The 230,686-nt window shown below is 42.0% G+C and carries 204 protein-coding genes, 31 pseudogenes and 4 riboswitches (2 of these 239 cut by a window edge); of the genes and pseudogenes, 167 read left to right on the top strand and 68 right to left on the bottom strand.

Annotation, left to right across the window (positions count from 1 at the left end; genetic code table 11):
* Together NXM86_RS15340 and NXM86_RS15335 are read right to left on the bottom strand one after the other, a co-directional pair.
* Positions 1 to 99, bottom strand: a pseudogene (locus NXM86_RS15340) (thioredoxin family protein); it reaches 377 nt to the left of the window's first position.
* Positions 96 to 535: pseudogene (locus tag NXM86_RS15335) on the bottom strand (disulfide formation protein C). Before NXM86_RS15335 ends, NXM86_RS15340 begins: the two co-directional pseudogenes overlap by 4 nt.
* A gap of 145 nt (positions 536 to 680) precedes the next feature.
* Here NXM86_RS15335 and NXM86_RS15330 point away from each other — a divergent pair.
* The 8 genes and pseudogenes from NXM86_RS15330 to NXM86_RS15295 form a co-directional block, all read left to right on the top strand.
* A pseudogene (locus tag NXM86_RS15330) lies at positions 681 to 2,360 on the top strand (glycoside hydrolase family 13 protein); the annotation flags it as partial.
* A 113-nt stretch (positions 2,361 to 2,473) separates the two neighbouring features.
* Positions 2,474 to 2,917 (top strand): CBS domain-containing protein, encoded by a 444-nt coding sequence (locus NXM86_RS15325; RefSeq protein WP_012749246.1) that lies wholly within the window; start codon positions 2,474 to 2,476, stop codon positions 2,915 to 2,917.
* A gap of 99 nt (positions 2,918 to 3,016) precedes the next feature.
* Positions 3,017 to 4,764 (top strand): annotated as a pseudogene (locus NXM86_RS15320) (phospho-sugar mutase).
* A gap of 31 nt (positions 4,765 to 4,795) precedes the next feature.
* On the top strand, positions 4,796 to 5,518 hold the full coding sequence (locus NXM86_RS15315; protein ID WP_498958250.1) for an SDR family oxidoreductase: 723 nt from the start codon (positions 4,796 to 4,798) through the stop codon (positions 5,516 to 5,518).
* A gap of 70 nt (positions 5,519 to 5,588) precedes the next feature.
* Positions 5,589 to 6,721: pseudogene (locus NXM86_RS15310) on the top strand (GAF domain-containing sensor histidine kinase).
* Positions 6,722 to 6,737: 16 nt separating this feature from the next.
* Positions 6,738 to 7,358: a response regulator gene (locus tag NXM86_RS15305; RefSeq protein ID WP_498959050.1), complete on the top strand. Its 621-nt coding sequence runs from the start codon at positions 6,738 to 6,740 to the stop codon at positions 7,356 to 7,358.
* Positions 7,359 to 7,475: 117 nt separating this feature from the next.
* Complete coding sequence (locus tag NXM86_RS15300; protein WP_012749249.1) at positions 7,476 to 8,006, top strand: NADPH-dependent FMN reductase; 531 nt, start codon at positions 7,476 to 7,478, stop codon at positions 8,004 to 8,006.
* A 22-nt stretch (positions 8,007 to 8,028) separates the two neighbouring features.
* Positions 8,029 to 8,610 (top strand): MFS transporter, encoded by a 582-nt coding sequence (locus NXM86_RS15295; protein WP_233131627.1) that lies wholly within the window; start codon positions 8,029 to 8,031, stop codon positions 8,608 to 8,610.
* An 84-nt stretch (positions 8,611 to 8,694) separates the two neighbouring features.
* Here the strand turns inward: NXM86_RS15295 and NXM86_RS15290 are convergent, their stop codons facing one another.
* Complete coding sequence (locus tag NXM86_RS15290) at positions 8,695 to 8,946, bottom strand: YhdB family protein (protein ID WP_012749250.1); 252 nt, start codon at positions 8,944 to 8,946, stop codon at positions 8,695 to 8,697.
* 122 nt (positions 8,947 to 9,068) lie between these two features.
* Complete coding sequence (locus NXM86_RS15285; protein WP_012749251.1) at positions 9,069 to 9,665, bottom strand: DedA family protein; 597 nt, start codon at positions 9,663 to 9,665, stop codon at positions 9,069 to 9,071.
* A 251-nt stretch (positions 9,666 to 9,916) separates the two neighbouring features.
* Between NXM86_RS15285 and NXM86_RS15280 the strand changes: the two are divergent.
* The 20 genes and pseudogenes from NXM86_RS15280 to NXM86_RS15185 form a co-directional block, all read left to right on the top strand.
* Positions 9,917 to 10,723 (top strand): annotated as a pseudogene (locus NXM86_RS15280) (SpoVR family protein); the annotation flags it as partial.
* 308 nt (positions 10,724 to 11,031) lie between these two features.
* Positions 11,032 to 12,198: an IS256 family transposase gene (locus NXM86_RS15275; protein WP_498958249.1), complete on the top strand. Its 1,167-nt coding sequence runs from the start codon at positions 11,032 to 11,034 to the stop codon at positions 12,196 to 12,198.
* A 262-nt stretch (positions 12,199 to 12,460) separates the two neighbouring features.
* The gene (locus NXM86_RS15270) at positions 12,461 to 14,329 is read left to right on the top strand and encodes an RNA/DNA-binding domain-containing protein (RefSeq protein ID WP_498959049.1); all 1,869 of its coding nucleotides are present in this window, start codon (positions 12,461 to 12,463) and stop codon (positions 14,327 to 14,329) included.
* 314 nt (positions 14,330 to 14,643) lie between these two features.
* A pseudogene (locus NXM86_RS15265) lies at positions 14,644 to 15,063 on the top strand (transposase); the annotation flags it as partial.
* 317 nt (positions 15,064 to 15,380) lie between these two features.
* A complete protein-coding gene (locus tag NXM86_RS15260; RefSeq protein WP_011230081.1) occupies positions 15,381 to 15,854 on the top strand; it encodes a PCYCGC domain-containing protein in 474 nt (157 codons plus the stop codon).
* A 136-nt stretch (positions 15,855 to 15,990) separates the two neighbouring features.
* Positions 15,991 to 16,713 carry a ZIP family metal transporter gene (locus NXM86_RS15255; protein WP_012749256.1) on the top strand — a complete coding sequence of 241 codons (723 nt, stop codon included), beginning with the start codon at positions 15,991 to 15,993 and terminating at the stop codon, positions 16,711 to 16,713.
* 291 nt (positions 16,714 to 17,004) lie between these two features.
* On the top strand, positions 17,005 to 17,313 hold the full coding sequence (locus tag NXM86_RS15250) for an ArsR/SmtB family transcription factor (RefSeq protein WP_011230084.1): 309 nt from the start codon (positions 17,005 to 17,007) through the stop codon (positions 17,311 to 17,313).
* Positions 17,314 to 17,327: 14 nt separating this feature from the next.
* A complete protein-coding gene (locus NXM86_RS15245; RefSeq protein ID WP_011230085.1) occupies positions 17,328 to 18,275 on the top strand; it encodes a cation diffusion facilitator family transporter in 948 nt (315 codons plus the stop codon).
* A gap of 25 nt (positions 18,276 to 18,300) precedes the next feature.
* A complete protein-coding gene (locus tag NXM86_RS15240) occupies positions 18,301 to 19,347 on the top strand; it encodes a flavin-containing monooxygenase (protein ID WP_011230086.1) in 1,047 nt (348 codons plus the stop codon).
* A 325-nt stretch (positions 19,348 to 19,672) separates the two neighbouring features.
* Positions 19,673 to 21,024 (top strand): annotated as a pseudogene (locus tag NXM86_RS15235) (Nramp family divalent metal transporter).
* 225 nt (positions 21,025 to 21,249) lie between these two features.
* Positions 21,250 to 21,618, top strand: coding sequence for an ArsR/SmtB family transcription factor (locus NXM86_RS15230; protein ID WP_050367243.1), 369 nt, complete (start codon positions 21,250 to 21,252; stop codon positions 21,616 to 21,618).
* Positions 21,611 to 23,749, top strand: coding sequence for a heavy metal translocating P-type ATPase (locus NXM86_RS15225; protein WP_498958248.1), 2,139 nt, complete (start codon positions 21,611 to 21,613; stop codon positions 23,747 to 23,749). The genes NXM86_RS15230 and NXM86_RS15225 overlap by 8 nt, the downstream gene beginning before the upstream one ends.
* A gap of 290 nt (positions 23,750 to 24,039) precedes the next feature.
* Positions 24,040 to 24,912 (top strand): MerR family transcriptional regulator, encoded by an 873-nt coding sequence (locus NXM86_RS15220; RefSeq protein ID WP_498958247.1) that lies wholly within the window; start codon positions 24,040 to 24,042, stop codon positions 24,910 to 24,912.
* 418 nt (positions 24,913 to 25,330) lie between these two features.
* Positions 25,331 to 25,678 (top strand): ArsR/SmtB family transcription factor, encoded by a 348-nt coding sequence (locus tag NXM86_RS15215; RefSeq protein WP_011230091.1) that lies wholly within the window; start codon positions 25,331 to 25,333, stop codon positions 25,676 to 25,678.
* 30 nt (positions 25,679 to 25,708) lie between these two features.
* Positions 25,709 to 26,770: an ACR3 family arsenite efflux transporter gene (gene arsB / locus NXM86_RS15210; protein WP_171698953.1), complete on the top strand. Its 1,062-nt coding sequence runs from the start codon at positions 25,709 to 25,711 to the stop codon at positions 26,768 to 26,770.
* 20 nt (positions 26,771 to 26,790) lie between these two features.
* Positions 26,791 to 27,213, top strand: a complete 423-nt coding sequence (gene arsC, locus NXM86_RS15205; RefSeq protein ID WP_011230093.1) for an arsenate reductase (thioredoxin) — start codon at positions 26,791 to 26,793, stop codon at positions 27,211 to 27,213.
* 164 nt (positions 27,214 to 27,377) lie between these two features.
* On the top strand, positions 27,378 to 27,824 hold the full coding sequence (locus NXM86_RS15200) for a MarR family winged helix-turn-helix transcriptional regulator (protein WP_011230094.1): 447 nt from the start codon (positions 27,378 to 27,380) through the stop codon (positions 27,822 to 27,824).
* 109 nt (positions 27,825 to 27,933) lie between these two features.
* Positions 27,934 to 28,654: pseudogene (locus NXM86_RS15195) on the top strand (permease).
* Between the two features lie 13 nt (positions 28,655 to 28,667).
* On the top strand, positions 28,668 to 29,462 hold the full coding sequence (locus tag NXM86_RS15190) for an arsenite methyltransferase (protein ID WP_011230096.1): 795 nt from the start codon (positions 28,668 to 28,670) through the stop codon (positions 29,460 to 29,462).
* 127 nt (positions 29,463 to 29,589) lie between these two features.
* Positions 29,590 to 30,081 (top strand): GNAT family N-acetyltransferase, encoded by a 492-nt coding sequence (locus NXM86_RS15185; protein ID WP_011230097.1) that lies wholly within the window; start codon positions 29,590 to 29,592, stop codon positions 30,079 to 30,081.
* A 228-nt stretch (positions 30,082 to 30,309) separates the two neighbouring features.
* Here NXM86_RS15185 and recJ read toward each other — a convergent pair whose 3' ends face one another.
* The 3 genes from recJ to NXM86_RS15170 form a co-directional block, all read right to left on the bottom strand.
* Positions 30,310 to 31,971, bottom strand: a complete 1,662-nt coding sequence (gene recJ, locus NXM86_RS15180; RefSeq protein WP_498958246.1) for a single-stranded-DNA-specific exonuclease RecJ — start codon at positions 31,969 to 31,971, stop codon at positions 30,310 to 30,312.
* A 63-nt stretch (positions 31,972 to 32,034) separates the two neighbouring features.
* Complete coding sequence (locus NXM86_RS15175) at positions 32,035 to 32,358, bottom strand: hypothetical protein (RefSeq protein ID WP_498958245.1); 324 nt, start codon at positions 32,356 to 32,358, stop codon at positions 32,035 to 32,037.
* A gap of 14 nt (positions 32,359 to 32,372) precedes the next feature.
* Entirely contained in the window at positions 32,373 to 33,830 is a 1,458-nt protein-coding gene (locus NXM86_RS15170) for a recombinase family protein (protein WP_375216883.1), read from the bottom strand.
* Between the two features lie 132 nt (positions 33,831 to 33,962).
* Here NXM86_RS15170 and NXM86_RS15165 point away from each other — a divergent pair, with 132 nt between their 5' ends.
* Entirely contained in the window at positions 33,963 to 34,205 is a 243-nt protein-coding gene (locus tag NXM86_RS15165) for a hypothetical protein (RefSeq protein ID WP_013877402.1), read from the top strand.
* 87 nt (positions 34,206 to 34,292) lie between these two features.
* Here the strand turns inward: NXM86_RS15165 and NXM86_RS15160 are convergent, their stop codons facing one another.
* Positions 34,293 to 34,640: a helix-turn-helix domain-containing protein gene (locus tag NXM86_RS15160; protein WP_066232903.1), complete on the bottom strand. Its 348-nt coding sequence runs from the start codon at positions 34,638 to 34,640 to the stop codon at positions 34,293 to 34,295.
* Between the two features lie 164 nt (positions 34,641 to 34,804).
* On the opposite strand from NXM86_RS15160, the gene NXM86_RS15155 reads away from it, so the two are divergent.
* From NXM86_RS15155 to NXM86_RS15130, 6 genes and pseudogenes are all read left to right on the top strand, one after another.
* On the top strand, positions 34,805 to 34,969 hold the full coding sequence (locus NXM86_RS15155) for a hypothetical protein (RefSeq protein WP_162924024.1): 165 nt from the start codon (positions 34,805 to 34,807) through the stop codon (positions 34,967 to 34,969).
* 59 nt (positions 34,970 to 35,028) lie between these two features.
* Positions 35,029 to 35,366 (top strand): annotated as a pseudogene (locus NXM86_RS15150) (recombinase family protein); the annotation flags it as partial.
* On the top strand, positions 35,352 to 36,476 hold the full coding sequence (locus NXM86_RS15145) for a recombinase family protein (RefSeq protein WP_498959048.1): 1,125 nt from the start codon (positions 35,352 to 35,354) through the stop codon (positions 36,474 to 36,476). The pseudogene NXM86_RS15150 and the gene NXM86_RS15145, both read left to right, overlap by 15 nt.
* Positions 36,463 to 37,983 (top strand): recombinase family protein, encoded by a 1,521-nt coding sequence (locus NXM86_RS15140; protein ID WP_498958244.1) that lies wholly within the window; start codon positions 36,463 to 36,465, stop codon positions 37,981 to 37,983. Before NXM86_RS15145 ends, NXM86_RS15140 begins: the two co-directional genes overlap by 14 nt.
* Before the next feature lie 612 nt (positions 37,984 to 38,595).
* Positions 38,596 to 40,449 carry an AIPR family protein gene (locus NXM86_RS15135; protein WP_498958243.1) on the top strand — a complete coding sequence of 618 codons (1,854 nt, stop codon included), beginning with the start codon at positions 38,596 to 38,598 and terminating at the stop codon, positions 40,447 to 40,449.
* 191 nt (positions 40,450 to 40,640) lie between these two features.
* Positions 40,641 to 40,970 (top strand): hypothetical protein, encoded by a 330-nt coding sequence (locus NXM86_RS15130; RefSeq protein WP_498958242.1) that lies wholly within the window; start codon positions 40,641 to 40,643, stop codon positions 40,968 to 40,970.
* 135 nt (positions 40,971 to 41,105) lie between these two features.
* Here the strand turns inward: NXM86_RS15130 and NXM86_RS15125 are convergent, their stop codons facing one another.
* Entirely contained in the window at positions 41,106 to 42,275 is a 1,170-nt protein-coding gene (locus tag NXM86_RS15125) for an IS256 family transposase (protein WP_089097118.1), read from the bottom strand.
* A 508-nt stretch (positions 42,276 to 42,783) separates the two neighbouring features.
* Between NXM86_RS15125 and NXM86_RS15120 the strand changes: the two genes are divergently transcribed.
* From NXM86_RS15120 to ybaK, 24 genes and pseudogenes are all read left to right on the top strand, one after another.
* Positions 42,784 to 43,773, top strand: a complete 990-nt coding sequence (locus tag NXM86_RS15120; RefSeq protein WP_498958241.1) for a ComEC/Rec2 family competence protein — start codon at positions 42,784 to 42,786, stop codon at positions 43,771 to 43,773.
* Between the two features lie 42 nt (positions 43,774 to 43,815).
* A pseudogene (locus NXM86_RS15115) lies at positions 43,816 to 44,454 on the top strand (SpoVR family protein); the annotation flags it as partial.
* A 174-nt stretch (positions 44,455 to 44,628) separates the two neighbouring features.
* Complete coding sequence (cydS, locus tag NXM86_RS15110; protein WP_375216885.1) at positions 44,629 to 44,727, top strand: cytochrome bd oxidase small subunit CydS family protein; 99 nt, start codon at positions 44,629 to 44,631, stop codon at positions 44,725 to 44,727.
* A 156-nt stretch (positions 44,728 to 44,883) separates the two neighbouring features.
* Entirely contained in the window at positions 44,884 to 45,273 is a 390-nt protein-coding gene (locus tag NXM86_RS15105; RefSeq protein WP_062754009.1) for a DsrE/DsrF/DrsH-like family protein, read from the top strand.
* A gap of 13 nt (positions 45,274 to 45,286) precedes the next feature.
* On the top strand, positions 45,287 to 45,520 hold the full coding sequence (locus tag NXM86_RS15100; RefSeq protein WP_062678940.1) for a glutaredoxin family protein: 234 nt from the start codon (positions 45,287 to 45,289) through the stop codon (positions 45,518 to 45,520).
* 133 nt (positions 45,521 to 45,653) lie between these two features.
* Positions 45,654 to 45,809 (top strand): hypothetical protein, encoded by a 156-nt coding sequence (locus NXM86_RS15095; RefSeq protein ID WP_498958240.1) that lies wholly within the window; start codon positions 45,654 to 45,656, stop codon positions 45,807 to 45,809.
* Positions 45,810 to 45,834: 25 nt separating this feature from the next.
* Positions 45,835 to 46,401 (top strand): class I SAM-dependent methyltransferase, encoded by a 567-nt coding sequence (locus NXM86_RS15090; RefSeq protein WP_498958239.1) that lies wholly within the window; start codon positions 45,835 to 45,837, stop codon positions 46,399 to 46,401.
* A gap of 146 nt (positions 46,402 to 46,547) precedes the next feature.
* Positions 46,548 to 46,937, top strand: coding sequence for a sulfurtransferase (locus NXM86_RS15085; RefSeq protein WP_216368308.1), 390 nt, complete (start codon positions 46,548 to 46,550; stop codon positions 46,935 to 46,937).
* Positions 46,904 to 47,164 (top strand): metal-sensitive transcriptional regulator, encoded by a 261-nt coding sequence (locus tag NXM86_RS15080; protein ID WP_012749266.1) that lies wholly within the window; start codon positions 46,904 to 46,906, stop codon positions 47,162 to 47,164. The genes NXM86_RS15085 and NXM86_RS15080 overlap by 34 nt, the downstream gene beginning before the upstream one ends.
* 91 nt (positions 47,165 to 47,255) lie before the next feature.
* Entirely contained in the window at positions 47,256 to 47,483 is a 228-nt protein-coding gene (locus NXM86_RS15075; RefSeq protein WP_003252677.1) for a sulfurtransferase TusA family protein, read from the top strand.
* A gap of 55 nt (positions 47,484 to 47,538) precedes the next feature.
* Positions 47,539 to 48,021, top strand: coding sequence for a DsrE/DsrF/DrsH-like family protein (locus NXM86_RS15070; RefSeq protein WP_081189035.1), 483 nt, complete (start codon positions 47,539 to 47,541; stop codon positions 48,019 to 48,021).
* A 12-nt stretch (positions 48,022 to 48,033) separates the two neighbouring features.
* Entirely contained in the window at positions 48,034 to 48,399 is a 366-nt protein-coding gene (locus NXM86_RS15065; protein WP_062754003.1) for a rhodanese-like domain-containing protein, read from the top strand.
* Positions 48,400 to 48,417: 18 nt separating this feature from the next.
* The gene (locus NXM86_RS15060) at positions 48,418 to 48,714 is read left to right on the top strand and encodes a rhodanese-like domain-containing protein (protein WP_003252666.1); all 297 of its coding nucleotides are present in this window, start codon (positions 48,418 to 48,420) and stop codon (positions 48,712 to 48,714) included.
* Between the two features lie 27 nt (positions 48,715 to 48,741).
* Positions 48,742 to 49,311 carry a sulfurtransferase TusA family protein gene (locus tag NXM86_RS15055; RefSeq protein WP_498958238.1) on the top strand — a complete coding sequence of 190 codons (570 nt, stop codon included), beginning with the start codon at positions 48,742 to 48,744 and terminating at the stop codon, positions 49,309 to 49,311.
* A gap of 47 nt (positions 49,312 to 49,358) precedes the next feature.
* Positions 49,359 to 50,495, top strand: a complete 1,137-nt coding sequence (locus NXM86_RS15050; RefSeq protein WP_498958237.1) for an MBL fold metallo-hydrolase — start codon at positions 49,359 to 49,361, stop codon at positions 50,493 to 50,495.
* 19 nt (positions 50,496 to 50,514) lie between these two features.
* Positions 50,515 to 50,742: a sulfurtransferase TusA family protein gene (locus tag NXM86_RS15045; protein WP_012749272.1), complete on the top strand. Its 228-nt coding sequence runs from the start codon at positions 50,515 to 50,517 to the stop codon at positions 50,740 to 50,742.
* Between the two features lie 62 nt (positions 50,743 to 50,804).
* On the top strand, positions 50,805 to 51,587 hold the full coding sequence (locus NXM86_RS15040) for a sulfite exporter TauE/SafE family protein (RefSeq protein ID WP_062678946.1): 783 nt from the start codon (positions 50,805 to 50,807) through the stop codon (positions 51,585 to 51,587).
* Positions 51,588 to 51,700: 113 nt separating this feature from the next.
* Complete coding sequence (locus tag NXM86_RS15035; protein WP_012749274.1) at positions 51,701 to 51,991, top strand: hypothetical protein; 291 nt, start codon at positions 51,701 to 51,703, stop codon at positions 51,989 to 51,991.
* 322 nt (positions 51,992 to 52,313) lie between these two features.
* Positions 52,314 to 52,801 (top strand): annotated as a pseudogene (locus NXM86_RS15030) (alcohol dehydrogenase catalytic domain-containing protein).
* Positions 52,802 to 52,810: 9 nt separating this feature from the next.
* Positions 52,811 to 53,266, top strand: coding sequence for a zinc-binding dehydrogenase (locus tag NXM86_RS15025; protein ID WP_498958236.1), 456 nt, complete (start codon positions 52,811 to 52,813; stop codon positions 53,264 to 53,266).
* A 791-nt stretch (positions 53,267 to 54,057) separates the two neighbouring features.
* Positions 54,058 to 54,360, top strand: a complete 303-nt coding sequence (locus NXM86_RS15020; protein WP_012749276.1) for an ArsR/SmtB family transcription factor — start codon at positions 54,058 to 54,060, stop codon at positions 54,358 to 54,360.
* Between the two features lie 341 nt (positions 54,361 to 54,701).
* Positions 54,702 to 55,652 carry an LLM class oxidoreductase gene (locus NXM86_RS15015; protein WP_498959047.1) on the top strand — a complete coding sequence of 317 codons (951 nt, stop codon included), beginning with the start codon at positions 54,702 to 54,704 and terminating at the stop codon, positions 55,650 to 55,652.
* 541 nt (positions 55,653 to 56,193) lie between these two features.
* Positions 56,194 to 57,588, top strand: a complete 1,395-nt coding sequence (locus NXM86_RS15010) for an acetaldehyde dehydrogenase (acetylating) (protein ID WP_498958235.1) — start codon at positions 56,194 to 56,196, stop codon at positions 57,586 to 57,588.
* Positions 57,589 to 57,847: 259 nt separating this feature from the next.
* A complete protein-coding gene (ybaK, locus tag NXM86_RS15005) occupies positions 57,848 to 58,324 on the top strand; it encodes a Cys-tRNA(Pro) deacylase (protein WP_012749287.1) in 477 nt (158 codons plus the stop codon).
* A gap of 625 nt (positions 58,325 to 58,949) precedes the next feature.
* On the opposite strand, the pseudogene NXM86_RS15000 reads toward ybaK, so the two are convergent.
* Both NXM86_RS15000 and NXM86_RS14995 read right to left on the bottom strand, forming a co-directional pair.
* Positions 58,950 to 59,261, bottom strand: a pseudogene (locus NXM86_RS15000) (rhodanese-like domain-containing protein); the annotation flags it as partial.
* A 142-nt stretch (positions 59,262 to 59,403) separates the two neighbouring features.
* Complete coding sequence (locus NXM86_RS14995; RefSeq protein ID WP_498958234.1) at positions 59,404 to 59,559, bottom strand: hypothetical protein; 156 nt, start codon at positions 59,557 to 59,559, stop codon at positions 59,404 to 59,406.
* 52 nt (positions 59,560 to 59,611) lie between these two features.
* Here NXM86_RS14995 and NXM86_RS14990 point away from each other — a divergent pair, with 52 nt between their 5' ends.
* A complete protein-coding gene (locus NXM86_RS14990; RefSeq protein WP_498958233.1) occupies positions 59,612 to 60,415 on the top strand; it encodes a VOC family protein in 804 nt (267 codons plus the stop codon).
* Between the two features lie 63 nt (positions 60,416 to 60,478).
* Here the strand turns inward: NXM86_RS14990 and NXM86_RS14985 are convergent, their stop codons facing one another.
* Complete coding sequence (locus NXM86_RS14985; protein WP_498958232.1) at positions 60,479 to 60,958, bottom strand: DUF6141 family protein; 480 nt, start codon at positions 60,956 to 60,958, stop codon at positions 60,479 to 60,481.
* A gap of 116 nt (positions 60,959 to 61,074) precedes the next feature.
* A riboswitch (guanidine-I (ykkC/yxkD leader) is annotated at positions 61,075 to 61,177 on the top strand.
* A gap of 58 nt (positions 61,178 to 61,235) precedes the next feature.
* Between NXM86_RS14985 and NXM86_RS14980 the strand changes: the two genes are divergently transcribed.
* Positions 61,236 to 61,556: a DMT family transporter gene (locus NXM86_RS14980; protein ID WP_097354151.1), complete on the top strand. Its 321-nt coding sequence runs from the start codon at positions 61,236 to 61,238 to the stop codon at positions 61,554 to 61,556.
* A gap of 28 nt (positions 61,557 to 61,584) precedes the next feature.
* On the opposite strand, the gene NXM86_RS14975 is transcribed toward NXM86_RS14980, so the two are convergent.
* The 4 genes from NXM86_RS14975 to NXM86_RS14960 form a co-directional block, all read right to left on the bottom strand.
* On the bottom strand, positions 61,585 to 63,132 hold the full coding sequence (locus tag NXM86_RS14975) for a DUF4179 domain-containing protein (RefSeq protein ID WP_097354152.1): 1,548 nt from the start codon (positions 63,130 to 63,132) through the stop codon (positions 61,585 to 61,587).
* Positions 63,129 to 63,689, bottom strand: a complete 561-nt coding sequence (locus NXM86_RS14970; protein WP_498958231.1) for an RNA polymerase sigma factor — start codon at positions 63,687 to 63,689, stop codon at positions 63,129 to 63,131. Before NXM86_RS14970 ends, NXM86_RS14975 begins: the two co-directional genes overlap by 4 nt.
* A 130-nt stretch (positions 63,690 to 63,819) precedes the next feature.
* Positions 63,820 to 64,128: an antibiotic biosynthesis monooxygenase family protein gene (locus NXM86_RS14965; RefSeq protein WP_498958230.1), complete on the bottom strand. Its 309-nt coding sequence runs from the start codon at positions 64,126 to 64,128 to the stop codon at positions 63,820 to 63,822.
* Positions 64,129 to 64,133: 5 nt separating this feature from the next.
* Positions 64,134 to 65,024 carry a DMT family transporter gene (locus tag NXM86_RS14960; protein ID WP_498958229.1) on the bottom strand — a complete coding sequence of 297 codons (891 nt, stop codon included), beginning with the start codon at positions 65,022 to 65,024 and terminating at the stop codon, positions 64,134 to 64,136.
* A gap of 378 nt (positions 65,025 to 65,402) precedes the next feature.
* Between NXM86_RS14960 and NXM86_RS14955 the strand changes: the two genes are divergently transcribed.
* Together NXM86_RS14955 and NXM86_RS14950 are read left to right on the top strand one after the other, a co-directional pair.
* Complete coding sequence (locus NXM86_RS14955) at positions 65,403 to 65,675, top strand: YkvA family protein (RefSeq protein WP_089096889.1); 273 nt, start codon at positions 65,403 to 65,405, stop codon at positions 65,673 to 65,675.
* A gap of 18 nt (positions 65,676 to 65,693) precedes the next feature.
* Positions 65,694 to 66,383 (top strand): TerC family protein, encoded by a 690-nt coding sequence (locus NXM86_RS14950; protein WP_328269214.1) that lies wholly within the window; start codon positions 65,694 to 65,696, stop codon positions 66,381 to 66,383.
* A 14-nt stretch (positions 66,384 to 66,397) separates the two neighbouring features.
* Here the strand turns inward: NXM86_RS14950 and NXM86_RS14945 are convergent, their stop codons facing one another.
* The 3 genes and pseudogenes from NXM86_RS14945 to NXM86_RS14935 form a co-directional block, all read right to left on the bottom strand.
* The gene (locus NXM86_RS14945; protein WP_062679173.1) at positions 66,398 to 67,438 is read right to left on the bottom strand and encodes a ribonucleotide-diphosphate reductase subunit beta; all 1,041 of its coding nucleotides are present in this window, start codon (positions 67,436 to 67,438) and stop codon (positions 66,398 to 66,400) included.
* 19 nt (positions 67,439 to 67,457) lie between these two features.
* Positions 67,458 to 69,742 (bottom strand): annotated as a pseudogene (locus tag NXM86_RS14940) (ribonucleoside-diphosphate reductase subunit alpha).
* 123 nt (positions 69,743 to 69,865) lie between these two features.
* A riboswitch (cobalamin riboswitch) is annotated at positions 69,866 to 70,063 on the bottom strand.
* Between the two features lie 146 nt (positions 70,064 to 70,209).
* Positions 70,210 to 70,670 (bottom strand): annotated as a pseudogene (locus NXM86_RS14935) (hypothetical protein).
* Positions 70,671 to 70,985: 315 nt separating this feature from the next.
* Here NXM86_RS14935 and NXM86_RS14930 point away from each other — a divergent pair.
* The 6 genes and pseudogenes from NXM86_RS14930 to NXM86_RS14905 all read left to right on the top strand — a co-directional run bounded on the left by NXM86_RS14930 (position 70,986) and on the right by NXM86_RS14905 (position 78,969).
* Entirely contained in the window at positions 70,986 to 73,064 is a 2,079-nt protein-coding gene (locus NXM86_RS14930) for a carbon starvation CstA family protein (RefSeq protein ID WP_081188665.1), read from the top strand.
* Complete coding sequence (locus NXM86_RS14925; protein ID WP_017435755.1) at positions 73,057 to 73,260, top strand: YbdD/YjiX family protein; 204 nt, start codon at positions 73,057 to 73,059, stop codon at positions 73,258 to 73,260. Before NXM86_RS14930 ends, NXM86_RS14925 begins: the two co-directional genes overlap by 8 nt.
* A gap of 116 nt (positions 73,261 to 73,376) precedes the next feature.
* Positions 73,377 to 74,707: pseudogene (locus NXM86_RS14920) on the top strand (IS4 family transposase).
* Positions 74,708 to 75,065: 358 nt separating this feature from the next.
* Positions 75,066 to 76,148: an RNA-guided endonuclease InsQ/TnpB family protein gene (locus NXM86_RS14915; protein WP_015863580.1), complete on the top strand. Its 1,083-nt coding sequence runs from the start codon at positions 75,066 to 75,068 to the stop codon at positions 76,146 to 76,148.
* A gap of 96 nt (positions 76,149 to 76,244) precedes the next feature.
* Complete coding sequence (gene panE, locus NXM86_RS14910; RefSeq protein WP_081188664.1) at positions 76,245 to 77,171, top strand: 2-dehydropantoate 2-reductase; 927 nt, start codon at positions 76,245 to 76,247, stop codon at positions 77,169 to 77,171.
* Between the two features lie 134 nt (positions 77,172 to 77,305).
* Positions 77,306 to 78,969, top strand: a pseudogene (locus tag NXM86_RS14905) (glycoside hydrolase family 13 protein).
* Positions 78,970 to 79,118: 149 nt separating this feature from the next.
* Here NXM86_RS14905 and acmB read toward each other — a convergent pair.
* Entirely contained in the window at positions 79,119 to 80,324 is a 1,206-nt protein-coding gene (acmB, locus tag NXM86_RS14900) for a methyl acetate hydrolase AcmB (protein WP_062753961.1), read from the bottom strand.
* Between the two features lie 461 nt (positions 80,325 to 80,785).
* On the opposite strand from acmB, the gene NXM86_RS14895 reads away from it, so the two are divergent.
* Both NXM86_RS14895 and NXM86_RS14890 read left to right on the top strand, forming a co-directional pair.
* Positions 80,786 to 81,316, top strand: a complete 531-nt coding sequence (locus NXM86_RS14895) for a YfiT family bacillithiol transferase (protein WP_062753959.1) — start codon at positions 80,786 to 80,788, stop codon at positions 81,314 to 81,316.
* A 292-nt stretch (positions 81,317 to 81,608) separates the two neighbouring features.
* Positions 81,609 to 82,817, top strand: coding sequence for an MFS transporter (locus tag NXM86_RS14890; protein WP_081188662.1), 1,209 nt, complete (start codon positions 81,609 to 81,611; stop codon positions 82,815 to 82,817).
* A gap of 52 nt (positions 82,818 to 82,869) precedes the next feature.
* Here the strand turns inward: NXM86_RS14890 and NXM86_RS14885 are convergent.
* Positions 82,870 to 84,053 (bottom strand): annotated as a pseudogene (locus NXM86_RS14885) (class I SAM-dependent rRNA methyltransferase).
* 156 nt (positions 84,054 to 84,209) lie between these two features.
* Between NXM86_RS14885 and NXM86_RS14880 the strand changes: the two are divergent.
* From NXM86_RS14880 to NXM86_RS14810, 15 genes and pseudogenes are all read left to right on the top strand, one after another.
* Complete coding sequence (locus NXM86_RS14880) at positions 84,210 to 84,524, top strand: YbjQ family protein (protein ID WP_062679180.1); 315 nt, start codon at positions 84,210 to 84,212, stop codon at positions 84,522 to 84,524.
* A gap of 73 nt (positions 84,525 to 84,597) precedes the next feature.
* A riboswitch (TPP riboswitch) is annotated at positions 84,598 to 84,705 on the top strand.
* A gap of 108 nt (positions 84,706 to 84,813) precedes the next feature.
* Positions 84,814 to 85,509, top strand: coding sequence for a thiaminase II (tenA, locus tag NXM86_RS14875; RefSeq protein ID WP_498958228.1), 696 nt, complete (start codon positions 84,814 to 84,816; stop codon positions 85,507 to 85,509).
* On the top strand, positions 85,496 to 86,083 hold the full coding sequence (locus NXM86_RS14870) for an ECF transporter S component (RefSeq protein ID WP_089096894.1): 588 nt from the start codon (positions 85,496 to 85,498) through the stop codon (positions 86,081 to 86,083). Before tenA ends, NXM86_RS14870 begins: the two co-directional genes overlap by 14 nt.
* A 20-nt stretch (positions 86,084 to 86,103) precedes the next feature.
* Positions 86,104 to 87,555, top strand: coding sequence for an ABC transporter ATP-binding protein (locus NXM86_RS14865; RefSeq protein ID WP_062679183.1), 1,452 nt, complete (start codon positions 86,104 to 86,106; stop codon positions 87,553 to 87,555).
* Between the two features lie 13 nt (positions 87,556 to 87,568).
* Positions 87,569 to 88,351 carry an energy-coupling factor transporter transmembrane component T family protein gene (locus NXM86_RS14860; RefSeq protein ID WP_062753951.1) on the top strand — a complete coding sequence of 261 codons (783 nt, stop codon included), beginning with the start codon at positions 87,569 to 87,571 and terminating at the stop codon, positions 88,349 to 88,351.
* Between the two features lie 16 nt (positions 88,352 to 88,367).
* Positions 88,368 to 88,976 (top strand): thiazole tautomerase TenI, encoded by a 609-nt coding sequence (gene tenI / locus NXM86_RS14855; protein WP_089096896.1) that lies wholly within the window; start codon positions 88,368 to 88,370, stop codon positions 88,974 to 88,976.
* Positions 88,977 to 89,019: 43 nt separating this feature from the next.
* A complete protein-coding gene (gene thiO / locus NXM86_RS14850) occupies positions 89,020 to 90,150 on the top strand; it encodes a glycine oxidase ThiO (RefSeq protein ID WP_089096897.1) in 1,131 nt (376 codons plus the stop codon).
* Entirely contained in the window at positions 90,150 to 90,353 is a 204-nt protein-coding gene (gene thiS / locus NXM86_RS14845) for a sulfur carrier protein ThiS (protein WP_012749311.1), read from the top strand. The genes thiO and thiS overlap by 1 nt, the downstream gene beginning before the upstream one ends.
* Before the next feature lies 1 nt (position 90,354).
* Complete coding sequence (locus NXM86_RS14840; protein ID WP_012749312.1) at positions 90,355 to 91,122, top strand: thiazole synthase; 768 nt, start codon at positions 90,355 to 90,357, stop codon at positions 91,120 to 91,122.
* Positions 91,119 to 92,143, top strand: a pseudogene (locus NXM86_RS14835) (thiazole biosynthesis adenylyltransferase ThiF). Before NXM86_RS14840 ends, NXM86_RS14835 begins: the two are co-directional and overlap by 4 nt.
* Positions 92,144 to 92,372: 229 nt before the next feature.
* Positions 92,373 to 93,455 carry an RNA-guided endonuclease InsQ/TnpB family protein gene (locus tag NXM86_RS14830; RefSeq protein ID WP_015863580.1) on the top strand — a complete coding sequence of 361 codons (1,083 nt, stop codon included), beginning with the start codon at positions 92,373 to 92,375 and terminating at the stop codon, positions 93,453 to 93,455.
* A 402-nt stretch (positions 93,456 to 93,857) separates the two neighbouring features.
* Positions 93,858 to 95,126, top strand: coding sequence for a hemolysin family protein (locus NXM86_RS14825; protein WP_012749314.1), 1,269 nt, complete (start codon positions 93,858 to 93,860; stop codon positions 95,124 to 95,126).
* Positions 95,127 to 95,249: 123 nt separating this feature from the next.
* Positions 95,250 to 96,061, top strand: a pseudogene (locus tag NXM86_RS14820) (amino acid ABC transporter substrate-binding protein).
* Positions 96,048 to 96,749, top strand: coding sequence for an amino acid ABC transporter permease (locus tag NXM86_RS14815; RefSeq protein WP_081188653.1), 702 nt, complete (start codon positions 96,048 to 96,050; stop codon positions 96,747 to 96,749). Before NXM86_RS14820 ends, NXM86_RS14815 begins: the two are co-directional and overlap by 14 nt.
* Positions 96,750 to 96,767: 18 nt before the next feature.
* Positions 96,768 to 97,501: pseudogene (locus NXM86_RS14810) on the top strand (amino acid ABC transporter ATP-binding protein).
* A 57-nt stretch (positions 97,502 to 97,558) separates the two neighbouring features.
* On the opposite strand, the gene NXM86_RS14805 reads toward NXM86_RS14810, so the two are convergent.
* On the bottom strand, positions 97,559 to 97,768 hold the full coding sequence (locus NXM86_RS14805; RefSeq protein ID WP_062679188.1) for an alpha/beta-type small acid-soluble spore protein: 210 nt from the start codon (positions 97,766 to 97,768) through the stop codon (positions 97,559 to 97,561).
* A gap of 245 nt (positions 97,769 to 98,013) precedes the next feature.
* Here NXM86_RS14805 and NXM86_RS14800 point away from each other — a divergent pair, with 245 nt between their 5' ends.
* A complete protein-coding gene (locus tag NXM86_RS14800) occupies positions 98,014 to 98,256 on the top strand; it encodes a hypothetical protein (RefSeq protein WP_062753933.1) in 243 nt (80 codons plus the stop codon).
* 50 nt (positions 98,257 to 98,306) lie between these two features.
* On the opposite strand, the gene NXM86_RS14795 is transcribed toward NXM86_RS14800, so the two are convergent.
* The 3 genes from NXM86_RS14795 to NXM86_RS14785 all read right to left on the bottom strand — a co-directional run bounded on the left by NXM86_RS14795 (position 98,307) and on the right by NXM86_RS14785 (position 100,778).
* On the bottom strand, positions 98,307 to 99,419 hold the full coding sequence (locus NXM86_RS14795; RefSeq protein WP_062753931.1) for an ABC transporter ATP-binding protein: 1,113 nt from the start codon (positions 99,417 to 99,419) through the stop codon (positions 98,307 to 98,309).
* A 168-nt stretch (positions 99,420 to 99,587) separates the two neighbouring features.
* The gene (locus tag NXM86_RS14790; protein ID WP_081188650.1) at positions 99,588 to 100,490 is read right to left on the bottom strand and encodes a PucR family transcriptional regulator; all 903 of its coding nucleotides are present in this window, start codon (positions 100,488 to 100,490) and stop codon (positions 99,588 to 99,590) included.
* A gap of 99 nt (positions 100,491 to 100,589) precedes the next feature.
* Positions 100,590 to 100,778, bottom strand: a complete 189-nt coding sequence (locus NXM86_RS14785; protein ID WP_012749319.1) for a hypothetical protein — start codon at positions 100,776 to 100,778, stop codon at positions 100,590 to 100,592.
* 103 nt (positions 100,779 to 100,881) lie between these two features.
* On the opposite strand from NXM86_RS14785, the gene NXM86_RS14780 reads away from it, so the two are divergent.
* Positions 100,882 to 101,286, top strand: coding sequence for a hypothetical protein (locus NXM86_RS14780; RefSeq protein WP_012749320.1), 405 nt, complete (start codon positions 100,882 to 100,884; stop codon positions 101,284 to 101,286).
* On the opposite strand, the gene NXM86_RS14775 is transcribed toward NXM86_RS14780, so the two are convergent.
* The 5 genes and pseudogenes from NXM86_RS14775 to NXM86_RS14755 form a co-directional block, all read right to left on the bottom strand.
* On the bottom strand, positions 101,243 to 101,899 hold the full coding sequence (locus NXM86_RS14775) for a YheC/YheD family protein (protein ID WP_498958227.1): 657 nt from the start codon (positions 101,897 to 101,899) through the stop codon (positions 101,243 to 101,245). The two genes, NXM86_RS14780 and NXM86_RS14775, sit on opposite strands and share 44 nt — an antisense overlap.
* Positions 101,869 to 102,417 (bottom strand): hypothetical protein, encoded by a 549-nt coding sequence (locus NXM86_RS14770; protein WP_498958226.1) that lies wholly within the window; start codon positions 102,415 to 102,417, stop codon positions 101,869 to 101,871. Before NXM86_RS14770 ends, NXM86_RS14775 begins: the two co-directional genes overlap by 31 nt.
* Positions 102,414 to 103,663, bottom strand: a pseudogene (locus NXM86_RS14765) (YheC/YheD family endospore coat-associated protein). The gene NXM86_RS14770 and the pseudogene NXM86_RS14765 overlap by 4 nt, the downstream one beginning before the upstream one ends.
* 95 nt (positions 103,664 to 103,758) lie before the next feature.
* Positions 103,759 to 104,823 carry a YheC/YheD family endospore coat-associated protein gene (locus NXM86_RS14760; RefSeq protein ID WP_012749323.1) on the bottom strand — a complete coding sequence of 355 codons (1,065 nt, stop codon included), beginning with the start codon at positions 104,821 to 104,823 and terminating at the stop codon, positions 103,759 to 103,761.
* Positions 104,824 to 104,829: 6 nt separating this feature from the next.
* A complete protein-coding gene (locus NXM86_RS14755) occupies positions 104,830 to 105,918 on the bottom strand; it encodes a YheC/YheD family endospore coat-associated protein (RefSeq protein WP_309218822.1) in 1,089 nt (362 codons plus the stop codon).
* Between the two features lie 259 nt (positions 105,919 to 106,177).
* On the opposite strand from NXM86_RS14755, the gene NXM86_RS14750 reads away from it, so the two are divergent.
* The 3 genes from NXM86_RS14750 to NXM86_RS14740 all read left to right on the top strand — a co-directional run bounded on the left by NXM86_RS14750 (position 106,178) and on the right by NXM86_RS14740 (position 109,321).
* Entirely contained in the window at positions 106,178 to 106,531 is a 354-nt protein-coding gene (locus NXM86_RS14750) for a YlbF/YmcA family competence regulator (protein ID WP_012749325.1), read from the top strand.
* Positions 106,532 to 106,844: 313 nt separating this feature from the next.
* On the top strand, positions 106,845 to 107,708 hold the full coding sequence (locus tag NXM86_RS14745; RefSeq protein ID WP_012749326.1) for a Cof-type HAD-IIB family hydrolase: 864 nt from the start codon (positions 106,845 to 106,847) through the stop codon (positions 107,706 to 107,708).
* A 107-nt stretch (positions 107,709 to 107,815) separates the two neighbouring features.
* On the top strand, positions 107,816 to 109,321 hold the full coding sequence (locus NXM86_RS14740) for a coproporphyrinogen III oxidase (RefSeq protein ID WP_012749327.1): 1,506 nt from the start codon (positions 107,816 to 107,818) through the stop codon (positions 109,319 to 109,321).
* A 52-nt stretch (positions 109,322 to 109,373) separates the two neighbouring features.
* Here NXM86_RS14740 and NXM86_RS14735 read toward each other — a convergent pair.
* Together NXM86_RS14735 and NXM86_RS14730 are read right to left on the bottom strand one after the other, a co-directional pair.
* Positions 109,374 to 110,455, bottom strand: a pseudogene (locus tag NXM86_RS14735) (RNA-guided endonuclease InsQ/TnpB family protein).
* Between the two features lie 319 nt (positions 110,456 to 110,774).
* Positions 110,775 to 110,960: a YhzD family protein gene (locus tag NXM86_RS14730; protein WP_012749328.1), complete on the bottom strand. Its 186-nt coding sequence runs from the start codon at positions 110,958 to 110,960 to the stop codon at positions 110,775 to 110,777.
* Between the two features lie 140 nt (positions 110,961 to 111,100).
* On the opposite strand from NXM86_RS14730, the gene NXM86_RS14725 reads away from it, so the two are divergent.
* From NXM86_RS14725 to NXM86_RS14700, 6 genes are all read left to right on the top strand, one after another.
* Positions 111,101 to 112,000: an ABC transporter ATP-binding protein gene (locus NXM86_RS14725; RefSeq protein WP_012749329.1), complete on the top strand. Its 900-nt coding sequence runs from the start codon at positions 111,101 to 111,103 to the stop codon at positions 111,998 to 112,000.
* The gene (locus tag NXM86_RS14720; RefSeq protein ID WP_498958224.1) at positions 111,993 to 113,231 is read left to right on the top strand and encodes an ABC transporter permease; all 1,239 of its coding nucleotides are present in this window, start codon (positions 111,993 to 111,995) and stop codon (positions 113,229 to 113,231) included. The genes NXM86_RS14725 and NXM86_RS14720 overlap by 8 nt, the downstream gene beginning before the upstream one ends.
* Positions 113,232 to 113,320: 89 nt before the next feature.
* Positions 113,321 to 114,295 carry a 3'-5' exoribonuclease YhaM gene (gene yhaM / locus NXM86_RS14715; protein WP_062753915.1) on the top strand — a complete coding sequence of 325 codons (975 nt, stop codon included), beginning with the start codon at positions 113,321 to 113,323 and terminating at the stop codon, positions 114,293 to 114,295.
* Between the two features lie 194 nt (positions 114,296 to 114,489).
* Positions 114,490 to 114,675: a sporulation YhaL family protein gene (locus NXM86_RS14710; protein WP_012749332.1), complete on the top strand. Its 186-nt coding sequence runs from the start codon at positions 114,490 to 114,492 to the stop codon at positions 114,673 to 114,675.
* Between the two features lie 108 nt (positions 114,676 to 114,783).
* A complete protein-coding gene (serC, locus tag NXM86_RS14705; RefSeq protein ID WP_012749333.1) occupies positions 114,784 to 115,866 on the top strand; it encodes a 3-phosphoserine/phosphohydroxythreonine transaminase in 1,083 nt (360 codons plus the stop codon).
* Between the two features lie 115 nt (positions 115,867 to 115,981).
* The gene (locus tag NXM86_RS14700; RefSeq protein WP_012749334.1) at positions 115,982 to 116,506 is read left to right on the top strand and encodes a tryptophan transporter; all 525 of its coding nucleotides are present in this window, start codon (positions 115,982 to 115,984) and stop codon (positions 116,504 to 116,506) included.
* 50 nt (positions 116,507 to 116,556) lie between these two features.
* Here the strand turns inward: NXM86_RS14700 and yhzF are convergent, their stop codons facing one another.
* Positions 116,557 to 116,718, bottom strand: coding sequence for a membrane protein YhzF (yhzF, locus tag NXM86_RS14695; RefSeq protein WP_482812007.1), 162 nt, complete (start codon positions 116,716 to 116,718; stop codon positions 116,557 to 116,559).
* 190 nt (positions 116,719 to 116,908) lie between these two features.
* Between yhzF and NXM86_RS14690 the strand changes: the two genes are divergently transcribed.
* Positions 116,909 to 117,514, top strand: coding sequence for an HTH-type transcriptional regulator Hpr (locus NXM86_RS14690; protein WP_012749335.1), 606 nt, complete (start codon positions 116,909 to 116,911; stop codon positions 117,512 to 117,514).
* Here NXM86_RS14690 and NXM86_RS14685 read toward each other — a convergent pair.
* Positions 117,507 to 117,848: a YhaI family protein gene (locus NXM86_RS14685; RefSeq protein ID WP_012749336.1), complete on the bottom strand. Its 342-nt coding sequence runs from the start codon at positions 117,846 to 117,848 to the stop codon at positions 117,507 to 117,509. The genes NXM86_RS14690 and NXM86_RS14685 overlap by 8 nt on opposite strands.
* A 183-nt stretch (positions 117,849 to 118,031) precedes the next feature.
* Here NXM86_RS14685 and NXM86_RS14680 point away from each other — a divergent pair, with 183 nt between their 5' ends.
* Positions 118,032 to 118,211: a hypothetical protein gene (locus NXM86_RS14680; RefSeq protein ID WP_012749337.1), complete on the top strand. Its 180-nt coding sequence runs from the start codon at positions 118,032 to 118,034 to the stop codon at positions 118,209 to 118,211.
* A 66-nt stretch (positions 118,212 to 118,277) separates the two neighbouring features.
* Here the strand turns inward: NXM86_RS14680 and NXM86_RS14675 are convergent, their stop codons facing one another.
* On the bottom strand, positions 118,278 to 118,364 hold the full coding sequence (locus NXM86_RS14675; protein WP_073967926.1) for a YjcZ family sporulation protein: 87 nt from the start codon (positions 118,362 to 118,364) through the stop codon (positions 118,278 to 118,280).
* 184 nt (positions 118,365 to 118,548) lie between these two features.
* On the opposite strand from NXM86_RS14675, the gene NXM86_RS14670 reads away from it, so the two are divergent.
* A complete protein-coding gene (locus tag NXM86_RS14670) occupies positions 118,549 to 119,379 on the top strand; it encodes a peptidylprolyl isomerase (protein ID WP_498958222.1) in 831 nt (276 codons plus the stop codon).
* 44 nt (positions 119,380 to 119,423) lie between these two features.
* Here the strand turns inward: NXM86_RS14670 and NXM86_RS14665 are convergent, their stop codons facing one another.
* Positions 119,424 to 119,846 carry an HIT family protein gene (locus NXM86_RS14665; protein WP_012749339.1) on the bottom strand — a complete coding sequence of 141 codons (423 nt, stop codon included), beginning with the start codon at positions 119,844 to 119,846 and terminating at the stop codon, positions 119,424 to 119,426.
* Positions 119,847 to 120,366: 520 nt separating this feature from the next.
* Here NXM86_RS14665 and NXM86_RS14660 point away from each other — a divergent pair.
* The 10 genes and pseudogenes from NXM86_RS14660 (at position 120,367) to NXM86_RS14615 (ending at position 132,992) form a co-directional block, all read left to right on the top strand.
* Positions 120,367 to 121,103 (top strand): annotated as a pseudogene (locus NXM86_RS14660) (ABC transporter ATP-binding protein).
* The gene (locus NXM86_RS14655) at positions 121,100 to 122,314 is read left to right on the top strand and encodes an ABC transporter permease (protein WP_089096903.1); all 1,215 of its coding nucleotides are present in this window, start codon (positions 121,100 to 121,102) and stop codon (positions 122,312 to 122,314) included. Before NXM86_RS14660 ends, NXM86_RS14655 begins: the two are co-directional and overlap by 4 nt.
* Positions 122,311 to 122,817, top strand: coding sequence for an antibiotic biosynthesis monooxygenase family protein (locus NXM86_RS14650; protein WP_375216700.1), 507 nt, complete (start codon positions 122,311 to 122,313; stop codon positions 122,815 to 122,817). Before NXM86_RS14655 ends, NXM86_RS14650 begins: the two co-directional genes overlap by 4 nt.
* 156 nt (positions 122,818 to 122,973) lie before the next feature.
* Positions 122,974 to 124,374, top strand: coding sequence for a hypothetical protein (locus NXM86_RS14645; protein ID WP_498958221.1), 1,401 nt, complete (start codon positions 122,974 to 122,976; stop codon positions 124,372 to 124,374).
* 339 nt (positions 124,375 to 124,713) lie between these two features.
* A complete protein-coding gene (gene hemE, locus NXM86_RS14640; RefSeq protein ID WP_143416010.1) occupies positions 124,714 to 125,751 on the top strand; it encodes a uroporphyrinogen decarboxylase in 1,038 nt (345 codons plus the stop codon).
* Between the two features lie 15 nt (positions 125,752 to 125,766).
* Positions 125,767 to 126,699 carry a ferrochelatase gene (hemH, locus tag NXM86_RS14635; protein ID WP_498958218.1) on the top strand — a complete coding sequence of 311 codons (933 nt, stop codon included), beginning with the start codon at positions 125,767 to 125,769 and terminating at the stop codon, positions 126,697 to 126,699.
* Between the two features lie 18 nt (positions 126,700 to 126,717).
* Positions 126,718 to 128,142 carry a protoporphyrinogen oxidase gene (hemY, locus tag NXM86_RS14630; protein ID WP_498958217.1) on the top strand — a complete coding sequence of 475 codons (1,425 nt, stop codon included), beginning with the start codon at positions 126,718 to 126,720 and terminating at the stop codon, positions 128,140 to 128,142.
* 202 nt (positions 128,143 to 128,344) lie between these two features.
* Positions 128,345 to 129,712, top strand: coding sequence for an ISLre2 family transposase (locus NXM86_RS14625; protein WP_190305579.1), 1,368 nt, complete (start codon positions 128,345 to 128,347; stop codon positions 129,710 to 129,712).
* A gap of 242 nt (positions 129,713 to 129,954) precedes the next feature.
* Positions 129,955 to 130,527, top strand: coding sequence for a TetR/AcrR family transcriptional regulator (locus tag NXM86_RS14620; RefSeq protein WP_498958216.1), 573 nt, complete (start codon positions 129,955 to 129,957; stop codon positions 130,525 to 130,527).
* A 71-nt stretch (positions 130,528 to 130,598) separates the two neighbouring features.
* On the top strand, positions 130,599 to 132,992 hold the full coding sequence (locus tag NXM86_RS14615) for a YhgE/Pip family protein (RefSeq protein WP_498958215.1): 2,394 nt from the start codon (positions 130,599 to 130,601) through the stop codon (positions 132,990 to 132,992).
* Positions 132,993 to 133,141: 149 nt separating this feature from the next.
* Here the strand turns inward: NXM86_RS14615 and yhfH are convergent, their stop codons facing one another.
* Entirely contained in the window at positions 133,142 to 133,279 is a 138-nt protein-coding gene (gene yhfH, locus NXM86_RS14610) for a protein YhfH (RefSeq protein ID WP_012749349.1), read from the bottom strand.
* A 149-nt stretch (positions 133,280 to 133,428) separates the two neighbouring features.
* Here yhfH and NXM86_RS14605 point away from each other — a divergent pair, with 149 nt between their 5' ends.
* The 5 genes from NXM86_RS14605 to NXM86_RS14585 all read left to right on the top strand — a co-directional run bounded on the left by NXM86_RS14605 (position 133,429) and on the right by NXM86_RS14585 (position 138,840).
* Positions 133,429 to 134,163, top strand: coding sequence for an MBL fold metallo-hydrolase (locus tag NXM86_RS14605; protein ID WP_012749350.1), 735 nt, complete (start codon positions 133,429 to 133,431; stop codon positions 134,161 to 134,163).
* A 190-nt stretch (positions 134,164 to 134,353) separates the two neighbouring features.
* Positions 134,354 to 135,892, top strand: coding sequence for a fatty acid--CoA ligase family protein (locus tag NXM86_RS14600; RefSeq protein ID WP_081188635.1), 1,539 nt, complete (start codon positions 134,354 to 134,356; stop codon positions 135,890 to 135,892).
* 136 nt (positions 135,893 to 136,028) lie between these two features.
* Positions 136,029 to 137,021, top strand: a complete 993-nt coding sequence (locus NXM86_RS14595) for an ABC transporter substrate-binding protein (protein ID WP_081188634.1) — start codon at positions 136,029 to 136,031, stop codon at positions 137,019 to 137,021.
* Between the two features lie 54 nt (positions 137,022 to 137,075).
* Complete coding sequence (locus NXM86_RS14590) at positions 137,076 to 138,080, top strand: ABC transporter permease (RefSeq protein WP_143416008.1); 1,005 nt, start codon at positions 137,076 to 137,078, stop codon at positions 138,078 to 138,080.
* Entirely contained in the window at positions 138,046 to 138,840 is a 795-nt protein-coding gene (locus NXM86_RS14585; RefSeq protein ID WP_012749354.1) for an ABC transporter ATP-binding protein, read from the top strand. Before NXM86_RS14590 ends, NXM86_RS14585 begins: the two co-directional genes overlap by 35 nt.
* A 30-nt stretch (positions 138,841 to 138,870) precedes the next feature.
* Here the strand turns inward: NXM86_RS14585 and dat are convergent.
* Positions 138,871 to 139,736: pseudogene (gene dat / locus NXM86_RS14580) on the bottom strand (D-amino-acid transaminase).
* 332 nt (positions 139,737 to 140,068) lie between these two features.
* On the opposite strand from dat, the gene NXM86_RS14575 reads away from it, so the two are divergent.
* Both NXM86_RS14575 and NXM86_RS14570 read left to right on the top strand, forming a co-directional pair.
* A complete protein-coding gene (locus NXM86_RS14575; protein WP_012749356.1) occupies positions 140,069 to 140,788 on the top strand; it encodes an AzlC family ABC transporter permease in 720 nt (239 codons plus the stop codon).
* On the top strand, positions 140,781 to 141,086 hold the full coding sequence (locus tag NXM86_RS14570) for an AzlD domain-containing protein (RefSeq protein ID WP_062753883.1): 306 nt from the start codon (positions 140,781 to 140,783) through the stop codon (positions 141,084 to 141,086). Before NXM86_RS14575 ends, NXM86_RS14570 begins: the two co-directional genes overlap by 8 nt.
* A gap of 269 nt (positions 141,087 to 141,355) precedes the next feature.
* On the opposite strand, the gene NXM86_RS14565 is transcribed toward NXM86_RS14570, so the two are convergent.
* Positions 141,356 to 141,946 (bottom strand): SCO family protein, encoded by a 591-nt coding sequence (locus NXM86_RS14565; protein WP_041269821.1) that lies wholly within the window; start codon positions 141,944 to 141,946, stop codon positions 141,356 to 141,358.
* A gap of 84 nt (positions 141,947 to 142,030) precedes the next feature.
* Here NXM86_RS14565 and NXM86_RS14560 point away from each other — a divergent pair, with 84 nt between their 5' ends.
* The 10 genes and pseudogenes from NXM86_RS14560 to NXM86_RS14515 all read left to right on the top strand — a co-directional run bounded on the left by NXM86_RS14560 (position 142,031) and on the right by NXM86_RS14515 (position 158,881).
* A complete protein-coding gene (locus tag NXM86_RS14560) occupies positions 142,031 to 142,807 on the top strand; it encodes a M48 family metalloprotease (RefSeq protein ID WP_498958214.1) in 777 nt (258 codons plus the stop codon).
* A 22-nt stretch (positions 142,808 to 142,829) separates the two neighbouring features.
* Entirely contained in the window at positions 142,830 to 144,116 is a 1,287-nt protein-coding gene (gene aceA, locus NXM86_RS14555; RefSeq protein WP_498958213.1) for an isocitrate lyase, read from the top strand.
* 257 nt (positions 144,117 to 144,373) lie between these two features.
* On the top strand, positions 144,374 to 144,580 hold the full coding sequence (locus NXM86_RS14550; protein ID WP_012749361.1) for a hypothetical protein: 207 nt from the start codon (positions 144,374 to 144,376) through the stop codon (positions 144,578 to 144,580).
* Between the two features lie 218 nt (positions 144,581 to 144,798).
* Complete coding sequence (locus NXM86_RS14545; protein WP_081188630.1) at positions 144,799 to 145,341, top strand: competence protein ComK; 543 nt, start codon at positions 144,799 to 144,801, stop codon at positions 145,339 to 145,341.
* A 218-nt stretch (positions 145,342 to 145,559) separates the two neighbouring features.
* Positions 145,560 to 146,180: a TVP38/TMEM64 family protein gene (locus NXM86_RS14540; protein WP_012749363.1), complete on the top strand. Its 621-nt coding sequence runs from the start codon at positions 145,560 to 145,562 to the stop codon at positions 146,178 to 146,180.
* Between the two features lie 20 nt (positions 146,181 to 146,200).
* The gene (gene lepB, locus NXM86_RS14535; RefSeq protein WP_041269824.1) at positions 146,201 to 146,749 is read left to right on the top strand and encodes a signal peptidase I; all 549 of its coding nucleotides are present in this window, start codon (positions 146,201 to 146,203) and stop codon (positions 146,747 to 146,749) included.
* A gap of 298 nt (positions 146,750 to 147,047) precedes the next feature.
* Complete coding sequence (addB, locus tag NXM86_RS14530; protein ID WP_498958212.1) at positions 147,048 to 150,548, top strand: helicase-exonuclease AddAB subunit AddB; 3,501 nt, start codon at positions 147,048 to 147,050, stop codon at positions 150,546 to 150,548.
* Position 150,549: 1 nt separating this feature from the next.
* Positions 150,550 to 154,284, top strand: coding sequence for a helicase-exonuclease AddAB subunit AddA (gene addA / locus NXM86_RS14525; RefSeq protein ID WP_089096911.1), 3,735 nt, complete (start codon positions 150,550 to 150,552; stop codon positions 154,282 to 154,284).
* A gap of 69 nt (positions 154,285 to 154,353) precedes the next feature.
* Complete coding sequence (locus NXM86_RS14520) at positions 154,354 to 155,535, top strand: exonuclease SbcCD subunit D (RefSeq protein WP_374719487.1); 1,182 nt, start codon at positions 154,354 to 154,356, stop codon at positions 155,533 to 155,535.
* Positions 155,532 to 158,881: pseudogene (locus tag NXM86_RS14515) on the top strand (SbcC/MukB-like Walker B domain-containing protein). The gene NXM86_RS14520 and the pseudogene NXM86_RS14515 overlap by 4 nt, the downstream one beginning before the upstream one ends.
* A 55-nt stretch (positions 158,882 to 158,936) precedes the next feature.
* Here the strand turns inward: NXM86_RS14515 and NXM86_RS14510 are convergent.
* The 7 genes from NXM86_RS14510 to NXM86_RS14480 all read right to left on the bottom strand — a co-directional run bounded on the left by NXM86_RS14510 (position 158,937) and on the right by NXM86_RS14480 (position 161,260).
* Positions 158,937 to 159,158 carry a spore germination protein gene (locus tag NXM86_RS14510; RefSeq protein ID WP_012749369.1) on the bottom strand — a complete coding sequence of 74 codons (222 nt, stop codon included), beginning with the start codon at positions 159,156 to 159,158 and terminating at the stop codon, positions 158,937 to 158,939.
* Complete coding sequence (locus NXM86_RS14505) at positions 159,158 to 159,583, bottom strand: spore germination protein GerPE (RefSeq protein ID WP_062677222.1); 426 nt, start codon at positions 159,581 to 159,583, stop codon at positions 159,158 to 159,160. Before NXM86_RS14505 ends, NXM86_RS14510 begins: the two co-directional genes overlap by 1 nt.
* 2 nt (positions 159,584 to 159,585) lie before the next feature.
* A complete protein-coding gene (locus NXM86_RS14500; protein WP_012749371.1) occupies positions 159,586 to 159,768 on the bottom strand; it encodes a spore germination protein GerPD in 183 nt (60 codons plus the stop codon).
* A complete protein-coding gene (locus tag NXM86_RS14495) occupies positions 159,749 to 160,366 on the bottom strand; it encodes a spore germination protein GerPC (RefSeq protein ID WP_498959045.1) in 618 nt (205 codons plus the stop codon). Before NXM86_RS14495 ends, NXM86_RS14500 begins: the two co-directional genes overlap by 20 nt.
* A gap of 84 nt (positions 160,367 to 160,450) precedes the next feature.
* Complete coding sequence (locus NXM86_RS14490) at positions 160,451 to 160,678, bottom strand: spore germination protein GerPB (RefSeq protein WP_012749373.1); 228 nt, start codon at positions 160,676 to 160,678, stop codon at positions 160,451 to 160,453.
* Positions 160,679 to 160,692: 14 nt separating this feature from the next.
* Positions 160,693 to 160,914, bottom strand: a complete 222-nt coding sequence (locus NXM86_RS14485) for a spore germination protein (protein WP_062753867.1) — start codon at positions 160,912 to 160,914, stop codon at positions 160,693 to 160,695.
* Positions 160,915 to 161,035: 121 nt separating this feature from the next.
* Positions 161,036 to 161,260, bottom strand: a complete 225-nt coding sequence (locus tag NXM86_RS14480; protein ID WP_171699226.1) for a spore germination protein — start codon at positions 161,258 to 161,260, stop codon at positions 161,036 to 161,038.
* Positions 161,261 to 161,396: 136 nt separating this feature from the next.
* On the opposite strand from NXM86_RS14480, the gene NXM86_RS14475 reads away from it, so the two are divergent.
* The 3 genes from NXM86_RS14475 to NXM86_RS14465 all read left to right on the top strand — a co-directional run bounded on the left by NXM86_RS14475 (position 161,397) and on the right by NXM86_RS14465 (position 164,565).
* Positions 161,397 to 161,621 (top strand): spore germination protein, encoded by a 225-nt coding sequence (locus tag NXM86_RS14475; protein ID WP_012749376.1) that lies wholly within the window; start codon positions 161,397 to 161,399, stop codon positions 161,619 to 161,621.
* A 116-nt stretch (positions 161,622 to 161,737) separates the two neighbouring features.
* Positions 161,738 to 163,330, top strand: a complete 1,593-nt coding sequence (locus tag NXM86_RS14470; RefSeq protein ID WP_012749377.1) for a fatty acid--CoA ligase — start codon at positions 161,738 to 161,740, stop codon at positions 163,328 to 163,330.
* A gap of 71 nt (positions 163,331 to 163,401) precedes the next feature.
* The gene (locus tag NXM86_RS14465; RefSeq protein WP_375216708.1) at positions 163,402 to 164,565 is read left to right on the top strand and encodes a DUF418 domain-containing protein; all 1,164 of its coding nucleotides are present in this window, start codon (positions 163,402 to 163,404) and stop codon (positions 164,563 to 164,565) included.
* A 21-nt stretch (positions 164,566 to 164,586) separates the two neighbouring features.
* Here NXM86_RS14465 and NXM86_RS14460 read toward each other — a convergent pair whose 3' ends face one another.
* Positions 164,587 to 164,784: an aspartyl-phosphate phosphatase Spo0E family protein gene (locus NXM86_RS14460; RefSeq protein WP_174525693.1), complete on the bottom strand. Its 198-nt coding sequence runs from the start codon at positions 164,782 to 164,784 to the stop codon at positions 164,587 to 164,589.
* Between the two features lie 257 nt (positions 164,785 to 165,041).
* On the opposite strand from NXM86_RS14460, the gene NXM86_RS14455 reads away from it, so the two are divergent.
* Positions 165,042 to 165,944, top strand: a complete 903-nt coding sequence (locus NXM86_RS14455; protein WP_081188623.1) for a fumarylacetoacetate hydrolase family protein — start codon at positions 165,042 to 165,044, stop codon at positions 165,942 to 165,944.
* 41 nt (positions 165,945 to 165,985) lie between these two features.
* Here the strand turns inward: NXM86_RS14455 and NXM86_RS14450 are convergent, their stop codons facing one another.
* Positions 165,986 to 167,182: an ornithine--oxo-acid transaminase gene (locus NXM86_RS14450; protein ID WP_012749381.1), complete on the bottom strand. Its 1,197-nt coding sequence runs from the start codon at positions 167,180 to 167,182 to the stop codon at positions 165,986 to 165,988.
* A gap of 305 nt (positions 167,183 to 167,487) precedes the next feature.
* On the opposite strand from NXM86_RS14450, the gene NXM86_RS14445 reads away from it, so the two are divergent.
* Positions 167,488 to 167,841: a YisL family protein gene (locus NXM86_RS14445; protein ID WP_012749382.1), complete on the top strand. Its 354-nt coding sequence runs from the start codon at positions 167,488 to 167,490 to the stop codon at positions 167,839 to 167,841.
* 118 nt (positions 167,842 to 167,959) lie between these two features.
* Positions 167,960 to 170,815 carry an EAL domain-containing protein gene (locus NXM86_RS14440; RefSeq protein ID WP_171699034.1) on the top strand — a complete coding sequence of 952 codons (2,856 nt, stop codon included), beginning with the start codon at positions 167,960 to 167,962 and terminating at the stop codon, positions 170,813 to 170,815.
* A gap of 32 nt (positions 170,816 to 170,847) precedes the next feature.
* On the opposite strand, the gene NXM86_RS14435 is transcribed toward NXM86_RS14440, so the two are convergent.
* Entirely contained in the window at positions 170,848 to 171,396 is a 549-nt protein-coding gene (locus NXM86_RS14435; protein ID WP_081188621.1) for a DUF2777 domain-containing protein, read from the bottom strand.
* A 284-nt stretch (positions 171,397 to 171,680) separates the two neighbouring features.
* Between NXM86_RS14435 and asnB the strand changes: the two are divergent.
* Positions 171,681 to 173,527, top strand: a pseudogene (gene asnB, locus NXM86_RS14430) (asparagine synthase (glutamine-hydrolyzing)).
* Positions 173,528 to 173,555: 28 nt separating this feature from the next.
* Here asnB and NXM86_RS14425 read toward each other — a convergent pair.
* Positions 173,556 to 174,908: an MATE family efflux transporter gene (locus NXM86_RS14425; protein ID WP_498958209.1), complete on the bottom strand. Its 1,353-nt coding sequence runs from the start codon at positions 174,906 to 174,908 to the stop codon at positions 173,556 to 173,558.
* A 124-nt stretch (positions 174,909 to 175,032) separates the two neighbouring features.
* Here NXM86_RS14425 and NXM86_RS14420 point away from each other — a divergent pair, with 124 nt between their 5' ends.
* From NXM86_RS14420 to lhgO, 7 genes and pseudogenes are all read left to right on the top strand, one after another.
* Positions 175,033 to 175,896 (top strand): AraC family transcriptional regulator, encoded by an 864-nt coding sequence (locus NXM86_RS14420; protein ID WP_081188619.1) that lies wholly within the window; start codon positions 175,033 to 175,035, stop codon positions 175,894 to 175,896.
* Between the two features lie 188 nt (positions 175,897 to 176,084).
* On the top strand, positions 176,085 to 177,395 hold the full coding sequence (locus NXM86_RS14415; protein ID WP_062753856.1) for an ABC transporter substrate-binding protein: 1,311 nt from the start codon (positions 176,085 to 176,087) through the stop codon (positions 177,393 to 177,395).
* Positions 177,396 to 177,679: 284 nt separating this feature from the next.
* Positions 177,680 to 178,540, top strand: a complete 861-nt coding sequence (locus tag NXM86_RS14410; RefSeq protein ID WP_081189458.1) for a carbohydrate ABC transporter permease — start codon at positions 177,680 to 177,682, stop codon at positions 178,538 to 178,540.
* On the top strand, positions 178,540 to 179,355 hold the full coding sequence (locus NXM86_RS14405; protein ID WP_062753852.1) for a carbohydrate ABC transporter permease: 816 nt from the start codon (positions 178,540 to 178,542) through the stop codon (positions 179,353 to 179,355). The genes NXM86_RS14410 and NXM86_RS14405 overlap by 1 nt, the downstream gene beginning before the upstream one ends.
* A gap of 197 nt (positions 179,356 to 179,552) precedes the next feature.
* Positions 179,553 to 181,084: pseudogene (locus NXM86_RS14400) on the top strand (alpha-amylase family glycosyl hydrolase).
* Between the two features lie 114 nt (positions 181,085 to 181,198).
* Positions 181,199 to 182,224 carry a LacI family DNA-binding transcriptional regulator gene (locus NXM86_RS14395; RefSeq protein ID WP_062753848.1) on the top strand — a complete coding sequence of 342 codons (1,026 nt, stop codon included), beginning with the start codon at positions 181,199 to 181,201 and terminating at the stop codon, positions 182,222 to 182,224.
* A 212-nt stretch (positions 182,225 to 182,436) separates the two neighbouring features.
* Positions 182,437 to 183,636, top strand: coding sequence for an L-2-hydroxyglutarate dehydrogenase (gene lhgO, locus NXM86_RS14390; protein WP_171699047.1), 1,200 nt, complete (start codon positions 182,437 to 182,439; stop codon positions 183,634 to 183,636).
* A 46-nt stretch (positions 183,637 to 183,682) separates the two neighbouring features.
* On the opposite strand, the gene adhP is transcribed toward lhgO, so the two are convergent.
* From adhP to NXM86_RS14370, 4 genes are all read right to left on the bottom strand, one after another.
* Positions 183,683 to 184,696 (bottom strand): alcohol dehydrogenase AdhP, encoded by a 1,014-nt coding sequence (adhP, locus tag NXM86_RS14385; protein WP_498958208.1) that lies wholly within the window; start codon positions 184,694 to 184,696, stop codon positions 183,683 to 183,685.
* Positions 184,697 to 184,901: 205 nt separating this feature from the next.
* Complete coding sequence (locus NXM86_RS14380) at positions 184,902 to 185,765, bottom strand: SDR family oxidoreductase (RefSeq protein WP_498958206.1); 864 nt, start codon at positions 185,763 to 185,765, stop codon at positions 184,902 to 184,904.
* A 128-nt stretch (positions 185,766 to 185,893) separates the two neighbouring features.
* Positions 185,894 to 189,304: a methionine synthase gene (metH, locus tag NXM86_RS14375; RefSeq protein ID WP_498958205.1), complete on the bottom strand. Its 3,411-nt coding sequence runs from the start codon at positions 189,302 to 189,304 to the stop codon at positions 185,894 to 185,896.
* A complete protein-coding gene (locus NXM86_RS14370; protein WP_498958203.1) occupies positions 189,297 to 191,147 on the bottom strand; it encodes a bifunctional homocysteine S-methyltransferase/methylenetetrahydrofolate reductase in 1,851 nt (616 codons plus the stop codon). The genes metH and NXM86_RS14370 overlap by 8 nt, the downstream gene beginning before the upstream one ends.
* Before the next feature lie 76 nt (positions 191,148 to 191,223).
* Positions 191,224 to 191,326: riboswitch (SAM riboswitch) on the bottom strand.
* A 353-nt stretch (positions 191,327 to 191,679) separates the two neighbouring features.
* Here NXM86_RS14370 and NXM86_RS14365 point away from each other — a divergent pair.
* Positions 191,680 to 192,570 carry a transposase gene (locus tag NXM86_RS14365; protein ID WP_498958202.1) on the top strand — a complete coding sequence of 297 codons (891 nt, stop codon included), beginning with the start codon at positions 191,680 to 191,682 and terminating at the stop codon, positions 192,568 to 192,570.
* A 134-nt stretch (positions 192,571 to 192,704) separates the two neighbouring features.
* Here NXM86_RS14365 and NXM86_RS14360 read toward each other — a convergent pair whose 3' ends face one another.
* Entirely contained in the window at positions 192,705 to 193,196 is a 492-nt protein-coding gene (locus NXM86_RS14360) for a YajQ family cyclic di-GMP-binding protein (protein ID WP_062753820.1), read from the bottom strand.
* A gap of 187 nt (positions 193,197 to 193,383) precedes the next feature.
* Here NXM86_RS14360 and NXM86_RS14355 point away from each other — a divergent pair, with 187 nt between their 5' ends.
* From NXM86_RS14355 to NXM86_RS14345, 3 genes are all read left to right on the top strand, one after another.
* Positions 193,384 to 194,241, top strand: coding sequence for a CvfB family protein (locus NXM86_RS14355; RefSeq protein ID WP_498958201.1), 858 nt, complete (start codon positions 193,384 to 193,386; stop codon positions 194,239 to 194,241).
* 110 nt (positions 194,242 to 194,351) lie between these two features.
* On the top strand, positions 194,352 to 195,335 hold the full coding sequence (locus NXM86_RS14350; protein WP_498958199.1) for a BMP family lipoprotein: 984 nt from the start codon (positions 194,352 to 194,354) through the stop codon (positions 195,333 to 195,335).
* A gap of 19 nt (positions 195,336 to 195,354) precedes the next feature.
* Positions 195,355 to 197,007, top strand: a complete 1,653-nt coding sequence (locus NXM86_RS14345) for a methyl-accepting chemotaxis protein (RefSeq protein WP_498958197.1) — start codon at positions 195,355 to 195,357, stop codon at positions 197,005 to 197,007.
* Positions 197,008 to 197,254: 247 nt separating this feature from the next.
* On the opposite strand, the gene NXM86_RS14340 is transcribed toward NXM86_RS14345, so the two are convergent.
* From NXM86_RS14340 to NXM86_RS14320, 5 genes and pseudogenes are all read right to left on the bottom strand, one after another.
* Entirely contained in the window at positions 197,255 to 197,386 is a 132-nt protein-coding gene (locus NXM86_RS14340) for a DUF3941 domain-containing protein (RefSeq protein ID WP_012749405.1), read from the bottom strand.
* Positions 197,387 to 197,446: 60 nt separating this feature from the next.
* Positions 197,447 to 198,309, bottom strand: a pseudogene (locus NXM86_RS14335) (DegV family protein).
* A gap of 111 nt (positions 198,310 to 198,420) precedes the next feature.
* Positions 198,421 to 198,621 (bottom strand): DUF3813 domain-containing protein, encoded by a 201-nt coding sequence (locus tag NXM86_RS14330; RefSeq protein WP_012749407.1) that lies wholly within the window; start codon positions 198,619 to 198,621, stop codon positions 198,421 to 198,423.
* A 2-nt stretch (positions 198,622 to 198,623) separates the two neighbouring features.
* A complete protein-coding gene (locus tag NXM86_RS14325) occupies positions 198,624 to 198,776 on the bottom strand; it encodes a hypothetical protein (protein WP_012749408.1) in 153 nt (50 codons plus the stop codon).
* An 88-nt stretch (positions 198,777 to 198,864) separates the two neighbouring features.
* Positions 198,865 to 199,671, bottom strand: coding sequence for a Cof-type HAD-IIB family hydrolase (locus tag NXM86_RS14320; RefSeq protein ID WP_062753809.1), 807 nt, complete (start codon positions 199,669 to 199,671; stop codon positions 198,865 to 198,867).
* Between the two features lie 174 nt (positions 199,672 to 199,845).
* Between NXM86_RS14320 and yjfP the strand changes: the two are divergent.
* Positions 199,846 to 200,612 (top strand): annotated as a pseudogene (yjfP, locus tag NXM86_RS14315) (esterase).
* An 82-nt stretch (positions 200,613 to 200,694) separates the two neighbouring features.
* On the opposite strand, the gene NXM86_RS14310 reads toward yjfP, so the two are convergent.
* The 5 genes from NXM86_RS14310 to NXM86_RS14290 all read right to left on the bottom strand — a co-directional run bounded on the left by NXM86_RS14310 (position 200,695) and on the right by NXM86_RS14290 (position 203,468).
* Positions 200,695 to 200,997 (bottom strand): metal-sulfur cluster assembly factor, encoded by a 303-nt coding sequence (locus NXM86_RS14310; RefSeq protein ID WP_012749411.1) that lies wholly within the window; start codon positions 200,995 to 200,997, stop codon positions 200,695 to 200,697.
* 16 nt (positions 200,998 to 201,013) lie between these two features.
* A complete protein-coding gene (locus NXM86_RS14305) occupies positions 201,014 to 202,255 on the bottom strand; it encodes a hypothetical protein (protein ID WP_309217589.1) in 1,242 nt (413 codons plus the stop codon).
* A gap of 5 nt (positions 202,256 to 202,260) precedes the next feature.
* A complete protein-coding gene (locus NXM86_RS14300; RefSeq protein ID WP_062677780.1) occupies positions 202,261 to 202,470 on the bottom strand; it encodes a DUF2249 domain-containing protein in 210 nt (69 codons plus the stop codon).
* Positions 202,471 to 202,475: 5 nt separating this feature from the next.
* Positions 202,476 to 202,706: a DUF2249 domain-containing protein gene (locus NXM86_RS14295; RefSeq protein WP_171699043.1), complete on the bottom strand. Its 231-nt coding sequence runs from the start codon at positions 202,704 to 202,706 to the stop codon at positions 202,476 to 202,478.
* A gap of 69 nt (positions 202,707 to 202,775) precedes the next feature.
* A complete protein-coding gene (locus tag NXM86_RS14290; RefSeq protein ID WP_089096939.1) occupies positions 202,776 to 203,468 on the bottom strand; it encodes a Crp/Fnr family transcriptional regulator in 693 nt (230 codons plus the stop codon).
* 226 nt (positions 203,469 to 203,694) lie between these two features.
* Between NXM86_RS14290 and NXM86_RS14285 the strand changes: the two genes are divergently transcribed.
* The 6 genes from NXM86_RS14285 to NXM86_RS14260 all read left to right on the top strand — a co-directional run bounded on the left by NXM86_RS14285 (position 203,695) and on the right by NXM86_RS14260 (position 211,271).
* The gene (locus tag NXM86_RS14285; RefSeq protein WP_498958195.1) at positions 203,695 to 206,058 is read left to right on the top strand and encodes a nitric-oxide reductase large subunit; all 2,364 of its coding nucleotides are present in this window, start codon (positions 203,695 to 203,697) and stop codon (positions 206,056 to 206,058) included.
* Between the two features lie 351 nt (positions 206,059 to 206,409).
* Positions 206,410 to 206,643, top strand: coding sequence for a DUF2249 domain-containing protein (locus tag NXM86_RS14280; protein WP_012749412.1), 234 nt, complete (start codon positions 206,410 to 206,412; stop codon positions 206,641 to 206,643).
* 104 nt (positions 206,644 to 206,747) lie between these two features.
* Positions 206,748 to 207,335 carry a molybdenum cofactor guanylyltransferase gene (locus NXM86_RS14275; RefSeq protein WP_062753797.1) on the top strand — a complete coding sequence of 196 codons (588 nt, stop codon included), beginning with the start codon at positions 206,748 to 206,750 and terminating at the stop codon, positions 207,333 to 207,335.
* Positions 207,336 to 207,407: 72 nt separating this feature from the next.
* Positions 207,408 to 208,526 (top strand): TIGR04053 family radical SAM/SPASM domain-containing protein, encoded by a 1,119-nt coding sequence (locus NXM86_RS14270; protein WP_062753795.1) that lies wholly within the window; start codon positions 207,408 to 207,410, stop codon positions 208,524 to 208,526.
* Between the two features lie 246 nt (positions 208,527 to 208,772).
* Positions 208,773 to 209,948, top strand: coding sequence for an MFS transporter (locus NXM86_RS14265; RefSeq protein WP_062753793.1), 1,176 nt, complete (start codon positions 208,773 to 208,775; stop codon positions 209,946 to 209,948).
* A 264-nt stretch (positions 209,949 to 210,212) separates the two neighbouring features.
* Positions 210,213 to 211,271, top strand: coding sequence for a multicopper oxidase domain-containing protein (locus NXM86_RS14260; RefSeq protein ID WP_089096941.1), 1,059 nt, complete (start codon positions 210,213 to 210,215; stop codon positions 211,269 to 211,271).
* A 306-nt stretch (positions 211,272 to 211,577) separates the two neighbouring features.
* On the opposite strand, the gene NXM86_RS14255 is transcribed toward NXM86_RS14260, so the two are convergent.
* On the bottom strand, positions 211,578 to 212,027 hold the full coding sequence (locus NXM86_RS14255; RefSeq protein WP_498958193.1) for a hypothetical protein: 450 nt from the start codon (positions 212,025 to 212,027) through the stop codon (positions 211,578 to 211,580).
* A 1,158-nt stretch (positions 212,028 to 213,185) separates the two neighbouring features.
* Here NXM86_RS14255 and NXM86_RS14250 point away from each other — a divergent pair.
* Genes NXM86_RS14250 through narI form a run of 5 tightly spaced genes read left to right on the top strand, consistent with a single transcriptional unit; the run spans position 213,186 to position 220,058 of the window.
* Complete coding sequence (locus NXM86_RS14250) at positions 213,186 to 213,593, top strand: hemerythrin domain-containing protein (RefSeq protein ID WP_375216720.1); 408 nt, start codon at positions 213,186 to 213,188, stop codon at positions 213,591 to 213,593.
* A gap of 33 nt (positions 213,594 to 213,626) precedes the next feature.
* On the top strand, positions 213,627 to 217,310 hold the full coding sequence (locus tag NXM86_RS14245; protein WP_498958192.1) for a nitrate reductase subunit alpha: 3,684 nt from the start codon (positions 213,627 to 213,629) through the stop codon (positions 217,308 to 217,310).
* A complete protein-coding gene (gene narH / locus NXM86_RS14240) occupies positions 217,300 to 218,832 on the top strand; it encodes a nitrate reductase subunit beta (RefSeq protein ID WP_081189867.1) in 1,533 nt (510 codons plus the stop codon). The genes NXM86_RS14245 and narH overlap by 11 nt, the downstream gene beginning before the upstream one ends.
* On the top strand, positions 218,807 to 219,337 hold the full coding sequence (gene narJ, locus NXM86_RS14235) for a nitrate reductase molybdenum cofactor assembly chaperone (protein WP_062677769.1): 531 nt from the start codon (positions 218,807 to 218,809) through the stop codon (positions 219,335 to 219,337). The genes narH and narJ overlap by 26 nt, the downstream gene beginning before the upstream one ends.
* A 28-nt stretch (positions 219,338 to 219,365) precedes the next feature.
* On the top strand, positions 219,366 to 220,058 hold the full coding sequence (narI, locus tag NXM86_RS14230; protein WP_081189866.1) for a respiratory nitrate reductase subunit gamma: 693 nt from the start codon (positions 219,366 to 219,368) through the stop codon (positions 220,056 to 220,058).
* 38 nt (positions 220,059 to 220,096) lie between these two features.
* Here the strand turns inward: narI and NXM86_RS14225 are convergent, their stop codons facing one another.
* Positions 220,097 to 220,807, bottom strand: a complete 711-nt coding sequence (locus NXM86_RS14225; protein WP_498958191.1) for a Crp/Fnr family transcriptional regulator — start codon at positions 220,805 to 220,807, stop codon at positions 220,097 to 220,099.
* Between the two features lie 493 nt (positions 220,808 to 221,300).
* On the opposite strand from NXM86_RS14225, the gene moaA reads away from it, so the two are divergent.
* Positions 221,301 to 222,323 (top strand): GTP 3',8-cyclase MoaA, encoded by a 1,023-nt coding sequence (gene moaA, locus NXM86_RS14220; protein ID WP_498958190.1) that lies wholly within the window; start codon positions 221,301 to 221,303, stop codon positions 222,321 to 222,323.
* A 43-nt stretch (positions 222,324 to 222,366) separates the two neighbouring features.
* Here the strand turns inward: moaA and ric are convergent, their stop codons facing one another.
* A complete protein-coding gene (gene ric / locus NXM86_RS14215) occupies positions 222,367 to 223,080 on the bottom strand; it encodes an iron-sulfur cluster repair di-iron protein (protein WP_062753778.1) in 714 nt (237 codons plus the stop codon).
* Between the two features lie 342 nt (positions 223,081 to 223,422).
* Here ric and NXM86_RS14210 point away from each other — a divergent pair, with 342 nt between their 5' ends.
* From NXM86_RS14210 to argD, 9 genes and pseudogenes are all read left to right on the top strand, one after another.
* Positions 223,423 to 224,682 carry a molybdopterin molybdotransferase MoeA gene (locus tag NXM86_RS14210; protein WP_498958189.1) on the top strand — a complete coding sequence of 420 codons (1,260 nt, stop codon included), beginning with the start codon at positions 223,423 to 223,425 and terminating at the stop codon, positions 224,680 to 224,682.
* Entirely contained in the window at positions 224,679 to 225,188 is a 510-nt protein-coding gene (gene mobB / locus NXM86_RS14205; RefSeq protein ID WP_062753775.1) for a molybdopterin-guanine dinucleotide biosynthesis protein B, read from the top strand. Before NXM86_RS14210 ends, mobB begins: the two co-directional genes overlap by 4 nt.
* A complete protein-coding gene (locus NXM86_RS14200) occupies positions 225,185 to 225,655 on the top strand; it encodes a molybdenum cofactor biosynthesis protein MoaE (RefSeq protein ID WP_041269590.1) in 471 nt (156 codons plus the stop codon). The genes mobB and NXM86_RS14200 overlap by 4 nt, the downstream gene beginning before the upstream one ends.
* Complete coding sequence (gene moaD / locus NXM86_RS14195) at positions 225,652 to 225,882, top strand: molybdopterin converting factor subunit 1 (RefSeq protein ID WP_097354209.1); 231 nt, start codon at positions 225,652 to 225,654, stop codon at positions 225,880 to 225,882. The genes NXM86_RS14200 and moaD overlap by 4 nt, the downstream gene beginning before the upstream one ends.
* 5 nt (positions 225,883 to 225,887) lie before the next feature.
* A complete protein-coding gene (locus tag NXM86_RS14190; RefSeq protein ID WP_498958188.1) occupies positions 225,888 to 226,622 on the top strand; it encodes a YwiC-like family protein in 735 nt (244 codons plus the stop codon).
* A gap of 235 nt (positions 226,623 to 226,857) precedes the next feature.
* Positions 226,858 to 227,895 carry an N-acetyl-gamma-glutamyl-phosphate reductase gene (gene argC, locus NXM86_RS14185; RefSeq protein ID WP_498958187.1) on the top strand — a complete coding sequence of 346 codons (1,038 nt, stop codon included), beginning with the start codon at positions 226,858 to 226,860 and terminating at the stop codon, positions 227,893 to 227,895.
* Between the two features lie 16 nt (positions 227,896 to 227,911).
* On the top strand, positions 227,912 to 229,153 hold the full coding sequence (argJ, locus tag NXM86_RS14180; RefSeq protein ID WP_012749424.1) for a bifunctional ornithine acetyltransferase/N-acetylglutamate synthase: 1,242 nt from the start codon (positions 227,912 to 227,914) through the stop codon (positions 229,151 to 229,153).
* Between the two features lie 15 nt (positions 229,154 to 229,168).
* Positions 229,169 to 229,942, top strand: coding sequence for an acetylglutamate kinase (argB, locus tag NXM86_RS14175; RefSeq protein WP_012749425.1), 774 nt, complete (start codon positions 229,169 to 229,171; stop codon positions 229,940 to 229,942).
* A pseudogene (gene argD, locus NXM86_RS14170) lies at positions 229,942 to 230,686 on the top strand (acetylornithine transaminase) (it continues 415 nt past the right edge of the window). The gene argB and the pseudogene argD overlap by 1 nt, the downstream one beginning before the upstream one ends.

Genomic DNA, 230,686 nt, shown 5'->3' with positions numbered 1-230,686 from the left:
ATTATTTTTGGCAGCTTGTTTTTGCTGATACGATGTGATAAAGGAGATCGCCGCAAACAGCGCTACAATAATCGATCCGAAGATAAGGAGCTTTTTCAACTTATTTTCCCTTCTTTCCCTTTACGAATAATGAAGATGCTTAATACACTAATGAGAAAAAATGCAACTAACGCTAAAAATGGAATCGTAATAAAGCCAAGCCAATTAATGTACTGTCCCGTGCAAGGGACGCGGCCGCATGAAATTGCGTAGTTTTGGAAGAACGGAATTTTTTGCAGAGAATAATGGTAAAGTGAGATCGTTCCTCCGATGATGGATAATGAAAGGCTATAGCGCGCGATGCCATATTCTTTCCGAATGACCGCAAGCCCTAATAAAATCACTTGTGGATACATAAAAATTCGTTGGAACCAGCAAAGATCACAAGGAGTAAATTTTAAAACTTCGGAAAATAAAGGCTCCCAAGCGTTGCAATCAGTGAAATTCCCCAAGCGCCGATAAGCGCGTTTTCCAATGTTTTGGCATTGTTATTCATACTGTAGTCCCCTTATTTCTCATGTTTATTGCCATTTTCATTATATTGGACGAAAAGGAGAATGTAAAATTTTAATAAATATATAAGCCGCTATTTTTATTTTATAGTACAATGCTTGTGTACAACTGGACAAGAGGTGAGAAATTTGGAACGAGCATGGTGGAAAGAGGCGGTTGTGTATCAAATTTATCCGCGCAGTTTTTACGATTCCAACGGGGATGGCATTGGCGATATCCGCGGCATTATCGCGAAACTTGATTATTTAAAAGAACTTGGCGTGGATGTGGTATGGCTATCTCCGGTATATAAATCGCCAAATGATGATAACGGATACGATATAAGCGATTATCGCGATATTATGGATGAATTCGGTACGATGGAAGATTGGGAAGAAATGCTTGAGGAAATGCACAAACGCGGGATTAAGCTAGTGATGGATTTAGTCGTCAATCATACATCAGATGAGCATCCGTGGTTTATCGAATCAAGAAAGTCAAAGGACAATCCGTATCGCGACTACTATATATGGCGGCCTGGAAAAGATGGAAAGGAACCGAACAATTGTGAGTCAATTTTTAGCGGTTCAGCGTGGGAATATGACGAAACGACGGAAGAATATTATTTGCATCTTTTTTCAAAAAAACAACCAGATTTAAACTGGGAAAATCCAAAAGTGCGCCGCGAAGTGTATGACATAATGAAGTTTTGGCTTGACAAAGGCGTCGACGGCTTTCGGATGGATGTCATTAATATGATTTCGAAAACACCAGGATTACCGGATGGTGAACCGCAGGAAGGAAAAAAATATGTTTCAGTAAGCAAATATTTTATGAACGGTCCGCGCGTTCACGAATTTTTGCAAGAAATGAACCGGGAAGTGTTATCAAAGTACGATATTATGACGGTTGGAGAAACGCCGGGAGTGACTCCGAGAGAAGGCATTTTATATACAGATCCGTCTCGCCATGAATTAAACATGGTGTTCCAATTCGAGCATGTGGATTTAGATTCAGGGCCTGGAGGAAAATGGGATATTCGTCCATGGTCGTTGGCCGACTTGAAAAAAACGATGACAAAATGGCAAAAAGAGCTAGAAGGAAAAGGATGGAACAGTCTTTACTTAAACAATCATGATCAGCCACGCGCTGTTTCTCGCTTTGGCGATGATGGAAAGTATCGTGTGGAATCGGCGAAAATGCTTGCAACATTTCTCCATATGATGCAAGGAACACCGTATATTTACCAAGGTGAAGAGATCGGAATGACCAATGTGCGCTTCCCGTCGATTGAATACTACCGCGATATTGAAACATTGAACATGTATAAAGAACGTGTGGAAGAATATGGTGAAGATCCGCAAAAAGTGATGGAGAAAATTTATTATAAAGGGCGTGACAACGCGCGCACACCGATGCAGTGGGATGACAGCGAAAACGCAGGATTTACAACGGGGACGCCATGGATTCCAGTAAATCCAAATTATAAGGAAATCAACGTAAAAGAGGCTTTAGCGGATCCAAATTCGGTGTTTCATTATTATAAAAAATTAATTCAACTTCGCAAGCAGCATGACATTATTGTCTATGGAACATATGACTTAATTTTGGAAGACGACCCTTATATTTACGCATACACACGCACATTGGGAAATGAAAAGCTGATTGTTATTACCAATTTTTCTGAAAAAACTCCTGTTTTCCGGCTTCCGGATGATATCACCTACAAAACAAAAGAACTGCTTATCAGCAATTACGATGTTGATGAAACGGAAGAACTGAAAGAAATTCGCCTGCGTCCATGGGAGGCGCGCGTATATAAAATCCGTTGTCATGAAACATTTGCTTTTTCCGGTGCCAATACTAAACGGTGCAAACATTATTTTCTATCTATATCCTCCCGCCAATCCGCCCATAATAATCGGTGAAAGGGGAGGATCACATGAATAATAACAACAACAAAGTTCAAGACGTTATGACGAAAAATGTAGCGACAGTTTCTCCTAACCAAACAGTTCAAGAAGCTGCGCAAATCATGAGCCAAAAAAATATTGGGGCTCTTCCAGTAGTGGAAAACGGTCAAGTAAAAGGAATGATCACGGACCGTGATATTACACTCCGTACATCGGCGCAAGGAAAAGATCCAGCTTCCACTCCTGTATCGGAAATAATGACGAATCGCGTGGTCACTGGTACGCCTAATATGAGCGTTCAAGAGGCGGCAAGTGTGATGGCGCAACATCAAATTCGTCGTTTGCCAATTGTCGAAAATAACCAAATTCAAGGAATTGTCGCTTTAGGCGATATCGCGACAAACAGCGCGTCCGATCAAGCGGCGGGACAAGCATTGACAAACATTTCTGAGCCGTCGCAACCACAAGGATAAAAAAATGAAGGATGTCTCTGACTTATGAGACATCCTTTTTCTTTTATGAAGGATATTGTATGATGATAACGAATACATAAAGAAAGGGAGGGATGTCCGTTGGATTGGAAAAATAAATATGAACAATGGTTAGCACATAAGTCATTAGACAAAGAATTAAAGCGTTTATTAACAGAGCGTCAAGACGACCTGAAATGGCTGGAAGATTGTTTTTATAAAAACTTAGAATTTGGCACAGGCGGCATGCGGGGAGAAATTGGTCCGGGGACAAACCGGATGAACATATACACGATTCGGAAAGCATCAGAAGGTTTGGCGCGATACATAGAGTCCTTTGGCGAAGAAGCAAAAAAACGCGGTGTTGTCATTGCCTATGATTCGCGGCATAAGTCTCGGGAATTTGCGATGGAAGCAGCGAAAACATTGGCCACTCACGGCATTCAAACATATGTATTTGATGAGCTGAGACCGACGCCGGAGCTTTCGTTTGCTGTTCGTTATTTGCATGCATTTTCCGGCATCGTCATCACCGCAAGCCATAATCCGCCAGAATATAATGGATATAAAGTATATGGAGAAGATGGGGGCAGCTTCCTCCAGACACGGCAGATGCGGTGATTCGATACGTCAATGAAGTGGAAAATGAACTTGATATCCATGTTGAGGACGAAGCAATTTTAAAAGAAAAAGGGCTCATTCAAATCATCGGCGAAGAAGTGGACAATGCTTATATTGACGCTGTAAAAACGGTCTCCCTTCAACCGAAGCTTGCGGAAGAAGTCGATATTCACATCGTTTTTACACCGCTTCACGGCACATCAAACAAACCGATTCGCCGCGCGTTAAAGGAACTTGGATACCGAAATGTATTTGTTGTTGAGGAACAAGAGCAGCCAGATCCGAACTTTTCCACAGTTGCATCGCCAAACCCAGAGGAGCATGCGGCATTTGCGTTAGCGATAGAGTACGGCAAAAAAGTCAATGCTGACTTGTTAATTGCGACAGACCCTGACGCCGACCGATTAGGGATTGCCGTAAAAAATGAAAAAGGCGACTATGTTGTATTGACCGGAAATCAAACAGGAGGCTTATTGCTTCATTACCTGCTATCCCAAAAGAAAGAAAAAGGGATATTGCCGCAAAATGGCGTGGTGCTAAAAACGATTGTAACCTCCGAGTTTGGCCGCGCGATTGCGCAATCTTTCGGCTTAGATACGGTGGATACATTAACAGGATTTAAATTTATCGGCGAAAAAATAAAAGAATATGAACAGACCGGTCAGTATACGTTCCAATTTGGCTATGAGGAAAGCTATGGCTATTTAATCGGTGATTTTGTACGTGATAAAGACGCGGTCCAAGCAGCGGTATTAGCGGTGGAAGTATGTGCTTTTTATAAAAAACAAGGTATGTCTTTATATGAAGGATTGCTGCAATTATTTCAACAATACGGCTATTACCGTGAAGGACAGCAGTCATTAACGTTAAAAGGAAGAGAAGGTGCGGAAACAATCCAGGCTATCCTAACATCTTTCCGCAATGAACCTCCGGTAGAAGTAGCAGGAAAAAAAGTAACCGTGATCGAGGATTACAAAACGAAAGAACGGGTAAATACTGCGGCTGGTGAAAAAACAATGATTACACTTCCGACTTCCAACGTATTAAAGTATTTGCTGGAAGACGATTCATGGTTTTGCTTGCGCCCTTCGGGAACAGAGCCAAAAATCAAAGTATATTTCGGCGTGAAAGGGAAGTCATTAGCCGACAGTGAAGCAAAGCTGCAACAACTTTCCAATGCAGTGATGAAACGAGTTCATAACTTTCTTCGCACTGCTTCGCCATCTTAAATGATAAACATAACGGAAAGGATCATGCCACATGTTAACAAACCAAGTAGCGATTATCACAGGAGCTTCTCGAGGAATCGGAAAGGCCATTGCGTTTCAATTGGCGGAACAAGGAGCAAAATTGGCGCTCGTGGGAAGTTCTGAAGGGGTTTATGAAACGGAAAAAGAGCTGAAAGAAAAAGGATTCTCTTATGTGAAGGCGTTCCAAGTGGACGTTGCCAATGAACAGCAGATGCAAAAGATGGTCACAGAAGTATTAGAAGAGTTTGGGCAAATCGATATTCTCGTCAACAATGCAGGAATCGGATTTTTTAAAGAAGTGGAAGAGACAACTGTGGAAGAATGGGAACGCATCTTTGCTGTTAATGTTCAAGGCGTGTTCATTGGGGTAAAAGCGGTGCTTCCGCATATGAAAGAAAGAAAATCGGGAACGATTATTACCATTTCTTCCGATGTCGGCCGCTACACGATTCCGAACGGAGCGGCATACACCGCGACCAAATACGCCGTTCAAGGATTTTCCGGTTCGCTTGCGCAGGAAGTAAGAAAGTACGGCATTCGCGTTGGTACGATTAACCCAGGAATGGTTGATACATACTTCGCCAATTCCATCCAAGGCGTTCCGGAAAAACGCGATTGGCTAAAAGCTGAAGATGTCGCCAAAGCAGTCGTCTATATGGCAAGCGCTCCAAAGCATATGCTGATCGATGAAATCGTCCTTCATCCGCTCATTCAACAGTATCCTATTGCATAAGCCAAAAAAGACAATGCCGAAGGTCGGCGTTGTCTTTTTTCTATACGATTGGAGCGAAGGGGGAAGGAAAATGAGCAAGGACAAGCAGGATATTCAAGAATTGCTTACATTAAAATCCATTGCCGAAACATTGAATGAGTGCAATGATTTAAAGGAAATGCTGCAGACGGTATTAAAGGAATTAATACAAGTGATGAGATTGCAATGCGGCTGGATTTTTTTTGTTCATCCAAAAGAAGGATACTCTCTTATTGCTGACTATCAATTACCTCCTGCACTGACATGGGAAAATAAGAAGCCGATGTGCGAAGGAGGCTGTTGGTGTTTGGAACGGTACAGAGATGGGCGGCTGCAGCGGGCAGCGAATGTCATTGAATGCAAGCGGCTTGAAAAGGCAATCGAAGAGCAATGGGGAGATACCAATGGCGTTACCCACCACGCGAGCATTCCTCTTCGTGCAGGGGATGAGAAATTTGGAGTGCTCAATGTAGCTGCTCCGCATAAAACGAGTTTTACAAATAAAGAACTGGCATTATTAGAAGCGGTTGCTTATCAAATCGGGACAGCAATAAAGCGAATCAAGCTCGCTGAAAATGAACAAAACCTCGCGTTAATAGCAGAACGCAACCGCTTAGCGCGAGATTTGCACGATTCGGTGAGCCAATTATTATTTTCGCTGCAGTTGACGGCCCGCGGCGCAAAAGAAATGACTCAAGACGAAACAATAAAAGATACGTTCGCCTACATTCAACAATTAGCGCAAGAAGCCCTTCAGGAATGCGGGCGCTTATTTGGCAGCTTCGTCCGCATGGGTTGGAACATGGGCTAGCCAACGCCTTTCAGCATTACGGAGATATGCTCGGGTTAAAAGTAACCGTGGATATTAACGGACTGATCGATTTATCTAATGAAGTCGAAGAGTGTTTATGGCGCGTGGGACAAGAAGCATTGAATAACTGCAAAAAACACGCGGGAGTGTCTGAGGTTGATATGGCGATCCACGTCCAAAAGCACTATGTCCATATGAAAATACATGATGAGGGATGCGGATTTTCCAAGACGGATGGACATCCTTTTTCTCTCGGCTTAAATAGTATGAAAGAGAGGGTCGCATCGTTAAATGGCGACATTCATATCAAAAGTGCCGCAGAGGAAGGAACGACGATTGATGTCATCATTCCGTTGAAAAAGGGGAGAGGATAATGGGGTCAACGTACTTATTGTGGATGACCATCATGTTGTTCGGCGAGGATTAGTTTTTTTCCTCAACACGCAAAAAGAAATTAACGTAGTCGGTGAAGCGTCCAATGGAAAAGAAGCGGTGGAACGGGTGAAAGAACTGCAACCAGATGTCGTGTTAATGGATTTGGTCATGCCGGTTATGGATGGCGTGGAAGCAACGAAAAAAATAAAGGAGCTGTCTCCTCATACGAAGATTCTCATTTTAACAAGCTTTTCTGATGTGGATCATGTTATTCCCGCCATTCGTGCCGGCGCGTCGGGGTATCAATTGAAGGATGTAGAACCAGATCAGTTAGTACAAGTGATTATATCTGTGTACCGAGGCGAAAATCAGCTTCACCCGAAAGTCACCACGCATTTAATGACTCATGTGTCAAAGGGAGGGGATCGTAAGGAACAACTTATTGAAGTATTGACGAAGCGGGAAAAAGAAGTGCTTGCGGAAATTGCGAAAGGAAAAAGCAATAAAGAGATTGCCGCAGCATTAATGATTACAGAAAAAACGGTCAAAACGCATGTATCCAATATACTTGCTAAGTTAAATCTTGCGGATCGCACCCAAGCGGCTCTTTATGCTGTAAAACATCTCAGACTTTAGTTGTATTGAGGCTTCGGCTATTTTCGTATGTACAGCTCTCCCGATTTGCCGGCGAAAGAAGCCATTCCTTTGATTACACTATAATCAGAAAAACAAGGAAAAAAGGAGAGAAATGCCATGCATATCGTTGTAGTGAACGGAAGTCCGCGCAAATCGGGGAGAACGGGAATCGTTGCTAGACATATTGCAAAGCAATATGGAGCGCAGCTTATCGATTTAAGTGAAGGAGCCATACCGCTATATAACGGTGAAGCAGGCCAAGAAGAGTTGCCTGCTGTGTGCCAGTTACGCGAACAAATTCAGCAAGCCGATGGCATTGTGCTTTGTTCCCCAGAGTATCATAGTGCGATGAGCGGAGCGCTAAAAAACTCTCTTGATTTTTTAAGCAGCGATCAATTCGAACACAAACCAGCTGCTCTTATTGCGGTGGCAGGGGGAGGAAAAGGCGGAATCAATGCCTTAAACAATATGCGTACAGTAATGCGTGGATTGCATGCCAACGCCATTCCAAAACAGCTTGTCTTAGATTCCTCTTGTTTCGTTGATGATCATTTAACCCAAGCGGCGGCTATGCAAGTGGATGATATCCTTTCTGAGTTGCACCGTTATATCAGCGCAGCCAAGTGGTGGAGAGAGAAAAAAGAATAAGATGACCGAAGGATGCCGCTATATGAAAGCTTGTCCGCTATTGTTTTGGTTTTTGCTTGCTTCGTTCATGCCTTTTATTGGTGTAATGATGACCAATTGTCTTCATCCGATTTATATCACCGATGTCTTAAAGGAAGATAGTTCGGTATACGGAATCCAAAGTATGGTGTATGGAATTGGTGCGGCGCTTGCAGGGGCTGTAGTTCCGTTGTTGCTGAGGAGAATCGGAACAGAAATAAGCATTACGATCACCGTATTTATGTATGCGATGGCGATGACGATGTTTCTTTTCGTAAAAAACACGTGGATATTTTATCTGCTTGTAAGCATTACCGCGTTTGGCAATGCGGGTACAAGGGTGGCACGCAGCTTGTTAATGATGGAACGAATCCCAAATGAGAAAATCGGGCGGGTAGACAGTTTATTTCGTGCGTTCGGTTTTCTTATTCGTTCCATCTTGTTAAGCGTATTTACTGGCCTCGTTTCATTAGAGCATGTCCTGATTCCATATGCCATATTAAGCGGATTGCTTATCATTTCCGGGCTATTGGTGCTAAGGACTGGAGAATCGGTGAAAAAAGAACAATTTCATGTGACAGGATAAAAGGAGATTTTTCTTATACATCGGTCGGAGAATCGATAGGATAAATAATGGGGAATTGGATCGAACCAATTCCCCGTTTTTTATTTAGGAATAAGCGTATTGCTCAGCTCCTGTTTTTTGTTCGCTTGCCTCAAGGGCATGGTCGATATAACGCAACAGAGCGGTTAGCCGCTTTTGAATGACTGAGTAATCATATTCAAAATTGTAGGCGTGAAGAAATTGCTCAATTTTTTTCGAAAGCAAATCATCTTGTGTACGCACCATTAAAATAAGCAAATTATCCCATTCGGAGCGGTGCGTATAGTATAATGCTTTGTCATAATCGATGGTGTTCAAGTTCATGCCTCCTTTATAGAAGGAGATGTCTTTAGTGTATGATGGTTCTTGTTTTTTTTTACGCTGTAAATGTTACGTTAGAAGGTAAAAAATAAATTTACCGGTTTCAAAGTGCCGGTGTTTTACTTCTTTTTTTGCTGATAAAACCAATATATTGTGAGCAGGCAAATGAGGAGAATAAATACGGCCATAAAAAAAGTGCGATATTCATCCATATATTGTTTAATTATAATCCAATTCTTCCCTAAATAATTACCAATTGTAAGAAAGGTGAAGACCCAGACAAATGCTCCGCTATAGGCATATAACATAAATTTTTTTCGATCGTATGCGTTAAATCCAGCTAAAAATGCAGCAAGATGACGGATGCCAGGGATAAAATAGCAAATAAACAGCACCGATGGCCCTAGTTTGGCAAATAATGCTTTCGTTTGCTCTATTCGCTTTTCTGTAATATGTATTTTTGGACCTATTTTCTGCAAAAACGGCAATCCGAGTTTTACTCCTAAATAGTAGCTGATGGAGATACCAGCTATAGCACCAATAAAGCCAAAAACAAATGAGATAGGATATGACATGGAACCTGTGGAAATTCGGTATCCAATGTACGTAAGTAGCAGCTCATCCGGAATCGGCATACCGACAATTCCTAACATTAACACGACCATAATGCCGATATATCCAAAATGATCGATAAAATAATGTAAATAATGCTCCACTGTATCACCACACTTTAATAGTATGAGCAAAGCGAGTCAGCAGAAAATAAATGGGCTTTATTATTTGCTAATGTCCATTATAAACAATACATACGTTGAAGGAAATTTTTTATATAAAGATGGGGAAGAAAAGTAGACATATGATTGATCAGTCGTATGGATTAAACGCGAAATATGGAATGGACTTATACGTATCAAAACTCCTTTTTCCTCATACATTGTGATAAGAGGGAAAAGGGGAGGAGATGTGCATGCGACAAGATGATTTGAAGGAGTTGGAACGGGCGATTGCGGAGATTACGGAAATCGCTGAAGGGTTTGGGCTTGATTTTTATCCGATGCGTTATGAAATTTGTCCAGCGGATATTATTTATACGTTTGGTGCGTATGGCATGCCAACGCGGTTTTCCCACTGGACTTTTGGCAAGCAGTTTCACAAAATGAAACTGCAATACGATTTAGGCTTAAGCAAAATTTACGAGCTAGTCATTAACTCTGACCCTTGTTACGCATTTTTATTGGATACAAATTCGCTGATTCAAAATAAATTGATCGTCGCACATGTATTAGCGCATAGTGACTTTTTCAAAAATAACGTTCGTTTCAGCAACACAAAGCGGGATATGGTCGAAAGCATGGCAGCAACCGCCGAGAGAATCAAACATTACGAACATCAATATGGAAAATTGGAAGTAGAAAAGTTTTTAGATGCGGTATTGGCAATTCAAGAGCATATCGATCCGTCACTGCTTCGTCCGAAATTATCATGGACTTTGGAAGATACGGAAGTATACGAAGAAGAAGAACCGCCAAAAATAGCGTCGCCATATGATGATTTATGGTTGCTCGATGAAAAAGATAAGCCGACTCCGCCACCGCGTAAAAAGCGACGGAAATTCCCGCCGCAACCGGAAAAAGACGTATTATTGTTTATTGAAGAATATAGCCGTGAGCTGGAAGAATGGCAGCGCGATATTTTAACGATGATGCGCGAAGAAATGTTATACTTTTGGCCGCAGTTGGAGACGAAAATCATGAACGAAGGCTGGGCTTCGTTTTGCAAAGGAGCTTAAATATGTAAATGAGAAATCACTTGTATACGAAAGTGATTTTTTTATTTTCTTGATGTTAAAATGTTTAAATATTGCACATTTGATTAATGGTTTGCTGCATGGTTCGATAATGTTTAGTGATCATGCTAAAATAACATTTGTAATACATTTTGTCCTGGTGAACCATAAATTTCTTTGACAAATGGAAGATGATGTATAAAATTTTGTGTAAAGCATTTTGCTAGACCAAAAGAAAAAAGGTAGGGTATTCTCTGATTGAACCCAAACATTCCAGAGAAAGGAGAACCCTACCTATGTCTAAAAGTATACCGAATGTCGACTGGGCAAATCAACTGGAAAGTGTCATTCGTCAGTTTGTAAAGGAAAAATTAGAACTGATCATGCGGGAAGAAATCAAGAATTTCCTCGAAATAGAACAGGCCGGAACATCAAATATGAGAAACGGCTACTATCAGCGAAATCTAGATACGCAATATGGCCGGATTGAGGGTCTTTTGGTTCCAAGAGACCGAAACGGGGAATTTCAAACACAGTTGTTTGCCCCTTATCAACGCCACACCGGCTGGCTGGAGGAAGCCATCATCAGGATGTATCAAAGTGGCATGAGTACACGGGAAATTGGCAAGTTTATCGAACGAATTCTAGGAAATGCTTATTCTCCAGCGACGATCAGCCGTATTACCGATGTCGTGAAAGAAGACATCGAGAAATGGCACCATCGTCCACTATCCAAACGTTATTCTGTCTTATATTTGGACGGCTTGTACGTGAAACTTCGCCGGGATACGGTAGAGAAAGAAGTTATTTATGTGGTGTTAGGAGTGAACGAAGAAGGATATCGCGAAATTCTGGATTTCTTCGTGGGAGGACAAGAAAGCGCCTATGGATGGCGGGAGATTCTCCAACAGCTCTACAAAAGAGGCGTCAAGGAAGTGCTTCTGGGCGTATTCGATGGACTACCGGGGCTGGAGGAAGCCTTTAAGGCGGTGTATCCGAAAGCCGATGTGCAGCGCTGTGTCGTGCACAAAGTCCGCAACACCCTCAGCCGTGTTCGGAAAAAAGACCAATTCGAAGTGGCCGAGGATCTCAAGCTGATTTATCGCGCGCCGAATAAGGAGATGGCGTTACAAATGTTTCAACAGTTTGAGTCGAAATGGTCCAGCAAGTATCCGAGAGAAGTTCAATCTTGGGCAAATGAGTTGGATGTCCTCCTTACATTTATGGATTATCCAAGCAGTATTCGAAGTGTGATTTACACGACCAATGCCATCGAACGAACGATCAAGGAGATTCGGAAACGCCTAAAACCGATGAACAGTTTGAATAGTTTAGAAGCCGCTGAAAAAATCGTGTATTTGACCATTCAAGATTTTAATGAGAAATGGGCAGGGCGAAAGTTGCGAGGATTTGCCGAAGCGCATGAAGCCCTTCAACGAATGTTTGAAGAACGTTATCATTAACCAAATACTGTAAATAAACAAAATAGGGGGATTCTCCCTTTCCACACAGGAGACTGAATATTCAGTCTCCTGTGTGGAGAAAATCAGTCCCCTATCAATTCAAATCCATTTCAGAGAAACCCTACCCCATTTACATTACACAAAATTCTTGACGGTACCAAATGGAAAATTGTATAATTTGTTGAATGTTAAAAGGATTGTTTCTTTTCGTTGTCAAATAATTGTAGTAAATATTAGAAATTTAAAGGAGATATATGGCGGAATGGACGCGAAGGATTTGTTGCGTATTATAGAAGATGGAGAAAATGCCGAATTGGAATGTAAAGCAGCCAAAGGCGGTCTACCGAAAGATGTTTGGGAAACGTATTCTGCTTTTGCAAATACAAATGGCGGTATTATTTTGCTTGGGGTTGAGCAAAAAGGACAAGAGTTTTTCCCAGTCGATGTTGATGCAAAAAAGTTAGTCAAAGACTTTTGGGATGGAATTAATAATCCCCAAAGGATTAGTAAAAATATCTTAGTGGATCGAAATGTAGAAATTATTGAAGTTGATGGGAAAGAAATCGTGAAAATTTATGTTCCAAGAGCTTCACGTGAGGACAAGCCAATTTATATTGGTCATAATCCTTTTACAGGTACATATCGCCGCAATTATGAAGGAGACTATAAATGTACAAAAGAAGAAGTACAGCGAATGATAGCGGATCAATCTCCAATTCCTCAAGACAGCAAAGTTCTTCCCAATTACGGTTTAAATGATTTGAATATGGAATCGGTGAGAAGTTATCGAAATCGCTTTTCTTCTTTGAAACCAGATCATCCTTGGAATGGTTTAGAACTGAAGGACTTTTTATATAAAATTGGAGCTTTGGGAAGGCTACGCGAAACCAACGAGGAAGGGCTAACATTAGCCGGGTTGCTCATGTTTGGGGAAGAGCGCAGCATTACAGAGTATTTACCGCAGTATTTCTTAGAATATCGGGAAAAGAGTTCGGATGTGCCGGGGGAGAGATGGACAGATCGGATTATTTCTTCCGACGGCACTTGGTCGGGGAATTTGTATGATTTTTATTTTAAAGTGATCCGCAGACTAACGGATGATTTAAACATTCCTTTTCAAATGGAGGGGCTTTTTCGCAAGGATGATACAAGGGTGCACGCTGCTCTTCGTGAGGCTTTAGTCAATACGTTGGCTCATGCCGATTACTACGGGCGACGCGGAATTGTTATCGAAAAGGAAAAGATGTTATTTCGATTTTCCAACCCGGGTGTTCTTCGGATTCCTTTGCAACAAGCACTGAAAGGTGGAATAAGTGATCCGAGAAATCCAACGATTTTTAAAATGTTTATGTTAATCGGACTTGGTGAACGGGCAGGGTCGGGGATTGAGAATATTCATTTGGCGTGGAAAGAACAACATTGGACTGCCCCAGAATTAATTGAAGAATTTCAGCCGGATCGCACGATTCTTACGTTGCGAACAACTTCATTATTACCGCAGGAAAGCGTCGATTTTCTAAAAGCAGTTCTTGGGAAACATTATAAGTTTTTAACCAATGATGAAGTATTAATTTTAGTGACGGCACATCAAGAAAATTATGTGACCAATACGAGATTGCAAAGCCTGACAGATAAAAAGAGTGATGAAATAAGCAAATTATTATCCGGACTGGTGGAAAAAGGATATTTAGAACCAAATGGACAAGGAAGAGGTACAAAATATACGCTAACGGAAATGTTTCATCAAAAGTCTATAGGGAACTCCAGATATAATCGGATAAGCTCCGGACCTAATGTTAATAACTCCGGACCTAACGCTGCTAACTCCGGACCTAACGAAAACGAACAAACAAAAGATTATGAAAAAGTGCTATTGGATATTTCTGAATTAGCAAGGAAGAAAAAGAGATTACATCCTTCCGAAATGGATGAGATCATTTTAAATCTTTGTGCAATTAAGCCGTTAACGCTCAAAGAATTAAGTCAATTACTGAATAGGCAGATGGATCCTCTTCGCAAAAAGTACATTTCACGATTGCTTAGGGAAGGAAAGTTAGAACTGCTATATCCGGAGCAAGTAAATCATCCGAAACAAGCATATATGACACGATCTCTTTTTAACCAGCATTAGGATACTGGATTCCTAATGCTGGTTTATTGTTATTAGACAAATTTCTCGATGATGTATAAAAGTTTGTGTAAAACATTTTGCTAGAACAAAAGAAAAAAGGTAGGGTATTCTCTGATTGGACCAAAAATCTTAGAGAAAGGAGAACCCTACCTATGTCTAAAAGAAGTATACCGAATGTCGACTGGGCAAATCAACTGGAAAGTGTTATTCGTCAATTTGTGAAAGAAAAATTAGAGCTGATTATGCGGGAAGAAATCAAACATTTCCTCGAAATCGAACAGGCTCGAACACCGAATAGGAGAAACGGCTGCTATCTCCGTTGTGTTCGGAAAAAAGATCAATTCGAAATGGCGGAGGACCTGAAACTCATTTATCGTTCTCCGAATAAAGAAATCGCATTGGAGATGTTTCAACAGTTTCAATCCAAATGGTCTCACAAATACCCAAGGGAAGTCCAATCGTGGGCAAATGAGTTGGATGTCCTTCTCACCTTTATGGACTATCCAAGCAGTATTCGAAGTGTGATTTATACAACCAATGCCATTGAACGAACGATCAAAGAGATTCGGAAACGTCTAAAGCCGATGAACAGTTTGAGCAGTTTAGAAGCCGCGGAAAAAGTCGTGTATTTGACCATCCAAGATTTTAATGAGAAATGGGCAGGGCGAAAGTTAAGAGGATTTGCCGAAGCACAGGAAGCCCTCGAGCGAATGTTTGAAGAACGTTACAATTAACCAAATAATGTAAATATCAAACCAATACGATAAGGGGATTCTCCCTTTCTGCGCAATAGACTGAATATTCAGTCCCTCGTGTGGAGGAAACTAGTCCCCTATCCATTCCAAATCCATTTCAGAGATACCCTATCTATCTTGCATTACACAAAATTCTTGACGGTACCTATTATAACTGATCATATTATAGTTGACTAATATAATATGTTGATTTAGCTTTATAAATTGACAATATTTTGAACAATTTATTATTACGCTGAATATGTCCACCCCTTATGATATATTAGTCATGTCTAATGTTATAAGAGGTGACAAGGATGAAATATAAGGGAATGATTGTTTTACTTCTGCTCACTTTGATCATTTCGGCTTGCAGTTCCAATAAAGAACAATCACATCAAGAGCATTCTTCCAATGGGGATTTGCAAGAAAAAACTGCTTCTGCTGACGTTTTACCGACCTTTTTGAAAGGTCAAAGTGAAGAGGTCCGCTTGGTATATCAAGCTGCTGGCAAATCAATAGAGTTGTTACAATGGATTCCTTGTTATTGCGGTTGTGCCGAGAGTGCGGGACATAAAAGTAGTATGAATTGCTTTGTCAAAAAAATCAATAAAGATGGTTCTGTTGTCTGGGATGACCACGGTACTCGTTGTGGTGTTTGCTTACAAATCGCAGCGGAATCCATTAAAATGAAACAAGAAGGTAAGTCTATAAAGGAAATTCGCCATTACATTGATGAAAAGTACAAAGAAGGTTACGCAAAACCAACTAAAACTCCAATGCCTTTATAATAAACAAACCTCACTTTTCCGAAAACGAAGGCTTTACAATCCTCCCACGGTGGAGGATTTTTTGTTTTCTTAAGGCATATTTTATAAGTTTGGCAGATATAAAAGTAAAGACAACTTAGTACAAGGGGGATGATGGATGAACTCACTTTGGCTTTTAGGGTTTTCTGCTTCTGCTATTGGAATGTTATCTGGCGGAGTGATTGCTTGGTTGTTTAAAGGCTGGCAAAAAGGAACGCCAACCATTTTTTCAGTATGTAGTGGTATGATATTTGGACTGGTCACGATGGAAATTTTGCCTGAAAGCATAGAAATTGGAGGTTGGTTTATTGCTATTGTCGGATTGATTTTTGGTTATTTTATTTATAAGCATCTAGAAAAGGTTTCCCATCATGTGATCATTATTACCAATGACGCTAAAAAAGACTTATTTGTACATTCTGGTCTATTTTTAACATTCAGTATTGCCCTACACAATTTTCCAACAGGCATCGCACTTGGAGCCAATACTCACGATTCATTGACTAAACCAATGATGACTGCGATTATGCTTCACAATATTCCAGAAGGTATTGCTGTTTTTACTCCCTTGCTGATGGCTGGGTTTGGAATTCTCAGCATCATACTTGGGGCAACCATAGCCTCCGCCCCCATAGGAGTTGGAGCATTCATCGGAAGCAATTACGGAATGGGGGTTCCTTGGTTAGTAGCAATGATTATCGCATTGGCGATGGGGGTAATGCTTTCCGTGACGGGAAAAGAAATTTTTGGAACAGCTTTACGCGCATCTACCAAAATATACTGTGTTATCATGGCTATAATCGGTTTTATATTGGTTTCATTTTACTTGTTTTTTCTGTAAAAAACTTGAGGATAACGTCATACGGGAACTTGAAGAAGAATTTACAAAAGATGTGCTGATATTCGAAAGGACAGCTCACTGCTGTCCTTTTTATACCCTTAAATCGCCATGTTGCAAGTCCGATTTTTCCACCTGAACGGTTGTCATCATCCTCCTTCCATTCATTATGAGCTAAATAACCCATTTTCATGAAAAAACATTTCCTAAACTTGACAAAAAAATGAATATAAAATATGATACATACATATGAACATATGCTCATATATAATAAATAAAGTGAGGGGAATCATCATGAAGATGGAAGACCATTCTTTCTTAAAATCTGAAACCATTGAAAATGTATCGCGAATATTTAAGGTATTAGCCGATCCAACACGAATCAAAATTCTTTATTTGTTATCGCAAGAAGAGTGCAATGTCAATCACATTGCAGAAGTGTTGGAAATGTCTCAATCAGCCGTTTCCCATCAACTTAGTATGTTACGAAATCTGAGACTGGTTAAGTATCGCCGTGAAGGAAAAACACTGTTTTACTCCTGCGATGACGAACATGTTATTTCATTATTAAAACAAGCCATTGACCATTCTGAACATCATTAAGGAGGTATTTTATCATGCATCATCATCACCACCATCATTCTCACGACCACCATGGTCATCACCATCACCACGGACATCACCATGATCACAGTAGAGAAGGAAATAAAAAAGGGCTTACAATTGCCCTTCTCATTACCGCTGGAATTATGTTGTTAGAGTTTTTCGGAGGTTTAATCACAAACAGCCTAGCCCTTCTTTCTGACTCTGGTCATATGCTTAGTGATGCTAGTTCACTTGTTCTTAGCTTAGTGGCAATTTGGTTTGCCACCAAACCAGCTTCCCCCAATAAAACGTATGGCTTTTATCGTTTTGAAATCTTAGCCGCTTTGTTTAATGGAGTTACCTTGTTTGTTATCGCTGGATTTATTATTTGGGAAGCAATTGAACGTTTTTACAATCCTCCAACCGTGGCTAGCGGCTCTATGATGCTGATTGCGTCCATTGGACTTTTTGCCAATCTTTTAAGTGCCTGGGCGTTAATGAAAAAAGGGGATGTAAAAAATAATGTCAATCTGCGTAGTGCCTATCTTCATGTGATCGGTGACGCTTTGGGTTCCGTAGGTGCTATCATCGCTGGGCTTGTCATGTGGCTCTTTAGTTGGTATGTCGCTGACCCCATTATTTCCATTTTGGTTGCCTTATTAATCTTGAAAGGCGCTTGGGGAGTGATTAAACATACGGTTCACATTTTGATGGAAGGAACGCCAATTACCATTGACCAAAATGAAGTGAAAAAAGCCTTAGAAAGTATTGAAGGAGTGATTAACGTTCACGACCTTCATATTTGGACAATTACTTCAGGGTTAGACTCATTAAGTTGCCATATTTTGATTGAAGATCATCAAGACAGCCAAAAGGTTTTACAAGAAGCGATCCATTTTATTGAGGACCACTTTAAAATTCAGCATGCAACCATTCAAATTGAAACCTCTCAAATCCATCACGGGGAAATGAAAGTTTAATCCTTTTCAGAAGAGAGGTGATAAAATGCAACACATCGTTGATGTTCTGGTTATCGGTGCTAGTCAGGCAGGACTAGCGATGGGATATTATCTGAAACAAAATAATATATTGTTTGCCATTGTTGGCAAGGAAAATCGAATCGGAGATGTTTGGAGAAACCGATATGATTCCTTAGTTCTTTTTACTCCTCGCTGGTTCAGTTCTTTGCCAGGAATGGCTTTAAAGGGTGACCCGAACGGATATCCAACCAAGGATGAAATTGCCGATTATTTAGAGGATTATGCTCAAAAATTTGAATTACCTATTCATCTGAACACAGAAGTCATTTCCCTTCAAAAAGAAGATGAGATTTTTAAAGTTACAACCAATAATGGTAATTATGTGGCAGAGAAAGTGGTTGTAGCAACGGGTCCTTTCCAAAAGCCATACATTCCACCATTTGCAGAAAGCTTATCCGATAAAGTGTATCAAGTGCATACATCCCGTTATTTGAATCCATCTCAATTACAAGAAGGCTCTGTTTTGGTAGTCGGTGCGGGAAATTCAGGGGCACAAATTGCTGTTGAATTGTCCGAAGACAGAGAAGTTTATTTATCTGTAGGTCATAAAATGAAGTTCTTTCCACTTGAAATAATGGGTAAAAGTATTTTCTGGTGGTTTAAAAAATTAGGTTTATTAAATGTCCATATCAACAGCTCGTTAGGTCAGTTTATCAGTAAGCAAAGTGACCCTATTTTCGGTAAAGAACTGAAACATTTAATACAAGAAGGCAAAATTAAAATTAAACCCAGAACAGAAAGTATTTTAGGAGATGTTATTTCTTTTGCAGATAACAGTCAAATTCAAGTTCAAAATGTCATTTGGGCAACTGGATTTTATTCTGATTACAGTTGGATTCAAATTCCGAATGTTTTAGACCATAGAGGAAAGCCCATTCACCAAAGAGGGGTAACTTCTGTGAAAGGATTGTACTTCTTGGGATTGCCGTGGCAGTATCGAAGGGGATCTGCTCTTATTGGAGGAGTGGGTGCCGATGCAGAGTATTTGATAAATGATATTTTAAACCATTGAAGGTGCTTGCAATGTTGTGGTTAGAACTTTTTATAGCCCTTCTAAGCTTAGCGTAAGTGGGAGAGTATTCATTCAAACATAAGCTTCAAATATCATTAAATGGTTTGAACAAGGTCAGTACCTTGTTCAATATTTTAGCGATCTTAAACTAACAAACGATAAAAGTTTCCATTGACTAAAAAAGTTTCTGATGTACAATTTATTTAGGCAACATTTTCTTTGCTCTTACATATATCTAATTCTAAGTTGTAGGAGCAAATTTTTTTACCCCAAAAGTTTCCTTAATGCAAAATATTTAGCGAAAACCAATCATGAGGTGATCATCATGAGTGAAAATATAAAAAAACTGCCGTTAGTCGTTGAGGAAGGTTGGAGAAAGAAACGGACACAACCAACATTGCCCGAAGTATATAGAAGTTTGCGTATACCAAAAACGGGTTCTTGGATGAAAAAGTTTCTTGCGTTTGCTGGACCAGGATGCTTAGTTGCCGTGGGGTATATGGACCCGGGAAACTGGGCGACTGATATCGCAGGAGGTTCCCAGTTCGGATACACGTTGCTTTCCGTTATTTTGCTTTCCAATTTAATGGCAATATTGCTTCAAGCATTGGCTGGCAAGTTGGGAATTGTAACGGGAAGGGATTTAGCCAAGCTTGTCGCGACCATTACAGCAAGCCTGTAGCAATGATCTTATGGGTTTTATGCGAGTTGGCAATCGCAGCTTGTGATCTAGCCGAAGTGATCGGTTCGGCAATCGCTTTGAAATTGTTGTTTGGCATTCCGTTAATATATGGAGTGATTATTACAGCTCTGGATGTACTGGTCGTATTGCTACTGCAGAATAAAGGTTTTCGTTATATTGAAACGTTGGTGATTGTTTTAATTCTAACCATTGGTGCTTGCTTTGCGACTGAAATCTTTCTTTCTAAACCAGATGTAGGTGGCATATTGAAGGGATTTGTTCCAAGCAAAGAGATTATTAACAATCCATCCATGCTCTATATTGCAATCGGGATTTTAGGTGCAACCGTAATGCCTCATAATCTTTATCTGCATTCTTCCATTGTGCAGACACGTCAATACGAACAAACCAGCTCGGGTAAACGACAAGCGATCAAATATGCTACTTGGGATTCAACGATTGCCCTATTCTTCGCTTTATTTATTAATGCAGCGATCCTTATTGTTTCTTCTGCTACGTTCCATAAAGCAGGAATGAAAGATGTTGCGGAGATTGAAGATGCTTATCACTTGCTCTCTCCACTGCTTGGAACAACACTTGGAAGTATTTTATTTGGAGTTGCTTTGTTGGCTTCTGGTCAAAACTCCACATTAACGGGAACCTTAGCTGGTCAAATTGTGATGGAAGGTTTTCTAAATATTCGCCTTCCTGCTTGGTTAAGAAGACTGATAACTCGATTGATTGCCATTGTCCCAGCCGTTGTTGTAACTGCTCTTTATGGCGAAAGCGGAACGGCTCAATTACTTATTTTGAGCCAAGTGATTCTTTCTTTACAGCTCTCTTTTGCGGTAGTGCCTCTCGTTCAATTCACTAGCGATAAAAAGAAAATGGGTGAGTTCGCAAATCCATTATGGTTGAAAGTTCTTGCTTGGATGGTAGCGGTTGTGATTATCAGCTTAAACGCATATTTATTGTTCCAAACATTCTTTGGTTAAGGAATAATAAACCTCATTATCTTTTTGCGGATAATGAGGTTTATTGTTTTTATCTAATAGAATTTTTTGATGTAGCTAATTAAATGAATCGCACGGTAAATATTGGGTTGATTTTTTTAAATTCCATTCTTTTTTTGTTTTTAATTCAAATAAATATTTGAATAATAAAAGAAATGGGGTATAATATATTCAAACGGAAATTTGAATATGAAAGAGGGATAATGAATGAGTAAGAAAGATACATGTGAAATTTATTGTTATAACGAAGAAAAAGTCAATCGAATACATGGTGAATTGCAAAAAGAAGATATATCTAGTGTTGTCCAGTTGTTTAAAGCACTGGCAGATGAAAATAGGGCAAAAATTGTCTATTCACTTTGCCAAGATGAAGAGTTATGTGTATGTGATATTGCTAATATCATCGGGGCTTCTGTTGCAACCACTTCCCATCATTTACGCACCCTTTATAAACAAGGGATTGTAAAGTATCGAAAAGAAGGAAAGCTAGCATTTTATTCGCTGGATGATGACCATATTAAGCAGTTAATCATGATTGCGTTAGCACATGAGAAAGAGGTGAAAGTCCGTGTCTGAACAACAAGCAAAATTATCTGAGAAAGAAATGAAAACCTACCGTGTTCAAGGATTTACTTGTGCAAACTGTGCAGCAAAGTTTGAAAATAATGTAAAATCATTGCCAGGTGTTCAAGATGCTAAAGTAAACTTTGGAGCATCTAAAATTACCGTTTGGGGTACAACAACCATCGAAGAATTAGAAAAAGCAGGAGCTTTTGAAAACTTAAAGGTTCGGGAAGATAAAGAAAAAGCAGTCAAGCGTGAACCTTTTTGGAAGCAAAAAGAGAACATTAAAGTGTATATTTCCGCCGTTTTGCTTGTGATCAGTTGGTTTTTAGGGAAGCAATACGGAGAAGAGCATATCTTTGCGACAATTGGATATGCTGCAGCAATTTTAATCGGTGGATATTCGTTATTTATAAAAGGTTTCAAAAACCTAGTTCGATTGAATTTTGATATGAATACGCTGATGACAGTGGCGATTTTAGGAGCTGCAGCGATTGGTGAATGGGGAGAAGGTGCAACGGTTGTTATTCTATTCGCCATTAGCGAAGCCTTAGAGCGTTATTCCATGGATAAAGCTCGTCAATCCATTGAATCGTTGATGGATATTGCTCCAAAAGAAGCATTAATTCGTCGCGGAAATGAAGAAATGATGGTCCCTGTTGACGATATTCAAGTCGGAGATATTATGATCGTAAAGCCTGGTCAGAAATTAGCGATGGATGGAATCGTCATCAAGGGTACATCTACGCTAAATCAGGCTGCCATTACGGGAGAAAGTGTTCCAGTAACCAAAACAGTCGGTGATGAAGTCTTTGCAGGAACATTGAATGAAGAAGGGTTATTGGAAGTAAAAGTTACAAAACGAGTGGAAGATACAACTCTTTCGAAAATCATCCATTTAGTGGAAGAAGCTCAAGCAGAACGAGCACCTTCTCAAGCGTTTGTAGATCGTTTTGCCAAATACTATACACCAGCCATTATCATTTTTGCTCTTTTACTAGCCGTTATTCCTCCATTATTTATGGGTGCTGATTGGAGCGAATGGATTTATCGAGGTCTAGCTGTATTAGTGGTTGGTTGTCCGTGTGCGTTGGTTATTTCCACGCCTGTTTCGATTGTAACTGCCATTGGAAATGCAGCGAAAAACGGTGTGTTAATTAAAGGTGGTATTTATTTAGAGGAAGCAGGAAACTTAAAAGTGATTGCTTTTGATAAAACAGGAACATTAACAAAAGGTATTCCTTCCGTCACCGATGTAGTCACTTATAATGGCAATGAAAATGAACTAATGACCATTACAGCAGCCATTGAAAAAGGCTCACAACATCCACTTGCTTCCGCCATTATAAGAAAAGCAGAAGAAGATGGATTGAATTTTAATGATGTATCGGTTGAAGAATTCCAATCCATTACAGGTAAAGGGGTCAAAGCCAAAGTAAATAACGCAATGTATTATGTCGGAAGTCCAGGTCTTTTTGAAGAACTTCTTCCAAATGGCATCCAATCAGAAATAAAAGAACAAATTACAACCCTTCAAATACAAGGGAAAACGGTCATGGCATTAGGAACGGAAAAAGAAATTCTGGCGTTAATTGCCGTGGCAGACGAAATAAGAGAATCATCCAAAGAGGTTATTCGAAAACTTCATCAAGTCGGTATTGAAAAAACGGTGATGCTGACGGGAGATAACCAAAGAACAGCCGAAGCCATCGGAAAACAAGTCGGTGTTTCCGATATTAAAGCCGATTTACTTCCAGAAGATAAACTGAATTTCATCAAAGAGCTTCGCGACAAGTATCGAAGTGTTGCGATGGTTGGAGATGGTGTGAACGATGCACCAGCTCTTGCAGCTTCAACCGTTGGTGTGGCAATGGGTGGTGCTGGAACCGATACAGCCCTTGAAACAGCCGATATTGCTTTAATGTCTGATGATTTAAGTAAATTGCCATATACGATTAAATTGAGCCGCAAGGCTTTAGCAATTATTAAGCAAAACATTACCTTCTCTTTGGGCATTAAGGTGCTGGCGTTATTGTTAATTGTACCTGGTTGGTTAACGTTATGGTTAGCGATATTTGCGGATATGGGAGCAACATTAATCGTAACATTAAACAGCATGCGATTGCTAAATGTGAAAGAATAATGCAATAGTTGAAGAAGACACACAAAAAGACCGAATTTATTTCGGTCTTTTTGTGTGGTTTAAAAATCAACATTGAAATTTAACAAAGCCCTGATTAAAAACAGTCAAAACTAACAAAACAAATGACCTAAATTTTAGAGATCTTAATTAATTAAATGGGATTTTAATAAAAATGCTTGGCGCTTAAAGCCAAGCATTTCTTATTTTCCTAAAATTACTTAGGTAATGTCATAGGTATAACATTACCAACATATTTTTATTTTAAATAATTTTGAGCGGGGGAGAAGGAGATGGAAGTATATAATGTTCACCAAGCACTAAAAATACTTCAGGAATATTACATTACTGACTCAATTCAAATGGTTACTCGTTGGATCAGAGAAGGAAAGATTAAAGCAGAACGTTCGGCAAATCGAAAGGAGGATTGGCGAATTTATCACGATGATTTATTCGAGTTTATTGAAGAACAGAGACCAGGTTTGCCTGAAGTAATGGGAGTTTATGAATGGTATGTAGAAAACTCTTTTTCAATGTTGGCGAATGACCATCGTGAAAAGCATAATAAATTGGATTCTGAAGAAGTTAAAGGTGATAGCACTCACTCGGAAGAATTAATGAAACAGCTCATGGAGGAGAAGAATCAATTAGAAAATCAACTCATTAATATGCAGGATGAGTTGAACTTGGTTTACGAGCAAATCACTGAATTAACGGTTAAAGTTCAAAAACTGGAAGAAGAAAATGCTTTTTTAATCGGTTTATATGAGCAAATGGATGAGATGTATCAAGAATTAGAAAAGAAAAATCAACAAGAAAGTAGTAATGAAACACCAAAAACAATGGAACGCAAATTAAAGAAAGAGATGTCTATTGAAGATTTTAAAATGATTTTCGAAAAAGTGATCAAGGGATACAAAAGTGAAACAATAAACTACATACAGCAAGAAAATAAACTAATCAACGAAATATATACGTTGTTTTTCAATGAAGATGGAGAGTTAAAAAACGAGGTTATTGATGATGGAGAATATATTTGTCCATTGACTAAGAAGAAGTATAAAAAAAATTTAAGATCCATGCTTAAAAACGCGATCCGAACCAAATTAGAACAAATCCTGAATTCAGTTGACGAAACAGTGTTAGCTAACGACTCGAGTCGTTAGTCTTTTTTACTTATCAAATAAATAAGGATTTGAAATGGAGTTAACAAACGAACCGAAACAAATAAAAGAAATTTATGACGAGGAGGAGAATCTCTCGTTCTGAAGAATAACAACAAATGGAGACGAGATAAGGCAAGTTTACTTCCGACTTTCACATTTTCGTTTGAATTGTAAAGATTATGTTAAAATCGTTTTTTTCTCTTGTTTTATATAAGTATGTAATTATATGCTTATTAAAGGGAGGAGTAAGTATGGTTATACTACCATATCCATGTCGTGGATATGAAAGATGTAACATTATTTATTTAGTGTGAGATAAACAAAATTGCAAATAAAGACATTTAGGAGTATCATATTTCATTTTCGTTCATATATAAGTAAATAGCTATATAATTATACAAGAATAGGAGGTGTTCCCGTGCAAAAGACAGTAGTGGAAATAGAAAAAGCATCACATGTTTTAAAGTTGCTTGGTGATAAAACACGTTTAACGATCATGGCAATTTTAAAACAACGTGAGTGTTGTGTATGCGAGCTTCTTGAGGTGTTTGACATGAGTCAGCCGGCGATTAGTCAGCATCTTCGCAAGTTAAAAGATGCAGGATTAGTAAAAGAAGATAAGAGGGGACAGTGGATTTATTATTCCCTCAATTCACAAAATGAGTTATATGATTTCATCCAAGATATTCTGCAACATATTCCAGATCAAACAGAGAATATTCGTAAGATTGAGGAAACCAACCCTACGCTCCGTTGCGGTTGTTAACCTACTAATTTAAATTATTAGGGGGAAAAAATGAATAATACGGGGAAAAAACGTCTATCGTTTTTGGATCAATACCTCACGCTTTGGATTTTCCTTGCTATGGCAGCAGGAATTGGATTAGGATTTGTCTTTCCAGGCTTTGTAGACGGAATGAACAGTTTGCAGGTAGGGACCACATCAATTCCAATTGCGATTGGCTTAATTTTAATGATGTATCCTCCGTTAGCAAAAGTTCGTTATGAGGAGATTGGGCGCGTCTTTAAAGATGTGAAAGTATTAGTGTTATCGCTCGTACAAAACTGGATTATTGGACCGATTCTTATGTTTTTGTTGGCGATCATATTCTTACCGGATAAACCGGAATACATGGTCGGACTCATCATGATCGGTCTGGCACGTTGTATTGCGATGGTGATTGTCTGGAATGATTTAGCGAAAGGAGACAGGGAGTACGCAGCTGGATTGGTGGCGTTTAACTCTGTATTCCAAATGCTATTTTACTCTGTTTATGCGTATGTGTTTGTGACGATCATTCCAGAATGGTTAGGACTAGAAGGTGCTGTCGTTAATATTACAATGATGGAAGTCGCTAAGTCGGTGTTTATTTACTTAGGAATTCCGTTTCTTGGCGGAATGTTGACGCGCTTTTTGTTAGTAAAAGCAAAGGGCAGACAATGGTATGAAAAAGTATTTATTCCAAAAGTCAGCCCGATTACATTGATTTCTTTGTTGTTTACGATTATCGTCATGTTCTCTTTAAAAGGAGACGTCATTGTAAGCTTGCCGTTGGATGTAGTGAGAGTTGCCATTCCATTGTTGATTTACTTTGTGTTGATGTTCTTCGTTTCCTTCTTCTTAGGGAGGAAATTTGGAGCGAGATACCCTGTAACCACAACACTTGCCTTTACAGCCGGCAGTAATAACTTTGAGTTAGCGATTGCCGTAGCTGTTGGCGTGTTTGGGATCCATTCCGGTGCAGCATTTGCAGCTGTTATTGGACCACTGGTGGAAGTGCCTGTCATGATTGCGTTAGTCAACGTGGCACTATGGTTTCAACGAAAATACTTTAAAACAGAATCAGTATCATACTAACAACAGAGGTGGAAGGAAACATGAAAAACAAAAAGATCATTTACTTCTTATGCACAGGTAACTCTTGCCGCAGCCAAATGGCAGAAGGATGGGCAAAAAAATATCTTGGCGACGAGTGGGAAGTGTACAGCGCCGGTATTGAAGCGCATGGACTAAATCCAAACGCGGTAAAAGTCATGAAAGAAGTAGGAATTGATATTTCGAACCAGACATCGGATATCATTGATCCGGAAATTTTAAATAAAGCGGATTTGGTAGTAACATTATGTGGTCATGCAGCGGACCATTGTCCAGTAACCCCACCAAATGTGAAACGTGTTCATTGGGGATTTGATGATCCGGCAAAGGCGGAAGGAACGGAGGAGGAAAAATTAGCTGTATTCCGTCGTGTTCGCGATGAAATCGGCGCGCGCATCAAAAAATTTGCTGAAACAGGCGAATAAGACTAAATGACAGCCGAGAAGAATCTTCTCGGCTGATTTTATTTAATAAATACTTCATACAAAACAAAGGACGAGACATGTCGATAAAATTTTCTTTATTTTTTAAAATAAAAAAGTTGCAATTTGCAAATAATGTGATATAAATAATTATAGAGGTGAAAAAAATGGAAAACATTAGAGAGTTGTTTCAAGTGATGACACGTCGTTTTGGATTGCTAAATAAAAATTGCTGTTCGATTGATGATGTAGATATTTCTCTCGTTCAAAGCCATATTCTTTATGAAATTGACAAAAGAGAACATCCCTCCATGCAACAAGTGGCTGAAGCATTAGGAATGGATATTACCACGTTCAGCAGACAGATTCAAAATTTAGTGAAAAAGGGATTAGTAAAAAAAACGCCGCTTCCTGAAGATCGAAGAGTATACACGTTATCGTTAACCACCGAAGGAAAGTTTATCGCAACAACCATTGATCGAGAAATAAATCGATATCTAGAAGAAGTGTTTTCACATATGACGGAATTTGAGAAAGAAACCGTGATTCGTTCGATTAAATTGTTGAATGAGTGTATGGCAAAATCAAGTGTATGTTGTAAACCGTTATTTTGAGGCAAGTATATCTAGGCTTGCCTGTTTGTTAAACATATAGTTGTAATTTGCAAATAAAATAAGGAGAGATAATCAATGAGCATAGCGATTTTTCAAGACTTTCTCTTATATTGCGTTAGAATTAACTCTTTTGTTTTTGGCTATTTCGTTCGTCATTCACTTTTCAGTAAGGATATATTCCTTATGATAAAATGCAAAGTTTGTTAACAAAGCGCCATCCGTTATTCGGAGCATTGGTTGCTGTCGCGTTTGCGTTTTGCTCATGTTCTACGATCCCAGTTGTCGTATCGCTTTTAAACCAGAAGGTCCGTTTCGGTATTGTGATGATTTTTCTCTTTGATTCTCCTGTGCTCGATCCAATCATATTGACACTCATGGCTGCGACACTCGGAGTAAAAAAAGGAGAAGTAGAGATCGGAAAGAAACGAAACATGAGAGAAGCTTTACAGGAGACCTTTCACTTAATAAAAACGGTTTATCCATATTTGCTTTTGGGTGCAGGCATTGAAGCCATTATTCATGGTGCTGTACTGACAGAATGGATTTCAACCTATATGGGGGGTGATAAGTGGTGGCTTGTTCCACTTGCAGCAATCATCGGAATTCCTTTGTATATCCGCCTTTTCACGATGATTCCCATTTCACAAATGTTGATTGCAAAAGGCATGGCATTAGGACCTGTTATGGCGCCGATGGTTAGCTCAGCAGGGGCAAGCTTACCGGAGATCACATGATTACACAGTATCTTTAGAAAGAAGCTGGTCTTTGCGTTTGTAGGTTCTGTCATGACGATGGCAACGTTATCAGGATTTTTATTCTATATCATTTAAGGAGTGATAACTTATGAATCACGTTAATAACGATCAAATCCGGCAAAATGTCCGCAGCCGCTATAAGCAAATTGCGCTGCAGGAAGTAAATTCTAGAAGCTGTTGTTCAGACTCTTCCGGATGTTGTGGTACACCTAATGAGGTATCAGCAAAACTAGGATACTCGGATGAGGAATTATCTGCCGTGCCAGAAGGAGCTAATCTTGGACTTGGTTGCGGCAACCCGCTAGCAATTGCGGAATTGAACCCCGGAGATGTGGTGTTGGATCTTGGTTGTGGTGCCGGTTTCGATTGCTTTTTGGCTGCTCGTCAGGTCGGAGAAACCGGGCGCGTCATTGGTGTGGATATGACACCAGAAATGATCAGCAAAGCACGCAACAATGCTGCCAAGGGTGGCTTTACCAATACTGAATTTCGGTTAGGAGAAATCGAATATTTACCGGTGGCAGATGGTTCGGTGGATGTCATTATTTCCAATTGCGTCATTAATCTTTCTCCAGATAAGCCCCAGGTGTTCAAGGAAGCCTATCGTGTGCTGAAACCAGGAGGGCGCCTTGTCATTTCCGACGTTGTGGCGACGGCAGAACTTCCATCGGAAATCAAAAACAATATGGATGTCTTGTATTCGGGCTGCGTATCAGGAGCAGCATCGATTGGTGAACTGGAATCCATGTTACAACAGAGTGGATTCACACAGATCACCATTGAACCAAAAGATGAATCGAAGGAGTTTATCAAAGATTGGGTGCCTGGAGCGAACATCGAGGATTACATTGTTTCTGCGATCATTAAAGCAATGAAACCTTAAAAAATGTGGTGTAACAGATCGGAACTCGTTGGGGAAGAAAAGCGTGAGTGTTGCTAATGTTACATGGAAAAGGCATTAGGCGATTCCTAGTGCCTTTTCTGTATGAAAATAAGGAGGGATTTTTCATATGAACATTCGTAGCTTTCGCAAAGAGGATTGGATGCAAGTGAAGGAAATTTACGAGCAAGGAATTGCGACAGGACAAGCAACGTTTGAAACGACAGCACCATCGTTTGAAAAATGGGAATCGACCATTGCCGCAAATTTATGTTTGGTCGCTGAAAACGAAGAAGGCATTCAAGGCTGGTGTAAGATAAGTAAAGTATCGGATCGCTGCGTGTATGAAGGGGTGGGAGAGGTGAGTGTGTATGTTCGAGATGTGAGTCGAGGAAAAGGAGTGGGAAAAAAACTTCTACAAGCTATGATCAAAGAATCCGAGGCAAAAGGATTTTGGACATTAACAGCAGGGATTTTCCCTGAAAACATACCAAGTTTACGTTTACATCAAAGTGTTGGATTTCGTGAAGTTGGTATCCGACAACGTATAGGAAAGTTAAATGGGGTATGGCGTGATGTGGTATTGCTTGAGCGTCGCAGTCCAGTTGTAGGTATAGACTGATTATGAATTTTATATTATGTAATCACTTTGTATATATAAAAGTGGCAGATTATTCTCGGATTCATAGCGAACCAAATAAATCTGCCACTAGAGTTAGATCCAAATACAATTGTGTTATTTCCATATACCATTCTGTCAATGTACAGCCCCTCGTTGTGGGTTATGTCCTCCTCTGCAAAAAACAATATATTTTGTTAATTGTATTTAACTTTTTCCAAGGCTCTTTGGTTATTGGATGAAACGAAGATCATGAATTAAAAAATCTTTTTTCATCGGACAGTTAGGAGTGTAAAGAAATTCAGCTAACAATTGTTGTTGGAGTTCGTTTGCCATTGCCCCTTTAAAGAAGGCAATGGCTTCTTTATCATTCGTTGTTAATTTTAAATGTTCATTGTTTTTCCCGAATACTTGGAATTGCTTGATTGCCAGCGGTGAACAATAAAACAACGGCTTTGGAAATGACATTCCGAATGGTTCTAAAACGCTTAAGTCAGCAAAAAGATGCATAGGGAACTGATGTAAGGGAATTGTACTAATGTATTTTAATTTTGGATGTAGTGGCGGTTCCTCTAAGGCTGCTAGTTGAATCGCTTCTCTAAAAGCATGAATATGATCGAAATCGGGTTTAATCGAAAAACCAGCAGCGGCTCGATGACCACCGTATTTGGTTAAGAAATGTGAGCACTTCTTAATCACATTAATGATGGAAAAATCAGTCGTGTTTACACTTCTGGCAGAACCGGCTCCTGTCAAGGAAATCACAACCGCTGGCTTTTTGAATTTATTGGCTATTTTGGCGGCAATGAGACCGATAATTCCGCTGTGAAAATCATCGCAAACGACAATAACATTTTGTTTATACCATTGGTTTTGAATAATTTGTTCCTCAATACGTTGGAATTGTTCTTTTGTCATTTGTTGCCGCTTTTTATTTAAAGTAATTAATGCATAAAGATCTGCTTTTGTACATGAAGGATTGATTAGAATATCGACAGCTTCGTTCGGATCATCAATTCGTCCCGACGAGTTAAAAATCGGTCCAATTTGAAAGCTAATGGTGGAACTATCGACATATTTAATTCGTAAAATCTCAAAGAGTTTTTTTAATACAGGGGTTGGTGTATAGTTCATTTTCTGCAATCCAAGTTTACAAATAATACGATTTTCTCCTTTAATAGGCATTAGATCCGCAATCGTACCTAATGTGGCAAACTCAATAAATTCATAAACATGTTTATCCCAAGGGATTTTTCCTGCCATAAAAAGTGCCTGTACAACTTTTAAAGCGACTCCTGCACCTGCGAGATGTCGGAAAGGATAAGTGTTGTCATGGCGTCGCGGATTAATAAACGCATAACAGTCGGGATGCGGACCTAAAACTTCGTGATGATCCGTAACAATGACATCCATTCCTCTTCTTTTTGCCACTTCCATGGCAGGGTGGGCGCTTGATCCATTGTCTACTGTAATAATTAAAGAGACATCTTCCGGAACTTTTTCCATTGCTTTTGGTGACAAACCGTACCCTTCACTGCGAAGCGGCAATCGATAATGTACATCTGCTTTAAATTTCTTTAAAGCTTTGTACAGGATAGCTGTTGCTGTCATTCCATCTACATCATAATCACCATAAATCAGAATTTTTTCTTTTTGTATCAAAGCTTTAATAATGCGTATAATCGCTTTTTTCATGTCATTCATGAGAAATGGATCATGAAAATCATCTATAGTCGGAAATAAGAATCGTGATACTTTTTCGCAATTGTCGATGCCGTGAATAAACAAATGGTGCATCAGTACAGGTTCGATATCAAACTGTCTTGCCATATAGGTGATCAAAGCTTTATTGGGATGTTTTTCTAATGGTGTATCAAACGGTATCCAATCCATACTTACCGTCCTCTCGTTGGTGTCATTTGTAAAACCAAGCATATTTTTTAGCTTGAAAAACGTTTAATGTTTGAAAAAATCGGTCGGATGGGATGTTTTTGTTCCGTAGTATTCCTGATAAAAACGCGCAAGGTACTCCAGAGGACGGTTATATGTTAAATACTCTCTGTAAAAATTAATTGGCATCGGGAATGCGTTTTCGTATTCAATTCCTCCTTTTGACAGCACAAAATACAATTCAAATGGCGTATCGATTTCAAGTGAACTCATTACTTCTTTATAAAAAATGACACCAGAATTTTTATAAGAGATCAGTTCTTTTTTTAGATGAAGCAGATTCTGAAATTGATTAGTATCGAGCAATTGGCGTAAGGTGATCGGTTTCATGCTGTCAACTCCATTTACTGAATGTTTAATACGATTTCAATATCCTTTTCATCAAGTAAAATCACTTTTTCAACAATCGTTTTAATGAATGATTTTGCTTCCTGGACTGGTAAAACATCAATTGCATCGATCACATTGTTTATTTTTTCTTTCACCATTGCCTCAAGCTTTTTTACATCCACTGAGGAAGCATTTTCCGCTTTTTGAGCTTCTGCAATGATTTGTTCCATCCGCTTTTTTTCTTCATTTAAATCCTCTAATTCAATGAGTCCTGCCGTGTATGCTTCCACTTTTCGTTTATAACGATTTTTGGCAGCTCGAATTTTTTGCTCGATTGTACTCTCTTCGTTTTCAGCAGCCCTTTGAATAAGATGAGGAATCATTTGAGAGTTAATTGAATCAGCTAACTTTAATAACCCATGTTTAAACCATGATTCCACATCGTCAGCGCGGTACTGTTTGCTTGTACACGTTCCTTTGTTTTTGTTAGCAGAACAACGATAAACGCGATAGCGATTTTTCGCTGAACCTGACCAACCAATGCTCATTCCTGAACCACATCTGCCGCATTTTAATAGTCCACCAAGCAAATGGGGACTTGTTTGTGCTCGAGGTGCCATTTGTTTTTTATTTACTCTTTTTTGTACTTGTTCCCATGTAACTTGATCAATAATAGCTGGACAAGCGTCTTCAACGACAACCCAATCGGCATCATCTTTTTTTACTCGCTTCGATTTACTGGAGTCGATACGGTTCCAAACCAGAGTTCCTTTATATACGGGATTCGTAAGCATTCGTTTAATAGCACGAATCGACCATTCCTTTTTTTGACGAGAAGCTATTCCTTCTTCATTTAGCTTTTTAGCAATCGCATAGTAGCCGAGCCCTTTATTTAGATACCAATCATAAACTTTTCGAACGATTTGTGCTTCCGGTTCATAAATAACTAATTCTTTATTTACATCTAATCTGTAACCGTAAGGGCTTTGTGTTAACCATTTTCCTTGTCTGGCTGCGTGCAGCATGTTTTCAAAAACACGTTCCCGAATTCGTTCCCGTTCAAACTCGGCAACCGCACCCAGGACTTGGAGTGTAAGACGTCCGGACGGAGTATTGGTGTCAAACGATTCACTAACTGAAATAAATGAAACGTTATATTCTTGGAACGTATCAATTAATTTCAAAAGATCCAATAATCGCCTGCTCAAGCGGTCCAATTTCGTGACTAATATTTTTGAAATCGTACCTTTTTTTACTTCCTGTAATAAACGGTTTAACTCCGGACGATCAAGATTTTTAGCAGAATAACCGTCATCGATAAAAAGTAGTGGTTCCTCATTCCAACCCATTGCCCGGCAGTAAGCTTTTAACCGTTCTTGTTGTTCATCGAGCGAAACCCCTTCCCGAGCTTGTTCGTCCGTAGAAACGCGGCAATATAAAGCAATCGATCTTTCTTGAAAAATGTCTTTCATACATACTGCCTCCAACTCTGTTTGTCCCATATCCCATATATATGTTTGGATGAACGAAACAATGAGTTTGACCGATTTGCAGGGTTGTCCCACCTCACTTTCTGCATATGTATGAGCAAAGGGGGAATACCGATGGAAGATGTGAAAGTTCGCTTCTCCGTAAATAGCAGTTTAGGAAAATTTTCATTTGACGACATCCACGATCTTCATAGCCACCCCGTTGCTCAAATGATCCAAGAAAAAATGGTTGCATGGGAACAGAAGTTTAAGGGAAGTGCAATTCATCACCTATTGCATAAAGAAATCGGTCAGGAACAAGCCAAACAGATTCAAATTGCCTTCCAACAAAAAGAGAGCCAACCGGTCGATGGTTAGGCTCTCCTTTTTTGTTAATTTTATTCATTATTATGAACAGATGTTTATTATTATGAATAAAATTACCAAAATTTGTTCATCATAAAATTAGCGAGTGGAGTTTTCATTCAAAAACAAATGAACTCCTCGCTCCAGTGTGGAAAGGAGGTAATCAGCAATTTCTGGGTGCTTTTGTTCCAATTCCTTTAGTTGTCGCATGACATGTTGGATCCGAATATCGAATTCGCTATCACTGGAATGTGTTGTTTCAACAGGAAGGAGTGAGAGTTCTTCTTGAAGTTTTTCGAGAAGTGAAAGCTGAATGGTGTCTGTTTTACCGGTTTCTAGGTTGCTGAGATAAGCAGGAGAAACATTTAAACGTTCAGCGAAAGCATTTAAACTGATTCCTTTTTGTTTTCTTAGCACACGAATTCGTTCTCCTATATGTTGCAACATATTCGAATTCCTCCGTAAAAATGGCTAGACGCATGTATTTTCAAAGAAATACAAGTTTGGTTAGAAACAAAGGCTTTATTGTATTTCAACATTCATCCAAAAAAATCCTGTTTGTAAGCTTAAGTTTTAGGAAAACATCATAAATTTTTTGAGGAGAGATAGGAATGAAAGGAAAAATCCCAAAAGTAACTTGCCAAGTCGTTTCTATTCAATATGTTCATGATCCAGAGGCAGCGGAAAAGTGGTTTGACTTGTACACAGATATTATTTTGAAGCAAATACAGAACAGACAAGAAACGAAAAGGGAGTTGGAGGTGTTGGATGATTGAAAACGGTTGCTTATTACCGCAACTCGATTAGCAAAGAAAAGCAGAAGCTATCCATTGAAATGCAAATGCAGCATGTGCATGAGGTAGCAGCAAAAAACCGTTTATTGATCGATGATGAGTTTATGGATCGAGAAACGTCCGCCAGAAAAAGAAAATGGAAGAGAGAAAGGGTATGGCGCAGCTAATCGAAGAAATAAAAAAGGGGCGGGTAAAAAATTTAATTGTGTACAGCCGTTGCCGCTTGGCACGAAATGTACAACAGTATATGAGTTTATATGATTTACTAAGGCAGCATAAGGTAAATGTCATTTTCGCAGCGAGCTTTGAATTTCCTATGATGTATACGGCGGAGGCTGAATTAATTGAACGGATTGTCGCCGCCATGAATCAGGAAGATGCTGAAAAATTGGTTCAAAAATTGCAAGATTCTAAAGTAACTGTAGCAAGAGAAGGAAAACATGCTGGGGGACGTATTCCATTTGGGTATCGATCACCCCGAGAGTATCTTGAAGAGGATGAGGAGGAGTCTGATTGGATTTTAGTTGAAGAGGAAGTAAAGACAATCAAAAACGTTTATGATTTATTTTTGCAAAAAGATTTTAGCTCCCTCACAAAATTTGTAAAGATAGTAAACGAATTGGGACTGCGCTTTAAAGATAATAAGGAATGGAACTATTCTAATATGCAAAACGTTCTTACAAACCCTATTTACAAAGGAAAAAGAATATCTCACATAAAGGGAGAAGAAATTGAAAAAGATGTGCCGCATCTTAAGATTGTCGATGAAACAGTATGGGAAAACGTTCAAAAGAAAATGAGTAAGGTTGTAAAGAGACGCAAAAAATCAAAAGAAAATCAAAATGAAAACCATGTATTTTTATTAAAAGATCTTGTTTATTGTGATGAATGTAATCAAGTAATGCATGGCAAACCACATCAATTGAAGGGTAAAACGTTTTTAGTGTATAAATGTAAAAAACATTCCAAAGTGCGAGCATCAAAAGATTGGTTAGAAAACACAGTTATTGAACATGCGAATGAGTTCTTTAACCAAATTATTCATACGCAATTTGCGGAGGTTATTGAGAAAATATACAAGGGAGAGACAAAGGGATATATCGAAGCCATTGAGCAAATTGACCGCGAACTGAAACAGTTAGAGGAAAGCATGGTACAGACAGTGGAGCATGCTCTGGCAAAGGAAGAAGAACTTCAATTAAACAAGTCGATGTTACAGATGTTAAAGAAATATGAACAAAGTTTGTTTGTTAAATCCGAATTAGAATCCAGGATTTTCGAAATAAACGAAAAGTTTAAGACGATACATGATTGGAAACAGGAGTCATCGTTGAAAATGATTGATCCAGACATGGCAGATGATCAAAAAATAGAATTGCTGCAGGACATTATCTCTCGTGTTCGGGTCAGTAAAGAGAAAATTGAAATTATTTTCCGTCATCCATTATTTACAGGATTGGAGGGAAGGGAAGAAATTGGACTTATCTAAGATTTTGACACCCGGCATGAAGGGGGTTTTTTATGGTCGGCATTCCACGCATAAGCAGACAATGGAAACACAGCGTCGTAGCGCCTATGATTTAGCCGAAAAATATCAGTGTACAATTGTGGAGGAAATTCTGGACGAGGGAGTGTCTTCACGAAAAAAAGATCGTGAAGGATATAAGCGATTGATTGCTGCAGCTTATGAAAAGAAATTTGACTTCGTTATTATCTACTCACATTCCCGTATTGCACGCATACCTGAAGAACATGATCTGATACGCGCAACGATGCATATATTAGATATCCCAATCATCGAAAGTGAAACAGAAAGTTTATATGATTTTGGCGACACTATTTTTAGAGCGATTAAAGATGGAATAGCCAAATATGAGCTGGATAAAATCCGGATCAATACAAAAAATGCAATTGAAACGTTGGCGAAAAATGGACGATGGACAGGTGGCAGGGCTCCGTTTGGGTATCAGTATACTTCCAAAAAGGAAGGAGGAACTGAAAAGTTTGATATAGTGGAAGCTGAAATAGAATTGGTGAAAAAAGTGTTTGAGTTATATAAAAATCATCATGGTTTTTCATCTATTGCCAGACAGCTTCCTGAAAACAGTTATCGTGGAAAAGCATGGACTAAGGACCGTGTAAAAAACATCATTACGAATCCCTTTTATGCAGGTTATATCGCGATCAGAAGAAAGCACGAAAAGAAACACAATGCGTTAAAAGACAGAAGTGAGTGGATAATGAAAAAAAGTCCACTTATTCCGGCGGTTTTAACGATTGAAGAATGGGAATATTGCTGGAATCTATACAAAACAAAGAACGAGAGAAAAATTCCACCGAAACACTTTAAAACATCTTTTCTGTTAACAGGTTTGTTAAAGTGCCAAAATTGTAATGGGGGGTTAATTGGAAAAGATCAGCGAACGACGAGCAACCAGGGAAAAGTATATGGAAAAAAAGTGTATTTGTGCAAATCATGCAATTATAAAGTCGATGTAGATGATGCACATCAAACGGTATTAAAAGTATTCAAAAGTTATCAGGGTATAGATACGGAGAAACTGATCTCGGCTGTTCAGGAAAAAGTGGAAACAGAAATTAGCAACCTCAAGAAAAGTATTGAGGATTTAAAAGTGTCATGGCAAACAGAAAAACGAAAACTCCAGCTTTGCGATATTGAAATTGAAAAAGCCTTTAAAAGGAAGGAAGAAAAGGAACCCCACATCAAAATATTGATCATTACAAAAGATCGAATCCTAAACAAAGTTCATCAAATGGAACGTTGGATGGAGGAAAAAGAGGCAAAAATAAAATTCTTAGAAGAGGTTCAAAAAAATGAAAATTTAATTAAAGATCATTTAAAACAATTTCAGGCGCCTGTCTCTAGCTGCAATGAAGATATGCGAGCATTGTTTCTGTATTTATTTGAAGAAATCATGGTGAATAAAGAAGGACATTTGCAATGTAAACTACGCTTCAATTTAGAGGATAAGTGATACAAAAATCTCCTCGCTTGCAGGAGATTTTTGTATTTATGTAATAACATATCTCGGTGATTAGGTGCATATATTGGTAGGTAAAGAAATTTTTCTCGGTAATTAAGGGTAAGACCCGATCGCGATTAACCCCAAATTACCGATATTGATATGACTGAAATTCAAGAAAAACCTTTGATTTCAAGGGACAAGCTGGGGTTTGTCCTAATTTTATTATGGACAAGGAAGTCCTTTTTTAACAGTTCTCGGTTATTTGGATAGAGGAGATTTGTAAACTCGGTAATTAGGTTGGTTAAAGTATCACTGTTGCATCTCATCTTATCGATCCATGTCAAAGATTACAGCTTTAAACGAGGAAGAGAAAACTTCCTTGTTTTTTAGTGACTAAAGTTACATCAATAATGTTATGATCATAAATTTACCTTGATTCATAAGTAGTTAAGGGTTCGGTTTTGGAGTAGTAACAAGGCAGGTCCAAGGATTTGCAGTTTGGCAAAGAGATATTCAGTGATAACCAAGGATTTAATATATGGAATATAATAAATATTCATAATTTGTCATGTAAAAATTTTGATCATTTGGTAAAATAATTTGTGGTAGGGGGGAGAGTTAATGGTTACCAAAAAAAAATCAAAACAAGATCGAGAGTTGTTTAAGCAAATTCAAAATTCAATTGAAGAGTATGTCAATGAGCAAAATGAACTTAGAAATTCTGTTGGAATTGGTAATAGCTTTTGCGAATGGGTGCTTTATAATATATTTGAACTTAGAGAAGACGAGGTTTTGGATGCAACTGAGATATCAGGAAAATTTGATAATGGTATTGATGCAATATTTGAATATAATGGGGAAATATGTGTATTGCAAACTAAATATAACAATGCACACAATATCGATGCGGTGATGAGATTTATTGCAGATTGTCAAAGAGTGACTACTGAAATTCCAGTAACAGATAGAGATATTGTTCAAGAAATGTGCAGAAATTTAAGGGAAAGTCATCAAAACAAGGAAACAATTAATTGCTATTACGTTACAAATAACATTTTTAACGATTGGGAAGTTATGCAAATTAATTCTGCTAAAAAGAACATCGATGAGTCATTTAATAATTTAAAATTTCATTTTTTTGACTTGGAGAAAATTCAAGAAGAAATAGAAATAAAAAAAGGAATGCTACCAAAGGAATTTAGAGATAAAGTAATTAAACTTTTTATTGGGAAAAATTTTGAAGAATCTAATACCATTGTAGCGGTTGTAAAACTCAGAGATTTTGCTAATTTTGTAAATGACGGTGGTAATCTGTTGTTTCATTCTAATATTAGAAATTACTTAAAGGGTACTAAAATAAATAAGGGAATAAAAACTACCCTGAAAGAAGAACCTGAACGATTCTGGTTTTATAATAATGGAGTAACAATAGTTTGCGAAGATTATAGTCAACAAAAGGGTGTAGTGCATCTAAAAGCACCACAAATTGTAAACGGTTGCCAAACTGCTAAGACTTTAGCAGATTATTTTAAAACAAAGACAACTAAAGAATTAAATGAAATAAAACAAGATGGGCATCTTTTAGTTAAAATAATTAGGACAAAAAAGAGTGCTGAAGAAAACGAAAAAAAGGAACTAAGAGATAACATCACTCGATATACAAATAGCCAAAATGCTGTCAGGGGATTAGATTTTTATGCGCTTGATACATTCCAACGTAATTTAAAATCAACATTAAAACAATACGGTTATTACTATGAAATTCAAAGAGGATCTTTTATTACGGAACCTTCTCAGGTTCAAAAATCTTTTAATGGCTACGATGATTACAATTATTTATTGAAATCAGTAAGAAGTTCTAAAAAATATGTACTTCCAGCTAAAGAAGTAATACAAGCTTTTACGGCAGGAATAAAACAAATGCCTTCAGTGGCATACGGGAGAGCAAATGAGTTAACACCTTTAGGAAGTAAATGGGATAAAATAATTAACGAAGATACAAAAAATTTAGCACCCGAATACTTTCTTTTCCCTTACCTAATTCTGAAATATGCTAAAGAGGAGTTAAATTACAAAACTGGAGCAAGTGATTTCAGAAAAAATGCGGCATTTCTTTTTGTAGCAACATATTTTCTATTCATAATGACTTTAGTTCAAAAAGTTTCTGGAAAAGAATATGAGTCTCCTGAAGAAATTGATATTGAAATTTACAAAAATATAATTGTCAATCAGTCGTTAAATGAAAAATTGCTTAATAAGACCCATGGAATTTTGAAACACTTCTTTTTAGACAGCAAAATTGAAGAAGAGGTAGGGGATAATCTCAGAGGATTTTTGCAAAATAAAATTCATAAAGATAAGAATTGGATGGTTCTTAAGCGGAAAATTGCTCAAGTGATTGATGATCTTGAATTTGATAATATTTTAGATGAAATACAAGCTTTGGTTAACAAAGCTTCCGATGTTGAAGAGTAGTCGGAGTTTCCATAGACATAAAACCAAATTTATGAAGATAGACAAGCGGGTTTTACTGTATTCCGCTTGTATTTTTATGTTGAAGAACTTGTTTAAAAATAATATTCTAATAATTGGTAAAATTGTGGTTTTTATTATATAATTGAAAGTGTAAATTTTGGATAATTTATTTTTACTAAGGGGGAGATTAATTGCGTATACCACTTCAAATTTACGATTTTATTGCCGTTATATTTCCAGCAGTAATTCTTATTTTCTTTATTAAATATGAATTATCATTAGATTTATTTAGCAAAATTCAAAATGACTTTGAAAAAAATGCATTTTTGTTTGTTTTCTGTTATCTTGTCGGGCATATTATTCAACTAATGGCACGAAAAATTGAACGATGGAATATTCCTGTTTTTATAAACAAAAAAACACAAGAAATAGATGAAGAAAAATATATTTGTTTACAAGGAAGAAAGTTAAAAGTGAAATTTCCCAAAAAAATTGGTGGTACCGTCAAGAATTTTGTGTAATGTAAATGGGGTAGGGTTTCTCTGAAATGGATTTGAATTGATAGGGGACTGATTTTCTCCACACAGGAGACTGAATATTCAGTCTCCTGTGTGGAAAGGGAGAATCCCTCTATTTTGTTTATTTACAGTATTTGGTTAACAATAACGTTCTTCAAACATTCGCTCGAGGGCTTCATGCGCTTCGGCAAATCCTCGCAACTTTCGCCCTGCCCATTTCTCATTAAAATCTTGAATGGTCAAATACACGACTTTTTCCGCAGCTTCTAAACTGCTCAAACTGTTCATCGGCTTTAGACGTTTCCGAATCTCCTTAATCGTTCGTTCGATGGCATTCGTTGTATAAATCACACTTCGAATACTGCTTGGATAATCCATAAATGTTAGGAGGACATCCAACTCATTGGCCCAAGATTGAACTTCTCTCGGGTATTTACCAGACCATTTCGACTCAAACTGTTGAAACATTTGTAACGCCATCTCCTTATTCGGCGCGCGATAAATCAGCTTGAGATCCTCGGCCACTTCGAATTGGTCTTTTTTCCGAACACGGCTGAGCGTGTTGCGGACTTTGTGACCGACACAACGCTGCACATCGGCTTTCGGATAAACCGCCTTAAAGGCTTCCTCCAGCCCCGGTAGTCCATCGAATACGCCCAGAAGCACTTCCTTGACGCCTCTTTTGTAGAGCTGTTGGAGAATCTCCCGCCATCCATAGGCGCTTTCTTGTCCTCCCACGAAGAAATCCAGAATTTCTCGATACCCTTCTTCATTCACTCCTAACACCACATAAATAACTTCTTTCTCTACCGTATCCCGGCGAAGTTTCACGTACAAGCCGTCCAAATATAAGACAGAATAACGTTTGGATAGTGGACGATGGTGCCATTTCTCGATGTCTTCTTTCACGACATCGGTAATACGGCTGATCGTCGCTGGAGAATAAGCATTTCCTAGAATTCGTTCGATAAACTTGCCAATTTCCCGTGTACTCATGCCACTTTGATACATCCTAATGATGGCTTCCTCCAGCCAGCCCGTGTGGCGTTGATAAGGGGCAAACAACTGTGTTTGAAATTCCCCGTTTCGGTCTCTTGGCACCAAAAGACCCTCAATCCGGCCATATTGCGTATCTAGATTTCGTTGATAGTAGCCGTTTCTCATATTGGATGTGTCCGCCTGTTCGATTTCGAGGAAATGTTTGATTTCTTCCCGCATAATCAGCTCTAATTTTTCCTTCACAAACTGACGAATGACACTTTCCAGTTGATTTGCCCAGTCGACATTCGGTATACTTCTTTTAGACATAGGTAGGGTACTCCTTTCTCTAAGATTTTTGGTCCAATCAGAGAATACCCTACCTTTTTTCTTTTGGTCTAGCAAAATGCTTTACACAAAATTTTATACATCATCAAATTGGTCAAGCTATTTTAGAAAGTTTAAATGAATTTTATGGATTTACAATTGCAAAAGATGATCCAAAATTATTTGAATTAGCATATGGTCCTGTACATGATCGAATGGGAAAAAGAGATGTACTTTTATCAGTAGCAAATATGATGAGATCTCTAATTTTGGTTACTATTTTTTGTTCAATTTTTCTAATACTAAAAATTGTATGGTGTTGGATTGTTTTTCATCAATTTGATAGGAATTCTACAATACTATTAATTATTTTTGTGGGATCGTTTTATTTGTTTAGGACAGGGTATTATCAAAATACATTATATTCTGAAGAAATACCCTTTACTTCATTTCTAGCTTGGTATAGAGAACAAAAGATTAATAAATAATTCCGAAAAAGGGGCGTCGAGAATTGTTAACGATTCATTTTCTTAATGTTGGGCATGGTGATTGTACAGTTATTGAATTCCCAAGTGGTCGCGTCACAGTAATCGATATTAATAATTCGAAGGTGTTAGATAAAGAATCAATTAATGAGTTATCTGAGGGGAGATTTTTTTCGGAGTACATTAAAACACTAGAATTATCAGAGGCTACAAAATATTTGGAGGAAAATAAGGTTAATTTCGCCAAACCAATTGACCCAGTAGAATATATAAAAAACAGCATAACTAGTTCATCAATTTTTCGATTCATTCTTACTCATCCAGATATGGACCATATGACGGGTTTATATAGAATAAAAAATGAAGGTATAGATGTAGTTAATTTCTGGGATACGGATAATTGTAAAGAAGTAGATAAAAATAGTGTAACAGGTAAATATGATTACAGGGACTGGGAAACCTATCAAGAATGGAGAACTAAAGAAGAAAATCCAAAAACATTAAGGTTATATCAGGGAGCAGAAGGAAATTTTTTTACTGATGATGGTATTAAGATTTTATCACCAACAGAGGATTTAGTTAGTAAAGCGAATGAACAAGAAAATTGGAACTTACTTTCTTATGTTTTGCTTATTGAATATAAGGGGCATAAAATTGTTTTAGGTGGGGATGCAGAAAAAGAAGTATGGGACGATTTAGCCGAAAATCATAAAGAACTATTGGAAAATGTAAGTGTTTTGAAAGCACCTCATCACGGACGAGAGTCAGGGTATAGTGAAAATGCAGTTAGTATTATGAGTCCTACATGGACTATTTGTTCTATTGGAAAAAAGCCTGAACAGGATGCACATAACAAATATAGAAAACACACAAAGAAAAAAGTTTTATCTACTAGATTTAGAGGAAATATTGTCGTACAAATATCAGATTCAGGTGAGTTGTCTGTATATTCTCAATATAATTCTGAACCAGAAAATGATTTGTATCCTTTGGATAGTTATGGTATTAAAATTTAATTGTTAATCATCAAAGATTTGAAAATTCTTTAAGCACCTTAGCTGAACGAAGGCTGGGCGACGTATTGGCATCAACGGATTTTACGGGAAATGGATTTAACGAGCGAAGAGGCGATTGAATTTGCGAAATTAAACGCCAATGTCGTGCAGCCATCTCGCACAGGGATTAATCCATATTATTTGGGGTTGAAAATTTTTGAAGATATTGAAGAACGTTGGAACAACCCAACGGAGGAAATGAAAAAACTTGGGGTGAAGCCAGGATCGGGACGCCAAAAAATTTTTGAAGTACGTGAACTCGAATCCGATATTTCGTTTTTACGAAATTATTTAACGAAAGAGTTAGTGATGCGCGAGGATATGTATTTATTTCAAAAACAAGGGAAAGAGTATAAAGTTGTTGATAAAAATTGGGAGCACATTCGCGATCAACTCGTCAGTATGCGTGTCAATGGCGGATTTCCATACATTACAGTAAATGATGGCGATTACATGCGCAATGGTGAATTATATTTAAAACATTGGTATGAAGGAATTGAATTAGACATTAAATATTTAGAAAAAGTTCTTCCGTACATTTATCAGTTATGGGGCCGCGCTGTTCATATGGAAACGGTCGTTGAAGAGAAGCCTGTATTATTTACGTATGATGGAAAAACAGTGCATCGAAAATATATATAATGAAAAGGAGCTGCTCATGGAGGCAGCTCATTTTTATGTGTTTGAACGTTATTTGTTTCTATGCATGAAGTAATTGCCGGGTTCTTGTTATTAATTCCATCGCTGTATTTGTTAATGCGATTGTTTTTATTCAACAAAAAATATGTAAAAGGACAATTATAGGGAGAGCATAACATGCAAACATTTCTTATTATGTATGCGCCAATTCTTGTTGTGGAATTGTCTGTAGTTGCTGCGTTTTGGGCAGGATTGAAGGACGAACAAGTCGAGTAGGACTTCCTGCTCGACATTTTTTATATTTGTTCGTTGACATTGATGGAAAAATCGATTACTATAAGAATTAGATTAAATACCCATACATGTATATGTAAATAAATAAAAATATTTTATTTCGTAAAAACTATGATCGAGAAAAAGGAGGAATTTGTGATGAAAGTAGCGATTATCGCAGCTAACGGTGGTTTATTTGACGCATACAAAGTATTTAATATTGCCACAGCGGCAGCAGCATCTGAGGCGGAAGTAGGCATTTTTTTCACGTTTGAAGGGTTGAATCTCATTCATAAAGAAGCACATAAAAACTTACCGCTTCCAGAAGGAAAAGAGCATTTCCAAGAAGGATTTCAAAAAGCAAATGTTCCATCGATCGAAGAGCTTGTAAAAATGGCGCAAGAATTAGGTGTGAAACTAGTTGCGTGCCAAATGACGATGGATGTCATGGGCCTTGACAAAGATCAATTTGTCGATGGAATTGAAGTCGCTGGCGCTGCAACATTTCTAAACTTTGCAAAAGACGCCGACATTACGTTGACGTTCTAGTGGAGGGACGAAAATGAAACGAGTTACGGTATATACGACAACGACATGTCCGTATTGTGTAATGGTAAAAAACTTTTTACGTGAACAAGGCGTTCCGTTTGAAGAAGTCAACGTGCAACGGGATCCTGTCGCGGCTCGGAAACTTGTTGAAACAACAGGGCAAGTCGGAGTCCCGCAAATCGAAATCGATGGTCAATGGGTAATCGGATTTGATCCGGACGCCATCATGCAATTACTGCAACGTTAGCAAGATATGGGATGTCATTGCTGGAAAAGAACTTGTTCCAACAATGATTAACGTTAAGAAATGGTTCGTTCTTGATGTATGCAACAAAGAGATATTCGATGATTGAAAAATGGAAGGAAAGAAACATATACGATTGGAAGTATGTCAAACGGATATGGGAAAATTTCAAGCAGATAAAGAACGGGAATGGAAATCGATCCAAACCGTTGTGCAATTTGCTAAAAATGCATCAGCAAGAAAAAGCTTCGGATTATGGATTCCGAAGCTTTTTGATTATAATAATCATTAAAAAAAGAATACAGGAGGATTTATGAATGGCAGGGCATCGTTTTCATCCAGAAAAGGCGGAAAAATTATTAGATCCGAAGCGAAAAGAAATCATTGATCCAGAAAGGGCAATAGAGATACTGCAAATCGGAACGCAAGATGTCATCGTTGATTTGGGAGCTGGCAATGGGTATTTTACCGTGCCAATGGCGAAAAAGACGAAAGAAAAAGTATATGCTGTCGATGTACAACAAGAAATGTTGGAATTTTTAAAGACACACGCAGAAAAAGAACAAGTGGACAATATTGAATATATACTTGAGGATGTATCGAATACGTCTTTGCCTTCACGATTGGCGGATAAGGGGCTCATGTCGTTCGTGTTTCATGAAGTAGATGATCATGACGCAGTGCTTGCTGAGATCGAACGGGTGATGAAACCAAACGGAAAATTTCTGATCATTGAATGGGAAGCGGTAGAAAGCGAAATGGGGCCGCCGCTTCATGAGAGAATTCCTTCTCAGCAATTGCTAGAATATATGAAAACAAAACACCAGAATGTGGAATTTTTCTCCTTTCATCCAACCGTATACGGTATATTGCTAACGTATTGAGGCAACAGCGGTTATCCCAATACATGTTGGGATGATGAACGATACATCATTCATCCACATATTGTTAAAATAAAACAGTTGCCAATATACCTATAAGGGTATATAATAAACACAGACAACAATGATGGAGCGAGGTGATCGCTATATTGTATATCATCAGCCTGATTATTTTCAGTTTATTATTCATAGCATTGTATCGCCGTTATTATCCGGTAAGCGGTGTTCCATGCATAGATATAGCCGATAAACGAATCAAGGATATGGTTGTGTTAGATATTCGTGATTATAACGAAACAACAGAACCGCCTATTGCTAATTCTCTTCATATTCCGTATGCTTATTTAAAACGGCATTTTTCTAATATTCCCAGTAAATCGCTTCATATTATTGCAAACGATGAAATCGAAAAAAATTTAGGCGTACGTTTTTTACGACGCCGCGGTTTTGACGTACAAAGCTATTCAATCATCCATTGTCCTTGTCGAGAAAGGGGAAATGAAAAATGGAATACAATAAAGAAATCAAAAACCGCTTAAGACGGATTGAGGGACAAGTGAAAGGCGTTCTTAGCATGATGGAACAAGGAAAAGACTGCAAAAGCGTTGTCGCGCAATTATCGGCGGCACGCAATGCGATTGATCGCGCCATTGCGGTCATTGTAAGTACCAATTTAGAAAATTGTCTGCGCGAAAGCATGGAAAAAGGAGAAAAAACGGAACATTTAGTCAAAGAAGCGGTAGAGCTATTAGTAAAAAGCAGATAAGTCAACTCTTGAAAAAAGGGTTGACACACTCTTTTACACATATTAATATACCTATAGGGGTAATGGTAAAATAATAAGGAGGTTATCCATCATGAATGTAAATAAAGTATTAGATGCGAAAGGATTAGCTTGTCCAATGCCGGTTGTAAGAGCGAAAAAAGCGATGGATGAATTAACATCAGGGCAAGTGCTCGAAGTGCAAACAACGGATAAAGGATCAAAAAACGACTTGCCGGCATGGGCAAAAGCAAGCGGCCATACGGTTATTGATATGAAAGAGGAAAATGGCGTATTGACGTTTTGGATTCAAAAAGGGTAATTTTTTAGCATTTTATATACGTATATGAGTATATGTATACGAAAGGAGGAACTTAATGTCGCAACAAAAGAAAAAAACAACGATTATTTTATTTAGCGGCGACTACGATAAAGCGATGGCGGCGTACATCATCGCGAATGGTGCCGCCGCTTATGACCATGACGTCACGATTTTCCATACGTTTTGGGGATTAAACGCATTGCGAAAAGATGCGCATATTCCGGTGAAAAAAGGGTTTTTGGAAAAAATGTTTGCCAAAATGATGCCGCGCGGAGCGGATCGCATGGGGCTTTCCCGCATGAACTTTGGCGGCATCGGACCAAAATTAATCAAACACGTTATAAAAAAGCATAACGCGATGCCGCTGCCACAATTAATTGAAATGGCAAAAGAGCAAGGGGTTAAGTTAGTCGCGTGTCAAATGACTGTTGATTTATTAGGGTTGAAACCAGAAGAATTGATCGATGGCATTGAGTTTGCTGGAGTGGCAACGTATTTGGCGGATGCGTCAGAAGGGAACATAAACTTATTCATTTAAAGGTGATTACGAATGACACAAACAGTAATGAATATCGTTTTATTCCTATTGTTTGTTTGGTTTATTGCAATCCGCGTCATTCCACCGCGTGGAGTACGGATGATTACAACAGCAGAGCTAAAGAAAGAATTAGGAAAAAAAGATGTGCAGTATGTGGATGTACGTACTCCCGCGGAGTTCCGCGCGAATCATATTCGCGGATTTAAAAATATTCCCCTTCATGAACTGCCAAAACGTGCCAACGAATTATCCAAGGAAAAAGAAGTGATTGTGATTTGCCAAAGCGGAATGCGAAGTACAAAAGCCAGCAGACTATTGAAGAAACTTGGATTCCAATACGTAACGAACGTAAAAGGCGGGATGAACGCTTGGTCATAAAAAAGGAGGGGATCGTTGATGAAACAATTAACGGCAAAAGAAGTTGAAAAACTTCTTCAAGAAGGAAAACAACTGAACATTATCGATGTTCGTGAAGTGGATGAAGTAGCGGCTGGGAAAATTCCTGGTGCGATTAATATTCCGTTAGGATTGCTCGAATTTCGCATGAATGAGCTAGATAAAAATAAAGAATATATCCTTGTTTGCCGTTCGGGTGGAAGAAGCGGACGCGCAGCACAGCTGTTAGAAAGTCATGGATATCATGTGATCAATATGACTGGCGGCATGTTGGAATGGGAAGGACCTGTTGAATAAATAAAACGGCAAAAGGAGGAATGCAGCATGATTCGTGTAGATATGACAGTCGATGCAAAGGGATTATCTTGTCCAATGCCAATTGTAAAAACAAAAAAAGCGATCAATGACTTGCAACCGGGACAAGTGCTTGAAGTACAGGCAACCGATAAAGGTTCGAAAGCCGATATCAAAGCATGGGCGGAAAGTACCGGCCATCAATACTTAGGAACGATTGAGGAAGGAAACGTGTTAAAACATTATATTCGTAAAGCAAGTGACCATGAGACAAAAAGCGAAGCAACATATTCTCATGTAATTTCCAATGAACAGCTGGCGGAAAAAATAAATGATGATTCTGTGGTCATTATAGATGTCCGCGAGCCGGCGGAGTATGCGTTCGGACATATACCAGGCGCTATTTCGATTCCGCTTGGAGAATTAGAAGACCGCATCCATGAGTTGCCGAAGAATAAAACGATTTATGTTGTTTGCCGTACTGGAACGCGCAGCGATTTAGCGGCACAAAAATTAACAGAAAAAGGATTTACTAATGTATGGAATGTCGTCCCAGGCATGTCAAAATGGGAAGGACCGCTCGATACAACTCAATCCTGATTGAGCGGTTTTTTAAAAAACAAAAATATACTATAGGGGGTATAAAAATGGCGGTAAAAGAAATGACGGTGCAAACATTAACAGAAAAAGTATTAAATAAAGAACATCTCGTTATTTTTGACGTACGTAACGAAAGCGATTTTCATGATTGGAAAATTGAAGGGAGAAACTTTGAATATATTAATGTTCCATACTTTGAGTTGATTGATGGTGTAGATTCGGTTATCGGCCGCCTTCCAAAAGACAAAGATGTTGTCGTCGTTTGTGCCAAAGGCGGTTCAGCGGCATTTGTGGCAGAACAATTAGTAGAAGCCGGATTTGACAACATTTACACGCTCGTTGGCGGCATGAAAGCGTGGAGCGAACATCTTCATAAAGCAAAAGTATATGAAGATGACAAGATGAAAGTATATCAATTCATTCGTGTCGGAAAAGGATGTCTCTCTTATATGGTGATTTCCGGAAACGAAGCGCTTGTCGTTGACCCATCGCGGTTTATTGATGTATATGAACAAGTCGCACAAGAAGAAGGGGTAGCGATTACGCATATCGTCGATTCCCACTTACATGCAGATCATATTTCCGGCGGAAAAGCGTTAGCAGAACGTACAGGAGCGACATATTACTTGATGAAAAGCGAAGGAGCGGTGTTTGATTTCGAACCGCTGGAAAAACATGACCGCATTGATTTTGAACAAGTGCAATTAGAAGTATTAGCGGTGAAAACGCCAGGGCATACGCCGGGAAGTGTTTCCTTCTTCGTGAATAATCAATTGCTTTTCTCTGGAGATACGATTTTTGTCGGCGGACTCGGACGCCCGGATTTAGGCGGAAAAGCAGCGGAATGGGCAGCGGATTTATACGACACGGTATACGAAAAAGTAGCCGCGATTGCGGATGATGTAATCGTTCTGCCTGCCCATTACGCTAATTTGGATGAAGAAATGAGCAAAGCGGGATATATCGGCGATACATTAGGCAACATTCGTGCCCGCAACGACATGATGCAGCATAAGAAAAAACAAGAATTTATCGATATTGTCGTGCAAAACGCAAACACAGAGACACCGCCAAACTTTGAAGACATCGTAGCGATTAACCGCGGGCTGAAAGCGGTCGACAAGGAACAGCAGCAAGAACTCGAAATCGGTCCAAACCGTTGCGCGCTGCATCATACCCGTTAATTTGAAGGGAGTTGAAAAAATGAATGGGAATAAGGTCGTCGATACAAAAGGATTATCTTGTGCCATGATCGTTGTGAAGGCAAAAAAGGCTATCGATGAATTGCCACCCGGTCAAATACTTGAAATCGAAACAATGGATCAAGGAGCAAAAAATGATCTAACCGCTTGGATAAACGTAAGCGGTCATGAGCTAGTCGATTATAAAGAAGAAAATGGTGTATGGAAATTTTGGGTTAAAAGAAAATAATCATTCGGGGGTACGTAAAAGTACCCCCTAGTTTTCGAAAAGTCAAAAGGGGTAATGTATTGATGGAATTGACATTGAATTTCATCATCGTGATTTTTCTCATTGGCTTTATCGGTTCATTTATTTCTGGCATGGTTGGTATTGGAGGGTCCATTATTAAATACCCGATGCTGCTTTATCTTCCGCCGTTATTTGGGCTTGCTTCGTTCAGCGCCCATGAAGTGTCGGGAATTAGCGCGGTGCAAGTGTTTTTTGCGACGATTGGCGGCGTTTGGGCGTATCGAAAAAGCGGTTATTTAAATAAAACATTAATTCTTTATATGGGGATTAGCATTTTGATCGGCAGTTTCCTTGGCGGATTCGGTTCAAAAGTGATGAGTGAAGGAACAATTAATGTCGTGTACGGTATTCTTGCCGCGTTGGCTGCTGTTATGATGTTTGTTCCGAAAAAAGGCATTGACGATATTCCAAGCGATCAAGTGACCTTTAACAAATGGCTTGCCGCTGCATTAGCGCTTGTCATTGGGATTGGTTCAGGAATCGTTGGCGCAGCCGGTGCGTTTTTGCTAGTGCCTACTATGCTTGTTGTGTTAAAAATCCCAACACGAATGACGATTGCCTCTTCGCTGGCGATTACGTTTATTTCCTCCATTGGTTCGACGTTTGGAAAAATCACAACAGGGCAAGTGGAACTGCTTCCTTCCATCATCATGGTTATTGCCAGCTTAATCGCCTCTCCTTTAGGAGCAAAAATGGGCCAAAAAATGAATACAAAAATATTGCAAGTTATTTTAGCGTTTTTAATTTTAGCGACAGCCGTAAAAATTTGGGTTGATATTTTATAATTTCAAGTATAAATATGAACCGCATTTTATTTCAATCATTTCATTTCCATGTATAGTTTGCTTTAAATCGCCCACACTAGCTGGTGAAAATATCAAGGAGGGTGTGGGCGTTAATGAAAGAAGTATTGCAGCGTGTCAAAGAAAAGCTGGAACAATCGTTTGACAATCCGGGCGCTTACGATTTGGAACAATGTCTCCGCGAACTCGAGCAGTTAAAGGCGACGGCAGGCGACAAACAACAAATGATGGAAGATGTCATTCGCGCTATCACCCACGCGAAAAACGCGCAAGCACAGCTTGCCAATGCGGGCGATGAGTCGGCAACGAACGCTTTTGCCGAAGCGTATCGGGCGCTTGATCAAGCGATTGAATCTTACAGCAACGTAGATAATGACCCAGTGTGAATAGGCAAGGATTCCCTTGCCTATGCATGAGTAATGTTTATGGAAGAAAGCTTGTTTCCGTTCGCCTGGAGAGGAGATATAAAAAGAAGGAAAGCCTGGACAGAAAAAATCTCCGGCAAAATCTTGATACAATATTGACAAAATTTCGATACAATATTTTATTGATGGTTCATTGAAATATCAACTTATTTTTCTATAAAATAAAAATTGGAAAAAGTGAAACTATTTAGGGAGGTACCAAAAATAAAAGCCCTTACCTATCTGGGACCAGGAAAAAAAGAAGTAATGGAAAAGCCAAAATCGAAAATTGAAAAGGAAACCGATGCAATTGTTAAGATCACAAAAACAAACGATTTGTGGAACAGACTTGCATATTCTTTCAGGGGATGTTCCTACGGTAGAAGAAGGTCGAATTTTAGGGCATGAAGGCGTAGGGATTATTGAAGAAGTTGGTTCAGCAGTAAAAAATTTCAAAAAAGGCGATAGAGTGCTGATTTCTTGTATTACCTCGTGTGGAAATGCGAAAATTGCAAAAAAGGGTTGTATGCTCATTGCGAAGATGGAGGCTGGATCTTAGGACACTTAATTGATGGAACCCAAGCAGAGTATGTAAGAATTCCACACGCAGACAACAGTCTTTATCCGATTCCGGAAGGCGTGGATGAAGAGGCACTCGTCATGCTTAGTGACATTCTTCCGACAGGGTTTGAAATTGGGGTGTTAAACGGAAAGGTTCAGCCTGGACAAACCGTTGCCATTATCGGAGCTGGTCCCGTAGGTATGGCAGCGCTATTAACGGCTCAGTTTTAAGAGATCATTATGGTTGATTTAGACGATAACCGTTTAGAAGTTGCGAAAAAATTTGGTGCAACTCAAGTGGTTAATAGCGCTGATGGTAAGGCAGTGGAAAAAATTATGGAATTAACCGGCGGAAAAGGTGTAGACGTCGCGATGGAAGCCGTCGGAATTCCAGTAACATTTGATATTTGCCAAGAAATTGTAAAACCAGGCGGCTATATAGCCAATATAGGTGTTCATGGAAAAAGCGTGGAGTTTCATATTGAGAAGTTGTGGATACGGAACATTACGTTGACAACCGGTCTTGTCAATACGACTTCTACCCCGATGTTATTAAAAACGGTGCAGTCGAAAAAATTAAAACCGGAACAATTAATTACACATCGCTTTGCTTTTTCTGACATTATGAAAGCTTATGAGGTATTTGGCAACGCAGCAAAAGAAAAAGCATTAAAAGTCATTATTTCCAACGACTAAAAAAATCAATTCTTAATCATTAGAGCCTGTATCCAAAATCATTCAGTTATAGAAGGCATATGTAGGATCAAACCAATATCAGACAGAAAGATGGTAATCAAACGTGATATTGATTTGCAATCTATTCAAGAAGTAAGAAATTACCTTGAAGAAGCTAAATCAGCACAAAAAATCATTCAAAAATGGAATTCGTGAGATGCAGGCGTCAAACAAACAGTTGAAAGAGAAAAATCCCGCACTAACTTAAAGCACTTTAGAAAAGTTTGTAAACCAATATTATCCTGAGAAAGCAAGGAAGTAATAGCGTACAACAAACCCAGCGGCAAGCTGGGTTTGTTGTATATTCTCACCAATTTTTAAATTCAAAATTATTCTGATGATTTTATATGAATTTTTACCGTTAACCTGCATAATGTTGTAATACCCCAGAAGATCGATAATAATGGAGGATTTCAAAAAATAACATTAACACTTACAAAAAAATTAAGGGTAAAAAAGGAGTTTTTTTATATCGCATAGAAAAATGATAATATCAACGATTTTTTTGGAGGGGTTTATCTTTAATGCGCTTTCAACATCCGAGTTAAGCGATAGGGGATTGTAGATTTCTTTTGGATGTGCTAATCTATCCATGCAAGAGACATTAACCTTCTTATTTGGATCGTTTGCTTGTATATCTTTATTCTAGAAGCCGGTTCATGTCACTTTTATTTACTTCATTTACTCAAGTGCTCAAATGCAGTTGTGATATAATAAAATATTATAATAATTTGACAAACTTGGAGGTAGCAATGGAACTTCTAGAAGTGTTTAAAGCCTTGTCCAATGAAACAAGGCTGCAAATCGTACAGTGGTTAAAAAATCCTGAAATTCACTTTCCAAAACCGCAGCATGGGGATATACACGAAGATGGAGTTTGCGTAAGCGACATCCATAAAAAAGTTGGATTGTCACAATCTACAGTGTCCCTTTACCTGTCCATGTTGCAAAACGCCGGATTGATAAAAGCAAAACGAGTTGGGCAATGGACTTATTATAAAAGAGATGAGGAGAACATCAAAAAAATAATCGAATTGTTATCTAGGGATTTATAGCCCCAATTCTTCGCTCACGTTTAGATTGTGAGCATCAATTATTATTTTGGGCTTGAATCCTTTTTATTTTTATATTATTATATTCATAGTTCTAGATATCTATAAATATAGAATTAGTTCTAAATCTCTTTTATTTTTATGATTTATATCGATAATTCTAGATATTTATATTTATAAAAACAGATAAAAATAGACGGAATAAATATGAATCGGTTTGGTAAATATAGATTTGCGCATTATCTGACTGTCGGGCTGTTTTTGTCTTTGGAATACTAGGGGTAGTATTAAGACATCGAAAGAAACGGGATGGCTGAAAGAAATGTAAATGTGGAGGAACGATGATGAATCGTTTTGAAAAGCACAAAGGATATTCACGCATGTTTAAAGAAAACCATCTTACTCTCGGGTTGTTCTTTCCAATTGAATCATACGAGGGCAGCATTCCAAAGATGGACATTGAAAAACAAATGAAACTGGCAAAAAGGGCAGAAGAGCTCAATTTTGCTGCATTGTTTGTTAGAGATGTTCCATTACATGACCCTTATTTTGGAGATGTAGGTCAAATTTATGATCCTTGGGTTTATTTAGGATATCTAGCCGCCCATACCGAAAAGATTGCTTTGGGAACCGCAAGTATTATTCTCACCTTGCGCCACCCTTTGCATGTTGCCAAAGCAGCCGCTTCGGTTGACAAACTATCTGGCGAACGTTTGATTCTAGGGGTGGCGACAGGGGATCGCCCTATCGAATTTCCAGCTTTCTCAGTCGAGCCTGAACAGCGCAGCGCTTTGTTTCAAGAAGCTGTATTCGTAATGAAAAAAGCGTGGAAGGAGAACTTTCCGGTAATCGAATCAACGCGAGTTCATATGTCGAGCGGGGATCTTTTGCCGAAACCGCGCTTGTCGGACATTCCGGTGCTGGTAACTGGCCACAGTTCTCAGTCCGTGGAATGGATTGCTGAAAACGGCGATGGTTGGATGTATTATCCGCGAAACTTGAGATTCCAAGCGGAATTGATTAAAAATTGGCGCTCTCATACCGATCAGTTTAAACCGTTCACTCAATCTTTATATGTAGATTTGACGGAGGACCCAAATCATCCGCCAATCCCTATTCATTTAGGGTTCCGAGTCGGACGCAATATACTCATTGAATTCTTGGAAAGTCTTAAAAATATTGGTGTCAATCACGTAATTATCAACTTAAAATATGGCCATCGTCCTGTTGAAGAAGTGATTGAAGAATTAGGAGAAGAAGTTGTTCCACACTTTCCAGCATTAACTGAGGAGTAATTCAGGGAAATGAAATATTAAGGACTCGCGCGATTCCGTTCTAATCCACCTTGAGATCGGAATCGCGGGTTCTACTTGTTAGTCTACTAGTCTTGGTTTGAGAGAAATGAATCCTCTTAAAGTTTTATAGCAACTCAAAAATGCCACGGGGATGATGGAAAACATTCAGGACAGGAGTTGTATGTCTCAAAAGAGATGATAGTTCGATTATGAAGAAAGAAGAAATTGAGATTGTACAGGACAAAAACGACGTAGAATATCAACTATACTCTAAGCAGCGTAATAACCTGTCTGTCGAATATTGGGTTTTTATGTAACCGCTTTATGTAACCGTTGCCAGTTTTGTGTGGTCGATATTGCCTCATTCTTGCCATGAAAGGCGGGTGCTATTGAACGCCAAGTGATTGCCACTTAGAGGAGGTGATGGCGGAAGCAAAAGATAACGTTGCTGCTCACACGAGCAATATTGACATGACAAAATTATTCTACCGGTTATAGGAAATTATAAAAAATAAAAATCATTAAAGGAGAGGGATTAAAAGTGTTACGTGATATTGATTTGCAATCCATCCAAGAAGTAAGAAATTACCTTGAAGAAGCTCAAGCAGCGCAAAAAATTCTTGCAAAAATGACACAAGAAGAGATTGATAAAATTGTTGAAAGCATGGCAAATGCGGCAAGAGAAGAAGCGGCACGCTTAGCGGCTATGGCAGTAGAAGAAACTGGTTTTGGTAATGTTGCAGATAAAACGACGAAAAACCTTTTCGCAGCGAATGACGTTTACAACTCTATCAAAGATGTGAAAACTGTCGGGGTTATTCGTCGCGATGAAGAAAATCGCGTATGGGAAGTTGCTCAACCTGTAGGAATCGTTGCAGGAATCGTCCCATCCACAAACCCAACTTCAACAGTTATTTTTAAATCATTGATCGCAGTTAAAGCAGGAAATGCTATTATTTTCAGCCCACACCCAGCAGCTGCAAAATGTACAGTAGAGGATGCAAGAATCATGCAAGAAGCGGCAGAGCGCGCTGGAGCTCCAAAAGGCTTGATTTCTTGCATCACACAACCAACAATGGCTGCAACAAACGAGTTAATGAAGCATAAATTAACCGATGTCATTTTAGCAACTGGCGGTCCTGGCTTGGTGAAAGCAGCTTACAGCTCTGGAAAGCCTGCATATGGCGTAGGACCTGGTAACGTACCAGTCTATATCCATGAAAGTGCAAATATCGCAAAAGCTGTTGAACTAATCATCCAAAGTAAAACTTTTGACAATGGAACAATTTGTGCTTCTGAACAAGCTCTTTTAGTTGATGAATCTATTAAAGAAAAAGTTGTTGCTGAATTAAAACAACAAGGCGCTTACTTCTTGAATGAAGTGGAAAAACAAAAAGTAGCTTCTATCATCATGGTAAACGGTTCGTTAAATGCGAAGATCGTTGGAAAAACGCCTCAAGTAATTGCGGAAATGGCTGGTATTGAAGTTCCTGCTGACGTGAAAGTGCTTGTAGCGGAAGAAACAGGAGTGGGTAAAGAATATCCATTCTCAATCGAAAAGTTGTCTCCAATTCTAGCATTCTATACTGTAAAAGGTATGGAAGAAGCAAGCGAGCTTGCACTAAAACTGCTTGAAGTGGGCGGACTCGGTCACACAGTTGGAATTCACGCTGAAGACGAAAAAGTGATCGAAGCGTACACAATCGATAAACCAGCATCTCGTATTATTGTAAATTCTGGTACAACATTTGGTGGAATTGGTGCTACAGTGAATTTAATGCCATCCTTGACACTTGGATGCGGTGCAATCGGCAACAACGTTACATCTGACAACGTTACAGTAACTCATTTGTTCAACATTAAACGTGTTGCATTTGGAGTTCGCGAGATGCCAAAAAAAGATGAGGCACAAAAAGAAGCTGCATTAACGAAATAATAAATCAGGAAAGTATATATAACAAACCCAGTGATAAACTGGGTTTGTTATATTTTTTTGGCCAATTGCTACTTCTATAGAGTGGATTTTAAAAAAGTTGAAATTGCCGGGAGCTAACCATCGCGGGAGAATGTGATGAACGTTGAATCGGAATGATTTAATGTTTCATGTTGCAAAGTGGAAATTGGGATATTTATTGTAGTATCATGTGTGTTGATTATCCAGCATTTACTGTTGAAACGAACTGGAGGGAAGAAAAATGGCGACAGAAAAAACCAACGCGATGCGTGTTCTTGATAAAAAAATGATTCCTTACAATGTCTTTACCTACGACAGTCAGGATGGAAGAATTGACGGCATATCGGTTGCTCAAAAAATAGGGAAAGACCCTCAATTGGTATATAAAACATTAGTAACACAGGGGAAGAGCGGAAACGTTTATGTGTTTGTCATCCCTGTAGAATCGGAACTCGATTTGAAAAAAGCTGCGCAAATAACGGGAGAGAAAAATGTCGCATTGGCGCCGATGAAAGATATCGAAAAATTGACTGGCTATATTCGTGGAGGGTGTTCACCGATAGGGATGATAAAACATTATCCGACCTTTATCGATTCCAGTGCTTGTCAATTTGAGCATATCATCGTTAGCGGCGGCAAAATTGGTTTGTTAATTGAACTAAGCGTGGAAGATTTACAAAGCATAACAGAAGCTACGTTTCATGAAGTGGTAAAATAAACGCCAAAAACTACTGATCGTTTCCCTTTTTTCCCGAAAAGCCTCCTTTCTCTAAACGAAAGGGAAGGGCAAGATGATCAGCGATTTTTTTGTATAAAAACAAAGTTCTATACAAGAATTTTTCTATGCCAAAACTTCTTTGCTGGAGATAATAAGAAACTCCCACCTTTTCATGGAATGAAGGTGGGAGTGGTTCATTATTTTTCTACGACTTTCGGCGGCATATTTTGAACTTAGTGTTTTGCACCAAATACGGAGGAATACAATTTATAGCCGCCATCTAAATTTTTCGCGCGGAAACCGTTGTCGTGCAAAATTCGTGTTGCTAAATATCCACGCAAGCCGACTTGACATGTTACCTGAACCTCCCGATGGCTAAAGCCACGGGGTTCTTGTGTACTATAGAGCTTCTTCCATACCTTCGCATGGATACTGACTCTAATTCCACAAGACTTTCATGGGCAAACACCTCACTGGTGCTTATCGCCCTGTGCGCCCGATTCAAGACGTTGGATTTTTCTTCTCTATAAGAGTAGTATACCATCTTTGACTACGTCAAAGCAATCGGTTCATCCCATGTCTAAAGACGGGCTACACCCTGCATGGGCTTTCTCCGATTGTACTTGTAAATGGTTTTGTCTTTCGGAAGTTCCGCTAAACGTTCGCGCAGTTCATCAAGCGGAATATTGATAGCACCAGGAATCGTTCCACATGCGACTTCTTTTGGTGTACGAACGTCAATGAGCGTGTCTCCGTTTGCGATGATTTCATCAATTTCATGCCATTGTACGGTTTCCACCATTCCATCGAGAATGTTCGAAGCAACGTAACCGGCCATATTCACTGGATCTTTCGCGGAAGAAAACGGTGGTGCGTAGGCAAGCTCTAAATCCGGTAAATCACGAACCGTTAAGCTGCCTTTAATAGCGGTTGCTAAGGACATCGATGGAAATGAATTTGTCCTAAAAGGATAAAGAAACCGTTTCGAGAAACGGTTCTACCTCAAAAGGTTGCTGAAGCTTCAGCAATCTTTATCATTTTACTTGCTTTAGCTATTCAGATAAAGCTGGGCCGGTTTTTTAAGCAGTGGCAAGTGTTTCAATATCTTTTTCAAAATAGATCGGTTCTTCGATTGATTCATATCTGCGAACCACTTTTCCATCTCGGTTAATAAGAAATTTAGTAAAGTTCCATTTAATCTCGTCACCAACTAACCATTCCGGGTTTTTATCCATAATCATCAGTTTAGCCTTTGTGTCCTTTCATTTCCTGGAGGGCATCGCTGAAATGGTTTCAAATAAATCACTTCGTTTCTACACAGAAATCATCGGATTTCGCCTATTAAAGCAAAATCAACACGAAGCGGCATTAACTGCGGATGGAGTTACTCCGTTAGTGGTGCTCGAGGAAAAAGCGGATGCGGTGCCGAAGCCGCCTCGGACAACGGGGCTTTATCATTTCGCGATTTTAGTTCCGGACAGAAAGAGTCTCGCCGAGGCGCTGCTTCATTTATTACAGACCGGCTATCCGCTGCAGGGAGCGTCCGATCATTTGTTCAGCGAGGCGATCTATTTGGCTGACACGGACGGAAACGGCATCGAAATATACGCCGACCGCCCGATGGAAAAGTGGGAGAAGACGGCAAATGGAGAATATAAAGCGGTAACGGAGCCGTTAGATGTGAACAATTTGCTGGCGCAAGTGGGAACGGAAGCGTGGTCGGGGCTTCCAATGCATACGTGGATTGGCCATATTCATCTCCACGTCGCCCACATCGAAGAAGCTTATGCTTTTTATGTGCAAGGATTAGGCTTTGAACCGACGACACGTATGGGAACGCACGCGTTATTCGTTTCCGCGGGCGGCTATCACCACCATATCGGTCTGAACACATGGGCTGGAGTCGGGGCGCCAAAACCGCCAGCGAACGCCGTTGGATTGCGCGTATTTTCGATTGTGCTGCCAAATGAAGCGGAAAGAGAAAAAGTGGTGGAACGGCTCCAACATATCGGTGCATCGGTGCGGCGAAGCGAAAATAGCATATTGACAAGCGATCCGTCTGGCAACGAAATCGAGCTGATCATTCAGTAATAGTTTTATTCGCTTTTTCTATGAAGGCAGATTGGATGACATACAAAAGAGAGTGTTCACCTGTTAGCGGTGCAGACACTCTCTTTGTATATATTTCGCAAGTTCTTCCGGTTTTTGCGAGCCGAGGTACAAACCGTCTCCGTTCGTCAGCTCGATCCATATTCCCTTCTTTCCTTTCATCGTGTAAGCACGGCCTTTTTTCAAGCTCCAGCGAATACCCCAGCCGCCGTAGGACATAGGATGATAAGGCTGAACTTGAACGTTTTTAATCTGTTGATACGGAATAACGCGGGAGCGAAATGGGAAAAAACGAATGACAAGTCCTTCTTTTTCCGTTTTTGTGACTAGTTTCAGCGACAAAAAGAAGAGCGGAAAACAAATGCCGAAAAACAGAAACAAGCCCCACATTCCCGTATCGCTTGCCGGCTTCGCGCCAAATGGGATTCCAAATATGATTTGCTGGATAAATCCGTACCACATAACAGCGGCGACGATAAGGACAAGCGCGTTCGCATACCAAGGTGGACGCTGCACTTCGCGCATGGCTATTGCTCCTCCTTTCTTGTCTCCTCCTTAATTATCATATTCTTCAAGAACTAAAGAACTCCTTTATTTGCCGGCAACAATCATAAGTGTTACAATAATGGCGAATAAGGAGATAAAAAGTTTTCTAGGGTTCCGTGGCCACGCCGCGGCCAGTCTGCGACCGTGAGAAAACGCGCGGTGTTTCCGCGTACGCAGAGGGATAAAAGCCCTGGAGAGTATCGTTTCGATATTTCTTCACGGCTTTTTTTATTTGGACAAAAAGGAGATGAGGAAAATGGCTTGGGTATATTTAGTTATTGCCGGCATTTTCGAAGTCGTATGGGCGGTCGCGTTAAAATATACGATGGGATTTACGCGGATGGTGCCGTCCATCATTACGTTTTTCGGCGCGCTTGTTAGTTTTTATTTTTTGTCGATAGCGACAAAAACGTTGCCAATCGGAACCGCCTATGCGGTATGGACGGGAATCGGAGTAATGGGAGCGGTCATCATCGGCATGCTCTTTTTAAACGAGCCGGTGACCGTGCCGAGGATGATCTTTTTGTTGTTTATTCTTGTCGGGCTGATTGGATTAAAGTTGACATCCGGGCAGTAAAAAAGCAGGGGAGTGCCCTGCTTTTTTATTATTCATTGTTGGCAGGAAGTGAAACGTGCCAATTCTCGCTTGGGTCAAATACGATCACCGATTTTAAAGTAATTGTCAGCTGTTTCGGGATCTTTTCCATTCCTTCTATTTCAACATTGCTTTTTATTTTGTACATCATTTTCTTGTCGTCGTAGCTGATGATCGTTGGCAGCCAGGAATTTTTTTGGTTGATCGTGTAGACTTGCTGTGTCTCATCGCTTAGTTGGAAATCCATTCCTGAATAGGCGTTTGTTTCTACATCTAATATTCCAACGGATTTGTTCTCTTTATTTGTTTCTAATCGCAACTGATGAATGGTAAGGGTATTTCCTTTATAGTGAAGAGAAATTGGGTGCTTTTTCAATTCTTCCGCAGAGAATGCCAGCGATTGATCTGGATATTCCATTCTTTCAATCCCGCGAAATACAAACGTATATGTTCCTTTTGGTGAAAACGGGAGGAACGAATAGCGCCAGCGGATGACGTTTGGTTGTCGGGAAGGAAGTTCTTTTTTAGAAACAAATACCGCTCTTTTTGACTCTTCGATGTCCCATCTTGGTAAAGTTGTTGCGACAATATTTCCGTTGCTATCTACAATATCGAATAGCGGCTGATAAAACATTTGGTCACCAAGCCAGTATTCTGGGTGGCTTTTTAGCCGTTCTTTTCCTTCCTCTGTCCATGACGTTTCTAACTCAATGCTCGTTAATGTAGGAGAATAGACAAGTTTTTTCACCGTAATTTGCAATCCGTCATCAGTGACATACGTTTGGCCAATCGGTACTGTTTTTGTAGCCAACATGCTTTTATCGATGTTGACTGGAATTTTCAGCTTCCATTGACCATTGACCGTACCAATTTGATTCAGATCGATATGGATAAAAAGCTGTTTTGCTTCGAGGGCTTTATCGTTTAATGAGAACATAAGATCAGCGTAATGGTCGTGAGGGAATACTTGATCAATCGATTGCGAAACCATTCTCCCCGTGTTTGTTTGATATGTCTTATTTGTGGATACGACCTCCCCTTTCTCATTAGTAATGTAAAATTCATTGGCATGTTTAACAAAATACATTGTTTGCTTTGGTCCCCATTGCTCTTTTTCAAAAAGAATAGTTGGGTCGATAAATTTTCCATTTTTGTTTTCAAGACTATACGTAAAGATAAGCCGATTCGTATCCGCCATTACTTCTTTAATTCTAAATGTAATGCCGTGATCAGTGACAGCGGCTTCTGTTTTTTGCGAGAATCCTTCTTTTGCGGCAGTTTGTACGCCTTCATCCAGTTCAGAACGGATGAAAAAGGATTTAATGTAGGCGGCAAATGTCGGAGAAATATAAGCCCCTGTTGAAATTCCGATGAAGATGGAAGCGGCAGCAACCGCTAGCCATTTTCGCCATCTCGGTTTACGTATGAGTTTCGGATTTTGTTGTTTTTCTACTTGGAAAGGAAGTTCTTTGGCAAAATCGAAAATGCTTTCCGGAACGGGAATGTGATCGATCGAGCTTTCTATCTTTTGCTTTACTAAATCATCGCGGGAATTCATCGAAGCTCCTCCTTCCGTTCTTTTTGAAAATATTGATAAAGCAAATTTCGCGCTTGGAACAGCCGCGATTTCACCGTGCCTTCCTTGATTTGAAGAAGTTCGGCAATCTCGCTGATTTTCATGTTTTGATAGTAATAAAGCACAAGAATAACGCGATGTTTTATATCGAGCTTAAGAATATGCGCCAAAAGCTCCTGCTTCTCTTCCTTATTGATCACTTCGTCAAGGGGCAAGTGATGAGAATTCGATAAAAACGGAAGCACATCACTGATTTCGGCATATTGTCTTTCTTTTCCAAGTTTGCGCGCCATATCAATGGCGCGATGTGTGACAAGCCGGTAAAACCATGACGCGAAATGGCGGATTTCTTTATTTTCGCTGATCGTGCGATAGGCTTCGAGCAAACTGTTTTGTATGGCATCTTCGGCATCATGGTGTGAGCGAAGTATTGTAAAAGCAAGTCGGTACGCTTTCGCTAGATGCGGGGAAACAAGCAGGTAAAAAGCGTCTTTGTTTCCTCGCCTGCATTGAAACAAAAGATGTTGTTCATCATGCATACAATCATCCTTTCTTTTGTCAAAGTTTTATCTGCATATAAGGCGAAGCGGGGGAAGAAAAGGTTCGATTTTTCATTACGCAGAAAAAAGACTGCTAACCAAACATAGCAGTCTTTCGTGTATTCACCGTTTACCTTTCAAAACTATATTCTTGTTCTACTTTGCACACCCGGACTGAATAGCGATGATACCATTGCTGTTTTCCTTTTTCTTGGGCAATTTTGTGCACTGCATGCTTCTTCCATTGTTGAATTGTTTCCAGAGAGTCCCAGTACGAAACGGTGATGCCGATGCCGTTTTCGTTGCGGACGCTTTCGACGCCAAGAAAGCCAGGCTGTTTGGACGCTAGTTCGACCATTTGCTTTGCCATGGCTTCATACCCGTGATCGCCTGCAGTTCGCTCCGAGGGAAAAATAACTGCATAATATGTTTTTTTCATTATTTTCACCCCTTTAAGCATTGTTGTCGCTTTATCGAGATTTTGACATCAGACATAAGAAAAATGCTTGTCAAAATAATCATCAATCCACCGATCATGCCAATTGTAATTTTTTCATGGAGGAAGATCATCCCCCAAATGACGCCAAATACAGGAACGAGAAAGGTGACGCTTAATGTTTTCGTTGGACCGACGTTTGCCAGGAGATAAAAATAAAATAAGTAGGCAATAGCCGTACAAAAAACAGCCAATCCCAATATCGAGTACACCACGACCGATGATACCGGTTTCGTTGGGATATGGAAAACCGTGAAAGGAATCAGCACGAAAGCGGCGCCTAATTGTTGTCCGATGGACAGCGATAAAGGCGGAACTCCCGTAAACGTTTTTTTCGCATAAACACCGCCGCAGCCGTAGGAGAACGCCGCCAAAACCGACAGTAACGCAGAAAAAACGGTTTGCATCGAAAGCGGAACAGGGCTCCAGCCAACTAACACGAACACGCCGACAATGCCGAGGACGATGCCGATCCATTTTTTTGCATGAAGCGGTTCATGAAGGAACCATCGCGAAGCAAGCGCTGTAAACAACGGGGTGGTGGAGTTCAAAACGGCCGCTAAAGAAGCCGTTAAATGCAGCGTGGCAGCGGCGATCAGTGTAAACGGAATTGCCGCATTCAGCGCCCCGACGATGAGATATTGCTTCCAATAAGCTTTCAGCTCTATGCTTTTTTTGAACATCCATACATACAATAACAGCACGAGGCCGGCGATAAGCACGCGCAACTCAATTGTAAGCACAGGACCGATGACAGGAGAAGCGATGCGCATAAATAAAAAAGAAGCTCCCCATAAAGCCGCAAGCAGAAAAAGAGCAGAAATTTCTTTGGTATTCATATTCCGTCTCTCCTAATGAATTTTTTCTGAATTATATCATATTTTTTCTATTGGCACAGAAGAGATTGATTGACAAGTCGAGTTTTTTATTGACAACGCATATAATGATTGAATATCATTAAATTGAAAATAATATATGGTTTCTGTGTTAAAGGGGAGTAGCTTTAACAGCAAAGTCGTCAGTTCAGGGTCACACCCTCGGCTTTGTTGGCAACGGTGATGTTGTTAGCGAGACCTTTGCCGATATTGGTAAAGGTCTGTTTTTATGAAGACCTTTACCGATTGGGTAAAGGTCTTTTTTTGTGAAGAAAGGAGGAGGATTGGGGAGAATAAAAAGGAGATTCGAAAAAGATGAAATGCAGTATTTGGGGGGATATAATGAGAAAATTATGGAAACGACTGCGTTTCATTGTAAAAATCCGCCGGTTTATCCCGTTTTTCATCGAATTTTTTCGCTCTCGAGAAGTGCCTATGTTTAAAAAGACGCTTTCCATTGTACTTTTAGCGATCTATATGGTGTTTCCGTTTGACATTATTCCTGATTGGTTGGGACTTTTTGGCATCATTGATGATGTAACCGTACTATTATTTATTCTTCAGCAAATAGTAAAAATGGCTCCTTCACATTCAAAAGATAAATACGGTATTTAAAAAAAGGAGGAATGATCAATGGAATTATTTTCGATGGAATTTCTATCTGCACTTTTATCGATTATCATTATTGATCTTGTACTAGCGGGCGATAATGCGATCGTCATTGGTTTGGCGGCGCGAAATTTGCCGAAGCATCAACAGAAAAAAGCGGTTATTTGGGGAACGGTAGGGGCGGTTGTAATCCGCGCGCTTGCGACCTTATTTGTCGTATGGCTATTAAAAGTTCCTGGATTGCTGCTAATTGGCGGTATATTGCTTGTTTGGATCGCTTATAAGCTCCTTGTCGAAGAAAAGGGCCATGATGTGGAAGCAGTAGGGAGCTTATGGGAGGCAATCCGCACGATTGTTATCGCCGATGCGCTGATGGGATTGGATAATGTGCTGGCGGTAGCGGGAGCCGCGCACGGAAGCTTCTTATTAGTTATATTAGGATTATTAATTTCGGTGCCGATCATGGTATGGGGAAGTACGTTAATTTTGAAATGGATCGATCGTTTCCCAATTATTATTACAATCGGAGCGGGAGTGCTTGCATGGACGGCTTCGAAAATGATTGTGGACGAGCCGTTTTTAGATCAGTATTTTGCTAATCCGATTGTCAAATACGGATTTGAAATTCTCGTCATTGCTGGAGTGATTGCCGCTGGCACGTTGAAAAAGAAGAAGGGTGAAAACCAATTAGAAACAAAAGCCGCCAACGAATGATTGGCGGCTTTTGCTTATAACTCATCAAATCCGTTATCGATGTTCACTTTTGTATATTGTCTTGATTTTTGTTCGAAAAAGTCTGATTTGCCGAGGTCGACTTCTTCATATGCTTTAATCCAGCGCAATGGATTTGTCCGATAACCGTCAAACGGACGGTCAAATCCAAGCTGATGGGCGCGGACGTTGGCGTAAAACTTAATGTAGGCGCTCAAATCGTGCATATCAATGCCATCGATATCGTTGCCAATGATGTAATTGGCCCATTCGATTTCCAGCTCTGCTGCTTTAATGAACGTTTCTCGCACAAATTGAGCAAGTTCCGGTGTATTGTATTCTGGATATTCGTTTAGTACTTCTTTGAAAATTTTTGCAAATAAATCGACATGAATATGTTCGTCTCGATTGATGTAATTAATCATCGTGCTTGTCGCGACCATTTTTTGATTGCGCGCCAAGTTATAAAAGAAGGCAAAGCCGGAGTAGAAGAACAGACCTTCTAAAATAACGTCATACACGATCGATTTTAGCAAGTTTTCAACATTTGGATGTTCAGCAAACTCTTTATAGCCGTTTGTGACGAAGTCGTTTCGCTTTCGCAAAATCGGTTCGTTTCGCCAAAACTCAAACACTTCGTCCTGTTTGCTTTTTGGCACGAGGCTTGAAAGAACATAAGAATATGAATGATTATGAATGACTTCTTGCTGCGCGAGCATAATCATAAGCGCGTTAATGCTCGAATCAGTGATATAATCGGCGACTCTTCCGGCGTAATCTGTTTGAATGCTGTCAAGCAACGCTAAAAGCCCAATGATTTTCAAAAACGCGTCTTGTTCGCGTTCAGTTAAATTCGGAAATTGTTTAACATCCTGGGACATATTGATTTCAAACGGCGTCCAAAAGTTTGCCAGCATTCGTTTATATTTGGCGTACGCCCAAGGATAGGCGATATCATCCCAGTTTAAGACGTTCGAACTTTTGCCGTTAATGATTCTTGTAGAGCGGTTTGGTGCTTCTGGGTCCATGATGATCCGCTTCGTTAATGGATGTGCCATGTTTTATTCCCCCTTGGCATTAACTTGCGCATGATTCACATTCATCGATCGTGCTGGAAGTAGAACGGACGTAATACGTTGTTTTTAGTCCTGACTTCCATGCGGTGAGATGAAGATCTAAAAGCTCTTTTGCTTTGATGGTGTTCAACACGTAAAAATTAAACGAAATCGCTTGGTCGATATGGCGTTGGCGCGCCGCATTTTGCTTAATGCTCCAATGCTGGTCAATATGGTAAGCTGATTTATAGTACCACGTTGTTTCGGCGTTTAAATCGGGCACGGTAACTGGAATTTTGTAATCTTTCTTTTCTTCGGCGTACACTTTTAAAAAGATCGGATCGATACTGGCGGTGCTGCCGGCGATAATCGATGTCGAAGCATTTGGCGCGATTGCCATCACATAGCCGTTGCGCATGCCGTGTTTGGCGACTTGTTCTTTGAGTGCATCCCAGTCAAAGTCTTCGGTGCGACGATATCCGCGCTTGTCGAAATAAGCGCCCGTCTGCCAGTCAGATCCCGGAAACGCTGGATAGCTTCCTTTTTCTTTCGCGAGCTCCATACTCGCTTGGATCGCTAAGTAGGCAATTTTTTCGTACAGCTTGTCCGCGTATTCAACTGCTTCGTCTGATTCCCAGCGAATGCCTTTTAACGCAAGCAAATGATGCCAGCCGAACGTGCCAAGTCCGACGGCGCGATATTTTTGATTGGTGAATTTCGCTTGTAATACCGGGATATTATTTAAATCAATGACGTTATCGAGCATGCGCATTTGGATCGGGATGAGCCGCTCGAGTACATCGTCGGTGACGGCACGGGCAAGATTGATGGAAGACAAATTGCAAACAACGAAATCGCCCGGGATTTTTTCAATGATAATCTTTCCATCTTTCGTATATTGTTTTTCCACGACGGTCGGACTTTGGTTTTGCGCGATTTCTGTACAAAGGTTGCTGCAGTAAATCATGCCGAGATGCGCGTTCGGGTTTTTCCGGTTCACTTCGTCGCGGTAAAACATAAATGGTGTGCCGGATTCTAACTGGCTGCGCATAATGCTTTTCATTATTTCGATCGCTGGCACTTTTTCTTTCGAAAGGCTCTTTTCTTGAACGCATTGCCAATATTTTTCGCGGAAGCTTCCGCTGCCTTTTTCCTCATCATAAAAGTCTTCCAAACTAAATCCCATCACTTTGCGCACTTCATGGGGGTCAAACAAGTACCAATCGCCGCGTTTTTCTACTTGCTCCATAAATAAATCTGGGATGCAGACGCCCGTAAATAAATCATGTGTTCTCATTCGTTCATCGCCATTATTTAATTTCGCGTCCAAAAAAGCGAAAATGTCTTTATGCCAAACATCCAAATAAACGGAAATCGCACCTTTGCGCTGCCCTAATTGGTCGACGCTGACGGCGGTGTTATTAAGCTGCTTCATCCATGGAATCACTCCGGACGAAACGCCTTTAAACCCCTTATATCGCTGCCTCGGCTTCTGATTTTGCCGAGATAGACGCCGATTCCGCCACCCGATTTTGAAAGGTTGGCGATGTCTGTGTTGCTGTCGTAAATGCCTTGCAAGCTGTCATCGACGGTATCGATAAAGCAGCTTGAAAGTTGTCCGTAGCTTTTTCCGGCATTTGCTAACGTTGGCGTGGCGACGGTCATATATAAGTTGCTTAGCGCCCAATACGCTTCTTGAATGAACGTAAACCGGCGATGTTTCGGTTCTTTCGCCATTAACGTCATTGCGATGATAAGGAAGCGCTCCTGCGGCAGTTCGTACAAGTTGCGGTCGTAGTCGCGGGCGAGGTAGCGGTCCGCGAGCGTGCGAAGGCCGATATATGTAAACAACTTATCTTTATCTGGATCAATAAGTTTTCCAAGCTCATTGATTTCTTCTTTTGAGTAATCATCAAGAAGAGAGCGATCGTACACGCCTTTAGAAACAAGCGTTGTAATCAACTCGTACAAGCTGCCGTAGCGTTGTTTTGCGTCATATCCACGTTGTTTTGCCGCTTCTTTGTATAGCTTTTGCAAATAGATGTGAGCACAGACAAACGTCCATTCTGGTTCTGCCTCACTAATATAGGAAAGACCTTCAAGTATTAAGTAATTCGTGATTTGTTCCGCAGAAAGTGTATCTTTGCTTTCGATGATGCGGATGATGCGCTCCATATAGTCATCTGTCTGTAGATGCGGGTAGTCTTTTGTTATATTGCGGATAAAGGAAATGAGTCGTTCGCGCGAAAACGGTTTAGTTTGCCCGTTTTCTGAAGTAATAATGATAGTGTTCGCCTGTAGTTCCATCAGTTTCTCCTCCTTGTTTCCATAAAAAATCCACTCGGGTCGAGTGGACGAAACGACAGTATAAAAAAGGCAAGAGAAGCCCTTTCCAACCATCGTTTCATCTTCTCGCTCCCCGGAGAACATGAAACGCAAACAAGCAAGGCAGGTCTCCTGACTCGTGCTTCTTCCTACTTTGGATCCTTCCCGTATGTGCGCCCGAGCGAGCTTTCACATACAGTGGATGTTCCATTTCGTCCACACATACAGTTGCGGGGGCAGTTCTGGATTCTCACCAGATTCCCTATTAAGTCCGGATGGACACCATTGCTTGCGGTTTTATACTATATTTAGTTGTTTTATGAGTTTATAACACAATATATAGTGTTGTTGCTGTTGGTACAAGCATATAATAAAACGATAGAAAATTCAACTATTTTTTGTAAGGACATGAAAAAATGAGGAATGCTTTTCTAGTGAGAAGGCATTCCTCATTTGCGGGAAGTTCGAAATTTTAGTAACAAAAATTGAAGCAACAATCCGATGCATACCCTGGAATGACAAAAAGCCTCGGAAGCCAAATAGGACCGAAAACGATTTTGAAAATTTTAATATGTGCGGAATACATAAGAGCGATCGTGACGAAATAGGCAGAGAACACATAGGGAAGAAAGGAGTAGGGGGACTGTCCACCTCCCGCATCTTTTACCGCATCCCACATGGCGTAAAAGTATAGACATGGATAGAACATTAACCATTGGAAATCAACGACATCAATCGCTTCTTTGTTGTTCCCTAAAAAGCTTAATCGAATTGCTTCATTGAATTGCGATTGTACGTTAATGAGAAATTCCAACAAAATAAACAAAGTGCCTTTGAAGTATTTTTTATTGAGAAGTTGGCCCAATCCAGGCAATGCAATGCACCACATTAACTGTTCCATTGCCTTCACGTTTCCTAACTCTTTGCTTTGTGTTGTTTGTTGTTGCAATCGAAAAAAGAAGATATAATCATTGCGCAAAAAACTCATGATTATCTTCTTGATATTACATTTTTAACAAATAAAACTGATTTATACTTTTTTGGAATAATAAAACAGTTACCCAAAATTCAACAAATTAATATTAGGCAGGAATGTTCAGAGTAAAAAAGATATGGTGATAAAACGACTATAAAAATATTTATCCTTATAATATCTAGAAAATATTCTTTGAATTTTTCAGAATAGTTAATATAATATTATTAAAACAACAAAGGGGGAAAAGACGTGAAAGGATTAAAATCGGTCTTGCTTTGGGGGCTTATTTCCGCTCTTGGGGCGGCAGGGTTTGCCGTTCTTGCATTGAACCGCGGCGAGACGGTAAATGCGATTTGGCTGATTGTCGCGGCTGTCTGTACGTATGCGGTAGCATACCGTTTTTATAGTAAATTTATCGCTCGCAAAGTATTTGAACTTGATGACAGTCGCAAAACGCCTGCGGAAGTGTTTAATGATGGAAAAGATTATGTGCCGACAAACAAATGGGTATTATTCGGCCATCATTTTGCGGCGATCGCTGGCGCCGGACCGCTTGTCGGACCGATTTTAGCAGCGCAAATGGGATATTTGCCTGGCACGCTTTGGATTATTATCGGCGTTGTTTTAGGCGGTGCTGTCCAAGATTTTATTATTTTATTTGCGTCTATGCGGCGCAATGGCAAATCGCTTGGCGAAATGGTGAAGGAAGAAATTGGCCCGGTTACAGGGTTCATTGCATCGCTTGGTATTTTAGGAATCATGATTATTTTATTAGCTGTTTTAGCATTGGTAGTAGTAAAAGCGCTTGTAGGAAGCCCTTGGGGAATGTTTACTATTGCCGCAACGATTCCAATTGCGATTTTGATGGGAGTTTACATGCGCTTTATTCGTCCAGGGCGTGTGGCGGAAGCGTCATTAATGGGATTTATTCTGCTTCTTGTTTCTCTTGTCGCTGGACAATATGTGGCGGAGCACCCGACATTAGCGAAAATCTTTACATTGAAAGGTGAAACGATCGCGATTTTAATGATTGCTTACGGATTTGTCGCATCTGCTTTGCCGGTGTGGCTGCTGCTTGCGCCGCGCGACTATTTGAGTACGTTCTTAAAAATCGGGACGATTGTTGGTTTAGCGCTGGGAATTTTAGTTGTTGCTCCAGACTTGCAAATGCCGGCGCTGACGAAATTTGTTGACGGCACTGGTCCTGTGTTTGCTGGTGACTTATTCCCATTCTTATTTATTACGATTGCCTGTGGTGCGGTGTCTGGATTCCATGCACTTGTTTCGTCCGGTACAACGCCAAAAATGATTGAGATGGAGAGCCATGCCCGCCCGATCGGCTATGGAGCCATGTTAATGGAATCGTTCGTTGCAGTGATGGCAATGATTGCTGCGTGTATATTAACTCCTGGAGTATATTTCGCGATTAATAGCCCAGTTGCTGTGATTGGGCAAGATGTTGTGCAAGCAGCAAAAGTCGTGTCTTCATGGGGATTTACAATTACGCCTGACATGCTGACGGAACTTGCGAAAGATGTTGGCGAGCAAACGATTTTATCGCGGACTGGCGGAGCGCCGACACTAGCGATCGGAATGGCTGTCATTCTCTCTAATGTGATCGGCGGCAAAGCATTAATGGCCTTCTGGTACCATTTCGCGATTTTGTTTGAAGCGCTCTTTATTTTAACGACGATTGATGCGGGTACACGCGTTGGCCGTTTTATGATTCAAGATATTATGGGCACTTTCTACAAACCGCTTGGCAAAACAGATTCGCTAGTTTCCAATATTATCGCGACGACGCTGTGTGTTCTTGCTTGGGGATATTTCCTATATCAAGGGGTAGTCGATCCTCTGGGTGGCATTAATACATTATGGCCGCTTTTCGGTATTGCCAACCAAATGCTGGCAGGAATTGCGCTTTTATTTGGAACGACGGTTTTATTCAAAATGGGCAAAAAAGCTTACGTTTGGGTGACATTGGTCCCAACGACATGGCTTTTAGTGGTAACGATGACGGCAGGATTCCAAAAGCTGTTCCATAGCAATCCAAAAATCGGTTTTCTAGCTCATGCTAATGCCTTTAAAGATGCATTAAATCAAGGTAAAATTTTAGCACCTGCAACCAATGAAGCACAAATGCGGCAAATCATTATGAACGACTACATTGATGCAACGCTTTGCGCGATTTTCATGCTTGTTGTGATTGCCATGTTGATTTCGGCAGTAAATATGTGGATAAAAGTATTGAAAAACAAACATGTACCGTTGAAAGAAGCACCTTATATTCCAAGAGATGGAGGAAATGAGGTTAAACATTATGCGTAAGTGGCTTCATACGATTCTTTCCTACCGCAAGCAATTTCTTGATTTGCTGGTTGGTGTTCCAAACTACGAGAAATATGTAGAACATATGAAAACACATCATCCAGGAGAGCCGATAAAATCAAGAAAAGAGTTTTTCTGCGAAGTGCAGGAAGCGCGCTATAACGGCAAAGGCGGAAAAGTATCACGCTGTTGCTGACATAAAAAGGGGAAACTATTCCCATACTCATCAAGTTAAGAATTTTGGTCTTTGTGCATCGTCAAAAACATGGTATCCTTTCTAACGAACACTCCACGTTAGAAAGGATTTTTTTCATGGAAAAACAAATGAAAGCATGGATTCAAACCATTCGTCAACTCTTTTCTCCCGAAGAATTAACCCGTCTCGCACGGAAAACAGGCTTTATCCGGCGGCAGCGTTCGTTAACGGCGGAAGCCTTTCTGACTCTCTGTGCATGGGGAGATGGCTCACTGGCCAAACAGTCGCTTCAGCGGTTGTGTGCGGCCTTGACGCTCTGGCATGGCTGTTCCCTTTCAAGCGAAGGCTTGAATCAGCGTTTTACCGATCGGGCCGTGGCATTTTTGCGAGAAGTGTTTTTCCTTCTCCTCCTGCATCAACGTCCATTGCTTTTGTCAGCCATGGAGACCTATCGAACTTGTTTTACCCGCCTGCGGATTTTGGACTCAACCAGCTTTTTGGTTCCCGCTGACTATGGGGAAGACTATCGAGGTTCCGTTTCGTCGGGGGTGAAAATTCAGTTTGAATATGACTTGTTATCCGGCGCCTGCCTTCAGCTATGCGTTCAATCGGCCAATGACTCGGACGCTCGTTTTGCCTATCATGCCCAGCATACGATTTTACCGAATGACCTATGTATTCGGGATTTGGGCTTTTTCCCGTTGCCGCACTGGCCGAGATCGACGCCCGCGGAGCGTATTATATTACTCGGCTCCGTTCCGATATGAAAGTGTATATCAAGGAGAATGGCCAGTGGAAGGAATGGGATTGGGAATCCCTTGGGAATCAATTAGAGGAAGGGGAATCAGTGGAAATGGAACATGTATACATCGGACATGAACGCTTGTATGTTCCACGGTTGGTTTTCCGCCGTCTGACGGCGGAAGAATGGCAAAAACGGATGGCGTATGTGCGGAAAAAGGAAAAAAGAAAAGGGAAGGCGCTGGCACGCCAAACCCTCGAACAAAAGAAATACCACATCTTACTGACGAATTTACCACAAGAGTCGTTTGATGGTCAACAGGTTTATGAGCTCTATTCCCTGCGCTGGCAAATTGAATGGTTGTTTAAAGCCTGGAAATCCGTATTTGATTTGGAGAAAGTCAAGGAGATGAAAAAAGAACGTTTCGAATGCCATTTATACGGGACGTTGATTGTCATTTTGGTCACCCAGACGTTTCTGTTTCAAGCTCGGATGTATTGGCATCAAAAGGAAGACATTGAAATCAGTGAACGGAAAGCGCTCGATCTTCTCCAATCGTATTGGCACCAGTTGCTTTTGCGTTCGCATATGGCGGAAATCAACCTTTTCTCTCTCCTTTCCCTGTTACGAAAACATGCCAAGAAAGGTCGAAGGAAAGGGGAAGAAACGGCATCAGATATCTTAACGAAATTAGAGATATGGTAGAATTAGATATGGATATAAATACCAAATACCCCTCTTCTGGAGGGGTATTTGGTATGCCCAATAATGGATGTGATCCCCATCACTCACTGCGGGGATGAACACGAGTATCGTCTTAAAAATTTTATACCGCTAAACTTGACGGGTATGGAAACTATTCCCCTTTTTTCCTTTTTCGTATTTATTTTAAGTTAATGAGGACGAGCTTTTTCGTTTGTGTTTTCCTGTTCATTCACGAGAACATCCGCCGGAAGCCCACTGCTTTAGCTGTGGGAGGAAGGCGGGGTTTATATTTTCAGTATATATTGAATTTTTCGTTCAATATAAGTACACTGGATTTAGAAAGGTAGGTGAATCAAGAATGCTCTGCACTCTCAAGATTAAATTAATGCCAACTCTTGAACAGTTTCATGCGCTGCTGGAAACAATGAAACGGTTTAACCAAGCATGCAACTATATTAGCGAGATTGCTTTTCGCTCCAGAACCTTTTCCAAAACGAAAATCCAGCGGCTTTGCTACTATGACGTCAGGGAAAAATTTGGCCTCTCTGCCCAAATGACCGTTCGTGCCATCGGCAAAGTGTCGGAAAGCTATCGTTTGGATAAAAAAACCTTGCATAACTTTAAAGAAACCGGTGCCATCGTGTATGATGAAAGAATCCTGTCCTTTAAAGGGTTAGAGTATGCTTCCATCCTTACCTTGCAAGGAAGAATGGAAATCCCTATGGTCATTAGCCGCTACCATCAAGGTTTGCTGTGCGGCAACCGTGTTCGGGGTCAAGCCGATTTAGTCCTTCAAAACGGTATTTTTTATTTACTGCTCGTGGTGGACGTTCCCGAAGGCCAGCCCAATTCCGAAAACGGATTTATCGGTGTGGACCTTGGCATCATTAATATCGCCGTCGATAGCACCGGTGAGGTATTTTCCGGCTCGAAGGTCAACGGGCTGCGCCGCCGCCATGCGAAACTTCGCGCCAAACTCCAAAAGAAAGGCACCAAGTCAGCGAAACGCCTGCTTAAAAAGCGTTCCAAGAAGGAAAAACTATTTGCCCGTGATGTGAACCACTGCATTAGCAAGAAGATTGTTGAAAAGGCAAAGGCACTCGGATGCGGCATTGCCCTTGAAGATTTAAAGGGCATCCGCCAACGCACCGAGAAAACGGTTAAAAAGCAACAGCGTCGTCAACACTCTTCTTGGTCTTTTTATCAGTTGAGAAAGTTTATTGAGTATAAAGCGGCGATCGCTGGCGTGCCGGTGGTATTGGTTCATCCAAAAAATACTTCCCGCACCTGTCCGGTTTGCGGACATGTGGCCAAAGAAAACAGACCGTCAAGGGATCAGTTTTGTTGTCGAGCTTGTGGGTACGCTGCCCCTGCCGACAACGTGGCTGCGGAAAACATCCGCAGGGCTGCTGTCAACCAGCCGAACGCGGCAGCCAATTAGGCTAGTTGCAAGCCCACGGCTTTAGCCGTTGGGTAGTTGACTGTTTTGTCATAAGAAAAATAACTTTCTTTTTGTTTTATAAGGGGGAATAAATATATGCGTATACTTGTAGTCGGTGCAGGCGCAGTCGGCGGTTATTTCGGCGGAAGATTGCTCGAAAAAGGAGTGGACGTGACATTTCTTGTTCGCAAGCGAAGAAAAAAGCAGCTGCAAGAGAAGGGACTAGTGATTCATAGCGTTCACGGCGATGCGGTGCTGTCTCCGAAGCTGCTTGTAACGGGTGAGCAAGCCGAGCCGTTTGATGTCGTCATTTTTTCCAACAAAGCGTACCATTTGCCGGAAGCGATTCGCGATGTGAAACCGTATGTTGGAGAAAAAACGATGATTTTACCGCTGTTAAACGGCATGGCGCATATGGAAATACTTTGGAATGAGTTTGGAAAGGAAAACGTGTTAGGAGGGCTTTGTTTTATCGAAACAACGCTGAATGAGCATGGAGAAATCGCGCAAACAAGCGCTTCCCATGATGTTCGATTTGGGGAATGGTCCGGGGAGCGGACGGAGCGCGTTCTTGCGTTGGAACAATTATTTTCCGGCTGCAACGCCCGTTTTCGTTTAAGCGAGCATATTGCGACAGATATGTGGAATAAATATTTATTTATCGCGACAATGTCAGGGGTGACGACGCTGTTTCGAGCGCCGATTGGACCAATTCGCTCTGGAAAGTACGGACAAGAAATTATTTTCGGATTGCTAAAAGAGATTGCGGCCGTGATGCGGGCTCATGGAGCACCAATTGCCGATGATATCGAAGAAAAACAACTGGCGCAATTAAACCGAATAGAAGCGACGATGAAATCATCGATGCAGCGGGATATGGAAAAAGGACAACTCATTGAAGCGGATCATTTGCAAGGATATTTGCTTTCATTGGCGGAACAATACGAAATCGAAACGCCACTGTTAAAATTGGCGTACCATAATTTAAAAATTTACGAGGCGAATCGCTCCAAAACAGAGTAAGAATAGAAAAAGCGCAGCTTTCTATGTATACAAAAGAAGGCTGCCTTCTTTTTTGCAAAAAAGATTGTATATTGGCATCATGTAGTGTACAGTTAATAGTGAAAACGTATGCACAAAAAGAGGAGGATACAGCCGTGAAGAAAGCTTGGTGGAAAGAAGGAGTCGCGTATCAAATTTATCCGAGAAGCTTCATGGATTCAAATGGCGATGGAATTGGAGATCTTCGCGGAATTATCGAGAAGCTTGACTATTTAAAAGACCTTGGAATCGATATCATATGGATTTGTCCAATTTACAAGTCGCCAAATGCCGATAACGGATATGATATTAGCGATTATCATGCGATTATGGAAGAATTCGGGACAATGGAAGACTTTGATTTATTGCTCGAGGAAATTCACCGGCGCGGCATGAAAGTGATTTTAGATTTAGTCATTAACCATACAAGCGACGAACACCCATGGTTTATTGAATCGCGTTCATCACGGGATAATCCGAAACGGGATTGGTACATTTGGCGTGATGGAAAAAATGGCAAAGAGCCGAACAACTGGGAAAGCATCTTTGGCGGATCGGCGTGGGAGTACGATCCGAAAACTGATCAATATTACTTGCACATATTTGATGTAAAGCAGCCGGATTTAAACTGGGAAAACGAAGAAGTGCGCCAAGCATTGTATAAAATGATTAATTGGTGGCTGGATAAAGGAATTGATGGATTTCGAGTGGATGCCATTTCACATATTAAGAAAAAGCCGGGATTGCCGGATTTGCCGAATCCGAAAGGGCTAGATTATGTTCCGTCTTTTGCTGGCCATATGAACCAAGAAGGGATTATGGATTATTTAAGAGAGCTCAAAATGCAAACGTTTGCGCATTATGACATTATGACGGTTGGAGAAGCGAATGGCGTTACCGTCGAGGACGCGGAAGAATGGGTCGGTGAGGAAAACGGCATTTTCAATATGATCTTCCAGTTTGAACATTTAGGGTTATGGCAAAAAGGAACGAATGGCGGAGTGGATGTGCGCCAATTAAAGCGCACGTTGACAAAATGGCAAAAAGGGCTGGAAAACCGCGGCTGGAACGCATTGTTTTTAGAAAACCACGATCAGCCTCGTTCTGTCTCGACATGGGGAAATGATAAGGAGTACCTTACCGAAAGTGCGAAGGCGCTTGGTGCGATGTACTTTTTGATGCAAGGAACACCGTTTATTTATCAAGGACAAGAAATTGGGATGACGAACGTCCAATTTTCGAATATTGAAGACTACAATGATGTTGCTATTAAAAGAATGTATCAAATCGAACGGGAAAAGGGTCGCTCCCATGAAGAAATTATGAAAGTGATTTGGAAAACAGGGCGCGACAATTCGCGAACCCCAATGCAATGGTCCGACGCGCCAAACGCGGGGTTTACGACGGGAACGCCATGGATGAAAGTGAACGAAAACTATAAGACCATTAACGTCGAGGCGCAATTGCGCGACCCGAACTCCGTCCTTCAGTTTACAAAAAAATGATTCGGCTTCGCAAGGAGAACGAAGTGTTTATTTATGGAACGTACGATTTGATTTTAGAAAAGCATCCGACGATTTATGCGTACACAAGAACGCTTGGAAACGAAAAAGCGGTGGTTATTGTCAATTTAAGCGATAAACCAGCGCTGTATCGATATGATGGCATTCGATTAAGCTCAGAAAATTTGGTGCTGCAAAACTATGATGTAAAACCGCATAAAAACGCAACACGCTTTAAGCTGAAACCGTATGAAGCACGCGTATATTTGCTGAAATAGACAAAAGCTGCCGTTCATTTCTCGGCAGCTTTATTTTGCTTCGGTGTGGAAGAACTGGCGCTTGCCACTAGCAACAGTGAAAGCAAGAGAGTGAATGCGGAGGCGGCAAATCTGATTCTGAACAGCTATTTCAGTTTTAGACTCTCAGATCAAGTGGTAATTTGGCCTAAACGCTTCAATGTACTGTAGACCGCTGACTCGAATTCGATGAAGCCCAAGTATGAAGCTGTATCTTGGAATGGGAATATTTGAGAAGCCCAAAATCCACCAATGCCGTTCTTACGGTCGATCCAGTAGAACAGGTTGGCTAGACCAGACCACATCAATTGGCCTGCTGGACGACCTGTAGGGGTAGGATCTTCGTTTACCTGGAATGTATAGGACCACGATTTTTGCACGCCAGGATAGAACTCACCGTCATTAGCTAGCGATGGATCGGACGAGATCCAGCCGCCGCTCTTCAATGCGCCAAGCCCGTTCTGAGCCATTTGCGCGACCGTTTCTGGTTTGATTACGCCCGCACCGTCATTCAGGATCATCCGGATAAATTTCATATACTCACCAATGCTGGCATACAAACCATGTCCTCCCATGTCCATTTCAGGAGATTGCGGCAGGATGAGATCAGGCAGTGGTGTGATATTACCGTCTTTTGCGCGACTGTGGATGGTTGCGCGGCGTTCCATCATCGACGGCGTTAGCGTGAATCCGATGTCGGTCATACCTAGAGGAGCAAAAAGATGCTCGGCCATTACTTCACCCAGTCGCTTGCCGCGTACGGCTTCGACAACTTTGCCAACCCAGTCGATGTTGACGCCATAGTTCCATCGTTCGCCTGGCTCAAATAGCAGCACACTCTTAATCGAGTCAAAGGTACTAGTGAGGATGGAAGGTATTCCTTTTTGCTCGCGATATCTGCGATCCTCATGACTGAAGAACTCGTAACCGAAGCCAGCCGTGTGGAGCATCAGCATGTTGATCGTAATGTCGGTTTTAGGTTCTCTTAATTTAGGCTGCCCGTCTGCGTCAAACCCCTCAAGAACCTTAATCTCGGCAATCTCAGGAACATACTTTTTGACTGGATCGTCGAGACTGACTTTTCCTTCCTCGACCAATTGCATCAATACTGTGCCGGTGATGGCTTTAGTGGTCGAGAAAAGAGCAAACACTGTGTCGGTGGTCATCGGCGTTTCCTTTCCGAGTTCTCGCACCCCGGCTGCACCTTCGTAGATGTTGCCCTCGCGATCAGTTATCATTGCAACCACTCCTGGTACGCCTCCAGCCCTGCCTACAGCTTTATCCAAAACTTTGTCAAGAACATCCTTGAGAGCATTCTTGATTGCTTGCCTCGTCATATTTTCGTCATCCCCCTCATAAGCTCTATTAATTTTATAATTTTCTATTTTTTAAGAATATTGATTTTTTTCAAACTAAATGTATCATGCCAGGCAGGGCTTGTCAAATTATTTTGTACTGTCCTTTTGTAAACTTCGCCTGCGGCAATTATATCCGGTTCAAGGGAGTAATGATATGCCTTTCATATTAAGCAGGATTTTTCTATGGATTATAGAATATATGTAAGAAAAGGAGGTGTAGACCTGGTTGCTAAAATTGTTGTCGTGTACTGGCCGATGGAAGGAATGGTGCACGACAGATGCCGTCGCTGACAGCGATCTACGGGTTGTCTTTCACAGCAGGTGAGACATTGGGCTTCCCTTCCTGATGGAACCCAGGTGTTTCCTGAGCGGCAAGCGGTGTTTTCTGGTTCCATCGCGATGAGTCGATTTTTATAGATTTTAGTAACCAGGAAAAAATTATGGATGAAATTCGCTACCCGATTGGTAAATTTCAAGCACCGGCTGCGTTTTGCGAAGAAGATGCGAAACAGTGGATTTCTGATATTCGCCAAATACCAGTAAAATTGCGGGAGGCGGTCAGCGGATTAAATGAAGAACAGCTGAACACGCCGTATCGAGATGGTGGGTGGACGGTTGCACAAGTTGTCCATCACATCGCCGATGCAAGCATGAACGCGTTTTTACGCACAAAATGGACATTGACGGAAGATGTTCCTTCGATTAAACCGTTTGAGGAAAATGATTGGGCAAAGACGACAGAAGCTCGTTCACTACATATCGAGCCATCGCTGCAATTGCTCGAAGGCCTTCACGAGCGGTGGGCGCATCTGCTAGAGTCGATGAGCAGCGATGATTTTCAGCGGAATTTTTATCATGAAGGTACAAAAGAGAACGTCCCTTTATATGTGTTAATCGCCATGCACGCATGGCACGGCAAACATCATACGGCGCAAATTGCTTCGTTGCGACAACGCAAAGGATGGAACTAAAAGCTGCCTAGACGGGCAGCTTTTTTATCTCATTATAAGAGGGGAAACTTATGCTTGAAATTGCTGCGCCGCCTTATTAACAGAAGGAGAAGCAATATATCAGATTGGTCAATGTTATCCTAGCAAGCAGGATATGGCTTATTTGATAAGGAGATATATTGGGGGAAATTGGCTTTATGAATGATAGCGAAAAAATAAGCTGAACATATTTTTATAAATTTCCAATAAGCTTTTTACATAAAAAATTTATCTATTTATGTTACACTAAACTGTATTGAGTGTTCGGTTTAAAATGAATGATTGGAGGGAGTTTGCGGTGGGGGAACCACAAAGTCAAAACATCATAGATGCGACGAAGGAAAAAATTTGGACAAAAGATTTTATACTTATTTGTTTAGCTAATTTTTTTGTTTTTCTTGGATTTCAAATGACATTGCCGACGATTCCGCTGTTTGTCGAGCATCTTGGCGGCAATGACCAGCTGATCGGTTTAGTGGTCGGGATTTTCACATTTGCGGCATTAATGGTGCGGCCGTTTGCCGGGCATGCGTTAGAAACAAAGGGGCGGCGTTTTGTATTTTTGCTAGGGCTTGCGATCTTTGTCCTTTCGGTCGGATCATACAGCTTTATCGCGAGCATTTTTTTGTTGTTTATGATGAGGGTTATTCAAGGCATTGGGTGGGGGTTTTCGACTACTGCCTCCGGAACGATTGCCACGGACATTATCCCTGCCAGCCGGAGAGGCGAAGGAATGGGGTATTATGGACTATCAGGGAATTTAGCACTTGCTTTTGGGCCATCTATGGGGTTATTGCTCGCCGGAATGTTGTCATTCCGCCATCTTTTTTTGATTTGTGCCGTTTTAGGTTTGGCGTCACTATTGTTTGCTTCGAATATTACATATAAAAAAATCGGACAGCCGCAAGCGCAAGCGCGTAATAAGTGGGATATTTATGAAAAAAGCGCGCTAGAGCCTTCAATTTTGCTATTTTTCCTTACGGTGACATTTGGAGGAATTGCCTCATTTCTGCCACTATATACTGCACAAAAAGGAATTTCAGGAATTCAATGGTATTTCTTGCTATATGCGCTTGCGTTAATGGTAACAAGAACGTTTGCCGGCCGGTTGTATGATAGAAAAGGCCATCAGGCGGTGTTTATACCAGGTGCTGCACTGATTTTCATTGCAATGTTATTGTTGGCTTGGCTGCCAAGCAATGCGATTTTGTTTATCGCAGCGATTCTTTACGGGCTAGGGTTTGGAACGGTGCAGCCAGCACTGCAAGCATGGTCTGTGGAAAAAGCGGCAAAAAACCGAAAAGGAATGGCAAATGCGACCTTTTTCGCCTTTTTCGATTTAGGGGTCGGAGTAGGAGCGATGGTTTTTGGGCAAATTGGCCATTGGTTCGGTTACTCTAGCATTTATATAACTGCCGCACTATCCGTGTTGATTTCTATTAGCTTTTACTTATATATTTTGCATAAACAAAAAAACGCTTAGGACTGTATGACAGTCCTAAGCGTTTTTTTGTTTAGAAAATGGAACCATTTAGCTATCTGCGCGAATGCACTTCATAAATGGCAAATTTTAAATAGTCGCCTTCATCGGCAGCAAGCAGCTTTGGATGATCGTAGCCGGCGCCGCTCCAGTACACTTGCCGCAAAATTTTCTTCGCATCAAACGCCGCTTCTTCGATCATCGCTTGGAACAAATCAGCGTGAACATGGTACGAACAGCTCGCTGTGACGAAAAAGCCGCCATCTTTGACAAGCTTTAAGCCGTTTAAGTTAATGTCTTTATAGCCGCGCAGCGCTTTCGGAACGGCTTGAGCTGATTTCGCAAACGCTGGCGGGTCAATGATGACAACGCCCCATTTCTTTCCATCGCGAACCGCTTCGCGCAAATAATCGAATGCATTGGCGACGACAAAATCGACGTTGGTAAAGCCATTGAGTGCGGCGTTGCGTTTTGCTGTTTCAATGGCGTGTTCGGAAATATCGACCGCAGTGACGTGTTTCGCACCATATAAGCACGCATTGAGCATAAACGAGCCAGTATGGGTAAAACAGTCGAGCACTGTTGTATCGCTGTTAATGAGCGGTTTAATCGCCGCTCGGTTTTGTCTTTGGTCGAAGAAAAATCCCGTCTTTTGCCCGTTTTCAATGTCGACGATATATTTGACGCCGTTTTCTTCAATCAGCACTTCCGTTTCCGACTGGCCATACCAAAAGCCTTTTCTTGCTCTAGCCCTTCTAGCTCGCGGACATACACGTCATTGCGCAAATAAATCGCTTTTGGCTTAAATACTTCAAGCAAACCGCGCAAAATCCAGTCTTTCCGTTTTTCCATCCCGAGGGAAAGAATTTGAACGACAAGCACGTCTTCGTATTTATCGACGATCAGCCCCGGTAAAAAGTCAGCTTCACCGTAAATAGCGCGGCATGAGCGAACGCCGGGAATCATTCGCTCACGATACTCCCATGCTTTGCGGATTCGGTCGACAAAAAATTGTTCATTTAGCTCTTCATCAGGATTTTGCGTCAAAACGCGCACAATGATTTGCGATTTCGGGTTAATATAGCCCTTTGCCAAAAAGTAGCGTTGATGATTATATACGTCCACAAAATCGCCTGGTTCAAAGTCTCCTTCAATATAATCGACTTCGCTTTGGAAAATCCATGGATGTCCTTGTTCCAGCCGTTTTTTTCGCTTTCGTTTTAAAAATACGTTTGCCACGTTCTCCACTCCATTATGATATAGTCGTTTGCTTTTTCTATGATACAGAATTGCGGACAAAGACGCAACGCAGGCAAGTTTGTCGACATTTGGCAGGACTATTTTCTTCTAAACAGAATAACGATAAGCATAGATGAAAAGAAAAGAGGGATTGTGATGATTATCGCAACGACGGACTATGTACCAGGAAAACAAATAAAAGAGTATATCGGATTTGTACAAGGAAATACGGTACAGTCAAAACATATCGGCAAAGACATTATGGCTGGTCTGAAAACGATTGTCGGCGGAGAAATCAAGGCGTATACCGAAATGATGGACGAAGCGAGAAAAATTGCGATTGGACGCATGATAAACGAGGCGAAACGCCAAGGAGCAAATGCGGTAATCGGCGTAAGAGTCGCTACAGCGGCAATTATGGCGAATACGTCGGAAATCTTGGCATACGGTACAGCAGTCATCGTGGAATAGTAAAAAAAGGGTTGACAATGATATTTACCGTGATATGATAAATTTAAACAAGGGAAAATTTTTTATATTGGACGCAATCCACTAGGGGGGCCTTTAGAAAGGCTGAGATCAAAGTGTGCCTTTGAGACCCTTAGAACCTGATCTGGGTAATACCAGCGTAGGGAAGTGGAGTGGCGCAGTCGTGGGTTTTTCTGTGTTTTTTCGACGACTATGTGTGCAACACCACTTTCTTTACGCATCGTAAAGGAAGTGGTGTTTATTTTTTATAAAAAGAGGGGGAGAGATAAAGATGTCATTTGCGATGGAATTGCGGAAAAAGGCCGATCCGATCTGGCAGGCAAGCTTTCGCCATCCTTTTGTGAGAGAGTTAGGGGAAGGAACGCTAGACCTTACTCGTTTTCGCTATTATGTGATGCAAGATGAGTATTATTTGCGCCATTTTGCGAGAGTCCAGGCAATTGGGGCAGCGAAGTCTCCAGATGCAAAGACAATCGCGAGCATGGCGCATCATGCCCAAAGCACATGTGAAGCAGAATTATCTTTGCATGAAACGTTTTCCGAGCTGCTTGGGATCACGGAGGAAGAAAAAGCGTCATTTATTCCGGCGCCGACCGCATACGCGTATACGTCGCATATGTACCGGGCTGCGTACGAAGGGCATTTAGGTGATGTGATTGCAGCGATTTTGCCGTGCTACTGGCTTTATTATGAGATTGGTGAGCGGCTAAAGGACTGCAAGCCGAAAGAGCCGATCTATCAGAAATGGATTGGAACATATAGCTCCGAATGGTTTCGCAGCTTAGTAGAAGAACAAATCGCCCGTTTGGATGCGATTGCGGAAGCAGTCACCGAATCCGATCGCAAACGGATGGAACAGCATTTTCTTATTAGCAGTGAATATGAATACGAATTTTGGGAGATGGCATATCGCTTAGAAACATGGCCATCAGCAAGAAAGGAGATCAAAGAACATGTCAGCAACTAAAGGGTTGAAGCTCGTTGATATTTTAACGACAATCGTGATTTCTGTCGTTTTTGGGATCATTTATAAAATTTGGGGACCTCTCTATTACTTTGTTAAGCCATTTGGGTTTCATGTTGATCAATTGATTTACGGCATGTGGTTTATCGCCGCCTCGGTGGCATATTTGCTGATCCGCAAGCCAGGTGTTGCGCTGTTAGCGGAAATTGCTGCTTCTTCTGGAGAATTTATTATGGGCTCAGAGTGGGGGCTAGAGGTGCTTATTTACGGAGTCGTTCAAGGGCTTTTGGCGGAAGTGGTGTTTGCCGCGTTCCGTTATAAACGGTTTGACGCATTGGTCGTGTCGTTAGGGGCGATTGGTGCGACGATTGGCTCGCTTGTGATGGATTTTTATAAAGGGTATATTGAATCGCTGGCTCCTTGGAACTTGGCATTATTCCTTATTGCCCGTTTTATTGGCGCAGTGGTGATTGCCGGTGTTTTTGCCGTTTCTTTAGTAAAAGCGTTAGAAAAAACTGGTGTGACGCAAATGTTGCGCCCGGCTTCGAAAGAAGATTACGATGCGCTTGATCGTTAAAAAAGGTGGCGTGTGAACCGATGAAACCGATAGCATCTGTTGAACGGCTGCGCTTGAAATTTCCTGGAAAAGATACATTGTTATTTAAAGATTTATCGATCACGTTTTACGAAGGAGAAAAAGTGTTGTTGCTCGGTCCATCCGGATGCGGAAAATCAACATTGTTGCAAGTGCTGTCGGGCTTGATTCCGCATTCGATCGATATTCCGATGAAAGCAGAGCGAGTGCAGCTTCCCGATAATTGGGGCTACGTCTTCCAAGATCCCGATTCGCAATTTTGCATGCCGTTTGTCGATGAAGAAATCGCCTTTGCGCTCGAAAATATCGGTGTGCCGCGCGAAGAGATGAAAGAGCGGATCGAGAAGCTGCTAGAGACAGTTGGTCTTTTTGTAGAGCCGCATACCGATATTCATACACTATCGGGAGGAATGAAGCAACGGCTCGCCCTTGCTTCCGTATTGGCGTTAGATCCAGATGTACTGTTTTTGGATGAACCAACGGCAATGATTGATGAAGAAGGAACGGAAGCGATTTGGCGGACGGTGAAACAAATTGCCCATGATAAAACGGTCATCATTGTCGAACATAAAATCGATCATATACTCGATTTTGTCGATCGGATTATTTTATTTAATGATAACGGCGAGATCATTGCTGATGATAAAGCGCAAACGGTGTTTTCCGATTACAAAGATATCATTGCTTCACAAGGAATTTGGTATCCCGGTGTATGGGATGAATATATAGCGAAGCGGCAACGCCAGCGAGTGAATGTTCGCCAAGAGGAAATTATCCGCCTTCGCGAGTTCCAAGGCTATCGCCTGCGCGATGTCAAAATACGCGTGGAAGAAGCGACCGTATGCGCAGGAGAATGGATTGCCATTACCGGCAAAAACGGCGCTGGGAAAAGTACGCTCTTGCACGCGCTGATGAAGCTCATTCGCACAGACGGGACGTATGAGTTATACGGAAAAGACAGCAAGCAGTTAAAACAGCTTCATCGTTTGATTGCATTTGTCTTCCAAAATCCGGAATTTCAGTTTGTTACTAATTCTGTACGAGAGGAGATTGCTTATTCGCTTCGTTTAGAAAAACGAGAAGAAGCGGAAATTACGGAAACGGTCGAACAATTGCTGCAGAGATTCCACCTTCGAAAACAGCAAAATCAGCATCCATACCAACTTTCCATGGGACAAAAGCGTCGTTTAAGTGTGGCTGCATCGATCGTAAGCGGACAGCAAATTTTCCTGCTCGATGAACCAACGTTTGGGCAAGATGCAAAAAATACGTTTGCGCTGCTTGAGTTATTGGAATCGTATCGCGAGCAAGGAGCAACGATTATGATGGTCACCCATGATGAGAACATTGTCAAATATTTTGCCACAAGAAGATGGGTGATTGAAGACGGGCAGCTGTTGAAAGATGAACGGATTTCTCCTCATCCATCCAAAGCGGCTGTGCTGTCCGTGTAGGGAGGTATAGATGATGAAATGGAACATTCATTATCGAGAAACATGGCTGCATCATACGAATCCGAGCTTAAAACTTATGGTGCTCATTTTGTTGTTTATCGTTGTTTTATTCGTACACAACCCAAATGTTTTAATCAATTTTTCGTTCGGTCTTCTCTTGTTATTTATGCTGTATACCGGCTATCCATGGAAGTTTTTGCTGCTATTGTTTTTGCCGTTTTTTCTTGTATTTGTGTCGACCGCGTCATCGATGATTTTGTTTGGTGAAGGTTCGACGACATGGTTTCGCTGGGGGCTTATCCATGTGACGGAAGAAAGCTTTTTGCGCGGAATGCATCTTGGATTTCGAGCGCTTTCGTTCGCGCTCCTTGGGCTTTTGTTTTCCCTAACGACAAGACCGGTCCGCTTATTTTATTCGCTGATGCAGCAGTTAAAATTAAAGCCAAAATACGCTTACAGCTTTTTAGCAGGCGTTCGCTTAATTCCGATTATGATCGAGGAATTTCAAACTGTAAGAAACGCGTTAAAAGTACGAGGGGTTGTCCATAACGGATTGTTCGAAAAAATGAAGCGGTATGCGATTCCGCTTTTATCACAAAGCATCCGCCGTGCCCAGCGCATCGCTGTTGCGATGGAAGCAAAGCGTTTTTCCAACAGCGCAGAGCGAACGTTTTATTATGAAATCGGGTTTAGCAAATATGATATTGTGCTTGTTGCTGTTTTTATCATAGTGACGGCAGCGGCTTATTACGCCGGGATTTATTATCCGTACATTCCGGTGGAAGATGTGCGGTAGAAAGCAAGGGATCAGAATGGAAAGACAACTTCATATCATTTCAACAGGAAAACAGCCTTTAGACCAGTTCGTTGCGATTTGCGCCCGCGTTCATCCATATGTAGACGCGATTCATGTGCGGGAAAAAATGAAAACAGCAAGGGAAATTTCCGAGTTTCTTACAGCGTTAATCAAGCAAGGAGTGCCGCCTAGAAAAATCATCGTGAACGACCGAATTGATGTGGCGGTGGTTTTTGGAGTAAAAGGAGTCCAGCTTGCGCACCATAGTTTGTCTGTGCGGAAAGTAAAACATCATTTTCCTTCGTTGTCTATCGGTTGTTCGGTTCATTCGATCGCTGAAGCGATGGAAGCGGAAGAAAGCGGTGCTGATTATTGTATATACGGCCACGTTTTTGCTACTGGAAGCAAAGTAGGGGTACCGCCGCGCGGAATAGAATCATTGCGAAGTGTCGTCAATCACGTGAATATTCCTGTTATCGCGATTGGCGGCATCCATTCCAATAATGCAGAACAAGTACTGAAAGCTGGTGCGCACGGGATTGCCGTCATGTCAGCAGTATTTTTTGCTGAAGATCCTGTTGGCGAAGCAAAGAAACTTAAAAAAATTATAGAGAAAATGGCATGAACGAGGAAGAAATCGTTAGCAGAAAAGGGAAGAGGGGATTTAAATGGAACGTTACCATTACGACGTTGTGATTGTCGGCGGCGGAATTATTGGCGCTTCTATTGCTTTTCAGCTGGCGAAACGTCATTTTCGCGTCGGTGTGCTTGAAAAAGGGCGGATTGCGAGCCAATCATCAAGCGCGGCGGCAGGAATGCTTGGAGCGCAGTCTGAATTTTCCGAAGAGAGTCCGCTTATTCCTCTCGCTCTCAAAAGCAGGGAGATGGTTCCTGAACTTGCGAAGGAATTAAAGGAACTCACCGGAATCGACATTGGGCTTGTACAGAAAGGCATGTTGAAAGTGGCGGTGACCGAGGAAGAAGCGGCGGCCCTCCGTCGCCATTACGAATTTTGGCAGCATACCGATTATCCAGTACGCTGGCTGTCGATGGATGAGGCAGCGGAAATAGAGCCGAATGTTTCCCGCGATTTAGCGGGCGCGATGTACATCCCATCAGACGGACAAGTGAGCGCTTCTGATTTCGCTGCCGCTTTTGCGAATGCCTCGATTGCCTATGGAGCAAAGTGGCATGAGTATACGGAAGTCATCGATTTACAACAAGCAAATCATTCATACATGATTCGCACCAATCATGGAACGATCGCAGCCGATGTTGTGGTTATTGCGGCAGGAGCATGGTCTTCGCGTGTTCTTGCCAAAACGGGCATATCGTTGCCGATGTATCCAGTCAAAGGGGAATGTCTTCTTGTAAAAACAGAAAAACCGTTAATTCAAGCGACCTTATTTGCGAAAAACGGTTGTTATATCGTTCCAAAACGAGGAAATCGCCTGTTGATAGGGGCAACTTCGACACCGCACACATTTGACCGAAAAGTATCGATTCATGGAATCATGAGTTTGCTTGAACGTGCGCATCATCTTCTTCCAGAAATGAAAAATGCGGAATGGGAAAAAGCGTGGAGCGGCATCCGTCCGCAAACGAGCGATGGCTTGCCATACATAGGGGAGCATCCGTGCTATCCGAATGTATGGATCGCGACAGGTCATTACCGGAACGGAATTTTGTTAAGTCCGATCACCGGCGTATTATTAGCCGATCTCATTGAAGGAAAAGGAAGCGAGGTCGACCTTGCTCCATTTTCACTTACAAGACATCAAGCAAAGGTGGGGAAGTGATGGAACTCATTATTAACGGCGAATCGATTCATGTTCCAGATGAAGTGAAAACGGTTAGCGATTTGCTTGCCCATTTTCAGTTAAACAATAAAATTGCGATTGTCGAAGTAAATTTAACGATTATCCCAAAACAGCAATATGAAACAACAACATTATGTAATGGCGATAAAGTAGAAATCGTTCATTTTGTAGGAGGCGGTTGATATGTTAAAAATCGGGCCATATGAATTTCAATCAAGATTGTTGCTAGGAACAGGAAAATATCCAGACTTGGAAGTACAAAAGCAAGCAGTGGAAGTGTCAGGTGCGGAAATTTTAACGTTTGCTGTTCGACGCATGAACATTTTTGAACCAAACCAGCCTAATTTTTTGGAAAATTTAGATCTTACAAAATATAAACTTCTTCCAAATACAGCGGGGGCGAAAACGGCGGAGGAAGCAGTGCGAATCGCTCGGCTCGCCAAAGCGTCGGGATTATGTGATATGATAAAAGTAGAAGTGATCGGCTGTGAGAAAACATTGCTTCCAGACCCAGTGGAGACGTTAAAGGCAACAGAGATATTGTTGGAAGAAGGATTTATCGTTCTTCCATATACTTCTGATGATGTTGTGCTCGCAAAACGTCTGCAAGAGCTTGGCTGTCATGCGGTTATGCCGGGGGCTTCGCCGATCGGTTCCGGACAAGGCATTGTCAATCCGTTAAACTTAAGCTTAATTATTGAACAGGCAACTGTCCCGGTGATTGTTGATGCTGGAATTGGCAGCCCGGCGGACGCGGCGTTTGCAATGGAGCTAGGGGCTGATGGTGTGTTGTTAAACACTGCTGTTTCTGGTGCAGCCGATCCGGTTAAAATGGCAAAAGCGATGAAACTTGCTGTGGAAGCCGGACGTCTTGGCTATGAGGCAGGCAGAATTCCTAAAAAACGGTACGCAACAGCAAGCAGTCCAATGGAAGGAATGAGTGTTGTTTGATTGAACGGTATTCTCGACAAGAGTTATTTGCGCCAATTGGCGCAGAAGGACAAAAAAGATTATGCGGAAACATGTGCTCATTATTGGTGCGGGTGCGCTAGGAACAGGAAATGCAGAGGCGCTTGTGCGGGCAGGCGTTGGCAAAGTCACCATTGTTGACCGCGATTATGTCGAATGGAGCAATTTGCAACGTCAGCAATTATATAGCGAAGCGGACGCAAAAGAATGTATCCCAAAAGCAATTGCTGCAAAGCGGCGGCTTGAAGAGGTAAATTCTGATGTCGCAATTGATGCCATCGTCGGCGATGTAACGGCACAAGAGCTTGAAGAGCTTATTGCAGAGCGAAAGCCCGACCTTTTGATTGATGCGACAGATAATTTTGATATACGTATGATTATTAACGATGCTGCGTATAAATATCGCATCCCGTGGATTCACGGCGCGTGTGTCGGAAGCTATGGCATTAGTTACGCGTTTATCCCAGGGAAGACCCCATGTTTTCACTGTCTGCTCGAAACGGTGCCAGTAGGCGGTTTGACATGTGATACAGCAGGAATTATCAGCCCTGCTGTGCAAATGGTCGTCGCCTATCAAGTAACGGAAGCATTAAAAATTCTTGTTGAAGATTGGGCGGCGCTGCGCAATAAACTTGTGTCGTTTGATTTATGGAAAAATCAGCATACGGCGATTCGCATTGATCAAGTGAAAAAAGAAGATTGCCCTACTTGCGGCACTCATCCATCGTATCCGTACCTTTCTTATGATCAACAGACAAAAACAGCGGTATTATGCGGACGAAATTCCGTACAAATTCGCCCGGCTGCGCCTCGAAACTACAACTTGCAAGAGCTGGCTGAATTATTTGTCAAACAAGGATTGCCCGTAGATGTCAACCCGTATCTTGTCTCTGTATCGCTTGGAGAGCGACGGCTTGTTGTCTTTCAAGACGGACGCGCGCTCATTCATGGGACAAAGGATATTCAAGAGGCAAAAACGATTTATTATCGCTATTTAGGCTAGGAGCTTCTATTATGAGAAGCTCTCTTTTTGTGTTTGTAGCTTTGCCAAAAGGATTGTCGATTAGCCTTTTTTATAATAGAGTAATAAGTATTACCTTTCTCACGAGAACATCCGCCGGAAGCCCACTGCTTTAGCTGTGGAAGGAAGGTGGGGTTTATATTTTCAGTATATATTGAATTTTTTCGTTCAATATAAGTACACTGGATTTAGAAAGGTAGGTGAATCAAGAATGCTCTGCACTCTCAAGATTAAATTAATGCCAACTCTTGAACAGTTTCATGCGCTGCTGGAAACAATGAAACGGTTTAACCAAGCATGCAACTATATTAGCGAGATTGCTTTTCGCTCCAGAACCTTTTCCAAAACGAAAATCCAGCGGCTTTGCTACTATGACGTCAGGGAAAAATTTGGCCTCTCTGCCCAAATGACCGTTCGTGCCATCGGCAAAGTGTCGGAAAGCTATCGTTTGGATAAAAAAACCTTGCATAACTTTAAAGAAACCGGTGCCATCGTGTATGATGAAAGAATCCTGTCCTTTAAAGGGTTAGAGTATGCTTCCATCCTTACCTTGCAAGGAAGAATGGAAATCCCTATGGTCATTAGCCGCTACCATCAAGGTTTGCTGTGCGGCAACCGTGTTCGGGGTCAAGCCGATTTAGTCCTTCAAAACGGTATTTTTTATTTACTGCTCGTGGTGGACGTTCCCGAAGGCCAGCCCAATTCCGAAAACGGATTTATCGGTGTGGACCTTGGCATCATTAATATCGCCGTTGATAGCACCGGTGAGGTATTTTCCGGCTCGAAGGTCAACGGGCTGCGCCGCCGCCATGCGAAACTTCGCGCCAAACTCCAAAAGAAAGGCACCAAGTCAGCGAAACGCCTGCTTAAAAAGCGTTCCAAGAAGGAAAAACTATTTGCCCGTGATGTGAACCACTGCATTAGCAAGAAGATTGTTGAAAAGGCAAAGGCACTCGGATGCGGCATTGCCCTTGAAGATTTAAAGGGCATCCGCCAACGCACCGAGAAAACGGTTAAAAAGCAACAGCGTCGTCAACACTCTTCTTGGTCTTTTTATCAGTTGAGAAAGTTTATTGAGTATAAAGCGGCGATCGCTGGCGTGCCGGTGGTATTGGTTCATCCAAAAAATACTTCCCGCACCTGTCCGGTTTGCGGACATGTGGCCAAAGAAAACAGACCGTCAAGGGATCAGTTTTGTTGTCGAGCTTGTGGGTACGCTGCCCCTGCCGACAACGTGGCTGCGGAAAACATCCGCAGGGCTGCTGTCAACCAGCCGAACGCGGCAGCCAATTAGGCTAGTTGCAAGCCCACGGCTTTAGCCGTTGGGTAGTTGACAATAAAATGCAAGGGGAAAAAATGGATTTGTCAAAAAGTTGTATAAAATGTCTTACGTATTGAGAAAATTATTGTGTTAACATAACAATGGGGATGATTATCGTTAGGAGGGGCATTTATGGAGGAATTATCCGTAACGTTAAACATTGCTTCATTGCTTGTGCTGATATATTTTATCGGTTCAATCATCATCGAGTCATAAAAAGCTGCAGGGATCATCCTGCAGTTTTATTATATTTTAGACGATAGGCGTTTTGCGAATAGGCTTTTTGTGAAAAATTTGATATAATGTAATAAATACAATGGATAATACTAAAATACTAACAAAGTACGTTTTTTTATTTAGGAGAGTGAAGATTCTTTGGGAGAGTTGCCTCTGAGTCTGTTAGGGTGGTTTTTTCTTTGTATCGTGTTAGTTGCCTTCTTTTCTTCGGTGGAAGCCGCATTTTCTTCAGCGAATAAAATTCGCTTGAAAAATTATGTGGAAGAAAATCACCGTGGCAGCAAGCGAGTAAATTACATTATGGAAAACTTAGATCGCGTCTTATTGACGGTGCTTGTTGCAAACAGAGTCACAAGTATTGTTGCCGTTGCGTTTTTAGCAGATATTGCGACAACGATGCTTGGGGAGCGTGCAGGTCTTATTGCTGCGATTATTGTCATGACCGTGCTTCTTTTAATCTTCGGTGAAATTTTGCCAAAATCGATTGCGAAAGAGCATGCGGAATCGCTATCGATTCGTTATGCCGGAATTGTTTACGCATTGATGAAACTGCTTTCACCCATCACGACATTATTTAACGCTGTAAAAGAGAGCGTAGCGAAACGGTTTACGAATGGAACGGTTGTTCCAGCAGTAACGGAAGAGGAAATTAAAGTGATGATTGATTTAAGTGAAGAAGAAGGCATTATTGACAACAAAGAAAAAGAATTAATTCACCGTTCGCTCGATTTTGATGAAATTTTAGTTGGAGAAATTTTTACGCCACGGTCAGATATGGTCGCTGTGGAAGTAAATCAGCCGATCGAAGCAATTCGAGATGTTTTTCTTGAAGAAAAGTACTCCCGTATACCGGTGTATGAGGAAGATATTGATAATGTGATTGGTATTTTATCTGAAAGGGACTTTTTTAGTGAGCTTGTACAACAAAAAGATATAAACATTCGCGCGTTATTACGCAAGCCGCTGTTTGTCGTGGAATCAATGAAAATTTCTGATTTGTTGCCGGAACTTCAAAAAAGCAGAGTGCATATGGCAATTGTCATTGATGAGTTTGGAGGAACAGCAGGATTAATTACGCTTGAAGACATTATTGAACAAATTGTTGGAGAAATATGGGATGAGCATGATGAAGCGGTAAAAAATATTCAACAAATCGATGAAAACAGTTATGAATTTAACGCTGAACTTCCGCTTGATGAATTTTGCGAAATAATGAAAATTGATGCACCGGAAAGCTCTTCCCATACGTTAGGCGGTTGGATATTTGAAATGTTTGAACGCGTGCCGAATGTCGGCGAAACGCTGCATTATGGTCCGCTTACTTTAACCGTACGACAAGTCGAAAATCGCAGAATTAGGAAAGTACTTGTTTCATTAAATGAGCCGCCGTTAGTGGAAAATATGTAAGGAGCGAGAAGCTCCGTTTTTTGTTTTGTCGTTTATACTCTTTTATTGACATCTTATACAAACTTTTTTATTATGACATATGTCGCTAAAAACCAATCGGAATGATGGAGGTTAAAAAAATATATGAAAAGATTTTTTCTCAAAAGTTTGCTTCTTTTGTTGACAGCTTCGATTTTGTTGTTGGCCGCATGCGGCAATCAGCAATCCAAGGAAAAGTCGGGCAAGCAAGAAACCGACTTGTTAGCGCAGGTGAAAAAATCGGGGAATTGCGCATTGGAACAGAGGGAACATATCCGCCGTTTACGTTTCATGATAAAAGCGGAAAGTTAACCGGTTTTGATGTGGATTTGGCAAGAGAAGTAGCGAAGCGTCTCGGCGTCAAGCCTGTGTTTATGGAAACACAGTGGGATGCGATGTTCGCGGGATTGGACGCAAAACGTTTTGACATGATTGCCAATGAAGTCGGAATCCGCCGGGACCGGCAAAAGAAATATGATTTTTCTGATCCGTACATTACTTCTATGGCGGTGTTAGTCGTTCATAAAGATAACAATAAAGTATCTAAATTTGAAGACATAAAAGGACTAAAAGCAGCGCAATCGATGACAAGCAACTATGCAGATTTAGCGCGGTCGTATGGCGCTCAAATTGTTGGTGTGGAAGGATTTAATCAAGCGGTTGAATTGTTAAGCTCCAAGAGGGTGGACGTTACCATTAACGATAATCTATCCGTTCTTGATTTCCTAAAACAAAAGCCGAACGCGCCAATTAAAATTGTGGCAAAGCATAAGGACGCTTCTCAAAGCGGATTTATGTTCCGCAAAGGCAGCGAAACGTTAGTGGAAGCTGTGAATAAAGCGTTAGAGGACATGAAAAAAGACGGCACATACGCAAAAATTTCCGAGAAATGGTTTGGTGAAGATGTATCTAAATAATGTGCTAGCAGACCCTGAACGGGTAGACCGATTAGTATCTATCGCGCAGAGTTCCCTTCTCCCGCTGGTGAAGGGGGCTTTGTATTATACGATTCCACTGACGATTATTACGTTTACTATTGGATTAATATTGGCGATTGCCACGGCATTGGCGCGCATTTCCGGAGTAAAAGTATTAGAAATTATCGCGAGAATATACGTATCCGCCATTCGCGGAACACCGCTTCTTGTCCAGTTGTTTATTATCTTTTACGGCCTGCCGAACATCGGCATTACGATTCCTTCGTTTCCTGCGGCGATCATTGGTTTTTCGTTAAACGTCGGCGCGTATGCTTCAGAGATTATTCGCGCCGCTATCTTATCGATTCCGAAAGGGCAGTGGGAAGCGGCGTATTCGTTAGGAATGACATCGGGGCAAGCGTTGCGCCGGGTAATATTTCCACAGGCAGCGCGTGTGTCGATTCCACCGTTGTCCAATACGTTTATCAGCTTAGTCAAAGATACATCGCTTGCATCGCTCATTCTCGTTTCGGAAATGTTTCGCAAAGCGCAAGAAATTGCCTCGACGAACTACGAATTCTTGTTGTTATATACTGAAGCGGCAATCATTTATTGGATTATTTGCTTTCTACTATCAATTGTGCAAAACCGAATCGAAGAGCGTTTAAATCGTTACATTGCACGATAGCGATAAGGAGATACGATGATGATTTCTGTTCAAGGCTTATATAAGCAATTTGGAGACGTAGAAGTATTAAAGGGAATCGATCTTACGGTGGAAAAAGGGAAAGTAGTGGTCATTATCGGTCCATCAGGCTCAGGGAAGACGACATTTTTGCGTTGTCTAAACGTGCTTGAGACGCCGACGAAAGGGAAAATTTCGATAGCGAATAGACAGCTCGATTTTTCGAAGCCTGTGACGAAGCGGAGATTCATGAATTTCGCCGACTGACAGGAATGGTGTTCCAAAGCTATAATTTGTTCCCCCATATGACCGCCCTTGAAAACGTCATGGAAGGACCTGTGACGGTCAAGCGCGAAAAGAAAGAGCGAGTACGCGAGAGAGCGATGGCATTGTTGGAGAAAGTGGGGCTGAAAGATAAAGCCAATCATTATCCATTTCAGCTGTCTGGAGGGCAGCAGCAGCGTGTCGCGATCGCACGGGCGCTCGCCATGGAACCGGAAGTCATGCTGTTTGACGAACCAACATCAGCGTTAGACCCGGAGCTTGTCGGTGAAGTGCTGAAAGTCATGAAAAGTTTGGCGAATGAAGGAATGACAATGATCGTCGTCACTCATGAAATGAGGTTTGCGAAAGAAGCAGCCGATGAAGTGGTTTTTATGGATGGGGGAATCATCGTGGAAAGAGGAGCACCGGAACAGCTGCTCGTTTCTCCGAAACATGAGCGCACAAAACAATTTTTACAACTCATCGAGTAACAAGATAAAGCCCCAGGCAAGACGCCTGGGGCTTAAGCCATGTATATGAAGTTTTTATTAGCGAGTGCCGAATTGGCCGCCGATTTGTTGTTGCGCCATTGCTACAAGGCGTTTTGTAATTTCGCCGCCAACAGAACCGTTAGCGCGAGAAGTTGTGTCAGGGCCAAGGTTTACACCAAATTCTTGAGCGATTTCATACTTCATTTGATCGATTGCTTGTTGCGCACCAGCGACTAGTAGTTGGTTAGAATTGTTGTTACGTGCCATTGTGGTCATCTCCTTGTTTAAAGTTTTAATGGCTGGGTTCGCTGGACTTGCACCAGCACGCATGCTGTTATAAGCATGCCGCCAAACTAGGCTGAACCCAATATATTGTTTGCTAATGGTACTAATAGTTTGAGACGTTTTTCTTTCATTATTCATTTCTTTTTTATGGTAATTTTTGACGTTTTATGGTTGAGGATATTAGGGAATATGTAAAATAAGGTATTGTTTTAGTAGGAGGAAACACCATGAACATTTGCCCGCTATGCAACGGATTACGTAATGTGGCAGTGCATTGTTCGCGCTGTCAGAAGCAAATGGTGGATCAAGGAAAAATTACGGATTATTTTGATGATTACAGCCCGTATATGGATATTGATATGATGAAATTGGTCGATGGGTATCCGAAGACATTGATTCGGCACGAATGTGTGCATCTTTTTTATTGTCTGCATTGCTGTCACGAAGAAGTGCGGTTTATTAAAGAATAGGCTCTAGCATCATCGCTAGAGCCTGTGCAATATTTTGGGGAACGATATCGTTATTTTTCATCCGCAGAACGGATTCGTTTTTCCGTTTCGATATCGAAAAAGTGTGCTTTGTTCATATCTAAGGCAAGGTCTAATTGGTGGCCTGGCTTGATTTCTGTGCGGGCGTCGATGCGTGCGACAAATTCTTGTCCATTAATATTGGAATAAATCATCGATTCTGCACCAAGCAGCTCGGCTACCTCAACGCGGGCGGTAATTTTCGTATTTGGCGATGCTTCAAGGAAGAGTGGTTCATCATGGATGTCTTCTGGGCGAATGCCTAAAATGACTTCTTTACCAATATAGCCCTGGTCACGAAGCACTTTCATTTTTCCTTCTGGAACGCTAATAGTAATATTACCAATGACAAACTTGCCATCTTGCAATGTTCCTTTTAAGAAGTTCATCGCTGGAGAGCCGATAAAGCCACCGACGAAAATATTTTCTGGTTTTTCATATACTTCTCTCGGTGTGCCAACTTGCTGGATGACACCATCTTTCATGACAACAAGCCGTGTTGCCATTGTCATCGCTTCCGTTTGATCGTGTGTGACGTAAATCGTTGTTGTTTCTAAACGCTGATGTAATTTAGCGATTTCGGAACGCATTTGCACACGAAGTTTTGCATCCAAGTTCGAAAGCGGTTCGTCCATTAGAAATACTTTTGCGTCGCGGACGATGGCGCGTCCTAATGCCACCCGTTGTCGTTGGCCGCCAGAAAGCGCTTTTGGCTTGCGATCTAAGTATTGCTCAAGGCCAAGAATGCGCGCTGCTTCGCGGACGCGGCGTTCGATTTCTGCTTTTGGGAATTTCCGTAATTTTAAGCCAAACGCCATGTTATCGTAAACGCTCATATGCGGATAAAGCGCGTAGTTTTGGAATACCATCGCAATATCGCGGTCTTTTGGCGCGACATCATTCATGCGCTTGCCGTCAATATATAAGTCGCCTTTTGAAATTTCCTCAAGACCGGCAATCATTCGCAATGTTGTCGATTTGCCGCAGCCGGATGGACCGACAAAGACGATAAATTCCTTATCTTTAATATGTAGGTTAAAATCTTTTACAGCGATTACGTTGTTATCGTAAATTTTATAAATGTGCTCTAAACGAAGCTCTGCCATATTCTCACTCCCCCTATTAGAAAACGTTTTCAACTGCTTTAAGCGTACCGAAAATAGCAGAATTCGTAAATGGACAACATGCACAAAAAAAGAGGGAGATTTCAGGCAAGATGACGAATAGACGGACTATGCGCTTGCCTCGTATGGTGATCCTGGCTTTACTGTAGTTCAATTGTCCGCATATTGCTGTAATAATATTGCTAAATACACAGCGACAGCTCCTTTAAAATGTTTAATATCGATTCCTGTTTTTTCAATAAATTTATCAATGCGATATTGTAAACTGTTGCGGTGCATATATAACTTTTTTGCCGCTAAGGAAACGTTTAGATTGCATTGAAAAAACGTTTTGATGATATGAAGTGACTCGTCATCCAATGTTTCGAGAAAAGGAAGCGACTTCTTGATCATTTCAAGTTCCGAGGAACCATGGATAAGCAATAGCGGAATCACATCTTCCATCTGATATACCGTTTGTGTTGGCATATACGTTTGTGCTAGCTGGAAACATTGTTTTTCGTGGCAAAATAATTCATAAAGATGGTCACCATATGGATGGATGTGCCCGATAAATAGATGAATGGTGATATAAAAATCGGTAGATAATGTATCAATAATTTCAGCAAACGGCAAAGGATCTAGGGTTGGTTTTTGTTTTTTTTCAATAATGACACCTCGGTAGTCGTGTTCCCAAACGATAATAATATGTTCGGAAAACAACCCGCTGATGACATCGAAAAAATCATCTTTGTTGACAACAGAACCTTTTATGAAAAAATGAATAAAGCGATAATACGGGGACTGGGAGGAAAAATGCTGCAGCAACGTTGAATCTCCATGCGTGACCCAACGATGCCACGCCATTTCTTCATCGCTAATCGTACGGCTGACATCGGGAATCGGCGTGAGAAAAATCGATAATAGCTGTTTTTCCTGTTTCGATAGACGTTGTTTGCAAATTCCGATTTTATCTCCATCTTTTGTATAAAACCATTCATATGCATCAGTGTCGGCTACTTGTTCATTAATGACGATTGCATCCTTATAGTAGGATTTTAGCTGTTTGAGCATGGCGATGTTTCCTTTCTACATCTGAATGATTCCTTTCACTTATTATACAAAAAGAAAAACCGATTTTCCCAATAAAAAGGAAAATCGGTTTTTGAATGGCTACGTTGTTTCATGAGGAGGTTCTTCTTTTGCTAAGTCGCGCGCTTCCTCGATGTTTACGGCATCACCGTGGCCATGGACATAGCCCCCTGCCAATCCCTCATTGATCATACGGTCGATATCCATATAGTGTTCATCGCGTCCTTCATATTGGGAATCTTGATAATTCCGTTTGTTTCGTTCCGTCATAATGCGTCCCTCCTTGTTTTTTGTAGTTTGTATTATAAAAGCATAGATTATTCGTATTCATCATATATATGTCAAAAAGCAGGACAAGCAAGGAGGGAACACAATGATACGCACGGTGAAACAACTGCTGTACATAACAAGAACATCAACGCAACTAGCAGAACAGATGGCAGAAATAGTGAGCGATGAAACGTGGAAACAACAATTTATTCTGTATTTAGAGGATATAACACGTCAATATAAACTATGGCAATATATTCACTATTTACTTGCCGGGGCATATGAAGAAAGCGACAGTGAAAAGATCGTAACAGCTTCGGTTTCCGAACTGTTGTATGCGCTTTGTTCCAATGAATTAAAAAAAGGAATGTTGTGTCGAAAAGCAAGTGAGATGTTATCGGGAGCTGCACAAAAAGCGGCAGATCACTCATTACAGCAGGCCATTCAATATAGCCAGCTATTTTTTACGATGATAAAAAACCAGCTAGTTCATCAAATAGGGAGATAAGCTGTTTGGCACCATGATGTTGAATGTCCGGTTCGTCGAAAATCATCGGTTTGGCGTTCAGTTCGTACATGTACAATTGTCCATCTTTGCTAAGGCCAATATCCGCGGAAAACTCGCCAATAAAACCGAAATGCTTGCTCATTTCTTTCCCGCACTCGGAAATTAGGTTACATAAAAGGGCTTCATCGATCCGATGTTTCACTTCGGAATACGGCAGAAGTTTTCCGCCGTTTAGGACGTGTGTTGTCAGTTGTTGCGCTGGCGCCATCCGCACACCAATGCCGCTGATTGCATAAGCGCCGTGGTGATAATGAACGAGAACACGCAAATCATACCGATTTCCTTTCCATGTATCAGCGTCAATTGTTTGTTGGACAATGTAGCGTTTCGATGAAAAAAGAGGAGTGAGTTCGTCAAGGGAAGTGAGTGTTTTTCGAACATTTATTTGTTCGTAAAGGATGTGTGTTTGTAAAGGAGAAGAAGTTAAGCGAAACAGCCCTTTTCCTTTTGCTCCTTCGTTTGGTTTAACGTATACACTTCCGTGTATTTGCAGCATTTTTCGTATATCGTCCGTATCATGAACTAAAAGCGTAGCTGGCAAATGCGGGCGCAATTGGTCGTTTTTTTGTAATGTCTCGTATAATTCCCACTTTGTAAAAAAGAACGATTAAAAAATGGAATGCAAAGGTTGTTTAAAAATTCGATGATTCGTTGGAATTCGTCTGTTTTTTCTTCTGATCTGCTTTTGATTCGGTTGTAAAAAACGTCGGGAAGAGGGGCGGTAACAGGCACCCACTGTCCGAGGCCGCGAACGAATACATATCCTTGAACGAATTTTTCATAGATAGAGCTAAATGGTAAAACGATAGCGATACTTCCCGCTTCTTGCAAGGAAGTGGTGATCAGCTCGATATATCGTTTTTTTCGTTTTAACAAAGCGGGAATGGAAGATTCGCTAATCATAATGCCGACAAGCGGTCCTACTTTTCCCCGCTGTTCTTTTACGTGAAACGAAAAAGACGGCAATTCGTTAGAAAAAGACAATGGATGCTGGTATCCAAAAACGTAGGTACGGCCTTCATCTTGATGAAACCATTGTTGTTTTTTTTCATTGTAGCAAATGATCGTCATGTGAATAACGCCTCTGGTTCATCAATTATTTTTTTACTTAAATAAACGGCGTACGCAAGAGAGAGCATCGCTGTTAGTTCATCATATTGCTTTAGCTTCGGATGTTTAAAAATGCATCGTCCCGGCTTCGAATTTGCTTCAAACATCCAAATCCGATATTGTTGGTCGATTCCAAGATCAAATCCGATTTCACCAATGTTCATCTGAAGCTGTTCCTCAAGACAACGGCTTAGGGTAAGAGCGGTGTCATGAAGTTGCCTTATGATATGGTTGCGAGTGCTTCGGTCTGGGAAAATTTCTTCGATCGTTTTTACGATGCCCCCATTGTTAATATGGGTCGTAACGCTTCTTTTTTCTGCGATTTTTGCAGCGATCGCGCTCACCTGCCAAACCCCTTCTTCGTTTTTATTTGTATGAACGCGAAAATCGAATTTTCTTCCGTTGACTTCCATGAGGCGAATCCCTTGTTGGATAATATATGAATCTAATTTTTTTTGTGAAAAAACGTTTTCCCACAAAGATGATAACGTTGGAAAGGTTTGCGACCGGTTAGTTCCATGTTCATCTCGAAATCGGCATTCATACTTCGTGTTTTTCTTCAAAAGATGGTAAATACCTAAACCGAGACTGCCGTTGGCGGGCTTTAAATATGCTTCGCCATAACGTTTTAAAATTGATCGGCGGTCTCGATCGTAGGATAAAAAGACGTGTTTGGAAGGTACGGCCTGGATAATGGATGTTTTTCAAGCAGACGGTATATTTCCCATTTATTAAAAAAGTTTTCGTTAAACCAAGGGATTCCGTATTCTTTTTTTAATGTTTCTTTAATTGCTTGAAATGTTTCATCGTTTTCAATTCGACGGTTTGGCAAGCGATTGTAGATAACGGTAGGAAACGGAACTTCATGCTGGACCCAACCGTTTTCTGTATAAAAATACCCCGTTATCGTTCCTTTCTCCCAATGAATATGATGAGCGCCAAAAACAAAAGCAAATCCGCCGACTTTTTTCTCTTGTGAAAGCAGTTTCGCAAAGAAAAAGCTCCGTTTTCCCACCGGACGAAGCGGCGATTTCGTAAACCCTGCGGTAAAAATGCCAATGAGCGGACCAAGATGGACGGTGTCTTCAGTGAGAAATAGATGAATATCGGCAGAAAATGGGATTTGTAAGCGTTTGGCAACATCGTTTGTGATAACGATATGTTTGTCTAAAACCGGGGACGAAACAAAGCAGCATGCGGTGGACATGCTTCCGAACGCGGCCATCGTTTGCCCGGAGAGCGAAATATCGGGCGGAAGATAAATCGTATTTTCTTCCGCCTCTTGTATCGTTAATGTATATTTCATGAGATATTCACCTCGTTTGCGAGAAACAGACAATAGCGAAGCGGTGCTTCGTAGACGTCACAGTTTTCAGGAGTGAGTGCAGTAATAATTTTTCGGCCTGGCTTCGAATTCATATCAATGATCCATACAGCGCCTTCCTCAGTAATCCCGAGATCAAGACCTAGTTCAAACAATGGGCCAAATTGCTCTTCCAAGTAGGATGGCAACACGTTTGTAATCGTTTCGATTCCATCGGTAATAAAAAGGCGTTGTGGGGAAGAAACTTGGTTGATCCATTCCGAAAAATCGAAAATGGAAGCGCCGGCACTGACGTTGGCAATCATTGTTCCAGGCTGCCCGATTCGCACCGCTCTGCCTCGTTCGCTCCATTTGCCTCGTTCGTTTTTTTGGAAGAGAAAACGGATATCGAACGGCTCGTTTTTCTTCGTCTGTAACGGCAAAAACGGCTGAATAAGGTATGAGTTGTGTTGAAGCAAATCATTAATCCACCGTTGCAAATCGTTTTCTCGTCTGATATGGGCAATTGTTTGACCACTTGCATCTAAAATATGAAGTAAGTTCTTCATTTGTTTTATGACATAAATGCCCTTGCCGCGCGAGCCGTGTTCAGGCTTGCAAATGACGGCTTTTTCTTTCTGGATCATGTGCAGTACATCCATAGCGGATTGAAGACGTTCTGTTTTGGGAATATACGGGGAAAGCAATGGATGTTCAATGACCTTCTTGTACAATTCCCATTTGCTTGGGAATCCGTGTCCTAAAAATGTAATATCTGGCCGATGTTTTAACCATTGTACGATCGGTTTGCTTTTTTTCGAGCGGTCATCCGCACGATAAAAGCAACGGTCATATAAAAAGGTGGGAATGTCAAAAGTGCTTTCTATCCATGATTGCTTGGTGTTATCAAATTGCAGGCCGCGCACTTTTTCCGTTAACGGGTCAATATCAAAAGGGGTAAAGCGGTATACGGTAATGCCATAACGATCAGCCCGCTTGGCAACTTCTGTGGAATACTTTACTTCTTGTTGATCATAGACGGTGACAAATCCAAGAGAAATCAATTTTACTCACTCCTTTTGCTCGATAAGCGATAAACAATAGTCAATAATCGCTTTAGCGGAAGGTCGAATAAGGCGATTTGACATTGCCATATCGGTCTGTTTGGATGGTTTTGTGTTTACTTCGATAATCCATGGTTTGTTTTCTTGGTCGATCGCTAAATCAATGCCGAACTCTCCATATAATCCATCGGCTTCATTTGCTAATACGGAAGCTGTTTCGAGCGCGATTTCTTTTAACAGCATTTTTTGCTGGAACGCTCTGTTTTGTTCATACCATTTCCGCAATACCTCATCTATTGAAACGATTTCCCCGCCGCGGGCAAGATTGGCGACAAATTGTTCTTGCTGGGCGACGCGTGCGATAGCGGATGTTACGCGCCATTCGCTGTCATGAATGCGGTGGCATGATAGCCGAAAATCAACGAGACGTCCTTCCATCGTCTGGAGGGCAATGCCTTGCTGAATGATGGATGCCAGCTTTATTCGTTCTTTCAAGACCGCAAACAGGGCGGAAGTAGAAGGATATTGTTGCATCGTATCTTTCATGAACGTGGAATAGTCAAGGCGAAACTCGCCTTCCGTTTTTTCAATGCGCAAAATATGGCGTCCTTGGCTGCCGTAAATTGGTTTAATAAAAACGACAGGAAATTGTTCAAGAAAGTCGTCGAGCATTTGTTTCTTTGTGAATAACTCCGTTTTTGGCAAATACGGATGCAAGTACGGATGGCTCATTAAACATTCGTGCACTTCCCATTTATGCAAAAAACGGTGATTAAACATAAGAACATGTTCATCTTTTAGCTTTTGGATAAGACGTTCAAATAAGCTGGTTAATTCTGTTTTTCGTGAATGAATGCGGTTATAGATCACTTTTGCAGGCGGTACTTCCGTTTTTGTCCATTCTCCATTGATCCACTGATAGCCAATTCGTTCATTTTCTAAATACATCGATAAAGATGTAACGTATAAAGTTAGGTGATGTTGCTTGCTATATTCCGCTAATTCCTTGCAAAATTCATGTATGGATCCGAAGTGAACATGTGAGTCCGTATGAAAAATTTCGGTCATTACGGCGATAGCTTGGGGGTGGTTCATTGTTCTCCCTCATTTGTGCTTTCGTTACACAAACTCTATTTCATATCGTATCGTATGATTTTCGCCTAATATTGGTGATTGCAAAACATACGTGAAAGGAGAGAAACATGGGATGATTTGATGGTCGGTGGAGTGACAAACACACTTGAAATCAAAATGCTGTTCCGTCCGGATTATCAAATTTTTGTTAGTCATATCGCTTTTTCTCGGCGCATACGTTATGATAGTGATACGTTACTTTTTTATAGGAGGCTTTTTTATGTCCAATCAACTCTATGTCCTTGCCGAGCAGCTGGAGCAGGCAATCCGTACAAGCAGTGATTTTCAACAATTAAAGCAGGCGTACGAAGCGGTGCGCCGCGACGAAACCGCGTATCGCCTATTTACGAATTTCCGCAATTTGCAAATGCGCCTTCATGAAAAACAGATGACTGGTGCTGAAATTTTACCGGAAGAAATCGAGCAAGCGCAAAAAGCGATGGCGCTCACCCAGCAAAACGAAAAGCTTGCCCAGCTGATGACGCTTGAACAACGAATGAGCATGGTATTATCCGATATTCAACAAATCACGATGAAACCGCTAGAGGAACTATATCGTTCATTCGCAGAATAAATGTGAACACTCGTATTGGGTGTTCTTTTTTTGTCCGTTTTATCATAGCTATGAAGTGATAGGAAGAAAAGCGGTTGCGAGCCGAAGCTAGACAGAGAAGAAAAGCGGAGGCGAGCTGCTTAACCGCGACGGGCAAATGTTCTTCGCCTGCAGGGGTGCTTGTCGCCCCGAAGGCGAAGGTTATTTGACCCCGAGCGGTTGCGAGCCGAAGCTAGACAGGGAAGAAAAGCGGAGGCGAAACAATTCAAAAAGAAAAAAACGCCGAACGCAAAGAGGGGCAAGATTCAACTTTTTCGAAAAGGGGGAGACAGCGATGTACAAATTGCTTGCTCTCAATATTGATGGAACGATTTTAAAAAACAACGGCCGCCTGCAAAGGGAAACAAAAGAAGCAGTAGAATATGTGAAACGAAAAGGAGTTTACGTGACGTTAATGACGAGCCGAAATTTGCTCGCGGCACGGAAAGTCGCAAAAGCGTTAAAATTGGATAGCGAATTGATCACGTTTCAAGGTGCAATAATCGGAAAATCACTAAAGGAAAAAATATTTGAAGCGCTTATTCCAGAAGAACGGACATTTAACATTGTGCAGGTGCTTGAAAATTACAATTGCAACATTCGATTGATGCATGAGCGCTATTCGATCGGCAATCGGAACAAAGTGCAAAAAAATTTAGTCGTAAAAACGGTGTTATCATCAGGCGATCCGTTTTTTTATCCGACGCAGTTTGTCGATTCGCTCGGCAATATATTAATGGATGAACCAGTGGCTGTTCCGAAAATCGATGTCTATTTTGCCAACGAACGAGAAAGGAATGAGGCCATGTCGGTATTAGCAAAAGCGTTCCCGACCATTGATATGATTATGCACCCAAACGAAAAGATGGAAATTGTGCCGCAGGGCGTGTCAAAACTCGCAGGATTGCAGCGCCTTGGCAATCATTTAGGGATTTCTTTAAAAGAAATGGTTGTAATCGGCGATGGTCTCGACGACATGCCAGCGATTGAAGCTGTTGGTCTAGGAGTCGCAATGGGAAATGCGCCAGTGGAAGTGAAAAAAGCAGCTGACTGGGTGACACGTTCGAACGAACAGCTCGGTGTCGCCTACATGATTAAAGAACATTTCCGCAAGCAGCTGCGACCGGAATTTCTGCGGAAATTAAAAATAAAACGATAAAAGGAAAGCTGGGATGGATGGTCCCAGCTTTTTCATTGGCGAATCTCGCTACTTGACGAGAGCGAATTGCCTTCTGTACACTTAAATAAGCTTGACTGGGAAAGGTGATGTCATTGCGCGTTCAAATTCAAGGATTACATGATGTCGAGCGGTTTCAACGTCCGTTGGAGGTAATCACAGGATTATTTTTCGAAGAATATGAGCTGGTATTTGAATCGGTTCACGACGCAGATATAGCAGTTGCGCTTTCGATAAACGGCGACAAGCGTGTTCATGTGCATGGAATATTGACGGAAAAATTAACGGGAAATAAATATGAAGCGGATCATGAAAAAGACGTATCCGGCTATCTTGAGGAGAAAGATCGTTTCAAACAAATAAAATATACGGTGTTTCATGTATATTTGACGTTATTGCAGCAATATACCGGTCTGATTCAACAATGGGGAGTGTTGACAGGAATACGTCCGGTAAAACTGTTGCATCAAAAGCTGCGTTCCGGTCTTTCAAAAGAGGAAGCGCACCGTCAGCTTCGCGATGATTATTTAGTAACAGAAGAAAAAATTGAGCTGATGCAGGAAATCGTCGACCGCCAGCTTACAGTCGTGCCAGATTTATATGACCTCGCCCATGAAGTAAGCATTTATATCGGCATTCCGTTTTGCCCGACGAAATGCGCGTATTGTACGTTTCCAGCGTATGCGATTGGCGGGCGCCAAGGTTCCGTCGATGCCTTTTTAGCTGGGTTGCATTACGAAATGCGGGAAGTCGGCCGCTTTTTAAAAGAGCGCGGCATCAACATTACGACAATTTATTACGGCGGCGGCACGCCAACAAGCATCACCGCCGAAGAAATGGACCGGCTGTATGCGGAAATGTATCAGTCGTTCCCAAATGTCGAGCGTGTCCGCGAAATCACGGTCGAGGCGGGGCGTCCGGACACGATCACACCAGAGAAACTGAATGTGCTTAAAAAGTGGAACATCGATCGCATCAGCATTAACCCACAGTCTTACATTCAGGAAACGCTAAAAGCAATCGGCCGTCACCATACGGTAGACGAAACGATTGAAAAGTTTCATCTCGCTCGCGAGATGGGCATGAACAACATTAACATGGATTTAATTATCGGGCTTCCGGGGGAAGGAACAAAAGAATTTTCCTATACATTGGCGCAAACGGAAAAACTCATGCCGGAGTCGTTAACGGTGCATACGCTTTCGTTTAAACGAGCGTCGGAAATGACAAAAAACAAAGCGAAATACAAAGTCGCCGACCGCGACGAAATCAGCGAAATGATGAAAGCGGCCCAAGAGTGGACGAAGCGGCACGGCTATGTTCCGTACTATTTGTATCGGCAAAAAAACATTCTCGGCAACCTCGAAAACGTTGGATATGCCTTGCCGGGGAAAGAAAGCATTTACAACATTATGATTATGGAAGAACAACAGTCGATTATCGGGCTTGGCTGCGGCGCGTCCAGCAAGTTTGTCGATCCGAAGACTCGAAAAATTACCCGCTTTGCCAATCCGAAAGAACCGAAGGTGTATAACGAAAATTTTGTCCATTACACGAACGAAAAACTGAAAATGCTGGAAACGTTGTTTGGATAGGGATCACAGCAGTCAACTACCCAACGGCTAAAGCCGTGGGCTTGCAACTAGCCTAATTGGCTGCCGCGTTCGGCTGGTTGACAGCAGCCCTGCGGATGTTTTCCGCAGCCACGTTGTCGGCAGGGGCAGCGTACCCACAAGCTCGACAACAAAACTGATCCCTTGACGGTCTGTTTTCTTTGGCCACATGTCCGCAAACCGGACAGGTGCGGGAAGTATTTTTTGGATGAACCAATACCACCGACACGCCAGCGATCGCCGCTTTATACTCAATAAACTTTCTCAACTGATAAAAAGACCAAGAAGAGTGTTGACGACGCTGTTGCTTTTTAACCGTTTTCTCGGTGCGTTGGCGGATGCCCTTTAAATCTTCAAGGGCAATGCCGCATCCGAGTGCCTTTGCCTTTTCAACAATCTTCTTGCTAATGCAGTGGTTCACATCACGGGCAAATAGTTTTTCCTTCTTGGAACGCTTTTTAAGCAGGCGTTTCGCTGACTTGGTGCCTTTCTTTTGGAGTTTGGCGCGAAGTTTCGCATGGCGGCGGCGCAGCCCGTTGACCTTCGAGCCGGAAAATACCTCACCGGTGCTATCGACGGCGATATTAATGATGCCAAGGTCCACACCGATAAATCCGTTTTCGGAATTGGGCTGGCCTTCGGGAACGTCCACCACGAGCAGTAAATAAAAAATACCGTTTTGAAGGACTAAATCGGCTTGACCCCGAACACGGTTGCCGCACAGCAAACCTTGATGGTAGCGGCTAATGACCATAGGGATTTCCATTCTTCCTTGCAAGGTAAGGATGGAAGCATACTCTAACCCTTTAAAGGACAGGATTCTTTCATCATACACGATGGCACCGGTTTCTTTAAAGTTATGCAAGGTTTTTTTATCCAAACGATAGCTTTCCGACACTTTGCCGATGGCACGAACGGTCATTTGGGCAGAGAGGCCAAATTTTTCCCTGACGTCATAGTAGCAAAGCCGCTGGATTTTCGTTTTGGAAAGGTTCTGGAGCGAAAAGCAATCTCGCTAATATAGTTGCATGCTTGGTTAAACCGTTTCATTGTTTCCAGCAGCGCATGAAACTGTTCAAGAGTTGGCATTAATTTAATCTTGAGAGTGCAGAGCATTCTTGATTCACCTACCTTTCTAAATCCAGTGTACTTATATTGAACGAAAAATTCAATATATACTGAAAATATAAACCCCGCCTTCCTCCCACAGCTAAAGCAGTGGGCTTCCAGCGGATGTTCTCGTGAATCCGGGCGAAAGCTCTTTTGATTCCATACGCCTCCTTCGATCCTTTGTAAGTCTTCGGTAGGTGCAAAGACTTTGTCCTCATCATGGTGAAGCTGTTCCGCCTGCTGCGTTTTATGCATATCTTTCCTTGTTTTTCCCGTCCTTTCTGTTCAAAACCCGATTGCTTTCGGCAACCGGGCTTTATTCGTGTCAACGGTGGAATAAAATCAGCTTTCCGCTTGATGTTACACAGCGGTGCGTTTTATCGTGGCAGTTATGTTCGCGCAATTTTTGTTCGCCGATTTTTTTTGCTTCTTCATCGTTCGCGGCTTCGAACGTTTCGTCCAACAGTTTTTCTCCACTTTTGTCGAATGCTGTTAATATATATGTTGGCATAGTAGTCCCCCTTTGCTGAATGGTGATTCATATTATTATTTTGCTATTTTTAAAAAAATTCCTTCTAAATGATGAAACTTTTCGCTATGATAAACGTGTATGATTTAGTGGAAATTTTATCTAAAATTGGGGGAGTGAGAATGTCGTTACAGTTAGCGCATGTGACAAAGCGGTTTGGCACAGTGACTGCGGTCAACGATGTCACGTTAACGATTCCGGAAGGAAACTTGTTCGGATTTCTTGGCGCGAACGGGGCGGGAAAGACGACAACGTTTCGCATGATTTTAGGCTTGCTGGAACCAACGGAAGGAACGATTACGTGGAATGGAGAAAAAATCGACTACTCGAAAAGCCATCTCATCGGTTATTTGCCGGAAGAGCGCGGTCTGTACCCGAAACTGAAAGTAAAAGATCAGCTTATTTATTTAGGCAGGCTGCGCGGCATGGATAAAGCAGCGATTATAAAAGAAATGGAAGCGTGGCTTGAACGGTTTAACGTGCCGGAGTACGCGGACAAGCGGGTTGAGGAACTGTCGAAAGGGAATCAGCAAAAAATTCAATTTATCGCCGCCGTGTTGCATAAGCCGAAGCTATTAATCTTAGACGAGCCGTTTAGTGGGCTCGATCCGGTCAATGTCGAGCTGTTAAAAGAAGCGGTCATCGATTTAAAAAACAATGGAACGACGATTGTCTTTTCGAGCCATCGTATGGAGCATGTCGAAGAGTTGTGCGAGCATCTTTGCATTATGCACCGCGGTCGGCCGGTCGTATACGGATCATTGAAAGAAGTGAAGCGGTCTTTTGGCAAAAAGAACATTATTATTCATGCTGATATGCCGCTTGATGAGCTGGCGGAGTTCCCAGGGGTTGTCAAAATGAAGCGGACAGCGGAAGGCGTGCATTTGCAAATCGAAAACGAAGACGTGTCGCAAAAAATTCTTTCCCATATTGCCAACAAAGGATTTATTCGCAAGTTTGCGCTAGAAGAGCCTTCGTTAAACGATATTTTCATTGAAAAAGTAGGTGCGGCGTATGAATAAGTTTTGGATTGTACTTTGGCATACGTATACGACAAAGCTGAAAGCGAAATCGTTTATCATCACAACGATTATTACGAGTCTCTTTGTCTTTGCGATGGCCAACATCCAGCATATTATTGAATTTTTTACAAAGGATGAAAAAACAACGGTGGCGGTCATCGATACAACGGGAGCGTTTTACGAACCGCTTGAGGCACAGCTAAAACAGGGAAAACACGATGATCTCAAGTTAAAGAAGGTGACCGGTCTGGAAGAAAAGGCAAAGGAGGCCGTCCGCAATGGCAAGTGGGATGCGCTCCTCGTAGTTTCCGCTGATGAGAAGCAGCTGCCGAAAGCAGCATATTACGCGAACACGATTGCCGACAACGATACGCCAAGCGAGCTTGAGCAAGCTCTCCAGCAGCTGAAAACAACGCTGGCAACAGCAAAACTCGGTCTTAAACAAGAGCAGATTGCACAGCTATATGAACCGGTTCCGTTTGAAAAAGTGGCATTGGAAAAAAACGCGAAAACGGAGGAAGAGTTGAATCAGGCGCGCGTTCTCGTTTACATGCTGCTGTTTGCGATGTACATGTTTGTTCTCATGTACGGCGGCATGATTTCCACAGAGGTGGCGACGGAAAAGTCGTCGCGCGTCATGGAAATTTTGGTATCAAGCGTTCACCCGATCCAGCAGCTGTTCGGGAAAATCCTAGGGGTTGCGCTTCTTAGCTTAACACAGTTTGCGATTTTATTTGCGGTTGGCTTCACAGCGCTGAAAAGCAGCGGGCAAGAATTGTGGAAATTTCTCGGTTTTGATCATCTTCCTGTCTCGACATTTGTGTATGCGATTATTTTCTTCCTTTTAGGCTATTTCTTATATGCGACATTATTTGCCGTGCTTGGTTCGCTCGTCAGCCGCGTGGAAGACGTACAGCAAATGATTATGCCGGTGATGATTGTTGTCATTGCTGCGTTTATGATCGCGATGTTTGGCTTAAACGCTCCAGAGTCGTCCTTTATTACGGTGACATCATTCATTCCGTTTTTCGCGCCAATGATTATGTTTTTGCGTGTTGGGTTACTGCCTGTTCCATTTTGGGAAGTGGTGCTCAGCCTTGTTTTATTAATCGCTACGATTGGCTTGCTTGCCTTTTTCGGATCGAAGGTGTATCGCGGCGGAGTGCTCATGTACGGAAAATCTGGTTCACTGAAAGATATGAAAAAAGCGGTGCAATTGACGAAAAAGTAAGGCCTTGCCTAAGGCAAGGTTTTCTTTTTGTGTTTTGCACACATGTGGTATACTTAACTATACGCAAATACGGAAACGGAGGGAAAAGGTTGGCGAAAGGAATTGTTCATTATGAGGTTGGCGAGCAAGTCGATGTGTATTTGCTCATTAAATCGGTGACAAAAGGAATCGCTAGTAACGGGAAACCGTTTTTAACATTGATTTTGCAAGACAAAACTGGAGATATTGAAGCGAAACTATGGGATGTGTCTCCGGAAGATGAAAGTGTCTACGTGCCGGAAAGCATTGTTAAAGTATTGGGCGACATTCATAATTACCGAGGCAAAATGCAGCTGAAAATCCGCTCGATTCGTCTCGCTCACGAAGGGGATGCTGTCCGTGTATCCGATTTTCTCGAGACGGCCCCAATGAAACGCGAAGACATGATGGAAAAAATTACAGAATACATATTTGCAATGCAAAATCCAAATATTCAGCGGATTACGCGCTATTTATTAAAAAAATACGAACAGAAATTTTTTGACTATCCGGCGGCGACGAAAAACCACCATGAATTTATTTCCGGATTGGCGTACCATGTCGTGTCGATGTTAGAATTGGCAAAAGCGCTTGTGAATTTATATCCGTCATTGAATAGAGATTTATTATACGCTGGCGTGATTTTACATGACCTTGGCAAGGTAATTGAGCTGTCTGGCCCAGTGTCCGCTTCGTATACGCTCGAAGGCAAGCTGCTTGGACATATTCCGATTATGGTAGGCGAAATCAGCAAAGCTGCTGAACATCTTGGCATCAGCGGCGAAGAAATCATCGTGCTGCAACATATGGTGCTTTCCCATCACGGAAAAGCGGAATGGGGCAGTCCGAAGCCGCCAATGGTGAAAGAAGCAGAAATTCTTCATTACATTGACAATTTGGATGCGAAAATGAATATGATCGACCGGGCGCTTGAAAAAGTAAAGCCGGGTGAGTTTACGGAACGAATTTATGCATTAGAGAATCGTTCATTTTATAAACCAATTTTCTCTTCTGTTTTAATGCAAGAAAGAGGGGGGACATCATAAAGCCTTCTTCCCAACGGCTAAGGCAGTGGGCTTCTTGCATTATTCATAAGCCCTGAAAGCAGCAAGCAAAGAAAAAAAAGAATAAGCATTGCACAATACGAAAGAGGCGGTATTTTCCGCCTCTTTCTTTATGCATAGATCATTGATTTTGTGCGTATAGTTTAGTAAGACAAGCCAGAAAAAGGGGGATGTTAATGCTTAGCATGCCATGGTGGATTTATTTAGTTGTTGCGGGAATTATTTTTAGCGGTTACATGGCAGTAAGAACAGCAGCGAAAGAGAGAGAAATCGATGAAGCATTTATTGAAAAAGAGGGAGAAATTTATATGGAGCGCATCCGAAAGGAGCGGGAGCGGCGCCAGCAAGCGAAGTCCTTGTAGCCAACAAGGACTTTATTTTTTGAAAAATTCCCTTTATTTTTTCGGAATTCGTGTTAGGATAATATTAACTCTCTTATTCATTAAAGAAATAAAATGGGGGATGAAAAAATGAAACGGGCGTATAATTTCAACGCGGGACCGTCAGCGTTGCCGCTTCCGGTATTAGAGCGGGCGCAAGCGGAATTGCTTAATTTTCAAAATACAGGGATGTCCGTGATGGAGCTGAGCCATCGCAGCAAAGAATACGATGCGGTGCACAACAGCGCCAAAGAGCGGCTGAAACGGCTGATGAACATTCCTGATACCCATGACGTCTTGTTTTTACAAGGCGGAGCGAGCCTGCAGTTTTCGATGGTGCCAATGAATTTGCTTGGAAAAGACCATGTCGCTAATTACGTGTTAACAGGATCGTGGTCGGAAAAAGCGCTGAAAGAGGCAAAGAAGGTTGGGAAAACTCATATCGCCGCATCAAGCAAAGAAGCGAATTATACGTACATTCCGCATCCGGAAGACATTCAGCTTTCCGAAAACGCAGCGTATTTACATATTACCTCCAACAATACGATTTTCGGCACACAATGGCATGAATTCCCGGATTTGCCAGTTGATCTTATTGCCGATATGTCGAGCGATATTTTAAGCAGGGAAATCAATGTTGGGCAATTTGCATTAATTTATGCGGGGGCGCAAAAAAATCTTGGGCCGTCCGGCGTGACGGTGGTAATTATCCGCAATGACTTATTGGAGCGCATTCCGGATAACTTGCCGACGATGCTCGATTACCGCACGTACAGCTCAAGTAATTCATTATACAATACGCCGCCAACGTTTGCGATTTATATGCTTTCTCTTGTGCTCGAATGGGTCGAGGAAGAAGGCGGTGTGAAAGCGATCGAAGCACGCAATAAAGAAAAAGCGGCTGTCGTATACGAAGCGATTGATGCAAGCAATGGGTTTTATGCCCCACATGCGGAAAAGGACAGCCGTTCGCTTATGAACGTGACATTTAGGCTGCCAAATGAAGAATTAACGAAGAAATTTTTGGCGGAGGCAAAAGAGAAAGGATTTGTTGGACTAGCCGGCCATCGTTCTGTTGGGGGCTGCCGTGCATCGATTTATAATGCCGTGCCGCTTGAAGCGTGTGAAGCGTTAGCGGAATTTATGAATGATTTCTATCGGAAATTTAACTGAAAATTTCTACTTCACTTTCATACTGCAAAGTGATATAATGGTAGAAAGATTCTCGTAATAGGTGCAAATGCACTATTAGAGGAGCTTAGGAAAGAATAGATGAGGAGAGATGAGCATGAATACGAGAGTACTAGTTTCATTGGCATTGTTAGTCGGAATTGGTGCGGTATTGCACGCGGTCATTCCAGGAATTTTCTTTGGGATGAAGCCGGACATGATGCTGACAATGATGTTTTTGGCTATTTTGTTGTTTCCGAATGTTAAAGCAGTGGGGCTTGTTGGAGTTGTGACAGGCATTATTTCCGCGATGACAACAGGATTCCCGGGGGGACAAGTTCCAAATATCATTGACAAAACGATTACCGCTTTTGTATTCTTCGCGTTTGTGTTGCTTTTGAAAAAGTATGGTCAAACGGTGATTTCTGCCGCAATATTAACAGCGGTCGGCACGATCATTTCTGGCACGATCTTTTTAACCGCTGCGCTTTTGTTGGTCGGATTGCCAGGCGGGGCAGCTTTTTCTGCTTTATTTCTGACCGTTGTATTGCCGGCGGCTGTGATTAATACGATTGTGATGGTGATTATCTATCCAATTGCCTCGTCCATTTTTAAGCGGATGAACATTACAGCGCATGCGTAACAATCGCAAAAAACCCGATCATCATCTTGGTCGGGTTTTTTGCTATCACGCTATACATATCGGAGTAGCCAAGCAGTGACAAAGCAAAAAAATGCTATTCCAATATAATTGAAAGCACGCTGTTTTAATACTATTTTTGGTGGATACATTTTCGCTTTTGTTAATGAAAAAAGAGTATTTATGAAAAGACAGAAAAATATGAAACTAATCATAAAAAAAAACGATTGCATATATATCATTGCTTTCTCCCCTATGCTTACTATATGTTGGCTAACTTACAGCTATGAACGGCGGGGAATGGTCACAAAAATAAAAAAATTAAACATTTTTATCTTTATTAATTTTTATTTTACTGGCATAATAGAAAGTAAAAAACACGGTGAGGAAAGAGTGGGTGGAACGATGAAAACGACAGAGCAAAATTATTCTATAAAAGAGGCGATGCTATTTAGCCAACGAATTGCTCAGTTAAGCAAGGCGCTTTGGAAATCGATCGAAAAAGACTGGCAGCAATGGATTAAACCATTTGACTTAAACATTAACGAACATCATATTTTATGGATTGCATATCATTTTAAAGGGGCGTCGATTTCGGAAATTGCAAAATTTGGAGTGATGCATGTATCCACAGCGTTTAATTTTTCAAAAAAATTAGAAGAGAGAGGCTTGCTTTCCTTTTCGAAAAAACAAGATGATAAACGCAATACGTACATTGAACTGACAGAAAAAGGAGAAGAAGTATTATTGAAATTAATGGAATCGTATGATCCAACGCAAAACGCGGTGTTTAACGGAGCATTGCCGCTGCGCGAGCTATATGGAAAGTTTCCAGAAATTTTAGAAATGATGTGTATCATCCGCAACATTTATGGCGATGACTTTATGGAAATTTTTGAGAGAGCGTTTGAAAACATTAAAAACGATTTCGTGGAACAAGATGGAAAACTAGTGAAACGAAACGCGAAATCGCAAGAAAAAGAAAAGGAGCTAACAAGTCAGTCTAGCTAACGGTTTTCATTAACTTTTTCAATTCCGTCATTAGGGGGACAAACATTTGCTGCTTAAGGAGAGCGTCAACTGTCTGTTCGAGCGGAAGGCTAGGATGGAGCATTCCCGCGAAATGAAGGAGAAGCGGGGTGAAAATCGTCAGCCCTTCCGCTTTTTGTTTTTCATATTCCTCGCTTAACTGTTCGCAAAGGGCAAGCACTTCATCTACTTCTTCTTTTGTTAAATTTGCTTTAATAACAAGATAATAAAACGGTTTTTTTGTTTCATCGACCATTTCCATTAACAACGATCGATGGAATTCCAATTTGGCGATTCGTTCCTCTAGTGTTCCCATATGCGCGCTCCTTTTGCCGAACATAATGGACAAGTTTTTACGTATATTTTACCTAATTTATGAAAAACAACCAATAAAAAAGTTTTTTCAGGGGAGAAGAGTTTTTCTGTAAAAATCATATTGATTTATAAAAAGAAACGTTGTAAAGTAAATGAGTAATTATGAATAGGAGGGGAAACAGGTTTGACGGTGTACTTTATACCCCTTGCTGTCATTATTTTATTTCTTATTAATCAATTAACATCTCGCCTTTGCGCGCAAAGGGAAATACCAGAAGAAAAGCAACCAAGTGTTTTTCGAACAATCAACGTTCTTATTACGATTTTATTAATTTCTTCCTATTTTGAAGTGTTATTTACATAGAAAAAAGCTGACAGCTTGTGCTGCCAGCTTTTTTGTAGATGTGTTGTAGACAAGGGGAAGGGGTTATTAGAATAAACATGAGCATCCAACAATAATTAACAAAATAAACAACACAACAATTAACGCAAAGCCTCCTGCATAAGGTGCGCCCATTGTAACACCTCCTTTCAAAAAGGAGCAATTCAGCCTCAGATGCTTCATCATCATCATATGTAAGGCAAAAACACATGTATGGGCGTATGACTAAAAGGAAAAAGTTTTTTTCTTTATGAAAAATATGTTATAGTTATTGTTGTATTTTTTTTGTCAAAAAATTGGTGTGGGAGTTGTGGAACAAATGAGAAAATGGATGATCGTTGCAGCCGTCGCCGCTGTTTTTGGGCTTTCGGCCTGCAATAACGGCGATTCTGAAGTCATTGTAAAAACAAAGGACGGCAACATCACAAAAGAAGAATTTTATAATGAAATGAAGGCCCGCGTAGGCAAGGAAGTGATTCGTGACCTTATTCATGAAAAAGTATTAAGCAAAAAATATAAAGTGACGGACAAGGAAATCGATAAAGAAATCGAGAACTTAAAAGAAATGTATGGAACGCAATATGATTTAGTCGTTCAGCAAAATGGAGAAAAAGCGATCCGGGATATGGTGAAACTGGATCTTTTGCGGCAAAAAGCAGCAATGGAAGATATAAAAGTAACGGATAAAGAGTTAAAAGACTATTATAAGAACTATAAACCGAAAATTAGAGCGAGCCACATTTTAGTAAAAGATGAAAAGACAGCAGAAGAAATTAAAACGAAGCTTGATAAAGGAGAAGACTTCGCAAAGCTTGCGAAACAATATTCACAAGATCCAGGGTCAGCACCGAATGGCGGCGATTTAGGCTGGTTTGGACCTGGAAAAATGGTGAAAGAATTTGAAGATGCGGCCTATAAGTTAAAAGTTGGACAAGTGAGCGATCCGGTGAAAACAGACTATGGCTACCATATCATCAAAGTGACGGATAAAGAGGAGAAAAAGCCGTTTAACGAAATGAAAGAGGAAATCGAATTCGAAGTAAAACAAAGCAAATTGGATCCAGCAAAAGTACAATCAAAAGTAGAAAAACTGATAAAAGATGCAAAAGTGGAGATTGAAGATAAAGATTTGCAAGATGTGTTAAAATAACGGTCAAAAACAAAAGGAAGCGGGTAAGAATCGCTTCCTTTTGTTTATTCCAATCCTTTTTGAATTGTTGCGGCAATGGTTTGTAAATCGTCAAACGTATAATCGCTTGCATGGGATTTCCATACAGCGCCAAATCCATCTCCTTTGCCGTAACGAGGGATTAAGTGAACATGATAATGAAAGACAGTTTGCCCTGCTTGTTCACCGTTATTGTTTAGTAAATTTAAGCCGGCTGGGGAAAATTGTTTTTTGATCGCGTTTGCGATTTTTGGAACAACGGTAAAGACGTGGCTTGCAACATCTGGAGTGAGTTCAAAAATGTTTTCTTTATGTACTTTTGGAATGACAAGCGTATGCCCTTTCGTTACTTGGCTGATGTCGAGAAAAGCCAATACATGTTCATCTTCATACACTTTTGCCGCTGGGATGTCTCCGTTTACAATTTTGCAAAAAATGCATTCACTCACTAGAAAAAGCCACCTTTCCTATTTTTTCTTCCATTTTACCATAAAAAGAGCAGGATGTAATCTTGTATTGATTACATCCTGCTTTAGTGAAAAGGGGAGAGGGTTTATTCAAACAAAATGGCGTTTGATGAACACCCCATTTGCAAAAAAAGTTGTTAAAGAGTGAGTTTTCCTTTGTTCAAGATGACCATCCCCTTTAAGCTCTTACATAGAGGTTCGTTGCTTCATAGCAATGGAACGATGGTCTTGTCTTTCACAAACACCTCATTTACTTAAGGAGTTTCGCGCTTCCTCACTGCATTACAATGGTGTTACTTCGACAAGTGTGTCTTTCGTGAACACCTCATTTCCAAGTGGATGATTCATCATTTGCGCTGTTCCTCATCCCCTCTTCGCTATTTATCATGCCCGAGAAAAAAGGATGTATGCAAAAAGGAGAGAGATAATTTTTGGAAAGTATTTGTTGCTTTGATAAAATGAAAATGTAATCCGTAATTTATGAATAGAAAGGAAGCAGGCGATGGCGCTTTTGGAAGTTCAACATTTATACGGGGGATATACGAAGCAAAACGTGCTCGAAGATGTTTCGTTTACCGTCGATCGCGGGGAAATAGTTGGTTTAATCGGTCTAAACGGCGCGGGAAAAAGTACGACGATCAAGCATATTATTGGGCTGATGGAACCGAGGAAAGGGACGATTACGATTAACGGAAAAACGTTTTCGGAACAGCCGGATGTATATCGTTCGCAATTTACATATATACCAGAAACACCTATTTTGTACGAGGAACTGACATTGGAGGAACATTTGCAATTAACGGCGATGGCTTATGGATTGGAAAAACATGAATACGAACGGCGTCTTCCGCCGTTATTAAAAGAATTTCGCATGGAGAAAAGGTTAAAATGGTTTCCTGCTCATTTTTCCAAGGGAATGAAGCAGAAAGTCATGATTATGTGCGCCTTTTTAGTGGAGCCAGAGCTTTATATCATTGACGAGCCGTTTCTTGGCCTGGATCCGTTAGGGATTCATTCTTTGCTTGAACAAATGCAGCAAATGAAGAAAAAAGGGGCGGGCATTTTAATGTCGACACATATTTTGGCGACAGCAGAAAATATTGTGATTCGTTTGTCATTTTGCATAACGGAAAAGTAAGGGCGAAAGGAACGCTCGAGGAGTTGCGTGAACAATTTTCTTCTCCAGCGGCAACGTTGGATGAACTATATATTGCGTTAACAAAGGAAGAAAGCGTATGATGGATGGAAAAAAACTATGGAACGACCGCCTTTATCAAGAAGTGCGAAAAATGCGGCGCTATTTACGTTATATGTTGAACGATCATCTATTGTTTATATTGCTCATTGGCATTGGCCTAGGGGCGGTCGCCTACCATCGTTGGGTACAAACGCTTCCGCCGCATTTTCCTTATCCCATCATTGCCGCACTGATTTTTTCTTTCGTATTGACGTTTGGTTCGTTGCGCACGTTATTTCAAGAAGCGGATATCGTGTTTTTATTGCCGTCTGAGACAAAGCTTCGTCCATATATTCAACGGGCTTTTTTGCTGAGTTTTCTTTTGCAGGGATATGGGCTGCTTCTTGTATGGTTGGCAATTGCGCCGCTTCACCGGAAGTTTTCCGATGTTTCTTTATGGCTGCTGTTTTTCGTGTTGCTCGTTTTGAAAGGATGGAATTTATTTATAAGCTGGAAAGGAAATTATTTTATTGAACCGCTTGCCCATCGTCTTAGCATGGTCGCACGGTTTGGGGTCAATGCTCTTTTTGTTTACTTTTTGCTTGTTCACGCTTCGGTTTTGTTTTTACTTGCTCTATGTGCCATCATCGCAGGCATAACGGTTTATTTGGTGCAAGCAACAAAGCGAAAAGGATGGAAATGGGAGCGGCTCATTGAACAAGAAACAAGTGCGGTGCGCACATTTTACCGTATCGCCAATTTATTTACCGATGTTCCACAATGGAAAGAGGAGGCGAAACGGCGGCGCTGGCTTGATTTTCTAGTTTCTATGATTCCATATCATCCAAAAAATACGTTTCTTTATTTGTACGCAAGAACATTCATCCGTTCGGGCGGATATTTAGGTCTTTATATCCGCTTAATCGCAATCGGATTGTTATTTCTTTATATTGTTCCATCCGAATACGGAAAAATCGCCGCGTCGTTATTTTTTCTTTACATCACCGGCTTTCAATTATTCGCATTGATCGACCATCACCGGACAAACTTGTTGATCCGATTATATCCGCTTCCAAACGATGTGCGGAAACAGGCATTATGCCGCCTTCTCTTTTTCTTATTAATGGTGCAAAACATTGTTTTCAGTTTGTTTTTATTCCTGCTTTATGCTGGCTGGATATGGGGCGCGTCATGGATGGCAGGAGCTGTTTTTAGTTATTGGCTACTGTTTCATTATCTTTCCAAACGTCGCAAGCGGGAGGGAAAAATATGAAAAAGATGTATATCACAACAGGAACAACGGATTATTTGCAAAAAGTGAAAGACATGCATGCGAACGAAACGATGTTGTTGTTGGAAAGGGAAGAAGATGCTGTTTTGATTCATGAAACAGATGGCGAAACGGTGTTTAAAGAGCCGCGCCGTTATGAGGTGATCGATGCAGTTGGTGAGTTGGGCGGAGCGTTTGTTGTATGCAATAATATTCCGGTGACCGACGAAGGGCGGCCGCTATTTGAGCATCGCTTTGTGCAGCGGGCAAGACTGATTGAAAATGAACCTGGATTTGTTGCGATTCGCGTACTGCGTCCGCTTTCTAATGACACGTATATCATTATGACATTATGGGAAGGAAAAGAGCATTTTGAAAATTGGCAGCGTTCAAAAGCGTTCACAAAAGCGCATGAGCAGCGGAAAGAAGAACAAAAACCATCTCAACAAAAAATATTTCCGCGTCCATCTTATATAACAGTCTATTCGGTCGTTCAAGAAAGATAAAACGGTTTTTTACCTCCGCTTTTTCGAATGAATAAGCGGGGGTTTTTTGTATATAAGTGTTTCACACCTTTATTCTCCTTTCATATGCTGTAGTACATCCATGTTGGGAAAATGTCCTATTTAACAATGGAAAGCATATAGGAAAGGAGAATATAAATGGGTGTGGAATTAACGGTGCTGCACTGGATTTACTTAGCGTTTATCGTGTTTATTATCGGATTTATGATCGCACGAAAAGATACATCACTTATTTGCATTATCGGGATCTTTTTGTTAGCCGCTACAGCGACCCATTCGTTAAGCGCGGCGATCAGCGGGGTGTTTAATAGCTTTATTTACGCGATTACAGAGCTTTTGCCAACCATTTTAGTGATTTCCATTATTGTGGCAATGAGCAAAGTGATGACAACAACAGGAATTAATGATGTGATGATTTCGCCGTTTATCCGGTTTATCCGCACTCCGGGATGGGCGTATTGGACGATTGGGATTTTGATGATGATCATTTCTTGGTTTTTCTGGCCATCTCCCGCAGTTGCGTTAATGGGTGCAGTGTTACTGCCTGTGGCCATTCGTGTTGGGTTGCCGGCGTTAGGAGCGGCGATGGCGATGAATTTGTTTGGTCACGGTATTGCTCTATCAGGAGATTTTATTATTCAAGGAGCGCCAAAACTGACAGCAGATGCCGCTGGTCTTTCTGTCTCCGAAGTCATTTCTGCCAGCGTGCCGCTTGTGTTTGTGATGGGAGTTGTTACTACGGTTGCTGCCTTTCTATTGCTTCGTCGTGATATGAAAAGGGGCCATTTCGCTAATGAAGCGAATGAAGTAGCGGCGACAGCGGATGAGGCAATCGAAAAGGCAAAACAATTGTTGTCTAATCAAGCGAAAAATATGTTGGCGATCATCATTCCGATTTTATTTGTTCTAGATGTCATCGCAATGTTTTATTTGCGCCTGCAAGGTGGAGATGCGACTGCGTTAATCGGTGGAACAGCGATTTTTATTTTAATTCTTATTTCCATTTTTGCTTATAAACAAGAAAGTTTTAGTGAAATTACGAATTATTTAATCGAAGGATTTCAATTTGGCTTTAAAGTGTTTGGACCAGTCATTCCGATCGCGGCGTTTTTTTACCTCGGTGACGCAGGGTTTGTCAAAATCATCGGAGAACACTTGCCTAAACTATCGCAAGGAATTGTAAACGATCTAGGAATTGCGCTCGCTCATGTCGTACCGCTCAGCGATGGAGTTGGAGCGGTCACGTTAGCGATTGTAGGAGCAATCACAGGATTGGATGGTTCAGGATTTTCTGGTATTTCGTTAACGGGGTCGGTTGCTCATTTATTCGCGACAGCGATTGGCGGCGGTGCCGCGACATTAACTGCGCTTGGACAAATTACGGCAATTTGGGTTGGAGGCGGCACGCTTGTTCCGTGGGCGCTTATTCCAGCGGCAGCTATTTGCGGTGTAGACCCGTTTGAGCTGGCGCGCCGAAACTTGGTTCCGGTGGCGATTGGACTTGTTGTGACAACCATTGTAGCGATGTTTTTGATTTAACATTGACGAAAAAGCTGTCTCGTAGGAGTGAGCGAGGCGGCTTTTTTGATATAATAATAAAGGAACACGAATGATTTTTTGATATAACCATGAAAAGTATAAAAAACGGAATGACTGGCTATTTATTTCTGAAATCAGACGAACGAAACGGTATTGTGCAGAAAGTCAGTAACAAACGAAAATAAATCGTCAATTTTTTGACAGTTTCCCCCCATTGCTATACATTGTCATAAGAACCTTGTATAGTTATAATTGTAACTTTGTATACAATTGCTTTGATGAAAAATTTTTTATCTTTTATAGATCTATCGATGTTGAATGAAAGAAAGGCGGATGAGGATGTCAAAACAAAAGAATGATACATTTTTACGCGCCTGCCGCGGCGAAAAGACAGATTATGTTCCGGTTTGGTATATGAGACAAGCGGGAAGGTCCCAGCCGGAGTATCGGGCGCTTAAGGAGAAATATTCGTTATTTGAAATTACCCATCAACCAGAGCTTTGTGCTTATGTAACAAGATTGCCGGTCGAACAATATCATGTGGATGCGGCCATTTTATATAAAGATATTATGTCCCCGCTTCCGGCGATTGGTGTTGATGTAGAAATTAAAGCGGGGGTTGGACCGGTGATTGCTAATCCCATCCGCTCTCTTGCGGATGTAGAAAAACTTGGAGAAATTCATCCGGAAGAAGATGTGCCATATGTATTGGAAACCATCAAACTGCTGACGACTGAACAATTAAATGTTCCGCTCATCGGATTTGCGGGTGCGCCGTTTACGCTTGCGAGCTATATGATTGAAGGCGGTCCATCGAAAAACTACAATAAAACGAAAGCGTTTATGTACGCAGAACCAAAAGCGTGGTTTGCTCTGATGGACAAGCTTGCTGATATGACGATTCGCTATGTGAAGGCGCAAATTCGTGCTGGCGCGAGCGCGATTCAAATTTTTGATTCATGGGTTGGCGCGGTGAATGTTGACGATTACCGCACATTTATTAAACCGACAATGGCTCGGATTTTTGCGGCGCTTCGCGAAGAAAACGTTCCGCTTATTATGTTTGGGGTTGGTGCGAGCCATTTAGCGAAAGAATGGAACGATTTGCCGCTTGATGTAATCGGACTCGACTGGCGGCTTTCGATTCGCAAAGCGCGGGAAAGAGGGATTACAAAAGCGCTTCAGGGAAATTTAGATCCAGCAGTTCTTCTGGCTCCTTGGGAAGTAATTGAAAAACGCGTGAAACAAATTTTGGACGAAGGCATGGAACAGCCGGGATATATATTCAACTTAGGCCACGGCATTTTTCCAGAGATTCAGCCAGAAACGTTAAAACGGTTAACGGCGTTTATCCATGACTATACGTCAAGAAAATAAGAGGTGTTAGTAAAGATGGCAAAAAAGAAAATGGGATTATTAGTGATGGCGTACGGAACTCCATATAAAGAAGAAGATATTGAACGATATTATACGCACATTCGTCATGGCCGAAAGCCTTCTTCGGAACTATTGGAAGATTTAAAACAACGCTACAAAGCGATTGGCGGAATTTCTCCATTGGCAAAAATTACTCTGGAACAAGCAAAACAATTGGAAAAGCGGCTTAACGACATTCAAGATGACATTGAGTTTCAAATGTACTTAGGATTAAAACATATTGAGCCGTTCGTGGAAGATGCCGTTCGCCAAATGCATGAAGATGGCATAAAAGAAGCTGTGAGCATTGTGCTTGCACCGCATTTTTCAACGTTTAGCATTCAATCGTATAATGAACGGGCAAAAGCGGAAGCAAAAAAATTAGGAGGACCGGTCATTTATACGATTGACAGCTGGCATGATGAACCGAAATTTATCGATTATTGGGTGGAAAAAGTAAAAGAAGTATACGCGTCCATGACCGAAGAAGAACGCGAAAAAGCAGTGCTCATTGTGTCAGCGCATAGCCTGCCGGAAAAAATTATTGCAGCGGGGGATCCGTATCCGCAGCAGCTTGCCGAAACAGCTAAACTAATCGCGGAAAAAGCAGGTGTAAAACATTATGCGGTAGGTTGGCAAAGTGCCGGCAACACACCAGAGCCTTGGTTAGGACCAGACGTACAAGATTTAACGAGACAGCTGCATCAGGAAAAAGGATATACATCGTTTGTTTATGTTCCAGTCGGTTTTGTCGCTGATCATTTGGAAGTGTTGTACGATAACGATATTGAATGTAAACAAGTAACAGAAGAAATCGGGGCAAACTATTATCGACCAGAAATGCCGAATGCGAATCCAAAATTCATCGATGCATTGGCAATAGTTGTATTAAAACGGATCAAACTTTGATAAAGAAGGCGATGAACAGTGAGTGGCGAAAAACGTACGGTTGTGATCATCGGAGGCGGAATAACAGGAATTGCCGTTGCCTATTATTTGCAAAAAGCAATTAAAGAACAACAGCTTCCTATTGAATGTAAACTGGTAGAAGCGACCCATCGTTTAGGCGGCAAAGTGCAAACAGTGATACGTGACGGTTTTGTGATTGAGCGCGGTCCTGATTCGTTTTTAGCGCGGAAAACAAGCGCTTTTCGTCTTGTGCAGGAAGTAGGGCTAGAAGACGAGATTGTTCATAACGCGACAGGAAAATCGTACATCTTAGTGAACGGCAAGCTATATCCGATACCAGGCGGAGCCGTCATGGGGATTCCGACACAAATCGGTCCGTTTATCACGACAGGGTTGTTTTCTCCGCTGGGAAAACTGCGTGCTGCCCTTGATTTTATTTTGCCGCCGACAAAAACAGAAGGCGATTTATCATTAGGACAATTTTTCCGCCGCCGATTTGGCGATGAGGTGGTAGATAACTTAATTGAGCCGCTGTTATCTGGCATTTATGCAGGCGATATTGATCAAATGAGTTTAATGTCGACATTTCCACAGTTCTTTCAATTGGAGCAGCGATACGGCAGCCTTGTGCGAGGTGCAAAACGAACGACGCCAAAAGCAGCAAAACAACGGAAAGGCGCGTTTCAAACATTAAAAACGGGATTGCAATCGTTAGTCGATGAATTGGAAAAACGATTGGAACAAGGCAGTGTCATGAAAGGGGTGCGGGTAGAAAACGTTAGACGCGAAGGAACGGAATATCGTTTGCGTTTAAGCAATGGAGAAGTGTGGAAAGCAGATAGCATTATCGTCGCGATACCGCACTCATCTGTACCAGCGATGTTTGCTGATTATCCGTTTTTCGCGCCGTTTCAATCAGTTCCATCGACGTCGGTAGCAACCGTGGCATTGGCCTTTCCGGAAAGCGCTATTGAACAAGATATTGATGGAACGGGCTTTGTCGTTTCCCGCCGCAATGATTATACGATTACGGCTTGCACATGGACACATAAAAAATGGCCGCATACCGCACCAAGCGGAAAAGCGCTGTTGCGTTGCTATGTCGGCCGCCCTGGCGATGAAGAAATTGTCGAACAGTCAGATGACGAAATTGTCCGCGTCGTGCTGGACGATTTAAACAAGATTATGCGTATTACGGGACGTCCGGAATTTTTCGTTATTTCACGATGGAAAAGGGCGATGCCGCAATATACGGTAGGCCATAAAGAGCGGCTTGCGAATATAAAAGCACACATGGACTCTGAGCTTCCAGGTGTGTTTTTAGCGGGAAGTTCGTACGAAGGATTAGGGCTGCCAGATTGCATTGCCCAAGGGGAAGAAGCGGTAAAAAAAGTACTCGATTATTTGCAAGTGAGCCATCGAAAGTTTGCGGAGGTTAACTAAAAAGAGTGTGTGAGTAAAATGTTTGTGGGAAAAATTCTTAGAAGTTCCCCGATGAGGGGGTTGGGAACGTAGGTTCGCAATCCCCCCTCATCGGGGCCACCAAGCGAAGCGCGGTAGGATCCCAAGCAGGAAACATGAAAAAAGGACTCTCTCCCTGGTAAGATGTTCATTGACCACACTACAAACAGGAGGAGAGAGTCCTATGAATATTCAACAACATCTTACCACAAATTCGTTGACATGGAAAGAGATCGAACTTGCTTTGTTTCGAGCCTTGCAAAACGCCTTCGCCGAGCTGTTTACGGCTCTGTTGGAGGACATCGACCGGCAATTGGCAGAGAATCGAGATAAGCGCCGATACCACTTGAAAGACAAACGACGCACCACGATTCAAACCCTGTTTGGCGAAGTCACCTTTGAGCGAAACTACTATTTAGACCGAGAACAAAACCGTTACACATTTTTGCTGGATTCCTTTCTCGCGTTTGATGGATCGCAGTCAATCAGCCCTTGTCTAGAAGAAACAGCGGTGGGATTGGCGGTGGAGTGCTCTTCCTATCGCAAAGCGGCTCGTACGCTTGCCCAGATGGTCGGGTATCCGGTGATGAGCCATGAGGCGATCCGCCAGTTGGTGCTCGAGGCCGAAGTTCCGCTGCACTGCCCGGTGGACCAGCGATATGGACGGGTGCTGTTGGTGGAGGCCGATGGACTGTTTGTTTCCCGCCAAGGGAAGGGAAAACGGGCCAAGGAAGACAAAATCCTGACCGTTCACGAAGGATGGAAGCGCAACGGCTCCCGGATCGAATTCGTGAATCAGCGCCATTACGTCCATGAGGGCAAGGGGGAGGTGTGGGAAGGCTTCGAGGAATTTTTGATAAATGAATATGCCTATGATCCTTGCCGGGATCTTCTTGTCATCAACGGGGACGGCGCTCCATGGATTACCGCGTGCCGGGAGTATTTCAAGGGACGGGTCTGCTTTCAATTGGATCGATTCCACGTGGCGCGTGAATTGCGCCAATGCCTCTCGGGCCATCCACGGTGGCAGGCGATTCGGCAAAAGCTGGTGAAGCAGGATGAAGAGGGGTTGCTTGTGGAACTGAACAGCGCCCTCGGTACGCTGGGGGACGAAGCGAAAGAACAACAGCTGGCTGCCTTGATCCACCGGATCGAATCGATGCCGGGATGCATCCGTGATTACCGGGAATGGCTGAAGGAGCAAGGAGTGGACACAACGGGCATGTATCCGATGGGGAGGGCTGAAAGCGTGATGAGCCAGTTGGCGTATCGGGTGAAATACCGCCGCAGTTGGACAGACAAGGGACTCAGGGCGTTTTTCAAGGCAATGATTGCCCGGATGGATGGGATTCGTCTTTTCGGACGTCGTTTCGGAGAAGAATCGTCGCATCCGGCGGAGGAAACGGCATCCACTAAACAGACGGTCGTGAACAAGGCGAAACAACGCGTCCGCCGTCTTCTTCCGGAGGTAACGCGGAATAACGTGCCATATTTACAGCAATCGTCCGGGACACCGATCTATCATGCCCTGTCTGAACTCAAAGGATGGTAAAAAAGGTATACATATCGATCTGTCATGGCAAGGGATGAGAGTTCGAAAGCGCTTACGGATAAAATTCAAAAAATGGTTCGCCAATCTATGACTTACACCTGTTTTCAGCGAACCAAAAAAGTTCCCACAAAATCTTGACTGACTCAAAAAGAGTTAACCTCTTTCTTTTTTGTGAAAAATATGTTATGATTTTAGACGAAATGACCAAATTGTTCATTTAGTCATTTCGAAGGATGAGGGATATGTCTATTGATCGAAAACAACAAATTATTGAAGCAGCTACTAAATCGTTTTCGTTATTCGGCTACAAGGCAACAACGATGGAGCAAATAGCGAAGCTCGCCAATGTCGGAAAAGGGACGATTTATACGTTTTTCAAAAATAAAGAAGATTTATTGGATGAAATTATTTCTTCGCTTATTTTAGAAATAAAAGAGGCGGCGGAGCAAGCGATGGATCCTAATCGTCCCTTTTCGGAAAACGTGCACCAGGCTTTATATCGCATTTTAGAGTTTCGCCAGCAGCATCAATTAACGGCGAAGCTTCTTCAAGAGGTTCGCAATGTCGGAACGGCGGCAGTCCAAGAAGTGATGAAAAAATTAGATTGGGCCATTATCGATTACATTCGTGAGAAAATCGAAATCGCTATAAAAAAAGGAGGAATTCGCGACTGCGATGCTGAAATTACAGCGTTTTTAATGTTAAAAGTATATATCGCATTAATTGTCGATTGGGAGCAAGATCATGATCCGCTGCCGAAAGAAAAAATTGCTGAACTATTTGAGCTTTATTTTTTGAAAGGATTGTCGAAATAGATAGTCCTTCTCTTTTTTGCTTAAAAATGACCAAATGGACAAATTGGTCAATTGTATAGAGGAGGGAGAAAATGCGAGGACTCTCATTATTATGGAAAGAGGCGCATGCGATTTTTCGTAATCGAAAGGCATTGATATCGATTATTGCTGTTATATGCATTCCGATATTATATAGTGGAATGTTTTTATGGGCGTTTTGGGATCCATACGCTCATCTGGATAAATTGCCTGTTGCTGTGGTGAACAACGACAAAGGAGCAGCGATGAACGGTGAAAAATTGGAAATTGGCGATAAGTTAGTAGAAAAGCTGAAAGAAAACAAGAAATTTGATTGGCATTTTGTTTCTGAAAAAGAAGCGGAAAAAGGATTGCAACATCAAAAGTATTATATGGCCATTGAAATTCCGGAAGATTTCTCGGAAAATGCTACGACTTTACAGAATGAACATCCAAAACCGATGAAACTCATCTATAAGCCAAACGAAGGATTTAACTTCCTATCGGCGCAAATTGGCGATAGTGCCGTAGAGAAGATTAAAGAAGAAGTTTCCAATACGGTGACAGAAACGTATGCGGAAGCGATGTTTGAAAATATCCGCGAGATGGCGAAAGGACTTGATCGGGCTAGCGAAGGTGCAAAACAGCTGCATGACGGCATTCAAAAAGCAAATGATGGCGGTGTCTCGCTGCAAAGCGGTCTGCATTCCGCGAAAGAAGGAAGCGGAAAATTAGCGAAAGGAGCGCATGCGGCAAAAAATGGTGCTAATGAGCTTTATAAAAACTTAAAACTGCTCGCTGAAAAATCGCTTACGTTTGAAAATGGATTGCAATCGGCTAGCGAAGGTGCTAATCAGCTAAACGCCGGGCTCTATCAGCTGCAAAATGGTTTTGCAAAAATGCAGGACGGCCATTCACGACTATTAGCTGGCGCGAAACAAGTGGAGAATGGTGCGAAACAACTGTCCGGCGGTCTTCATCAATCGCTTGATGGAATGCAACAAATGAAAGAAAACATTCCGCCATTAACACAAGGATCACAGAATTTACAAAATGGAGCACAAAAGCTTTCCGCATCGATGGAACAATGGAAGCAAGGGGCTGAGAAGACAAATAAAGGCGCTGTCCAAGTAAGCCAAGGATTGGAGAAAGCGGTAGCCCAATTGGACGCGTTAGCAGCACAAGCAACAGATCCAAAAGAAAAAATGCTATTACAAACTTTGAAAGAACAATTACTTCCTCTATCCGAAGGAAGCAAACAAGTCGCTCAAGGAATGGAACAGTTATCGAATAGTGCCGGTCAATTAAAAACAGGTGCGGATCAGCTTGCTGCGGGAGCTTCTAGGCTCCATAATGGCCAGCTTGCGTTAAGCGAAGGAGTCGAAAAGCTTTTAGCAGGCCAGCAACAATTAGCAAGCGGTGCTGACGCGCTTGTTGCCGGCCAGTCGGAAGTAGTGCAAGGATTAACAGTGTTTGGGGAAAAATTACAAGAAGGAAAAAATGGTGTTGATCAGTTAGTCGCGGGAAGTGATCGATTGTCTTCTGGGTTGCATCAGCTCGCCCAAGGATCAAACAAATTAAAAGATGGCGCGCATCAGCTTGCGGATGGGTCCGGAAAGCTTGCCGATGGCATGAATGACCTTGAAAATGGCGCTGTGTCGCTTTCCAACGGCATGAATCAACTTGCTAACGGTTCTGATCAGCTTGTAAGTGGAATGAAAAAATTAGAGGATGGATCGAATGAGTTGGCAGATAAACTAGCTGATGGCGCGAAAAAAGCGAGTGATGTCAAAGCAAATGATGATACTTATAAAATGTTTGCCGATCCAGTGAAAAAGAAAAATGAAAAAATGAATCATGTGCCAAACTATGGTACCGGATTTACACCATACTTCTTATCGCTAGGATTGTTTGTCGGCGCCCTTGTTTTGTCCATTGTGTTTCCATTGCGTGAACCAGCGGACGTGCCAAAATCAGGATTTAGCTGGTTTATTGGGAAATTTGGCATTTTAGTAGCCGTTGGGATTATCCAATCATTGCTGGCAGATGCCGTATTACTTGGAGCATTAGACATTCATGTCCAAAGTGTTCCTAGATTTATACTATTTACGATGATCACAAGCATTACGTTTATTGCGTTAATTCAATTCCTAGTGACGACGTTGGCAGATCCGGGGCGTTTTATTGCAATTGTTGTATTAATTTTGCAACTTACAACAAGTGCTGGAACGTTCCCGCTTGAATTGATTCCAGACGTATTGCAATACTTCAATGCTTGGTTGCCGATGACATATTCGGTGCTTGGATTTAAAGCGGTTATTTCTAGTGGAGATTTTGCGTTTATGTGGCATAACGCAGCTGTTTTAGCCTTGTTTATTGCCATTTTCATGGTAGGAACAATTTTATACTTTATTGCACAGCATAAACGTCAGTTTGATAAACAGATGAACGAAGCTTCCGAAGCGTAATGCTTTGGAAGCTTTTTTCATCTACGTTCAACGTTTATGAATGAAGCAGCGCGGACACATATAGATTCAATGACGATCCATACAAAAAAAATTAAAGATGCCTCTAGAGAGAAGCACCTTTACGTATATAGACAGAAACGTTTTTCGTGTTATTGATGATAAACGACGCCTAAACAATTAGTGCATGTGTTTCCGTAGCATTCATGCTGTTCTTCTATTTCTTTGCCGCATTGCACACATTTTTTTGGCGGTAGGTTTTTGAAAAATTCTAACACTTTTACTAACATTGCGATCGCCTCCGTTGTTTTGTTACTTGTATTGTATTATAACAGAATGTGATTTGTCAATAACTGTTTTAAAACAAATTTCGCCAAAGATGCAAAGTCCACTAAATTTATGTATGATGATAACAGATGAGTACATAAGGAGGAGTACGATGAAAGTTACGGTTATTGGCTATTGGGGAGGTTTTCCAGCAGCGAATGAAGCAACCTCCGGATATTTGTTTGAGCATGACGAATTTCGCTTGTTAGTGGATTGTGGAAGCGGCGTGCTTTCGAAATTGCAAAATTATGTATCTGTCGAAAAATTAAATGCGGTAATCGTATCTCATTATCATCATGACCATGTCGCGGATATCGGTCCATTGCAATATGCGCGGCTGATCAAAAAGAATCTTGGAGTACAATTGCCAGTGCTTCCGATTTACGGGCACCCATTTGATCAAGGGGAATTTGCCCGTCTAGCGCATGAGGGGATTACCGAAGCGGTTGCTTATGATCCGGAACGATCGCTTCAAGTCGGACCGTTTCACATTACCTTTATGAAGACAGTGCATCCAGTTACTTGTTATGCGATGCGAATTACAGCAGGAGATGCAACGGTCGTTTATACGGCTGATTCTAGCTATTTACCGGAGTTTGCGCCGTTTGCTGAAAATGCGGATTTGCTTATTTGTGAATGCAATTTTTACGCCGGGCAAAACGCCGCTCCCGCCGGCCATATGACGAGCGAAGAAGCAGCAATGATTGCCCGTGATGCAAACGTAACGGAACTATGGTTAACCCATTTGCCGCATTTTGGAGAGCATACGCAGCTTGTCAGCGAGGCAAATGCAGTGTTTTCCGGCAAAGTGCAGTTAGCGAAAACAGGACTAGTGTGGGAAAAATAGAAAAAGTTTATCCCCCATTCAGCCAATCAAAATGTTTTCTGGAAAAACAAACGACAGTGACTCAATTAGGAGAGCAAGCTTTTTCTTGCTCTCTTTTTTCTTTTTTCTTATAATAAAATCTAGTTAGAATTTTTTAAATTATAAAATGAATGATAATTCATTCAGTATCTTTTATGGGGGAGGGATTTTGGTGAATTTATCATCGCGGCTGGCAGAGGTAGCAGATCAATTGCCGAATAAGGAAGCGTATTGGTTTGAAGGTGAAAGTTGTACATATGGAGAGTTAGATGCGGCGATTTCCAAGTTTTCTAGCGGCCTGTATAACATGGGAATTCGACAAGGTGACCACATCGCCTTGTTAATCGGAAACTCACCATATTTCGTGATTGGATTATACGGAGCGTTGCGGTTAGGAGCAACCGTTATTCCGATTAATCCGATTTATACACCCGATGAAATCAGCTATATTTTGATGAATGGAGATGCAAAGGCGGTTATTGCCTTGGACTTACTCGTTCCGTTGTTTATACAAATGCAAGGACGCTTGCCGCTGCTAGAACATGTGATTATTTGCGAAACTCCGCAAGGAAAAGAAAAAGGAATTTCTTTGCCGGAACAAATGAAATCGTTTACAGATGTACTTCGATCTGGTGATGTGAACTTCCAAGGACCGAAGTTGGCGGATGATGATACCGCGGTAATTTTGTATACATCGGGGACGACAGGAAAACCAAAAGGAGCAATGTTGACCCATAAAAACTTATATAGCAACGCTCAAGATATTGCCAATTATTTAAAAATCAATGAAAACGATCGTGTTATTGCGACATTGCCGATGTTTCATGTCTTTTGTCTAACCGTCGCGCTGAATGCACCGCTAATGAATGGCGGAACGGTGATTATTGTTCCAAAGTTTAGTCCAGCGAAAATTTTCAACATTGCTCGGGAACAAAAAGCAACGATTTTTGCAGGTGTACCGACGATGTATAACTTCCTGTACCAATATGAAGGCGGAAGCGCGGACGATTTCCGTACGCTTCGTCTCTGCATCTCGGGCGGTTCTTCGATGCCGGTGGCGTTATTGAAAAACTTTGAGAAAAAATTCAAAGTGATCGTTTCGGAAGGATACGGATTGTCGGAAGCATCTCCCGTAACATGCTTTAACCCGCTCGATCGTCCGCGAAAACCTGGATCGATTGGAACAAGCATTATGAATGTCGAAAACAAAGTAGTGAACGAATTTGGCGAAGAAGTGCCAGTCGGAGAAGTCGGCGAACTAGTTGTCCGCGGTCCGAACGTCATGAAAGGTTACTACAAAATGCCGGAAGAAACAGCCCATGCGCTTCGTGACGGTTGGCTTTATACAGGAGATTTAGCAAGAATGGATGAAGAAGGATATTTCTACATTGTCGATCGGAAAAAAGATATGATTATCGTTGGCGGCTATAACGTATATCCGCGTGAAGTAGAAGAAGTTCTATACGGTCATCCAGATGTAGTGGAAGCGGCTGTAGTTGGCGCGCCTGATCCAGATTATGGAGAAACGGTGAAATGTTTTGTCGTTTCGAAAAATCCGCAATTAACGGAGGAAATGCTCATCGAATACTGCCGCAAGCATCTAGCAAAATATAAAGTTCCAAGCTCCATTGAGTTTTTAGATGAATTGCCGAAAAATACAACAGGAAAAATTTTGCGGCGTGCATTAAAAGAACTCTCATCGAAGTTGTAAAAAGTACCGAATTTTCGGTACTTTTATTTTTTTCTTAAAATATATAGTTGAAAATAGAATAATAAATTTATATAATTTAATGCATAAAAGCTAAAAAGTATAAAAGCGATAAAGTATTGTTTGCTAGGGGGATGGGATGATGAAAAAAAGGATTCAACAAATCGCAATGTTATGTTCGGCAAGTTTTTTATTATTGAGCGGGTGCGGTGCGAAAGAAACAAGTAAAAGTGAAGGAAACAAAGAGAAAACATATCGCATCGGGGTAACACAAATTGTGGAGCATCCATCATTGGACGAGGCGTTAAAAGGATTTAAGCAAGCGTTGAAAGATAAGGGGCTGTCCGTTTCCTATGATGTACAAATTGCCCAAGGAGATATGAACAATAACCAAACGATTGCCAATAATTTTGTTTCCGATCAAGTTGATTTAATTTTTGCTAACTCCACTCCAAGCGCTCAAGCAGCGTTGAATGCGACAAAAGATATTCCGATTGTGTTTACTTCTGTTACTGACCCGGTTGGAGCACAGCTTGTACAATCAATAGAAAAACCTGGAGGGAACGTCACTGGAACGACCGATACGCATCCTGATGCGATTCCGAAAACAGTGCAGTTTATTGATAAATACGTAAAAGGAAATCGCGTTGGCATGATTTATAACTCTGGAGAGCAAAATTCAGTGGCGCAAGTCGAAACCGTCAAAAAGGCGATGAAAGGAACAGATTTAAAAATTGTTCCTGTTTCTGTATCGACAACGGCTGAGGTGAAACAAGCAGCGGAATCACTTGTCGGCAAAGCGGACTGCATTTACATCATTACGGATAATACGGTTGTTTCCGCGCTCGAGTCGGTGATCCAAGTAGCAAGCGACCATGATATTCCATTGTTTGCCGGTGAATTAGATTCGGTGAAACGCGGCGGGTTTGCCGCTTACGGGTTTGACTATTATGACATTGGATATGAAGCAGGAGAGATGGCTGTACAAATTCTTAAAGATGACAAAAAACCATCTGATCTGCCTGTGCAATATCCGAAGAAGTTGAAGCTGCTTATTAACAAAAAAGCGGCAAAAGATATGGGCATCGAGCTTAACCCAGAATGGGATTCCATTGCAGAATATATTGAATAAATATAGTGCATCCCTCCTTTAAGGAGGGATGTACTTTCAAAGGACGGGAGCATTATGTCAACAGCGATTTTTAGTGCGATTGAAGCAGGATTTATTTATGCGATTATGGCGTTAGGAGTGTATTTATCGTTTCGTATTTTAGATTTTCCTGATTTAACGGTAGATGGAAGCTTTGTGACCGGGGCGGCGGTGGCGTCTGTGCTTATTATTAACGGAACGAATCCGTTTCTTGCCTCTGCCGCCGCGTTGTTAGTCGGGTTTGCTGCTGGTTCGATCACCGGAATATTGCATACGAAAGGGAAGATTAATCCGCTATTATCGGGAATTTTAATGATGATTGCACTTTATTCTATCAATCTGCGGATTATGGGGCGTTCGAACGTTCCGCTTTTACAGCAAGACACGGTAATGACGGCGATGACGGAAGCATGGCAAAATGCAGGGCTAGACAAAGCGATCAACAGCATGATCTCTTTTGCCGGGTTTGTACCGCGCACATGGGCGATTTTCGTGACGATGGCTTTTGTTGCCATAGTTATCAAACTGCTTCTTGATCAGTTGCTGAAAACGGAAATTGGCTTAGCACTGCGCGCAACGGGCGACAATAAGCAAATGGTTTCTAGCTTCTCCGCCAATACCGATTGGCTGACGATTTTTGGACTTGGCTTATCTAATGCGCTCGTTGCTTTTTCGGGAGCGCTTGTCGCGCAATATGGAGGGTTTAGCGATGTCGGTATGGGAATCGGCATGATTGTCATCGGGCTTGCTTCGGTCATTATCGGGGAAGCGTTGTTCGGAGCGCGTACGATTGCGCGTGCGACATTAGCGGTCATCGGTGGAGCGATTGTATACCGCGTCATTTTAGCGCTTGCCTTGCGTGTGCAGTTTTTGGAAACCGGAGACGTAAAGCTCATTACGGCGGTTATTGTAATAGTTGCTCTCATTGTTCCAAACATTGTCGCAGCGCAAAAAGAAAAACGGAGCAAAAAGCGCAAAACACAAGCACAAGAGAGGGGGGAGCGCGTTGCTGAAGCTCAAACAGATTACAAAAGTATTTAACGAGGGAACGATTGATGAAAAAGTAGCGTTGCAGCCGATTAACTTAACATTAGCTCCCGGTGATTTCGTCACGATCATCGGAAGCAATGGCGCGGGAAAATCGACGATGATGAACATTATTTCTGGCCGGCTCTTCCCCGACACTGGTTCTGTCTGGATTAATGGAAAAGATGTAACGGCACTGAGGGAACATGAACGCGCCCGCTATATCGGCCGCGTGTTTCAAGACCCGCTCGCCGGTACGGCGCCGAATATGACGATTGAAGAAAATTTGGCGCTTGCCTATAATCGCACGAAGCGGCGAACGCTCAAATTCGGGGTGACGAAAAAACGGCGCGATTTTTTCCGTGAGACGCTCGAGACGCTTCATCTTGGCTTGGAAAACCGCTTAACCGCGAAAGTCGGGCTATTGTCTGGAGGAGAACGCCAAGCGTTGTCGCTTTTAATGGCCACATTTACGAAACCGGATTTGCTCCTTTTGGATGAGCATACGGCGGCGCTTGATCCAGCGCGTGCAGAGTTAATTACGGAGCTGACGAAAGAAATCGTAGAAAAATATAAACTGACGACATTAATGGTTACGCACAATATGGAACAAGCGCTTCGCTTGGGCAACCGTCTGATTATGATGGACCGGGGGCAAATTATTTTCGAAGCGAGCGGCAAAGAAAAGCAATCATTGACGGTTGAACGTCTATTACAAGAATTTCAGCGCATCCGCGGAAGCCAATTCGCTAGCGACCGCGCCGTGCTAGGATAATAGAAAAGCGGGGAACGATTCCCCGCTTTGTTATTTTGCGTTTTTGACAGCAAGCCCCGCCGCTTTTTCATATGCCGCTTGAAGTTTTCTTGTAACCTCTCCTGGCTTCCCGTCGGCAATGAGTTGCTCTTCGACTTGGATGATTGGAATAATGCTTGATGTGGTGCTTGTTAAAAACATTTCATCCGCTTGGGCAATATCTTCGATGGAAAACGCTTCTTCGACGAATGGAATGTGAAATAAATCGCAAAATTCTTTCACTTTCATGCGGATAATGCCGTTTAAAATGCGCTCTGTCGCTGGGTGGGTGTAAACTTTTCCGTCTTTGACAAGGAAAATGTTTGAGGAGCTGCCTTCGGTAATGTCTCCGTCTCGGTAAAAGATTGCCTCAAACGCCCCGCGTTCCGTTGCTTCTTGTTTTGCCAGCACGTTCGGTAGAAGATTTAAACTCTTAATATAGCAATATTCCCAGCGGACATCTCTTGTTAAAATCGTACGCACTCCATTTTCGATTTCTCGTATTTTTCTTGGCATTTCCCGAATATAGGCGTACAAATTCGGACGATTCTCGGCCGGAAACGCGTGGTTGCGTGGGAAGCTCCCTCTTGTCACCTGAAGATAGAGAATCGCGTCTTCTTTCACATTGTTCATTTCCCGCAGCAGTTCCAGCTTTTCCATCAGCACATCTTTGTCAAAAGGAACAGAAAGGCGAATCGCCGCCGCAGAACGGTATAGGCGGTCGATATGCTCCTCAAGCAAAAATACGTTCCTTGATAGATGCGCGCGACTTCATAAACCCCATCGCCAAACTGCAGCCCCCGTTCTTCCATTGGATAGGTTACTTCATGACGAGGAAGAAATTGTTTTTCCGTTAGTACGTACAGCTTTAACGTCATCGGTTCCAGCTCCTTTTTTCAGAAGTGTGAAAATTCAATTTATTATCAGTATATCACGAACAAAAAAGAGCAGCTTATAGCAATTCTTTTTTTTACTAAGGTGATACCCATCTTCATCAATATGTCCCCTATAAAACATTGCTGGAATATAGAAAGACATGCCGCCGTTTTGATTGATGCTTTTTCGTTATTTAACAAGAGATTGGGAATCTGTGAAGGAGAGATCGCAGTTCTAATATATCCCCGTCGAATCATGATGAACTGATTATTGCAAAAAATAAACAATTTTTAGATAATATTACGTAAAGCTAGACAGAAACGGGGGATTCATCGTGGAAACGACATTGGCAGCGGGAAAATCATCGCCGTTTCGCCAAGGCGTGCAAGCAGGGGTGACGATTGCGATTGGCTATATGCCGATTGCGCTGATGTTTGGGTTTCTCGCGAAAACAACGGGATTAACGCCCGCGGAAACGGTGCTGATGAGCGTTATTGTGTTTGCTGGAGCTTCCCAGTACATTGCGTTAAACTTGCTTTCCATTGGCACGGGAATGTTTGAAATTGTGTTGACAACGTTTATTTTAAACATTCGCCATTTTCTTATGTCGGCTTCGTTAAATGAAAAAGCGGAACCGGACGTTCTTTGGAAAAAGGCGCTCTATGCATTTGGCATTACGGACGAAACGTTTTCCGTGGCGGCGATGAAAGAAGGGACCGTGACCGCCTCTTATATGTTTGGACTTATTTTGATGTCATACGGCAGCTGGGTGGTGAATTCGGGCATCGGTTATCTTGTCGGCGACAGCTTGCCGCAAAGCTTGCAAAAAAGCATGTCGGTCGCTCTATATGCGATGTTTATCGGTTTGCTCGTTCCAGCGTTGAAAAAGCAGCGAAAAATCATTTTGCTTGCGGGAATGGCCGCAGTCATCAATTCGCTATGCATGCTTCTCTTGCATATTTCCAAAGGGTGGTCAATTGTGATTGCGACATTAGCGGCAGCAATTGCCGTGCAATGTTTCGCGAAAGAAAGTGAGGCGGAACAAGATGAATAGCGCGATCGTTTGGATGATTATCGGTATGGGGCTTGTGACATATATTCCGCGTATGCTTCCGCTTGTCGTGTTTCAGCGCGTCAAGCTGCCGCTGTTTTGGCAAGGTGTCTTGAAAAACGTTCCGTATGCGACGTTAGGTGCGCTTATCGTTCCAGGAATCTTTTTCATCCATGAAGATATTTGGTTTGGCATTCTTGGCTTTATAAGCGCATTTGTGGCGGCATGGCTCGGCGCGAACGTTATCATTGTCGTTCTCGTATCTGTGGCGGTGTTGAGCGTTTATGCGCTGCTTGCATAAATGGTCAATAGAATGATGAACGCAGTAAAAAGGTAAGCCAAACATATTTCTGTTCCTAATATGTGCTTACCTTTTTTATTGCTAAAATGGAAAGGCAGATGGAGTGGGAGTGGCGGCAACAGAATAAGAGTGCTTCGGTTGACACTCATATGTTGATAAAAGCAGAGAGCGCAGGAAACAAGCAATCGTCTTGTGAACAGTTTGATATATAAAATAAAAAGCTTCAGCTCATCACAAGACTGAAGCTTTTTACTAGGATGTTCCTTGTTTTATTTTATTTCGTCCATAATCGTCTCATAAACTTCCTGTACGTTAAATCGTTCTTTTCCCATGCCAAATTGTTCAATAACGCGCCCGTTTTCATCTAATAAGTAGGTTAACGTCGTATGGACAAGCATGCCGTTTCCAGGGTCGCGATATTGGAAATCAAAAGCATCGGCGACTTTTTTTGTATCTGCTTCATTTCCCCGCAAAAACAGCCAGCCTTCATTGCCGTTGGTGACTCCGTACGATTTCGCATATGCTTGCAGCTTTTCCGGAGTATCCCGCTTCGGATCGATGGTAATCGTAATAAACTCGACATTTTTCCCAAACACGTGCTCTTTTTCTAGTTTTGCGCGTAATTTTGTCATTTGAAATGTCGTATTCGGACAAACGTCCGGGCAATTTGTATACATAAATTCAAGCAAGCGAACTTTCGGTTTCATATCACTAAAACGATATTCATCCCCCCATGCTGTTTCCATTACAACATCGCTAGGCAGTTCCATCTTTGCCTGCCGATATACGGTGAAATAAAATGCTCCGGCACCAACACAAAGAATAAACAAGATGGTTAGCGATAAATACAATTTTTTCACCATTATCACTCTCCTATGTTTATCATACAGGAAAATAGTCATTTATACGGATGATATTTGTGACAGTTCTTTGGCGTTCTAATTATGGCGAAGTTGATTACACTAAAAATAGCAGTGTTGGTTGCTAAAAAGGAGGTTGCAAGTAATGAAAAAGTCGTTCGTTGGATACTCTTCGTTTATGTGCTGTATGGAATAGGAATGGCATGGTATTTATTCGTTGCTGATACATCGATTCCGCCAGAGTGGAAAGGAACGAGCGCCGATCCGTCGACATTTTTAACACCAAAAGAGCAAATGTTAAGCGAAGAATATTCGAGGTGGAAGGATCTTTTATTTTTTCTCGCCGTTCCGTACGAATGGCTAATTTATTTTTGTCTCTTGGCGCTCGGTGTTGCTAAAGCGTTGCAAACGTGGGTGGAGCGAGCAACAAAGTGGTTTACGCTTCGATCCGTCCTATATGTATTTTGGTTATCCCTCATTGTGGCGGCATTTTCGCTTCCTCTAAATTTTGTCGGCTATCATCTTTCCCGCGCATATGGCATTAGCACGCAATCGGTATCAAGTTGGTTGAAGGATGAGCTGACCAATTTTTTTGTTGATACGGTGCTGTTTATGTTGATTGCAACAGTATTGTATTGGCTCCTTCGCCGCTTTGAAAGGCGCTGGTGGCTGTATGCGTGGGTGTTATGCGTGCCATTTATGATTTTTTTTATGTTCATTCAGCCGGTTTACGGAAAAAACAGTGACAAAGCAAAAAAGATTTCCTTTTTGAAATTCTTTTTAAAAAATTTCAAAAAAACTGTTTTCTTTTTTGTGATTCTGTTATATAATAACAACGTACAAAACGATAATGTATTATAACAATAGAGATGGGGGAAGAGAAATGGCTAGTTTTGAAGAACGTGTAAAACAATTGGAAGAAAGTTGGAAAAATGAGGAGCGTTGGAAAGGGATTGTTCGTCCTTATAGCGCAGAAGATGTCATTAAATTGCGCGGCTCGATTGATATTGAATATACATTAGCTCGTCGCGGAGCAGAGAAACTTTGGAAATTGCTAAATACGGAAGATTACATCAATGCCCTTGGGGCGTTAACTGGAAACCAAGCAGTTCAGCAAGTGAAAGCCGGTTTAAAAGCGATTTATTTAAGCGGATGGCAAGTAGCGGCAGATGCAAACCTTGCAGGGCAAATGTATCCAGATCAAAGCTTATATCCGTCCAATAGCGTACCTCATGTGGTGAAACGGATTAATCAAGCGTTGCAACGTGCCGATCAAATTCAATATTTGGAACAAAGCGGAGATGTCGATTATTTCGTACCGATTGTTGCTGACGCAGAAGCAGGTTTTGGTGGTCAATTAAATGTGTTTGAATTGATGAAAGCGATGATTGAAGCAGGTGCAGCAGGTGTTCACTTCGAAGACCAGCTTTCTTCGGAGAAAAAATGCGGTCACTTAGGCGGAAAAGTGTTGCTTCCAACGCAAACAGCGGTACGTAACTTAATTGCGGCACGTCTTGCAGCAGACGTCATGGGTGTACCGACTGTGTTGATTGCACGTACAGATGCGAATGCGGCGGATTTAATCACGAGCGATATCGACCCTCGTGACCAGGAATTTATTACTGGTGAACGGACACCGGAAGGATTTTACCGCACGAGAGCAGGGCTTGACCAAGCGATTGCTCGCGGCTTAGCGTATGCGCCGTATGCAGATTTAATCTGGTGCGAAACAAGCGAGCCAAACTTAGAAGAAGCGCGTCGTTTCGCAGAAGCGATTCATGAAAAATTCCCAGGCAAAATGCTCGCTTACAACTGCTCGCCATCATTTAACTGGAAGAGAAAATTGGACGACGAAACGATTGCAAACTTCCAAAAAGAACTCGCAAAAATGGGCTACAAATTCCAATTCGTTACACTCGCTGGTTTCCATACATTAAACTACAGCATGTTCGAATTGGCACGCGGATACAAAGAGCGTGGTATGGCGGCATATGCAGAATTACAACAAGCAGAATTTGCCGCAGAAAAATATGGTTATACGGCAACAAGACATCAACGCGAAGTTGGTACTGGTTACTTCGACGAAGTAGCGCAAGTGATTTCCGGCGGCCAAGCATCAACGGTCGCGTTGAAAGGTTCGACAGAAGAAGAACAATTTACGACAGCATAAGGGAAAAATGGGGGATTTCATATAGAAGAAACAAGGGCATGCTTGATATAAGCGTGCCCTTTTGTTATCGAGTGATATATAGAAATGATAAAATTAGACAAGAAAGCATACATGTTCCTGTAAAAATATGTTAGAGAATCATATGATCGCTTTTTATGGTTGCCTTCCCAATGAAATATTACAAATAACAATGTGCCTTCTGGTTTTGTATAATTTGGAAATACTAACACATCCTAAACATGGGAGGCGATTATCATATGCAAAAGGAAAATGAAAAAAGAGAAATGCCATTTGAGCCAACGTTGCATCCAGAGTTTCGCATAAGTACAGATTTTCATTTTCAGCAGGCATTTTTGAATGAGGAAACATATGCTGGAGGTTCGATTGGCGAGCATACAGCTATTGAACAAGCAAATGAATATTTAGCGGAAGAAGAAATTCGGCAAACATTTCATAATTCATGAACCTCTTCCGCTTTCATTCCATTAATAAGTGGAAGAGTTCGCGAGAGATTAGTCATTCTAAAAACACCTTTCTCCCATGACTTTGGTCATGGGATTTATTATTTAACGTGATTTTCATCATAAAAATTGTTCATTATTTTTTGAAAATATAGAAAAATATAACTATTAATGATATGATGGAATTAGGTACAATGTATAAGAGAGGAGAGAAATTTGTAATGAAAGTAAATGAGTTTATCGTCCTGAATAAATTTATTATTAGCCGCTATACCATGGCGGTTTTACCGCATCACTTACATGGTAATTTCTACGCAAAAGTTGTGGAAGAAGATGGCGAGTATATTGTTAAAATGAGGCCAATTGATATTATTAAACGCAGCTGCGACTATTATGGTTCTAGTTTTCGAGGCAGAAAAGAAGGCACCCGAGCTGTCATCGGCATTACGCATAAAGCGCCGATCGCAATCGAACCGCTCAACGAAATTTACGTTTTCCCAACGATTTCCCCTAGTGATCCCCGCTGTGTTTGGCTATCACACATTCACGTATATAAATATGAGCCCACAAAAAATGATCAAACAATCGTCTATTTTACCAACGAAAAAAGTATTTTACTTGATGTTTCCTACCACTCTTTTGTCAATCAACTTTATCGTACGGCACAGCTCAGAACGAAACTAACAGAGCGAATGGAAGCAAGAGAACGTAAACTGCAGTATGTGTTTCGGATGAATCATTCTAAAGGGTGGTTGCAGCAATAGTTTTTTAAAAAGCCGAAAAATCTCCCACTTCAGCGGATTTTCTTCATCGCAAGTAAGTGGGAGAAAAACGGCTCTTGCAGCTGTTATTTTTTCATTACTATTATTACTATTTAATCATTTTCCATTGTTTTGATCATTCATATCCATAAAGATTAGTTCAAATTCCCCTTAGAAGTGTGTAAAATAAATATATAGCATAATATGAATGGGGAGTATAAATGGACATCGAAGCAATCAAACAATGGTTTACCCTTGACAACGCACTATCCATGCTGGAGCAGTATCGCTCCTTTGGAGTGTTCCCAGGAATTGCAGCAACGTTGTTGGAATCGTTTTTTCCTGTTTTACCAATGTTTGTTTTCGTTATGGCAAATGCGGCAGCATTTGGTTTGTGGAAAGGTTTCCTTATTTCGTGGATCGGCGCCTGTCTCGGTTCCATTCTCGTTTTTTGGCTTACACGAAAAATTGGACAAAAGCGTTTTTTTCGTTTTGTAAGCCGCCATCGAAAAGTCAGGCAGTTTATGCACTGGATTGAGCGTCATGGTTTTGGCCCAGTGTTTTTAATATATTGTTTTCCGTTTACTCCATCAGCGGTCGTCAATGTTGTTGCAGGGTTGTCGCGGATAAGCCAGCAGCAATTTATTTTAGCCGTATTATTGGGAAAGATGGTAATGATTTTTACAATTAGTTTTATTGGATATGATATTGCCGCGCTTGTGAAACAGCCGTTGCGTACAGTCGCGATAGCGGTTGTTATCGCAATGTTATGGTATGCTGGAAAGAAAGTGGAAGCGAAGTTTTCGATAACTGAAAAACGGTATAATGAGGGAGATGGATAATGGCAGGTGGCGATTGGAACATGGGGGAGAAGAGACGGCGGTGGCGCAGGTCATTTCTTTTCGGAGGTGCACTCACTTTTATTTTGGTATTACGGTTTCTTTGCTTCACCAACTATATGGTGGAGGGGAAATCGATGATGCCGACATTGCAAGAAGGAAATTTGTTGATTGTAAATAAACTAAGTTATCAAATTGGCGATATTCATCGGTTTGATGTTGTCGTCTTTCATGCGAACGAAAAGGAAGATTACGTAAAACGCGTGATCGGACTGCCTGGTGATCAAATTGAATATAAAAATGATGTGCTATATATTAACGGAAAAAAAACCAATGAACCGTATTTACAACCGTATAAACAAAAATTGATTGGCGGAAAGTTGACGGGAGATTTTACGCTGGAAGAACTTACAGGGAAAAAGAGAGTGCCGGAAGGATATATTTTTGTCCTTGGCGATAACCGGTTAAGCAGCTGGGACAGCCGGCATTTCGGATTCGTGAAAATAAGTCAAGTAGTAGGAAAAGTTGATTTGCGCTATTGGCCTGTTCAACAATTTTCTGTCCGATTTTGATATAGTTTAAAAATTTTGTTTGGAGTGGAAATGAATTTCTATTTGCGGCAGTAAACGCATGGCTATAAAATGATAGAAGAACGGACGCCTTTGGAACGAGGGGAAGTGTAAAACGGTTTTTTAGTTTATCGCTTGGCGAAAACTTCAAATCGCTTGAGTTCAAACGAAGTGAAGTGGCGGGGAGTTCGCGTAAAAGGTATTCATCGATGCGGTATAGCTCGTGAATACTATTTTTTCTTCCAGAATACGAACATATGTGCTAAAATGAAGGAAATAATAGAAAATGAAGGTGATATCGATGTCGCTTCGATTTCTTTTAGGAAGATCGGGAAGTGGAAAAACAACAACGTGCTTAAATGAAATTCGTCGTAAATTAAAAGAAGAGCCAAAAGGGAATCCGATTATTTATCTTGTTCCAGAGCAAATGACGTTTCAATCAGAATATGCGTTAATACATACACCAGGATTAGGCGGAATGATCCGGGCGCAAGTTTTTAGCTTTACACGGTTAGCATGGCGTATTTTGCAGGAAACTGGCGGAATGAGTCGATACCATGTGAATGATATCGGAATGCAGATGATGATTCGAAAAATTGTCGAACAAAAGAAACAACAATTGAAATTATTTGGCCGCGCCGTTGATAAAACAGGCTTTATCAAACAGCTTCACGACATGATTACAGAATGTAAACGTTATTGTGTTACTCCACAGCATCTTCGCGAACATGTAAAAGCGCTGACGGAACAAGGAAAAAAGCCGGCTGAAAAGGTGTTAGCCGATAAATTAAACGATATATCCATCATTTATGAGGAACTGGAGAGAAGTTTATTGAACCATTACATAGATTCGGAGGATTATTTGCGGTTGCTTTCCGAAAAAATCCCGCAATCCCGCTATTTGCGTAATGCAGAAATCTATATTGATGGGTTTCACCAATTTACACCACAGGAGTATATGGTGCTTGAACAGCTGCTTATTCATTGTAAACGTGTTACTGTGGCATTAACAGTAGATGCGCCTTACGATGACCGATTGCCAAATGAATTGCATTTATTTTATTTAACGGCAAAAACTTATCATGATATTCGCCAAATGGCGCTCTTAAATGATGTTGCCATCGAAGAAACCATGATTTTAGATAGAAATATGCGCCATCAAGAAAAAGCGCTTGCTCATCTTGAAGCGTATTATCATGAGCGCCCCGCGGTTGTCTATTCAGAAGAGACAGAGGCGGTTAATGTGTATGAAGCGGCAAACCGCCGCACGGAAATCGAAGCGATTGCTCGAGAAATCGTTCATCTTGTGCGTGACAAAGGATATCGTTATCGTGATATTGCTTTGATTGTTCGCAATACGGAAGATTATCGCGATTTAGTGAAAAACATTTTTTATGATTTTCATATTCCTTATTTTATGGATGAAAAAGAGCCGATGCATCATCACCCGCTTATTGAATTGCTGCGGGCCAGCATGGAAATTATTACATCGCGCTGGCGTTATGAATCGGTATTTCGCGCCATTAAAACCGATTTATTATTTCCAGTGGAAGAAGATATCGTTGCGTTGCGAGAAGCGATGGACCAGCTAGAAAATTATGTTCTCGCATATGGAATTAAAGGAGAAAAATGGACAAATGGTGAACGTTGGACATACCGCCGCTACCAGGCATTAGAAGGATTATCCATCCCGCAAACAGATGAGGAAAAGCAATACGAAGAAAAGTTAAACGAATGGCGTGATATAATTGCAGCTCCGCTCTCTAAGCTAGAGCGCCGAATGCGTAGAGCGAAAGATGGAAAAAGCCTTTGTGAAGCGATTTATTTATTCTTAGAAGAATTACAAATTCCTAGAAAACTAGAAAAAATGAGCAAAGAAGCGGAAGAACAAGGCAGGTTGATGGAAGCAAGACAGCATGAGCAAGTATGGAATGCGGTGATTGATTTATTAAACCAATATGTAGAAATGTTAGGAGATGAATCGATACCGGTAGCAGAGTTTGCGAAAATCATCGAAACAGGGCTTGACCGTCTCGAATTTTCGCTTGTTCCACCCGCGATGGACCAAGTGATTATTGCCCAATTAGATCGTTCTCGTCTTATTGATGTAAAATGCGCGTTTATTATTGGCGTAAATGAAGGTATCATTCCGGCGAAAGCAAAAGAAGACGGATTGCTGGCGGAAACGGAACGGGAACTTTTACAGCAGTTTGGAACGAGAGTTGCTCCAGGAGGAAGAGAACAATTATTTTATGAACCGTTTTTCATTTATTTAGCATTAACGAGTCCAAGCGAGCGTCTATATGTGACCTATCCGCTGGCAAATGAAGAAGGAAAAGCGCTCTCTCCTTCGATCATTATTAAGCATCTTACTGATTTATTCCCGAATTTGCAAAAGCGTGTCTGCGGAAATGATCCGCTTGATGCGCCGTTTGCGGAACAACATGAATTTGTCACTGTTCCGCGTGCGACGTTAACATATCTTGTAACACAACTGCAAGCATGGAAACGGAATTACTCGATTGCGCCGCTTTGGTGGGATGTATATAACTTTTACGTAAGTGATCAACAATGGAGAAGTCACGCGCGCAAAGCGATTGCAGGGGTATTTTATACGAATGAGGCAACGCCGTTGAAAAAAGAAATTAGCAAGCGATTGTACGGCAAAAAAATTCAGGCGAGCGTATCGCGCATGGAGCAATTTCAAAAATGCCCGTTTTCCCATTTTGTTTCCCATGGCTTACGGTTAAAGGAACGGGCTGTTTTTCGGCTCGATGCTCCTGACATTGGACAACTATTTCACTCTGCGCTGAAAATTATTTCCGACCGCCTTCGCGAAGCAAAAATTGATTGGCGCCATTTGTCCAAACAGCAGTGTGAGCAGCTGTCAATGGAAGCGGTGGAACAAATCGCACCGCTCATTCAGCAGCAAATATTGCTTAGTTCCAATCGCTACTATTATATGAAACGAAAGCTGCAAAACGTTATTGCGCGGACAACGAATGTATTAAGCGAGCACGCGAAAGCAAGCAGTTTTGTGCCGATTGGCCTTGAGTTGGAGTTTGGACCAAATGGCGTGCTTCCACCGCTTACGTTCCGGCTTCCGGACGGTACGGTGATGGAGCTTGTCGGACGAATTGACCGCGTTGATAAAGCGGAAAGTTCAAGGGGAGTGCTATTGCGCGTCATTGACTATAAATCTAGCGCCAAAACGCTGAATTTAACGGAAATATATTACGGCCTTGCGCTGCAAATGCTCACTTACTTGGACATTGTGCTCACTTATGCAGAACAGCTAGTCGGCAAGGAAGCTTTTCCGGCCGGGATTCTTTATTTCCATGTGCACAATCCAATTATTAAAAGCGATCAGCTCCTTTATGATGAAAAAGAAGTGGAACGAAAACTGTTGGAACAATTTAAAATGCGCGGGCTTTTGCTCGGGGATGTGGAAGCAATCCGCTTGATGGACACGCAAATGGAGGAAGGAAAATGGTCGTTAATCGTTCCAGCCCAAATTACGAAAAAAGGCGCTATTCATTCCAGCTCATCGGTGGTCAGTGAAGAAGATTTTTCGCGTCTTCGCCAACATATCCGCCAGCTGTTTCAAACCATTGGCATTCAAATCGTCGACGGAATCGTCGACATTTCGCCATACAAGTTAAATGAACAGACGCCTTGCGAGTTTTGTGCATTTAAGTCGGTTTGTCAGTTTGATGAATCGTTTTCAAATAATCGCTATCGCTTGTTAGTTCCGGAAGAAAACCGCGAAATTGTTCAAAAATTTTCAGAAGGGAAGGACTGAAATGAATATCGTTTTTCGTCCGAAACCGAAGGAAAGTCAGTGGACGGATGAACAATGGAAGGCTATTGTTGCGGATGGCCAAGACATTTTAGTGGCAGCGGCGGCAGGATCAGGGAAAACAGCGGTGCTTGTCGAACGGATTATCCAAAAAATTACGGCGAAAGAAGACCCGATTGATGTCGACCGGCTTCTTGTTGTGACGTTTACCAACGCTTCTGCGGCCGAAATGAAAACGAGAATTGCCGAGGCGATCGAACGCGAGCTGGATAAACAGCCAAACTCGCTCCATTTGCGCAGACAGCTTAGTTTGTTGAATCGTGCTTCGATTTCAACAATTCACTCCTTTTGTTTGGACGTTATTCGCAAATATTACTATTTGATCGATATTGATCCCGTATTTCGCATTGCTGATGATACGGAAATGGAATTGCTGAAAGAAGAAGTGATGGAAGAACTCTTGGAAGAAGAGTACGGAAAAGCCGATAATGAGCTGTTTTTCGAAGTGGTGGACCGTTATACAGGGGACCGGAGCGACGCTGAGCTGCAAGAAATGATTTTGGCTATCTATGAATTTTCCCGGTCGCATCCGGAACCATATAGATGGCTTGACCAGCTTGTTGCGATGTATGACATAGACGAGGATACTCCATTAACGCAGCTTCCGTATATTTCTTACTTAAGAAAATATGTAGAGATGGAATTGGCAGCGGCAAAACGCCTTATTGCAAGAGCTTTACAACTGGCTCATTTGCCTGGAGGGCCGTTGCCGCGAGCTGAAAATTATCGCGATGATTTGCAGCTTATCGCCCATTTAGAAGCATTGTTAGACCGCTCATGGGACGAGCTATATGAAGCGATGAAGTCGTTGTCGTTATCGCGTTTAAAATCGTGCCGCGGCGACGAATACGATCCGCAGCTCGTGGAAGAAGCAAAATCATTGCGCGATCAAGCAAAAAAGAAATTGGAATCGTTGCGGGACAATGTATTTTCTCTCCGCCCGACTACATGGCTTCGCCATATGCGGGAGATGAAACCGGTCGTTGAAACGATTGTTCGGTTAGTAAAACAATTTACGGAAATGTTTCAAGCACGCAAGCGTGAAAAAGGAATCGTCGATTTTTCGGATTTGGAGCATTATTGTTTGCAAATTTTGCGTCATCCAGATTCAACTGACGGACAATGGCTTCCGTCTGACGCTGCTTTGGATTATCGCGCTCAATTTGTTGAAGTGCTTGTTGACGAATATCAAGATACGAACATGGTGCAAGAAGCGATATTGCGGCTTGTGACAAAAGGAAATGAACATACCGGAAATTTATTTATGGTAGGTGACGTAAAACAATCAATTTATCGCTTTCGCTTGGCGGAGCCGATGTTATTTTTAAGCAAATATAAACGGTTTACGGCAGACGGTAAGCAATCGGGAATGAAAATTGACTTATCCAATAACTTTCGCAGCCGCGCGGAAATTTTGCATGGAACGAACTTTATTTTTAAACAAATTATGAGCGAAACAGTCGGGGAGATGGAATATGACGAAGCGGCGGAATTAAAATATGGCGCCGTTGACTATCCGGACAATGAGCAGGCAGTGCCGGAATTGATCATTATTGACCGAAATAGCAAAGACGACGAAGAAACCGGGGAGTTTGACACGAATGATCTAGCAGCAGCACAGCTAGAAGCGCGCATGATGGCAAAAAAAATAAAGGAAATCGTCTCCGAGCCGTTTCACGTTTACGATCGCAAAGCAAAACGAATGCGTCGCGCCATGTATCGAGACATCGTTATTCTTCTCCGTTCCATGACGGCCGCTCCGCAAATAATGGAAGAATTTCGCGCGCAAGGTATTCCGGTGTATGCGGATCTATCTTCTGGATATTTCCAAGCGACAGAAATATCTATCATGCTGTCACTATTAAAAGTGATCGATAATCCATATCAAGACATACCGCTTGCGTCGGTTTTGCGTTCTCCAATTGTCGGTTTGAATGAAAATGAATTAGCGCTTATTCGCATTCATGAGAAAAAAGGCACGTTTTATGAGGCAATGGTGTCATTTTTGACTAAAACGGTGGATGACAAAGAAGAAGCAGCGTTGCAACAAAAATTGCGCCTGTTTTACGAACAGCTAAAACATTGGCGGACAATGGCGCGTCAGCGTTCGTTGGCGGATATTATTTGGCAGCTATATCGGGATACGCAATTTTACGATTTTGTCGGTGGTTTGCCTGGCGGGAAACAACGACAAGCGAATTTGCGCGCGCTTTATGACCGAGCTCGGCAATATGAAACGACGTCATTTCGAGGATTGTTTCGCTTTTTACGGTTTATTGAACGCCTGCAAAATCGCGGAGATGATTTAGGTGCGGCCCGCTCCCTTGGCGAACAAGAAGATGTTGTTCGCATTATGACGATTCATAGCAGCAAAGGGCTTGAATTTCCAATCGTTTTTATTGCAGGGCTATCGCGTCCGTTTAATACGCGAGACTTATATGAATCGTATTTGCTTGATAAAGAACTCGGGTTTGCGGCGAGATTTGTAGATCCAAAGCTGCGCATCAGCTATCCGACATTGCCGCAAATCGCGATAAAACAGAAGAAACGGCTCGATTTTTTAGCGGAAGAAATGCGAATTTTATATGTTGCGTTAACAAGGGCAAAAGAGAAACTATATTTAATCGCAGCGGTGAAAGATGCGGAAAAAGAAGTAGCAAAATGGAAAAGCACTGCGATGGAAGAAGAGTGGCTTTTGCCGGATGATGTCCGTGCTTCTGCGCGTTGTTACTTAGATTGGATCGGAAGAGCGCTCATCCGCCATCGTGACGGGCGAAACTTCGGTGATTTGTCCTATGTATGTGAGAAAATCGCTTCCCATCCGTCTATTTGGCATATGGAAGTCATTCCGGCGAGCCAATTGTATGACGTGGATAAAGAAGCCGAGCAGATGGATGAGCAAATAATCACCGCGTTAAAACGAGGAGAGCGTGTTCCGAACGCGGGGGAATGGAAGGAAGAGGTTGATCGCCTTCTTTCGTGGGAATACGCATATGAAAAAGAAATGCTTGTCCGTGCGAAGCAAACGGTATCTGAGTTAAAACGACATCGTGAAATTTTTGGGGAAAATGCCGACCGAATGCCGCTTCATTCATTTTCCACACCGCTGTTTGAGCGTCCAATGTTTATGAGAGAGAAAACATTGACACCGGCAGAAAAAGGAACGGCAATGCATATTGTGATGCAGCAAGTCGATTTGACAGCACCAATTACGGAAGAGACGGTTCGTGAACAAATAGCCAAATTAGTTCAAATGGAGCTGCTAACACACGAACAGGCGGAAGCGATCGATATTTCGAGCGTTGTTGCGTTTTTCGACACAGAAATCGGCAAGCGCCTACGTGCCGCAGACGAAGTGTATCGTGAAGTGCCGTTTAGCTTGGCGCTGCCGGCAAAAGAAGTATATGAAGATGGTGTTGGCGAAGAAAGAAAAGTTCTTGTTCAAGGCGTCATTGATTGTTTATTTGCTGACGAAAAAGGACTTGTATTAATCGACTTTAAAACAGACACCGTAACTAATCGGTTCGCAGGAGGTTGGCATGAAGCAAAACAGGTGATAATATCCCGCTATAAAACACAAATGCAGTTATACCGTCGCGCTGTAGAACAAATTTGGAAAATCAATGTAGATGAATGTTATTTATATTTATTTGATGGCTCACATCTTATTTCCATATAGAAACTAGAAACGGAAAAGAGGATCTCCTCTTTTCCGAATACTTTCTAGAAAGAAAGGAACGGAAAGCGTATGCGCATTTTACATACAGCCGACTGGCATTTAGGAAGAACGCTGGAAGGAAGAAGCCGTCTGCCGGAACAGGAACAATTTATTGATGAGCTTGTCGACATCGTGGAAAAAGAAAAAATTGATGTCGTGTTAATGGCGGGAGATGTGTTTGATTCTGTTAATCCGCCGGCAGCAGCTGAACAATTGTTTTACGAAAGTCTTGCCCGCCTTTCAGATAAAGGAAAACGTCCGGTTGCTGTTATTGCCGGTAACCATGACCATCCGGAGCGGATTAGCGCTGCTAGGAAATTAGTAGCCGATTACGGCATCCTTTTGCTAGGGTGGCCGGATACGACCGTCTATCGCATTGAAGTGCCAGCGCGAAATGAAACGATGATGCTCGCTCCGCTCCCGTATCCTTCTGAATCGCGTTTAGCAGAATTGCTGTCCAAAGAACATTCCGAAATTTCTTTGCGTGACCGATACGACGAGCGCATTCGCCATCTATTTGCAGCGATGTCCGCTTCGTTTTCGGAAAAGACGGTAAACATCGCAATGAGCCATATTTATGTGGCGGGAGGAAGTACATCCGATTCGGAACGGCCGATTGAAGTCGGTGGTGCTTACACAGTAGCTGCTACTAGTTTGCCAAAACAAGCTCAATATGTCGCGCTTGGCCATTTGCATCGGCCGCAAGATGTAAAACGTGCTGAAACGGCGGCGCGTTACTCTGGTTCACCGCTTGCATATAGCTTTTCTGAAGCGGGATACGCTAAATCTGTTACGATTGTCGATGTAAAACCAGGGGAAAAAGCGATAGTTTCCGAAATACCGTTGTCCTCTGGCAAACCGTTAGTAAGGTGGCAAGCAACCGAAGGAATTGCCCAAGTATATCGCTGGTGTGAAGAAGGAAAAGATCCATCTGCATGGATTGATTTGGAAATTCACCTTTCACAGCCGTTATCCATGGAGGAAATTTATCGATTGCGCAAGCTTCATTCTGGTTTTGTGCATATCCGTCCTGTCTTTCCAGAAAAAGAAGAGCATATAGAGAATCGGAAGCAAGAGCAATTATCATTAGAAGAAATGTTCCGCCGTTTTTATGAGCGCCAGACAGGCGGCGGCAAGGCGGACGACGAGCTTGTCCGATTATTTTTAGAACTGGTGGCGGAACAGGAAGAAGAGGGGGAGACGGAAGAGTGAAGCCGATTTCATTAACGATAGCGGGTTTGCACAGTTTTCGCGAGAAACAAACGATTGATTTTCAATCATTATGCGAAGGTGGCGTCTTTGGCATTTTCGGCCCAACTGGAAGCGGGAAATCGACGATTTTAGACGCGATTACACTTGCGTTATTTGGCAGTGTGGAACGTGCGCCAAACCATACGCAAGGAATTATGAATCATGCGGAAAATGAACTGTTCGTTTCTTTTACGTTTGAATTAGAAAATGCCACATGCACGAAGCGATATACGGTAGAGCGCAGCTTTAAACGTAGCGATGAATGGCGGTTAAAAAGCGGAATATGCCGGCTTATCGAAGTTGGCGCAGAAACCGTTGTGTTGGCGGATAAGTTGACGGAAGTCAATAAAGCGATAGAGCAATTGCTTGGTTTAACGATGAAAGATTTTACGCGCGCCGTCGTGCTGCCGCAAGGGAAATTCGCCGAATTTTTATCATTGAAAGGCGCCGAACGACGGCAGATGCTACAGCGCCTTTTTCATTTGGAACCATATGGAGACAAGTTAAATAAAAAATTGAAAGAAAAACTCGCTGCCATTTCTAATGAATTAAATGAAGTGATCGCTGAGAAGACAGGTTTAGGAGATGCATCGGAAGAAGCGCTTGAACGCGCGAAACAAGAGTTAGGAACATTACAAGAGTTATTGCAAAAGCGAAAAGCAGAATTACATGATATGGAAGCAACGATGGAACGAACGAAACAGTTATGGGCATGGCAAAGGGAAAAAGAAGAACTTGAAGCCGAACTAGCGCGCCTTGCCAGTGAAGAATCACATATTCGCTTATTAGAGAATAGAAAAGAACGCGCGGAACAAGCGGAACGAATGTGGCCATATCTCGAACAGTATGAAGAAGCGCGCCGGTTTGTGATCAATGCAGAGGAGAAACAAAAGGAATTACAGAAAAAACTCGTACAAGCTAAAGAACTTTATGAAAAAGCGATGCATCGTTATGAACGTATTCGGCAAGAAAAGGCCGCTTCCGAACCTCATTTATTAGCAAAAAAAGAACAGCTCACCCAAGCAAAACAGTTAGCGGCTCAAATCCATGCGTTAGAAACAGAATTAAACGAAATGAGGAAACAAATTCATTTGCTAGAAGAAGAAGAACGGAAAAAGCTTGTCGAATGGCAGGAAGCAGCAAAGTTGTATGAACGCGGGCTGGAAAAACAACAAATGTTAAAGGCAGAGCTGCAAAAATATGCAGCTTCTATAGAGCAAAAGGAAGTGGTTGAGCGGGCATACGATGAAAAACAGCAAATTGAAAGAATAACAGATGCGCTTCAAGATATTCAACAACGGCTGGCACAAAAACAAAAAGCGCAACAGCAGGCCAATAAGGAACGAGAAAAAAGAAGACAGCGCGCAGAGACGGCAAAAGAAAAATTGCACGTTTTGTTCCAAAAAATAGAAAAAGTCTATCATTCTGTCTGTGAGAGACAATGGCAGTTAGAAAAACGGTTGTATCGGTATGAACAACAGCTCGAGCAAGAACGCGAAAAAGCGGAGCAGGCGAAAACTGCAGAGATGGCAGCAATTCTTGCTAGACAACTTCGCCAAGGAGAACCATGTCCTGTCTGCGGGTCATGCGAACATCCGAATCCGTATGTATATGAGCACAATAACGTTAGCAGCGGGAAAATCGCTATATTGGAACAGCAGGTAAAACAAGGACAAACTTATATGCAAGTGTTGCACACATTAAAAGCACAGCTTGAACAATTGGCGCAATTTATTGGAAATGAGTGGACGTTCCAACGATTCGACGTAAGTAAATTAAAGGTTGAAGAAGATATCGATATTGCCGTGGAAGTGAAAGCACTTCAACAAGATTGTTTGCAATTAAAAGAAGCCCTTCAGCAGGCGCTGCAAAAGTGGCGTGATGCCGAATCGTCACAGCAAGCCATCGAGCAAGAATTAAGATTGCTAGAAAAAGATGTACAAGAATTACAAACGGAGCGGGAATATCGTTTCAATGAATACAATCAATTAGAAGCAAGCTGGCGTGAAAAATATACCGATTTTTCTTTGATACGATCGAAGCGCTCCGCAACCAAATGCGAAAACATGAAGAAATCGTTCGGCAATTGCAAAAACGAATCGATGACAGCATTCCGTTTCTTGAAACTAAATTAAATGAAAAAGAGCGATTAGCCCAACAGCAGCGAGAGCTGGAAACGGAAAAAGTCCGCCTTGTTTCCTTGTGGAAGGCTAAACAACAACTGGCAGATGACTATAAACAGCAGTTAATGGAAAAAGCAGGTGGAAAGCAAGTAGAAGAGCAACTTCTTCAAGTGGAAAAACAGCTGCTTTACTTAAAAAAAGAAGAAGAAGAAGCATATCAAAGATGGCTGCAGGCACAAAAACAATACCAAGCTCTAGAAACGGAAGCAAAAGCGATACAGCAGTCGTTGGAAGAAGGAAAAGAACGGTACGAAGAAGCGAAATTGCGTTGGCTTAATGAATTGAAAAAAACAACATTTGCCGATGAAAACGAAGTGAAAGAAGCAAAGGCGGCAGAAGAATTACGCCTCGAGTGGGAACAGCAAATCAAACATTATTGGCAGAAAGTGCAACATGCCCAGCATCGTCTTCAGCAGCTGACCGAAGCGATCGGTGGGGAAATGATTGATCAACAACAATGGGAACAATTGCAGACTGTATATGAACAAATAAAACAACAAGTAGATGAAGCCATGCAGCAAGTGGGTGCCGCGCAAAACAAAGTGGAAGAATTAACGGAAAAACATAAACGGTTTACGGAATTAGAGAAAAAACAACAAGAGTTAGCCGCTCTTATGGATCGTTATAAACATTTGCAGTCGATTTTAAAGGGAAACAGCTTTGTCGAATTTATGGCGGAAGAACAACTCATTCAAGTGACAAGAATGGCTTCCGAGCGATTAAGTTCGTTGACAAGACAGCGCTATTCATTGGAAGTCGACTCACAAGGAGGGTTTCTCATTCGCGATGATGCCAATGGCGGGGTAAAGCGTCCAGTGACAACATTATCAGGAGGAGAAACGTTTTTAACATCATTATCGCTCGCATTGGCGTTATCAGCACAAATTCAATTGCGTGGGGAATATCCGCTTCAGTTTTTCTTCTTGGACGAAGGGTTTGGCACGCTTGATGCGGAACTTCTTGATACGGTTATTTCTGCACTGGAAAAGCTTCATTCGCAGCGGCTTTCTGTCGGGGTAATCAGTCATGTGCAAGAAATTCGCTCCCGCCTGCCGAAGCGGCTTATTGTTGAGCCGGCGGAACCGTCTGGGCGAGGAACAAGAGTTAGATTAGAAGTCATGTAACTTTTACTAATAAAAATGCAAAGCAGCCATTTCCTGAAAAGGAGTGGCTGCTTTGCTAATTGTTTGCAGCAACATTGCTGTCAAACGTATCGGAGTCAAACGTGTTTGTTAAACTGATGCCGTTGTTTGTAATGATAAAATCCCCAGTATTAAATCCTCCTGAACCAGCCATTGTTTTTGTGGCTACTTTTGGAGCGATATAAAGACAATCCCCCATTTGCACAACTGCTCCACTGCTGACAGTATTAATTTTAATGGGTCCGACGACAGAAGGCATTATTTCTCATCCTTTGTTATTGATGAAGTGGTTTCTGTATTTGTCATAGAAGGCAATGAAGAATCCGGAGCAAGCTGACGAATATGTTTAATTCTTGCTTCCGCATCAACAGTAGAAGTCGATCCAATATGAACAACGGAAGAAGTGGAAACCGCTAACATACGAATGGAGCGAACGGAAATAACGGGAGATTGATGAAGGGTTTGAATGAAAATATCATTGCTGTTTGGCTGCAATTTGGGAATTGGTCTTGTAAAGATAGGAAAAATTTCTTCTCCTTCGCCCCCGAAAAATAATTCATATTGTCGTTGAACCGCTAAAACGCGAGAACGCGAAGTAATTTCCCGTGAATCACCGATTTGTAAAACAGAACTATAAACAACTGTTTCTCCATGAAAATATTCTACCATCGATGTTCGTTTCATGATTATTCTCCTCTTGGAGCGAGTGGGACGAATGGACCGATAATTAACGATTCCGGCGGCGTGTCGAAAGTGGAAGCGAGATTAATAACATCTGCATCTCCAACTAAAAAAATGGCGGAGCTTGTTATAGCTGTTAAGTGAATATCGCCAACATGGATATCGCGGTTAATCACTGTATAGTTCATTGTTCTCCCCTTGTTTTGGTAAATGTTTTAGAAAAAGGTCAAGCGATTGTTCAATATCTATCTTTACTTTTTGAAAAATTTCGTTTTCGACCGATTTATCATTGTCCGATGCAGGGACGTATCCGTTATTCATTTTTTGCTGTAAATAAAAATGGATTCGTTCGTCCACTTGTCGAGCGATGTCTTGCAAAATAAAATGTCGATACGTGTCATCAAGACGAAGTGCATATTGTTCTTCCAATTTCTTTAACGTTTCCTTTGCTTCCTTTTCTAAATAAGCATGAACTTTTTCTTGAATGGTGCGGAATAAGACTGGTTCCGGCTTTGGAACTATTGTTTTTTCAGGTTGAACGGCAAAATCTTCGATAGTGTTGCCAACACCGTTGGGAGTAATGCCAATATTTAATGTCCCTTCCAATGTTTCTACTTTTAATTGGTCAAATTTATATTCGATTCGTTCAATGGTTGTACGCGGTTGTTGTTGAAGTTCTATTAGTTGTTTTTCAAGGAGGAGAAGCCGCTGTTCTAACGATTGTATTTTTTTTGTTTGCCATGACAAGTAGCGCCGCAGTTTCGCAAAATAGTCATATAGGAACATAATGTTGAAATCATCCTCTCCAAAGTCCCTTCTTACTTCAATATATGGACGGCCTTTTGTTGTCATCACTATTTTCATGCTTTTTTAGCGAGTTGCTGAATGAAGCGGGACTAGAGGACTGCTAGATGCTCCTCCTGCCAATGGAACGATGGCGGTAGCGTGTGGAGCAGGCTTCGTGAATCCTCCTGTGTTTGTTAGTGTAGAAAGCGCTTGGATGCTGCCAGCGCTGCCGATTTGCAGTACGGATGAGTTCATAACAGAACCTATTTTCAATTGATAAATGCATATACTTTGGCTAATATAAAAATTCATTGGTTCTCCCCCTTTTAGGCGTTAGCTACTACATTTTCATCCGCGATGTCCGCATCGTTTATATTCGTATTGCTGTAATAGTTATAAATATGCAAGCCATCTCCTGTATTAAATGAACCGGCACCGGCAAATGTTTTGGCAACACTGTGTGGCGAAATCGCAAACACGTCTCCAATATGAAACACGCCGCTGCTTCCGATACTGTTTAACTTAACAACTCCGACAAATGCTGGCATAACGCATGCACCTTTCTCTTGTTCTTATGATAATGTATGGGCGCGGCGGCAAAAACGTGAGCGTTTTAAGATTTTTCCCAAAAAGTCTCCCACCTTTAAATGGAATGAAGGTGGGAGAGGTTCATTTATTTGCGGTAGTATTGGAGTCATTCATATCAGGATCGCTGGTGTTTGTAAAGCTGACGAACGTATTTGTTTGTAAAAAGTCGCCATTATTGCTGCCGCCAGAACCAGTATTTGATTTAAGTGTACTTTTTGGTGCAATTTGTAACACATCCCCAAAATTAACCGTTCCGTCACCACTAACGTGAGTAATTTTAATTGGGCCGCCAATAAAGGATGGCATGCGCTCTACCTCCTTATTTTATATGCTTACTGTTAGTGTATGAAAAAGCGACAAAACAGTTAAACGCACGATGGATGTCCAGACGAATCGATTTTTTTGTCATATGATATATAAAAATATAAAAAGGAGAATGGATATGCCGGCGACGATTATCGGGGGAGTTAAAGTGACGAGTGTAAGCGGAAACGGGACAGTAAATATGGGAGATGTGCTGCAAATCGCTCCAAAAAGTACAGCGAAAACGAACTCAGGAGCGGGGGGAGCAAATACAGGCGATTTTTTGCAGACAAATACATTTTGCAGTGTAACAAATACGTTTGACCCTGATATAAAAGATGCAGGAGTGCGTGGAAACAATTAGATGGTCACGATTAAAAAAAGGCCATCTTTTTCTTTTTATAAGATATGGTGTAATAATAAAAAATTATGTATAATATAATTGTGAATTTTCTAAAATATTTTACGGGGGATGGAATAATGAGCGTACCATTAGTATTAACACAATTTTTGGATAGAGCCGTTTCACTGTATGGAGACAAAACAGCAATGATTTGCTCTGGTCGCACGCTTACATACAAACAATTAAATGAGCGTGTGAATCAACTTTCTCACGGTCTAAAACAATTGGGGGTAGAAAAAGGAGACCGGGTCGCATATTTGGCGCCAAATACGCTTGAAATGTTAGAAGGATTTTACGGTGTATTTCAGCTTGGAGCGATCATGGTCCCGCTGAACACTCGCCTTAGGCCGGAGGATTATTTGTTTATTTTAAATCATAGTGAAAGCAAAGTGTTATTTGTTGATCAAGATTTATATCATTTCATCGCACCAATTAAGGACAAACTGCAGACCGTAAAGACGATTATTGTTCATCAAAAAAATGAAGAAACAGATGAAATCGATTACGAAGAATGGTTAGCGCAGCATCCTAGCACGTCGTTTGATCGTCCGGACATTGACGAAAACGATGTATGTAGCCTTTTATACACAAGCGGAACGACGGGAAATCCAAAAGGTGTCATGTTAACGCACCGTAATAATTATCTTCACGCGTTAATATCGATGCATCATCTCCGCGTTTCCGACCAAGATACGTATTTGCATATATTGCCGATGTTTCATGTGAACGGATGGGGAGCGCCATTTTATTATACAGCAAACGGAGCGACGCAAATCGGTTTACGGAAAGTCGATCCAAAAGTGATTTTTGACTATATTCAAACATACAAGGTTAGCGTCATGCATATGGCGCCGACGGTATTAAACATGCTTTTACAATATTATGACGAACATAAGCCGGTTATCGACCATCCAGTTCGTGTTGTGATTGCAGGCTCTGCGCCGCCGCCATCATTTGTCACGCGCGTGGAACAAGATCTCGGTTGGGAATTTATCCAAGTGTATGGCATGACAGAGTCTTCACCGCTTAACACGATTTCCACGATCCGCTCCCATTTGCGTGATTTGCCGTTGGAAAAACAATATCGCCTGAAAGCAAAAGCGGGGTATCCGATGATCGGTTGTGAAGTAAAGGTAGTGAATGAGTATGGTGATGAAGTGCCGCATGATGGAAAAACGATCGGTGAAGTCATTATAAGAAGCAACAATGTGATGAAAGGGTATTGGAAAAATCCAGAGGCAACGATGGAGGCAATCCGCAATGGCTGGTTATATACTGGTGATATGGGAACAGTAGATGAATATGGATACATTGACATTGTCGACCGGAAAAAAGATATTATTATTAGCGGTGGGGAAAATATTTCTTCCATTGAAGTAGAAGGCGTTTTATATGAACATCCGGCGGTGTTGGAAGCGGCAGTAATCGCTGCGCCGCATGAAAAATGGGGAGAAACGCCTCACGCGTTTGTTGTCGTTCGTCCTGGTCATGAAGTGACGGAAGAGGAATTGATTGCCTTCTCACGGGAAAAATTGGCGCATTTTAAGGCGATTACTGGTGTAACGTTTGTCGATGCATTGCCAAAAACGGCATCAGGAAAAATTCAAAAAGTGCATTTACGTAAACAGTATTGGGATTCTGTTGGGAAAACAGGCCGTTATGTTAATTAAAGAAAAATGGCGTCCGCATATGCGGAGCCTTTTTTCTGTCAAACGGTCGATGTGAAAAGAAAGGAGAAAAAATGGACAAACAGGCAAATCACGAGCGGATCTTGGTCATTGATGTACTGCGCGGCTTTGCCCTATTAGGAATTTTGATGGCGAACATGCCTCATTTTTCATCACCGGTTATGTATGGAAACATGAAGACAAATAGCCGGCTCGATGATTGGACCATGGCGGCCATTGACGTTTTTTGCGAGGCAAGTTTTTATCCGTTATTTTCATTTTTATTTGGCTTTAGCATGATACTGTTTCGTGATCGGCTGCGTAAAAAACAGCTTCCATTTATTCAAACATTTTTACGCCGGCTGGCTATGCTGCTTATGTTCGGGATTGTTCATGCTTTTTTGATTTGGTTTGGCGATATTTTAATTTCATACGCCATCGCTGGAGGAATATTGCTTCTGTTTTCTCAAGCACGGCCGCGCACATGGATGATTGGAGCGTTCGTTTGCTTTTTGATTCCTCACTTATTTATGGCGCTGTTATTTGGAATGCTTATGTTTTTAGAAGGAACAAAAGAAACAGGAAATGGCAGCATCCAGCTGGCGATGGAAGCGATGCGCAATTATCAAAGCGGGTCTATGTCCGATATTTTTTGGCAACGCTGGAATGACTGGATGTACGCCAATGGTTCAGGAGGATTATTATTTACGGTTCTTACGGTGTTGCCTCTTTGTTTGTTCGGGGGATATGTTGCACAAAAACGATGGGTGGAGGAAGCAGAACGTTACATTTCCGTAATTAAAAAAATTGCATTATGGTCACTTCTATTAGGAATATTTCTAAAGCTGTTGCCATACTTTACGGTGAAAAATTATTTCACCGAGTATATTCAAAATATATTTGGAGGAACAGCGCTAGCATGTTTTTATGGCACAGCTATTATTCTATTATTTCAAAAGGAAAAATGGCGGCGAAAACTAATCATTTTCCATCATATCGGAAAGATGTCGCTCACTAACTATTTGTTGCAATCAGTATGTTGTACACTGTTGTTTTATAGTTATGGATTTGGATGGTATGGACATATCGGCATGTTTTTCGGAAGTATGCTCGTATTTCTTATTTATGGTGTACAACTAATAGGAAGCCAAAAATGGTTTCAGTTTTTTCGGATCGGTCCGCTCGAATGGATATGGCGGTCTGTAACTTATGGGAAAAGACAACCCTTTCGCAAATAAAAAAGTCCCCCTTCACAATCATTACTGAGGAGGGACAGGTAAGAAAGAATGTTCGATCGTTGCTGTTTCCCGCAAATAACGATTAATCAGTTCATCTAGTTCTTGACTGCACTCGATCGTTTCTTTGGCGGTAAATCCATACGTCAATGCTAATTCGATCATTTGTTGCCGCTTTTCCTCAATTAAAATCACCATTGCATTCACCGTCACTAAGATCATGTTTTTCGATTCATTTTTGTAATGAAGCTTTTAAGAAAAAACTACTTAAGCGCCATGATCAATTCTTTTTACCCACGACGAAAGCCATGAATGTGAATGGAAGAAAAGAAGCTAAACATTATTATACATATAGCGACGAAAAAAGAAAGGTTTTCGCTAAAATAAGTAGTAATTTTACTAATTTAGACAAAATTAAACAAATAGTAGGTTTTTTGTAAACAAGTACATATTAATTCAAATAGAAAGGAGATTTTACGGTGAGATTTGTTACAGCACAGCGTAATAATAAAATATTTGTCGGTATAGTCGAGGAGAGTGAGAAGGTCGTTCATTTACACCTTGCCGAGCAGGCGATGCAAAAGCGCATGACGCTTCCGTCGTCATTGTTGGAGTGTATCGCGTTAGGAGATGAGTTTCTTAATAGAGTAAATGAAATTGCAGCATGGGTAAAAGAAAACCCGTCTACACAATATATGTATGATTTACACGACGTTCGTTTGCTGGCACCGATTCCGCGCCCATCTAAAAATATTTTTTGCATTGGAAAAAACTACGCAGATCATGCCATCGAACTAGGAGGGAAGTTGGATATCCCACAGCACCTCATTGTATTTTCCAAAGTGCCGACAACGGTGATTGGACATGAGGAAACTGTCTTGCGCCATGCTGATGTGACAGACCAATTGGATTACGAAGGAGAACTTGCTGTTGTGATCGGCAAACGCGGAAAGGCGATTCGCAAAGAAGAGGCACTTGATTATGTATTTGGTTATACCATTATCAATGATATTACGGCACGTGATTTGCAGGAACGGCATCAACAATATTTGCTTGGAAAAAGTTTGGATACATTCTGTCCAATGGGACCATGGATTGTCCATCAATCACTTATTGAAAATCCAAATAAGCTGCAAATAGAGACGAAAGTGAATGGAGAAATAAGACAAAAAGCGAGCACAGAGCAATTTATTTTTAACGTCGAAACGATTATTGAAACCATTTCTCGCGGAATCACGCTGGAACCAGGAGACATTATCGCTACCGGAACGCCGGCGGGAGTCGGAAAAGGAATGAAGCCGCCGCGCTTTTTACAAGCAGGAGATGTTGTGGAAATTACGATCGAAGGAATCGGAACGTTAAGAAATAAAATTGGAGAGTAAGAAAAAACGGGGCGTTTCTATTCACCAGCCCCGTTTCACTGTTATACCCCAGCAAACACTTTTTTCACCCGCTCTATTGCCCAATCCAATTCTTCTTTTGTAATAACGAGCGGTGGAGCAAAACGAATAACGGTATCGTGCGTTTCTTTGCACAACAGCCCTTCTTGTTTTAATTTTTCACAATATGGACGGGCGGAAGTATGAAGTTCCACACCAATAAACAGTCCTCTTCCGCGCACTTCTTTAATGTCTGGATGTTGAATTTCACGCAGTTTTTCGATGAAATAGTTCCCTAATTCCAACGAACGTTCCGGCAATTTTTCTTCGATAATGACATCAAGCGCCGCGATGGATACCGCGCATGCAAGTGGGTTTCCGCCAAATGTGGAGCCGTGGGAGCCAGGATTAAACACGCCGAGAATGTCGCGGTTTGCTGCTACGCAAGAGATAGGGAATACGCCGCCTCCTAATGCTTTACCGAGGATGTACATATCTGGAACGACATTTTCCCAGTCGCAAGCAAACATTTTTCCAGAACGGCCGAGGCCAGATTGAATTTCATCCGCAATATAAAGAACATTGTTTTCTTTACATACATTATACGCTTCTTTCAAAAAGCCTTCCGGCGGGATATTAATCCCTGCTTCGCCTTGAATCGGCTCAAAAATAAAAGCTGCCGTATTTGGTGTAATCGCTTTCTTTAATGCTTCCACATCGCCGTATGGGATGATTTTAATGCCTGGGAGCATCGGTCCGAAACCGCGTTTATACTCTTCGCTAGAGGACATTGATACCGCTGCCATCGTTCGGCCATGGAAATTGTTTTCACAAACGATAATTTCCGCTTTATCTTTTTCTACGCCTTTAACGTCGTACGCCCAGCGCCGCGCCGCTTTAAAAGCGGTTTCTACCGCTTCTGCACCTGTATTCATCGGTAAAACCATGTCTTTACCGGTTAATTTCGCGACTTTTTCATACCAAGGGCCTAGCTGATCATTATGGAACGCTCGCGAAGTTAATGTGATGCGATCTGCTTGCTCTTTTAGTGCTTGAATAATTTTCGGGTGGCGATGCCCTTGGTTGACGGCTGAGTAAGCGCTTAACATATCCATATAACGATTGCCTTCCGGGTCTTCTACCCATACCCCTTCTCCTTTAGTAAGAACAACCGGAAGCGGATGATAGTTGTTCGCGCCGTATTGCTCTGTTAAGCGGATAATTTCAGTGGTTTTGCTCATGCGTGTTCCTCCCTAGTGATTTATGGAATTTTTGCGCTATTTTTTATTATAACAAAAAAAGGGATGTTAAACGATGTAAATGATGAAAAGAGTCTTAAACCGGGAGAGCGGAGGGATTCCTTGCTCATGAAAGTCTTGTGGAATTAGAGCGAGTGTTTATGCGAAGGCAGAAGCTCTGTAGCACACAGGAACCTGTTGACTTTCCTCCTAGAGCAGGGGAGATAAATAGTTTTTATATAAAGTTTGTTTTTTCTGATTGATGCATGCTATGATGGGGATGAATATGTGAAAAAGGAGGAAATGGCATGACACATGCACATATTACAAGTTGGTTAATCACCGTTATATTGTTTTTTATCGCCGTTTCATTGCAACGCTCGGGGGCTTCGAAAGCAAAAATTGTACAAATGGCACTTCGTTTGTTTTACATCTTCACCGTGATAACAGGGGGGCTTTTATTACATAGCATTGCTTCGATTTCCATATTATACATCATCAAAGCTATTGTTGGCCTATGGTTAATCGGGGCAATGGAGATGGTTTTAAGCGGCATGAAAAAAGGAAAAAATACGAATGTTGCATGGATTCAATGGATCGTCGCATTCGTGCTCGTTCTATTTTTAGGATTCATGTTACCGCTGGGGTTTGATCTCTTTTGAAATAAGCGGCAATTCCATGTGGAGTTGCCGCTTTTTCTGATAGAAAAAATATGATATGTTAGTAGAGAGAGGGTTTTTGTAAATTTTCTAAATATTCGCATAAGAGTGGTGAAAATGAATGAACATGTACCGTCTACATTGTCATAATACAGAAGAATTGTATGACTTTATCGCACAGCACCACCTTGCCCAATATGAACATATTTTTGTACAAGTTGCAGCCAATAAAGTCGATCAGCTTGAACTTCGGAAAATGATTGGGTTGCTTCAGCGTTATCTTCCACAAGCGCAGCTATTTGGCGTCACATACGGCGAACATTTTGGTTTCGATGACAAATTTTTTATATGTTTTACTGTGTTCGAAAAAGTTAGCGTTCACTCTGTTTTATTATCATACGAAGAATTTGCAAATGAACTTGAGCTTGTAACATATATTTCGGATACGCTTATAACGGAAGAAACAAATCTTCTTCTTTTATTTACTGACCAGAATAGCAATCTTCATTCCCTTATTCGCCATATACCACTAGCAAATGAAAAAACGGTTGTGATTGCCGGGCGAATTAATGAAGGAGAGCGTTTGTTTTCGCATGAAGGATTTGTCACTGGCGGTATGCTGGCAATTAGTTTTAACGGTTCTGCTTTTCGTGTTCAATCATCACATCCGTTTTTATGGGAACCAGTTGGCACTGCTTTTCGAATAACGAAATGCAGCGGAAATAAGTTATACGAGCTTGATGGAAAAAAAGCAATAAAATTGCTGCAACGTTATTTAGGAAAGGAATTTATCGATCGATTGCCTTTTTCAGGAGCGGAATTTCCGTTCATTATTGAGAAAAATGGCCATAAAGAATGTTTATCCATCGTTAAAGTAAATGAGGATGGTTCTATTGAACTAAACGGTTACGTCCATCAAGGGGAGAAGGTTAAGTTTAGCTACGTTCATTTAACGTCATTGGTTTGGACTATATCCGATGAATTAAACAAATTGACGAAAAAATACACGGAAGCGATTTTTTTCTATCGTAGCATCGCCGTACAAGGCTATGCATATCCAGTGCTAGAGCAAATAACGACAACGCTGGAGCAAGTTGCTCCTACTTTTACGCCATTTATATTTGTAGAACTGGTGATCAAGGATAGAGATATACGTTCAGCCACTTTTAGCATGCTTGCGTTATCGGAGGGAAATCAGAACGGAGAGAATAGCAGTGCTTCCGTTTCTTTATCTATTCCTGAGATGTTTCAAGGGGTGATGACGCTAGCGAATTTAATGTCCACCTCCTCTCGAGAAATGGAGAGGCTTCGCGTTCATGTACAAATATCACAATCACTTTTTGAACATAATACAGATATTGTATATTCTACTGATTTACATGGGAATTTTACGAACGTGAATCCCGCTTTCGAGAAAATTCTAGGTTACACAAAAGAGGAAATTTTACATACGAACGCTTTAAAATACATGCATCCGAATGATGTACCTCGTGTTAGCAGACATTTTTATCGAGCTTTGCGTGGAAAAATTCAATATTATAATTTGGAGATTCCTACAAAATCAGGGGAAACATTATTATTCCAAATTAAAAACGTTCCAATTATCGTTGATGGGAAAAAAGTAGGCATTTACGGGATTGGAAGAGATATTACCGAACAAAAAAAAGCGGAAGAAAAAATTTCATATTTAGCGTATTATGACCCGGATACCCATCTTCCAAACCGGACAAAGTTTATGGAAATCATCGATGAACAGTTAGAAAAGGCGAAGCAAAAAAATAGGAAGCTAGCAGTCGTATTCATCGATTTAGACCGTTTTAAGCTAGTTAACGATAGTATAGGGCATTATGCGGGAGATGAAATTTTAAAACAAGTCGTTCAGCGCATTCAGCATGTTTTGCCAGCTGGAGCGTATTTAGGAAGGTTTCATGGGGATAAGTTTTGTTTACTTTTAACAGAGCGCACCGATTCAGAAGGAGTGTTTAAAACAGCAGCGCACATTTCAAAAGAAGTGATGAAGCCGATTGTATATGAAAACAAAGAATTTTTTATCACTATAAGTATTGGAATCAGCTTCTATCCAAACGATGGTATGGATAAACATTCATTGCTCAAAAATGCTGATATCGCCCTAAATAGAGCAAAACAGAGTGGAGGAAATCGAATACAATTTTATTCTGCAAAAATGAATGAAGAAACGTTATACCGTTTAGAGATGGAGAGATATTTGCGAAAAGCACTGGAAAATCAAGAATTTTTTCTATGCTATCAGCCGATTATTGATATACATAAAGGTGTTATTGTCGGCAACGAAGCGTTAATTCGTTGGCGCCATCCGAAGCTAGGACTTGTTAGACCGAATGAATTTATTTCACTAGCAGAAGAGACGGGGCTCATTCATGAAATTGGAAGATGGGTATTAGTAACGGCTTGCAAACAAACAAAAAAATGGCAGCAATTATGGAATCAACAACTCTTCGTTTCTGTGAATGTGTCGGCGAGACAATTTCAGCATGAAGGCTTTATTGATGATGTAAAACAGGCGCTAGAGCAATCGCAGCTCTCCCCAAATTGCTTACATTTAGAATTAACGGAGAACTCTATGCTTCGTAATCTTCATTACAGTATTCAAGTAATGAAAGAATTACAGCAGCTCGGTGTCGGTATTGCTATTGATGATTTTGGAAGTGGATACGCTTCTTTTAGTTATTTAAAAAATTTACCAGTAAACATATTAAAAATTGATCGTTCATTTGTTGAGCAAATGCATACAAATTCTTCGGATATCGCGATCGTAAAGGCAATTATTACGATGGGGCACGGATTAGGGCTAAAAACAGTAGCCGAAGGGGTGGAAACGGTCGAGCAGCTGGAATTGTTAAAAATGCTGCATTGCCATCACGCACAAGGATATGCATTGTATCGTCCGGTAACCGCAGAAGAATTGTCAACATATATGACGGTAAGCCACAAATAGAGAATTGGGGAAAGAAAACAACTCTTTCCCCATTATCCGATGTGCGCGCAAATAAACCGTTTTCCGGTATTAAATGTGATTTCAAAGCGGTCTTTATATGTATCTCCACGCTCATAGTAATGTTGGACGTTGCTAATGAATTCAGTATTATCATAAATAATAAAATTAACACCAGAATATTTTTTAAATAACAATCCATTATAGCAGTATAAACAATCGTATAAAGAAAAGCCGAGTTCATTTAGCCACTGTACAAAATGAAAAAACGTTTTATCCGAAAGCGATTCGAGCCATTGTTGATAAGCGTATGGAAGCCGCTTTCGAAAACGGACGTGTTCGCCGCTTTGAAGCGGGAAAACTTCGATCCCTATATCGACCATCCCGTCTTTTTGTAATTGGCCGCACATCCAATGACCATGGCGGAAAATCTCTATATTTCCTTCTGTCATTTCCTCAAGTAATGATGCTTCCTCATCTTCTTCATCAAAAAAGATCCACTCGTCGTTTACGAATTCAATCGTTCCTTGTATATAAGCGCGTTTTTGTTCATTTATGCATTGAAGACGATGTTCGATGTTCACTTTTCCTCCTCCTTTATTTCCTGTTTTGCCAAATTGTCTTCCATTTATTCACATCGTTCTTACAATCGGACAATTCATCGAAATGAGAGGTGCTGCATAAAATGGAATCATGCCAATACGGAGAATGCCAAATTAAAAAGAAAGCGAAGGCGGGAAGAACTATGATAAAATCCCTCAAGCGCGAGATAGCTTGGCTTAGCTAAGGAAAAGAAAAGGTATGGCGTTCGGGACGTGTTATGTTAAAAATAGCTTTTTTGTTATCTATCAAGAAAGGATTGGTTCGTATGTGTGGTATCACCGGTTGGGTTGATTTTCAGCGCGACTTGCGAATGGAAAAAGAGATTATCTCTAAAATGACAGAAACATTAGCGAAACGTGGACCTGACGATACGAATGCTTGGTTTAGCGAACATGCCGCATTTGGGCATAAGCGGCTTATCGTGGTCGACCCAGCAGGCGGCAAACAGCCGATGACAAGAATGAAAAATGGGTATCGTTATACCGTTTGTTATAACGGAGAATTATATAATACAGAAGACATTCGTAAAGAACTATTAAAAAAGGGGTATACATTCCAAGGGCATTCGGATACGGAAGTATTATTAAACGCTTATATAGAGTGGAAAGAGCACTGTGTTGATTATTTTAACGGAATTTTTGCTTTTGCGATTTGGGATGAACAGCGCGAACAGCTATTTTTAGCGCGGGACCGACTTGGCGTGAAGCCGCTTTTTTATCGGCATGTCCATGATAGTCTTTTGTTTGGCTCAGAAATGAAAGCAATTTTGGCACATCCGGAAGTAAAAGCAGAAGTGGACTATGAAGGACTAGCAGAAGTGTTTGGATTAGGTCCGTCACGGACACCAGGGCATGGAGTGTTTCGCGGAATGAAAGAATTGCGCCCAGCGCATGCCTTAACGTTTTCCCGTGAAGGAATAAAAGTATGGCGTACTGGAATGTTCAAAGCGATGTGCATAGAGATTCGTTAGATGAAACGGTAGAAAAACTCCGTTTTCTTCTTATCGATGCTGTTACGCGCCAACTTGTTTCTGATGTACCTGTTTGTACGTTTTTATCAGGAGGGGTTGATTCCAGTTCCATTACTGCCATTGCCGCAATGGCGTTTGAAAAGGAAGGAAAAGGACGACTTCATACGTATTCGATTGATTATGAAGGGAACGACCAATATTTCAAAGCAAATGATTTTCAGCCAAATGCCGATGCACCTTGGATTGAACTAATGTCAAAAACATTCCAAACCGTCCATCATCATTGTGTCATTAGTCAGGAAGATTTGTTTCATCATTTACAGGAAGCGGTGATCGTCCGTGATGTCCCGGGCATGGCGGATGTGGACTCTTCGTTGCTATGGTTTTGCAAAGAAATAAGAAAAGATTTTGTCGTTAGTTTATCCGGGGAATGTGCGGACGAAATTTTTGGCGGCTACCCATGGTTTCACCGTCCTGACGATTTAGCGCGGAACGGATTCCCTTGGATGCGTTCGACAGAGGCACGGATGGATTTATTAAAAGAAGATTGGAGAAAGAAATTGCAGCTGGATGAATATGTACAAAAGCGCTTTGGTGAAACGATCGCGGAGGTTCCAAGACTGGAAGGGGAAAGCGCGGAAGATGCGAAGCGGCGCGAATTGTTTTATTTGAACATGATTTGGTTTATGACAACGCTTTTGGATCGAAAAGACCGCATGAGTATGGGCGCGAGTTTGGAAGTTCGCGTGCCGTTTGCCGATCATCGGTTAGTAGAATATGTTTGGAATATTCCTTGGGAGATGAAAATGTACGGCAACCGCGAAAAAGGCATTTTGCGCAAGGCATTGGAAGGAATTTTACCAGAGGAAGTGTTATATCGCAAAAAAAACCCGTATCCGAAAACCCACCATCCGCTTTATACGAAGCTAGTAAAAAATTGGGTAAAAGAATTATTGCACGACCGCTCATCGATTCTTTATGAATTTTTTGATGCGAAAAAATTAGAAGAGTTAGTGGAAACAGAAGGAAAATCATTCCAAGCGCCTTGGTTTGGACAGTTAATGACAGGACCACAACTATTGGCGTATCTTGGCCAAGTGCATGTTTGGTTCCAAAAATACGGCATTACTATAAAAGAATAAGAGCTGCCTTTGTCGCAGCTCTTTTTGTCTATGCAGTTTCTATGCTTGGTATAAGTGATTTTCTCATCCACACTTTCGAACGCCAACGCCATAACATCAGCAATCCACGCAGCCATTCATCAACAATAAAGGAAATCCATACCCCAATCAGTCCTAAACCAGCCTCAATACCGAGAAAATAGGAAATGGCAACACTAACGCCCCACATGGACAATATCCCCATATATACTGGAAATTTAACATCTCCAGCTGCCCGCAGTGAACTAATGATAACGAGATTAAACGAACGTCCGGGCTCTAATACTATTGTCAATAAGAGAAGCAATCGGCCTGTTTCGATAATTTGTTCATTATCTGTAAACAATGAAAGCAGCTGTCTTGAGAAAATGAAACTAATCGATGCCATCGTGATCGAGATGACGATGGCGCTGCGCAAACTTTTTAAACAACGTGTATATGCTTCTGTATAGCGTCCGGCCCCGACGAGATGGCCGACAAGAATTTGCGTCCCTTGACTTATCGCAATGCCAAATAAAAAAACAAACATCATAATATTTTGCGTATATACTCTCGTTGTCAACGCTTCTGCTCCAAGCCAAGTAATAAAATACGTAATAAGCATTTGCGCCGTATTGTACGCCAAGTGTTCTCCAGCGGATGGAATTCCGATTTTCAATAGATCCCGGATATGATGAAATGGCAAAGAACGAAGAACGGATAATGAAAATGGCATTTTTGTCCGTTTCAATAATAAAGAAAAGATAACGATCAATCCGATGAGACGGCTGACGGTTGTCGAGATTGCCACCCCTTTTACTCCTAATACTGGAAAATCGAACGGTCCAAAAATAAATAAGTAGTTGCCAATCACATTCAGTATGTTCATGCCGATGGTTACGTACATCGTTTCACGGGTAAAACCATAGCTTTTTAATATAGCTCCAATGGTCATAATGAGCGCTTGAATAAATAAAAATCCGCCGACGATCATTAAATAGTCGTTCGCCTCTGTAAGCAAATGGTTCGATAGTTTCATCGTATATAAAATTGGCTTTCCGAAAAAGAATAGCACACTGCTAAGTACAAGGCCGAACAAAAAGTTAACAGCGATAGAGATGAGCGAAACTTCCACTGCATGCTGCTTTCTTTCAGCCCCCAAATATTGCGCCACTAAGACGGCAGTGGCTAAGGCAATAAAATTAAACATGACAATAATCACAGCAAAAATTTGATTCGCTACGCCGACAGCGGCAACAGAGTGATCCGAATACTGGCTTAGCATCAATGTATCGGCATTTCCCATGACCATATATAATAGCGTTTCAATAAAAATCGGCCATGTCAGCGCAAATAAGGAAAGCTTTTTCTGATCGGTGTTCATCAAGACAACTCCTTTAATCATTCCGACTTTAAAACTATATCAAGTTTATCTAGTTTATTGCATAATAAGAAGAGAAAAGAGCGATTTGATTTGTATATTTCCGACATGTGAAAGGATGTTTGGAATGGAATACATAACATTTTCTTTTCCGCCGTTTCCGATTTTTATTAAAGGGGCAGAAAGCGTATTTCCAAAAGGACAAAAACATTTTCGACGGACGTTTTCTGTGTTTGATTTGTTATATGTGAAAAAGGGATGCTTATATATGACAGAAGAAAACAAGGAATTTGCTGTAAAAGAAGGAGAATATCTTATTCTTATTCCGGGAAGAGAGCATTACGGGCATTATCCTTGCACGGAAGAAACACAACTAGTTTGGCTTCATTTTACGATCGAAGGAGGATATGACGTCGTTCCAAAACAGTCGTTAAGCTGGCAAAATGTCATTGAGAGGGAAGCAACATATGTCGAGTCGGTTCAATATCGTTTTTGGATACGGCAATATGCGAAAGTAAAGCAAAGGGAACGCATCGAACAATTGCTTCAACAATTAGTCGAGCTGAATGAGGAGAGAGATCCAGATCGTTCATTAAAGCAATTACTCTATTTTGTTGAATTCATTTGGCAATTGCAAAAACAGGAGCTGCATATTCCAAGCGCTTCTGAAAAAGTGTGTGCCGAAGCGGTTGCTTACATCGAACGGCATTATGCTGAACCGATTACGATTCAGCAGCTCGCTCAATCATTACGATTTCATCCTGACTACATTACCCGTTGTATGCAAAAAACAATTGGCATGAGTTTTGTGCAATATTTGAATTATTATCGCTTGTCAAAAGCAAAAAAATGGTTGGCAGAAACGAATGAAACGATTGAAGCGATTGCCAAGAGAGCAGGAATTGAAGATGGCGCCTATTTTTCAAGACTCTTCAAAAAAATCGAAGGAGTTACACCGACAGAATATCGCCGTACTGTGCATCGGATGTAAAAAGAGAAATCGTTTGCGCATTTCGAGATTATTTAGGAAGATGAAAATTTTTATAAAAGAGTTAATTTGAAAAAATGCTTGATAAATAAAACAAGTGTTGTATAATGAAAATAAAAGTGCAACCGTTTTCATTTTGTGCTATTTTGTGCAAACGGTTTCCGAAAATTTATTTGGAGGGGAAACGAAAAATGAAAGCAAAAAAGGTCTTTTTAGCTGCTCTTTCATTATTTTTGTTGTTAAGTGTAGCGTTATTTGGATGTTCTTCATCTAATTCATCTAATGATTCTGGGAACAAAAGCTCAGATGATCAAGTGACAATTGACATTTTCCAATTTAAAGTGGAATTTAAAGATCAATTTGAAAAATTAGCAAAACAATATGAAAAAGAGCATCCGGGTGTCAAAATTAATATTACGACAGTCGGTGGCGGTGAAGACTACGGTGCTGCACTTAAATCAAAATTTGCTTCAGGAGATGAACCGGCGATTTTTAACGTCGGTGGTCCGCAAGATGTGGAAGATTGGTTAGATAAATTGGCTGATTTGTCAGATACAAAAGCTGCATCCCTAGCTCTTGAAGGAACGCTTGATGGGGTTAAGAAAGGCGATCAAATTTTAGGACTTCCATATAACCAAGAAGGATATGGACTAATTTATAATAAAGAAATATTTAAAAAAGCGGGTATTGATCCAAAAAATATTAAGTCTTTTTCTGATTTAGAAAATGCAGTCAAAAAACTGGACAAAGAAAAAAAATCTTTAGGCATTGATGCTGTTTTTGCTTTTCCTGCTAAAGAAACTTGGGTAACTGGGCTTCACCTATCTAATGTATTTTTAGCGCCTGAATTTGATTCAAATGTTGTAAACGCATTTAATGCAAAAACCGTTGAATTTAAGTACGGCGATGCAATGAAAAAATTAATTGATTTACAAAATAAATATTCTGTGCAGCCTACTGTAAGTCTAGATTATTCGCAACAAGTGGAAGAATTATTTTCTACGGGACGTGTAGCGATCATTCAACAGGGGAACTGGGTATATAACTCAATCGCAGATATCGATCCAGAATTAGCAGAGAAAAATATCGGCATTTTGCCAATACCAATTGAAGGATATAAAGAGGATGTCATTCCAGTCGGTGTTCCGATGTATTGGGCAGTAAACAAAAATAAAGATGAAAAAGTAGTAAAAGAATCGAAAAAATTCTTAGATTGGTTATACACATCTGATGAAGGAAAAGAAATTGTTTTGAATGAATTTAAATTTATTCCGGCGTATGATGGATATGATTCTTCGGAAATTTCTGACCCACTATCTAAAGAAATTTATGATTATGCTCAACAAGGAAAAACGATTGGTTGGGTATTCATGGGATATCCAACAGGATGGGGCATGGATAAGTTAGGTGTAAATATCCAAAAATATGTAAGCGGAAAGATGAAATGGGATGAATTAATTGCAAATTCTAAAAAAGAATGGGAAGAAGCAAGAAATAAATAAATCAGGCGTGTTGATTTAACTAATAAAAACCAGTTACGATCGGTCCTTCAAATGGCTTTTCTATCGACTGGGCATGTGGTATCGCATGCCCCACTCTCATTTGAATAGTAAAATAATTGATTATTGTGGCATAGAAGAAAATAACACTATGGTAAGTTGCTTTGTTTTCTTCTATTTCTCTGTTAAATGGGAGACGGAACGAAAATACACTCAAATTTTTTGATGAAATCTACCTATATTTTTTAATTCTTCTTGTCAGTTTAGTTATATTGGAGGCGTTTTCCATGAGAAAACAACCATTATGGTACTGGCTGTTCTTGGCTCCAGTTCTTATAGCGCTAACCGTTGTTGTAATCATACCGTTTATTTTTGGTTTATACTACTCTTTCACTAATTGGAATGGGATTCAAAGTACTGAATTTGTAGGATTTAAGCATTATATAAATGTTTTTCAAGACAAGGAATTTTTACACTCCCTTTGGTTTACAACCAAGTTTTCTATTGCGTCTGTGCTCTTTATTAATTTGTTTGGATTGACTCTTGCGTTAATTGTCACTCAAAAAATAAAAACGTATAAAATTCTTCGAACGATCTTTTTTATGCCGAATTTAATAGGAGGTTTAATACTCGGTTTTATTTGGCAATTCATTTTTATTAAAGTGTTTGCTAATGTAGGAAATTACCTGCACATAGAAAGTTTAAAAGGCTGGTTATCGACACCAGAAACAGGTTTTTGGGGACTTGTTATTTTAATGAGCTGGCAAATGGCAGGCTACATTATGGTTATTTATATTGCATATTTAGAAAGCATCCCGCAAGAGTTATTAGAAGCTGCCGAGATCGATGGAGCTAATCGCTTCCAACGTTTTCGCCATATTACTTTTCCGCTTGTAGCGCCAGCTTTTACCGTAAGTTTATTTTTAACATTATCCAACTCTTTTAAACTGTATGACCAGAACTTATCTTTAACAGGCGGAGGCCCTTATAACTCCACACAGATGATCGCAATGGAGATTTTTAAAACAGCATTTAGCGAAAACCAAATGGCTTATGCGCAATCAAAAGCGGTGATATTTTTTGTGATTGTTGCCGTAATTTCCTTGACTCAAGTGTATTTCAATAAAAAAAGGGAAGTGGAGATGTAATGAGGAGAGCACAGAAGTACGTTGTTGAAATCCTCGGGGTTATTTTAGCTCTAGTTTGGCTAGCTCCGTTTTATTTAATGATTGTAAACTCTTTCAAGACAAAGAGAGAAATATTTACAGATACTTTGCGATTACCTGAAACATTTACATTTGAAAATTATGTTGAAGCTTTTCAAGAGCTGGATTTTGTGAAAACTTTTTTTAATTCCTTGCTCATTACCATTGTCAGTGTCAGCATCATCATTATATTTTCATCCATGGCAGCTTATGCGCTTTCAAGACGAAAAGGAAAAATGAGTTCTTTATTATTTTTCATCTTTGTTGGAGCGATGCTCATTCCATTTCAGTCCGTCATGATCCCTTTGATTTATATTTTTGGGCAGATGGATATGTTAAATAGAATTGGATTAATATTCATGTATTTAGGGTTTGGATGCAGTCTTTCTATCTTCCTTTATCATGGGACATTAAATGGCATTCCAAAGTCATTAGATGAAGCGGCAATCATAGATGGGGCTAATCGTTTTCAAGTGTTTTGGCATATTATATTTCCGATGCTTAAACCGATCACTGTTACCGTTGCAATCTTAAATACCATTTGGATATGGAACGATTATTTGTTGCCTTCGCTTGTGATCAATAAAGAAGGAATGCATACGATCCCTCTAAAAATGTTCTTCTTCTTTGGAGAATACACGAAACAATGGCATTTGGCTCTTGCGGGGTTAACAATTGCAATCCTTCCAGTCATTATTGGATATTTCTTTGCGCAAAAACAGATTATAAAAGGAGTGTCGGAGGGGGCAGTGAAATAACGTTTATAAAAAGCGCCCCCGTTTCCTTCATTTTTCTGTTCATTTAGTGTAATCGTTTTAGAAATTGCTGTATAATAAATTCCCCCTTTTTATATACTCATTAGGTGGAACAAAAGAGTAATAACCGTTATGATAAAGGTGATATTACCCCTTTCCGACAGTCAAAACGATATTATGATACAAGGGGGGAAACGGAAATGGGGAATCGAGTATTCGCTTTATTTATGCTTCCGTTTCTTCTTTTTTGTGCGGTTCCGGTACAAGCTGCTGAAAAAGAAGAACGGACATGGCAAGATGAGGCAATTTATTTTATTATGGTCGACCGCTTTAACAACATGGATCCGACGAATGACCAAGACGTTAATGTCAATGATCCAAAAGGATATCACGGCGGTGATTTAAAAGGAGTGACCGCCAAACTAGACTACATTAAAGATATGGGATTTACGGCGATTTGGCTGACACCGATTTTTAAAAATGAACCGGGCGGCTATCATGGCTATTGGATTCAAGACTTTTACAAAGTCGATCCGCATTTTGGCACGATGGAAGATTTAAAAACGTTAGTGAAAGAAGCGCATAAACGCAACATGAAGGTGATTCTGGATTTTGTCGCCAACCATACCGGCTACCACCATCCATGGCTGAACGACCCAGCGAAGAAAGATTGGTTTCATGAGAAAAAAGAAATTTTCGACTGGAATGACCAAAAACAATCAGAAAATGGATGGATATACGGACTGCCTGATTTAGCGCAAGAAAACCCTGAGGTGAAGCGGTATTTAATTGATGCGGCAAAGTGGTGGATCAAACAGACCGATATTGACGGCTATCGTTTAGATGCTGTTCGCCATGTGCCAAAATCATTTTGGAAAGAGTTTTCCAAAGAAGTAAAATCAGTTAAAAAAGACTTCTTGCTGCTTGGAGAAGTATGGGCCGATGATCCGCGCTATATTGCGGATTACGGAAAATACGGAATTGACGGTTTCATCGATTACCCGCTTTACAATGCGGTAACGACGACATTGACGAAACGGGATCAATCATTGCGGCCGCTTTATGACGTATGGGAGTATAATAAAACATTTTACGACCGTCCGTATTTGCTGGGAACATTTTTAGACAACCACGATACGGTCCGGTTTACGAAGCTCGCTTTGGACAACAAACAAAACCCGATTTCCAGAACAAAGCTTGCTTTATCATATTTATTCTCAGCTCCTGGCATTCCGATTATGTATTATGGAACGGAAATTGCGATGAACGGGGGAGAAGACCCGATAACCGCCGCTTAATGAATTTCCGTGCCGATGATGAAATTATTCAATATATCAAAAAGCTGGGGGAACTGCGAAAGCAGCTTCCGTCACTAAGACGAGGCGATTTTACGTTGCTGTATGAGAAGGACGGCATGGCTGTATTCAAACGGCAATATAAAGAGGAAACAACAGTGATTGCGATTAATAATACAAGCAAAACGCAAAAAGTGCATATTACGAATGAACAGCTTGCACCTGGCAAAGAATTGCGCGGGCTGCTTGCCGGAGATTTAGTGCGGAGCGACAGCGAAGGCTATGATATTATTATCAATCGCGAAACGGCGGAATTTTATGTTGTTGCCGATAAAACAGGCATAAATATTCCGTTTATTGCTGCGCTTGTTGCTGTTTACGCATTATTTGCCCTGTTTTTGTATTTTGCCAAAAAGCGGCCGAAACGGACGACGTAGAATAAAAAGAAAAATGGCTTTCTATATGCACAGAGGCGCTGAAAGTGAATAATGAGGCGCGACTAGCATGATAAACAACGTATACTATGGATAAAAAGCAATGGGGGAGTAAAGATGAACGTCACGATTAAAGATGTTGCAAAACGAGCAAACGTGGCTCCCTCCACGGTTTCCCGCGTTATTGCCGACAGTCCGCGAATTAGTGAGAAGACGAAGCGAAAAGTGCGACAGGCAATGAAAGAACTTGGCTATCATCCGAATTTTATTGCGCGCAGTTTGGCGAGTCAAGCGACACAGGTGATCGGAATTGTCATGCCGAGCGCTGCCGAACTAGCGCTGCAAAACCCGTTTTTTCCAGAAGTGATTCGCGGCATCAGCAAAGCGGCGCATGAGAAGAAATATGCGCTGCAAATGTCGACGGGAGAAGAAGAAGATGAAATTTATGAAGAAGTCATCGACATGCTTCAAGGCCGCCGCGTGGACGGGGTGATTTTGTTATATTCGCGCATCGATGATAAGCTGATGAAATACTTGCAAAAAAATAAATTTCCGTTTGTTGTTATCGGAAAGCCGCATCAAAAAGAAGAACAAATCACCCATGTGGACAACGATAACTATCGGGCGGCGAAAGAAGCGGCCCAGCATTTAATTGAGTTAGGGCACGAACGAATTGCCTTTGTCGGCGGAAATAAGAAATATTTAGTGACCGTCGACCGATTGCACGGCTATGAGGCGGCATTAAAAGGAGCAGGGCTTCCTTATCGGGAAGACTATATCATGCATGAAGAATTTCTGCAGGAAGGCGGTCAGGAAGCGATGAAGGAGTTGCTTTCGCTCGCAGATCCGCCGACCGCGCTTGTCGTCGCCGACGACTTAATGGCCTTAGGCGTGCTGAAGACATTGGATGAAATGGGACTGCGCGTTCCCGATGACATTTCGATCGTCAGCTTCAACAACACGCTGCTGGCGGAAATGTCGCGTCCACCGCTGACATCGGTGGACATCCACATTTTCCAGCTCGGTTATGAAGCAACAAAAAGTTTAATCGAAAAAATCGCCAACCCGAACGAACCGGTAAAACGCATCATAATTCCGCATCGGATTGTGAAGCGGTTTTCGTGTGATTATTATCGAAAATGAAAAATTAGTCTCCAATCGCTAAAAAGTGGTTGGAGACTAATTCTTTTATGTGGCGAATTTACGATATGGATGCATCATGAGTATAGATTTTTTATTTTCTGAATATTTTATTCGATTTTTTGCTTATCTTATTATAAATTTTATTTTAGGATAGGAAACCATATTCATTTCAATAAATGAAGTTGCAACATATGGAAGGGTGTGAGCTGTTGATGTACGATTACGTTATTATCGGCGGAGGAATTGTCGGACTTGCCGTTGGGATGGCTATATTAAATTGGAAACCAAATGCGGCAATTGCTGTTTTGGAAAAGGAGAAGAGCGTTGCCGCCCATCAAACAGGACATAACAGCGGTGTGATTCATTCCGGCATTTATTACCGGCCAGGAAGCTATAAAGCGAAATTAGCGAAAAAAGGCAATGAAGCAATGTATCGTTTTTGCCGCGAACATGGAATAGAAGCAGAAATGTGCGGTAAGGTTATTGTCGCAAATAAGGAAGAAGAACTCGTTCTTCTAGAAAATTTATATAAAAGAGGGATTGAAAACGGTCTTTCTATACGGATGATCGAAGAGCGCGAGTTGCATGAATTGGAGCCATATGTAAACGGAATAAAAGCGATACATGTTCCGGCAACGGGGATTGTAAACTTCAAAAAAGTAGCGGAGAAAATGGCGGAAATCATTCAAGAGAAGGGAGGGCAAATTCTCCTCGATCATAAGGTGGAATCGATTACGGAAAAAAACGATGAAGCGGTCATCGATACAAACCAACATACGATCAAAACGTCTTTTTACATTAATTGCGCCGGGCTTTATTCCGACCGCATAGCAAAACTTGCCAACATTCAAACGGATTTAAGGATTGTCCCGTTTAGAGGGGAGTATTATCAATTAAAGCCGGAGAAAAGATATTTGGTAAAAAACTTAATTTATCCAGTGCCAAATCCGAATTTCCCATTTTTAGGAGTCCATTTTACGAGAATGATAGATGGAACGGTCGATGTAGGCCCTAATGCCGTTTTAAGTTTTAAACGGGAAGGATACTTAAAAACGGACTTCAGTTTCATGGATACAAAAGACGTTCTGTTTTTTAAGGGATTTTGGAAGCTTGCCTCCCGCTATGCGAAAGAGGGGGTGGAAGAAATGGCAAGGTCTTTTTCCAAAAGACAGTTTGTGAAAAACGTGCAACAGTTAATGCCGGATATCGAAGAGGATGATTTGCTTCCAGGTCCTTCTGGAGTGCGAGCGCAAGCATTAAAAGAAGACGGTACGCTTGTAGATGATTTTTATATTGTCCACGGCCGCCGTTCGATTCACGTCTTAAATGCCCCGTCACCTGCCGCTACCGCTTCGATTGAAATTGGAAAAGAGATTGTCCGACAGCTGGAGGAATTTCGCTTGGCGATATAAAAAGTGTCGCTGCAAGAAAAAAGACGGCAAGAACACTCTTGCCGTCTTATTCAAGCGTTAAAACTACGCGCCCGTTAATTTGTCCTTTTAGCATTCTGTCAAACACTTCGTTAATTTTTTCAAGAGGTTGTGTTTCAATAATTGTTTTCACTTTTCCTTCCGCGGCGAATTGGAGCGCTTCTTGCAAGTCTTTCCGCGTGCCGACAATAGAGCCAATAATTTTAATTCCATTTAATACCGTATCAAAAATTGGAATAGGCATTTCTTCCGGTGGCAATCCGACAAGAACGCACGCTCCTCCTCTGCGGATAGAATTGTACGCAGATTGAAAAGCAGGTTTAGATACAGCTGTTACAACTGCCGCGTGAACCCCGCCGACTTTATCTTTCATAAATTGCGCCGCATCTTCTTTAGCAGGGTTTACAACAAGATCGGCACCAAGCTCTTTTGCAAGTTCAAGTTTTTCATCACCTATATCAACAGCAACGACATTAAGCCCCATCGCCTTCGTGTATTGAACGGCAACGTGGCCGAGGCCTCCGATACCGTAAATCGCTACCCATTCTCCTGGTTTTGCCCCTGTTACTTTTAAAGCTTTATAAGTAGTAACTCCGGCGCAGAAAATTGGAGCGGCTTCTTCAAATGATAAGTTGTCAGGAATTTTGACCACATAGTCTGCCGCCGCTCTGCAGTATTCAGCATAACCTCCGTCGACTGAGTAGCCAGCGTTTTTTTGGTGCTCACATAATGTCTCTTGTCCGCTTAAACAATATTCACAATGGCCGCATGCAGAATATAACCAAGGAATTCCAACGCGGTCGCCCACTTTTAAATGGGTTACGCCTGGACCTACTTCTTCAACAATTCCTACTCCTTCATGGCCAGGGATTAAAGGAAGTTTTGGTTTTACCGGCCAATCGCCGTGAGCGGCATGCAAGTCAGTATGGCAAACACCGCATGCTTTAATGCGGACTAATACTTCTCCATATGAAATGGTTGGTTTTTCTACTTCTTTTATTTTTAATGGTTCCTTAAATTGTTCAACTACAGCGGCTTTCATAACTATTCCCTCCCATATTCTTTCGAAAAGGAAACCCTTTCGTAAATTATCATAAGAAATTCTGCTTTTTATATAAAGCTACAGTACGACAAGTTCAAAAAGCTGTCGAAAATGTTTGTCGAAAATATTAATATTTAGAAAAATTATCAACAACAATGAAATCACGTGTTATTCGCTAATAGTTTAAAGTGCGTTTTAATAATTCTTATCCATTTACAATCTTCCCGCCATTCACATGTATCATTTGCCCCGTAATATAGGATGCCTCATCGCTTGCTAAAAATACATAGCTTGGAGCCACTTCACTCGGCTGGCCCGGCCGTTTCATCGGAGTGTTGGAGCCGAAAGTGGCGACTTGATCGCTTGTGAATGTCGATGGTATAAGCGGCGTCCAAATCGGTCCTGGGGCGACGCCGTTGACGCGGATGCCTTGCCCGGCGAGAGATTTCGCCAAAGAGCGCGTAAAGGCGACGATCGCTCCTTTCGTTGCGGAATAATCAATTAATTGCTCATTGCCTTCGTAGGCGGTGATGGATGCGGTATTAATAATCGAACTTCCTTTTTGCAAGTAGGGGAGCGCCGCTTTCGTCAAATAAAAGTAGCCGAAGACGTTGGTGCGGAACGTTTTTTCCAGCTGCTGCGAGGTAATGTTAAGCAAGCTTTTTTGCGGATGCTGTTCCGCGGCGTTGTTGACGACGATGTCTAGTTTGCCAAATTGGTCCACGGTTTGTTTGACCGCTTGTTTGCAAAACTGTTCATCACCGACATCGCCGGCAATCAGTAAGCATTTTCTTCCTTCTTGTTCGACTTGGCGCTTCGTTTCTTCCGCATCTTCCTGTTCGTTTAAATAAATAATCGCTACATCCGCACCTTCTTTTGCGAAATGGATGGCGACCGCCCGGCCGATGCCGCTGTCGCCGCCGCTAATAATGGCAACTTTATTATGTAATTTCCCGCTTGCTTTGTATTGTTCACTCACGGAAACAGGCTGCGGGTTCATTTCTGTTTGCAGACCTGGCTGGCGGTTTTGGTGCTGCGGCGGCAGCGTTGCTTGTTGTTTTGTAACCATTGTCCATTCCTCCCTGTGCATCGTTTGTCATCGTTAGTATGGGATATGGGCAGGGAAATATGTAATGTTGGCAAACAATCATTGATGACTACATTGCATAAAAAAGCTGGCCACATCGGGCCAGCTTTTTATAACACATTGAAATAGCGCGCTTCTGGATGGGCAAAGACAATCGCGGAAACGGAAGCTTCCGGCTCCATCATATATCCGTCCGTTAAATGGATGCCGATTTCTTCTGGGTTCAATAGACGGAAGAGCTTTTCTTGGTCTTCCAAGTTCGGGCAAGCCGGATAGCCGAACGAGTAGCGCTGCCCTTGGTATTTCGCGGCAAAGCGCTGTTCCATCGTGAAATCCGGATCATCCGGAAAGCCCCAGCGGTCGCGCATGACTTGGTGGATGAGCTCCGCTAATCCTTCGGCGATTTCGAGCGCCAGCGCTTGAATCGCATGACTTTTTAAAAATTCGCCGCTTTCTTTCCATCGCTGCGAAAGTTCGCGAATGCCTTTTCCGGCGGTGACGGCGAAAAATCCCACATAGTCGATTTGTCCGCTTTCTGTAGATTTCAAGTAATCAGCTAAACAAAGGTATGGCTCTCTTGGCTGTCTTGGAAATTCAAACATTTCGATAATGGTCCGTTTGTCTTTTGGCGAGTAAATGTAAATCCGGTTTCCTTCACTTTGCGCCGGGAAAAATTGATATACCGCCGCTGGCGTAATCCAGTTGTTGCGCTGGGCCTCGTCAAGCAGGTCATCGACGACTTGCTTTAACATAAGCGCTTTTTCATCTTTTTCCTCAAGCAGCCGTTTTACTTTTCCTTTTAACCCAAGGTGATGTCCTAATACCATTTGCCAGTTGACGTATGGAATAATATGCGAAAGCGAAATATCTTTCAATATATGGCGTTCTAAATCTGTTGGCACAAACACGGGAACGTCGGTCGAGACGTTCGACTTTGCCGCAATAGCCGTTGGTGTCGTTTTTTCTGTTTCCGTTTCTTGCTTTTTTGTTTTTGTATATTCGATTTCGTTGTGCTGCAGCTGATTTGCCAGCGCCAGTCCTTCCATGGCGTCTTTTGCGTATAATACGATTCCATCATATTCCGGAGCGATTTTGTTTTCCGTGAATTTACGCGATAATGCCGCACCGCCGACTAAAATCGGGATCGAGATGCCCGCTTGCCGCAAATCTTGCGCGGTGACGACCATTTGCTGGGCGGATTTGACAAGAAGCCCTGATAAACCGATAATATCCGGTTTTTCGGCTTGAACGGCTTCGATCAGCTTTTGCGGCGCCACTTTAATGCCTAGGTCGATGACGTGAAAGCCGTTGTTGCTTAAAATGATGTCGACCAAGTTTTTGCCGATGTCATGCACATCGCCCTTGACAGTGGCGAGAAGCACTTTTCCTTTTGTACTGTTTTCCTTTTTCTCCATATATGGTTCTAAAAAGGCGACCGCTGCTTTCATCACTTCCGCGCTTTGCAATACTTCGGCAACAATGAGTTGATTGTTATTAAACAGCCGCCCAACTTCATCCATCCCCGCCATCAGCGGTCCGTTAATGATGTCAAGCGGGTCGGAATACGTTTGCAGCGCTTGTTCCAAATCGGCGTACAATCCTTCTTTCGTGCCTTCGACGACATAGCCCGCGAGCCGCTCCTCAAGGCTAAGCTCGGTTTTTATTTTTTTCGGTTCTTTCGTTTTATCGCGGTAAAATTGGATAAACGTGTTTAACGTTTCATCGTTCGTGTTAAACAGCAGTTCTTCAGCCAACCGCACTTCTTCTTCCGGAATCGAAGCGAATCGCTCCAATTTTTCTGTATTGACGATCGCGTAATCGAGCCCGGCCTGCGTGCAATGGTACAAAAAGACGGAGTTTAAAATTTCCCGCCCAACCGGCGGAAGCCCGAATGAGACATTGCTGATGCCAAGTATTGTTAAACATTGCGGAAGCCGTTCTTTAATGAGACGGATGCCTTCGATCGTTTCCTTGGCCGCGCCAATATATTGTTCATCGCCGGTGCCGACCGGGAACACAAGCGGGTCAAAAATAATGTCATGCGGGGAAACTCCGTATTTGTTGACGAGCAAGTCATGCGAACGCAAGGCAATTTCCAGCTTCCGCTCAGCATGAATCGCCATTCCCTGTTCATCAATCGTTCCGACAACGACGGCAGCACCATATTTGTGAAGGAGAGGAATGACTTTTTCAAACCGTTCTTCGCCGTCTTCCAAATTAATCGAGTTAATGATTGCTTTCCCTTGTGAATAAGTGAGAGCGCGTTCAATAACGCGTTCATCCGTCGAATCAATGACAAGCGGCACTTTTACTTTTTTTACAACTTGTTGGATAAACTTTTCCATATCTTCTTGTTCGTTGCGGTCCGGGTCGGCCAAGCAAATATCGATGACGTGCGCGCCGTTTTTTACTTGCGCGCGGGCAATTTCCGCCGCTTCTTCATATTTTCCTTCGGCGATGAGCCGTTTAAATTTGCGCGAACCGATTACGTTTGTCCGCTCGCCGACAAACAGCGGACGCATTGTTTCATCGTAAATAAGCGGATCGATGCCGGAGACGGCATGAACGTCAAAAGATTTCGGAATCGGCCGCGGTGGAATGTCCCGGACCGCTTCGGCGATGGCGCGAATATGTTCCGGGGTTGTTCCGCAACAGCCGCCGACGATGTTAATCCATCCTTTTTCAGCGAATCGTTGGATTTTTTTCGCTAACATTTCCGGTGTCTCGTGATAGCATCCTTCTTCATCCGGAAGCCCAGCGTTCGGATAGCAGCTTACAGCAGTGTTCGCCAAGGAAGCGAGCGCGCGCAAATGGTCGGTCATAAACTCGGGGCCGGTCGCGCAGTTTAATCCGACCGCGAACGGCTTCATATGCTGGACGGAGATGAAAAACGATTCAATCGTTTGTCCTGCTAATGTTGTTCCCATTGGTTCAATCGTCCCGGAAATCATAATCGGCACTTTTTTTCCGACCGCTTCAAACGCCTTGGAAATGCCGATAAATCCAGCTTTGACGTTTAAGGTGTCTTGGCACGTTTCTAATAAAAGCAAGTCGACTCCGCCAAGCAATAGTCCACGCGCTTGTTCTTCGTAAGCGGCAACTAATTGTTCGAACGTAATGCCTCCTGTAACGGATAACGTTTTTGTCGTCGGTCCCATTGAACCGGCGACAAAGCGCGGCCATTCGGGAGTAGAGTAGGCGTCGGCGGCTTTGCGCGCAAGCCTAGCTGCTTCGATATTTAACTCTAGCGCTAAATGGCCAAGATGATATTCATCTAACACAACGCTTGTCGCACCGAACGTGTTTGTTTCGATAATATCCGCTCCCGCCTGCAAATATGCTTCATGAATGCGCTCGATCACATGCGGGGCGGTGAGCGTCAAATATTCGTTGCATCCTTCGTATGCTTCTCCGCCGAAATCATCAGCTGAGAGCTTCGCGCTTTGAATCATCGTTCCCATTGCGCCGTCAATAATTAATATTTTTTTTTCGAGCTGTTGCTCAAGTGTGATGTTACCCATGGAGTACCTTCCTTTCTTGTGCGGCTTGTTCCTTTTCATGAATGTAGCGAACGAGTTCGACGGTCATTTCATAGCGCAAAAACGGCGTAATTAAGTAGATGCCGTTAAATAAGTCAAAAGCGGCGTCAATGAGCGATTTGGCAATTGCGATTCCTTCGCGCGCAGATTGCACTGGGTCATTCGCGCATGCCGCCATGCGGGAGCGGATTTCATCAGAAAGAGTAATTCCCGGCACTTCATGATGAAGGAAATCGGCGTTGCGCGCGCTCACTAGCGGCATAATGCCGATGTAAATCGGCGTCTCAAGATGCTTCGTCGCTTCATACACCTCTTCGATTTGCCGCTCGGAATAAAGCGGCTGGGTGATAAAATAATGGGCGCCGCATTGAATTTTTTTCTCCAGACGCTCTACAGCCTTATCTAAATGACGGACGTTCGGGTTAAAGGCCGCGGCAATCGAGAAGTTTGTTTTTTGCCCGAGCGATTTTCCGGAATACGAAAGCCCTTCGTTAAATTGGCGAATCAGCCGGATTAAATCAAAGGAAGATAAATCATAGACGGATGTCGCTCCAGGAAAATCGCCGATTTTCGATGGGTCTCCGGTGATGGCGAGCACATCGGTGATGCCGAGCGTATGCAGGCCCATCAAGTGCGACTGCAAGCCGATTAAATTGCGGTCGCGGCAGGTAATATGAATAAGCGGGCGGATGCCGAGCTGCTCTTTGACGATGGAGCCGAGCGCCATGTTGCTGATTCGTGGAGTTGCCAGCGAGTTATCGGCCAATGTCAACGCATCAATGTTCGCTTCTTTCAGCGCTTTGGCGCCTTCTAAAAATTTCGCGATCCCTAATTTTTTCGGCGGGTCAAGCTCAACGATCACCGAGCGCCGCTTACGTACGATATCTTGCAACGGCGGTACGGCATTTGGTTCGTTTGTTTGGATAGAAATCGGAACATGACGTTGTTTAACGACTTTTTCTGTAATCGGTGTCCGATCGGTTAAGGCGTTTGCTATCGCTTCGATATGTTTCGGCGTCGTGCCGCAGCACCCGCCAATCAGGCGCACGCCTTGTTCACGGAAGGCAAGAGCCGTTTCTTTAAAATAATCGGTGTTTGTTTCATAGATAAGCCGTCCGTCGCGATAATCCGGCAAGCTTGCGTTCGGATACGCGGAAAGAAACGCTTTTTTCGGCAGCGGCACTTCCTCGAGTGAACGAATCATATGATATGGACCGAGACGGCAATTTAGACCGATGACATCAGCTCCCAACTGCTCCAAGCGCGCCAACGCTTCAGAAAGGGGAGTGCCGTCTTGCAAGACGCCAACTTCGTGGAGGGAGACGTGCGCGATAATCGGCTTATCCGTTTCTTTGCGCGCAATCGCAAGCACCGTCTGCAATTCTTCCAAATCGTAATATGTCTCGAGCAATAAGCCATCGACGTCTTCGTTTAAAAGCACAAATAATTGCTCGCGAAACGTCCGCTTTACTTCGTCGATGGAAACGGCGCTTTTGTTGATGCTCCGTAATCCGCCGATCGTTCCAAGCACATAGGCTTTATTTCCCGCCGCCTTTTTGGCGAGCCTTACTGCCGCGCGGTTAATGGATGGCACTTCATCTTCCAATCCGTAGCGGGCAAGTTTGACATAGTTGGCGCCATATGTATTCGTTTGGATTACTTCTGCGCCCGCGGCGATATATGCTTCATGAATGTGAATGATGTCTTCCGGTTTTGATAAATTTAGTTCTTCAAAACATCGGTCGACGCCGTGCGAGTATAATAGCGTTCCCATCGCTCCATCGGCGATAAGGATGCGTTCTTTTAAGTCTTGCAAAAACCCCACGATCATTCCCCCGTTCTATGAAGATAGTAAAAGAAAAAAGCCTTCTATAAGAAGAAGACTTTTTATGTATCGTCTCTTCTTATCTTCCAGGCGTTTCGCCTGTCTGGATTTAGCACCTTGACTTCCGCCAGGTTGCTGAGAGTTCATCGGGCCAGTCCCTCCCCCTCTCTTGATAAGAACTAGATATGTAGTTTTCAAAAAATATTTATATATTACTGTAAATGATTTTGTAGAAATATTCAATATAATTTTACAAAAATGACTCCCTTTATACGCAGCTGCTGAACTTTTCTGTCCGTCTCGCTTAGTTCCATTGCTATGATGAGGATGATGGCTAGCCAAAAGCAGGATAAACGCTTGGCAGCTCTCACGAATCCTTATTACCGCCTAGAAGAGTGGGAAAAAGGATGTTTAAAAATATGAACGTGTTGCAAAACGCATAACGAATGCATAAATGCACATAAAAAATCCACCACCTTGGAAATCATATACAGTGACCAAAAAAACAACTCTCCAAGGGGTGGACACTATTATGATTTCCAATTGGAACAGCGAACATGCATGGACTTATGAAATTGACCCAATTTTAGAAGCATTATTTCGGTATATCGACTCGCTATCATTGCCGGAAACACCGTATGTGACAGGAAGACCGCCGGTGTCGAAAAAATCGTTGTTGAAATGTTTCTTTTTGAAAACCTATTTTTCCATTGATTCCTTGCGAAAATTAGTGCGCATCCTGCAGCGTTTTCGCTGTTTTCAACGGGCCTGTGGGCTTGGTGAAGTCTCTCACCTTTCTACGTTTTCCCGTGCGGCGAAGTGGTTCCGGGAACAAGGATTTCCTGTTTTTCATGCACAGCTGCTCAAAGATCTAGAAGTACGTTATCCGCAAATCGTGCTGATCGACAGCACAGCCCTTCGAAGCAGTCTTTACGATTCACAGGCGAAGTGGGGAGTGTCCACCCGATATCACTGGTTTAAAGGATATAAACTCCATCTCTGCACCACCGCCGAGGGAATCATTTTATCTCATGTGTTGACCACAGCGAATCGAAATGATGCGGCAGTAGCACCAGAATTGCTTGTTTCTTTAAAGCAGTGGGATATCGAATTTGTATTGGGCGATGCCGCGTATGACAGTGAAAAGGTTCGTCAAACAGCAGAGCAGTCAGGAATCCTATTCATTTCCCCTATCAACCGCCGCAATAGCGAGGAACGAAAAGATGCCTATGGCCGGGTTCTTCCTGTATTTTTGAAAACGAGATTTGGCCAATGGCTGTTTGGACTTCGTCGTGAGATTGAACGAGTATTTAATGAGTTAAAGAGTGACGGGTTGGAACAGCCAAGATGGTATGGATTTCATCGATATGTACTGCATGTGTTATGTTGCATCCTTATGCATAACTTCGAGTTTTTACTCTAGTTTTGCAACACCATCAAATATATGAAAAAACGGAAGGAAGTAATCCCGGTGAAAGAAAAAATCAATAATGGCATTGTCAAAGAAGAGAAGAAAAGAAAACACGGATGGGAGGGCTATAACTCCTCCCATCCGTGTTAGCGGTAGTTAACAAATTGCACATCAATCGGCAAGTCCGCTTCGCGAATCGCGGCGATGACCTTTTGCAAGTCATCTTTGCTTTTGCCGCTGACGCGGATTTGATCGTCCTGTACTTGGCTTTTCACTTTCAGGCCAGTGTTTTTAATGATCGTGTTGATTTTTTTCGCGTTTTCTTTATCGATGCCTTGCACAAGTTTGGCGCGCTGGCGCACCGTGCCCCCAGAAGCTGGCTCAATTTTGCCGTATTGGATGTTTTTCGTCGGCACGCCGCGTTTAATGAGCTTGCCGATGAGCACGTCTTTTAGCTGCTCTAATTTAAATTCATCGTCGGAAATAAGGATGAGTTCGTCTTTGTCTAGCGAAATGTCGCTTTTGCTGCCTTTAAAGTCATAGCGGTTTTTAATTTCTTTCATCGCGATGTTGATCGCATTGGTGACTTCCGATAAGTCGACTTTCGATACAATATCAAAGGAACTTTCTTTCGACATACACAACCTCCAGCATTTTTTATTTTATTATAGTAAAATGTGGCAAGGGACACAACAAGAAAAGGAGGGGAAGCCGAACGACGTGGAGGTGCTATTGTGATGATGGGAAAAACTGTGTTTTATGCAGAATTGTCCATTGGAGTGGGAAATAATAAGCGTGAAAATATAGACAAAGGAAGAGATTGCAATGAAACGATTAATTCCTGGAGAAATCATGACATTAACGGTAAAACGGGAAATGCCGTTTGGCTGCTTTTTGACGAACGGCACGGAGGAAGTGATGCTGCATAAAAGAGAAGCGAATACAACGCTTGCGGTCGACGACGAGGCAACGGTATTTTTATATCATGACCACGACGGACAGCTGTGCGCTACCATGAAAATGCCGAAAATTACGAACCACAAATACGACTGGGTTGAAGTGGTCGACATCGTTCCGAAATTGGGCGTCTTTGTCGATATTGGCATTTCCAAAGATATGCTCGTGTCCATCGATGATTTGCCGCCGCTCCGCTCGCAATGGCCGAAGCGAGGGGATCAATTATATTGTTCGTTAAAAACGGATAAACGAGGACGGCTGCTTGCTAAACTAGCGGATGATGAAACGATGAAACAAATCGCCGTGAAAGCGCCGGAATCAGCGTTCAATCAAAACATTCGCGGGCGCGTCTACCGCGTGATTAAGGTGGGAGCTTTCCTTATCTCTGATGTCGGCTACCTTGGATTTGTACATGAATCCCAGTGGCGAAACGCGCCGCGCCTCGGTGAAGCAGTGGAAGGGCGGATTATCGCCGTCAAAGAGGATGGGACGGTCAATGTCTCCTTACTGTCGCGCAAGCATGAAAGCATCAACGAAGATGCGGCAGCCATTTATACGTACTTAGAAAGCCGCGGCGGAGCGATGCCGTATCACGACAAAAGCGACCCGGACGATATCCAAGCGCGCTTTCATATGAGCAAGGCCGCCTTTAAACGAGCATTAGGACGATTAATGAAAGAAGACAAAGTATATCAAAAAGATGGATGGACGTATATCAAGCGATAATAAAAAGCAAAGCCAATTACAGCTTTGCTTTTTTTATGCAAAAAACTCAACAAATGTAGAATGATGCCGATAAACAATAATGGACACCATGAAAAGAAGGGGACGAACAAATGAAAAAACAAAGACGTATATGGCATCTTGTTATTGCGTTATTGGTTATTTTGATGATGACTGGTTGTTCGACGAAAGAGACGGTAACGAAAAAAGATAGTATCAAAGTCGGGATTATGTTGTCGGACGTCGGACTTGGAGATCAATCGTTTAGCGACTCGGCATTTCGCGGATTAATGAAAGCGCGTGATGAACTAGGCATCATTTTTGATTATCGTGAATTGAAAGATACGAAAACGTATGAACAAGGATTGAAGGAGCTTATTAAAGATGGCAATGATGTCGTCATTGGCCTTGGCTTTATGGTGCAAGAGGATTTGGAAAAAGTGGCAAAACAATATCCAAAGCAGCGTTTTATTTTAGTTGACTCTGTTTCTGATTTGCCAAACGTGACATCGATTACGTTTAAAGAAGATGAAGGAAGCTTTCTTGCCGGAGTGGTGGCGGCGCTTGTGACAAAAACAAACCGCCTCGGGTTTATCGGTGGGGCGGATGTGCCATTGATTCGTAAATTTGCGGCGGGGTTTGAAAAAGGGGTTCACGCCGTGAAGCCGTCCGCCTCCGTTCACATCGTGTATGCAGGTGATTTCGGAAATGACAAGCTCGGCGCCCAAATTGCTAGAGAAATGTTCGACCAAAAGAGTGATGTCGTGTATACGGCGGCAGGATTTACGGGAGTTGGTGCGCTTCGGGAAGCGGAAGCACGAGGTGTGTATGCGATTGGCGTTGACAGCGACCAATATTTTTACGCGGAAAAAGCGGTTGTGACATCAATGGTCAAAAATGTCGATGTCGCCTTGTTTCGCGTGTTAAAACAATACGTGGAAAAAGGGGAATTGCCAACCGGCACTGTTCAGCTTGGATTAGCGGAAGATGGAGTTGGGCTCGCACCGATTCGCGTTATCCCATGGGATGACCAAAAACAACAGCTGCTCGAACAGTGGAAACAAAACATTGTGGACGGCAAAGTGGCGACAAAGTAATACAGAAAAGGGGATTAGAATGACAATTCGCAGAAAATTGTGGCTTCATTCGTTTCTTTCGCTTATCGCATCGACCGTATTGATGGGGTTCATTATCGTCAATATGTTGTCGATTCAGGCAACGAATAAAGATATCGTTCCGGTTTTGCTGACGATAGAAAAGCTCGAGGCAAGCATGAAATCGGCAAAGCAGAGCTTAAACAACGCCGCCTACAATATGACGGAAGGAAATAAGCAAGAAGTGCTGGCGCAAATCGAAACGACAGAAAAGCTGATTGGCGAATTAGAAAAATCATTGAAACAAAAGGAATTTCGCGTGCTATTAGAAAAAGCAAAACAAAAATTTGCCGAAGTGCATAATGCGTCGCTTGCCGCTCTTGAACATCGCGATGTATCGGAAGCAAGACGGCAAGCGATGCGAATCGAAGGGGCGGTCAATGATATTTACACGCTGCAATTGTATACGAATGATTACTACAAGGAGCTCCAGCGTGATTTACAGGCACAAATCCGTTTTGTCATTTGGACGGCGGTCATCGGCAGCATCGCGCTCATCGTTGTGTCAGGTGCTATGAGTCTACGGCTGACGCGCTCGATTACGAATCCGCTCAAGCAGCTTGCCCACAATGCGGTCGAAATTGCGGGGGGCAATTTGCTTGTTGAGCGCATTGACTATAAACAAAACGATGAGTTAGGTGCATTAAATGTGGCATTTCATACAATGGTCGAGGAGTTGAAGCGTCTGCTTCGTTCGGTAGAAGTGGTTAGTCAACAAGTGGAAACATTTGCAAAAGAAATCGAAACAGAAAATAAAATGCTTACGGAGATCAACCGGCAAGTTGCGTTATCCACCAATGAGTTGTCCGCTGGAGCGCAAAGCATCTCTGAAGAATTGCAGCAAGCAGTACAGCAGATTGAAAAAATGGATGATACGTTTGCCAAAACAGCGGAGCGAACCGAACAGACAGCACATTACAGCGAGACGGCTGTCGAAGCGATTCAACATGGCCAAAAAGCGATGGAACAACAAATGCACTTCATTCGCGAAAGCAATGAAGCGACATTGTCGATTGAACAGGCGACGAATGAATTTACGAGCTACGCCGCCAACATTGAACAAATGGCAAAGGTGGTATCCGATATTGCGGAACAAACGAATTTGTTGGCGTTAAACGCGGCCATTGAAGCCGCAAGAGCGGGAGAAGCGGGGAAAGGATTTGCTGTTGTCGCGGAAGAAGTGCGCAAGCTTGCCGAGCAATCCGCACAGGCGACAAAACAAATTTTTGAAACAGTTTCGCTGATTAAGCATGGCATTTCCACGGTTTCCGAAACCGTTGCCCGAGCGGTAAAAATCGCCGAGCAGCAATCGCAATCGATTGAAACAACAACGAAGGCGTTTGCCGAAATCGAGGGTAAAGTCGCCGGCATTTCCGCCGATATTCAAGCACTTGTTGATGATGTTATCACATCGAAACAGTTAGAGGAGAAAGTATTGCAAAATGTGGAAAGCATCAGCGCCGTCGTCGAACAGTCGGCGGCCGGCAGTGAAGAAATTGCCGCTTCGATGGCCGAACAGCTGACAGCGTTTGAAAAAATGGTGGAGAAAGTAACAAAACTAAGACAATTGACGGATGAACTGCATGAGGTGATGGCAAAATTTCGGATGGAATGAAATTGAACTATCCCCACTTACCGGCTAAGGCCGGTGAAAGTGGGGGATTTTTGTTTCCTTTGTCTGTTGTTGCTCAAAGGCCCCAAGCCCCTCCGTTCATTTATGACAGAAGAAGAACGCTTTTCAACTATTAAAATTACTAAAAAAACAAAAAATGCCGATTCATCCTCCACCTACGCTTCGCTTAGAGGTGGGGGTCTTCTCGGCAAAGAAAAGAGGCTGTCCAGTATAAAAGGACAGCCGAATTTTATAAATGATCCGTCTTCTTCGAGTACGCAAATTTCCCAGCCTGGCGGTTTTTTTCGCGCAACATGTTTTTTTCATGGCGTTTCGCGTTGTTGTCTCGTGCTTTTTTATCGTTATCGCTTGTATGTGACATAATTGGCGTGCACTCCTTTATCCACGGTGTACACCATTAGTATGCGTGGAAAAGAAGGACTTATACCTCAATATATTTGTTCAAGAAAAAGAGCGCCAATGTGCCCGGACCGGCGTGCGCGCCGATCGCACCGCCGATTTCGGTGATGAAAAAGCGCGTGCAGCCATATGTTTTTTCAATAAGCTGCTTTAATTCCAATGCGGCTTCTTCGTCGTCGCCGTGGCTGATGCCGATCACTTGTTTTTGCAGATCGTCGCCGCGTTCGCCATGATTTCGACCATGCGCTTTAACACTTTTTTGCGGCCGCGTAATTTCTCCAGCGGAATAAGTTTGCCGTCTTCGACATGGAGAAGCGGCTTAATGTTTAAAAGGCCGCCGACCATTGCTGCGGTTTTGCTAATTCGCCCGCCGCGCGCCAAAAATTCTAAATTGTCAACCGTAAAAATATGTTCCATATGGCGGCAGTAAGAAGCAATCGTTTCGCATAATAGGTTGTACGGCATTCCTCTTTCTGCGAGTTCCGCCGCTTTCATCACCACAAGTCCTTGTCCGAGCGACGCGCACTTCGAATCGATAATCGTTAGCTGAAACTCAGGATATTCTTCAAGCACTTCGCTGCGAATCGCCATCGCGGTTTGATATGTACCAGATAATTGCGAGGAAAACGCGATATATAGACAAGGGCGGTTTTCTTTTGCGTACTTGGTAAATAGTTCTTTCATTTTTAGCGGATTCGCTTGCGCCGTTTTCACGATTTGTCCGTTGCGCATCGCGTCATATACTTGTTTTGGTTCAATGGTAATAAAGTCTTCGTATTCTTCGCCATTGAAATGGACAAGAAGCGGCAGAAACGCGATGTTATGCTTCTGCAAATAAGAATGTGGGAGATCGCTGCCACTGTCCGTAATAATTTGAATCGACACTGCATCCACCTCTTATAAAGTTAAGATAAGATATATTTTAGTGTAGCGATTATGATGAAAAAAGACAATTTTTCTTTCCTATAAAAAGGTTGCGGACGAGCGCCGCAACCTTTACTGAGTGAGTTGATCAAGTTCTTCCTGGAATTGACGCAACTGCGCTTTTTCTGCCAAGCTGGAATGAGCATAGGCAGAAGATAAGGCGTTTTTTGCTATGGCGATCGCGCGATCCAAGTCGATATCCGCTTGGCCGTTTGCTGCTTGTTTTGCCTGCATGACCGCTTTGCGCGCTTCTTGAAACAATCGATTGCCCATCGTTATTCGCCTCCAAGCGACGTTTCAAACGCTTTTTGCATTTTGCGCTCTTCCGCTTCAGCGTATGTCATGTGGTAAGGGATTCGTTCGTCATGTTTTTCTACCGCATCGACGCTTTGTTGAATGAAGCGTTTCGATTTATTTCGTTTACCCAAGACGTATTCCCCCCTTGAAAAAATAAAGACGCAGTATTGCGTCATGGATAGTGTAACCGTATAGGGGGGATTGTAATAAGGCAATTCGTTACAGCTTTAACATTGATTTTAAATAAATACCGATGCCATCTTCTTCATTTGTTGCAGTCACATCGTTGGCGATTTGTTTGAGGGGCTCAATCGCGTTGCCCATCGCAATGCCATGACCTGCCCATTCGATCATTTCTAAATCGTTATCTTCGTCTCCAAAAGCGATGACCCGTTCTCTAGGGATATGGAAATAATCAGCGATTTGCTTGAGTCCAAACGCTTTATGAACGCCGGCGCGAACGATTTCAATGATATGCCATGGCTCGGTCCAGCGCCGATGATGCAATACGTTCGCATGAACGTCGGATAAGTACGACTGTATTTGGTCGACATGTTGTTTGTCTGTATGAATAAGGATGCTCGTTGGATCATCTTTTAATGCATAGCGCAAGTCGCCGATTTCGATGGCCGGGTTGCCAAGCCGGACAATATCTAGCAGTATTTCATCATGTTCATGAAAGTATACATCGTCCATCACTTCGGCTAAAATATTTTTAATCGAGTACGTTTCACTTACTTCAATAATGTCTTTTACGGTTTGGAGCGGAAGCGGAAAATGACGGATCCCCCATGAATGGTCGGCAGGGTGATGGACGAACGCCCCGTTAAAGTTGACAATTGGCGTTGTGAGTCCAAGCTCTTCATAGTACATTTTGCTGGCGCGATAAGGTCTTCCAGTTGCAATCACGACAAGATGCCCTTCTTCTTTTGCGCGCAAAATCATTTCTTTGGTAAATGGGGAAATCGTTTTGTCATCTTTTAATAACGTACCATCTAAATCCAACGCAATTAAATATTGTTTCATAATAACTCCCTTTACATTGTTTTTTTAAAGTATATACGATCATGAGTTTAAGGTCACTACTATATTTATCATCATTTTGTTTTTTTGGATCTTTTCTAATATAGTGTAACTCTTTTCCAAAATTCTTGTCTACATGTTACACTATAGAAAAAAGAATGAAGGAGTTTTGGGATCATGGTCATCATTGAAAAAGAAACCGTTGCCCAAGTGCCTGTGCTTCATGTCGTAAAAAAAGAAAAGCGGGAAGAACGATTGCCGTTTATTTTGTTTATTCATGGATTTACAAGTGCAAAAGAACATAATTTGCACTTTGGGTACTTGCTTGCCGAGGCGGGATACCGCGTGATTTTGCCGGATGCGCTGCATCACGGTGAACGAGATTCGTCTTTATCTGATCGTGAGCTGCAATTGGCGTTCTGGAATATTGTGACGCGTACGATTACGGAAATTAAAAAAATCAAAGAGGAATTAGAACTTCGCAATCTCATTCAGCCGGATCGGGTAGGACTTGCCGGTACATCGATGGGGGGATTGTCACATTTGGCGCACTTGCCGTGTATCCATGGATTAAAGCGGCCGTTTCGCTGATGGGAAATCCAATGTATGAAGCATTTTTTGACGCCTTAATTGAAACAGGCAAAAAAATGGGAGTGGCGATTCCGCTTTCCGATGAACAACTAAAGCGGGAAAAGGCGCGATTAATGAAATATGACCTTTCTAGACAGCCGGAGAAATTAGCGGGCCGTCCGCTTCTTATTTGGCATGGAAAGTGCGACCAAGTTGTCCCTTATTCTTATACATATGAGTTTTATGAACAAATAAAACCGCTTTATCAAGGAAAAGAAGAAAATTTGAAGTTTATTTCCGATGATACGGCAGGACATAAAGTGACAAGGGAAGCGTTTTTAGAAACGGTGAAATGGTTTACGAAACATGTGTAAGAAAAAAACGGCTATGCTTATGGCATAGCCGTTACAACATTATCGGAAGGGTAAAAGCGGACGGGACATTTCCCCAAAAAAGTTATGAAAAATGCCCTAATTGCCGCAGCGCTTCTTCACTCATTCGTTCCGGAGTCCAAGGCGGATTCCATGTAATTTGTACTTGTACATCGCGGATTCCATCGATATGTTCGAGCGCACGTTTCACACCGCCGACGATGGAGTCGTGAAGCGGGCAGCCCGGTGTCGTAAGCGTCATTAAAATATATATGTTTCCATCATTAATTTGCAAATCATAAATTAACCCTAAATCCACGACATTGATCCCCAGTTCTGGGTCAATAACCGTTCGAAGCTGCTGAAGTACCAATTCGCGAATATCCATGATTATAGCCTCCTTTTTATTTCCACAAAACCGAAAGAATCGTCCCGGCAAAGAGAAGAGAAAACAATGTCAATGCACCTTGGGCAGCATAAAATATCGTCGGACTGGAAACAGTCAATGCAGCTACGACACCGATAACGCTAATGATAAACAATACACATTGAACAACAGTCCATTTCTCATTCATCATTTGTTTTAACGTCGGCACATTTTCTTGGCCGATCTTTTTGCTGTAGCGGTGCGTCCACCATAAAAACGGAACAATTTTATATAAATAGCCGATGATGCTTAACATAATCCAGCCAAGTATATAGCCGTAAATCACAATCGCAATTCCGTGAAGATTGCCGAAAAACGATAAAATAAATGCTGTCCCGTGCAGGATAAAGGCAATCGCAATGGCAAGCAAAGCAAACTGAAATGGGCGATCCAGTTTTTTCTTCATCCGTTTTTGCAAAATCGACCATATATGATAAGCGAATAGTACGAATGCAATAAATAAAAGCCCAGCACCGGAGATGAAAACCGATCGTCCATTTATGAAAAAGCTGATAAATGTAACGGCAAGCCCCGTCATATAAACGATGTATACATATCGCGCCAACGTCATCGAAAACCCATGCGCGAGAGAAAACATCGGCACCATTTTATAGGAAAAACCGATAATAAGCAGAGTAAACCAGCCGAACACGCCAAATAAGATATGTGTTTTTAAAGCAAAAAGATGATCCATCGTTTGTCTGCCGCTCCAAAAATGAAAGGCAAGCGTCAGTCCCAAGACAATCGTAAATAATAAACAAGCAAGTGCCGAGCTGACAAACAATGTCATAATATTTTTTTTCGCCTGTTTCCGCAATGTCATTGCCATTTGAAAAAGAAAGAGCATGATGCCAAGCACAAGCAACAACCCTGGGAAAAAGGCGAAGTGCGCATTAAACGCTAAGTTGGCAGAAAATAATACGATTCCGGCTGCTGTAATAAAAAATTGTACAAATCCTAACCGCTCGCTCCAAATTGGTGTCAAAAACGCAACTGGAACGAGCTGGTACATCGCTCCCATCGCAACCATCAGCGCAAAACCGAGCACGGCGAAATGCGCCGCCGCCCAGACGATCGGCAGGCGGAACGCTCCGTTTACCATGGCTGGTCCGGCAACGAGTGCGACTGTTTGTGATGCAACAAAAGCAATGACACCAAACAAGATAAATAAAAAAGGAAGACGAATATTTGTTTCATATGCAGTATTTGTTGGAATCATGATGGTCATCCTTTTGTAATCGTAATTTGGAAGCTGCCATCCTCGCGTTCTGTCGTTTCGTATTTATAGCCAAGCTCATCAAGTTGTTCGTATAAAAACATCGGGCGGCGGTCGTTAATGATGGTTAACGTTTCTCCAGGCTGCAGTTTCCCTAACGCCGCCAATGTTCTCATCATTGGCTGCGGCGGCTCTAACCCGCGATTGTCAAGAATCATCGTTCTCACCCCTGTTTTACGAACGTGACTTTCCAATGTTTTTTCCCAATCTGTTCCGCTTCATACGTAAATCCTTTTGCTTTCATAATCGGAAAAAGCGGAATCGGTTTAAACGGCGCATGCAGAATAAACGTATCCCCCGCTTGAAGCGGTTTAATTGTGTTCATAATTTTTTCAAACGGTTCGATTTTCTTTTGTAAATCTTCGCGGACATCCAACTCTACAATCTTTCCCAATGAAATCCCTCCTTTGTTTTTTATGATAGTAATTTTCATTTTCAAGCGTTGTGATTTTTGTCACATCCATTAGAAAAAGATTTCTTTTTCCAATCCTTCTTTATCAATAAGGTAAAATCCATCTTCATTAATATCAATCAATCCTTTTCGTTTTAATTGGCTAAGCGTTCGGCTTACCGTTTCCCGTGAGGTGCCGATCATGTTGGCAAGCTCTCGATTCGTCACATGAGCAGTCAAACGGTAAAATTTCCCTTGCGGTACCGCATTTGTTTTTGTTAAGCGCAACAGAAGCATAATAATTTGTTCATATGTGTTATGAAGAATTTGTTCTTCTAAACGTTTTTGCAAGTCAACGATTTTTTCGCCCATGACGCGAAATAATTTAATGCATACCTCTGGATAGCAAATTAACGTTTGTTCGAAGTCAGCGATTGGGATCGCAATTAACGTCGCTTCGTCGATGACTTCCGCGTGCGCAGGGTACGAACCTTTTAAGAAAAAACCGGTATGCGGAAACATTTCTCCTGTCTGCAAAATCGAGATGATTTGTTCTTTCCCGCTCATATCGGTTTTATAAATTTTTACCGTCCCGGAATGAATGAAATAGACACGCTCGAGCGGGTCTCCTTGCATAAATACAAACGTCCGTGGTTTATAGACGCGCACATGAGAAATAGCCACAAGCGATTCAAGCTCATGATCGGATAATTCACGGAAAAGCGGAACGCTTTTTAATCTCTCTTTCATCCAATTATTTGTCATAGATAATCTCTCCTTAAATTTATATATAAAAAAATAGTCGTATTGTTTTAAGCAATAAGAAGGAACAATGCTTCCTCCAACTTAATTTTATAACATTTTCCATAAAAGAGTTGTGACGTAAATCATAGTGATGAAAATCATAGCGAACGTTTGCCGTACCTCACATTCTAATCCCATTTGCAGCGTTACAATGAAGGCGAATTTAATGATAGGAAGGTGGTTATTTATGGAAATTAATCGATCGGTTCGTACGTCTCCACGTCCTGAACATCGAACACAAAATAGTTTTCTTAAATCTATATTAATTTTTACGATTTTGATCAGTTTTACCGTCTTGCTAGTTGGCGGATACTGGATTTTTAAAGAAATGGCGCCAAGACCGAAAGAGGTCCGAAGCGAAAGCGGCGACGTATTAATGACGAAAGAAACAATTATCGGTGGGCAGTCCGTGTTCCAGAAATACGGATTAATGGATTACGGTACAGTGCTTGGACATGGTTCTTACATGGGGCCGGATTATACAGCAGAAGCATTGAAAATTTATACGGAAGGAATGCAAGAGTATAAAGCAAAAGAACTGTATGATAAGCCATTCTCTGAGCTATCCAAAGATGAAAAAACAATCGTTCGGGATAAAGTTATTAAAGAAATGCGGAAAAACCGCTACAATCCGGTTACCGATGTGCTTGTGTTAACAGATGCACAAGTATATGGGCTTCAAAAAGTTCGTGACTATTACCGCGATGTATTTACAAACGGTGATGGTTGGGGCTTGCAAAAAGGGTTGATTAAAGAATCGGATATGCCAAAAACAAATCGCGCTTGGGTTGCGGACAGCGATCAAATTCAGCAAATTGCCGATTTCTTCTTCTGGACAGCTTGGTTATCAAGCACTCCGCGTATCGGTGACAATATTACGTACACCAACAACTGGCCTTATTACGAAGATGCAGGAAATACAATGACGTTTTCCGCCATGTGGTGGAGCGGTGCAAGTGTGACCATCTTAATTTTATTTGTTGCGATTATTTTGTACTTCTTCTATCGTTATCAATTGAGCATGCAAGAAGCATATAAAGAAGGACAGTTTCCAGTTATCGATTTGCGCAAGCAGCCATTAACCCCTTCGCAAGCGAAATCAGCAAAATACTTTACAATCGTAGCCGTGCTGTTTTTCGTTCAATCGATGTTTGGCGCGTTGCTTGCCCATTATTATGTAGAACCAGACAGCTTTTTCGGCATCAAATGGATTCACGATTTACTGCCGTTTAACATTGCAAAAGGTTACCATTTACAACTAGCAATTTTTTGGATTGCAACATCATGGTTAGGTATGGGGATTTTTATCGCACCGCTTGTCGGTGGACATGAACCGAAAAAACAAGGGCTTCTTGTTGACATTTTGTTCTGGGCGCTTGTCGTTCTTGTCGGCGGCAGCATGATCGGCCAATGGCTTGGAGTAAACGGATATTTAGGAAACAACTGGTTCTGGCTCGGCCATCAAGGTTGGGAATATCTTGAGCTTGGACGCATTTGGCAAATTATCTTAGTAGTAGGTATGCTTATTTGGCTGTTTATCGTCTTCCGCGGCATTAAGAGCGGATTAAAGCGGGAAAGTGATAAAGGCGGACTAATTCACTTATTGTTCTATTCTGCAATTGCGGTGCCGTTCTTTTACATCTTTGCGTTCTTTATTAAGCCAGACACGAACTTTACAATGGCAGATTTCTGGCGCTGGTGGATTATCCATTTGTGGGTAGAAGGAATTTTCGAAGTGTTTGCGGTTGTTGTTATCGGCTTTTTGTTAGTGCAATTGAGACTTGTTACAAAAAAATCTACAGTAAGAGCATTATATTTCCAATTTACGATTTTGCTTGGCAGCGGGGTCATCGGTATCGGCCACCACTATTATTACAACGGTTCGGCGGAAATATGGATCGCGCTTGGCGCCGTCTTCTCAGCACTCGAAGTCATTCCGCTTACATTGCTGATTTTAGAAGCATATGAACAGTATAAAATGATGCGCGACGGCGGGGTTAACTTCCCTTATAAATCGACATTCTGGTTCTTAATTGCTACGGCAATTTGGAACTTAGTCGGCGCGGGTGTGCTTGGATTCCTTATCAACTTGCCGGCAGTCAGCTACTTTGAACACGGGCAATTTTTAACACCAGCCCACGGCCATGGATCGATGATGGGTGTTTACGGAATGTTCGGTATTGCCGTGCTGCTTTACTCATTGCGCAATATCGTGAAACCGGAAGCATGGAACGATAAATTATTAAAATTTGCATGCTGGATGCTCAATATCGGGCTTGCAGGGATGATTGCAGTGACGTTGTTGCCAGTCGGCATTCTGCAAATTAAAGAAGCTTTTGAAAAAGGCTATTGGGCATCTCGCTCTCCAGAGTTTTTACAACAAGATATTGTGCAAAACTTGAATCTGATCCGTGCTGTTCCAGATACGATTTTCTTAATTGGTGTCATCGTGATTATGGGGTTCAGCGTAAAAGCGCTATTCCATTTGCGTAAACCGACACACGGCGAGGGAGAAGCGCTTCCGGTCGCCGATCTGACAAAAGAAGAATAAACAAAAAAGAATCACAGCACAAATAGCTGTGATTCTTTTTATCTTTCTATGATAGCGCTTTCTATCTTGTTTATTGTTAGGTTTTCTGCATTTTTTCTTTTTTCTCGTGACATTGAAAACAGTATAATGTTTCTTTTTCGTCGCAAATGACGCCGTTTAAGAAACCATGAAAACAATGTATCGGTTTGCCGCACTGCGAACAAAAGCCAACAAGCTCTTCCAATCATCATTTCTCCTTTCACAGGCATTGAGAATTTTCATCCATCAATTGTGATATTCGTCACTACGACAAACGACAGAAATGATTATGATGTATACATAATTAATTATACTATAAAGGAGGCAATAAGTATGAATCAATTTGCCGCAAAAATTCATGCACCTGACTATGAGCCGAGAGAAAGACACCCTGCGATCTTTCGCTTATTCGATAGCTTAAAACCAGGTGAAGTGATGGAATTAACGAATGACCATGATCCGCGTCCGCTGCATTATCAGTTTATGATGGAACGTCCAGATCAATTTACTTGGGAGTACTTGGAAGAGGGACCAGAAATTTGGCGAGTCGCAATCGGCAAAAAATAAACATGAATGCTAAAAAAGATTCCCGAAAGAATGATGGGAATCTTTTTTTTTTGTTGCTTCCATGGTACAGTAAAACAAAGATTTTGGTGAAAGGGGAAAAATGAATGAACAAAATGGCAGGAGTGGTTCTTGCCGGCGGGCAGTCGCGGCGTTTTGGCAGCCCGAAAGCGTTTGCCAAATTTAACGGAAAATATTTTTTTGAAATTGCTGTGGAAACGTTACGCGCAGTAGTAGAGGATATTTATATTGTTAGCCATCCTTCGCTAATAGACTGTTTTCGACAAAAGACGGCGGAAAAAGTGATTATGGACGATGAACGGTATCGTGGCCAAGGGCCGCTTGCCGGAATTTATACGGTCATGAAAGAATGCGAGGCGGAATGGATATTTGTGCTTCCGTGCGATATGCCGTATATGCGTCCAGAAGCAGCGGCAAAACTTGCTAAATATGCGAACGAGAAGTTTGATGCGATTATCTGTGCGCATTTCGGCCGAATTCAGCCATTAGTTGGCATATATCATCGGCGAACATGCAAGCAGATCGAAAAACTTCTACAGGCACAAGATAATAGGATGAAATCGCTTTTTCGCCATTGCCATGTCCACTATGTGAACGAGCAAGATTTTTGGGAAGATGAGATCGTCTTTCGCAATGTAAACACGCCGAATGAGTTTGACGATATTGTGACATAAGTCACTTTGTGATATTTATCACATTAGTGTCCTCTCCAATGCAGTACAATGAGAACAAGGAGGGGGATAGTAGTGAGGGACTTTAACGAAAATCCGTTTATTGTGATTTGGGAACTAACAAGGGCATGTCAGTTAAAATGTGTTCATTGCCGAGCGGAAGCGCAATATCACCGCGATCCGCGCGAATTGACATTCGAAGAAGGGAAAAAGTTAATTGATGATATATATGAGATGGATCAGCCGCTTCTCGTGTTTACTGGCGGGGACCCGCTCATGCGCCCAGATGTATATGATCTTGCCAAATATGCGATTGACAAAGGACTTCATGTTTCAATGACGCCAAGTGCGACGCCGAACGTGACAAAGGAAGCGATTCGGAAAGCGAAGGAAGTTGGCCTTTCTCGTTGGGCGTTTAGTTTAGATGGGCCAAACGCGGAAATTCATGATCGTTTTCGTGGAACATCCGGTTCGTTTGATTTGACTATAAAAGCGATTGAATATTTACATGAACTTGATATTCCAGTGCAAATTAATACCGTCATCTCCCGATATAACGTCCATGTGCTTGATGAAATGGCAGAGTTGGTTGAAAAACTAAAATGTGTGCTTTGGAGCGTCTTTTTCCTTGTGCCGACAGGACGCGGAAAAGAGTCTGACATGATTTCGCCGGTGGAACATGAAAAAGTGTTTCGTTGGCTTTATGAAACGAGCAAGCGCGTCCCGTTTGACATAAAAACGACAGCAGGGCAGCATTACCGCCGTGTCGTGTTGCAGGCGAAAATGCGAGAAAAACAAATCTCGGGCGATGAAATTAACTATGAAGACGTGTTGATGAAGGGATTAACTGGACAAGTCGATGGTCTTGGCCGTGCGCCAAAAGGGGTCAATGATGGCAATGGATTTGTTTTTATTTCTCATATCGGTGACGTATATCCGAGCGGGTTGCTCCCGGTGAAAGCAGGAAATGTCCGGGAAACGCCGCTCGCGGAAATTTATCGAAATTCTCCGATTTTCCGAGATTTGCGCAATCCTGATAAATATAAAGGAAAATGTGGCGTATGCGAATTCCGCTACGTTTGCGGCGGATCGCGCTCGCGGGCGTATGCAGTTACGGGTGATTACTTAGAAAGCGAACCATATTGCATATACATTCCAAAAGCGTTACGGAAAAAAGAAAAACATTTATCTTAATCACAGTGGTAACTGGCTCTCTTTTATTAGGGAGCCAGTTTTTTATTTACGAGTTCACTGAAATAATTTTCTAGACATTAAAATAAACAGGACACGATAAAGATGGAAATCAACTTTTTACAATTATGTGACACTATAAAAAAATGTGATAAACTTCACAAATATTTTTTTTTCATTTGCGTATGATGTACTCAAAAGCAGGTGAATTTAGTTATATGGCTGTGAACAAAAAGGAGGATTTTCGTGATGAATAAGCAAAAAGCCCTTTTGCCGATTACAACGTTGGCGATGACGTTTGCGTTTGCTGTATGGGCTGTATTTTCTCCGTTGGCGAATACATTCCAAGAAATGTACGGACTAACATCGACACAAAAAAGCATTTTAGTTGCGATTCCAGTTTTGCTTGGTTCCATTATGCGCATTCCGCTCGGGATTTGGACGGATCGATTTGGCGGCAGACGATTATTTTCGTTGTTGCTATTGTTCATAATTATTCCATTAATAGGAGCGGGTTTTGCTGATTCATATGCAATGTTAATGTTTTGGGCGTTCTTTATCGGAATGGCAGGGACGTCGTTTGCCATTTCTGTTACGTTCGTATCGCGCTTAACACCGCCAGAAAAACAAGGAACAGCACTCGGCATTAACGCGATGGGGAATATTGGAACAGCGGTGGCAAGCTTTTTGGTTCCTTCGATCGCGGCAGCGTTTGGAGTGAAATGGGCGTTTTGGGGAATGATTATCCCAGTTGTCATCATGCTCCTTCTTGTTTGGTTCTTTACTCCGGATATGCCAAAGCCTAAGCAGCAAAAAACGATGCTTGATTCGTTATCGGTGTTGAAGTATAAACATACGTGGACGTTATCTCTCTTTTATTTCGTTACATTTGGTGCATTTGTTGCATTCGGCATTTATTTGCCATCGCTGCTCATTGATTTATATGGTTTAACTCCGGTGGATGCCGGGCTTCGCGCTGCTGGATTTACCATTATTGCGACACTTGCGAGACCGATTGGCGGAAACCTCGGCGATAAAATCGGTGCCGAACGGGTATTGAATTTCGTTTATGCTGGAATTACGATTGGAGCGCTTGCCATTGTATTTGGAATGGAAAATATTGTTGTGATGACAGTCGCATGCTTGTTTATTGCCATTATGTCCGGATTAGGAAACGGTGCGGTCTTTAAGCTTGTTCCGCAGCTATTCCCTGCAGAAACAGGTGCTGTCACCGGCATCGTCGGCGCATGGGGCGGACTTGGCGGCTTTTTCCCACCGATTTTGCTGGGAATAGTGAAAGATGCTACTGGTTCTTACGTGCTCGGCTTTCTTCTTCTCAGCTTGTTTGCCCTCGTTTGCTTCCTGCTTAACCGCGTCGTCTTCGGAAAAAAAGTGGGCAAAGTGACAAAACCATATGCACCGTAACAAAAAGCAGGTCGTTTCAAGCGATCTGCTTTTTTTAATATGGAGCTTTGATTTCTGATTATTTGCATGTTTTTAAGTAAAACGTATATCGTTCAATCCATCATTTTCCCTACCGAAATGATTTCTAACGTTAATATATAACATTGTTCAACAATTCACAAACTATTCAAACATCGGCCATGATACGTGATACGAATCACTAGGATGAGAAACAGAACGCACTATTCTTAAAGTGTAAGGATTGATAAAAATGGAGGGAGGAACATGGCAGGCAAACTTCACACATTCATGGCGGTAGCAGCGACGGCAGCGTTACTAGCGGCCTGTGGAAACGAAGGTGCCGGGGAGAAAGAGGCGACGAAAGAAACGGTAAAGATAGAGCATCACGCAAGTTCAAACGTCATCGCTGCCCATAAAGATCTTAACCAAAAACCGGTTCCATTGAAAATGGAACGCATCGGTCCGCATGATGTCAAAATCGAGATGACTGCACAAGTAACTGACATCGAAATCGATAAAGGAAAAATCTATAAAGCATGGACGTTCAACGGTCAAGCACCTGGACCGCTCATTGTCGTCAATGAAGGAGATACGCTCCATTTTACGTTAAAAAATATGGACCCATCGCTGCCCCATAGCATGGATTTCCACGCCGTCCACGCTTCGCCGTCGAAAGATTTTGCCGACGTCATGCCGAATAAGTCGGGAACGTTTACGTACCCAGCGAATAACCCAGGCGTATTTATGTACCATTGCGGCACGAAGCCGGTGCTCGCCCATATCGCCAACGGCATGCATGGGATGATTATCGTCAAGCCGAAAAACGGCTATCCGACCGATAAAGAAGTGGACCGCGAATTTGTCTTAATCCAAAACGAGTGGTACAAGTATAATGACATGGATGATTTCCAAAACGGGGTACCAAGCTATGTTGTTTTTTCGGCAAAAGCGTTAAAAGCAGGCGATCGAAATACGAACGGAGATACATTTACGCTAAAAGAGAAGCCGCTCGTTGCCAAAGTCGGCGACAAAGTTAGAATTTACATCCTTAACGTTGGTCCGAACGAAGTCAGCTCATTCCATGTCGTTGGAACCGTTTTGGATGATGTGTATATCGACGGTAATCCAAACAACCATCTAAAAGGTTTGCAGACAGTGATGCTTCCGGCTAGCGGCGGCGCGGTCGTTGAATTTACCGTCACACGCCCGGGAACGTATCCGATCGTTACGCACCAATTCAACCACGCGCAAAAAGGAGCCGTAGCGATATTAAAAGTAACGGAGACCGGTGAAGATGACGGTACAGAAACAAGCGGACACTAACCGTTTCCCGTTCTGCCAAACGAGAAACGGCATGCCGCTACAAGAGAGCTTCTTCATCTATTGTAAAGGATTATAGAAAAAGATAAGTGATGTGCATCACACAACATTAAAAAGGAGAGATGAAAACTAACGGGTTCGGTTCAGAAGTACAAAATCAAAAAACAGTACAAATAACAGCGTAATTAGCACAAAATTCGAACCACATTTAACAAAGTAAAAGGCATATTAAAACGCTTGGGCTTATTCCAAGCGTTTTAAACTAAAATTATATTGACTTGTTCAATTAAGACTGTTACTAAAAGGTTACTACCGCACTTCAATTACGAAGGCATAACTTGAATCTCCCTTTTCCCATCTTGCTGAAACATCATACACATATACACCTTTTTCTTTTGGTAATAGTATCACATTATCATTTATTGGAACATTTTCTGTTTTTTCATTTGTAAGCCATCTATTTACTACTAATGTATTTTCTTTAGGCTCGTCTTTGAATTCTATTTTCAATTGGGAATTTGATGGTATAACCACAGGTTTTAGTTCTTGATTTTTAATGAGTTCTGGCGGAGAACTTGTATCAATACAAACAGAATTAAGTAATCCATTCCAACAATACGAACCTTGTGTCACTTCTACCTTTTTTTCTCCAACAGTTATGGTTGGTAAAGGTGGTTTAGCACTAAATAGTCCAATAACAAAATACCCCCCAATGCCTAACGAAATTAATATTAATAATGTAATTAAAAACTTTTTCATACACTCCCCCCTTATGGGTTCATTTTACTCTTGTTAATTTTCTGATTAATCTATATATTTAGTTTAACATAAAATACCAAAATCCTTAAAAAGGATTTCGTCAAAAAATATTGATATTTCAACAAAAATAAAAAAAACAAATCGCGTGGTGATTTGGTCTTATAAAATATCAAATCCCTTTCAAAGGGAAGTCATCAATGAATTGTCTTTATCCGTCACAAAACGCCATTCTGAAGCCTTTACAAGCTGTTTAATGAGCCAATAATGAGCAATCGTTGTATAAGTTATGTGTAATCTATCAATATACTTGGCTCTGCGTTCAATTTTATCTAATTCGGCTTGATACTCGACATAAGTTTGTTTGTCATTTTTTAGATGTAGGCATCGGATAATGATAATATTTCGGAATGCGAGCGTGTTTCTTAGCAAATTCATTTAGGGGGTTTTCTTTTAAAAGAACGGTATCAAGGGCAATATCCCTCAATGAAATATCCCAATCAAATGCCACATCACTTCGGAACACATACCTTGAGAAGACATCGGCAGTAATCACCACATTGGTTGGGAATTGACTTTAAATCGTCATACTGGCTGCCACCCATTCCTTTTTTCCGAACATTGTTGAGGAAATAAGTCATTTTATCTATTGAGCCACATTTCTTTAAACTGCATATTTTGAAGCGGTTTTGTTTCGTGCCGTTCCAAAAACTCCAAACATCTTCGATAAACAAATTCGTAATAGGTACCTCTCCCAATTTCCAAAAGTTCGCAAGTTCTGGTAATCGGAACCCGACTTAACAATAACTTTGTAAACCAAAGAAGAATATCACTTCGTTTTTGATTGTATGTGATAGATTGCTTACGGTTAGGTAATATATTAACTTCTTGCACGTCTTACATTGCCATCTTTGTGATTCACCTGTGCTTTTTCCACGTTTATAGAATGCCTTTGGTTCGTTAAAAGGCGTACAATCTTCCACAATACATCCATCTTTATGAAATTGATAATCGGGTTCAACATCTTGGATACTGTTGACAACAACCGAACTCGTTAGATGAAAACTCTCCTTTTTTATTTTTTGAATAATAAACGGAACAGATAGGAAACATATGCTAATAGAGGTTTAATTTATTTAAGCAGGGGAAAGAGGTGGTGAAATGGGCGGTCCATCTTTACGGAAATTAGAGGCGCATCGTTCCATTCATGACGGGGCATTTACCGAGGCGAAACATCTGACTGAGCTGCTTGAGAAGCTATATAACGATGGGCGTCAGGAGCATCTTGGCGAGGTTGCTGATGCGCTTGTGGAGCATTGGGAAAAGAGAGTCATTGCCCATGCGCAGGCGGAAGAAGAAGGATTTTATCAAGAAAAAGTAGAGGAAGACCACAATTTGTTTGAAAAAGTGGCGATGTTAAAGCGCGACCATGATTTAATGAGATATTTAATTGAAGAAGTGAAACAATTGTTAGCGCAACGAATTGATAAAGAGGTACTCACTCGATTTCACGCGCTTTTGCATATTAACCGTATGCATAGTGACGACGAAGAAAAATTTTTATTTTAGCCAATAAAGCAAAGGAAGGAGCTTCATGCTGACATGAATAAGAAACCTTCGCCGCTGCTAAAAAAGCTAAAGTATTTTGGCAAATCCGAAAAAAACGCTGGCCATGCCGAGGTATCACCGTATGGTCGCGACTCGGAAAAAGTGTACCGCCGTCGTTGGCAGCATGACAAAGTAGTTCGCACAACCCATGGAGTGAATTGTACTGGTTCCTGCAGTTGGAGGGTGCATGTGAAAGACGGCATTATTGCTTGGGAAACACAGCAGACCGACTATCCGACTACAGGTCCGGATATGCCGGAATACGAACCGCGCGGCTGCCCAAGAGGAGCAAGTTTTTCATGGTATACATACAGCCCGCTAAGAGTCCGCTATCCGTATGTGCGCGGAGCGCTTTTAAAGCTATGGAGAGAAGCATTAAAAAAAGAAGGAGACCCTGTTTCCGCATGGAAATCGATCGTGGAAGATCGCGAGAAGGCAAAACGGTATAAAAGCGCACGCGGAAAAGGCGGATTTATCCGCGCGAATTGGGATGAAGTCAACACAATGATTGCGGCTTCGCTTATTTATACGATTCAAAAGTATGGATCAGACCGTATTTTCGGTTTTTCACCTATCCCGGCGATGTCGATGGTAAGCTATGCCGCCGGTGCGAGATTTATAAATTTAATCGGCGGAGCGATGCTTAGTTTTTATGATTGGTATGCCGATCTTCCGCCTGCTTCCCCGCAAATATGGGGCGAACAGACGGATGTTCCGGAAAGTTCTGATTGGTTTAATTCGAGCTACATGATCGTGTGGGGATCAAACTTGCCGCAGACGCGCACTCCGGATGCCCATTTTTACGTAGAGGCGCGCTACCGGGGAACGAAAGTGGTCGCTGTGAGCCCGGATTATGCGGAGTTTGTCAAATTTGCCGACAACTGGCTTCCGATTCAGCCGGGAATGGACGGGGCGCTGGCGATGGCCATGACGCACGTCATTTTAAAAGAATTTTATGTCGATCGGCAAACAGATTACTTTACAAATTATGTGAAAAGGTATACGGATTTGCCGTTTTTAGTCATCCTTAAAAAACATGGAGATCATTATGCGGCAGACCGCTTTTTACGGGCAAGCGACATTGGCATGCCGCTGCGTTACGCACAATGGAAGACGGTCGTATGGGATGAAAAGTCGCAGACTTTTGCCGTGCCAAACGGAACGATTGGGCATCGGTGGGAAAATAACGGGAATTGGAATTTGCAGCTCGATGACATGGACAATAAACGAATCGGCCTCGATCCGGCATTAACGTTTTTAGGAAAAGAAGATGATATTGTTACGATTAAAATTCCGCATTTTGAAGTAGAGAAAAAATCGGTGTTAGAACGCGGCGTTCCTGTAAAAGCAATCAAGAAAAACGGAGATACGCTGTATGTAACGACCGTTTTTGATTTATTGCTGGCCAAAACCGGTGTTTCCCGCGGACTGCCGGGTGATTATCCTGTCGATTATAATGATCCGAAACCGTATACGCCGGCATGGCAGGAAGCGATTACTGGCATTGATCGAAACACGGCGGCGCAAATCGCGCGCGAATTTGCGCAAAATGCGATCGATTCGAAAGGTCGCTCGATGATTGTCATGGGCTCGGGCATCAACCATTGGTATCATTCCGATGCTATCTACCGTGCGATTTTAAACCTTGTTTTGTTAACGGGTTCGCAAGGAGTAAATGGTGGAGGATGGGCGCATTATGTCGGACAGGAAAAAGTGCGGCCGCTGGAAGGCTGGCAGACGATTGCGATGGCGCGCGACTGGGGAGGACCGCCGCGTCTGCAAAACGGAACGTCGTTTTTCTATTTTGTAACAGAGCAGTGGAAATACGAAGATCAAAAGATGGACGAACATATTTCTCCGTTGTTTGATCAGCCGCGTTATCAGCATGGCGGCGACTATAACTATTTAGCGGTTCGTTTAGGGTGGCTCCCATCTTATCCGCAATTTAACGCAAACAGCATCACGTTAGTGGAAAAGGCAAACGCAAAGACAAACGAAGAAGTGATTCAATATGTGGTCAATGAAATAAAACAAGGGAATTTAACGTTTGCGATCGAAAATCCGTCCGACCCGATCAACTTTCCGAGAGTGATGTTTGTTTGGCGCGCCAATTTGATCGGCAGCTCGGCAAAAGGCCATGAATATTTTTTAAAACATTTGTTAGGGACACATCACGCAAATTTAAGCGGACAAAACGATGGGCTAAAGACGAGCGAAATCGTTTGGGATGAGGATGCACCCGAAGGAAAGCTCGATTTAATGGTAAACATCGATTTTCGCATGAACGGAACAGGGCTGTATTCCGATATCGTCCTCCCGGCAGCCACATGGTATGAAAAATATGATATCAGCAGCACAGATATGCATCCGTTTGTGCATCCGTTTAATCCAGCGATTGCCCCGCCGTGGGAAGCGAAATCGGATTGGGATTTCTTTAAAGGGCTCGCCAAGACGTTTTCGGAAATGGCGAAACACTATTTTTCCGCTCCAGTCAAAGATGTCGTGGCAACGCCGCTTTTGCATGATACACACGATGAAATTGCCCAGCCGTTTGGAATCGTGAACGATTGGAAAGACGGAGCGAGCGACCCGGTTCCGGGGGTAAATTTTCCGCGGCTTCACATCGTGGAAAGGGATTATGCCGAAGTATACAACAAATTTGTGGCTCTCGGCCCGGTTGTTCAGGAACGAATCAGAGCGAAAGGGCTCAGCTGGAACGCCAATGAAGAATACAAATGGATGCTTGATACGGCTGGCTCTTCCTCACTGACAGGGCCGTATAAAGATTGTCCAAGCCTGTTGACCGACCGTGACGCTGCGGAGGCGATATTGGCGTTATCGAGCGCGACAAACGGTTCGCTGGCGCTGAAAGCTTGGGAAGAGATGGAAAGAAAGACGATGCAAAAGCTAAAAGATTTAGTGGAAGAACGGGCGGAAGAGCACATTACGTTCCAAGCGATTACATCACAGCCGCGCCAAGTGTTAACTACTCCTGTATTTAGCGGGAGCGAAACAGGAAACCGGCGGTACTCCCCGTTTACGACCAATGTCGAGCGGCTGATTCCGTGGCGGACGTTGACAGGGAGACAACATTTTTACCTTGACCATGAATTAATGCTGGAGTTTGGAGAAGAATTGCCGACGTTTAAAGCACCATTGCGAAAACTGGCTTTCTACGAAAAGGACCATCGTCCGAAGGTAAGCGGCAAAGAAATTGCGCTCCGCTATTTAACGCCGCACTTTAAGTGGTCGTATCACAGCACATATGGAGATACGCTCCCGATGTTAACGATGTTTCGCGGCGGACCGCATGTATGGATGAATAAAGACGACGCGGAAGAAGCAGGCATTGCCGATAACGATTGGATTGAAATGTATAACCGCAACGGTGTTGTCGTCGCACGGGTGGTTGTCAGCCACCGGCTGCCGCGCGGAGTCGCGTTTATGTATCATGTGCAAGACCGTTATATTAATGTTCCAGGTTCGCCAATCAGCAAACTTCGCGGCGGCACGTTTAACAGCCCGACGCGAATTCATGTAAAACCGACGCAAATGATCGGCGGTTATGCGCAATTAAGCTATGGCTTCAATTATTATGGTCCAACGGGAAACCAACGGGATGAACAAGTCATCATTCGCAAACTTAAAAAAGAGGAAGTGAACTGGCTTGAGGATTAAGGCGCAATTTGGGATGGTGATGAATTTAGATAAATGCATTGGCTGCCATACGTGCAGCATTACATGCAATAATACGTGGACGAATCGTCCCGGGGCGGAGTACATGTGGTGGAACAACGTAGAAACAAAACCGGGAATCGGTTACCCGAAAGAGTGGGAGAATCAAGATTTGCGTAAAGGCGGATGGGTCCTTAAAGACGGGAAGCTTGAGCTGCGTGCCGGCGGCCGGGTGAATAAACTGCTAAATATTTTCTATAATCCGGACATGACCCCGATTGACGATTATTATGAGCCTTGGACATATGATTATGAAAATTTGATTAACAGCCCGGAAAAACAACATCAGCCCGTTGCCAGACCAAAGTCGCAGCTGACAGGTGAATATATGGAAATTAAGTGGGGGCCGAACTGGGAAGACGACTTGGCGGGAGTATATGAAACAGGAAAACGCGATCCGAACATAAAAGGCATTGAAGAGAAAGTAAAGTTCGAATTTGAGCAAACGTTTATGATGTATTTGCCGCGCATTTGCGAGCATTGCTTAAACCCGCCATGCGTTTCCTCCTGTCCATCGGGTGCGATTTATAAACGGGATGAAGACGGAATTGTGCTCGTCGATCATGATGCGTGCCGAAGCTGGCGTTTTTGTATGACAGGCTGTCCGTATAAAAAAGTGTATTTTAATTGGAAAACACATAAAGCGGAAAAATGCACGTTTTGCTTTCCACGCATTGAGACCGGTCAGCCAACGATCTGTTCAGAAACATGTGTCGGGCGTCTCCGCTATATCGGCATTGTTTTTTATGACTTAGATAAAGTGGAGGCTGCTGCTTCGGTTAAGGATGAAAAAGATTTATATCAAGCCCACTTAGATGTATTTCTTAATCCGTATGATCCGGAAGTGATCAAAGCGGCGCGTGAAGCAGGATATACCGATGATTGGATTGAAGCGGCACAACGCTCCCCGGTTTATAAATTGGCGGTGGAACAAAAAATTGCGCTTCCGCTTCATCCTGAGTATCGCACATTGCCAATGGTTTGGTATATTCCGCCGCTAAGCCCAATCATGGGAGCATTTGACGGTGGATTGGACGACATTAATGCTCACGTCATTTTTCCAGCGATTGATCAAATGCGCATTCCGATTGAATATTTGGCGAACTTGCTTGCAGCAGGAGATACGGAAGTGATTCGCACGGTGTTGAAAAAAATGGTGGTGATGCGAAGTTATATGCGCGCCGTGAACTTGGGGAAAGAACCGGATAAGAGCATATTAGATAAAGTGGGAATGGATGAACATACGGTGAAAGAAATGTACAAGCTTTCCGCTGTTGCGAAATATTCCGACCGCTATGTGATTCCATCTTCTCATCGCGAGAAGGCAGACAATATGTTTTACGGACAAGGAGCAGTCGGTTATGAATTTATGGAATCTTGTTCCGGCTGTTCGGGATATGACGCGGAAAACTTTCATCAATTTTATTGGAGTGATATCGATGGAAGAGCACCGGAAAATTTTTAAAATCGCTTCGATTTTGCTGCAGTACCCGGAACAAGGGTGGATTGGTGATGAACAATTATTCCATGAAATTTCTTCGCTAAGCAATGAAGGCGTCCGGAAACTGTTTATGCAGTTTCTGGACTATTTAACGACAAACGAAATAGAGACGTTATGCGAAATATATGTGAATACGTTTGATTTTAGCGATAAAACCACAATGTATTTAACTTATCATCTATTTGGCGATCAGAAAGAGCGCGGCCAAGCCTTTTTAAAACTAAAAGAAGAGTTTCGCAACGCCGGTTTTGATCTATTGGATGAGGAGCTGCCAGACTATTTGCCAGTCGTTTTAGAATTTGCGTCTGTCGCTCCCGAAGAGCATGCAAAGAAGATGCTTCTTATTCATAAAACAACCATTGATAAAATTACAGAGGAACTAAAATTAGCGAATAATCCGTATTATCTTGTCATGGATGGCTGTGTAACCGGAATCGTTTCATTTTTAGAGGAGAAAAAAGCCTCTTAACAATACGAACATGAATGGAGGACGCCTAATGAGTTTACTTGATCAATTTATTTGGGTAATTTATCCATATCTCATGCTTACGTTATTTGTCGTTGGTCATATTTACCGTTATAATACAGATCAATTTGGCTGGTCGGCAAAATCAAGTGAGTTTCTTGAAAGCAGACGGCTGCGATGGGGAAGTATTCTTTTTCATTGGGGAATTATATTTGTTTTTTTCGGGCACGTAGCTGGGATACTGGTGCCAAAACCATTTTATGAAACAATCGGAATTACGGATGAGATGTATCACTTCGGGGCGGTTTGGTTCGGCGGCGCAGCCGGGGTCGCAACGGTCATCGGCGTTCTGTTGCTGCTATGGCGGAGGTTAAGCGTTCGTCGTATTTTCCGCAACAGCAGCAAAAGTGATTTCCTTGCATTGTTTCTGTTAACCATCGTCATTTTAACGGGATTTACCAATACAGTAGGATATACCGCTACAGGAGGAACGTTTGATTATCGCGATACGATTGGTCCATGGTTCCGAGGGATTTTAACGTTTCGGCCGCTGCCTCAACTGGTAAGCGATGCCCCGTTAGGATTCCAAATTCATATTATTACCGCCTTATTGCTGTTTGGCATCTGGCCGTTTACCCGTCTTGTCCATGTTTGGAGCGTTCCGCTGACGTATTTAAATAGACATTATGTTGTATATCGCCGCATGCGTGCAAAGAAGATTTAAAAACACCCTCCTTTTCCATTCGAAAAGGAGGGGTGTTTTTATTCAATGCGACAAATATCCACCGGACAGTTTTCGCATTGAATTTCCTTCTTTAAATAGTCGAGGTCATGGATCGTAATTTTTCCTTTTTTAATGGAAAGAACACCTTGCTGCTTTAACACGTTCAACATGCGGTTGACGCTTTCGCGGGTGGTGCCGCAAAAGTTGGCTAAATCTTGGTTTTTCAGCGTTAAGTCGATGAGGATGCTTCCATTATCCAGCGTAACGCCATAGCTGTTGCACATGCGGATGAGCGTGGAATAGAGCGCTCCTTTTTTGCCGTGCATAATTAAATCGCGAAATTTCGTTTGTGTCCGCCGCGCATGCATGCTGACCCATTGCATATATTCATAAGTAAGTGAAGGGTTGGTGAGGAGCTCTCGTTCTAAATCATCTTTTTTAATGACTGCCACTTCACCATCTTCGATTACTTTTGCTGTTAACAAATAGCGAGGTTCTGCTGTAAACAATGTTAGCTCGCCGATAATTTCCCCAGAGCCGCAGATGCGGAAACACATCTCTTTTCCGTCAGCGCAAATTTTGCTCATTTGCACTTTACCTGAAAGAATAAGATATAGTTCATCAGCATCCATTCCTTCTTGGAATAAAAATGTTCCTTTTCGTATTTTGACTGTATGTTTCGCAGAACGGAGTAATTCACGCAAATGGCTAAAGTGATCATGGTTGTGCAACGTTTTTGCTGCAAGCATTTTTTTCACCTCAATGGTTTGTTGTTACTTCCATTGTAGGAAACAAGGGGTTGTTTTTGTTGTGAAGAAAATCACATTTTGTTGTATTTGTGATCATTGTCACAATGATGTCACAAAATATTTTTTGAAACCGTTTTCATGATTGTTATATTAAAATGTGAGTAACGTCACAACATTTCTCTTATCTTTCTTGTATAGTAAATGGGAAAATGTCATAGTGTTGTTGAAAGAGGTTTTTAACATAACTGGATTTTGTTGTCGATAAAAGCGGCATTCATCTCCAGAGTCATTGTGGTTCTCCTTGGAACTGTTATCGCGAAATGGATGGCACGCCACCGGTTTAAAGGGAAAATCGTAATAGAAACGGTGCTGAGGCTTCCACTTGTGCTTCCGCCATCGGTCATTGTTTTTTTTCTGTTTGGAAAAAACAGCGGTATTTACATGGTTAATTATGTGCGACAAACTTTAAGTTCAATTGAAAGGAGGAGGCGGTATGGGAAAAGGTCAATCGGTGATTGTAGACCAGTGGAACCGTCCGCTTCGCGATTTGCGCATTTCAGTAATAGACCAGTGCAATTTCCGATGCGTATATTGCATGCCGGCAGAAATATTCGGACCGAATTTCCGTTTTTTGCGTGAAGACGAATTATTAACGATCGAGGAAATGGTGCTGCTTGCGGAAAGTTTTGCGGAACTTGGGGTGGAAAAAATTCGCATCACCGGGGGAGAACCGCTGTTAAGACGCGACTTAGACTTATTAGTAGAACGGCTGGCGCACATTTCCGGCATTCGCGATATCGCTCTTACTACGAATGGGATTCATTTAGTGAAATGGGCAAAACGTTTGAAAGAAGCGGGGCTAAAGCGCGTCAATGTCAGTCTGGACGCGTTAGATGACGAGGTATTTAAAAAGATGAACGGGGTTGGCGTCGGGGTCAAACCGGTGTTAAAAGGGATTGAAGCAGCGCGGGAAGCCGGGCTTGGCGTCAAAGTGAACATGGTCGTCAAAAAGGGAATGAACGACTCGCAAATCATTCCGATGGCAAACTATTTTAAAGAACGAGGTATTACCCTCCGCTTTATTGAATATATGGACGTCGGCACGACAAACGGCTGGGATTTTTCCCATGTGGTAACGAAAAAAGAAATGTATGAACGCCTGCAGCAAATGCATCCGCTTGAGCCGGTGGAAAAAGCCTACTTCGGCGAGGTGGCAAGCCGCTACCGCTATGTTGGCACGAACGTGGAAGTCGGCTTTATCGCTTCGGTGACCGAATCGTTTTGCCAAAGCTGCACCCGGGCGCGCATTTCCGCCGATGGCACGCTATATACGTGCTTGTTTGCTGCAAGCGGCGTTTCGTTAAAAGAAAAACTGCGTTCCGGGGCCGATAAAGAAGAAATAAAGAAAATGATTGCATCGACATGGAACATGCGGACAGACCGCTACTCGGATGAACGAACGGAGCAAACAGCAAAAACGCGGAAAAAAATTGAAATGTCTTATATTGGCGGATAAACAAACCGGACTTGCTCGTTATGTGGAGCAGTCCGGTTGTTGTTTATTGGGATGCTTCTGTTTCATGAAGAACACGCGGAAATAAAATGTTATTTTCCAAATGGATATGTTCCAATAAATCTTCTTCTAGCGCTTCTAATCGGTTGTAGACAAGACGGTACGTCCGGCATGCATCTTCTGGCGGGGTGAAGTCATTTGTAATCTCACGAATCGTTTTGATGATATCGCCAGCAACATCATGTTCATTGATAAGTTCGCGAATTGCTTGTTTCATCGTTTCTCTGTTTTCTGGAGTCGGAGTTTCTTCAAATTGTAAAATAAGCGGGAAAGCATGAGTTTCTTCTTTGATCGTATGCTGCTCGAGTTCTGTTTTCAGCTCGTTAAACAACTTATGAATTTGTGCTAGATGCGGGTGATGCGCCCCATGAACGCGAAGCACTTTTGTTACGTAAGGGCTAAGATTAGGCAATTCTTCCGCCAGGTAACGGTGATGTTTTTGGATAATATGGTCGATCAGTTCACTATAAGAAGCTTCCGACCAATTTTTTTCATCTTTTTCAAGCGATTGTGCATAAAGAGTATTTAATTGTTCTAATATCGCTTTGCCATCTAAGTTTCGTTCTTGTATCGCTTCTTTTAACGGACGCTGTCCACCGCAGCAAAAATCAATTTTGTATGCTTTGAAAATATCGCTTGCTTTTGGAAACTGTGCTACGATATCACCGATGATCGATTGTTCTGTAAACCGTTTTTCCATGATCGGCCCCCCATTTTTTATAAATCGTTACAATCCAAGTATATTTCCTTTTCTATTTCTATGTCGTGATGCATATCACACATATATTTATGAATAGATTTTGAACAAATCATGTTGAACTGCAAAGGAAGCCAGAAAATGTGATTAATCTCACAAATGGATTTTTTTCGTTTCCGTACAATAGAAAACAAGATGGATTACAAACTTAATCTTCTGCAAGAAGCAGGACTTTCAAGTTTAACTTATATAGTTGAAAAAATGAATAGAAAGATTGATAATATCAATACATTTGGAATAAGGATGCATAAATGGAAACCAATATACAGAAAGAGGGATAAAATCATGGAAGAAAGACGAACTCTTATTCCGGTAACAGAGGCAATCCAAAAAGTCATGAAGTATGCAGGAACAGGAGAAGTGGAAACGGTTTTATTAGAAGAGGCATATGGACGGTATTTGGCGGAAGAATTGCGCGCTGACCATGACGTTCCGCCGTTTGACCGGTCACCATATGACGGTTTTGCGATACGCGCTGTTGATTCCGCAAAAGCAAAGCTTGACAATCCCGTAGAATTTGAAGTGATTGAAACGATTGGAGCGGGACAAGTAGCGTCGAAGACCGTTCAACCATTTCAAGCGGTGCGCATTATGACGGGGGCGCAAATTCCAGATGGATGCGATGCGGTTGTCATGCTGGAATTAGCGAAACAATATGAGAGAGACGGAAAAACATATATGTCGATCAAACGTTCCTTTCAACCGGAAGATAACATTTCGTTCCAAGGAGAAGATGCGAAAAAAGGAGAGGTGCTCGTCCCAAAGGGAACGTTTATTAATCCAGGAGTGCAAGCATTGTTAGCGACATTCGGGTATGCTCGGGTGAAAGTCGCGAGAAAACCGCGAATTGGCATTTTCGCGACAGGCAGCGAGCTTTTGGACGTATCTGAGCCGCTCGTTCCCGGAAAAATTCGCAACAGCAACGCCTATATGATTCAGGCGCAAGTAGTACGCAGCGGCGCGGAGCCAGTTTATTTTGGAAAATTAGCCGATGATGTGGATACATGTTTTACAGCAATACAAAAGGCGCTGCCACAAGTTGATTTTCTCATCACAACGGGCGGCGTTTCGGTTGGGGATTACGATTATTTGCCGGCCATTTATGAACGCCTTGGGGCAGAAGTGTTATTTAATAAAGTCGCGATGCGTCCGGGAAGCGTGACGACGGTTGCGCAGCTCAATGGAAAACTGTTGTTTGGTCTATCTGGCAACCCTTCGGCATGTTACGTTGGATATGAGTTGTTTGTACGTCCGGCCGTACGGACGCGGCTATTTTCGCCAAAACCGTATTTACGGAAAGCGAAAGCAACGTTGATGGCAGACTTTCCAAAACCGAATCCGTTTACCCGGTTCGTTAGAAGTTATGCAGCGATCGAAGATGGTCGGTTAACGGTGTCGCCTGTTGGGATGGATAAATCGAATATTGTCACATCGTTGGCAAAAGCAAATGCCCTGATGGTGCTGCCTGGAGGGACGCGAGGATTTGCAAAAGGGGATACCGTCGATGTATGGCTGCTAGAAGATGAGGAAGGAAGTGACATATGAACGTTTGGCAAGTGGTTGGCTATAAAAATAGTGGCAAAACGACGCTTATTGAAAAATGGATAAAAATCGCGGCAGCAGAAGGATATCGTGTCGGAACAGTGAAACATCATGGACACGGCGGTTATCCTGAAAGAAACGATTCCTATACGGATTCAAAGCGCCACGAGCAGGCGGGAGCAGTTGCCGTTTCAGTGGAAGGCGGCGGTTTGCTCGAGCTTCACGCATGGCAGCCTGCATGGCCGCTAGCGCAAATTTTATCATTATATGAACTTTTGCCGCTTGATTTCGTGCTTGTCGAAGGCTACAAACATGAATCATATAAAAAGGTTGTGATGCTGCGAAACGAGGACGATTGGGATTCGCTGTCACAGTTGTCTAATATTATTGCCGTTATTACGTGGGAATCTTCTTCGCGGCTATCTTTCATTCCATATCCTTTATTTTTCATCAATGATGAGGAAAGTTATTTACATTGGTTAATGAATGAGGTGAGAAAAAACGAATGAAGGAACGCCTTTTTATGATTACGGACAAGCCGATTTCCATTGAGAATGTGGTAAAAAAAGTAATGCGCCCCGAAGCCGGAGCGGTGACCACGTTCATGGGAACGGTGCGCGAATGGACAAACGGAAAGCGGACCTTATTTTTACAATACGAAGCGTACGTATCGATGGCGGAAAAAATGCTAGAACAAATCGGGGAGGAGATTCGAGAAAAATGGCCAGAAACGAAAGTGGCGATTACGCACCGAATCGGCAGGCTGGATATCGGCGATATCGCTGTCGCCATCGCCGTTTCGTCGCCGCACCGCAACGACGCGTATGAGGCAAACCGATATGCGATTGAGCGCATTAAACAAATTGTTCCGATTTGGAAAAAAGAACATTGGGAAGATGGAATGGAATGGGTTGGCAATCAATTAGGGACGAAAGCGTATCCAACAGGAAAGCCGGAAGGAGAGGATTTACAATGATCACACTTCTCTTTTTTGCGCATTTACAGGAAGCAATTGGAGAGGAGCGTATGGTGCTTCCTGACGTGCCCAAAACGGTAAATGCATTAAAGCAGGAAGTAGAAAAGCGTTATGACATTGATCTGAAACAAGTGATGGTCGCGGTGAATGAGGAATATGCCCGCGATGATCAAACACTTCAGCCAGGTGATATCGTTGCCTTTATTCCACCGGTAAGCGGAGGATGAGATCTATGAAAAACCGACAAAAACAAAAGTGGATTGTTCCGAAACAACATGGCGCATGGGCAATGCTGATCATTCCGTTTGTATTAGGCGCATATGCAGGCGGATTGACATGGCTTCATCTGCCGTTATTTGTAGGATGGTTTTTCTTATACTTGGCGACATATCCGTTGTTGATGGCGGTAAAATCAAAACGTAAACAAGAGTATATGGGGGCGTTTTACCGCTACACTGCCATTGTCGCAGTGATGCTTGGTATTTGTTTATGGTATGTTCCATCTTTGTTTTATTTTGGAATGGCGATGATTCCGTTCTTTCTAGTTAATCTTTATTATGCAAAACGGAAGCAGGAACGAGCCTTTTGGAATGATGTTGCGGCAATCGCTGCTTTTTGCGTTGGAGGTCTTGCCAGCTATTATGTTGGACGCGGGGAATTAACGATAGAAGCGTTTGAACTAGCTGCTTTTTGTTTTCTCTTTTTCCTCGGAAGTACCTTTTACGTAAAAACAATGATTCGCGAAAAGAAAAACCCGATGTATAAATGGTTGTCATGGGGATACCATGGAATATTAATGATCGCGCTCGTTGTCATCGGGTACCCGTTATTTGTTCTTGCCTATGTGCCAAGTGTTGTTCGGGCTGTTTATTTATATGGAAAATCGCTGCCGATTATGAAATTAGGAATATTAGAAATTGCCAACGCCGCTTATTTTCTTATTGCCATGATCGTCCTTTACTCATAAAAAAACGAGGTGTGTAAGTGAACGCACCTCGTTTTTTTATTTAGTGTGTCCGATGATGTACAGGTGTCCGAGTATAATACACTTTTTCCATGAAACAAATATTGTGTTTTGCGGAAATAGTTATAAAAACGATTAAAAAATATTTAGAAAATAATTAAATATACATTTGATTTTATTTTTATACAGTATTATAATGGTAATTACATGAAAGATAATTCGTTCAAGGAGGCTTGTCATGAATATTGCAATCATTGGTGCGACCGGGTATGGCGGTGTAGAATTATTAAGATTTTTACAGCATCATCCACATGTTCATCACTGTTCGCTTTATTCTTCTTCACAAGACGGCATCCATTTTTCCGAAAGCTTCCCGCATGTTGGCGAAATAGAGGGAGCGATTCTTCAGAAAATCGATGTCGAACAAATGGCAGATGAATGCGAGGTCGTCTTTTTTGCTACTCCGCCAGGCGTTTCTAGCACACTTGCACCAACGTTGATTGATAAAGGAGTTAAAGTGATTGACTTATCCGGCGATTTTCGCTTGAAAGATAGATCGGTATATGAAATGTGGTATAAGCGACAAACGGCTTCCGATCACTATTTGCAACAGGCGGTATACGGATTAACGGAATGGAATAAAGAGGACATTCAAAAGGCGCAGCTTCTTTCCAATCCGGGATGCTATCCGACCGCTGCGCTGCTCGGGTTGGCCCCGCTTGTCAAAGAGCGGTTGATTGAAGAAGATTCTATTATTGTTGACGCAAAATCCGGGGTGTCGGGAGCAGGACGGAAAGCTTCGCTGAATACCCATTTTTCAGAAGTCAATGAAAATGTCAAAATTTACAAAGTAAATTCTCACCAACATATTCCAGAAATCGAACAAATGCTAAAAGCTTGGAATGAACGCATTCAGCCGATTACGTTTAGCACGCATTTAATTCCGATGACAAGGGGAATTATGGCAACGATTTATGCGAAAGCAAAGAAAGAGCTGTTGTTAGAGACGTTGCTAGATTTATATAAAACAAGTTATGAAGATTCGAAATTTGTCCGCGTTCGCAAGCCTGGACAATTCCCAGCCACAAAAGAAGTGTATGGCTCCAACTATTGCGATATCGGAGTTGCTTATGACGAACGTACGGGAAGAGTTACCGTTGTTTCCGTCATCGACAATCTTGTCAAAGGAGCGGCAGGACAGGCGATTCAAAACTTGAACGTGATGATGGGCTGGGATGAAGAAAGCGGGCTTATGTTAGCACCGATTTATCCATAAGGAAGGAGATCAAACGATGGTGATCGCAAAGCAAGAAAAGCATGGAACGAAAATTTCTTATATTGCGGAAGGAACGGTCGTAACTCCAAAAGGATTTAAAGCGGCAGGCGTGCATGCCGGTTTGCGTTACGCGAAAAAAGATTTGGGCGTTATCGTATGCGATGTGCCAGCATCTTGTGCCGCGGTTTATACACAAAACCATTTTCAAGCCGCCCCGCTGAAAGTAACGCAACAAAGCATCGCGGCCGAGCAAAAATTGCAGGCGGTAGTCGTCAATAGCGCATGCGCGAATGCGTGTACGGGAGAAAGAGGATTAAAAGATGCGTATGAAATGAGAGAATTATGCGCACAACAGTTCAGCATTGCCCCGCATCTTGTTGCGGTCGCCTCCACTGGTGTGATCGGTGAATTTATGCCGATGGAGAAAATTCGGGAAGGAATGAAAAAATTAGAGCCAGGCGACTTGCCGGAAAATGCGGAGGCGTTTCAAACAGCGATTTTAACGACTGATACGGTCATGAAAAAAGCTTGTTATCAGACAACGATTGACGGAAAAACGGTAACGATCGGAGGCGCGGCGAAAGGTTCGGGAATGATTCATCCGAATATGGCAACCATGCTCGCGTTTGTGACGACCGATGCCAATATTTCTTCGCCGGTATTGCAAGAAGCGCTTCGTTCCATTACAGATGTATCCTTCAATCAAATTACGGTAGATGGAGATACATCCACGAACGATATGGTAATCGTTATGGCGAGCGGACTTGCCGGAAATAAGGAATTAACGCCGGATCATCCAGACTGGGAAAACTTTTATGAAGCGCTGAAAAAAACATGTGAGGATTTAGCGAAACAAATCGCCAAAGATGGCGAAGGGGCGGCGAAGCTCATTGAAGTGCGCGTGAACGGGGCGAAAACGGACGAGGATGCGAAAAAAATCGCCAAGCAAATCGTTGGCTCTAATTTAGTAAAAACGGCGGTCTATGGTGCTGACGCAAACTGGGGAAGAATTATCTGTGCAATTGGCTACGCAGATGCAATGGTGAATCCGGACAATGTCGATATTTCGATGGGACCGATTGTCATGCTAAAAGGAAGCGAACCGCAGCCATTTTCCGAAGAGGAAGCGAGAGCCTACTTGCAAAATGATGAGATTATCATTGAAGTAGATCTTCATCTCGGCAACGGAACAGGAGTTGCTTGGGGCTGTGACTTAACGTACGATTATGTGAAAATTAATGCGAGTTATCGCACGTAATAAGGGGAGAGGGAGATGGGAAAGACGATTGTCATCAAATGTGGAGGGAGCGTGTTAAGTGATCTGTCGCCGTCGTTTTTTACAAGTTTACAAGAGATGTACGCACAAGGTATGAACATTGTTCTCGTTCACGGCGGCGGACCGGAAATCGGACAAATGCTAAAACGGCTAAACGTGCCGAGTGAATTTGTGAACGGTTTGCGCAAGACGACAAAAGAAGTACTAGAAGTAGCAGAAATGGTTTTAGCAGGAAAGGTAAATAAGCAGCTTGTGGCATTGCTGCGGCAGCATGGGCTGCCTGCCGTGGGCGTTTCCGGTGTAGACGCCTGTTTATTGCAAGCGGCGCCAATCGATTTAGCGAAGCTCGGATACGTTGGGGAAGTCGTCAATGTCAATGCCGATTTTGTTCATCAGCTATTAAAATCACGTTACATTCCAATCATTTCACCGATCGGTGCGGATAAGGATGGCCAAAAATATAATATTAACGCCGATACAGCAGCGGGGGCGGTAGCGAAAGCGATCAAGGCGGCGCAATTGCTATTTGTGACGGACGTTCCGGGGATTTTGCGAAACGGTTCTATCGTTGAACAGGCAACGATCGATGTGATTGAACGGATGATGAATGAAGGGATTATTACAGGAGGAATGATTCCGAAAGTAAAAGCAGCGATTGCCGCGTTATCGGAATCGCTTCATGAAGTGATGATCGTAAGCGGGAAAACACCGTTTTATGAAAACGGGCAATTGCATGGAACGACGATTCGAAACGAAGTGGGGGTCTATTAATGGGAGCGTTATTTCCGACATATAACCGTTGGAATATTTGTATACAATCAGCGGAAGGGACGATGGTTACCGATATAAACGGAAAACAGTATTTGGATTTTGTTTCCGGGATCGCCGTCTGTAATCTTGGCCACCGTCATCCTGCTGTGCAGAAAGCGATCGAAGAACAGCTTGAGCGGTTTTGGCATGTTTCTAATTTATTTACCATTCCGCTTCAGGAAGAGGTAGCGGAACTTCTTGCGGCAAATAGCTGCGGCGATTATGTATTTTTCTGCAATAGCGGCGCGGAAGCGAACGAAGCGGCATTAAAATTAGCGCGCAAACATACGGGGCGACATAAAGTCATTACGTTTCAGCAATCGTTTCATGGACGGACGTTTGCGACGATGTCGGCCACAGGACAAGAAAAAGTATACAAAGGGTTTGGCCCGCTTTTACCACAATTTATCCATCTGCCGTTTAATGATATCGAAACACTGGAAAACGAAATGAACGAAGATGTTGCGGCGGTAATGGTGGAAATTGTTCAAGGAGAAGGTGGAGTCAGACCGGCCGATAAAGCGTTTTTGAAAAAAATAGCTGAGCTTTGCAAGCAATACGGCGCACTATTGATTGTCGATGAAGTGCAAACCGGCATCGGCCGCACTGGCAAACCATTTGCCTATCAATATTTTGATATCGAACCGGATATTATTACAAGTGCGAAAGGGTTAGGAAGCGGCATTCCAGTTGGTGCGATGATTG

This window comes from Geobacillus sp. CX412 (assembly GCF_027942335.1).
In the GTDB taxonomy this organism is placed as follows: domain Bacteria; phylum Bacillota; class Bacilli; order Bacillales; family Anoxybacillaceae; genus Parageobacillus_B; species Parageobacillus_B toebii.
Note: the sequence above shows the minus strand (reverse complement) of the source record. Positions and strands in the feature narration are given on the sequence as shown.

Excerpts from the sequence above, each read along its gene's own strand:
- NXM86_RS15245 (WP_011230085.1), top strand. The coding sequence starts at position 17,328 with ATGCATCATCATCACCACCATCATTCTCACGACCACCATGGTCATCAC.
- tenA (WP_498958228.1), top strand. The coding sequence starts at position 84,814 with ATGTCATTTGCGATGGAATTGCGGAAAAAGGCCGATCCGATCTGGCAG.
- NXM86_RS14720 (WP_498958224.1), top strand. The coding sequence starts at position 111,993 with ATGAATAAGTTTTGGATTGTACTTTGGCATACGTATACGACAAAGCTG.
- NXM86_RS14460 (WP_174525693.1), bottom strand. The coding sequence starts at position 164,784 with ATGATCTTAGTGACGGTGAATGCAATGGTGATTTTAATTGAGGAAAAG.
- yhfH (WP_012749349.1), bottom strand. The coding sequence starts at position 133,279 with ATGTTAGTAAAAGTGTTAGAATTTTTCAAAAACCTACCGCCAAAAAAA.
- NXM86_RS14320 (WP_062753809.1), bottom strand. The coding sequence starts at position 199,671 with ATGAAACAATATTTAATTGCGTTGGATTTAGATGGTACGTTATTAAAA.
- NXM86_RS14415 (WP_062753856.1), top strand. The coding sequence starts at position 176,085 with ATGAAAGCAAAAAAGGTCTTTTTAGCTGCTCTTTCATTATTTTTGTTG.
- NXM86_RS14520 (WP_374719487.1), top strand. The coding sequence starts at position 154,354 with ATGCGCATTTTACATACAGCCGACTGGCATTTAGGAAGAACGCTGGAA.
- NXM86_RS14815 (WP_081188653.1), top strand. The coding sequence starts at position 96,048 with ATGTATCTAAATAATGTGCTAGCAGACCCTGAACGGGTAGACCGATTA.
- NXM86_RS14965 (WP_498958230.1), bottom strand. The coding sequence starts at position 64,128 with ATGAAAAAAACATATTATGCAGTTATTTTTCCCTCGGAGCGAACTGCA.
- NXM86_RS14975 (WP_097354152.1), bottom strand. The coding sequence starts at position 63,132 with ATGAATTCCCGCGATGATTTAGTAAAGCAAAAGATAGAAAGCTCGATC.
- NXM86_RS14805 (WP_062679188.1), bottom strand. The coding sequence starts at position 97,768 with ATGGCACGTAACAACAATTCTAACCAACTACTAGTCGCTGGTGCGCAA.
- NXM86_RS14340 (WP_012749405.1), bottom strand. The coding sequence starts at position 197,386 with ATGTCACATACAAGCGATAACGATAAAAAAGCACGAGACAACAACGCG.
- NXM86_RS14345 (WP_498958197.1), top strand. The coding sequence starts at position 195,355 with ATGACAATTCGCAGAAAATTGTGGCTTCATTCGTTTCTTTCGCTTATC.
- NXM86_RS14605 (WP_012749350.1), top strand. The coding sequence starts at position 133,429 with ATGAAAGTTACGGTTATTGGCTATTGGGGAGGTTTTCCAGCAGCGAAT.
- NXM86_RS15160 (WP_066232903.1), bottom strand. The coding sequence starts at position 34,640 with ATGTTGCAACATATAGGAGAACGAATTCGTGTGCTAAGAAAACAAAAA.
- NXM86_RS14275 (WP_062753797.1), top strand. The coding sequence starts at position 206,748 with ATGAACAAAATGGCAGGAGTGGTTCTTGCCGGCGGGCAGTCGCGGCGT.
- NXM86_RS14470 (WP_012749377.1), top strand. The coding sequence starts at position 161,738 with ATGAGCGTACCATTAGTATTAACACAATTTTTGGATAGAGCCGTTTCA.
- NXM86_RS14305 (WP_309217589.1), bottom strand. The coding sequence starts at position 202,255 with ATGATTCCAACAAATACTGCATATGAAACAAATATTCGTCTTCCTTTT.
- NXM86_RS15035 (WP_012749274.1), top strand. The coding sequence starts at position 51,701 with ATGAAAGAAGTATTGCAGCGTGTCAAAGAAAAGCTGGAACAATCGTTT.
- NXM86_RS14945 (WP_062679173.1), bottom strand. The coding sequence starts at position 67,438 with ATGGCACATCCATTAACGAAGCGGATCATCATGGACCCAGAAGCACCA.
- NXM86_RS14745 (WP_012749326.1), top strand. The coding sequence starts at position 106,845 with ATGTACAAATTGCTTGCTCTCAATATTGATGGAACGATTTTAAAAAAC.
- NXM86_RS14445 (WP_012749382.1), top strand. The coding sequence starts at position 167,488 with ATGACACATGCACATATTACAAGTTGGTTAATCACCGTTATATTGTTT.
- NXM86_RS14995 (WP_498958234.1), bottom strand. The coding sequence starts at position 59,559 with ATGGATAAAAACCCGGAATGGTTAGTTGGTGACGAGATTAAATGGAAC.
- NXM86_RS14770 (WP_498958226.1), bottom strand. The coding sequence starts at position 102,417 with ATGACGATCATTTGCTACAATGAAAAAAAACAACAATGGTTTCATCAA.
- NXM86_RS14620 (WP_498958216.1), top strand. The coding sequence starts at position 129,955 with ATGTCTATTGATCGAAAACAACAAATTATTGAAGCAGCTACTAAATCG.
- NXM86_RS14595 (WP_081188634.1), top strand. The coding sequence starts at position 136,029 with ATGATGAAAAAAAGGATTCAACAAATCGCAATGTTATGTTCGGCAAGT.
- aceA (WP_498958213.1), top strand. The coding sequence starts at position 142,830 with ATGGCTAGTTTTGAAGAACGTGTAAAACAATTGGAAGAAAGTTGGAAA.
- argB (WP_012749425.1), top strand. The coding sequence starts at position 229,169 with ATGGGAAAGACGATTGTCATCAAATGTGGAGGGAGCGTGTTAAGTGAT.
- NXM86_RS14510 (WP_012749369.1), bottom strand. The coding sequence starts at position 159,158 with ATGCCTTCTGTCGTCGGACCCATTAAAATTAATACTGTCAGCAGTGGA.
- NXM86_RS14495 (WP_498959045.1), bottom strand. The coding sequence starts at position 160,366 with ATGTTCCTATATGACTATTTTGCGAAACTGCGGCGCTACTTGTCATGG.
- argC (WP_498958187.1), top strand. The coding sequence starts at position 226,858 with ATGAATATTGCAATCATTGGTGCGACCGGGTATGGCGGTGTAGAATTA.
- NXM86_RS15070 (WP_081189035.1), top strand. The coding sequence starts at position 47,539 with ATGTCGCAACAAAAGAAAAAAACAACGATTATTTTATTTAGCGGCGAC.
- NXM86_RS14865 (WP_062679183.1), top strand. The coding sequence starts at position 86,104 with ATGAAACCGATAGCATCTGTTGAACGGCTGCGCTTGAAATTTCCTGGA.
- NXM86_RS14830 (WP_015863580.1), top strand. The coding sequence starts at position 92,373 with ATGCTCTGCACTCTCAAGATTAAATTAATGCCAACTCTTGAACAGTTT.
- moaA (WP_498958190.1), top strand. The coding sequence starts at position 221,301 with ATGGGAAAAGGTCAATCGGTGATTGTAGACCAGTGGAACCGTCCGCTT.
- yhzF (WP_482812007.1), bottom strand. The coding sequence starts at position 116,718 with ATGATTAGTTTCATATTTTTCTGTCTTTTCATAAATACTCTTTTTTCA.
- NXM86_RS14970 (WP_498958231.1), bottom strand. The coding sequence starts at position 63,689 with ATGCATGATGAACAACATCTTTTGTTTCAATGCAGGCGAGGAAACAAA.
- NXM86_RS14280 (WP_012749412.1), top strand. The coding sequence starts at position 206,410 with ATGAATCAATTTGCCGCAAAAATTCATGCACCTGACTATGAGCCGAGA.
- NXM86_RS14440 (WP_171699034.1), top strand. The coding sequence starts at position 167,960 with ATGAACATGTACCGTCTACATTGTCATAATACAGAAGAATTGTATGAC.
- NXM86_RS14330 (WP_012749407.1), bottom strand. The coding sequence starts at position 198,621 with ATGGGCAATCGATTGTTTCAAGAAGCGCGCAAAGCGGTCATGCAGGCA.
- NXM86_RS14950 (WP_328269214.1), top strand. The coding sequence starts at position 65,694 with ATGGAATTATTTTCGATGGAATTTCTATCTGCACTTTTATCGATTATC.
- NXM86_RS14690 (WP_012749335.1), top strand. The coding sequence starts at position 116,909 with ATGAAAACGACAGAGCAAAATTATTCTATAAAAGAGGCGATGCTATTT.
- NXM86_RS14285 (WP_498958195.1), top strand. The coding sequence starts at position 203,695 with ATGGAAATTAATCGATCGGTTCGTACGTCTCCACGTCCTGAACATCGA.
- serC (WP_012749333.1), top strand. The coding sequence starts at position 114,784 with ATGAAACGGGCGTATAATTTCAACGCGGGACCGTCAGCGTTGCCGCTT.
- NXM86_RS15105 (WP_062754009.1), top strand. The coding sequence starts at position 44,884 with ATGAAAGTAGCGATTATCGCAGCTAACGGTGGTTTATTTGACGCATAC.
- NXM86_RS15100 (WP_062678940.1), top strand. The coding sequence starts at position 45,287 with ATGAAACGAGTTACGGTATATACGACAACGACATGTCCGTATTGTGTA.
- cydS (WP_375216885.1), top strand. The coding sequence starts at position 44,629 with ATGCAAACATTTCTTATTATGTATGCGCCAATTCTTGTTGTGGAATTG.
- NXM86_RS14405 (WP_062753852.1), top strand. The coding sequence starts at position 178,540 with ATGAGGAGAGCACAGAAGTACGTTGTTGAAATCCTCGGGGTTATTTTA.
- NXM86_RS14410 (WP_081189458.1), top strand. The coding sequence starts at position 177,680 with ATGAGAAAACAACCATTATGGTACTGGCTGTTCTTGGCTCCAGTTCTT.
- hemE (WP_143416010.1), top strand. The coding sequence starts at position 124,714 with ATGTCAAAACAAAAGAATGATACATTTTTACGCGCCTGCCGCGGCGAA.
- NXM86_RS14655 (WP_089096903.1), top strand. The coding sequence starts at position 121,100 with ATGATGGATGGAAAAAAACTATGGAACGACCGCCTTTATCAAGAAGTG.
- narJ (WP_062677769.1), top strand. The coding sequence starts at position 218,807 with ATGGAAGAGCACCGGAAAATTTTTAAAATCGCTTCGATTTTGCTGCAG.
- NXM86_RS14960 (WP_498958229.1), bottom strand. The coding sequence starts at position 65,024 with ATGAATACCAAAGAAATTTCTGCTCTTTTTCTGCTTGCGGCTTTATGG.
- NXM86_RS14475 (WP_012749376.1), top strand. The coding sequence starts at position 161,397 with ATGCCGGCGACGATTATCGGGGGAGTTAAAGTGACGAGTGTAAGCGGA.
- NXM86_RS15055 (WP_498958238.1), top strand. The coding sequence starts at position 48,742 with ATGATTCGTGTAGATATGACAGTCGATGCAAAGGGATTATCTTGTCCA.
- NXM86_RS15045 (WP_012749272.1), top strand. The coding sequence starts at position 50,515 with ATGAATGGGAATAAGGTCGTCGATACAAAAGGATTATCTTGTGCCATG.
- NXM86_RS14880 (WP_062679180.1), top strand. The coding sequence starts at position 84,210 with ATGATTATCGCAACGACGGACTATGTACCAGGAAAACAAATAAAAGAG.
- NXM86_RS14700 (WP_012749334.1), top strand. The coding sequence starts at position 115,982 with ATGAATACGAGAGTACTAGTTTCATTGGCATTGTTAGTCGGAATTGGT.
- NXM86_RS15250 (WP_011230084.1), top strand. The coding sequence starts at position 17,005 with ATGAAGATGGAAGACCATTCTTTCTTAAAATCTGAAACCATTGAAAAT.
- argJ (WP_012749424.1), top strand. The coding sequence starts at position 227,912 with ATGGTGATCGCAAAGCAAGAAAAGCATGGAACGAAAATTTCTTATATT.
- lhgO (WP_171699047.1), top strand. The coding sequence starts at position 182,437 with ATGTACGATTACGTTATTATCGGCGGAGGAATTGTCGGACTTGCCGTT.
- NXM86_RS15020 (WP_012749276.1), top strand. The coding sequence starts at position 54,058 with ATGGAACTTCTAGAAGTGTTTAAAGCCTTGTCCAATGAAACAAGGCTG.
- NXM86_RS14380 (WP_498958206.1), bottom strand. The coding sequence starts at position 185,765 with ATGGTTACAAAACAACAAGCAACGCTGCCGCCGCAGCACCAAAACCGC.
- NXM86_RS14990 (WP_498958233.1), top strand. The coding sequence starts at position 59,612 with ATGGTTTCAAATAAATCACTTCGTTTCTACACAGAAATCATCGGATTT.
- thiO (WP_089096897.1), top strand. The coding sequence starts at position 89,020 with ATGGAACGTTACCATTACGACGTTGTGATTGTCGGCGGCGGAATTATT.
- NXM86_RS15060 (WP_003252666.1), top strand. The coding sequence starts at position 48,418 with ATGAAACAATTAACGGCAAAAGAAGTTGAAAAACTTCTTCAAGAAGGA.
- NXM86_RS14740 (WP_012749327.1), top strand. The coding sequence starts at position 107,816 with ATGTCATTGCGCGTTCAAATTCAAGGATTACATGATGTCGAGCGGTTT.
- NXM86_RS14500 (WP_012749371.1), bottom strand. The coding sequence starts at position 159,768 with ATGAACTATACAGTGATTAACCGCGATATCCATGTTGGCGATATTCAC.
- NXM86_RS15125 (WP_089097118.1), bottom strand. The coding sequence starts at position 42,275 with ATGTCTAAAAGAAGTATACCGAATGTCGACTGGGCAAATCAACTGGAA.
- NXM86_RS14750 (WP_012749325.1), top strand. The coding sequence starts at position 106,178 with ATGTCCAATCAACTCTATGTCCTTGCCGAGCAGCTGGAGCAGGCAATC.
- NXM86_RS14255 (WP_498958193.1), bottom strand. The coding sequence starts at position 212,027 with ATGAAAAAGTTTTTAATTACATTATTAATATTAATTTCGTTAGGCATT.
- NXM86_RS15200 (WP_011230094.1), top strand. The coding sequence starts at position 27,378 with ATGGAAAACATTAGAGAGTTGTTTCAAGTGATGACACGTCGTTTTGGA.
- NXM86_RS14980 (WP_097354151.1), top strand. The coding sequence starts at position 61,236 with ATGGCTTGGGTATATTTAGTTATTGCCGGCATTTTCGAAGTCGTATGG.
- NXM86_RS15090 (WP_498958239.1), top strand. The coding sequence starts at position 45,835 with ATGGCAGGGCATCGTTTTCATCCAGAAAAGGCGGAAAAATTATTAGAT.
- NXM86_RS14725 (WP_012749329.1), top strand. The coding sequence starts at position 111,101 with ATGTCGTTACAGTTAGCGCATGTGACAAAGCGGTTTGGCACAGTGACT.
- NXM86_RS14755 (WP_309218822.1), bottom strand. The coding sequence starts at position 105,918 with ATGAACCACCCCCAAGCTATCGCCGTAATGACCGAAATTTTTCATACG.
- NXM86_RS15270 (WP_498959049.1), top strand. The coding sequence starts at position 12,461 with ATGGACGCGAAGGATTTGTTGCGTATTATAGAAGATGGAGAAAATGCC.
- NXM86_RS14310 (WP_012749411.1), bottom strand. The coding sequence starts at position 200,997 with ATGGATATTCGCGAATTGGTACTTCAGCAGCTTCGAACGGTTATTGAC.
- NXM86_RS14795 (WP_062753931.1), bottom strand. The coding sequence starts at position 99,419 with ATGGCAGAGCTTCGTTTAGAGCACATTTATAAAATTTACGATAACAAC.
- NXM86_RS14420 (WP_081188619.1), top strand. The coding sequence starts at position 175,033 with ATGGAATACATAACATTTTCTTTTCCGCCGTTTCCGATTTTTATTAAA.
- NXM86_RS15325 (WP_012749246.1), top strand. The coding sequence starts at position 2,474 with ATGAATAATAACAACAACAAAGTTCAAGACGTTATGACGAAAAATGTA.
- NXM86_RS15175 (WP_498958245.1), bottom strand. The coding sequence starts at position 32,358 with ATGAAACCGATCACCTTACGCCAATTGCTCGATACTAATCAATTTCAG.
- tenI (WP_089096896.1), top strand. The coding sequence starts at position 88,368 with ATGGAAAGACAACTTCATATCATTTCAACAGGAAAACAGCCTTTAGAC.
- NXM86_RS15300 (WP_012749249.1), top strand. The coding sequence starts at position 7,476 with ATGCATATCGTTGTAGTGAACGGAAGTCCGCGCAAATCGGGGAGAACG.
- NXM86_RS14200 (WP_041269590.1), top strand. The coding sequence starts at position 225,185 with ATGAAGGAACGCCTTTTTATGATTACGGACAAGCCGATTTCCATTGAG.
- NXM86_RS14840 (WP_012749312.1), top strand. The coding sequence starts at position 90,355 with ATGTTAAAAATCGGGCCATATGAATTTCAATCAAGATTGTTGCTAGGA.
- addA (WP_089096911.1), top strand. The coding sequence starts at position 150,550 with ATGAATATCGTTTTTCGTCCGAAACCGAAGGAAAGTCAGTGGACGGAT.
- metH (WP_498958205.1), bottom strand. The coding sequence starts at position 189,304 with ATGGGTAACATCACACTTGAGCAACAGCTCGAAAAAAAAATATTAATT.
- thiS (WP_012749311.1), top strand. The coding sequence starts at position 90,150 with ATGGAACTCATTATTAACGGCGAATCGATTCATGTTCCAGATGAAGTG.
- NXM86_RS15040 (WP_062678946.1), top strand. The coding sequence starts at position 50,805 with ATGGAATTGACATTGAATTTCATCATCGTGATTTTTCTCATTGGCTTT.
- NXM86_RS14560 (WP_498958214.1), top strand. The coding sequence starts at position 142,031 with ATGGCGAAGTTGATTACACTAAAAATAGCAGTGTTGGTTGCTAAAAAG.
- NXM86_RS14250 (WP_375216720.1), top strand. The coding sequence starts at position 213,186 with ATGGGCGGTCCATCTTTACGGAAATTAGAGGCGCATCGTTCCATTCAT.
- NXM86_RS14685 (WP_012749336.1), bottom strand. The coding sequence starts at position 117,848 with ATGGGAACACTAGAGGAACGAATCGCCAAATTGGAATTCCATCGATCG.
- NXM86_RS15075 (WP_003252677.1), top strand. The coding sequence starts at position 47,256 with ATGAATGTAAATAAAGTATTAGATGCGAAAGGATTAGCTTGTCCAATG.
- NXM86_RS15295 (WP_233131627.1), top strand. The coding sequence starts at position 8,029 with ATGAAAGCTTGTCCGCTATTGTTTTGGTTTTTGCTTGCTTCGTTCATG.
- NXM86_RS15185 (WP_011230097.1), top strand. The coding sequence starts at position 29,590 with ATGAACATTCGTAGCTTTCGCAAAGAGGATTGGATGCAAGTGAAGGAA.
- NXM86_RS14450 (WP_012749381.1), bottom strand. The coding sequence starts at position 167,182 with ATGAGCAAAACCACTGAAATTATCCGCTTAACAGAGCAATACGGCGCG.
- NXM86_RS14350 (WP_498958199.1), top strand. The coding sequence starts at position 194,352 with ATGAAAAAACAAAGACGTATATGGCATCTTGTTATTGCGTTATTGGTT.
- NXM86_RS15230 (WP_050367243.1), top strand. The coding sequence starts at position 21,250 with ATGAGTAAGAAAGATACATGTGAAATTTATTGTTATAACGAAGAAAAA.
- NXM86_RS14590 (WP_143416008.1), top strand. The coding sequence starts at position 137,076 with ATGTCAACAGCGATTTTTAGTGCGATTGAAGCAGGATTTATTTATGCG.
- NXM86_RS15190 (WP_011230096.1), top strand. The coding sequence starts at position 28,668 with ATGAATCACGTTAATAACGATCAAATCCGGCAAAATGTCCGCAGCCGC.
- NXM86_RS15165 (WP_013877402.1), top strand. The coding sequence starts at position 33,963 with ATGGAAGATGTGAAAGTTCGCTTCTCCGTAAATAGCAGTTTAGGAAAA.
- moaD (WP_097354209.1), top strand. The coding sequence starts at position 225,652 with ATGATCACACTTCTCTTTTTTGCGCATTTACAGGAAGCAATTGGAGAG.
- recJ (WP_498958246.1), bottom strand. The coding sequence starts at position 31,971 with ATGGATTGGATACCGTTTGATACACCATTAGAAAAACATCCCAATAAA.
- NXM86_RS14675 (WP_073967926.1), bottom strand. The coding sequence starts at position 118,364 with ATGGGCGCACCTTATGCAGGAGGCTTTGCGTTAATTGTTGTGTTGTTT.
- NXM86_RS14290 (WP_089096939.1), bottom strand. The coding sequence starts at position 203,468 with ATGACAAATAATTGGATGAAAGAGAGATTAAAAAGCGTTCCGCTTTTC.
- NXM86_RS14300 (WP_062677780.1), bottom strand. The coding sequence starts at position 202,470 with ATGATTCTTGACAATCGCGGGTTAGAGCCGCCGCAGCCAATGATGAGA.
- NXM86_RS14465 (WP_375216708.1), top strand. The coding sequence starts at position 163,402 with ATGGACAAACAGGCAAATCACGAGCGGATCTTGGTCATTGATGTACTG.
- NXM86_RS14570 (WP_062753883.1), top strand. The coding sequence starts at position 140,781 with ATGAATAGCGCGATCGTTTGGATGATTATCGGTATGGGGCTTGTGACA.
- panE (WP_081188664.1), top strand. The coding sequence starts at position 76,245 with ATGCGTATACTTGTAGTCGGTGCAGGCGCAGTCGGCGGTTATTTCGGC.
- mobB (WP_062753775.1), top strand. The coding sequence starts at position 224,679 with ATGAACGTTTGGCAAGTGGTTGGCTATAAAAATAGTGGCAAAACGACG.
- NXM86_RS14670 (WP_498958222.1), top strand. The coding sequence starts at position 118,549 with ATGAGAAAATGGATGATCGTTGCAGCCGTCGCCGCTGTTTTTGGGCTT.
- NXM86_RS14225 (WP_498958191.1), bottom strand. The coding sequence starts at position 220,807 with ATGCTTGCAGCAAAAACGTTGCACAACCATGATCACTTTAGCCATTTG.
- NXM86_RS14925 (WP_017435755.1), top strand. The coding sequence starts at position 73,057 with ATGCGTAAGTGGCTTCATACGATTCTTTCCTACCGCAAGCAATTTCTT.
- NXM86_RS14360 (WP_062753820.1), bottom strand. The coding sequence starts at position 193,196 with ATGTCGAAAGAAAGTTCCTTTGATATTGTATCGAAAGTCGACTTATCG.
- arsB (WP_171698953.1), top strand. The coding sequence starts at position 25,709 with ATGAATAATACGGGGAAAAAACGTCTATCGTTTTTGGATCAATACCTC.
- ric (WP_062753778.1), bottom strand. The coding sequence starts at position 223,080 with ATGGAAAAACGGTTTACAGAACAATCGATCATCGGTGATATCGTAGCA.
- NXM86_RS14915 (WP_015863580.1), top strand. The coding sequence starts at position 75,066 with ATGCTCTGCACTCTCAAGATTAAATTAATGCCAACTCTTGAACAGTTT.
- NXM86_RS14780 (WP_012749320.1), top strand. The coding sequence starts at position 100,882 with ATGATACGCACGGTGAAACAACTGCTGTACATAACAAGAACATCAACG.
- NXM86_RS14895 (WP_062753959.1), top strand. The coding sequence starts at position 80,786 with ATGGATGAAATTCGCTACCCGATTGGTAAATTTCAAGCACCGGCTGCG.
- NXM86_RS14645 (WP_498958221.1), top strand. The coding sequence starts at position 122,974 with ATGGGTGTGGAATTAACGGTGCTGCACTGGATTTACTTAGCGTTTATC.
- NXM86_RS15315 (WP_498958250.1), top strand. The coding sequence starts at position 4,796 with ATGTTAACAAACCAAGTAGCGATTATCACAGGAGCTTCTCGAGGAATC.
- ybaK (WP_012749287.1), top strand. The coding sequence starts at position 57,848 with ATGGCGACAGAAAAAACCAACGCGATGCGTGTTCTTGATAAAAAAATG.
- NXM86_RS14365 (WP_498958202.1), top strand. The coding sequence starts at position 191,680 with ATGATTTCCAATTGGAACAGCGAACATGCATGGACTTATGAAATTGAC.
- NXM86_RS14540 (WP_012749363.1), top strand. The coding sequence starts at position 145,560 with ATGGACATCGAAGCAATCAAACAATGGTTTACCCTTGACAACGCACTA.
- NXM86_RS14190 (WP_498958188.1), top strand. The coding sequence starts at position 225,888 with ATGAAAAACCGACAAAAACAAAAGTGGATTGTTCCGAAACAACATGGC.
- NXM86_RS14890 (WP_081188662.1), top strand. The coding sequence starts at position 81,609 with ATGAATGATTGGAGGGAGTTTGCGGTGGGGGAACCACAAAGTCAAAAC.
- NXM86_RS14615 (WP_498958215.1), top strand. The coding sequence starts at position 130,599 with ATGCGAGGACTCTCATTATTATGGAAAGAGGCGCATGCGATTTTTCGT.
- narI (WP_081189866.1), top strand. The coding sequence starts at position 219,366 with ATGAGTTTACTTGATCAATTTATTTGGGTAATTTATCCATATCTCATG.
- NXM86_RS14955 (WP_089096889.1), top strand. The coding sequence starts at position 65,403 with ATGAGAAAATTATGGAAACGACTGCGTTTCATTGTAAAAATCCGCCGG.
- NXM86_RS15155 (WP_162924024.1), top strand. The coding sequence starts at position 34,805 with ATGAAAGGAAAAATCCCAAAAGTAACTTGCCAAGTCGTTTCTATTCAA.
- NXM86_RS14790 (WP_081188650.1), bottom strand. The coding sequence starts at position 100,490 with ATGCTCAAACAGCTAAAATCCTACTATAAGGATGCAATCGTCATTAAT.
- NXM86_RS15080 (WP_012749266.1), top strand. The coding sequence starts at position 46,904 with ATGGAATACAATAAAGAAATCAAAAACCGCTTAAGACGGATTGAGGGA.
- NXM86_RS14650 (WP_375216700.1), top strand. The coding sequence starts at position 122,311 with ATGAAAAAGATGTATATCACAACAGGAACAACGGATTATTTGCAAAAA.
- NXM86_RS14545 (WP_081188630.1), top strand. The coding sequence starts at position 144,799 with ATGAAAGTAAATGAGTTTATCGTCCTGAATAAATTTATTATTAGCCGC.
- NXM86_RS14480 (WP_171699226.1), bottom strand. The coding sequence starts at position 161,260 with ATGCCATCCTTTATTGGCGGCCCAATTAAAATTACTCACGTTAGTGGT.
- NXM86_RS15145 (WP_498959048.1), top strand. The coding sequence starts at position 35,352 with ATGAATCAGGAAGATGCTGAAAAATTGGTTCAAAAATTGCAAGATTCT.
- NXM86_RS14210 (WP_498958189.1), top strand. The coding sequence starts at position 223,423 with ATGGAAGAAAGACGAACTCTTATTCCGGTAACAGAGGCAATCCAAAAA.
- NXM86_RS14425 (WP_498958209.1), bottom strand. The coding sequence starts at position 174,908 with ATGAACACCGATCAGAAAAAGCTTTCCTTATTTGCGCTGACATGGCCG.
- NXM86_RS14265 (WP_062753793.1), top strand. The coding sequence starts at position 208,773 with ATGAATAAGCAAAAAGCCCTTTTGCCGATTACAACGTTGGCGATGACG.
- lepB (WP_041269824.1), top strand. The coding sequence starts at position 146,201 with ATGGGGGAGAAGAGACGGCGGTGGCGCAGGTCATTTCTTTTCGGAGGT.
- hemH (WP_498958218.1), top strand. The coding sequence starts at position 125,767 with ATGGCAAAAAAGAAAATGGGATTATTAGTGATGGCGTACGGAACTCCA.
- NXM86_RS15135 (WP_498958243.1), top strand. The coding sequence starts at position 38,596 with ATGGTTACCAAAAAAAAATCAAAACAAGATCGAGAGTTGTTTAAGCAA.
- NXM86_RS14355 (WP_498958201.1), top strand. The coding sequence starts at position 193,384 with ATGAAACGATTAATTCCTGGAGAAATCATGACATTAACGGTAAAACGG.
- NXM86_RS14395 (WP_062753848.1), top strand. The coding sequence starts at position 181,199 with ATGAACGTCACGATTAAAGATGTTGCAAAACGAGCAAACGTGGCTCCC.
- arsC (WP_011230093.1), top strand. The coding sequence starts at position 26,791 with ATGAAAAACAAAAAGATCATTTACTTCTTATGCACAGGTAACTCTTGC.
- NXM86_RS14730 (WP_012749328.1), bottom strand. The coding sequence starts at position 110,960 with ATGCCAACATATATATTAACAGCATTCGACAAAAGTGGAGAAAAACTG.
- NXM86_RS14505 (WP_062677222.1), bottom strand. The coding sequence starts at position 159,583 with ATGAAACGAACATCGATGGTAGAATATTTTCATGGAGAAACAGTTGTT.
- NXM86_RS15025 (WP_498958236.1), top strand. The coding sequence starts at position 52,811 with ATGGTTGATTTAGACGATAACCGTTTAGAAGTTGCGAAAAAATTTGGT.
- NXM86_RS14245 (WP_498958192.1), top strand. The coding sequence starts at position 213,627 with ATGAATAAGAAACCTTCGCCGCTGCTAAAAAAGCTAAAGTATTTTGGC.
- NXM86_RS14985 (WP_498958232.1), bottom strand. The coding sequence starts at position 60,958 with ATGCGCGAAGTGCAGCGTCCACCTTGGTATGCGAACGCGCTTGTCCTT.
- NXM86_RS15015 (WP_498959047.1), top strand. The coding sequence starts at position 54,702 with ATGAATCGTTTTGAAAAGCACAAAGGATATTCACGCATGTTTAAAGAA.
- acmB (WP_062753961.1), bottom strand. The coding sequence starts at position 80,324 with ATGACGAGGCAAGCAATCAAGAATGCTCTCAAGGATGTTCTTGACAAA.
- addB (WP_498958212.1), top strand. The coding sequence starts at position 147,048 with ATGTCGCTTCGATTTCTTTTAGGAAGATCGGGAAGTGGAAAAACAACA.
- NXM86_RS14260 (WP_089096941.1), top strand. The coding sequence starts at position 210,213 with ATGGCAGGCAAACTTCACACATTCATGGCGGTAGCAGCGACGGCAGCG.
- NXM86_RS14800 (WP_062753933.1), top strand. The coding sequence starts at position 98,014 with ATGAACATTTGCCCGCTATGCAACGGATTACGTAATGTGGCAGTGCAT.
- NXM86_RS15065 (WP_062754003.1), top strand. The coding sequence starts at position 48,034 with ATGACACAAACAGTAATGAATATCGTTTTATTCCTATTGTTTGTTTGG.
- NXM86_RS14550 (WP_012749361.1), top strand. The coding sequence starts at position 144,374 with ATGCAAAAGGAAAATGAAAAAAGAGAAATGCCATTTGAGCCAACGTTG.
- NXM86_RS15275 (WP_498958249.1), top strand. The coding sequence starts at position 11,032 with ATGTCTAAAAGTATACCGAATGTCGACTGGGCAAATCAACTGGAAAGT.
- NXM86_RS15220 (WP_498958247.1), top strand. The coding sequence starts at position 24,040 with ATGGAAGTATATAATGTTCACCAAGCACTAAAAATACTTCAGGAATAT.
- NXM86_RS14870 (WP_089096894.1), top strand. The coding sequence starts at position 85,496 with ATGTCAGCAACTAAAGGGTTGAAGCTCGTTGATATTTTAACGACAATC.
- NXM86_RS14785 (WP_012749319.1), bottom strand. The coding sequence starts at position 100,778 with ATGACGGAACGAAACAAACGGAATTATCAAGATTCCCAATATGAAGGA.
- NXM86_RS15255 (WP_012749256.1), top strand. The coding sequence starts at position 15,991 with ATGAACTCACTTTGGCTTTTAGGGTTTTCTGCTTCTGCTATTGGAATG.
- NXM86_RS14860 (WP_062753951.1), top strand. The coding sequence starts at position 87,569 with ATGAAATGGAACATTCATTATCGAGAAACATGGCTGCATCATACGAAT.
- NXM86_RS14625 (WP_190305579.1), top strand. The coding sequence starts at position 128,345 with ATGAATATTCAACAACATCTTACCACAAATTCGTTGACATGGAAAGAG.
- adhP (WP_498958208.1), bottom strand. The coding sequence starts at position 184,696 with ATGAAAGCCGCTGTAGTTGAACAATTTAAGGAACCATTAAAAATAAAA.
- NXM86_RS15240 (WP_011230086.1), top strand. The coding sequence starts at position 18,301 with ATGCAACACATCGTTGATGTTCTGGTTATCGGTGCTAGTCAGGCAGGA.
- NXM86_RS15050 (WP_498958237.1), top strand. The coding sequence starts at position 49,359 with ATGGCGGTAAAAGAAATGACGGTGCAAACATTAACAGAAAAAGTATTA.
- NXM86_RS14485 (WP_062753867.1), bottom strand. The coding sequence starts at position 160,914 with ATGCCAGCATTTGTCGGAGTTGTTAAGTTAAACAGTATCGGAAGCAGC.
- NXM86_RS14490 (WP_012749373.1), bottom strand. The coding sequence starts at position 160,678 with ATGAATTTTTATATTAGCCAAAGTATATGCATTTATCAATTGAAAATA.
- NXM86_RS14710 (WP_012749332.1), top strand. The coding sequence starts at position 114,490 with ATGCTTAGCATGCCATGGTGGATTTATTTAGTTGTTGCGGGAATTATT.
- NXM86_RS15260 (WP_011230081.1), top strand. The coding sequence starts at position 15,381 with ATGAAATATAAGGGAATGATTGTTTTACTTCTGCTCACTTTGATCATT.
- NXM86_RS15170 (WP_375216883.1), bottom strand. The coding sequence starts at position 33,830 with ATGAAAGACATTTTTCAAGAAAGATCGATTGCTTTATATTGCCGCGTT.